At 57.5% G+C, this 204,542-nt stretch carries 165 protein-coding genes (1 of these 165 only partly in view); 47 read left to right on the top strand and 118 right to left on the bottom strand.

Annotation, left to right across the window (positions count from 1 at the left end; genetic code table 11):
- Positions 1–547: 547 nt before the first annotated feature.
- Both IE079_RS12910 and IE079_RS12905 read left to right on the top strand, forming a co-directional pair.
- The gene (locus IE079_RS12910) at positions 548–1,804 is read left to right on the top strand and encodes an ABC transporter substrate-binding protein (protein ID WP_227712490.1); all 1,257 of its coding nucleotides are present in this window, start codon (positions 548–550) and stop codon (positions 1,802–1,804) included.
- Positions 1,801–3,525: a GGDEF domain-containing protein gene (locus IE079_RS12905; protein ID WP_189577039.1), complete on the top strand. Its 1,725-nt coding sequence runs from the start codon at positions 1,801–1,803 to the stop codon at positions 3,523–3,525. Before IE079_RS12910 ends, IE079_RS12905 begins: the two co-directional genes overlap by 4 nt.
- 39 nt (positions 3,526–3,564) lie before the next feature.
- Here IE079_RS12905 and IE079_RS12900 read toward each other — a convergent pair whose 3' ends face one another.
- Entirely contained in the window at positions 3,565–5,316 is a 1,752-nt protein-coding gene (locus IE079_RS12900; protein WP_189577037.1) for a protein adenylyltransferase SelO, read from the bottom strand.
- Positions 5,317–5,451: 135 nt separating this feature from the next.
- On the opposite strand from IE079_RS12900, the gene IE079_RS12895 reads away from it, so the two are divergent.
- Positions 5,452–7,896: a DUF748 domain-containing protein gene (locus IE079_RS12895; protein WP_227712489.1), complete on the top strand. Its 2,445-nt coding sequence runs from the start codon at positions 5,452–5,454 to the stop codon at positions 7,894–7,896.
- A gap of 44 nt (positions 7,897–7,940) precedes the next feature.
- On the opposite strand, the gene IE079_RS12890 is transcribed toward IE079_RS12895, so the two are convergent.
- Positions 7,941–9,017: a substrate-binding domain-containing protein gene (locus tag IE079_RS12890; protein ID WP_189577034.1), complete on the bottom strand. Its 1,077-nt coding sequence runs from the start codon at positions 9,015–9,017 to the stop codon at positions 7,941–7,943.
- Positions 9,018–9,099: 82 nt separating this feature from the next.
- Here IE079_RS12890 and IE079_RS12885 point away from each other — a divergent pair, with 82 nt between their 5' ends.
- From IE079_RS12885 to IE079_RS12860, 6 genes are all read left to right on the top strand, one after another.
- Positions 9,100–9,636 carry a formate dehydrogenase subunit gamma gene (locus IE079_RS12885; RefSeq protein ID WP_227712488.1) on the top strand — a complete coding sequence of 179 codons (537 nt, stop codon included), beginning with the start codon at positions 9,100–9,102 and terminating at the stop codon, positions 9,634–9,636.
- 17 nt (positions 9,637–9,653) lie between these two features.
- A complete protein-coding gene (locus IE079_RS12880; protein ID WP_189577032.1) occupies positions 9,654–11,192 on the top strand; it encodes a formate dehydrogenase beta subunit in 1,539 nt (512 codons plus the stop codon).
- A gap of 23 nt (positions 11,193–11,215) precedes the next feature.
- Positions 11,216–14,116 carry a formate dehydrogenase subunit alpha gene (gene fdhF / locus IE079_RS12875; RefSeq protein WP_189577031.1) on the top strand — a complete coding sequence of 967 codons (2,901 nt, stop codon included), beginning with the start codon at positions 11,216–11,218 and terminating at the stop codon, positions 14,114–14,116.
- A 16-nt stretch (positions 14,117–14,132) separates the two neighbouring features.
- The gene (fdhD, locus tag IE079_RS12870) at positions 14,133–14,981 is read left to right on the top strand and encodes a formate dehydrogenase accessory sulfurtransferase FdhD (protein ID WP_189577030.1); all 849 of its coding nucleotides are present in this window, start codon (positions 14,133–14,135) and stop codon (positions 14,979–14,981) included.
- A complete protein-coding gene (locus tag IE079_RS12865) occupies positions 14,978–15,211 on the top strand; it encodes a formate dehydrogenase subunit delta (RefSeq protein WP_189577029.1) in 234 nt (77 codons plus the stop codon). The genes fdhD and IE079_RS12865 overlap by 4 nt, the downstream gene beginning before the upstream one ends.
- A gap of 157 nt (positions 15,212–15,368) precedes the next feature.
- Positions 15,369–17,939, top strand: a complete 2,571-nt coding sequence (locus tag IE079_RS12860) for a GcvT family protein (RefSeq protein ID WP_189577028.1) — start codon at positions 15,369–15,371, stop codon at positions 17,937–17,939.
- Between the two features lie 27 nt (positions 17,940–17,966).
- Here IE079_RS12860 and IE079_RS12855 read toward each other — a convergent pair whose 3' ends face one another.
- Positions 17,967–19,349: an L-serine ammonia-lyase gene (locus tag IE079_RS12855; RefSeq protein ID WP_189577027.1), complete on the bottom strand. Its 1,383-nt coding sequence runs from the start codon at positions 19,347–19,349 to the stop codon at positions 17,967–17,969.
- Between the two features lie 308 nt (positions 19,350–19,657).
- On the opposite strand from IE079_RS12855, the gene gbdR reads away from it, so the two are divergent.
- Positions 19,658–20,794, top strand: a complete 1,137-nt coding sequence (gene gbdR / locus IE079_RS12850) for a choline metabolism transcriptional regulator GbdR (protein ID WP_189577026.1) — start codon at positions 19,658–19,660, stop codon at positions 20,792–20,794.
- Here the strand turns inward: gbdR and IE079_RS12845 are convergent.
- From IE079_RS12845 to IE079_RS12835, 3 genes are all read right to left on the bottom strand, one after another.
- Positions 20,786–22,522: a formate--tetrahydrofolate ligase gene (locus IE079_RS12845; RefSeq protein WP_189577025.1), complete on the bottom strand. Its 1,737-nt coding sequence runs from the start codon at positions 22,520–22,522 to the stop codon at positions 20,786–20,788. The genes gbdR and IE079_RS12845 overlap by 9 nt on opposite strands.
- Positions 22,503–23,432 carry a methylenetetrahydrofolate reductase gene (locus tag IE079_RS12840; RefSeq protein ID WP_189577023.1) on the bottom strand — a complete coding sequence of 310 codons (930 nt, stop codon included), beginning with the start codon at positions 23,430–23,432 and terminating at the stop codon, positions 22,503–22,505. The genes IE079_RS12845 and IE079_RS12840 overlap by 20 nt, the downstream gene beginning before the upstream one ends.
- A gap of 73 nt (positions 23,433–23,505) precedes the next feature.
- Positions 23,506–24,867, bottom strand: a complete 1,362-nt coding sequence (locus tag IE079_RS12835; RefSeq protein WP_189577021.1) for a glycine cleavage T C-terminal barrel domain-containing protein — start codon at positions 24,865–24,867, stop codon at positions 23,506–23,508.
- 858 nt (positions 24,868–25,725) lie between these two features.
- Between IE079_RS12835 and glgX the strand changes: the two genes are divergently transcribed.
- Complete coding sequence (gene glgX / locus IE079_RS12830; RefSeq protein WP_189577019.1) at positions 25,726–27,867, top strand: glycogen debranching protein GlgX; 2,142 nt, start codon at positions 25,726–25,728, stop codon at positions 27,865–27,867.
- On the top strand, positions 27,864–32,585 hold the full coding sequence (gene treY / locus IE079_RS18855; protein ID WP_227712487.1) for a malto-oligosyltrehalose synthase: 4,722 nt from the start codon (positions 27,864–27,866) through the stop codon (positions 32,583–32,585). Before glgX ends, treY begins: the two co-directional genes overlap by 4 nt.
- Before the next feature lie 32 nt (positions 32,586–32,617).
- Here the strand turns inward: treY and glgC are convergent, their stop codons facing one another.
- The 4 genes from glgC to IE079_RS12800 form a co-directional block, all read right to left on the bottom strand.
- Entirely contained in the window at positions 32,618–33,868 is a 1,251-nt protein-coding gene (gene glgC, locus IE079_RS12815) for a glucose-1-phosphate adenylyltransferase (RefSeq protein WP_189577017.1), read from the bottom strand.
- A gap of 159 nt (positions 33,869–34,027) precedes the next feature.
- On the bottom strand, positions 34,028–35,761 hold the full coding sequence (locus tag IE079_RS12810; protein ID WP_189577015.1) for a putative bifunctional diguanylate cyclase/phosphodiesterase: 1,734 nt from the start codon (positions 35,759–35,761) through the stop codon (positions 34,028–34,030).
- Positions 35,762–35,857: 96 nt separating this feature from the next.
- Entirely contained in the window at positions 35,858–36,628 is a 771-nt protein-coding gene (locus IE079_RS12805; RefSeq protein ID WP_189577014.1) for an SDR family NAD(P)-dependent oxidoreductase, read from the bottom strand.
- On the bottom strand, positions 36,609–37,007 hold the full coding sequence (locus IE079_RS12800; RefSeq protein WP_189577012.1) for a PilZ domain-containing protein: 399 nt from the start codon (positions 37,005–37,007) through the stop codon (positions 36,609–36,611). The genes IE079_RS12805 and IE079_RS12800 overlap by 20 nt, the downstream gene beginning before the upstream one ends.
- A gap of 263 nt (positions 37,008–37,270) precedes the next feature.
- On the opposite strand from IE079_RS12800, the gene IE079_RS12795 reads away from it, so the two are divergent.
- The 3 genes from IE079_RS12795 (at position 37,271) to glgP (ending at position 42,000) form a co-directional block, all read left to right on the top strand.
- Positions 37,271–37,726, top strand: coding sequence for an Hsp20/alpha crystallin family protein (locus IE079_RS12795; protein ID WP_189577010.1), 456 nt, complete (start codon positions 37,271–37,273; stop codon positions 37,724–37,726).
- A 227-nt stretch (positions 37,727–37,953) separates the two neighbouring features.
- Complete coding sequence (gene glgA / locus IE079_RS12790; RefSeq protein ID WP_189577008.1) at positions 37,954–39,414, top strand: glycogen synthase GlgA; 1,461 nt, start codon at positions 37,954–37,956, stop codon at positions 39,412–39,414.
- 33 nt (positions 39,415–39,447) lie between these two features.
- Entirely contained in the window at positions 39,448–42,000 is a 2,553-nt protein-coding gene (gene glgP, locus IE079_RS12785; RefSeq protein ID WP_189577006.1) for an alpha-glucan family phosphorylase, read from the top strand.
- An 86-nt stretch (positions 42,001–42,086) separates the two neighbouring features.
- Here the strand turns inward: glgP and glgB are convergent, their stop codons facing one another.
- The 5 genes from glgB to malQ form a co-directional block, all read right to left on the bottom strand.
- The gene (glgB, locus tag IE079_RS12780; protein WP_189577004.1) at positions 42,087–44,303 is read right to left on the bottom strand and encodes a 1,4-alpha-glucan branching protein GlgB; all 2,217 of its coding nucleotides are present in this window, start codon (positions 44,301–44,303) and stop codon (positions 42,087–42,089) included.
- Positions 44,296–47,631, bottom strand: a complete 3,336-nt coding sequence (gene treS / locus IE079_RS12775; protein ID WP_189577002.1) for a maltose alpha-D-glucosyltransferase — start codon at positions 47,629–47,631, stop codon at positions 44,296–44,298. The genes glgB and treS overlap by 8 nt, the downstream gene beginning before the upstream one ends.
- 60 nt (positions 47,632–47,691) lie before the next feature.
- Entirely contained in the window at positions 47,692–49,677 is a 1,986-nt protein-coding gene (locus tag IE079_RS12770) for an alpha-1,4-glucan--maltose-1-phosphate maltosyltransferase (protein WP_189577087.1), read from the bottom strand.
- A gap of 158 nt (positions 49,678–49,835) precedes the next feature.
- A complete protein-coding gene (locus IE079_RS19105; protein WP_189577000.1) occupies positions 49,836–50,138 on the bottom strand; it encodes a DUF2934 domain-containing protein in 303 nt (100 codons plus the stop codon).
- A 158-nt stretch (positions 50,139–50,296) separates the two neighbouring features.
- On the bottom strand, positions 50,297–52,456 hold the full coding sequence (gene malQ / locus IE079_RS12760) for a 4-alpha-glucanotransferase (RefSeq protein ID WP_189576998.1): 2,160 nt from the start codon (positions 52,454–52,456) through the stop codon (positions 50,297–50,299).
- Between the two features lie 454 nt (positions 52,457–52,910).
- Here malQ and IE079_RS12755 point away from each other — a divergent pair, with 454 nt between their 5' ends.
- The 3 genes from IE079_RS12755 (at position 52,911) to IE079_RS12745 (ending at position 57,757) form a co-directional block, all read left to right on the top strand.
- Positions 52,911–53,927 carry a hypothetical protein gene (locus tag IE079_RS12755; protein WP_189576996.1) on the top strand — a complete coding sequence of 339 codons (1,017 nt, stop codon included), beginning with the start codon at positions 52,911–52,913 and terminating at the stop codon, positions 53,925–53,927.
- 65 nt (positions 53,928–53,992) lie between these two features.
- Entirely contained in the window at positions 53,993–54,937 is a 945-nt protein-coding gene (locus tag IE079_RS12750; RefSeq protein WP_189576994.1) for a 1-phosphofructokinase family hexose kinase, read from the top strand.
- Positions 54,938–55,063: 126 nt separating this feature from the next.
- A complete protein-coding gene (locus IE079_RS12745; RefSeq protein ID WP_227712486.1) occupies positions 55,064–57,757 on the top strand; it encodes a cation-translocating P-type ATPase in 2,694 nt (897 codons plus the stop codon).
- Positions 57,758–57,841: 84 nt separating this feature from the next.
- Here the strand turns inward: IE079_RS12745 and otsB are convergent, their stop codons facing one another.
- From otsB to IE079_RS12715, 6 genes are all read right to left on the bottom strand, one after another.
- Positions 57,842–59,338 carry a trehalose-phosphatase gene (otsB, locus tag IE079_RS12740; RefSeq protein WP_189576991.1) on the bottom strand — a complete coding sequence of 499 codons (1,497 nt, stop codon included), beginning with the start codon at positions 59,336–59,338 and terminating at the stop codon, positions 57,842–57,844.
- 27 nt (positions 59,339–59,365) lie between these two features.
- Positions 59,366–61,795 (bottom strand): glycoside hydrolase family 65 protein, encoded by a 2,430-nt coding sequence (locus IE079_RS12735; protein ID WP_189576990.1) that lies wholly within the window; start codon positions 61,793–61,795, stop codon positions 59,366–59,368.
- 90 nt (positions 61,796–61,885) lie between these two features.
- Positions 61,886–62,896 (bottom strand): hydroxyacid dehydrogenase, encoded by a 1,011-nt coding sequence (locus IE079_RS12730; RefSeq protein WP_189576989.1) that lies wholly within the window; start codon positions 62,894–62,896, stop codon positions 61,886–61,888.
- Positions 62,893–65,274, bottom strand: a complete 2,382-nt coding sequence (gene ppsA, locus IE079_RS12725) for a phosphoenolpyruvate synthase (RefSeq protein WP_189576988.1) — start codon at positions 65,272–65,274, stop codon at positions 62,893–62,895. Before ppsA ends, IE079_RS12730 begins: the two co-directional genes overlap by 4 nt.
- Before the next feature lie 2 nt (positions 65,275–65,276).
- A complete protein-coding gene (gene gap, locus IE079_RS12720; RefSeq protein ID WP_227712485.1) occupies positions 65,277–66,272 on the bottom strand; it encodes a type I glyceraldehyde-3-phosphate dehydrogenase in 996 nt (331 codons plus the stop codon).
- Positions 66,273–66,374: 102 nt separating this feature from the next.
- Positions 66,375–69,149: a cation-transporting P-type ATPase gene (locus IE079_RS12715; RefSeq protein ID WP_189576987.1), complete on the bottom strand. Its 2,775-nt coding sequence runs from the start codon at positions 69,147–69,149 to the stop codon at positions 66,375–66,377.
- A 335-nt stretch (positions 69,150–69,484) separates the two neighbouring features.
- Between IE079_RS12715 and IE079_RS12710 the strand changes: the two genes are divergently transcribed.
- Genes IE079_RS12710 through IE079_RS12700 form a run of 3 tightly spaced genes read left to right on the top strand, consistent with a single transcriptional unit; the run spans position 69,485 to position 71,784 of the window.
- Positions 69,485–70,132 carry a phosphoribosyltransferase gene (locus IE079_RS12710; RefSeq protein WP_189576986.1) on the top strand — a complete coding sequence of 216 codons (648 nt, stop codon included), beginning with the start codon at positions 69,485–69,487 and terminating at the stop codon, positions 70,130–70,132.
- 9 nt (positions 70,133–70,141) lie between these two features.
- A complete protein-coding gene (locus IE079_RS12705) occupies positions 70,142–70,804 on the top strand; it encodes a dienelactone hydrolase family protein (RefSeq protein ID WP_189576984.1) in 663 nt (220 codons plus the stop codon).
- The gene (locus IE079_RS12700; protein WP_189576982.1) at positions 70,801–71,784 is read left to right on the top strand and encodes a ribose-phosphate diphosphokinase; all 984 of its coding nucleotides are present in this window, start codon (positions 70,801–70,803) and stop codon (positions 71,782–71,784) included. The genes IE079_RS12705 and IE079_RS12700 overlap by 4 nt, the downstream gene beginning before the upstream one ends.
- A gap of 26 nt (positions 71,785–71,810) precedes the next feature.
- On the opposite strand, the gene IE079_RS12695 is transcribed toward IE079_RS12700, so the two are convergent.
- The 3 genes from IE079_RS12695 to IE079_RS12685 form a co-directional block, all read right to left on the bottom strand.
- Positions 71,811–72,830 carry a phosphotransferase gene (locus tag IE079_RS12695; protein ID WP_189576980.1) on the bottom strand — a complete coding sequence of 340 codons (1,020 nt, stop codon included), beginning with the start codon at positions 72,828–72,830 and terminating at the stop codon, positions 71,811–71,813.
- Between the two features lie 34 nt (positions 72,831–72,864).
- Positions 72,865–73,611: a DUF72 domain-containing protein gene (locus IE079_RS12690; protein ID WP_189576978.1), complete on the bottom strand. Its 747-nt coding sequence runs from the start codon at positions 73,609–73,611 to the stop codon at positions 72,865–72,867.
- A 172-nt stretch (positions 73,612–73,783) separates the two neighbouring features.
- The gene (locus IE079_RS12685) at positions 73,784–74,833 is read right to left on the bottom strand and encodes a class I fructose-bisphosphate aldolase (RefSeq protein ID WP_189576976.1); all 1,050 of its coding nucleotides are present in this window, start codon (positions 74,831–74,833) and stop codon (positions 73,784–73,786) included.
- Between the two features lie 302 nt (positions 74,834–75,135).
- Between IE079_RS12685 and IE079_RS12680 the strand changes: the two genes are divergently transcribed.
- Positions 75,136–76,332 (top strand): 2,3-bisphosphoglycerate-independent phosphoglycerate mutase, encoded by a 1,197-nt coding sequence (locus IE079_RS12680; protein ID WP_189576974.1) that lies wholly within the window; start codon positions 75,136–75,138, stop codon positions 76,330–76,332.
- A gap of 62 nt (positions 76,333–76,394) precedes the next feature.
- Positions 76,395–77,264, top strand: a complete 870-nt coding sequence (locus IE079_RS12675) for an ROK family protein (RefSeq protein WP_189576972.1) — start codon at positions 76,395–76,397, stop codon at positions 77,262–77,264.
- Here IE079_RS12675 and rnhB read toward each other — a convergent pair.
- From rnhB to rpsB, 15 genes are all read right to left on the bottom strand, one after another.
- Positions 77,236–77,919, bottom strand: a complete 684-nt coding sequence (rnhB, locus tag IE079_RS12670) for a ribonuclease HII (RefSeq protein ID WP_189576970.1) — start codon at positions 77,917–77,919, stop codon at positions 77,236–77,238. The two genes, IE079_RS12675 and rnhB, sit on opposite strands and share 29 nt — an antisense overlap.
- Positions 77,919–79,079, bottom strand: a complete 1,161-nt coding sequence (gene lpxB / locus IE079_RS12665) for a lipid-A-disaccharide synthase (protein ID WP_265013645.1) — start codon at positions 79,077–79,079, stop codon at positions 77,919–77,921. The genes rnhB and lpxB overlap by 1 nt, the downstream gene beginning before the upstream one ends.
- Positions 79,080–79,133: 54 nt before the next feature.
- On the bottom strand, positions 79,134–79,925 hold the full coding sequence (lpxA, locus tag IE079_RS12660) for an acyl-ACP--UDP-N-acetylglucosamine O-acyltransferase (RefSeq protein ID WP_189576968.1): 792 nt from the start codon (positions 79,923–79,925) through the stop codon (positions 79,134–79,136).
- Entirely contained in the window at positions 79,925–80,362 is a 438-nt protein-coding gene (gene fabZ / locus IE079_RS12655; RefSeq protein ID WP_189576966.1) for a 3-hydroxyacyl-ACP dehydratase FabZ, read from the bottom strand. The genes lpxA and fabZ overlap by 1 nt, the downstream gene beginning before the upstream one ends.
- 12 nt (positions 80,363–80,374) lie before the next feature.
- Positions 80,375–81,400 (bottom strand): UDP-3-O-(3-hydroxymyristoyl)glucosamine N-acyltransferase, encoded by a 1,026-nt coding sequence (gene lpxD / locus IE079_RS12650; RefSeq protein WP_189576964.1) that lies wholly within the window; start codon positions 81,398–81,400, stop codon positions 80,375–80,377.
- 1 nt (position 81,401) lies between these two features.
- A complete protein-coding gene (locus tag IE079_RS12645) occupies positions 81,402–81,890 on the bottom strand; it encodes an OmpH/Skp family outer membrane protein (RefSeq protein ID WP_189577081.1) in 489 nt (162 codons plus the stop codon).
- A gap of 147 nt (positions 81,891–82,037) precedes the next feature.
- A complete protein-coding gene (gene bamA, locus IE079_RS12640) occupies positions 82,038–84,359 on the bottom strand; it encodes an outer membrane protein assembly factor BamA (protein WP_189576962.1) in 2,322 nt (773 codons plus the stop codon).
- A 44-nt stretch (positions 84,360–84,403) separates the two neighbouring features.
- Positions 84,404–85,750, bottom strand: a complete 1,347-nt coding sequence (gene rseP, locus IE079_RS12635) for an RIP metalloprotease RseP (protein ID WP_189577079.1) — start codon at positions 85,748–85,750, stop codon at positions 84,404–84,406.
- Between the two features lie 102 nt (positions 85,751–85,852).
- The gene (ispC, locus tag IE079_RS12630) at positions 85,853–87,061 is read right to left on the bottom strand and encodes a 1-deoxy-D-xylulose-5-phosphate reductoisomerase (RefSeq protein ID WP_189576960.1); all 1,209 of its coding nucleotides are present in this window, start codon (positions 87,059–87,061) and stop codon (positions 85,853–85,855) included.
- Positions 87,061–87,903: a phosphatidate cytidylyltransferase gene (locus IE079_RS12625; protein ID WP_189576958.1), complete on the bottom strand. Its 843-nt coding sequence runs from the start codon at positions 87,901–87,903 to the stop codon at positions 87,061–87,063. The genes ispC and IE079_RS12625 overlap by 1 nt, the downstream gene beginning before the upstream one ends.
- A 55-nt stretch (positions 87,904–87,958) precedes the next feature.
- On the bottom strand, positions 87,959–88,732 hold the full coding sequence (gene uppS, locus IE079_RS12620; protein ID WP_189576956.1) for a polyprenyl diphosphate synthase: 774 nt from the start codon (positions 88,730–88,732) through the stop codon (positions 87,959–87,961).
- Positions 88,733–88,770: 38 nt separating this feature from the next.
- On the bottom strand, positions 88,771–89,328 hold the full coding sequence (gene frr, locus IE079_RS12615) for a ribosome recycling factor (protein WP_189577077.1): 558 nt from the start codon (positions 89,326–89,328) through the stop codon (positions 88,771–88,773).
- A 146-nt stretch (positions 89,329–89,474) separates the two neighbouring features.
- The gene (gene pyrH, locus IE079_RS12610) at positions 89,475–90,203 is read right to left on the bottom strand and encodes a UMP kinase (RefSeq protein WP_189576954.1); all 729 of its coding nucleotides are present in this window, start codon (positions 90,201–90,203) and stop codon (positions 89,475–89,477) included.
- Positions 90,204–90,562: 359 nt separating this feature from the next.
- On the bottom strand, positions 90,563–91,432 hold the full coding sequence (gene tsf / locus IE079_RS12605; RefSeq protein WP_189576952.1) for a translation elongation factor Ts: 870 nt from the start codon (positions 91,430–91,432) through the stop codon (positions 90,563–90,565).
- Between the two features lie 153 nt (positions 91,433–91,585).
- Entirely contained in the window at positions 91,586–92,335 is a 750-nt protein-coding gene (gene rpsB / locus IE079_RS12600; RefSeq protein ID WP_189576950.1) for a 30S ribosomal protein S2, read from the bottom strand.
- Positions 92,336–92,673: 338 nt separating this feature from the next.
- On the opposite strand from rpsB, the gene map reads away from it, so the two are divergent.
- The 6 genes from map (at position 92,674) to dapE (ending at position 100,482) form a co-directional block, all read left to right on the top strand.
- Complete coding sequence (map, locus tag IE079_RS12595; protein ID WP_189576948.1) at positions 92,674–93,444, top strand: type I methionyl aminopeptidase; 771 nt, start codon at positions 92,674–92,676, stop codon at positions 93,442–93,444.
- Entirely contained in the window at positions 93,445–96,093 is a 2,649-nt protein-coding gene (locus IE079_RS12590; protein ID WP_189576946.1) for a [protein-PII] uridylyltransferase, read from the top strand. It begins immediately after the preceding gene.
- Positions 96,090–97,283 (top strand): succinyldiaminopimelate transaminase, encoded by a 1,194-nt coding sequence (dapC, locus tag IE079_RS12585; RefSeq protein WP_189576944.1) that lies wholly within the window; start codon positions 96,090–96,092, stop codon positions 97,281–97,283. The genes IE079_RS12590 and dapC overlap by 4 nt, the downstream gene beginning before the upstream one ends.
- A 173-nt stretch (positions 97,284–97,456) precedes the next feature.
- Complete coding sequence (locus tag IE079_RS18975; protein WP_189576942.1) at positions 97,457–97,801, top strand: ArsC family reductase; 345 nt, start codon at positions 97,457–97,459, stop codon at positions 97,799–97,801.
- Positions 97,802–98,072: 271 nt separating this feature from the next.
- Positions 98,073–99,101: a 2,3,4,5-tetrahydropyridine-2,6-dicarboxylate N-succinyltransferase gene (gene dapD, locus IE079_RS12575; RefSeq protein WP_189576940.1), complete on the top strand. Its 1,029-nt coding sequence runs from the start codon at positions 98,073–98,075 to the stop codon at positions 99,099–99,101.
- 250 nt (positions 99,102–99,351) lie between these two features.
- On the top strand, positions 99,352–100,482 hold the full coding sequence (gene dapE / locus IE079_RS12570) for a succinyl-diaminopimelate desuccinylase (RefSeq protein WP_189576938.1): 1,131 nt from the start codon (positions 99,352–99,354) through the stop codon (positions 100,480–100,482).
- Between the two features lie 151 nt (positions 100,483–100,633).
- Here dapE and IE079_RS19025 read toward each other — a convergent pair whose 3' ends face one another.
- Complete coding sequence (locus tag IE079_RS19025) at positions 100,634–101,203, bottom strand: cold-shock protein (protein WP_189576936.1); 570 nt, start codon at positions 101,201–101,203, stop codon at positions 100,634–100,636.
- A 146-nt stretch (positions 101,204–101,349) separates the two neighbouring features.
- On the opposite strand from IE079_RS19025, the gene IE079_RS12560 reads away from it, so the two are divergent.
- Entirely contained in the window at positions 101,350–101,586 is a 237-nt protein-coding gene (locus IE079_RS12560; RefSeq protein WP_189576934.1) for a SlyX family protein, read from the top strand.
- Between the two features lie 19 nt (positions 101,587–101,605).
- On the opposite strand, the gene IE079_RS12555 is transcribed toward IE079_RS12560, so the two are convergent.
- The 34 genes from IE079_RS12555 to IE079_RS12390 form a co-directional block, all read right to left on the bottom strand.
- Positions 101,606–101,989, bottom strand: a complete 384-nt coding sequence (locus IE079_RS12555) for a hypothetical protein (protein WP_189576932.1) — start codon at positions 101,987–101,989, stop codon at positions 101,606–101,608.
- Complete coding sequence (locus IE079_RS12550; RefSeq protein WP_189576930.1) at positions 101,955–102,950, bottom strand: hypothetical protein; 996 nt, start codon at positions 102,948–102,950, stop codon at positions 101,955–101,957. Before IE079_RS12550 ends, IE079_RS12555 begins: the two co-directional genes overlap by 35 nt.
- A 272-nt stretch (positions 102,951–103,222) precedes the next feature.
- A complete protein-coding gene (locus tag IE079_RS12545) occupies positions 103,223–104,629 on the bottom strand; it encodes a mannose-1-phosphate guanylyltransferase/mannose-6-phosphate isomerase (protein WP_189576928.1) in 1,407 nt (468 codons plus the stop codon).
- Positions 104,630–104,834: 205 nt separating this feature from the next.
- Positions 104,835–105,197, bottom strand: coding sequence for a histone-like nucleoid-structuring protein, MvaT/MvaU family (locus IE079_RS12540; RefSeq protein ID WP_189576926.1), 363 nt, complete (start codon positions 105,195–105,197; stop codon positions 104,835–104,837).
- Between the two features lie 138 nt (positions 105,198–105,335).
- Positions 105,336–107,102, bottom strand: coding sequence for an SLC13 family permease (locus tag IE079_RS12535; protein ID WP_189576924.1), 1,767 nt, complete (start codon positions 107,100–107,102; stop codon positions 105,336–105,338).
- A gap of 186 nt (positions 107,103–107,288) precedes the next feature.
- On the bottom strand, positions 107,289–107,903 hold the full coding sequence (gene cysC, locus IE079_RS12530) for an adenylyl-sulfate kinase (protein ID WP_189576922.1): 615 nt from the start codon (positions 107,901–107,903) through the stop codon (positions 107,289–107,291).
- A gap of 275 nt (positions 107,904–108,178) precedes the next feature.
- On the bottom strand, positions 108,179–108,886 hold the full coding sequence (locus IE079_RS12525) for a phosphoadenylyl-sulfate reductase (protein ID WP_189576920.1): 708 nt from the start codon (positions 108,884–108,886) through the stop codon (positions 108,179–108,181).
- Positions 108,887–109,007: 121 nt separating this feature from the next.
- Complete coding sequence (locus IE079_RS12520; RefSeq protein WP_189576918.1) at positions 109,008–110,222, bottom strand: type II toxin-antitoxin system HipA family toxin; 1,215 nt, start codon at positions 110,220–110,222, stop codon at positions 109,008–109,010.
- A complete protein-coding gene (locus IE079_RS12515; RefSeq protein ID WP_227712479.1) occupies positions 110,219–110,476 on the bottom strand; it encodes a helix-turn-helix domain-containing protein in 258 nt (85 codons plus the stop codon). The genes IE079_RS12520 and IE079_RS12515 overlap by 4 nt, the downstream gene beginning before the upstream one ends.
- Before the next feature lie 84 nt (positions 110,477–110,560).
- Positions 110,561–110,755, bottom strand: coding sequence for a hypothetical protein (locus tag IE079_RS12510; protein WP_189576914.1), 195 nt, complete (start codon positions 110,753–110,755; stop codon positions 110,561–110,563).
- The gene (locus IE079_RS19100; protein ID WP_189576912.1) at positions 110,725–110,916 is read right to left on the bottom strand and encodes a DUF2283 domain-containing protein; all 192 of its coding nucleotides are present in this window, start codon (positions 110,914–110,916) and stop codon (positions 110,725–110,727) included. Before IE079_RS19100 ends, IE079_RS12510 begins: the two co-directional genes overlap by 31 nt.
- Positions 110,917–110,918: 2 nt before the next feature.
- Positions 110,919–111,359: a hypothetical protein gene (locus IE079_RS12500; RefSeq protein ID WP_189576910.1), complete on the bottom strand. Its 441-nt coding sequence runs from the start codon at positions 111,357–111,359 to the stop codon at positions 110,919–110,921.
- Positions 111,356–111,634, bottom strand: a complete 279-nt coding sequence (locus IE079_RS12495) for a hypothetical protein (RefSeq protein ID WP_189576908.1) — start codon at positions 111,632–111,634, stop codon at positions 111,356–111,358. The genes IE079_RS12500 and IE079_RS12495 overlap by 4 nt, the downstream gene beginning before the upstream one ends.
- Before the next feature lies 1 nt (position 111,635).
- Positions 111,636–112,298, bottom strand: a complete 663-nt coding sequence (locus IE079_RS12490; protein WP_189576906.1) for a hypothetical protein — start codon at positions 112,296–112,298, stop codon at positions 111,636–111,638.
- Positions 112,299–112,497: 199 nt separating this feature from the next.
- Positions 112,498–112,929, bottom strand: a complete 432-nt coding sequence (locus IE079_RS12485) for a putative toxin-antitoxin system toxin component, PIN family (RefSeq protein ID WP_189576904.1) — start codon at positions 112,927–112,929, stop codon at positions 112,498–112,500.
- Positions 112,930–112,946: 17 nt separating this feature from the next.
- Entirely contained in the window at positions 112,947–113,219 is a 273-nt protein-coding gene (locus IE079_RS12480; RefSeq protein ID WP_189576902.1) for a type II toxin-antitoxin system Phd/YefM family antitoxin, read from the bottom strand.
- A 221-nt stretch (positions 113,220–113,440) separates the two neighbouring features.
- Positions 113,441–115,372 (bottom strand): polysaccharide biosynthesis protein, encoded by a 1,932-nt coding sequence (locus IE079_RS12475; RefSeq protein WP_189576899.1) that lies wholly within the window; start codon positions 115,370–115,372, stop codon positions 113,441–113,443.
- A 163-nt stretch (positions 115,373–115,535) separates the two neighbouring features.
- Complete coding sequence (locus tag IE079_RS12470; RefSeq protein ID WP_189577075.1) at positions 115,536–116,093, bottom strand: sugar transferase; 558 nt, start codon at positions 116,091–116,093, stop codon at positions 115,536–115,538.
- Between the two features lie 85 nt (positions 116,094–116,178).
- Positions 116,179–117,126: a UDP-glucose 4-epimerase family protein gene (locus IE079_RS12465; protein ID WP_189576897.1), complete on the bottom strand. Its 948-nt coding sequence runs from the start codon at positions 117,124–117,126 to the stop codon at positions 116,179–116,181.
- Positions 117,123–118,304 carry a glycosyltransferase gene (locus IE079_RS12460; RefSeq protein WP_189576895.1) on the bottom strand — a complete coding sequence of 394 codons (1,182 nt, stop codon included), beginning with the start codon at positions 118,302–118,304 and terminating at the stop codon, positions 117,123–117,125. Before IE079_RS12460 ends, IE079_RS12465 begins: the two co-directional genes overlap by 4 nt.
- Before the next feature lie 10 nt (positions 118,305–118,314).
- Positions 118,315–119,445 carry a non-hydrolyzing UDP-N-acetylglucosamine 2-epimerase gene (gene wecB / locus IE079_RS12455; RefSeq protein ID WP_189576893.1) on the bottom strand — a complete coding sequence of 377 codons (1,131 nt, stop codon included), beginning with the start codon at positions 119,443–119,445 and terminating at the stop codon, positions 118,315–118,317.
- A 28-nt stretch (positions 119,446–119,473) separates the two neighbouring features.
- On the bottom strand, positions 119,474–120,601 hold the full coding sequence (gene wbjC, locus IE079_RS12450; RefSeq protein ID WP_189576891.1) for a UDP-2-acetamido-2,6-beta-L-arabino-hexul-4-ose reductase: 1,128 nt from the start codon (positions 120,599–120,601) through the stop codon (positions 119,474–119,476).
- Positions 120,602–120,605: 4 nt separating this feature from the next.
- On the bottom strand, positions 120,606–121,634 hold the full coding sequence (locus IE079_RS12445) for a polysaccharide biosynthesis protein (protein ID WP_189576889.1): 1,029 nt from the start codon (positions 121,632–121,634) through the stop codon (positions 120,606–120,608).
- Between the two features lie 12 nt (positions 121,635–121,646).
- Positions 121,647–122,798, bottom strand: coding sequence for a hypothetical protein (locus IE079_RS12440; protein ID WP_189576887.1), 1,152 nt, complete (start codon positions 122,796–122,798; stop codon positions 121,647–121,649).
- Positions 122,799–122,900: 102 nt separating this feature from the next.
- Positions 122,901–123,671: an oxidoreductase gene (locus IE079_RS12435; protein WP_227712477.1), complete on the bottom strand. Its 771-nt coding sequence runs from the start codon at positions 123,669–123,671 to the stop codon at positions 122,901–122,903.
- The gene (locus IE079_RS12430; protein WP_189576883.1) at positions 123,668–124,357 is read right to left on the bottom strand and encodes an acylneuraminate cytidylyltransferase family protein; all 690 of its coding nucleotides are present in this window, start codon (positions 124,355–124,357) and stop codon (positions 123,668–123,670) included. The genes IE079_RS12435 and IE079_RS12430 overlap by 4 nt, the downstream gene beginning before the upstream one ends.
- Positions 124,354–125,367, bottom strand: coding sequence for a Gfo/Idh/MocA family protein (locus IE079_RS12425; RefSeq protein ID WP_189576881.1), 1,014 nt, complete (start codon positions 125,365–125,367; stop codon positions 124,354–124,356). The genes IE079_RS12430 and IE079_RS12425 overlap by 4 nt, the downstream gene beginning before the upstream one ends.
- Positions 125,364–126,410 carry a nucleotidyltransferase family protein gene (locus tag IE079_RS12420; RefSeq protein ID WP_189576879.1) on the bottom strand — a complete coding sequence of 349 codons (1,047 nt, stop codon included), beginning with the start codon at positions 126,408–126,410 and terminating at the stop codon, positions 125,364–125,366. Before IE079_RS12420 ends, IE079_RS12425 begins: the two co-directional genes overlap by 4 nt.
- A gap of 43 nt (positions 126,411–126,453) precedes the next feature.
- The gene (locus tag IE079_RS12415) at positions 126,454–127,077 is read right to left on the bottom strand and encodes an acetyltransferase (protein WP_189576877.1); all 624 of its coding nucleotides are present in this window, start codon (positions 127,075–127,077) and stop codon (positions 126,454–126,456) included.
- Positions 127,074–128,138: an N-acetylneuraminate synthase gene (neuB, locus tag IE079_RS12410; RefSeq protein WP_189576875.1), complete on the bottom strand. Its 1,065-nt coding sequence runs from the start codon at positions 128,136–128,138 to the stop codon at positions 127,074–127,076. The genes IE079_RS12415 and neuB overlap by 4 nt, the downstream gene beginning before the upstream one ends.
- Complete coding sequence (gene neuC / locus IE079_RS12405) at positions 128,132–129,310, bottom strand: UDP-N-acetylglucosamine 2-epimerase (protein ID WP_189576873.1); 1,179 nt, start codon at positions 129,308–129,310, stop codon at positions 128,132–128,134. Before neuC ends, neuB begins: the two co-directional genes overlap by 7 nt.
- 2 nt (positions 129,311–129,312) lie before the next feature.
- Positions 129,313–130,467 (bottom strand): LegC family aminotransferase, encoded by a 1,155-nt coding sequence (locus IE079_RS12400; protein ID WP_189576871.1) that lies wholly within the window; start codon positions 130,465–130,467, stop codon positions 129,313–129,315.
- Positions 130,460–131,446 carry an NAD-dependent 4,6-dehydratase LegB gene (locus tag IE079_RS12395; RefSeq protein ID WP_189576869.1) on the bottom strand — a complete coding sequence of 329 codons (987 nt, stop codon included), beginning with the start codon at positions 131,444–131,446 and terminating at the stop codon, positions 130,460–130,462. Before IE079_RS12395 ends, IE079_RS12400 begins: the two co-directional genes overlap by 8 nt.
- A gap of 40 nt (positions 131,447–131,486) precedes the next feature.
- Complete coding sequence (locus tag IE079_RS12390; RefSeq protein WP_189576867.1) at positions 131,487–132,722, bottom strand: lipopolysaccharide biosynthesis protein; 1,236 nt, start codon at positions 132,720–132,722, stop codon at positions 131,487–131,489.
- Between the two features lie 120 nt (positions 132,723–132,842).
- Here IE079_RS12390 and IE079_RS12385 point away from each other — a divergent pair, with 120 nt between their 5' ends.
- Entirely contained in the window at positions 132,843–132,986 is a 144-nt protein-coding gene (locus tag IE079_RS12385; RefSeq protein WP_189576865.1) for a hypothetical protein, read from the top strand.
- A 144-nt stretch (positions 132,987–133,130) separates the two neighbouring features.
- Here the strand turns inward: IE079_RS12385 and IE079_RS12380 are convergent, their stop codons facing one another.
- The 16 genes from IE079_RS12380 to wecB (IE079_RS12305) form a co-directional block, all read right to left on the bottom strand.
- Positions 133,131–134,336: a glycosyltransferase family 4 protein gene (locus tag IE079_RS12380; protein ID WP_189576863.1), complete on the bottom strand. Its 1,206-nt coding sequence runs from the start codon at positions 134,334–134,336 to the stop codon at positions 133,131–133,133.
- Between the two features lie 50 nt (positions 134,337–134,386).
- Positions 134,387–135,604: a glycosyltransferase family 4 protein gene (locus IE079_RS12375; RefSeq protein WP_227712476.1), complete on the bottom strand. Its 1,218-nt coding sequence runs from the start codon at positions 135,602–135,604 to the stop codon at positions 134,387–134,389.
- A 3-nt stretch (positions 135,605–135,607) separates the two neighbouring features.
- Positions 135,608–137,344, bottom strand: a complete 1,737-nt coding sequence (locus tag IE079_RS12370; RefSeq protein ID WP_189576861.1) for a hypothetical protein — start codon at positions 137,342–137,344, stop codon at positions 135,608–135,610.
- 185 nt (positions 137,345–137,529) lie between these two features.
- Positions 137,530–138,933: a mannose-1-phosphate guanylyltransferase/mannose-6-phosphate isomerase gene (locus tag IE079_RS12365; RefSeq protein WP_189576859.1), complete on the bottom strand. Its 1,404-nt coding sequence runs from the start codon at positions 138,931–138,933 to the stop codon at positions 137,530–137,532.
- 15 nt (positions 138,934–138,948) lie between these two features.
- On the bottom strand, positions 138,949–139,398 hold the full coding sequence (locus IE079_RS12360) for a GDP-mannose mannosyl hydrolase (protein WP_189576857.1): 450 nt from the start codon (positions 139,396–139,398) through the stop codon (positions 138,949–138,951).
- A 32-nt stretch (positions 139,399–139,430) separates the two neighbouring features.
- Positions 139,431–140,615: a DegT/DnrJ/EryC1/StrS family aminotransferase gene (locus IE079_RS12355; RefSeq protein ID WP_189576855.1), complete on the bottom strand. Its 1,185-nt coding sequence runs from the start codon at positions 140,613–140,615 to the stop codon at positions 139,431–139,433.
- Positions 140,612–141,541, bottom strand: coding sequence for a GDP-L-fucose synthase family protein (locus IE079_RS12350; RefSeq protein ID WP_189576853.1), 930 nt, complete (start codon positions 141,539–141,541; stop codon positions 140,612–140,614). Before IE079_RS12350 ends, IE079_RS12355 begins: the two co-directional genes overlap by 4 nt.
- Positions 141,542–141,548: 7 nt before the next feature.
- Positions 141,549–142,664, bottom strand: coding sequence for a GDP-mannose 4,6-dehydratase (gmd, locus tag IE079_RS12345; protein WP_189576851.1), 1,116 nt, complete (start codon positions 142,662–142,664; stop codon positions 141,549–141,551).
- 60 nt (positions 142,665–142,724) lie between these two features.
- Positions 142,725–143,717 carry an O-fucosyltransferase family protein gene (locus tag IE079_RS12340; RefSeq protein WP_189576849.1) on the bottom strand — a complete coding sequence of 331 codons (993 nt, stop codon included), beginning with the start codon at positions 143,715–143,717 and terminating at the stop codon, positions 142,725–142,727.
- Positions 143,718–143,828: 111 nt separating this feature from the next.
- Positions 143,829–144,560: a sulfotransferase family 2 domain-containing protein gene (locus IE079_RS12335; protein ID WP_189576847.1), complete on the bottom strand. Its 732-nt coding sequence runs from the start codon at positions 144,558–144,560 to the stop codon at positions 143,829–143,831.
- Between the two features lie 543 nt (positions 144,561–145,103).
- Positions 145,104–146,558 carry a hypothetical protein gene (locus tag IE079_RS12330; protein ID WP_189576845.1) on the bottom strand — a complete coding sequence of 485 codons (1,455 nt, stop codon included), beginning with the start codon at positions 146,556–146,558 and terminating at the stop codon, positions 145,104–145,106.
- A 1-nt stretch (position 146,559) separates the two neighbouring features.
- The gene (locus IE079_RS12325; protein WP_189576843.1) at positions 146,560–149,043 is read right to left on the bottom strand and encodes a hypothetical protein; all 2,484 of its coding nucleotides are present in this window, start codon (positions 149,041–149,043) and stop codon (positions 146,560–146,562) included.
- A 2-nt stretch (positions 149,044–149,045) separates the two neighbouring features.
- Positions 149,046–150,002 carry a sulfotransferase family protein gene (locus tag IE079_RS12320; protein WP_189576842.1) on the bottom strand — a complete coding sequence of 319 codons (957 nt, stop codon included), beginning with the start codon at positions 150,000–150,002 and terminating at the stop codon, positions 149,046–149,048.
- Positions 149,992–153,546 carry a hypothetical protein gene (locus IE079_RS12315; RefSeq protein ID WP_189576841.1) on the bottom strand — a complete coding sequence of 1,185 codons (3,555 nt, stop codon included), beginning with the start codon at positions 153,544–153,546 and terminating at the stop codon, positions 149,992–149,994. The genes IE079_RS12320 and IE079_RS12315 overlap by 11 nt, the downstream gene beginning before the upstream one ends.
- Before the next feature lie 74 nt (positions 153,547–153,620).
- A complete protein-coding gene (gene wecC / locus IE079_RS12310; protein WP_189576840.1) occupies positions 153,621–154,895 on the bottom strand; it encodes a UDP-N-acetyl-D-mannosamine dehydrogenase in 1,275 nt (424 codons plus the stop codon).
- Positions 154,896–154,923: 28 nt separating this feature from the next.
- A complete protein-coding gene (gene wecB / locus IE079_RS12305; RefSeq protein WP_189576839.1) occupies positions 154,924–156,051 on the bottom strand; it encodes a non-hydrolyzing UDP-N-acetylglucosamine 2-epimerase in 1,128 nt (375 codons plus the stop codon).
- A 405-nt stretch (positions 156,052–156,456) separates the two neighbouring features.
- On the opposite strand from wecB (IE079_RS12305), the gene IE079_RS12300 reads away from it, so the two are divergent.
- Complete coding sequence (locus IE079_RS12300; protein WP_189576838.1) at positions 156,457–156,690, top strand: transcription termination/antitermination NusG family protein; 234 nt, start codon at positions 156,457–156,459, stop codon at positions 156,688–156,690.
- A 161-nt stretch (positions 156,691–156,851) separates the two neighbouring features.
- Here IE079_RS12300 and IE079_RS12295 read toward each other — a convergent pair whose 3' ends face one another.
- Entirely contained in the window at positions 156,852–157,034 is a 183-nt protein-coding gene (locus tag IE079_RS12295) for a hypothetical protein (protein ID WP_189576837.1), read from the bottom strand.
- Positions 157,035–157,489: 455 nt separating this feature from the next.
- Here IE079_RS12295 and rfaH point away from each other — a divergent pair, with 455 nt between their 5' ends.
- From rfaH to IE079_RS12280, 3 genes are all read left to right on the top strand, one after another.
- Positions 157,490–157,963, top strand: coding sequence for a transcription/translation regulatory transformer protein RfaH (rfaH, locus tag IE079_RS12290; RefSeq protein ID WP_189576836.1), 474 nt, complete (start codon positions 157,490–157,492; stop codon positions 157,961–157,963).
- Positions 157,964–158,045: 82 nt separating this feature from the next.
- Positions 158,046–158,591 (top strand): hypothetical protein, encoded by a 546-nt coding sequence (locus tag IE079_RS12285; protein ID WP_189576835.1) that lies wholly within the window; start codon positions 158,046–158,048, stop codon positions 158,589–158,591.
- Positions 158,578–158,910, top strand: a complete 333-nt coding sequence (locus tag IE079_RS12280) for a hypothetical protein (protein WP_189576832.1) — start codon at positions 158,578–158,580, stop codon at positions 158,908–158,910. Before IE079_RS12285 ends, IE079_RS12280 begins: the two co-directional genes overlap by 14 nt.
- Positions 158,911–158,933: 23 nt before the next feature.
- On the opposite strand, the gene IE079_RS12275 is transcribed toward IE079_RS12280, so the two are convergent.
- From IE079_RS12275 to cysQ, 5 genes are all read right to left on the bottom strand, one after another.
- Complete coding sequence (locus tag IE079_RS12275; RefSeq protein WP_189576830.1) at positions 158,934–159,215, bottom strand: type II toxin-antitoxin system ParD family antitoxin; 282 nt, start codon at positions 159,213–159,215, stop codon at positions 158,934–158,936.
- 153 nt (positions 159,216–159,368) lie between these two features.
- Positions 159,369–159,869 (bottom strand): hypothetical protein, encoded by a 501-nt coding sequence (locus IE079_RS12270; RefSeq protein WP_189576828.1) that lies wholly within the window; start codon positions 159,867–159,869, stop codon positions 159,369–159,371.
- Positions 159,866–160,210 (bottom strand): hypothetical protein, encoded by a 345-nt coding sequence (locus IE079_RS12265; protein WP_189576826.1) that lies wholly within the window; start codon positions 160,208–160,210, stop codon positions 159,866–159,868. The genes IE079_RS12270 and IE079_RS12265 overlap by 4 nt, the downstream gene beginning before the upstream one ends.
- Positions 160,211–160,395: 185 nt before the next feature.
- Entirely contained in the window at positions 160,396–161,799 is a 1,404-nt protein-coding gene (locus IE079_RS12260) for a fibronectin type III domain-containing protein (protein ID WP_189576824.1), read from the bottom strand.
- A 263-nt stretch (positions 161,800–162,062) separates the two neighbouring features.
- Positions 162,063–162,833, bottom strand: coding sequence for a 3'(2'),5'-bisphosphate nucleotidase CysQ (gene cysQ, locus IE079_RS12255; protein WP_189576821.1), 771 nt, complete (start codon positions 162,831–162,833; stop codon positions 162,063–162,065).
- A gap of 227 nt (positions 162,834–163,060) precedes the next feature.
- Here cysQ and IE079_RS12250 point away from each other — a divergent pair, with 227 nt between their 5' ends.
- Both IE079_RS12250 and IE079_RS12245 read left to right on the top strand, forming a co-directional pair.
- Positions 163,061–163,759 (top strand): transposase, encoded by a 699-nt coding sequence (locus IE079_RS12250; RefSeq protein ID WP_189576819.1) that lies wholly within the window; start codon positions 163,061–163,063, stop codon positions 163,757–163,759.
- 68 nt (positions 163,760–163,827) lie between these two features.
- Positions 163,828–167,091, top strand: coding sequence for a DEAD/DEAH box helicase (locus tag IE079_RS12245; protein WP_189576817.1), 3,264 nt, complete (start codon positions 163,828–163,830; stop codon positions 167,089–167,091).
- Here IE079_RS12245 and IE079_RS12240 read toward each other — a convergent pair whose 3' ends face one another.
- The 9 genes from IE079_RS12240 to IE079_RS12200 all read right to left on the bottom strand — a co-directional run bounded on the left by IE079_RS12240 (position 167,092) and on the right by IE079_RS12200 (position 175,283).
- Complete coding sequence (locus tag IE079_RS12240) at positions 167,092–167,817, bottom strand: Fic family protein (RefSeq protein WP_189576815.1); 726 nt, start codon at positions 167,815–167,817, stop codon at positions 167,092–167,094.
- A 239-nt stretch (positions 167,818–168,056) separates the two neighbouring features.
- On the bottom strand, positions 168,057–168,290 hold the full coding sequence (locus IE079_RS12235; RefSeq protein WP_189576813.1) for a type II toxin-antitoxin system Phd/YefM family antitoxin: 234 nt from the start codon (positions 168,288–168,290) through the stop codon (positions 168,057–168,059).
- Between the two features lie 200 nt (positions 168,291–168,490).
- The gene (locus IE079_RS12230; RefSeq protein WP_189576812.1) at positions 168,491–168,934 is read right to left on the bottom strand and encodes a pilin; all 444 of its coding nucleotides are present in this window, start codon (positions 168,932–168,934) and stop codon (positions 168,491–168,493) included.
- Positions 168,935–169,087: 153 nt separating this feature from the next.
- Positions 169,088–170,272, bottom strand: coding sequence for a serine hydrolase domain-containing protein (locus tag IE079_RS12225; protein WP_227712497.1), 1,185 nt, complete (start codon positions 170,270–170,272; stop codon positions 169,088–169,090).
- 237 nt (positions 170,273–170,509) lie between these two features.
- Positions 170,510–171,088, bottom strand: a complete 579-nt coding sequence (locus IE079_RS12220) for a hypothetical protein (protein WP_189576808.1) — start codon at positions 171,086–171,088, stop codon at positions 170,510–170,512.
- Complete coding sequence (locus IE079_RS12215; protein ID WP_189576806.1) at positions 171,085–171,564, bottom strand: hypothetical protein; 480 nt, start codon at positions 171,562–171,564, stop codon at positions 171,085–171,087. The genes IE079_RS12220 and IE079_RS12215 overlap by 4 nt, the downstream gene beginning before the upstream one ends.
- A gap of 445 nt (positions 171,565–172,009) precedes the next feature.
- On the bottom strand, positions 172,010–173,269 hold the full coding sequence (locus IE079_RS12210) for an O-antigen ligase family protein (protein WP_189576803.1): 1,260 nt from the start codon (positions 173,267–173,269) through the stop codon (positions 172,010–172,012).
- A 58-nt stretch (positions 173,270–173,327) separates the two neighbouring features.
- Positions 173,328–174,710, bottom strand: coding sequence for an alkaline phosphatase family protein (locus IE079_RS12205; protein WP_189576802.1), 1,383 nt, complete (start codon positions 174,708–174,710; stop codon positions 173,328–173,330).
- 111 nt (positions 174,711–174,821) lie between these two features.
- On the bottom strand, positions 174,822–175,283 hold the full coding sequence (locus tag IE079_RS12200) for a pilin (protein ID WP_227712496.1): 462 nt from the start codon (positions 175,281–175,283) through the stop codon (positions 174,822–174,824).
- 392 nt (positions 175,284–175,675) lie between these two features.
- Here IE079_RS12200 and pilB point away from each other — a divergent pair, with 392 nt between their 5' ends.
- From pilB to IE079_RS12185, 3 genes are read left to right on the top strand one after another with little or no spacing between them, the layout of a single operon-like run.
- Complete coding sequence (pilB, locus tag IE079_RS12195; protein ID WP_189576797.1) at positions 175,676–177,394, top strand: type IV-A pilus assembly ATPase PilB; 1,719 nt, start codon at positions 175,676–175,678, stop codon at positions 177,392–177,394.
- Between the two features lie 2 nt (positions 177,395–177,396).
- Positions 177,397–178,623: a type II secretion system F family protein gene (locus IE079_RS12190; protein ID WP_189576795.1), complete on the top strand. Its 1,227-nt coding sequence runs from the start codon at positions 177,397–177,399 to the stop codon at positions 178,621–178,623.
- Positions 178,623–179,501, top strand: a complete 879-nt coding sequence (locus IE079_RS12185) for a prepilin peptidase (RefSeq protein WP_189576793.1) — start codon at positions 178,623–178,625, stop codon at positions 179,499–179,501. Before IE079_RS12190 ends, IE079_RS12185 begins: the two co-directional genes overlap by 1 nt.
- A 154-nt stretch (positions 179,502–179,655) precedes the next feature.
- Here IE079_RS12185 and IE079_RS12180 read toward each other — a convergent pair whose 3' ends face one another.
- A complete protein-coding gene (locus IE079_RS12180) occupies positions 179,656–180,636 on the bottom strand; it encodes a D-2-hydroxyacid dehydrogenase (protein WP_189576791.1) in 981 nt (326 codons plus the stop codon).
- A gap of 260 nt (positions 180,637–180,896) precedes the next feature.
- On the opposite strand from IE079_RS12180, the gene IE079_RS12175 reads away from it, so the two are divergent.
- From IE079_RS12175 to IE079_RS12160, 4 genes are all read left to right on the top strand, one after another.
- Positions 180,897–182,120 (top strand): pyridoxal phosphate-dependent aminotransferase, encoded by a 1,224-nt coding sequence (locus IE079_RS12175; protein ID WP_189576789.1) that lies wholly within the window; start codon positions 180,897–180,899, stop codon positions 182,118–182,120.
- A 79-nt stretch (positions 182,121–182,199) separates the two neighbouring features.
- Positions 182,200–182,385, top strand: coding sequence for a CPXCG motif-containing cysteine-rich protein (locus IE079_RS12170; protein WP_189576787.1), 186 nt, complete (start codon positions 182,200–182,202; stop codon positions 182,383–182,385).
- Positions 182,386–182,474: 89 nt separating this feature from the next.
- Positions 182,475–183,032, top strand: coding sequence for a YceB family lipoprotein (locus IE079_RS12165; protein WP_189576785.1), 558 nt, complete (start codon positions 182,475–182,477; stop codon positions 183,030–183,032).
- A 74-nt stretch (positions 183,033–183,106) separates the two neighbouring features.
- Positions 183,107–183,526: an endonuclease domain-containing protein gene (locus IE079_RS12160; RefSeq protein ID WP_189576783.1), complete on the top strand. Its 420-nt coding sequence runs from the start codon at positions 183,107–183,109 to the stop codon at positions 183,524–183,526.
- On the opposite strand, the gene IE079_RS12155 is transcribed toward IE079_RS12160, so the two are convergent.
- From IE079_RS12155 to IE079_RS12140, 4 genes are all read right to left on the bottom strand, one after another.
- The gene (locus IE079_RS12155) at positions 183,523–184,188 is read right to left on the bottom strand and encodes a response regulator (RefSeq protein ID WP_189576781.1); all 666 of its coding nucleotides are present in this window, start codon (positions 184,186–184,188) and stop codon (positions 183,523–183,525) included. The two genes, IE079_RS12160 and IE079_RS12155, sit on opposite strands and share 4 nt — an antisense overlap.
- A 147-nt stretch (positions 184,189–184,335) precedes the next feature.
- Positions 184,336–186,282: an acetate--CoA ligase gene (gene acs / locus IE079_RS12150; RefSeq protein WP_189576779.1), complete on the bottom strand. Its 1,947-nt coding sequence runs from the start codon at positions 186,280–186,282 to the stop codon at positions 184,336–184,338.
- Between the two features lie 266 nt (positions 186,283–186,548).
- On the bottom strand, positions 186,549–188,093 hold the full coding sequence (locus IE079_RS12145; RefSeq protein ID WP_189576777.1) for a fatty acyl-CoA reductase: 1,545 nt from the start codon (positions 188,091–188,093) through the stop codon (positions 186,549–186,551).
- A gap of 298 nt (positions 188,094–188,391) precedes the next feature.
- Complete coding sequence (locus IE079_RS12140) at positions 188,392–189,648, bottom strand: MinD/ParA family ATP-binding protein (RefSeq protein WP_227712475.1); 1,257 nt, start codon at positions 189,646–189,648, stop codon at positions 188,392–188,394.
- Between the two features lie 224 nt (positions 189,649–189,872).
- On the opposite strand from IE079_RS12140, the gene IE079_RS12135 reads away from it, so the two are divergent.
- Entirely contained in the window at positions 189,873–191,417 is a 1,545-nt protein-coding gene (locus IE079_RS12135; RefSeq protein ID WP_189576773.1) for an HDOD domain-containing protein, read from the top strand.
- Positions 191,418–191,508: 91 nt separating this feature from the next.
- Positions 191,509–193,686 (top strand): EAL domain-containing response regulator, encoded by a 2,178-nt coding sequence (locus tag IE079_RS12130; protein ID WP_189576771.1) that lies wholly within the window; start codon positions 191,509–191,511, stop codon positions 193,684–193,686.
- Here the strand turns inward: IE079_RS12130 and murI are convergent.
- Entirely contained in the window at positions 193,677–194,528 is an 852-nt protein-coding gene (gene murI, locus IE079_RS12125; protein ID WP_227712474.1) for a glutamate racemase, read from the bottom strand. The genes IE079_RS12130 and murI overlap by 10 nt on opposite strands.
- A complete protein-coding gene (gene nudC / locus IE079_RS12120) occupies positions 194,525–195,331 on the bottom strand; it encodes an NAD(+) diphosphatase (RefSeq protein WP_189576769.1) in 807 nt (268 codons plus the stop codon). Before nudC ends, murI begins: the two co-directional genes overlap by 4 nt.
- 113 nt (positions 195,332–195,444) lie before the next feature.
- Between nudC and plsB the strand changes: the two genes are divergently transcribed.
- Positions 195,445–197,913 (top strand): glycerol-3-phosphate 1-O-acyltransferase PlsB, encoded by a 2,469-nt coding sequence (gene plsB, locus IE079_RS12115; RefSeq protein ID WP_189576766.1) that lies wholly within the window; start codon positions 195,445–195,447, stop codon positions 197,911–197,913.
- Between the two features lie 21 nt (positions 197,914–197,934).
- Here the strand turns inward: plsB and IE079_RS12110 are convergent, their stop codons facing one another.
- The 6 genes from IE079_RS12110 to ppc all read right to left on the bottom strand — a co-directional run.
- Positions 197,935–198,756 carry a class I SAM-dependent methyltransferase gene (locus IE079_RS12110; RefSeq protein WP_189576764.1) on the bottom strand — a complete coding sequence of 274 codons (822 nt, stop codon included), beginning with the start codon at positions 198,754–198,756 and terminating at the stop codon, positions 197,935–197,937.
- Positions 198,757–198,791: 35 nt separating this feature from the next.
- Entirely contained in the window at positions 198,792–199,163 is a 372-nt protein-coding gene (locus IE079_RS12105) for a UDP pyrophosphate phosphatase (protein WP_189576762.1), read from the bottom strand.
- 51 nt (positions 199,164–199,214) lie between these two features.
- Positions 199,215–199,910: a tRNA (adenosine(37)-N6)-threonylcarbamoyltransferase complex dimerization subunit type 1 TsaB gene (tsaB, locus tag IE079_RS12100; RefSeq protein WP_189576760.1), complete on the bottom strand. Its 696-nt coding sequence runs from the start codon at positions 199,908–199,910 to the stop codon at positions 199,215–199,217.
- A gap of 9 nt (positions 199,911–199,919) precedes the next feature.
- Positions 199,920–200,573, bottom strand: a complete 654-nt coding sequence (gene adk, locus IE079_RS12095) for an adenylate kinase (RefSeq protein ID WP_189576758.1) — start codon at positions 200,571–200,573, stop codon at positions 199,920–199,922.
- A gap of 231 nt (positions 200,574–200,804) precedes the next feature.
- The gene (locus IE079_RS12090) at positions 200,805–202,178 is read right to left on the bottom strand and encodes an HDOD domain-containing protein (RefSeq protein ID WP_189576756.1); all 1,374 of its coding nucleotides are present in this window, start codon (positions 202,176–202,178) and stop codon (positions 200,805–200,807) included.
- Between the two features lie 90 nt (positions 202,179–202,268).
- Positions 202,269–204,542, bottom strand: partial view of a phosphoenolpyruvate carboxylase gene (gene ppc, locus IE079_RS12085; protein ID WP_189576754.1) — the 3' portion only. It continues 399 nt past the right edge of the window; only the last 2,274 of its 2,673 coding nucleotides appear in the window; its start codon lies off the right edge, out of view; the stop codon is at positions 202,269–202,271.

Below are 204,542 nucleotides of genomic sequence, written 5' to 3'. Positions count from 1 at the left end.
GGTACCATTTTGGAAGCGGCTGTTGGTGCTTGGTGGATTGGTTAGGCTCTTGAAACCATAGCACTTTCAGCCGCTTTCTTTTATCCCCAGTGAGAAATCCGGGCTAGTGATTAGCCCGTTCAGTGGGACCTGACAAGCACCTATTTTGGGTAATCATTCATGTGAGCTCTGTCTTGACTGGCGTCAATATGGGGGGGGAAGGAATTGGAGTGGCTGGGCCGGCCACAAGTTCAATCCTATTGCCGGCGAGCGGAGCCGTTTTATCTGGTCTTCATGGCAAGATCCGGAGTCATTCAGACAATGGCTTGATGCAGGAGCTGACTGGATCCCCTCAGGAGGTATCTATGCCCGATTCATTACCTGAGCTAATCCCGGGGTAGAACCCGTTAGCCTCTACGTTTGCAATCCGACTGGTTGGGGAGACTTAGCCCCTTTGATGTGATGAAATATCGATGACCTTGAGATATCAGCAGTGATGCTCATCCCAAGGCTGATTCCTGCTATTTAAGGCAGGGTTCCGGAGTCCTGGCTACAGGAAATTGTCCCGGTGAAGCGTCGAGATGTACTGAAGGCTGGCGGTGCCGGTCTCCTGTTAAGTAAAGCTGGTTTCCCGGCCATCGTGCAGGCTGTAAACCGCAAGCCCACACTGCGTGTAGTCGGCACCCATGTCACCCTGCAGGAACCTATACGGCGACGTGCAGAGCAGGATTTAGGCATAAACATCGAATTCTATCCGGGTGGAAGTGCCGAAGTCCTGCTTAAAGCCGCCACAGACCCCGGTTCCTTCGACCTCTACGAGCAGTGGTCGAACAGTATTCGTGTTCTTTGGCAGGCCAATGCCATCCAACCCATCGAAACCCGACGACTGACGTACTGGGACGAAATTAACGATCTGCCCAAGTCGGGGCGAATATCCCCTGAAGCCCAGGTTGGTCATGGGGATGCGCCTCACCGGTTGCTTCATATTCAGCCTAATGGGACTCTGGGCCCCGAACCCTCTGGCATGATTAGCTTCCTGCCATACGCTCATAACGTCGATTCCTTCGGGTATCGCTCAGACGCCGTTAATGAAGGCATTCCCTACGACACGGAAAGCTGGGGATGGCTTTTAGATCCCAAACATCGTGGCCGGGTGGCGATTGTAAACGCACCAAGTATAGGCTTGTTCGATCTTGCTCTGGCCGCTCAGGCTCGGGGGCTCATCCGTTTTGACGATATCGGCCACATGAGCCGGCAGGAAGTCGATCAACTTTTCGAGATCCTCATCGACTACAAACGTCAGGGCCACTTTCGTGGCTTCTGGTCGTCCGTTCCTCATTCCGTGGACCTGATGGCAAGAGGCGATGTTGATATCGAAAGCATGTTTTCGCCTGCAGCTACCCGGTTGCGAGGCATGGGTATTCCCTGTGCCTATGCCGCCCCGAAGGAAGGCTATCGAGCCTGGTATGGGGTTATGTGCCTGTCGTCAGCGATTGACGAAGAACGAAAGGAGGCGGCTTACGCCTTCATGAACTGGTGGTTGTCGGGGTGGCCCGGGGCATTTATTGCGAGGCAGGGCTATTATATTTCCAATGCCCAGCGGTCCCGACAGTACATGAGCTCTGAAGAGTGGGACTTCTGGTACGAAGGCAAGCCTGCTGAAAGCCCCATGACCGGAACCGACGGCAATATTGTGGCGGTTCCCGGGGAAGTCCGTCGCGGAGGTAGTTACATCAAGAGATTCGAGAATGTTGCGGTCTGGAATACGGTCATGGATACCTATGAATACACGCTGACCAAATGGAAGGATCTATTGCTGGCATGATCGGATTCTCCCGGTGGCGCCTGAAGAAACGGATCTTTGCCGGTTTTCTGGTGATCGGTCTGATTGGGGCGGGCGTGGCTCTTGCCATGGGCCTGGCAATAAACAACATCTATTCAGACTTCCGCCGGTTCACTGTTTTCAGCGAGCGGGTAGAGTTAGGTCGGGATCTGTCCACCAGAATGGTTGATCTGCAACGACTGTCGGAGGAGTTTGTTCAGGAGGGCGAAAGCTTCTCATCGGATCAAGCCGATCTGGTGTTCAAGCAGGCGAGAGTTTTGCTGTCCAGACTTGAAGCCGATGCCAGCGAGTCGGTCATCGAGCGGGCCGGTATCATGACCACGCATCTGAACAGCTTTCAGCAGGCGTTCTCAGAGGTGAAGACTCAACGTAACCGACAGAGCCGGCTGATCAACGAGACGATCCGAACCCGGGCGGTAGAGCACGAAGCTCTGGTGGATGAGTTCGCGGCAAGAATTCCGGGATCGGATCCGGAATCGGTTGCTTTGGTGGAACGCCTTCGTAATTCTGTATTGCAAGTCCAACGACTTACTCATCAATATTTCGACTCCCTCGACAATTCGCTGATTCGGGCTATCAGGAGCAATATCCACCAATCTCGGGCGCTAATTCGGCAGCTGGCGGAGCTGCACCGGGATGAGGCCTTGCTGCCTTTGCTTCCTCGTATGGATGAATCGGTGCGCGCCTACCAGGAGGCAATACTGGAAGCCGTGCAGCGGACCCGTGGCTATCTCTTCTTGGTCAACGTGGTAATGGCAGCAGAAACCCATGAAATTCTGTATCAGTCTGATCGGCTTTCCGAGGAGCTCCGCCTCGAAATGGGTCTGATCGAGAGAGATGTAGCCGACACCATCTGGCAGGTGTTCGTATTAGCTCTAGCCAGCAGCGCCTTCATGTTGCTACTGATCATTGGCCTCTCTTATGCAATCGGTCGAAGCATCGCAACGCCTATCGAAAATCTGGCCGTCACTTTCCGCCGACTCGCGAGAGGCGAGACGATCTCTGTCATGTCGCCCCCGGAGCTTGGGCCCGAGCTCCAGGAACTATCTGGTGCGGCTGAGGTGTTCCGGGAGAAAAATGAGGAGACCGAGCGCCTTCTCGTCAGGTACCGGGAAATCAGTGAAGCACTGGAGGAGAGGGTAAAGGAGCGCACGCAGGAACTGGAAGGGGCTAACCGCAAGCTACAACAATTGTCCCGTACTGACGGCCTCACTGGCCTGGCCAACCGGCGTTACTTTGAGGAAATTCTCGATCGGGAATGGTCGACAGCGCTGCGCAATGGGTTAAGTCTGGCAGTCGTCATGCTGGATATCGATTATTTCAAGTCGTTCAATGATCGCTACGGGCACCAGGCAGGTGATCAGTGTTTGCGCGATGTAGCTCGCTCCTTGCAAAAGCACCTGCGTCGTGGAGATGATTTGGCGGCACGCTACGGTGGGGAGGAATTCATCGTCGTCCTCCAGGACACCTCTCATGACAAAGCCATGACTATTGCCGAAAGCTTATGTTTTGCAATATCGGACCTGGACATTCTGCACGAAGACTCCCCTTGGCACAGAGTTACTACCAGTGTCGGGGTAGCAGTGCGCGAACCGGGCAGCGAGATTGATAGTGGTTTCGAACTGGTAAAAAAAGCGGATAACGCACTCTATCGGGCCAAGTTGGCTGGCAAAAATCAGGTGATGATTTCCAGCCCCGGTTGATTCTGGACTGTAACTGGGAGGTTTTCCTCGTAATCAAGGTCAGGACGAGCAGCTGTAATAGGAAAACCCACCGAGATTGAACAACTCTGGCGGCTTCAGTCTGTAGTATTGCTCCTCGCTCTTTTCTGATTGTTCGGCGTATGGTTGCGTCAATACGCCCTGCAGTGCCCTGAGTGGCAGGTATTCACCCTCCGCGGCCTGCTGATAGGCAGGTACCACCAACCACTCCCGCATTGTGTATTTTGGATTGACGAGTTTCATTTTCCTGGAGAGCTTCGCGCGTTGGGGGGACCCGTTGCCATTCGCGCCATCCATGGCGAGCCCGGTACGTGATTTCCACTCAGTGAGCCATTGTGACCAGCGCTCGAACAGCGCGACTGAATCGACCGCCCCTCCTTCGCCCACTGGCCTGTAAAAGCTCTTCTTGAGTGGCTCAATGTCGTCAGGTATCGACGACAGCTCCCGGAAAAAGACCGTGTAATCCACAGGCGTTTGCGTCATCAACGCCATAAGCTCCCTGAAGAGCCCTGCGTCAAAGGCATCAAGCCCCAGCTTCGCTGCCCACATCTTTTCCAATTCCGCCTGCATCACCTCCGGAAAACCTCTTTCAACCTCCCGGAGTTGCGCCAGCTCCTTCTGATGGGCGCTCAGCTGAGGCTGCAGGGCCGAACAGAACATCCTGAAGTTCTGTTCGGCGGCCCCGGGCTGGTTCAGGAAGGAGAAGTGACGGCCTCCACCGGTCCATGGCTGGTAATGGGGATCAAACACTTCACAGAACCCGAAGGGACCATAATCCAGTGTGAAGCCGCCAGCGGCGCAGTTGTCACTGTTAAAATTGCCCTGGCAATAACCGACCCGGATCCAGTTCGCAACCAGGGAAGCAAGACGGCCACGAAACTCACGTGCCAGCATCACGACTTTCGTGGGCATATCGAGTGATTGATCAATGACATCAGCGTACTCCCGATCAATCAGATGGAGCACGAGCTGCTCAAGCTCCTCCATCGCTGCGGGATGTTCCTGCCTCCTGGCACGACGACTGAAGAGTTCGAGCTGGCCCACCCGGATGAATGACGGTGCAACCCGGGTGGAAATCGCGACTGGCTCTGCAATCATCTGGTCCGGTTCCCTCATGCGGGAACCCTCGGAATACCAGGGCCGCCAGACTTTTTCCGTTTTCGATACGTAAAGGCTCAGGGATCGGGAGGTGGGCACGCCCAGCGCGTGCATGTGTTCCTGTGCCAGAAACTCGCGAACGCTTGATCTGAGCACAGCCCGGCCGTCGGCGCCGCGGCAGTAGGGTGTCCGGCCGGCGCCCTTTAACTGCATCTCCCGGCGTCGACCGTTGAAAACACCTTCGAGTACCGAAATTGCACGCCCATCACCGTAGCCATTGCCGGTCTGAAACGGGCACTGCTGGGTGAATTCGGTCCCGTAGATGGACAGCGCATAGCCACACGCCCAACCAACCTTGCGCATCGGCTCTGGAACCTGTTCAAGGTCTCCGGAGAACATCCGGATAAAGTCAGTGGACTGAGCCAGGCTGTCAGCAAAGCCCAATTCGCTGAACAGACCTTCGCTGTGGGCGACGTATTCAGGGGCTTCGATTGGCGTTGGCCTGACTGGCACATAATGCCCGGTGAAGACCTGCCTCGGCATGTGGTCAACGCCGTCCGGATCTGAATCAGGATCACAGTTCAGATTATCCATCAGCGAGTAGTCTGCCATCGGCGCCAGCTCTTCCAGGCTGGTCACGTGGAAGCTCGTTGTTCGCGGTATGCGATTCTCCATCAGAGCTCTCCTGATCAAAAGGAACGCGAGGTTCATTGACTGTTTACAGTGTCGCCTCGAAATCCTTCCGTCAAGATCATGTCGTTACGCTGCTTTTCCGGTTAGCTCATTCGCTGACGGAACTGTAGTGGTCAAGTGTTTCAGGCCACCGGCTCAGTGACGTTGAGCAAAGGCGTGTCTACACTGTACATCATGGCTCATTCCAATGATCGCGGTGCTATACACAATGATTCACTCCGCCGGTTTGGCCGCTATCTGCGGACCCGGTGGGCTTCACCCCGTCGAATCCGGTTCTGGCTGCTGGTGTTGATCATCCTTTACACCTTGCTGGGCTTTTTTGGCTTGCCCTGGATGATCCGTTACTTTGCCGTGACCACCGCCGAGGAAGACTTCGGGCGAGAACTCCGCATAGAAGCAATACAAACGAACCCGTACACGCTGATACTTCAGATCGACGGGGTCGAACTTGACGATACCGACAACCGGAAGCTGCTCGGCTGGAACCGGTTGTTCATCGATTTTGCCTGGTCAAGCGTGGTCGACAGAGCCTGGACCTTTGAAACAATCCGGTTCGACAAACCTGTCGTTCAGGAAGAACGCTTCGCCTCGGGCGAAACCCGCTTCTCCCGATTGGTTCCCGAGCAGTCTGACAAGGCTCCCTCCGATGATGAACCCGCGGCACTGCCTGCGCTGCGCATCAACAATCTGCACGTCGAGGACGGTGTTCTGCGCTTCACTGATAACCTGCAGGAGGCCACAGCTGCTGCCACTAATGATTCGAATCGGGTGTCGCTGGCGTTGCAGGATGTCGGGCTCTCCGTAAAGGAGTTCACTCTACAGAAAGGTGAGCGCTTCCCGGTGCGCCTGGACGGGCAGCTCTCGGAAGGCGGCATGCTGGCGTTCGACGGTACCCTTCAACTTCTGCCCGGCCTCGTACTGGAAGGCAACGCCAGTATCGATGAACTGTCACTGGTGCAGGCGGCACCCTACCTGCGGCAGTTCGCGAAGGTGCGGCTCGATAGCGGCACACTGAATCTGAACGGCCAGATTCAGACAGATGCACAGCAGCCTTTTGCCTTTCAGGGCTCCGCCGGAATTGATGAGCTGAGCATCAGCGAGGGTTCCGATGAGGAACCACTCATCGGATGGCAAAGCCTCCAGACCGAACAGCTTGATCTGCGCCTTGAAGAGAGGCAGCTTGAGACCAACCCCATCGTGGTCGACGGCCTGTTCGGCCGGGTAGTCATCCACGAGGACCAGACCACCAACTTCGGACAGATCATGGCGCAGCCGTCCTCGGCCGAGGCCGGGAATAATGACGATGCCGCGCGCACAGACGAGGAGCCAGCGCCGTTCGGTATCATCATTGAGGCTATCGAACTGACCGACGGCACCCTCCAGTTTGCGGATTACTCTCTCCCACTGCCCTTTTCAACGAGCATCCATTCATTGAGCGGACAAATATCGACCCTGAGCTCCACCTCGGCCGAGCCGGCGCGGGTGAAGCTGGAGGGTCAGGTCGCAGAGTACGGCCTGGCGCGAGCCGATGGCGCCGTCGACGCCTGGCAACCTACGCGTGGAACCAATCTGCAGCTGAGCTTCCGCAACCTTCAGATTCCGGAATACTCCCCTTACACAGTGGACTTCGCTGGCCGCAAGATCGCCGGGGGTACCATGGATCTCGATCTCGATTATACGGTCGAGGAGCAGCAACTTGACGGACACAACAAACTGGTGCTTCGTGATCTGAAACTTGGTGAAAAGATGGCCTCCAGCGATGCCATGGATCTGCCGCTAGACCTTGCCATAGGCCTGCTACAGGACAGTGAGGGCGTCATTGATCTCGATCTCCCGGTGACGGGGAATGTCGGTGATCCGGAATTCGACTTCAACCAGGTCATCCGTCAGGCACTGGGAAGCGCGCTTACGTCGGTCATCAAGGCGCCGTTCGCGTTTCTGGCAAACCTCGTCGGCGCTGACTCGGAAGAACTTGGCCAGGTTGAATTTCTGGCAGGCCGCACCGACCTCCTCCCTCCCCAGCGCGAGCGCGTTGCCAAGCTCCGCGAAGCTCTCAAGCAGCGCCCGGCTTTAGTCCTTGAGCTTGCCGGCCCCGTCAGCCGAACTTTCGATGGCCCGGCTCTGCAACGCGAGAAAGCCATCGAAACCCTGCGGCAACGTTTGGCTGAAGCGGGGCGCGAAGCCGAGGATCCCAGCCTGACAGCCGAACCTAATCAGGGCATTGTCGAGAAGATGTTCACCACGCATTACCCGGAGACGGACCTGGAGTCGGTCCAGGCACGCTTCACGGAAAAACAGAGTGAGTCATCGGACGAAAAGGAACTGGACGCCCTGTCCTATCGCAACCACCTGGCCGAACAGATCATCGCCGCCCAATCCATTACAGAGGCCGAGCTCGAAGCCATCGCCAATGCTCGCGCATCAGCGGTAAAAGACACATTGGCCGACCCGGCCTCGGACACCCGTATCGCCGCTGACAGAGTGCGTCTTCTGGCTCCCGAAGCGATCGATTCAGTGGACGGCGAGCGCATTGCCATGGAAGTGGGTATCACCGCGAACTGAGACATGCGAGGGCGTGTCAAGTGGTCAGGCCCGGACATCCCGGTTCAGCCATTACCGGCGAGCAACTGCTCGAAGGTAGTGACGGTCCCGGGGTTGTCCGGCTCATAGCCCGGGAGGTGGTGGATGCGGTCGACGAAGGCTTGTGAACGTATCAGTTCGATCAGACTGGACAGATCGCCCTGCTCCAGACGCTCTTCATGGCAAAGCAGCAGGTAATGCTCGCAGGCCATCTCCACGAAATCGAGATTGAACTGGCTGGCGGCCGCTTCCACACCGAAGCCAACGTCGGCCATACCGGAGGCCACGAAGGCCGCGACGGCAGTATGAGTGAACTCTTGCTCGGGCGACCAGTTGATGCTGTCTTCCGTCAGGCCGGCATTGCGCATCAGGAGGTTAAACAGGATGCGGGTGCCGGAATGTCTGTCCCGGCCGATGAAGCGGAGTCCGGAGCTGGCCAGTTCGGCAAGGGACTGAACTTTCACCGTCGCATCTTTTCGCATCATCAGACCTTCCCGCCGGGTGACGAAGCGTATGAGGCAGTACCGGTTACCAGCCAGCTGATGGTGGTAATGGGCCATGATGTCCCGGGCGCGTTCCGGGCAGGTGGGAAAGTGAAAGCTGGCGATGTCGCATTCACCCCGGTTGAGCGCCGTTAGTGCTTCCTCAGAGTTGCGATACTGCAGGTTGATTTCAAGCTGATCGGAAAATTCGGGCAGCAGGGCTACCGCATAACCGTGGCTGGCGTGCAGACGCAGTACCGGGTGTTGGCCAGCCAGCAGTTGCTGCACCTGGTCATTAAGCTCTGAGGCCATGCTGTCGATCTGGGGGCCGAGCCGGGCTTTTACGCGATGATCGGTCCATAGCAGTTCTTCACCAAGGGCTGAGAGAGTCGTGCCCTGCCCTTTGTGCATGACAACCAGTGGCAACCCGAAGACATCACTACCACGTTTAAGCAGGTTCCAGGCGTGCCGGTAGGAAATGCCGGCCGCTTCCGCCGAGACAGTCAGTTTGCCGGTATCGCGGATGCTTTCGAGCAGACGGAAAAGAACCGGCTCGAACAGCTCGCCGTCGTCGGTCCGAAAGACCCAGGCGGGGGAAATGCTGAGCTTCTTCTTATGCATTGAAATTCATATTCCGTGGCCAGGGATCGGGTGCTAATGTAAGGCTAGCACTGTACCAAAACAAAAACAGACTGGAACAGTTATGCATAGGTCCCAGCAGACAAGCCAACAACCGCCTGGCGCCACGATGCCCAGCGCCGGCGACTGGACACCTGACATGATCCGGGGTGCAGTGGACTCCCTGAAACACAAGCCCGGTCCCCTGCTCCCCATCCTTCATGCCGTCCAGAACCGGGTTGGCTATATCCCCGAAGGCGCGGTGGCCATCATCGCCGAGGCGCTGCAGCAGACCCGGGCCGAAGTGCACGGGGTGATCAGCTTCTATCATCATTTCCGGACCCACCCGGTGGGCAGCAAGGTTATCCATGTTTGCCGGGCAGAAGCCTGCCAGGCAATGGGTGGCCGGGCCCTGGAAGACCACATCAAGGCCAGGCTGGGTGTGGATTATCATGGCACCACTGCCGATAACGAATTCACTCTGGAGCCGGTGTACTGCCTCGGCAATTGCGCCTGTGCACCGTCCATCCGCGTGAACGACGATATTCACGGTCGGATCACACCGCAGAAGTTTGACCGCCTGGCGGACAGGCTCACCACCTCCACCCTGGAAATCCGGTAATCACAGGAGCGTTGATCATGGCGACAAGAATCTACGTGCCCTGCGATACCACCGCCCTGTCCATGGGCGCCGACGAGGTGGCGAGGCTGATTGGGTACCACGCCGGTGCTCAGGGCGTGGATATGGAACTGGTGCGCAACGGCTCCCGAGGATTGTTCTGGCTTGAGCCACTGGTGGAAATCGAGACCGACGCGGGCAGGATCGGCTATGGCCCGGTTGAACCGGACGACGTTCAGGGTCTGGTGGACGCCGGCCTGTTCGATGGCAAATCCGAGCACCCGCTGTTTCTCGGCCCGGTGGTGGACATCCCTTATCTCAAGCATCAGCAGCGCCTGACCTTTTCACGGATTGGCATTACCGATCCATTGTCCATTGATGACTATCGATCCCATGGTGGATTTGAGGGGCTGGAAAAGGCCGTGGCCATGACACCCCAGGCGATTGTGGGTGAGGTCAAGACCTCCGGCCTGCGTGGCCGGGGTGGCGCGGCCTTCCCCACCGGCATCAAGTGGCAGACGGTTCATGACCAGCCCTGGCAACAACAGAAATACATCGTCTGCAACGCCGACGAGGGCGATTCCGGCACCTTTGCCGACCGGCTGGTCATGGAGTGCGACCCCTACATGCTGATCGAAGGCATGACGATTGCCGGGCTGGCCGTAGGTGCTACCCAGGGGTTCATTTATCTGCGCTCGGAATACCCGGTGGCGCACCGCATGCTGGACGAAGCCATCCGCTGTGCCGAGGCAGAAGGCTATCTTGGCGCGAATGTCCGGGGCAGTGGCCGTGATTTCCACCTGGAAGTGCGGCTGGCGGCGGGCGCCTATATTTGCGGTGAGGAAACCGCTTTGCTGGAAAGCCTTGAGGGCAAGCGGGGCCTGGTGCGGGCAAAACCGCCGCTACCCGCCATCAAGGGCCTGTTCGGTCAGCCCACAGTGGTGAACAACGTGCTGTCGTTCGCGGCTGTCCCGTTCATTCTAGACCAGGGCGGCCAGGCCTACGCCGATTACGGCATGGGTAAATCACGGGGCACACTGCCGATCCAGCTGGCGGGCAACATCCGCCGGGGCGGGCTCATCGAACTGGCCTTCGGCGTCAGCCTGAAGGAAATCCTCGAAGACTTTGGCGGTGGCTCCTTCACCGGCCGGCCCATGAAGGCCGTCCAGGTGGGTGGGCCGTTGATGGCCTATATGCCGCAAGACCAGTGGGACACACCAATGGATTATGAAGCCTTTGCCGAACTCGGCGCGGGCATCGGCCACGGTGGGGTGGTGGTATTTGACGACACCGTGGATATGGGGGCTCAGGCCCGCTTCGCCATGGAGTTCTGCACCGTGGAGTCCTGCGGCAAGTGCACACCCTGCCGGATCGGCTCGGTACGTGGTGTTGAAGTGATCGACCGTATTCGCGCCGGCGAGAACCGGGACGCCAACCTGACCCTGCTGGAAGATCTGTGCGAGACCATGGTGGATGGTTCCCTGTGTGCCATGGGTGGGATGACCCCGTTCCCGGTGCAGAGCGTGGTAAAACATTTCCCGGACGACCTGACGGCCTGACCCGAGCGAGTGGAGGCACGGACATGTTGCAATATTTCGAACCGAATCAGAGTAGTCTGAACCCGAATATCGACTACGGCACGCCGCCCGGCACCTCCGAAACCCTGGTCAGCCTGTCCATCGACGGCACCACCATCAGCGTCCCCGGAGGCACATCTGTGCTGCGGGCGGCTGCTCTGGCGGGCATTAACATTCCCAGATTGTGCGCATCGGACAATCTGGAAGCCTTCGGCTCCTGCCGCATGTGCGCGGTGGAAGTTGAAGGACGCCGGGGCTATCCGGCGTCCTGTACCACGCCTGTCACCGAAGGCATGGCGGTGACCACCCAGAACGGCAAACTGGCGAAGCTCCGGCGCAACATTATGGAGCTTTACATTTCCGACCATCCGCTGGACTGCCTCACCTGCCCGGCCAACGGCAACTGCGAGCTGCAGGATGTCGCCGGCGCCGTGGGCCTGCGGGAAGTGCGCTACGGCTTCGAGGGCAAGAATCATCTGGATGCGGAAGTGGACGATTCCAACCCGTATTTCAGCTTCGACCCCAGCAAGTGCATTGTCTGCTCCCGCTGCGTGCGTGCCTGTGAGGAAGTGCAGGGAACCTTCGCCCTGACCATCGACGGCCGCGGTTTTGACTCCAGCGTCTCCGCCGGCCAGAACGACCCGTTCATGGATTCCGAGTGTGTGTCTTGTGGAGCCTGCGTGCAGGCGTGCCCCACCTCCACATTGATGGAAAAGAGCGTGATTGACGCCGGCCAGCCCGAGCACAGCGTGGTGACCACCTGCGCCTATTGCGGTGTCGGCTGCTCATTCAAGGCAGAAATGAAAGGCGACCAGTTGGTGCGCATGGTTCCCTACAAGGGCGGCCAAGCCAACCACGGCCATTCCTGTGTCAAAGGCCGGTTTGCCTTTGGCTACGCCACTCATAAGGACCGCATCAGCGAACCGATGATCCGAGAGTCCATCAACGACCCCTGGCAAGTGGTGTCCTGGGACGAGGCCATCGCGTTCTCGGCGAAAAAGCTCAAGGACACCCAGTCCCGATATGGCCGGGAAAGCATTGGCGGGATTACCTCGTCCCGTTGTACCAACGAGGAAACCTACCTGGTACAGAAGCTGATACGAGCCGCATTCGGTAACAACAACACCGACACCTGTGCCCGGGTCTGCCATTCCCCCACCGGCTTTGGCCTGAAAACCACTCTGGGCGAATCCGCCGGTACCCAGACCTTCGATTCCGTCCTGAAAGCCGACACCATTGTGGTAATCGGTGCCAACCCCACCGATGCACACCCGGTATTCGCCTCCCAGATGCGCCGGCGCTTGCGCCAGGGCGCGAAACTGATCGTGATTGATCCGCGCCGAATCGACCTGTTGAAAACGCCCCACGGCACGGAGGGGATTCACCTGCCGCTGCGCCCGGGCACCAATGTGGCCATGGTCAATGCCATGGCCCACGTCATTGTCACCGAGGGCCTGCAAGACCAGGCCTTTATCGAAAGCCGCTGTGAGCCAAAGCCGTTCAATCAATGGCGAGAGTTCATTGCCGAAGAGCGCAATTCGCCGGAAGCCATGGAAGCGGTCACCGGCGTATCGGCCGAGCTGGTACGCCAGGCCGCCCGGGCCTATGGTGAGGCGGGTAATGGCGCCATCTATTACGGCCTGGGGGTCACCGAGCACAGTCAGGGCTCCACCATGGTAATGGGTATTGCCAACCTGGCCATGGCCACCGGCAACATTGGGCGTGAAGGTGTCGGCGTTAACCCTCTGCGGGGCCAGAACAACGTTCAGGGTTCCTGCGATATGGGCTCCTTTCCCCACGAACTTCCGGGTTACCAGCATGTGGGCGATCCGGCAGTGCGGGCCAGGTTCCAGGACGACTGGGGCGTGGCCATTGATGACGAACCGGGCCTGCGGATTCCCAACATGTTCGATGCCGCCATAGCCGGCAGCTTCAAGGCCATGTATGTGCAGGGCGAAGACATCGCCCAGTCCGATCCCAACACCCAGCATGTGGAAGCCGCACTCAGTGCCCTGGACTGCCTGATCGTGCAGGACATTTTCCTGAACGAAACCGCCAAGTACGCCCACGTGCTGTTGCCGGGCTCCACGTTCCTCGAGAAGAACGGCACCTTCACTAACGCCGAACGCCGCATCAACCGGGTACGCAAGGTGATGGCGCCAGTAGCGGGCCTGGAGGACTGGGAAGTGACCATGGCCCTGTCCAACGCCCTGGGTTACCCCATGAACTACAAGCATCCGTCCGAGATCATGGACGAGATTGCCCGGCTGACCCCGACATTTACCGGTGTCAGCTATGACAAACTCGAGAAACTGGGCAGCATTCAGTGGCCTTGCAACGAGAAGCATCCGGATGGCACTCCCACCATGCACGCCCTGGATTTCCCGATCGGTAAGGGCAGGTTCGCGGTCACCGAGTATGTCGCCAGCGAAGAGAAAACCAACCGCAGGTTCCCGTTGCTGCTGACCACCGGCCGGATTCTGAGCCAGTACAACGTGGGAGCCCAGACCCGCCGTACCGAAAACAGCCACTGGCACCATGAGGATGTGCTGGATATCCATCCCAGCGACGCCGAGCTGCGGGGTATCCGCGAAGGTGACTGGCTGGGCATTTCCAGCCGGGTGGGACAGACGGTTTTGCGGGCCCGGATCAGTGACCGGATGCTGCCCGGGGTGGTCTACACCACCTTCCACCATCCGGGTAGCGGTGCCAACGTGGTCACCACCGACAGCTCCGACTGGGCCACCAATTGCCCCGAGTACAAAGTAACGGCGGTACAGGTAGAGAAAGTCAGCCAGCCGTCGGCCTGGCAGCGCCACTTCCAACAGTTCGACCAGCGCCAGCATGGGTTGCTTGAGCCTGCAGCCAGCCAGACGGAGCCATCCGGTGTTTCGGCCCGCAAGTAAGCCGGCGTTTTCTGCCATGGCACCCACTGGCCCCGATTCTCCGAAGGATGTTTCGGAGGCCTGTGAGACCCCGGTGGAGGTACATGGCGGCATGGAGGGTGCGCGTGCCCGCGATATGGTTGCTGAAGAGCTGCCCGTGGCGATGGTGTACAACGGCATTTCTTACGCCGTGATGATGGCCTCACCCTGTGCCCTGGAGGACTTTGCTCTTGGCTTCAGCCTGTCTGAAGGCATTCTTGAGCGCCCGGAGCAACTCTTCGACCTGGATATAGCGGTCGGCGAACAGGGGATTTCACTGGAAATGCACGTTGCCGGCGACTGCTTCGCCCGGCTGCGTGAACAGCGCCGGAACATGGCAGGCAGAACCGGCTGCGGCCTGTGTGGCACCGAATCCCTGGCCCAGGCTATCCGGTCTATCCCCCGGGTACCCGCCAACCCGGTGCCGGCCGACGAAGCGGTGCAACGGGCCCTGCGCAATCTCCGGAATTACCAGCCCTTGCAGGAACAGACCGGAGCTACGCACGGGGCTGCCTGGTGTGATGACGAGGGCGAAATACAGCAGGCCCGGGAAGACGTCGGCCGCCATAATGCCCTGGACAAGCTGATTGGTGCCAGGGTCCGGAGTCATGGTGCCAGGGCCTTTGACCACGGTTTCATGCTGATCTCCAGCCGGGCCAGCTTCGAGATGGTGCAGAAAAGTGCGACTGTTGGTGTCAGCAGCCTGATTGCGGTTTCCGCTGCCACTGCTCTGGCCATCCGGGAGGCGCGCAAGGCCGGTATGACCCTGATCGGATTTGCCCGCCCCGGGCGACACGTTACCTATGCCCGTGGCGACGACCAACCTTTTGAGGAGACCCGAGGATGAGCGATCAACAGCTCCGGAACCTGATCAGGATGATCAACCAGATCAGTATCAACAACCTTCACCAGGGCGATGAAAATCAGGCCGCCGAGGTGGTTGCGACGCACGTAAAGAAGTTCTGGGCCCGAAGCATGAAGCAGCAGATTATCGACTACGCGGAATCTGACGGGACCGAACTGTCCACGGTTTCCAGGCTGGCGGTCAAACAACTGGCGGTGCCCCAGCAAGCCTGAATCCGGTCACTGACAGCCTGCCGGCCTCTCGCCTCTCGTTTGCCGTTTTTGGACGACTTGGTGTCGTATTGGATTTACCTCCCCCGGCCAATCAGGGCCACATTGAATCAAGGCCGCAGCCCGGCGCTGGCGTTCATTGTGGGTAAAGGGGAACAACATGGCACAACTACCAAAACGGGCAAAAGTCGTCATCATTGGCCAGGGCGGTATCGTCGGGGCCTCGGTAGCCCACCACCTGATCGAGCAAGGCTGGGATGACATCGTAGGGCTGGAAAAATCGGCCATTCCCTCAGACATCGGCTCCACCTCCCACGCCTCGGACTTCTGCTTTACCACCTCCCACGACAAGCTGAACATCTACACCACCAAGTACAGCCAGGCCTTTTATGAAAAGCGTGGCAATTATGTGAAGTGCGGCGGCATGGAGGTGGCTCGCATCGACGATGACGAGCGCATGGACGAACTCCGCCGCAAGGTAGGCTCCGGGAAAGCGTTTGGCACCAACGTCAGCATGATCTCGCCCAGGCAGGCGAAAGAGCTGTTCCCGCTGGTGGATGAGAGCCAGATCCAGGGCGCCATGTGGGACCCGGACGCAGGGTTGGTAGTGCCCCGTTCCCAGAAAGTCGCCGGCGACCTGGTGGAGGAAGCGGTCGCTACCGGTAAGCTGCAGGCCTTTGCCTACACCCCGGCCATCCGCATTGATGTCCAGGACGGCCAGGTACGCGGCGTTGAAACCCACAAGGGCTACATTGAAGCCGAGTACGTGGTGCTCTCAATGGGCATCTGGGGGCCACTCATGGCAAACACCGCCAATGCGCCCCTGCCGTTGATGCCTCTGGAACATCCCCTGCTCTTCTTCGGCCCCTGGGAGGAACTGGCCGGCACCGGCAAGCAGATTGTCTATCCGCTGTTCCGCGACCAGGGCAACTCCGCCTATGTGCGGGATACCGGCGACCCCACCACCACCGAAGGGGGCCGTATCGAATGGGGCTATTACGAGGCCGAGAATCCGCGGCTGGTCTATCCTGGCGCCATCGCCGAGCCCGGCGAAGCGCGAATGTCACCGTCCATGCGGGATCTATCCCTCGAGCAGGTCATGGGCGCCTATGAAAAAGCCATCGAAATGACCCCGATCCTGGGCGAGCTGGGCTGGGAGGAAAAGCACTCCTTCAATGGCCTGCTGTCGGTGACACCCGACGGTGGCTCATTGATGGGTGAATGTCCGGAAGTGCGCAACCTGTGGTTCTGCGAAGCGGTCTGGGTCAAGGATGGCCCTGGCGCGGGCAAGGTTCTGGCGGACTGGATGACCCATGGTTCGCCGGACATGGACCCCCACAGTATCGATATCGCCCGTCACTATCCGCTGCAAAAAACACCGGATTACGTCTACGATCGCTGCTACGAAACCGCCAAAAAGATCTACACCCCGGCGGTTCACCCCCGCGAGCCCTACATGACCGGCCGTGGCATGCGGACCAGCCCGTTCTACCTGCGGGAAGTTGAACTGGGCGCCTACTTCATGGAAGCCGCCGGCTGGGAACGGGCCCATGGCTACGCCGCCAATGAGTCTAACCTGCTGGCGAAATACCGCGACCGTATCCCGGTGCGGGAGCACGAGTGGGACGCGCGGCATTTCTGGGAAGTGTCCAACGCCGAACAGCTGGAGATGAGCGAATCCGTGGGCATGATCAACCTCTCCCACTTCGCCATCTTCGACATTTCCGGGAAAGACGCGGAAGCGTTGCTGGAATATTTGTCGGTCGCCAAGGTAGGTGGCACCACACCCCATGGCAAAGGCGTCTACACCCACTTCCTTGATGCCCGTGGTGGCGTCCGCTCCGACCTGACCATCATTCGCCGGGGCGACAACGACTACCGGGTGGTCTGCGGCGGCGATACCGGCCACCGGGACCACTGCTGGATCACCCGCATCGCCCGGGAAAGACACCTGGGCGACATCCATATTCAGGATCGCACCGACGAGCTGGCCACCCTGGGGCTCTGGGGCCCGAAGGCCCGCGAAACTCTGGCGCAATTCGTCACCGACCCGGACGAACTGTCGGCAGCGAACTTCCCTTTTGCCACTGCGCGGGAGCTGAACGTTCAGGGGGTTCCGGTATGGGCCTTCCGGATCTCGTATGTTGGCGAGCAGGGCTGGGAACTCTACTTCCCGTTCAGTTATGGCCTGCGGGTCTGGGACCTGCTCTACGACGCCGGCGTTACCCCGGTGGGCATCGAGACCTACGCCAACACCCGGCGCCTGGAGAAGAGCCTGCGCCTGCAGAATGTGGACCTGGAGACCGAATACAACCTTTACGAAGCCGGGTTACAGCGGCCCAAGGTGAAGGAGGCCGATTTCCACGGTAAGGCCGCTTACCTGGAACAACGGGAAAGGTCCCGCCAGGCGGCGTACCTGTGCACCATGACCATGACCGACCACCGGGACGCCAATGGCGTGCTGCGCTATCCGGTTGGCCAATGGCCCATCCTGGATCCGCAGACAGGCGAGGTGCTGGTGGACAGCCTTGGCAGGCGCTCCTATAACACCAGCGCGGCCTGGGGACCTTCGGTGGGCAAGATCATCCTGCTGGGTTACATCCCCGCTGAGTATGCCCGGGAAGGGCGGGAACTGACCCTGGAATACTTCCAGGAGCACTACCCTGTCCGTATCGAGGCAGTGGGATACCGGGCGCTGTTTGATCCGGACAACGAACGGGTCAAGTCCTGAGCGGTTGTCCGTTGCCGTGACTGGCGATCAACATTCGATGATGTTGACTGCCAGTCCGCCCCTCGCCGTTTCCTTGTATTTATCCAGCATATCGCGGCCGGTTTCCCTCATGGTATGGAGTACCTTGTCGAGGGACACGTAATGCTTGCCGTCCCCGCGCAGACCCATAATAGCGGCGTCGATGGCCTTCACCGAGGCCATGGCGTTGCGTTCAATGCAGGGTATCTGCACCAGTCCGCCGATGGGGTCACAGGTCATGCCCAGGTGATGTTCCATACCAATTTCGGCGGCATTCTCTACCTGCCCCGGTGACCCACCCGTGGTCGCCGCCAGGCCGGCCGCTGCCATGGCGCACGCCGAGCCAACCTCACCCTGGCAACCCACTTCGGCGCCGGAAATGGACGCATTTTCCTTGAACAGCACACCAATCGCCGCGGCGGTCAGCATGAAACAGACGATGCCGTCTTCATTCGCCTGTGGGCAGAACTCCCAGTAATAATGGAGCACCGCCGGAATAATGCCCGCTGCGCCGTTGGTGGGTGCCGTGACAATCCGCCCCCCGGCGGCATTTTCCTCGTTGACCGCCAGGGCATAGAGGTTGACCCAGTCCAGTGCACTCAAGGACGGTGAAATCAGATCCACTCGCTGCTTGTCCATCAGCGATCGATACAGTAACGCAGCCCGGCGCCGGACCTTGAGGCCGCCGGGTAACTCACCTTCGTGGCGAATACCATTCTGTACGCACGCGCGCATCACCTGCCATAACGCTAAGATACCGCTTCGAATCTCTGCCGGTGAACGCCAGGCCTGCTCATTGGCAAGCATGATATCGGCGATGGTCAGGTCATGTTCCCGACAAAGGGCCAACAGCGCCTTGCCGCTGCTAAAGGGGTACGGCTGCGAAGTGTCGTCCTCTCGAATTCTCAGGGTGTTGTCGACGGTTGCATCCACGACAAATCCACCCCCGACCGAGTAATAGGTTTTTTCGCACAGGCACCGCCCCTCTCGGTCAAACGCCTGACACATCATGCCGTTGGGATGCTCCGGCAATGATTTCCGGCGGTAGTACACGATGTCGCTGGATTCCCGGAAGCGAAGCTGGTGTTGCCCCGCCAGAGACAACCAGCCGGTGTTTCTGATTCGCTCCCGACGGGCCGGCATTTCCTCCGCGTTAACCTGGGCAGGCCGCTCTCCCTCCAACCCCATCATCACAGCCGGACCAGTACCGTGGCCTTTGCCAGTGGCACCGAGAGAGCCATACAGGGACACCTTGAGCCGGTGCACGGATGCCAGCAGCCGTTCCCGCTCCAGGGCCTCGGCAAACCGGCGTGCCGCTTCCATGGGCCCGACCGTATGGGAGCTTGACGGACCAATGCCTACCTTGAACAGTTCAAACAGACTGACAGACAATTCACTGACTCCTGCTGAGGGACCTGCCTCAACAGTAACGCCGTCAATCGCCTGCCGCATGCTCGCCGACGACGCTGAAAAGATGATTTGCGACAACCTGGAAGGTCGCGTAGGGAGAATCCTCAGGCATGGGATGTCGCATTTGGACCATTGTCAGCCTGACTACCGACTTAGAATGAACCCACAAGGGAACTGATCACTTGTTGCACTATCAAAGTGCAAGAACTAGTGTTCAGATAGTAGTGGTCGAAACGACATTCCGTGCATGGACTGCCGCAACAGGCCCAGGCGGGGCAAGGGGGTTAATCATGACCACTGATACAGGCGCGCACACAAACAGGCCCGCCCAGCAGCCCTACCGAGTGGGCTTCCTGCTGATCGAAAACTTCACCCTGATTGCACTTTCCACCGCTGTCGAGCCCCTGCGCATGGCCAACCAGCTCGCCGGCTCCGAACTCTACTCCTGGAAACTGCTCACGGACGGTGGTGGCTACGCCCGCGCCAGTGATGGCATCACCATGGTGCCAGACGGATCCATTCAGGAAGAACACCGCTTCGACCTGGTGATTGTGGTCGCCGGCATTGATGTCCCCCGCAGTTTTTCATGCAGGGAAGTCCGTTGGCTGAAACAGATGGACCGGCGGCATGTCCTGCTGGGGGCTGTCTGCACCGGACCCTATGTCCTGGCCAGTGCCGGCCTGCTGGATGGCCACTCCTGCAGTGCCCACTGGGAATGTCTGGAAGCCATGCAGGAGGGCTTCCCCCGGGTCCAGACCAACAATCGCCTGTTTACCGTCGGGCGGGAACGCATGACATGCACCGGTGGCACAGTGCCCATGCACATGATGCTCAGCTTCCTGGCACGGCGCCATGGCAAAGAGCTCAGCAATGCAATTTCCCACATGTTTGTCTGCGATCGGGTGCGGGAAGATAGCGAACAGCAGCCCATGCCTATGCATCCCCGACTGGCCTGCGCGCAGCCCAAGCTGGCAGAGGCCGCCCAACTGATGGAAGCCAACATCGAGGAACCCATCGAACTGCAGGAACTGGCAACACTGGCGGGCATATCGCGCCGGCAGCTTGAACGGCTGTTCCTCAAGCACATGGGCTGCACACCTTCACGCTATTACCTTCGGGTACGTCTGAATCGTGCACGCCGGCTGCTGAAGCAGACCTCCTGTTCGCTTGTTGCAATTGCCTCCATGTGCGGCTTCGTGTCCGCCACACACTTCAGCCGGTGCTATCGTAAAGTCATGGGGCGGGCTCCAAAATATGAGCGGATGGACGCCTATACCCCTGTAGCGACCGACACGTCCCTGACAGATACCCAGACCAGTCTGCCATCATCCTCCCTACAGGCGCTCAGGCGCGCTCGCACTGAGCCAACCTACGGTACCTTTCTTGGCCGAGGTCATGGCTCGGGCGAGGACACCGGCTCAGGTTAGCCCCACCACCAGACCATTGTCATCCAGTGCAATGTCCAGGGCCGCAGGGCGCCGCGGCAGGCCCGGCATGGTCATGATGTCGCCACAAACCGCCACCACAAAGCCCGCGCCGGCGGCCAGGCGCACTTCCCTTACCGGCAGCATGTGACCGGACGGCGCGCCCTTTATCGACGAATCCGCCGAGAAGCTGTACTGGGTCTTGGCGATACACACTGGCAGATGGCCGAACCCCAGGCTCTCGTATTCCTCCAGCTGCCGCTTGGCCACCGTTGTAAATTCCACGCTTCCGGCATGATAGATACGGGTGGCGATGGTGCGGATCTTGTCCGCCAGCGGCAGGCTGTCTTCATAGAGGAATTTCACATCCGGTGTACCTTCGTCCATCTGCTCGAGCACCGCCTGAGCCAGTTCCGTGGCGCCCTCGCCGCCGGTTGCCCAGTGGTCAGCGGGCACGGCTTTTACCCCCAGTTCTTCACTGATCGATTGAACCAGTGCCATCTCCTCCTCGGTGTCGTCCGGGAAACGGTTGATGCACACCACCGGAGTCAGTCCGAACTGCTGAAGGTTGCGGACGTGTCGCTCCAGATTGGCAGCGCCATCCCGTAGCGCAGCCAGGTCAGGAACAGCCAGTTTGCTGCGGGGAACACCGCCCTGCATCTTGAGTGCCCGAATGGTGCAGACCACCACCGCGGCATCAGGGCGTAAGCCGGTGTGTCGACACTTGATGTCAATAAACTTTTCCGCACCCAGGTCGGCACCAAAACCGGCCTCGGTCACTACCACGTCGTTCAGGGCCAGCGCCGCACGAGTCGCCGTCACGGAATTACAGCCGTGGGCGATATTGGCAAACGGCCCACCATGGATAAACACCGGGTTGTGCTCCAGGCTCTGTACCAGGTTTGGCTGCAGTGCCTCTTTCAGCAGCACGGTCAGCGAACCTTCCGCGCCCAGATCGCGAACGGTCACCGGAGCCATATCGGCACGCCGGCCAATGATGATATTCCCCAATCGCTGTTTCAGGTCCGCGCGCCCGTCGGCCAGGCACAGGATCGCCATAATCTCGGACGAGACGGTAATATCGAACCCGGTTTCACGGGGCACGCCATGCGGTGCGCCACCAAGGCCGCACACCATGTTGCGCAGGGAGCGATCGTTGATGTCCAGAACTCGTCGCCAGCTTACATGGCGCGGGTCCAGCCCGGCTTCATTACCCCAGTGGATGTGGTTGTCGATCAGCGACGCCAACAGGTTGTGAGCACAGGTAATGGCATGGAAGTCGCCATTGAAATGCAGGTTGATATCCTCCATCGGAATCACCTGGGCCCGGCCACCGCCAGCGGCCCCGCCCTTCATGCCAAAACAGGGGCCAAGAGACGGCTCCCGCAGGCACACGGAAGAGCGCACCCCCAAACGGTTGAAGCCATCGTTCAACCCGACGCTGGTGGTGGTCTTGCCCTCACCGGCCGGGGTCGGGGTAATGGCGGTCACGAGCACCAGCTTGCCCCGGGGGGCACTAGCGGAGGTATCCACATACGCCATATCCAGTTTGGCCTTGTAGTGACCAAAGGGCACCAGGCTCTCCCCTGGCAACCCGAAACGCTGCTGGGCCAGCAGAAGGATGGACAGGGGCTGGACCGAGCGGGCGATCTCGATGTCGGGAGTGCCCGGCGGCGGAAACTCCGCAGGCGCCGGTGTTACAGACGTCAGTTTACTGTGCTGAAGACTCATGGAACTGGCCTCTCTGGTCCTCAATGGACCCGCTATGCTCTTTAATCCATTGCGCCGACTGGCGCAAACCACCGAACGGGAAAAGATGGATGCCCCGTAGCAGGGTATCCGGGTTGTTCAGGCAATACTGGACCAGCGCACGCACCATGCCATCCGGTGTCCAGGCACGCAGCAATTTGGCGCTGCCCGGGCGCCGCAACATCAGGCGGGCGGATGCACCTACCCCACACTGTGCGGCGTAGGCGATGAGGGTTTTCACCCGCGTTGGCCCGGCCATGCCAATGTACACCGGCACCTCTTCCAGGATATTGCCCAGGCTTTGCAGCCAGTCGATCACCACATCAGCGTCGAACGTGAACTGGGTCACCACCCACAGCCGTGTCGAGGTAGTGCGGGCGTATTCGCGCTTGATGCTGAGGGCCTGGCTCAAGGTGGCCCGGTCTGCCATAGGGTGCCCATCCGGATGAGCGGCCACACCGATACCGTGAAAGTGGAACTGAGCCAACAGGCCTGATTCGAGAACGGCGAGCGTGTCCGGAAAGGGGCCGGCGACCGCATCACTGTCGCCGGCAATCAGCAACAGCCGGTCAATCCGGTTTTCATCCATTTGTGACAGCCAGTCCCTTAGCTGGCCACTGCTCTCTGCCATTCGAACTGGCACGTGAGGTATCGGCTGCATACCCAGTGCCAGGAGATACCGGCAGGCTTCCAGCGTGTCGCTGAACTGGCCCTTTGGCAGGAACGGCACGTAGACACATGTACCCGCAGGCAGAAGATCCGCCAGATGCTCCGTTGTCAGAATCTGTCGCGGTGTCGCCTCGATAGAGGCCGAGCGCACCAGAGCCTGAAACCGTGCTGCGGCCTCCTCATCACCGGGGTTAATCGTCTGTTCTTCTCTCACCAGCTTCATTAACCACGCCCCCTTGCTACCCGTGTGCACCAGAAGGGATCAGGCGGCAGCTGCCGCCTGCCTGCCAGTTCTGCTAGTCAGCGAAGTCGATACCCTTTGCCCGGGCCCGCTCGCGGGCGTTGGGGTTCACCGATGGCCGGAAGGGCACTTCCACCACCTCCGCCTCCACTTCGGTAGAGCCGTTGGCTGCGGCGTACTCCACCGGCAGGTGAACCGTCAGGCGTGTACCAGTGGCGCGCAGGTCAAACGGCACATAGGCCAGCGCGATGTTGGTTTCCAGTTCCGGCGAGTACCAGGGCGAAGTAACGTAGCCTTCCGGTGCGCCACCATCCGGCCCGCTGATCAACCAGAAATCATTGGCATAGTCTGTCACCTGGCCGCCGCCGAAGCGGATACCCACCATGATGTGGCTGAAGGGAGGGCTACCGGCATCAATCTGCTCGCGAACCTTCTCAAGCTTCTGCTTGCCGATGTAGTCCGCGTCCTTGTTGCGCGGCACCTGGTATGCCAGGGCGCACTGGAACGGCAGGGTTTCCTGGTCCACATCCTGGCCCCAGGAAAGAATGCCTGCGGCAATGCGACGGTGGTGCGCCGGGGCAATCACCCTCAGATTGTGTGGTTCACCGGTGGCAAGCACGGTATACCAGAGGTCCTCGGCGTATTTGGTGGCTTCCTTGAGGTAGATCTCGTAGCCCTTTTCGCCGGTGAAACCGGTCTGGGAAACGATCACGTCATGGCCGGCAACCTGGCCCTCCATCAGCCCGTAGTAGGGAATGTCCTTCACCCCCTCGCCGAACAGATCGGCCATAAGTGCCTCGGACTTCGGACCCTGGATCTGGACCGGAGCCACATCGATTTCCGCAATGCTGACATCGAAGCCCATACCGATGTTCACGCCCCGCAGCCACAATTCCAGGTCGCTGTCAGAGAGGGAGAACCAGAATTCATCGTCTGCCACCCTTAGCAGCACCGGGTCATTGAGAATGCCGCCGTCCTCGTTGCACAGGATGACGTACTTGCCGCGCATGGGTTTTATTTTGGTGGCGTCGCGGGTGATCACGTAGTTCACGAAGCGCTCCGCATCCGGGCCCTTGACCTGAATCTGGCGCTCAACCGCTACGTTCCACATGGTGACATCGTTTATCAGGGACTCGTATTCCACCATGGCGCCGCCGTCTTCCGGGCGGACATAGCCCCGGGGGTGGTACATGCGGTTGTATACGGAAGCCCGCCAGCAGCCAGCCTCACAGGACAGATGCCAGTACGGCGACTTGCGGACCCTTGTGGAGATCAGCATTTCCACCGGCGTGGGGCCGGACTGGCGCAGGTTGATGGGAACGCGGCGATCAGACTGGTCGACGCTGTCAGGCTGGCGCGCAGCACCAGCCCGTTGTTGTGGATAATCCTGAAGTGCGTGTTCGAATTTAACGGCCATTGCTATCTCCCCCTACCGGGTTGTTGATAGCTCTAATGTGGCCCTGTTTGGATATATCGGGTTGAACCAATACGACACTGGCACAACCAAAAACGGCAAAGGGGGAGCCTGTCCAGTCATCCCGTGAGGAAGAATGGGAACCGATACCAGACTTGGGGAAGCCGCAAAGTCAGCTGACAGCCATGCATGTGAAAACCGGATGATTTTAGGGTTGTCCGACACCGAAAGCTGGGCTAGTGTCATATCAAGCAGGTACTTTTGGCCTCGGACAAAGCCTTCCGATCCTGTCTGTAAGGCCGTTAAGGGACCAGGATGCGCAGTACAGGATGACAAAGATGGAACAAAGGCAGAGTCCGCGGCTATCGACAAATGCCAGGTTGCACCTTTACCGGGATGGAAGACCACTATGTATCGGGCGCGTCAAGGCAGTAAGCAGGAACGGCCTCTTCGTAGCAGCTACCGACATCACCGACGTCAGCCCCAATCAGGTCCTTGAATTCGAACTCCCCTCTGAAGACCAGCTCGCTGGTCGTTCACAGCGGGGAAAAGCGTTGGTTGTTCATAGTAGTGACCAGGGCCTGGGACTGATGCTCCAGGAAGGCGAACATCCGCCCGGGATGCGCGAGTTGTATTCCTGGCGGCTGCGCCGGCATCGCAATTCGCAGTCTCGCGCCGCGAAGCGGACTGCCAGGAGTCTGCACCAGGCATGAACCGACTTTCAGCTCAGTCTTGAGGCCGTGTTTGGAAAATTTGTGGTGGCAGAGTTTTGGCATGAACGTTGCTTCCGTCACCCATCATCAAGCATTTTCACGGATCAGCAGAACAATGTGTTATCTGCACAAAAGGTGGAACTGAGCAATGAGTGAAAAACAGCCGCGCGTCTGGCCGGGTGAACCACAACCACTTGGCGCGACCTGGGATGGAAGCGGAGTTAATTTCGCACTTTTTTCCGAGCATGCCGAACAGGTTGAGCTCTGCCTTTTCGATCCTTCCGGCAAGCAGGAAATTGAACGTATCCTCATGCCTGAGCGCACAGGTCTTGTGTGGCACGCTTACCTGCCCCACGTCGGGCCCGAGCTGCTTTACGGTTACCGGGTTCACGGGCCCTATGCTCCGGAAGAAGGGCACCGCTTTAATCCGAACAAGCTCCTGCTGGACCCATACACCAAATCCATTTTTGGAGAACTCCAGTGGAGTGATGCGATGTTCGGCTACGATCTCGGTGACGAAGAAGAAGACCTCTCCTTCGATGACCGCGACAGCGCTGAAGGCATGCTCCGCTCCCGGGTTATTGACGGGAGTTTTGACTGGGAAGGAGATACTCCGCCGGCGACACCCTGGCACGAAACCCTGATCTACGAGCTCCATGTCAAGGGCTTTACCAGGCTACACCCGGACGTGCCCCAGTACATCAGGGGAACCTATGCGGCGCTGGGAACAGAGCCGGCAATTGCCTACCTCAAGGACCTTGGCATTACGGCAGTCGAGCTGCTGCCCATTCACGCTCACATTAATGACCGTCGCCTCGAGGATCAGGGCCTCACCAACTACTGGGGTTACAACAGCATTGGCTTTTTTGCACCCTCGCCCGAGTATGCCAGCAGCGACGCCGTCACCGAGTTCAAGGCTGCAGTCAAAGCACTGCACGCCGCAGGCATCGAAGTCATCCTTGATGTTGTCTATAACCATACCGGCGAAGGCAACCACCTGGGGCCCACGCTCTGCTTCCGGGGTATAGACAACAGCTCCTATTACCGGCTGGTGCAAGACGACCCGCGCCACTATATGGATTATACGGGCACCGGAAACACCCTTGACATGGGGCATCCGCAGGTCCTGCAACTGATCATGGACAGCCTGCGCTACTGGGTTCAGGAAATGCATGTGGACGGCTTCCGGTTTGATCTGACCGCCACGCTGGGGCGGGAGGAGCATGATTTTGACCAGCATGGCGCCTTCTTTGACATCATCCAGCAGGATCCGGTGCTGTCCCGGGTAAAACTGATTGCCGAGCCCTGGGACCTGGGCGACGGTGGCTATCAGGTTGGCAATTTCCCGCCGGGCTGGGTCGAGTGGAACGACAAATTCCGGGACACGGTCCGTGATTACTGGCGGGGCAAAGGCGACGTCATTTCCGAGTTGGCCACGCGCCTGACCGGCTCGGCTGATCTGTTTTACTCAAACGGTCGCAGCCCCTGCTCGAGCATCAACTTCATTACCGCTCATGACGGCTTCACGCTTCATGACCTTGTCAGTTACAACGGTGAGTACAATTCGGCCAACCAGGAAGGCGATACCGACGGCGAACGAGACGATAAAAACCGGAGCTGGAACTGCGGGATGGAAGGACCTTGCGATGACCCGCAGATCCTGGCGCTGCGGGAGCGCCAGAAACGCAACTTTCTTGCCACGCTTTTTCTGTCGGCGGGTGTTCCGATGTTGCTGGCCGGTGACGAATTCGGCCGCAGCCAGCAGGGAAACAATAATCCCTACTGTCAGGATAACGAGATCAGCTGGCTGAACTGGGAGTTGGACGAAAAAGGCAGCGAACTCCTGGCCTTTACCCGTCACCTGATCCACATCCGCGAATCCCATCCGGCCTTCCGGCGCCGGCATTTTTTTCGCGGTCAGCCCGTCAACAGTGCCGATACCAAGGATATCTACTGGCTCAACCCCGACGGCGGTGAAATGACCCAGGAGGAATGGGACACAACCTTTGCCCGCGCTCTTGGCGTACTCATAACGGGCTCAGGGCTGCCGGATGTGGACCGGCAGGGAGAACCGGTGAAAGATGACGACTTTCTGCTGTTACTCAATGCCCATCATGACGATGTGCCCTTCACTATTCCGGATATTGCCGACATAGCCTCCTGGAAACTCCTGGTCAATACCTTCGTCCCCGACATTCCTGCGTCTTCCGAGAGCTGGGCCCCCGGCAACGAATGCGCAGTCGGAGGGTACTCTCTGATGCTGTTCCACCATCAGAGGGGCGACTCGTGAAGCGAACTCATGAGATGCCGTTTGGCGCCCGCATCCAGCCAGACGGCAAGGTGTGTTTCGGATTCTGGGCTCCCGCTCTCCCGGACGTCGAACTGTGTCTGCATGAAGGCAAGGACAGAACCTGTCTGCCTATGGAGCCCGCGGGAGACGGCTGGTTCTGTCTCGAAACTGACCGCGCCGGAGCCGGGTCGCTTTACAGCTACCGCATCCGGGGAGCCGAGTGCGTGCCAGACCCTGCCTCGCGCTTTCAGCCGGAGGATGTCCATGGCCCGAGTGAGGTAATTGACCCCTCAGCGTTTGCGTGGCGGGACCGGGAGTGGCGCGGCCGGCCATGGCACGAAGCCGTCATTTACGAGTTGCACACCGGGACTTTCAGCAAAGGCGGTGATTATCAGGGCATTGAAGAAAGACTGGATTACCTGGTAGAGCTCGGCATTACCGCCATTGAGCTTATGCCACTATCGGACTTTCCGGGGCGCCGAAACTGGGGCTATGACGGCGTTCTGCTCTTTGCTCCAGACCACACCTATGGCCGGCCCGAGCAGCTGAAAAACCTGGTACAGGCCGCGCACGAGCGCCAGATCATGGTCTTCCTGGATGTTGTCTACAACCACTTCGGACCTGACGGCAATTACCTCCACCTCTATGCGCCAGACTTTTTTACCGAACGCCATCAGACCCCCTGGGGCGCAGGCATCAATTTTGACGATGAAAACAGTCAGACCGTCCGCGACTTTTTCATCCATAACGCCCTTTTCTGGCTGGAGGAGTATCATCTGGATGGCCTGAGGCTGGATGCCGTTCACGCTATCAACGACGACTCCAGTCCGTCCTGCCTCGAGGAACTCGCCACTCGGGTCCATGAGGGGCCCGGCCGTAATCGCCAGATACACCTGATACTCGAGAATGACGACAACTCCGCCCGTTATCTGTCCCGCACGCCGGAGCTTTCACCTCGTTTTTTTACCGCCCAGTGGAATGATGATATTCACCACTGCCTGCACCTGATGCTCACCGGCGAGAGCGATGGTTACTATGCCGACTATACCCGGAAACCAAACTGGTTTCTGGGCCGGTGTCTTGCAGAGGGCTTTGCGTACCAGGGAGAACCTTCACCCTACCGGGGAAACGTCCACCGGGGTGAGCCGAGTACTGAGCTCCCCCCCGATGCCTTTGTCTCCTTTCTGCAAAATCACGATCAGACAGGCAACCGCGCCTTCGGAGAACGGATCGACGCCCTCGCCCCGCCAGCCGCCATTGCCGCTGCCGCTGCCGTGCGCCTGCTGGCCCCCCAGCCCCCGCTTCTGTTTATGGGTGAGGAATTCGGGGCGACAACACCCTTTCAGTTTTTCTGCGACTTTTCCGGAGAGCTCGCCGATGCAGTGACCGCCGGGCGCCGGGAAGAATTTTCCGGATTCGAGGATTTTTCCGAAGCCGGAACGTCGGATCGCATCCCCGACCCCAACGCGGACCAGACCTTCCTTCAGAGCAAACTGGAATGGGACTGCCTCAATTCGCCCCGTCATGCCGACCGCTACCGCCATTTTAGCGACCTGCTGGCTTTACGAAGCAGACTCTATAGCGAAAAAGGCCACCGCCCCCTGCCCGGCGCGGGAACTTTCCGCGAATCAGGTGACACGGCTCTCCAGGTAAGCTGGCAGTTAAGGGATGGCTCCACCCTCACCATGCTGATCAATCTCGGGCCCCATCCCTGCTCAATCCCCGGCGTCAGCCCAGACCCGGCAGACAGGGTTTATTGTTTCCCTGCCGGGTTGCCGGAGGCTCTGAACAATGCAAGGTTGCTGCCCTGGTCGGTTGCCGTTTTTCTCGCGTCGGCCCGTGATGCAAATGCCATCCCCACCGCCACCTATCGACTCCAGCTCAACAGGGATTTCAGCTTCCGCGATGCCGGAGAACTGATTCCCTATCTCGATGATCTGGGTATCAGCCACTGTTATTGCTCTCCCTACCTGAGGGCACGATCCGGCAGCAGCCACGGCTATGACATCGTTGACCATGGCGAACTCAATCCTGAAATCGGCAGCCAGGCGGATCTCGAGGACTTCGCCGCAAAACTCGAAGAGCGGGATATGGGGCATATCCTTGACATGGTACCCAATCACATGGGCATTATGGGGGACGACAATCTCTGGTGGCTGGATGTTCTGGAAAATGGCCCCGCGTCCCGGTTTGGCAACTTTTTCGACATCGACTGGACGCCCCTGCGTCGGGGCATGAATAACGAGGTACTGATTCCCGTCCTCGGTGACCATTACGGTGATGTGCTTGATCAGAAGCAGCTGGAACTCGCCTTTGACCCGCACGAAGGCACTTTTTCGGTGCATTATTATGAGCATCGTTTCCCGATTGACCCCCGCCAGTACCCCCTTATTCTCAATCGGCAGCCGGACCGGTTGAAGGACTGTTTCGGCAGCGAAGAGTGTGCCCTGATGGAGTTTCAGAGCCTTGTGACGGCCCTTGAGAACCTCCCCTCCCGAAGCAGCACTCTGGAAGAGGAGCTGACGGCGCGCAATCGTGACAAGGAACTCCTCAAACAGCGGCTCAAAGCGCTCCATGAGGTCAGCCCCGCCCTTCAGCAACACCTGAAGAGCGTCCTCCGGGAGATCAACCGCTCTGAAGCTCTGGGCACTGAGACCAGCAGCCCGATGCATGAGCTGCTTGAAGCCCAGGCCTACCGGCTCGCCTACTGGCGGGTTGCGGCTGATGAAATCAACTACCGACGGTTTTTCGATATCAATGATCTCGCCTGTCTGCGGCAGGAAGAACAGGCGGTGTTCGAAAAAACCCATAAACTGGCACTTGACCTCGTCAGTGACGGCAAGGTCCAGGGCCTGCGGATAGACCATCCCGACGGGCTGTACGATCCGGTGCAGTATTTCCATCGCCTGCAGGGCCCCAGGCCAGCCTATGTCATCGCCGAAAAAATTCTCAGCAAGGGAGAAAGTCTGCGGCGGAGCTGGCCTATTCACGGCACCACGGGTTATGACTTCGCTGCCGCTTGTACCGGCCTGTTTATTGAGCCGGAAACCGCAGATGAGATGCAGGAGATCTACGAATCCTTTGTCGGCCACAAAATCGAATTCAAGGACATCTGTTATCGCTCGAAAAAGCTGATTGTCCAGACGTCGCTTACCAGCGAGATGGCGGTGCTGGCCAGTCAGCTTGCACGTATAGCGGATGCCGATCCCCACAGCCGGGACTTCACCCTGAACGGTCTGAGGCAGGCTCTTACCGAGGTGGTGGCCTGTTTCCCCGTCTATCGCACCTACATCACTGAACGCGGAGTTACCGAGGAGGACCGGGACCAGATAGACCAGGCATTGCAGGATGCCATGAAGAGAAGCCAGGCTGCGGATATCACAGCATTCCGTTTTATCCGGGATGTTCTCCTGCTCGAGTTCGGCGAAAGCCAGCCGGAAGCCCTGCGCCGGACGCTGATCCGCTTCTCGATGAGCTTTCAGCAGTATACCTCCCCGGTCATGGCCAAGGGCCTTGAAGATACCGCACTTTACGTCTACCACCGGCTGGTCGCGCTTAATGAAGTGGGTGCCGAGCCGGGAGTCTTTGGCGTCAGCGCTGCGGCATTTCATCAGGCCAACCTTGAGCGCCAGGCCAGCTGGCCACATAGCATGATCGATACCTCCACCCACGATACCAAGCGGTCTGCCGATACCCGCGCCCGAATAGGGGTGCTTTCCGAAATTCCGGACCGGTGGCGGGAGAAGGTCAACTACTGGGCTGCCATCAATGCCCACTACAAGCACCAGGATAACGGCAGCGCCTGGCCCGATGAAAACACCGAATATCTGCTATATCAGACCCTGATCGGGACCTGGCCCCTGGAGCAACCGGCGTCTCTTGACATGGAAGCCTTCAGGACGCGAATCCAGGATTACATGCTCAAGGCAGTCAAGGAAGCCAAGCAGCACACCTCCTGGATCAACAGCAACCCGGGTTATGAAGAAGGCCTGTCCAGATTCATCGACGGTGTGCTGCAGCCCGACAATGCCAGATTTCTGGAAGACTTTACCGACTTTCAGGAATCGATCAGCAACCTGGGGATGTACGCCAGCCTGGGCCAGGTCCTGCTCAAACTGACAGCTCCCGGGGTACCAGATACCTATCAGGGAGACGAGCTCTGGAACTTCAGCCTGGTGGACCCGGACAATCGCCGGCCGGTGAACTACCACCAGCGCAGGCAAATACTTCAGGAACTGAAGGCGGAATTTGACAGGAACTCCGTAGATCGCACTGCGCTTTCCACGCTGACCGGCGACATGTCGGACGGCCGTATCAAATGCTATCTCACCTGGAAGTGTCTGTCCCTGCGACGTCAGCATCCGGACCTGTTCAGCCTCGGTACATACACTCCATTGCGAACCAGAGGCATTCATGCCGACAATCTGTTCGCGTTTGCCCGGGAACACGAGGGCGAAACGCTGATCGTGGTGGTGCCAAGGCTGCTTGGGCGCCTGGCAGCGACAAAGGCCGAGGGCTCCGGCAATCTTGTGGGTCGCCTGGACTGGGGGAATTCCGCTGTCGAGTTGCCTGAACAGCTGGCCACCAGTAGCTACCGGAACCACCTGACCGGGAAGCCTTTGGACGTAAGGGGCGTCGACGACAGTCCACTCCTGATGGCACAGCAGCTGTTCGCCGCGTTCCCGGTGGCGCTACTGGTTTCCCGGCCCCTGCGGTGAAAGAAATGCCCTTTCCGGAGGGCGCAGCCACCTCACAGGCCGTGAGGATAGTCCTGTTCCAGCATCTCCGGTGTTACCAGCACAATCCCTTTCGGGCTGACATGGAACCGCTCACTGTCCGCTTCCGGGTCAAAACCTATCCGGCTTCCCTCCGGAATCCGGCAGCCGCGGTCTATGACCGCCCTGCGGATCTCGCAATTGCGGCCAATATCAACATCCGGGAAGATCACGGAATCATTGACTTCACTGTAGGAATGCACACGCACCTGGGAAAACAGGAGGGAATTTCTCACAGTCGCCCCGGAGACAATGCATCCCCCTGCCACCATGGAGTCCACCGCCGTCCCCCGGCGCCCATCTTCATCAAATACGAATTTGGCCGGGGGAAGCTGCTCCTGATAGGTCCATATTGGCCACTCCGGATCGTAAAGGTCCAACTCGGGGCTGACCCCGATGAGCTCCAGATTTGCTTGCCACAGGGCATCGATAGTGCCCACGTCCCTCCAGTAGGCGCCGGTCTCCCGGATCGGGTCCCGGAAGGGGAAGGCAACAACTCTGCGCCTTGCGATCATGGAAGGAATGATATCCTTGCCAAAATCGTGGGATGAGGTAGTCAGTTCATGGTCGCGCTCCAGCTCCTCGAAAAGTATGCGGGTGCTGAATACGTAAATGCCCATGGAGGCCAGGGTCCGGCCTGGCTTGTCAGGCAAGTCCTTGGGATTTTCAGGTTTCTCCAGGAATTCCGTAACAAGGTAATCGCTGTTCACTGACATCACGCCAAAAGCCGAGGCCTCCTCCACCGGTACCTCCACGCAGCCCACGGTCACGTCTGCCTCTTGCTCTACATGGGCCGCAAGCATGGTGCCATAGTCCATCTTGTAGACATGATCGCCCGCCAGGATAAGTACATACTCCGGTCCGTGGGCCTTGATGATATCAAGGTTCTGCATGACGGCATCGGCTGTTCCCTCGTACCAGGAGGTTTCTATGCGCTGCTGGGCCGGAAGCAGTTCCACGAATTCATCCATCCCGGGGCGAAAAGTACCCCAGGCCCTCTGGACATGGCGGATCAGTGAATGGGCCTTGTACTGGGTTATGACGCCCACCCGGCCTATTCCTGAGTTAACGCAGTTTGAAAGCGGGAAATCGACTATCCGGAATTTTCCACCAAACGGCACGGCGGGTTTTGCACGCCAGTTGGTAAGGTCGTAGAGGCGGCTGCCGCGGCCTCCGGCAAGCACCAGGGCGAGTGTCTGACGGGTAAGGCGGCTTACGAAGCGCATGGAGCTCTCCTTTGCATGGGACTGGCGTGGATCACACCTGGTTACGTTACAACATCATGAAATAAATATAGCATCAATTATCTTGTGACCGACAAACCGGCCAGATGAATTGTTGCGCTGAAAAATGCGACCAGAAAACACATCGTGAGCCGAGCGCCGTCATGAAGCTCTTTTCTGTTGGTCCCGACTTAGTAATGCTTCGAAAGCATCCTGGTGAAGAGGGCCGGAGAACAGAAAGCCCTGGGCATAATCACAGCCGGCCCGGGACAGGAATTGCAATTGCTCGTCGGTCTCAACGCCCACTCCAACCACCTGGACGCCGATCGCGTGAGCCATGGCGATGACGCCCTCCAGTATGCGGTCGGCATCACCGCCCTGGCCCGCGTCCCTGATCAGCTCTCTGTGTATCTTGACACTGTCCGGCCTGAACTCCTGAAGAGCCAAAAGAGAGAACGGCTCGATACCAAAATCGTCGATGGCCAGGTGTAGCCGCAAACCTTCCAGGCTAAAGCTCTCGACGGGGTTGAACCCGGAGGCGCGAATGTTGTTAAGGGAGGCCGGAGTCAGTTCCAGGGTGATGTGGCTCTCATCAAAACCGACCTGTGCCAGCCTTGTTCGCCATTGCTCTACAAGGGTTCGGGTGAAAAAGGACGTCGGTGACTGGTTGATACTGACCGGAAAGGCCTGATCATTCGGGTCGCGCCAGCGGAGCGAGCAGGTCACTGCCTGCTCCAGTACGTAGGCGGCGATGCTTTCCGTCATGCCGTTTTGTTCCGTAACGCCGAGAAAGGCCTCTGGAGTCAACAGACCTTTGTCCGGATGATTCCAGCGGAGCAAGGCTTCTGCCCCGGAGATGGCGCCATGACGAATGTTGATGACAGGTTGATAATAAACTTCCATCTGACCGTCCCTGAGCGCGTCATGCAGTTCCCGGTTCAGCCGCATATGCTCGGATTCGTTCTGCGCCATCCATGACTCGTAGACCTGAACCTGTTGGCCTCCACGCTCCTTGGCAGCGTACATGGCCTGGTCGGCATTGTGCATCAGCTGGGCGCCATCCTTGCCGTCATCGGGGAAAACGGTCAGCCCGATGCTGCCGGACAGGTGTACCTGGTGAGAATCGACGTCAAAGGCCTGTTCGAGACTGCTCAGAAGTGTTTTGGCGACTTCCTGCGCACTATCCCTGCCGGTTTCCTTCAGAATCAGGGTGAATTCGTCTCCGCCAAGACGGGCCACGGTATCCATAGCCCGGACCTTGGAGCTTATCCGTTCGGCTACCAGCGCCAGAAGCCGGTCACCGGGCTCGTGGCCGATCTGGTCGTTGGCTTGCTTGAAGCGGTCCAGGTCAATGAACAGCAAGGCAAAGGCGCTTTCCTTTCGTTGCGCCTCCAGCAAGGTCTGCTCAAGACGGTCAAGGAACAGCCGCCGATTCGGGATACCGGTGAGCGAATCAAAATTGGCGCTTTGCCAGACCTGATACTCAGCCTGTTTGCGCTCGGTGATGTCCCGCGAGGTCTTGACCACAGCTTCAACTTCGTCCCGGTCGTTAAACACCGGGACAAACTGGCAGTCAAAATACGACACAGGGCCAGAGGGTAAGCAGTGATAAAACTCCCTGCGCTGAGTCTGACCGGTCGTAACGGTTGTGTTAATCGCGTCGTGCAGCTCTGCAGCCGAGCCCAGGCCCAGATCAAGTGGCGTTTTACCAACAATGTCCCGGTGCGTCGCATTCACGAGATCGGCCATCGCCTTATTGAGGAACAGATGCCTGCCATCGGGATCGAAAATGGCAACGGGATCAAGGGAGGCTTGCAAGGCGATTTCCAGCGCGGCTTCTCCCCAGTCTTCAAGCAGATGCTCCTTTTTCGCCTGGATAAATTGGGCCAGTTTCATAAACATGGGCCTTTTCTGACGATTTGCCGGTGGCTGGGTAATCGGTTCACAGGCTGCCAGGATCACAGATGAACTCCGACTATGGCTGTGAAGGCATTAATGAGCGGTGTAGCCACCATCAATGACCAGTTCACTCCCAGTGACGAATTTGGATTCGTCAGAGGCCAGATAGACCGCACCCCAGGCAATATCATCGGGCTCCCCCATGTGGCCCACCGGATGAAGGGCGGCCGTGGCTTTCCTTGCTTCCTCCGGATCCTGCCCGGTGGTCTTGAGATGGGCTTCGACCAGCGGTGTCCAGATAAATCCCGGATGGATGGAGTTGGCGCGAATGTTTTCGGTGGCATACAGCATGGCATCGGTTTTGGACATCAGCCGCACAGCACCCTTGGACGCATGGTAGGGCGGAATATCCGGAGCACTTACAATGCCATAGATGGATGACAGGTTGATGATGCTGCCAACGCCCGCTTTTTTCATATGGGGAATGGCATGCTTGGTGCAGAAAAACACGCCCTTGACGTTTACGTTCTGCACGTCATCCCACTCTTCCTCAGTGAGTTCGTGGGTGGGCTTGTTCGCCCCTGATATTCCGGCATTGTTAACCAGCACGGTCAGACTGCCAAAGGTATCAGCAACCTCGTCCAGCACCTGTTTGACCTCCTGCTCATTACTGACATCACAATGCCAGTAGCCGGCCTTGAAACCACGATCCTTTAACTGATTGGCGAGAAGCTCGCCCTTCTGATCCTGGCAGTCAAGAATAGCCACAGCTGCGCCTTCTTCTGCCATACGGGTTGCGGTGGCGGCTCCGATGCCCACAGCGCCGCCTGTTACGACGGAAACCTTACCGTTGAGTCGCTTCATAAAAATCCTCCTTGAGACTTTCGTAGGCATGCTGGCCAACGGGAAAACCGCTCATCGGCCTGCGGTGTTTGCCAAGCCACTGGACCAAAGCCGCGATAGTGAAATCGTCATTTTCAACCCCATCGAAATCGACCCCAAGACCATTGTCTGTCTTGCGGACAACCTGGGCTTTGAGCCGACGACACTGGTTTTGCTGTTTGTCAGGGAAGCGAAATTCGATCTCCAGGGTCTGGTTCAGCTGAATGTCGGTGTGGTCCGTGGCAATAAAGAGCCCCCGTTTTGATGCATCCCGGATCTGTCCGGTTGCCACGGGCATTCCGCGTTTATAAATCAGCAACCCAAGTTTGCCATCGGTGCGTTTGCTCAGTCTGTGTTCCATGCTTCCCTCCTCAGGATTCCGCAAGCGTGCCACCTCCTGGCACTGTCTGTACGGTATCCCACAAAGTGTAGTCATCTTTTGATGCTGATCAAAAAACATCCTGTCTTTGCTGGGGGCGTGTTTGAAAAATAACCAGTCGATCCTACAGTCAACAATAGCAACGTTCGCGGAGAAGCCTCCGGCTGGCGCCATCGGCATGGGGCGTATCTCGCGAGCGAAGCCGGTATCAACATTTATTTCAAATTCATGGAAGGAGTTTTCGAATGGCTAACATTACCCGCTGGAACCCGCTCAATGAGCTTGATGACCTGATGAGCCGCTACAACCGGCTATTTGGCCTGACACGCGGCAACGAGGAGTCGGGAGAAAATGATCTGTTCAGCAGCAGCGACTGGATCCCGGTCGTGGATATCAAGGAAACCCCGGAGGCCTTCACTATCGAGGCGGAACTGCCGGGTATGTCCAAGGAGGACGTGAAAGTCACTGTGCAGAACGGCGTTTTAAGCATTCAGGGTGAACGCAAGCACGAGGAAGACACCGACGACGAGAAGCAGCACCGCATTGAGCGCTTCTACGGCAGCTTCCTGCGTCGATTTACCCTGCCCGAAAACGTGGATGAAGACAGCATCAAGGCCAATTTCAAGGATGGTGTTTTGTCCCTCAAACTGGCCAAGGCCGAGCCCGCTGAGCCCAAGTCCATTGAAGTGGACGTTCAGTAAATCTGCAAGGCTGACAGTGGCAGAGCCGGCGATTCAGGCCTGCCACTATGTCAGTGTGCAGGGGGCTTTCTCATGGGTGTTAACCCCTTATGGGGAAGCAAGAGATTACTGTAGGATAAAATCCAATGGGATGGCAGAACGCTATGGAATGAACGCTTACTTTCCAGTCTATAATTATCAGCACCTGAGCTGGTGGAACCTCTCCTCCTGAATAGGCAGAAATCATAATGCGCGCGTTGTTCGTCACCAGCGAGGTCTATCCGATCATCAAGACCGGCGGACTTGCAGACGTCTCGGCAAGCCTGCCGGAGGCATTGTGCAACCTCGGTCTCGACGTACGGGTGCTGCTACCCGGCTACCCCGCTGCTCTGCAGGTCGCCAGGGAGAAAGGCTCGGGTATCATTGCTCAGCTTGACATCGGCGAATATGCGGTAACCCTTTACGAAACACTCATCCCTGGCACCACGGTCAACGTCTGGGTGGTGGACTGTCCGGCCCTGTTCGACCGACCGGGCAACCCCTACCAGAATGACCGCGGAGAAGACTGGGAAGACAACGCTCTGCGCTACTATCTGTTCGCCAGGGTTGCCGCACTTATTGCCCTGGGGGAGGCCGGGCTGCGGTGGATACCCGATGTGGTCCACTGCAATGACTGGCAGTCCGGCCTTGTACCTGCCCTTCTGCCCGACAGCCGCCCGTGCCCGGCCACGGTTTTCACGGTTCACAACCTGGCTTATCAGGGCGTCTTTCCGGCCGAAACCTTCCGGGAGCTTGAACTGCCCGACAGCCTCTGGCATTTCAGCGGCCTCGAATTCCATGGCCGCTTTTCCTTTATCAAGGGCGGCCTGGTCTTTAGCGACCGCCTGACAACAGTAAGCCCGGCCTACGCCCGGGAGATCCAGCAGCCGGAATTCGGCTATGGTCTTGATGGCCTGCTCCGGCACCGGGCGCCTGTCCTCTCCGGCGTTCTGAATGGCATAGATACCCGAGTCTGGAACCCCGAAAACGATCGCTTTCTGGATCATGCCTATGACGGCGACAGTATCCACAACAAGCGCTTGTGCCGGGCTGATCTGCAGCGGAATCTCGGCCTCGATGCCAGCCAGGAGAAACCCGTGCTGGGGTACATTGGCAGGCTGGTCGAACAGAAAGGCGTTGATCTGCTGCTACAGGTTGTTCCCGAGATGTTGCAACAGGGTTGCCAGGTGGTCATTCTGGGCTCAGGGATGCCCCATTTCGAGCAGGATCTGCGCGCCCTGGCCGATCTCTGGCCTGGCAGGCTCTCACTCACCATTGGCTACGATGAAGCCCTGGCCCATCGCATCACTGCCGGGGCTGATATTTTCATGATGCCCTCGAGGTTTGAACCCTGCGGTCTCAATCAGATGTACAGCCTGCAGTACGGAACCGTTCCGGTGGTGCATCGGGTTGGGGGACTGTCGGATACGGTGACCGACCCCCTGGACAGCTCCTGTTCGCTGGCAAATGGCTTCTGCTTCAGTGGTGGCGGAGCCGGCGCGTTTACAGAAGCACTGAACCGGGCCCTCAGGTGCTTTCAGGATCCGCTTGCCTGGCGGCGGTTGCAGATCAATGGAATGAATGGAGAGTACTCCTGGCAACGCCGGGCCGGAACCTATACCGAGATCTACAAAGAAGCCCTGGCAGAACGCCGGGCGATGTCAGAATGATCCAACGGAAATGCCCTTTCGGAGGCAGGCAGAATGGACAATGTCACGGAATTCAAACTGGAAGCCCAACCTCTCATCCCCGAGCCCCTGATCAGACTGCGGGAACTGGCAAATGATCTTTTTTACAGCTGGGATTACGGTCTTCGCAGCCTTTTTATCCGCATGGACGCGAACCTGTGGGAAAGGGTTGAGCATAACCCCAAGCTGTTCCTGCGCCGGGTAGCACAGAGCCGACTGGACCAGGCCGCAGAAGATCGTGCTTTTCTGGCGGAGTACCGCCGGGTTCTGAGCGACTACGACTTTTATCTGGAGTCAGAGCCCCGGGCGGAAGTAACCGAAAAGCTTGATCCGACCACGACCCTGGTCGCCTATTTTTGCGCTGAGTTCGGCTTTCACGAAAGCTTCCCCATCTATTCAGGCGGGCTCGGTATCCTTGCGGGTGATCACTGCAAGGCAGCCAGCGACCTGGGCTTGCCGTTTGTGGCAGTGGGGCTGTTGTATCAGCAGGGTTACTTTATCCAGAGCATTGATCCCCAGGGCCGGCAGATAGCCCTCTATCAGACCCATCCCAGCGACGAATTGCCCATCACTCTTGTGGAGCAGAACGGAACCCCTCTTCACGTTTCGGTTGCTTTTCCTGGCAGAGAGATTCAGGCCTGTGTCTGGGAAGCACGCATTGGCCATATCAGGCTGTATTTGCTGGATACGAACGTCAGCGAAAACAGCCCTGAAGACCGTGAACTGACCCTCCAGCTATACGGTGGTGACGAGACCACCCGTATAAGCCAGGAAATGCTGCTGGGCATCGGCGGCGCCCGGGCGCTGGAGGCGCTGGGTCTGAACCCTACGGTGTGGCATATCAATGAGGGCCACGCCGCATTCCAGATTCTGGAGCGTTGCCGCCGGGCCATGACTACGGGGCTGGACTTCGAAGCAGCTCTGGAGCTTGTGGCTGGCTGCACCCTGTTCACCACCCACACGCCGGTTGCAGCCGGCCATGACATTTTTTCCCGGGGGCTGACACACCATAATCTGGACAACTACCTGCAGGAATCCGGGCTGGATTTTGAGAAGGTCTTTGCCCTCGGCGCAAGTTCTGCAGGGGACGCCTTCAACATGACCAGCCTTGGCCTGCGCGGCTCCCGTTTCCATAATGGCGTCAGCCGGATTCATGGCGGGGTGGCGTCGCAGATGGAACAGCACCTGTGGCCCCAGGTGCCAGCAGAAGAAAACCCTATCGAATACATCACCAATGGGGTCCATGTTTCAACATTCCTCGCGCCCGAATGGACACGCCTTTTTGACATGGAGGCGCCTACCTGGCGGAGCAACCTCCGCGACCCGGACTTCTGGGAATTCGTGGACCGGATTCCTGATCATCAGTTCTGGACCGTTCATCAGAGTCTCAAGCAGCAGATGGCGGAATCCATTTCCCGGAGGGTGGCAAGACAGCACGCACGCAACGGAACCGGTCATACCGTGACTGACACAATGACCAGACAGCTTCTGTCGACGGACAGGGACACGCTGGTAATAGGTTTTGCCCGCCGCTTTGCCACCTATAAGCGGGCCACGCTGATCTTCTCCGACCTCGACCGCCTGCAGAGGCTGTTGACCAATCCAGACAGACCCGTCGTGCTGGTATTCGCCGGCAAGGCTCACCCCCGGGACAACCCCGGACAACAGCTGATCAAGGTGATCCATGACCTTTCCATGGAGCGCGAGTTCATGGGTCACATCCTGCTGCTGGAAAATTACGATCAGGCCATGGCCAGGCGTCTGCTGGCAGGGGTGGACGTATGGCTGAATACGCCCGAATACCCAAGGGAAGCCAGCGGCACTTCCGGAGAAAAAGCCGCGCTCAATGGTGCGCTCAACCTCAGCATTCTGGACGGCTGGTGGGGCGAAGGCTATGACGGCCATAACGGTTGGGCGATTACCCCGCGGGATATGGAACTGGATGCCGAATTCCGTAACGAGGAAGAGGCCCGTGATCTGCTGGACCTGCTTGAATTTGAAGTCACCCCGCTTTATTACGAACGGGCCCACCAGGGCTATTCACGAGGCTGGGTGGAGCGCTCAAAGGCATCCATGAAAACCGTCACCCCCCGCTTTAACAGCGAGCGGATGGTGATGGATTACACCACCAGATTCTACCAGGCTGCCACGGAACAGGGCGTGCAGCTCGCCGCGGATGAGGGGCGACTGGCGCGCGAACTGGCCCAGTGGAAGCAGAAAATCCGCGCAGCCTGGCCGGGGGTAAGCCTCACGATGCCAGAATGCCCGGAGGTAAAATGCCGCCACGGTGAAAAGATTCCGCTGATGGTCAGCGCCAATCTGAACGGCCTCGGGCCAGAGGACGTGCGGGTGGAATGCCTGCTGACACCGGACGGCACCGGCAACTCCGAGCCCGACGCGGCCACCCGATTCCGGCTGGATTTTGCAAAAGAGAACGACGGCATGATGGAGTTCTCCGCCAGCATCACGCCATCCTACGCCGGGCTTCAGACACTGCGCCTGCGTATGTATCCCGTCCACCAGGCACTCAGTCACCCGCTGGAGATGGGGTTCATGGTCTGGGTCTGACCCTGCTCCCGAAATGCCGGGAGCAGCCTGCACGGCAGCAATGATGCCAGCCGGGACAATCCGGAGGGCTGCCGCGCAGACGTCTTTTACGCCGGGCGGAGTACCACCACCGCCAGCGGCGGCAGCGTAAGGGAAAGGCTCGCTGACTGCCCATGACGCGGCGTATCTTCAGTCACCAGTTGGCTGTGGTTACCGACATTGGTGCCGCCGTAGACCGCAGCATCGCTGTTGAATACTTCTGTCCAGACTCCCGCCGGGGACACACCAATCTGATAGTCGCTGTGGGACAGGGGCGTCATGTTGGCAACAACCAGTACCGGGTTACCCGGCTGATCATGTCGCAGCCAGGCAAATACGCTGTTTTTCCGGTCGTCCCCGATCACCCACTGGAATCCCTCCGGCACCGCGTCAGCCTGATGCAGTTCCCGGGTTTCCCTGTAAAGATGATTGAGATCCCTCACCAGGTCCTGCACTCCCTTGTGCCTGGGGTCGCGCAGTAGTGTCCAGTCCAGCTCGCGGTCATGGTCCCACTCCCGCCACTGGCCGAACTCACAGCCCATAAACAGCAGTTTTTTGCCCGGATGGGTCCACATGAACGAAAGATAGGCCCTCAGGTTGGCGAACTGCTGCCACTCATCCCCTGGCATTTTCCCGATCAGGGAGCCTTTGCCGTGGACCACTTCATCGTGGGAAATAGGCAGGACGAATCTTTCCGAAAAGGCATACACCAGGCCGAAGGTCAGTTTGTCATGGCTCCAAAAGCGGTAAAGCGGATCCTCGGCTATATACTCCAGGGTGTCGTGCATCCAGCCCATGTTCCATTTATAGGCAAAACCGAGTCCACCAGCGGCGGTAGGCTCGGTGACGCCAGGCCAGGCCGTAGACTCCTCTGCGATAACCTGGGCGCCGGGCACATCCTCTTTCACCACATCGTTGAGATGGCGGAGAAAGTCGATAGCCTCCAGGTTTTCCCGCCCACCATATTCATTGGGAATCCATTCTCCTTCCTTGCGGGAATAATCCCGGTACAGCATGGAAGCAACCGCATCCACTCGCAGGGCATCCACATGGTAGTCCCGCAACCACTGCAACGCGGAGGACAGCATGAAGCCATGCACCTCACGCCTGCCCAGGTTGTAAATATAGGTATCCCAGTCCTGGTGAAAGCCCTCGAACGGGTGCTCGTATTCATACAGGGCGGTACCATCAAAGCGCCCCAGGCCATGGGTGTCCGTGGGAAAGTGCGCCGGTACCCAGTCGAGAATCACGCCCAGCCCGGCGCGATGGCAGGAATCGACAAAAGCAGCAAAGTCACGGGTATTGCCAAAACGTCCGCTCGGAGCAAACTGGCTGAGGAGCTGGTAGCCCCAGGAACCGCCAAAAGGGTGTTCCATGATCGGCATCAGTTCGATGTGAGTGAAGCCAAGGTCGACGGCATAGGGAATCAGGTGCTCGGCCAGCGATCCCCAATCGTATATCTCGCCATGGTCACCGCCGTGCTTGCGCCAGGAAGCGGCATGAACCTCGTACACCGAAATGGGGCTGGCGGGAGCCTGGGCGTCAGCCCGCCCGGCGATCCATTCCTCATCATGCCACTCGAACGGGGAGGTATCAGCGACCACTGAAGAGGTACTCGGCGGTGCCTGGGTGGCGAGTGCCACCGGGTCGGCCTTGAGCACTGGCTCACCATGGATAGTGACCACCTCGTACTGATAGGCCTCTCCCGGGCCCAGCCGTGGCAGGAACAGTTCCCAGATGCCGGTCGGCTCGCGCTTGCGCATGGGGTGACGGCGACCGTCCCAGCTATTGAAATCGCCCACCACGGATACCCGCCGCGCATTTGGAGCCCAGACTGCAAACCGTACCCCCTCTACGCCGTCGATCTCCGTGGGCTGGGCTCCGAGACAGTGCCCGATCTCACGATGCGTACCTTCGCCAATGAGATAAACATCCAGCTCACCGAGAAGAAGGCCAAATGAATACGGGTCCTCGGTCTCCTGTATCACACCGTCCGGCCAGCGAATTCGCAGCGTGTAGGGAGCGGCATGGGGTAACAGGCCGGCGAACAGACCCGGTATCTGGACCGACGTCAGGCTGCATCGCAATGCGCTGTCCTTGCTGTCAAGCACATCGACTCCCAGTGCACCGGGCACATAGACCCGCAGAGCCATACCCCCTGCGGTTTCATGAATGCCAAGTACGGAAAACGGATTGCCATGACGGGCATTCGCCAGGGCCTCTGCATCCGTGTGCGGAAGCCAGAGACTCTGGTCAACGGTGGATTTTCCGGCAGTTTCATGCATTCCCTTCTCCCTTGTTCATCTGATCAGCGATAGCAGCCAGTCCGCGCAACGGAACCTTGAGCCACCCGGGCCTGTTGGCAGCCTCGTAAGCAATTTCGTAAGCGGTTTTCTCCAGCAGGAACAGCTGCAGGGCGGCTTCCTCGCCGTCTGCATGCTGCCACCGGTGGGCAATGCCCGCGGCGCTCTGGCGATAGCTCTGCAGGAATACCTGGCTGCTGGTGCGCCGGTACTGGTCGGCTACTTCCCGGCTCTGCTGGCTCGCATTCGGGCTGGCCTCCGGTAAGGTTGCCCTGTCGCCTGCCACTGCACTCGCGTAGTCGAAAGATCGCAGCACGCCTGCCACATCCTTCCAGGGGCAGTCCTTCGCACGTCTCTCACTCAGGGGCCTGGCCGGCTCTCCCTCGAAATCAATGAGATAGGCGTCATCATGGGACACCAGTACCTGGCCGAGGTGCAGATCGCCATGGATTCTGGTCAGAAGGCTACCCTTGGCCCTGTGCGCCAGGTTTTCCGCAAGACTGATCAGGTTATCGCGCTGCTCAAGGACCTGGCTGGCCAGTCGCTGGTCCTCCTCTGAAACGTCCCGGGCATGTCTGTGTAAAAGATCAAGCGCCTCCCTGACTCTCAGCCCCACCCGCACGGCCCAGAGGCTGACCTGTTCCTCGCCCGCCATCTCGGGCTGGAATGCGGGATCTGCACCAGGCCTGGCCAGCACCTGGTGCAACTCTCCGAGACGTTGTCCCAGTGTCGCGGCGAAAGCTTCCAGCTCATCAAATGCACCGAAGCCCCTCTCCATTGTGCCGGAGTCTTCATCAAGGGCAGCCTCGTGAATGGCCCGTTCCAGGGTGTTGCCAGTCCATGACCAGGCGTCTCCCTGGTTCTCGATATAGCCCTGGGCCAGAATCAGCGTATGGGGATCCTCCCCTTCTTCGTGACGCACCACATCGCCGTAAAAGGGCGCCACATGAGTGAAGCCATTGTCGGTAAGGTAACGGGAAATCTCGGCCTCGGGATGAAGCCCCGCCTCAAGGCGTCGCAACACCTTGATGACGACCTGGCGACCAATGATGATGGAGCTGTTGGACTGCTCCACGCCCTGGGGCACAACCTCAACATCAGCGGGGAGCTCAAGAGCCTGCAACAGCGAGGTGGACGAGAACCGCAGTTCACCCCTGCCACAGGGAAGCCGATCGCCCCTGCGCAAATGCTCGAGCAGACACAGGCCAAAATCCTCCAGCACCACGGCATCGGTCAGCAGGCCAACCTCCCGGCCCCGGCGTATCCGGGCCATGGCCAACTGCTGGGCAAGTACCTGGTTTCTGCCACGCTCGCTGACGAAAGCAAGGGGCAACTGATAGCGATCCGATCCGTCGGTGTGGCGGACCTCAATCTCACTCATCAGAAACTCTTTCCCCGAATCACCGATGGGATCGGCATACAGTATGTTCACCGATTCAATACGGGCCTGCTTCGCTCCGAACCAGCGGCGCTTTGGCAGATACTTCAGCAGGACCTCCTTTTCCAGTTCGCCGCGGGGCCCGGGCTCAAGCACCTCCTGAAGGTGACGCCGTGTGATGAGAGTAACGAAATCAGGCATGGGTTCCGGAGGCGAAATATGCCAGGAAGGCATTTCCGACTCGCTGGCCATCAGAAACCAGAAAAATCCGTAGGGGGAGAGGGTCAGATTGTAGTGGGTTTTCTCCACGGGGGGGAAGGCGCTTCCCCCGGTCATTTCTACCGGTACCTTACCCTGGAATTCGGAGAGATCCAGTTCCACAGCCTGCGCCGTGCGAGCGACATTGGCAACGCAGAGCAGGGACTGTGTTTCGCCGTTTGCGTCGGTCAGCTCACGCATGTAGGCCAGAATATGGCGGTTGGCGGGGTACAGCATGCGCATCTCGCCGCGGCTGAAGGCCCGGTACTGCCCTCGCACGGTGAGCATCCGGCGCATGCTGTTTAACAGGGCATGGGGGTCACGCATCTGGGCTTCCACATTGATTGACTGGAAGCCGTACAGCGGATCCATGATGGGAGGCAGCACCAGCCTGGCAGGATCGGCACGGGAAAAGCCACCGTTCCGGTCCATGGACCACTGCATGGGTGTGCGCACACCGTCCCTGTCGCCCAGGTAGATGTTGTCGCCCATGCCGATTTCGTCACCATAATAGAGAATGGGTGTTCCCGGCATGGACAAAAGCAGGCTGTTGAGAAGCTCGACCCGCCGGCGATCCCTCTCCAGCAGGGGAGCCAGACGCCGGCGTATGCCCAGGTTGATTCTGGCACGGCGGTCCGCAGCGTAATGGTTCCAGAGATAGTCCCGTTCCTCGTCGGTCACCATCTCCAGGGTCAGCTCGTCATGATTGCGCAGAAAGATCGCCCACTGGCAGTTTTCCGGAATGTCCGGCGTCTGCCGAAGAATATCCGTGATCGGGAATCGGTCCTCCTGCGCCAGGGCCATGTACATTCGCGGCATGAGGGGGAAATGAAATGCCATGTGGCATTCATCTCCGTCACCAAAATAGGGGCGGGTGTCTTCGGGCCACTGATTGGCCTCGGCCAGCAGCATCCGGTCGGGGTAACGTTCATCAATCACCGCCCGTATGCGCTTCAGGACATCGTGGGTTTCAGGCAGATTTTCGTTGTTGGTGCCCTCTCGCTCCACCAGATAGGGAATAGCGTCCAGCCGAAGCCCGTCTACCCCCATATCCAGCCAGTATTCCATGACCTTGAGAAGTTCATCCAGGACCCGGGGATTGTCAAAATTGAGATCGGGCTGGTGGGAATAAAAGCGGTGCCAGAAATAGGCATTGGCAACCGAATCCCAGGCCCAGTTGGACGTTTCAGTGTCGGTGAAGATAATCCGGGTACCCGGGTATTTGTCGTCGGTGTCCGACCAGACATAAAACTCCCGCTCCGGTGATCCTGGCGGGGCCTTCCGCGCCCGCTGAAACCAGGGGTGCTGGTCGGACGTGTGATTGATCACCAGTTCGGTGATCACCCTCAGGCCGCGCCGGTGAGCTTCTGCAATAAACTCGCGGGCGTCTTCCAGTGTTCCGTAGTCCGGACTCACGTTGCAGTATTCTGCAATGTCATAGCCATCGTCACGGCGGGGGGACGGATAGAACGGCAACAGCCAGATAGCATTGACCCCCAGACTCACGATGTAGTCCAGCTTCTGGATCAGGCCCTGGAAATCACCGATGCCGTCGTCGTTGGCGTCAAAAAATGACTTCACGTGTAATTGATAGATTACAGCGTCCTTGTACCAGAGGGGATCGTTCAGAAACGCCTCTGTCACCGGATTCTCTTGCTCGGTTCTGGCACCCATCGTGGCATTTGCCTCCTCGTGTCACTCAGAACTTGGGCTCGTCGTACGGGCCGTTATCATTCAGGGCAGGTTTACCCTCCAGATGCCAAAGGGAAGCCCCGAGGGATCAAGCCGGGTCCACTGCCATTTCCCGTGCCAGGTCCAGCAATGGCCGTTCATCAGATCCTCCGCATCCAGGGCAGCGTCGTCCGGGAGCCCGAACTCCCAGAGCGGCAATTCGAAACTGCCCTCCTGGGCGTCAAACGGGTCGAGGCTGATCACCACAAAAATCACATTGCTGTTATCCGGCGTGCGTTTGCAGAAATACAGCAGGCGGTCGTTGTTGATGTGGTGAAAGCTGATGCCCAGATGGGTCTGAAATGCCGGGTTTTCCCTGCGGATTCGGTTGAGCTGGGCAATCTCGTAAATGATATTGCCCGGGGCGCTGTAGTTCCTAGGACGTATCTCGTATTTTTCCGAATCGAGATACTCCTCCTTGCCCGGCACCGGTTCGCTTTCGCATAGCTCATAGCCGGAATACATGCCCCAGGAACCCGCGCCCAGGGCAGCCAGGGCGGCCCGGATCAGGAATCCCGCACGGCTGGAGGATTGAAGGAAATATGGATTGATATCCGGGGTATTAATAAAGAAATTGGGGCGATATCCGTAGCACCAGGGCGGGCGGGACAGGGTTGTCAGGTATTCAGTCAGCTCCGCTTTCGTATTACGCCAGGTAAAGTAGGTATAACTCTGGGTAAACCCCAGCTTGCCCAGGTGCAGCATGACTGCTGGCCGGGTAAAGGCTTCAGACAGGAAGATGATCCCCGGGTCCCGGCTACGGATATCATCGATAAGCCATTCCCAGAAGGGGAAAGGCTTGGTGTGGGGGTTATCGACCCGGAAAATACGCACGCCCTGGTCGATCCAGCCCTGCACTACGTCCCGCAATGCCAGCCAGAGATCCGGAATGGCATCGTCGGCATAGAAATCCACGTTGACGATGTCCTGATACTTTTTGGGCGGATTTTCGGCATAGCGTATCGACCCGTCAGGACGCCACGAAAACCAGCCGGGGTGTTCCTTCAGCCAGGGGTGATCCGGGGAGCACTGGATGGCAAAGTCCAGGGCGATCTCCAGACCATGGGCGGCAGCCGCCCTTTCCAGCTCCTGAAAATCCTCAAAGGTGCCCAGTTCCGGATGAATGGCTTCATGGCCCCCTTCCTCGCTGCCAATGGCATAAGGGCTGCCGACATCGTCCGGGCCCGCTTCCAGCGTGTTGTTCTTGCCCTTGCGATGGGTCCGGCCGATGGGGTGGATCGGAGTGAAATAGAGCACATCGAACCCCATGTCCCGGATCATGGGCAGCCGTTTCTGGACATCGATGAAGGTACCATGACGGGTGGGGTCATCGGTTTCGGAACGGGGAAACAGCTCATACCAGCTCGCAAACCTCGCTTTGACCCGGTCAACGTAAAAAGGATATTTGACCGCGCTGCGGACCCGATGACGGTGAGGAGCCGCTTGTTCCATGAGCCAGTGGGTATCCGGGGCCAGCATGAGTGCGACCTTGTCGCTATCGGTACTGGTATTTTCAAACTGCGTGTGCAAGGCATTCAGGGCCTTGCGGGTTTGCCCCCGGGCGCGCTCGTGCGCTTCGGCAATCAGAAGACGACCTTCCTCGAGCTCCAGGCCAACCGGCACACCAGCATGATGCTTCTTGTACAGCTCATCGCAGTAAGTGCCGAATACATCCAGCCACGCTTCGATCATGAAGTGGTGCGCGCCCAGATCCTCCGGCCTTACTTCTGCCTCCCACAGGTCATTGCCAGGCGGCGTGACACGAGTCATTGGCTGAGTCTGCCAGTCGCCGCCTTCTTTGCGCCAGCGAACGGCAGCGGACAGCAGGTCGTGACCGTCGGCAAAAATGACGGCGGTTACGGAAAACGGGTCGCCGACGATGGCTTTCGTGGCGTACTTCCCCTGATCGAGGCTGGGCTCAACCGACTCAATGGCAATACGGGGAGCTTTGGCGGCACTTAGTGCCCCTTTCCGATCGTCATCTACTATCCCGGACTTCGACGTCTTGCGTTCATTTTGGCTCACAAGGCTGTCTCCTTTGCCTCTCTCCCGTCAAACCAGCACCACTTGCCTTTTTCTGGCAACCCTGCTTTCAGGCCCGGAAAGGCGCAAACATCTGGATGTTTATCACCGAATCACGACCAGACTTATTTCGTGCTTTTTTTCGCGCCGGCAGCAGTCGGCTTCCTGGTGCCCGGAGCTTTCACCTTAGGCCTGGAGGCCTGATCTGTTTTACTACGGGTTTTGCGCCTGGGCTTTTCTTCGGGTACTGAGCCTGATACGACCTGGGACGGCGGTTCGTCTGCTTGCGGGGTCTCGGCAGGCGACGGCTGTGCTCTGACCATTTGCCGAGCCAACTCCCAGTGACGTTTGTCTTGTTGGTCAGGTTGACCTTCTGCTTGCCAGAGGTAGTACGCTGCTTCCTGAATTCGAAGGTGTTCGTCTGTCATGGAGCCTCCGTTGGCTTGGACAGCCTCTCTCATTTCTCGGATGCCCTGGACCCGAGTCGGTTTCCTCTGCTTTTTTCGCCTTTAAAAGCATTCCCGATCAGGCTCAGACAACGGCGCTTATTTTCAGTATCCATTAGACCAACTTCCGAAGCAATGACTCATGACCCGCCGGTTCCAGAATCGCTTGAAGGAGGCGGACTCCGGGAGCCAATCCGGTTGCGATCGAGTTCTCCAAGGCGTTGGCTAACCTGTTCAACACTCAGCATTCCCTGTGAATCTGGTGACCATCGTCGGCGCCAGTTGGGATGCTCTGTAATAGTGCCGGGCAGATTCGCCTGCTCCTCAAGCCCCAGCAGGTCTTCTACAGGAAGAATAGCCAGCGGGGACGGTGTACGGCCAAGGTGTTGTGCGCAGCCGGCCAGAACGCGGCCGACAGGGAGACCCGATGCCTGAAGCTCTTCAGTATCGGGCTGCACCGGCAGGCCGAGCGCCCTGGCCAGTCTGGCGCGGTCTTTGGCCCGCGTTTTTTGTTCGCTTTCGGCTGTCTCGGTTTCGGGCAGCAGGTCAAACTTTTCCCGCCACTCGATATCCCGACCAGCCCACCAGCCGGCCACGGTAGGCAGATCATGGGTTGACGTCATGGCCATCGCCGCTGGCGACCACAGACCAGGCGGCCGGAAGCCCTGCACGTTATTGCGCTCGAACCAGAGAACATTCATGCCCAGTATGTTGCGATCCGAAAGCCTCTCGCGAAATCCGGGTGCCACCGTGCCCAGGTCCTCTCCTATGACGATAGCCTCATGCCTCACCGATTCCAGCGTTGTAAGCCGGAGCATGTCTTCCAGCGGAAAGCGCACATACCCGCCCTGGTCTGGCCGCTTCCCCGCCGGTACCAGCCACAGGCGCAGAAAACCCAGAATGTGATCGATACGAAGGCCTCCGGCCTGGGCAAAGTTTGCCCGCAGCATATCGATAAAACTCCGGAAACCTGAACGTATCAGGCCATGGGGGGAGAAGGAGCAGAGGCCCCAGTCCTGACCATGCACATTGAAGGAGTCGGGCGGCGCGCCAATGGAAACCCCGGTCAGCATTTCCGCCTGCCGGCTCCACGCCTGACTGCCGGAATCATTGGCACCCACGGCAAGGTCCGCGATCAGACCAATCGCCATACCGGCATCGCGGGCAGCGTCCTGCGCCCGCTGCAACCCATCCGCAACCAGCCACTGCAAAAACGCATGGAAGCCCACCTCACCGGCCTGTTCCCGAGCGAACCTGGCCACGGCAGTGCTCCCGGGGTCGCGGAATTTCGCTGGCCAGCTACGCCAGCTGCCAGGCCCCTGGCTTGCTGACAAGGCCTCGAATCTGCAGTGATCTTCCAGCGTCTCTCCGCCGTGCTCCCGAAATTCCATGAATTGCTGGTACAGGGCGCTATCGTTGCTGCATCCGCCCTCCGCAAAATCCTCATACAGGGCCCGGAGCCATGCCAGTTTCGCTCTGCCCACTGCAGGCCAGTCAATCAGCGCCAGCGATTCCAGATTTTCAAGACGTTGTTCCAGGCCGCAACGGGCAATGGCGGCCTGAACCCTCGATTCGCCAAAAATCGTTTCGGGAGCACAGTAAAGGGCATTGCGCAGAAGCCGACTGGAGGGAGAATAGGGGCCATAATGCCCGGGATCCGAACTGAACATGGCATGGGTCGGACTTACGGTCACCGCCGCAGCCCCCTCGCCCGCGGCGCTGCGGCAGAGATCCTCCAGCGCCCGGGTGTCCCCTGCCCCACCGTCGCCAGGCCGGCGTAATGAATAAAGCTGTGCAGCCAGACCCCACAGTCGCGCCGGCTGGTCACCTGAATGTGCGGCTGCATCCTTTACAGCGGTCTCTCCGACAGAAAAGCATCTCGCCGGAGCAACAGCCAGCGTCAGCCCGCTACCTGAGATGGTCAACTGATGATAGCCCGCCTCGGCAACGGCCGGAATCCGGCCTTTTTTATCGGCCCGACCTTCCTGGCGCTGGCCGCTTTCCAGCTCAATCACATAGTGCGTAGCAGGCGCCAGGGGACAGGGTAAGGTAATGGCACAGCCCTGGTCGGCCGTAATCAACGGAGGGAGCTGAGCCGGGCTTTCGGGATGCCGCAGCCGCTCCAGTTCCTTCAGACTGCTTCGGATTTCTTCCTCATTGCCGGCCGGAAACCCGAGGAGCGGCAGCAAAAGCCCCTGTATGTCAGGCCCCAGGTATTGCACGCAGCCCTCGCTGTCCGTCCATTCAAGGATCAGACCGGCGGCCTCGGCGAGTTTTCGTCTTAAAGCACTCTCATTCATGCGGCGCTCCTGACCCTGGTGGGACGTGGCGCCAACTCAGCACCATGCGTCCCGGTGTTGGGGTTTCGGAAAAATGCCGACTGGGCGGAACCGATGACAGGAACTCCGCCCTGCTCTGAGTCGGCCTCGGATTTGATTCGGGTAAACAAAACAGGCATCCGGTGTTGTGTTTCCATCCGGGCGCGTTTATCAGTCTAGGCTCGATTGATGACTATGACTAAATTCAGACACGTCCACTATGGGTTTTTCCCGGATCATCATCGTTTCCAGTCATCTACCGGCCTCCTTTTAATCCGGATCAATGACGGACGACAACGGCGTAATGCTGTTAAAGTATTGAGGCATAGCGGCCCGGCAGCGGAAATCGGGTATCACGTAAACGGCCAAACCCATACCCGGGTGTCAATCGGCAAGAACCCGGGACTCAATGAGCTTTTAAAGGAGGAAGTTATCTATGACGTCATCGGCAACCGTTCAGTTGCAGGTCGGCAATGCGATTCCGCCAGGTAACGAAAAGGAAACCCAGGAGATCATCGAGTTCTGGCACCGGGCCAATGCCTTCTTCGAGAACCTGTCTTTCAAGGCTCAGGGCAAACTTGGTGGCTCCGCAAACGCCTATCACATCAGCCTGGACGCCGGAGAGCTGGTTGCAGCAATGGAGAACGCCAGGGACCAGTCCGGCTCCTTTTCCGGGCATCAATTGGCCTATGTGGACGACCCTGCCCACACCATCACGGCCGGTCTATCCGTGACCGTCTCCACGGAAGATCACACCATTACGGAGGAAGAGAGTTACCAGGTGGCCACCGTTTTTATTCAACAGTTGGTGATAGCGGTCAATTTGGCCAGACCCGGCGCCATCCGGCTTCTGGATACCCGTTATGCGGGCGCAGGTGCCCACAAATACGAAGCACAGAGTTTCGATTCCAGAATTTATTACGGTGCCCTGAAAGCCTCGCAGGAAAACCAGTGGCCGCCACTGAAACAGCTCTCCCTGGAAACGGTATGGGCCTGGCTGGACGATACTCAAAGCAGCCAGAAGGACACCGCCATAAAAAGCATCAACGAGGTGCTGTTCACCATGCTGAAAGTGGCCGAAAATCGCCATGAATACAGCGCCAGAACAGCGCTGATGGTCATGTATCAGCTGGAGATAATACTTGACTGCCGACAGGTGAACTCCCTGGCTGACGTGTACCACCGGACCGGTCTGATCCTGGAGCATCGCCCCCAGTCTGACGAGTGGCTCTCGGAGTTACAGGGCGCCCGTAACAGTCTGTTCACGGCCAGTGTGCCGGTGCACCGCCCGCCCTTGATCTGCCACACTACAGAGCATGCCCTTCGGCAACAGTCCGGGCAGCATCATTCCGCTGTAGAGTCGGGCACGGCCCTTGTTCTGGCTCTTCTCCATGATCTTGTTGCCCACGGAGCACAGCGATACAGGTTCTCGGAAACCATGGTCCGGGACTGAATCAAACGGGAACAGTCACCGGAGCAGTGGAGCCTTCCTGTTTCCGGCAATCAGAGGGATGAGACATGGGTAACGTAGCGACCGTAACGATGAATCCATCCGTTGACCTCTTTGCAGAAACCGAGCAGCTGGTGGAAAACGGCAAGACCCGCTGCCATGATACCGCCCATGAACCCGGTGGAGGTGGCATCAATGTGGCCCGCAACCTGCACCGCTTCGGCATGGATGTGGTGGCGATTTTCACTGCGGGCGGCCCGCAGGGTGAGTTGCTGAAACGACGCCTGGCGCGCGAGACGTTTACCCTTCATTGCGTCGACATCCAAGACGATACCCGGCAAAGCCTTGCGGTCACAGAGAGGGCCAGCGGCAAGCTCTTTCATCTGGTTTTCTCCGGCCCCGAACTACAGGAATCCGAGTGGCAGCAATGCCTCGATACATTCGCAGCGCTGCAACCGACACCCGATTACCTGGTGCTCAGCGGCAGCCTTCCGGGGGGCGTGCCGGATGATTTTTACGGTAACCTGGCACGCTCGGCCGCCGACAGAGGCACCAGGGTGATACTGGATACCTCCGGCAAGGCCCTTTCCTCCTCCGGAGAAAAGGGCATCTATCTCACCAAACTCAACTACGGGGAATTCGTCGACCTGGGATATTCCGGCCCCAGGGACCACCCCAGCCTATTGGGGGCAATGAAGGAGATGGTGGACAAGGGCCTGACCGACAACCTGATTGTCACTCTGGATGCTGACGGAGCCCTGCTCGCCTCCAGCGCCGGCGAGAAGCTTCACGCCCGTCCTCCCGAGACCCGGGTGATCAGTCACGTTGGCGCCGGCGACAGCTTCGTGTCCGTTCTGGTCCACCAGATTGACAGCGGCAGAACGGTAGCCGAAGCCTTTCGCTATGGCGTGGCCGCCGCCGCCGTCAAGGTCAGCACGCCGGGTAATCAGCTCATGGATCTGGACAAGGTTGAATCCATCGCCGCAAAGGTGACGATTCGCGAGCATGAGTAGCGTATTTCATGCCAGCACTTGTCAACGTGCATGTCTGTAACGGTCAACTGATCCAGGACAATGTTTTAAGGTTTTCCTCAGCCACAATGGCAGAAATGCCACCGTTGAATGAGTGAGATCGAACCAATGGATTCGAAAAGCGAAAGGAACGGCCCCGAGGAACACAATTGGCATGCCGCCGACATCGGGGACACTCTGGCGGAATTCGACGTCCGCAAGGAAAGTGGATTAACGGACGACGAGGCGCAGGATCGGCTGAAGCGCTATGGACCGAACCAGCTACGGGTGGCCGAAAGCCGGCCGTGGTGGCGGATTCTTCTGGAGCAGTTTCACAGTATTGTCATCTACCTGCTGGGCGGTGCCGCTGTTCTGGCGTTTGCCACCGGCCGCCTGCCCGAGGGTTTTGCAGTGCTGGCTGTGCTGCTGGTCAATACCGCTATAGGCTTTGTCAGCGAATGGAAGGCAGTACGGTCCATGGCCGCCCTGCGCCGGTTGGGAGAGCACATGACCCGGGTCCGGCGGGAAGGCAGTGAGCGTGAGATTGCCGCATCGGACATCGTACCCGGCGATATCGTACTGCTGGAGGCCGGCGACCTCGTACCCGCTGATTTGCGCCTGATCGAGGCGGAACACCTGAGGGTCAACGAAGCTCCGCTTACCGGTGAGTCCGTTCCGGTGAGCAAATTAACCGATACCCTGGCCGCGGATACGGACCTCGCCGATCGCAATAACATGCTCTACAAGGGCACCAGTATCGCCGACGGTACGGCAGCGGGTGCGGCGGTGGCCACTGGCTCGGAGACAGAACTGGGGCGGGTGTCGGCGCTTGCGGAGTCGGCGGAAGGAACCGTCACACCGTTACAGCAGCGGCTGGACCAACTGGGGCGGCGCCTCGCCATATTGACCATTTTTATTGCCATCGTGGTCGCCGCGGTGGGTTTTCTGCTGCGCGAACAACAGGCCGCGCTGGTGATCGAGACGGCGCTTGCCCTGGGTGTGGCGGCCATTCCTGAAGGCCTCCCTATTGTCGCTACTATTGCCCTCGCCCGCGGCATGTACCTCATGGCCGCCCGCAACGCTCTGGTAAACCAGCTCACTGCGGTGGAAACTCTGGGGGCCACCCGGGTGATCTTTTCGGACAAGACGGGCACCCTGACGGAAAACCGGATGCGGCTGCAGAAAATCGTCACTCCCATCGACGAGCTCGTGCTTGAGGAACCCGGGGCTGGCGAGGCACTGGCGGACAAGGAAGGGGTTCGCCGCGTCCTGGAGGTGGGCGTGCTCTGTAATGGCGCCTCCCTCGAAGAGCAACAAGGAGAGGACAACCCCCGCGGCGACCCCACTGAAGTCGCGCTTCTGGCGGGAGGAAAAGACCTGGGACTGGAGCGGGAATCGCTACTGGAAGATCGGCCCGAGGCCCGGGTGGAACAATTCGAGCCCCGGCTCAAGAAAATGGCCACCTTTCACCAGGATGAGGGCCAGTATTATGTGGCGGTAAAAGGCGCACCCGATGCCGTGCTGGATGTCTGCAGCGAAATCCTGACAAATAAAGGCACGGAGCCTCTGGATGACGAGACACGCCAACAATGGGTCGAACGCGCCAGCCAGCTGGCTGGCGAGGGTTTGCGCCTTCTGGCAATGGCCGAGAAACGGGCGGATACCAAGGATGCTGATCCCTATGAAGATCTGTGCTTCCTCGGCCTTGCCGGCCTGCTCGATCCACCCCGCGAAAAAGTAAAGGAAGCGATCGACATCTGTCAGGCGGCGGGTATCCGGGTGGAGATGGTGACTGGCGATCAGGCGGAGACCGCCACGGCCATCGCCCGGGCCGTGGGGATCGTCGGGGGCAAGGATGACCCCGAGACAGTCAGCATGCTGGGGCGTGATATCGGTTCCCCCGACGATATCGATGAGGACCGGCAGGACAAGATCTACCGTGCCAACATCTTTGCCAGGGTGAGCCCCGAGCAGAAGCTCGATCTGGTGACCATCTATCAGAATCGGGGAGAGATCGTGGCCATGACCGGTGATGGCGTCAACGACGCACCCGCTCTGAAAAAGGCAGACATCGGCATTGCTATGGGCAAACGGGGCACGGAGGCGGCCAAACAGGTTGCCGACATGGTGCTGAAAGACGACGCCTTTGAAACGATCGTGGCCGCGGTCCGGCAGGGACGGGTCATTTTCGGCAACATTCGCAAGTCCGTCGTGTTCATGCTCACCACGAATGTGGCCGAGGTGCTGGCGGTGACAATAGCCATTGGCGCGGGATGGCCGCTGCCGCTGCTTCCTCTGCAGATTCTTTACCTCAATGTGCTTACCGATGTGTTTCCGGCTCTCGCTCTGGGGCTGGGCCCGGCCAGCGGAAACGAGATGGAAGATCCACCCCGCAGCCCCCGGGAATCCGTGCTGACCCGGGCCCACTGGACGGAGATCACGGGATTCGCTGCCCTGCTGGCAGTCTGTGTGTTAAGCGCTCTGCTGCTGGCAGATCACTGGCTGGGACTGACAGAGCGGGAAGCGGTAACGGTGTCTTTTCTCACTCTGGCTTTCGGCAAGCTCTGGTTTACATTCGCTCTACGGAATCCGAAGTCGTCTATTCTGCTTAACGAAATAACACGTAATCCCTGGGTGTGGGGAGCGCTGGCACTTTGCATCGTGTTGCTGGCGGCCGCCGTTTACCTGCCCGTGCTCTCTGGCCTGCTGCAAACCCGGCCCCTGGGATGGCAGCCCTGGCTGCTACTGCTGGCAATGAGCGTCATTCCTCTGCTGGCGGGGCAAATAGTGCGGGAGATACAGAGGCACCGGAGGCCTGAATAAAATCGACAAACACACATAGCTTTGCTGAAAGTAGCGGAGAATCGCGATGGCCTTATCGCCCCCGGCGCATAATGCTATCGCTTTTCAGAAACCATGGTCCGCATCGGCCAGCTCGCGCAGGAGACGAAGAACCTCGTCCGGGTTCCGGACGTGGTAATCGGCCAAAGAGGATGTCAAGCCATCGCCTACGTAAATGCCCGGGCCAGCTTCCCGGAGGGCGGAAAATGCATCTTCGTCAGTCACATCGTCCCCCATATAGACAATAAATGGCGGCTCTTCCTCCGACACTGGCAGAACGTCGATAAGCCATTGCAGCGCCCGACCCTTGTTCCAGTCAACGTCGGGTTCAAGTTCCAGCACTTTCTTCCCGTCACGTTTCCTCAGGCCCGTTTCCCGGCGCATATCCTCAACGGCTTCCCGCACCTTCTCCAACACGTCCCCGCTCTTCACTTTCCGGTAGTGAATAGCCAGGGAATAGCGTTTGCGTTCGATAATCACCCCGGGAAGGTCACCCACCTGCCCTCTCGCCATTCTTTCGGCATGGTCCACGCTTTTCACGGCATCATCCGCCTCCGGCAGAGTGTGTCGATGACCGTTCCCGGCAATATCGAAGCCGTGATTCCCGGCGTAATAGATCCCTTCCACACCGACCCGGGATTCCAGGTCTTCCCGGTCCCGCCCACTGACCACCGCCACCGGACAGGAGAACCGTTCCAGTGTCGAACGGGCTTCTGCGGAAAGCTGCGCCTGACCCGGCTCTTCGGTGATTTCAGCCAGGGTGCCGTCGAAATCGAGGAAAACCGCCAGGGGCCGAGTGCCCCGCCATACTGAAAGATCCTCCATACGATCGAGGGCATTGGGAATTTGGCGGAGAAAGCTCACCGCGTATACGTCGGCGGCGATATGATGGGCCCCGGCTTCGCGCAGCTCCTGTTCGTTGCCATTTCGCGACACGCCCACCACCAGCCCGAACTCGCCTTCGCGCCCGGCCCTGACGCCGGCGGTGGCGTCTTCCAGAATAACCACGTCCGCCGGTTGCACCTCAAGCCGGCGAGCGGCCTCCAGCATGATCTCCGGCTTCCCCGCCAGCTCCTGCTCCGCCGCCACTGTGCCGTCGATAACCACGTCGACAGCGTCCATGAGCCCGGCTTCCTCGAGAATTCGCTGGCCGTTGCGACTGGCGGTGATGATGGCCAGTGTCATGCCGCCACGCCGCCACCGCTTCAATGCGGCCACCGCATCCTCGAATACCGCCACTCCCTTCTTTTCCAGAAGCTCGAGGAACCGGGCGTTCTTGCGGTTGCCGAGACCACAGACGGTATCGCGATCGGCGGCATCCGAAGGCTGTCCGTAAGGCAGCATCAGCCGGCGGGAGTGCAGAAAATCCTCGACGCCCCGGTACCGGGGCTTGCCGTCCACGTGGGCGAGATAGTCGGCCCTGGAAAAGGGGTGCTGGTTACTCTCACTACTCAGGTAGTCGTCAAACACCTGTTTCCAGGCCTGCATGTGCAGGTCGGCGGTGCGGGTCAGCACACCGTCCATGTCAAAAATGGCGGCCTGAAATGGATGCGTCCGCGTCACGTCAAAAATCCTCCTGCAAGTAAGATCTCACGAGGTCTCCCCCTCACTGAGGCTGAAACGTTTCTGCTCGCCCGAACACATTTCGTATACCTCACCGTCGAAGCCAATCCGGGCAGCGCAGGACCGGCCGTTCTCAAAACTGACAGTCATTATCTCGTGGTCTAACTGGATGTGCAGCCAAAGGCCCCGGTAGTGGACACAGAATTTCAGCCCTTCGAGTTCCTTCGGCAGACAGGGATCAAGCCAGAGCACTCCGTCGTACATTTCGATACCGGTATAGCACCGCTGCACCATATCCACCGTGCCGGCCATCGCGCCCAGGTGAATACCCTCAGAGGTGGTTCCTCCCTGGATGTCGTCGAGATCGCTGACAAGGGCTTCCTGAAACAGATCCCAGGAATGGTCCCGGTCTGTTCTCGCCAGAACCCAGGCGTGGACAACCCGGCTGAGGCTGGAACCATGGGACGTTCGGTCAAGGTAATAACGGACATTTTCAGGAATACGGGCGGCATCAAAGTCGTAGCCGAGACCGGAAATTATGTCGCTGAGCTCCCTGGGGGAAAAGAGATAAAACAGCATCAATACATCAGCCTGCTTGGTGGCCTTGTAACGATTCAAATCCCGTCCTTCCGCTTCCAGAATACGATCCAGACGCTGGATGTCGCCGTGTTCCTCACGCAGTCTGTCCCAGTCCAGTTCCTCCAGATTATCCCAGCCCTCGAACTGGCTGATGAGTCCCGACGGCTGGAAGGGGATGAACATACGTTTGCTGACATCCTGCCAACGGAGCAGATCTTCGGAGGAAACATCCAGAAGCTGCAGGAGTTCTGCCTTCCGGTCTTCCCCCAGTAACTTCAGAACGACGTCCGTTGTTTTCAGGACCCATGCAGCCATCACGTTGGTGTAGGCGTTGTTGTCCAGACCCAGCTCTTCCCGGTCAGGGTATTGGGTGTGAAACTCGTCCGGGCCCATTACCCCCCGTATTTCATAGCGCTCGCGGTCAGCATTGTAGGTAGCAATACTGGCCAGGAACTGAGCGATCCCGACCAGCATCTCGGCACCATGCGAACAGAGGAATTCCATATCGCCGGTAGCCTGAAAATACTGCCACACGTTGTAGGCAATGGCGGCATTCACGTGCCGCTGAGTGTGGGAGTTGTCAGGAATCCAGCGTCCCGATTCCGGGTTCAGGTGCAGCACCTGGCTCTCTTCCCGGCCATCACTGCCGCTTTGCCATGGAAACATGGCTCCCCTGTAGCCGGCCTCCCTCGCCGCGCGGCGTGCCCAGTGCAGCCGTTGATAACGATAAAGCAACAACGCCTTGGTGAGTTCGGGAAATCGTAAATTGAAATAGGGGAAGGTGAACAGCTCGTCCCAGAAGATGTGTCCGCGATAGCCCTCGCCGTGCAATCCCCGGGCGGGAACACTTACGTCCTGCCTCGTCGAATGCACGGAGGCGGTCTGTAACAAGTGGAAAAGGTGCAGGCGAAGGACCGGCTGAGCATAGGTACTCTTTTCGCCTGCCAGCTCCAGGTCAGCCCGCTGCCACAGTCTTCGCCACGCCTGTTGGTGCTGCTCGAGCAGAACATCGAAATCCGCAGCATGAAGGATATCCTCACAGGCTTCGAAAGCGGGTTCGCTGATGGCAAGGTCCCGGGACGTGTACAAAGACAGCACCTTTTCCACCCTGATCGGCTTGTTTTGCTCCGCCATAAGCGACAGAGACTGACCGATCCAGTTCCGCTCCGACTGCGTACGCCGCTCAACCGCGGCGGGCTCATCACCTTCCCAGACTCGGGTACGAACCGCCTGGGCCATTCGGATTCGGGATTGCAGGGTTCTGGCGGTGAGAAAAATCGCCTGCTCTCCTACCTGTCCGGTCTCCTCCACCTCCAGGTGTCTGCCATTGAGATCCCGGTAGCGGGCCACTCCGCTGTTGGTCACATCGCCGTCGATGGCCGACCTGATCTCCACCGGTCCCGACCAGTTCAGGGGCGTAAGCACCCAGCTGATGGCGGCACTATGGGGATCATCCATGTGCACGATGCGCCGGGTTTCCAGTTGGAATTCACGGTCCGACCGATCCCTGAACTGAAGTCGGCGATGCAGGACTCCCCGGTAAAGGTCCAGCCAGAGTACATAGTCAAGAAGCTCCACATGGGCCAGATCAAACCACTCCCCATCCTCACAGCGGAAGGAAAGAGGCAGCCAGTTCGGCCAGTTAACCATGTCCTCGTTTTCGATAATCTTTCCGCCGATTTCACTTTTCGCGCGGTTGAACCCCCCCGCCAGATAGGTGCCCGGGTAGTGAGGGCCTCCGGCCGGAGATTCCTCCACTGCCCCCCGCGTGGCGAAATAGCCATTGCCCAGGGTTAACAGGGCTTCCCTGGTGGGCTGCTTTTCCGGGCTCCACTCATGGTAGACCAGCTCCCAATCGTTGAGCGACCTCTGTTTCATCGGTTTTTTTCTCCTGCTGAAAATTCAGTGCTCATCCCGGAACAGGGATTGAGTGGGTCCGCAAAATCCCGAAGCGGCTTTACAACGCTTCTACTGTGTATCCGTGACTACATTGACCGGATTGCCCTCCACGAACCGGCGAATGTTCTCCACCGTGCCATCGAGAATACGCTGTACGGCTTCCCTTGTGTTGAACGCACTGTGGGGTGTGACCACGACGTTTTTCATCCGCACCAGCACTTCGTTCGCAAGTAATGAGGAAAGATCCTCGGTCTCTTCGTAGACGGAGCGGAGCAGCTCCGCCTCTTCCCGCACCACCGGTTCATAAGGCAGGACATCCAGACCGGCGGCCGCGACTTTCTGCTCCGCCAGAGCCCTGGCCAGGGCCCGTATGTCCACCACGTCGCCCCGTGCCGTATTGATGAGAACCACCCCGTCCTTCATCTTTGCAAATGCATCCGCGTCAATAAGATGGTGGGTCTGGGGGTTGGCGGGCACGTGCAGGGTTATGACATCAGCATCCTGTAGCAGCTGGTCCATATCCACGTATTCAAATTCCAGGTCCTGGGCCGCTGTCTCGTCCGGTTTGATATCAAACGCCAGCACGTCCATGCCAAACCCCCGGGCAATACGGATGGTTGCCAGACCAATGTCGCCGGTACCCACAACACCAAGGGTTTTTCCACGCAGATCGAAACCCTGCAGGCCCCGCGGTGAGAAGCCGCCCTTGCGGGTTCGCTCCACCGCTTCCTCCAGCCGGTGGCTGATCATCAGCAGAAGACCAAACACATGCTCGGCTACCGTATGCTCGCCGTAGTCGGGGCAGTTACACACGGTGATCCCCCGCCGTTCGCATTCCCCGATATCAATGTGGTCGAAGCCGGTGGACCTTGAGGTGATCAGTTTGAGGTCTGGCATGGCATCCAGCGCCTGCCGGTCGACTTTCGAATAAATGAAGACGGAAATGGCTTCCGCTGCGGCATACTCCCCGGCGTTGCCCGCTTTGAGGGGCTCTTCAGCGCAGCTCACGGTGTGCTTTTCCCGCAAGGCTTCGAAGGAATCCCGTTCCCACTTTTCCACGTCAAAAAACACAATGTTCACCGGGTCTTGTCCTCTCGCCAGATTTCCAGGATGTCCAGCACACTGTCGGGGTTGAGCGAAATGGAATCGATACCGCTATCCACCAGGAACTGGGCGAAATCCGGGTAGTCGCTGGGCGCCTGGCCGCAGATGCCCACTTTGCACCCGCTCCGGTGAGCCTTTTCGATCACTTGCACGATTGCCGTCTTCACCGCCTCATCCCGTTCATCGAACAGTTCGCTGAGCTCTTCGGAATCCCGGTCGACGCCCAGCACCAGCTGGGTCAGGTCATTGCTGCCGATGGAGAAACCATCAAATCGTTCGGCAAACTGCTCTGCAAGAAACACATTGGAGGGGATCTCACACATCATATACAGCTGCAGGCCGTTTTCGCCGCGCCGGAGCCCGTGTTCGGCCATCACTTCAATGACACGGTCCGCCTCCCGGAGGCTGCGAACGAAGGGAATCATCACCACGATATTGTCCAGGCCGATTTCCTCCCGGGCCTTCTTTACCGCCTGACATTCCAGAGCAAAGCCGTCCCTGTAACGATCGCTGTAATACCTGGAGGCTCCCCGGAATCCCAGCATCGGGTTCTCCTCCCGGGGCTCGAACTGATCGCCGCCGATAAGACTGGCATACTCGTTGGTCTTGAAGTCGCTCATGCGAACAATCACCGGATCCGGATACTGGGACGCGGCAATCATGGCGATACCCCGGCTGAGGTGCTCGACAAAATACCCGGTTTTATCCTCGTAACCGGCGGTCAGCTCCTCAATACGCTTTCGCACCTTCCTGTCTTTCACCCCATCGAACCGGGCCAGGGCCAGGGGGTGAATCTTGATCACGTTATTGATGATGAACTCCATGCGGGCCAGACCGACTCCGTGAACCGGCAATCGCCACCAGCGGAAAGCGGCATCCGGCGCCGCCAGGTTGATCATCAGCTCTACGGGCGCCTCGGGCAGATCCCCGGTCTCGATATCCTTTTCCTCGTACTCGAGAATGCCCTCGTAAATCCGGCCTTCGCTTCCTTCCGCGCACGATACCGTGACTTCCTGGCCGTCTTTCAGGTCTTTGGTCCCGGAGCCTGTACCCACGATGGCAGGAACGCCCAGCTCACGACTGACGATGGCTGCGTGACTGGTGCGGCCTCCATGATCGGTGATGATCGCTGTCGCCCGCTTCATGACAGGCCCCCAGTCCGGATCCGTGCGTTCAGTGACCAGCACGTCACCATCCTCGAAGCGGTCGATCTCTTTGGGGCTGTCGAGAACCCTCACCCGGCCGGCCGCTATAGATTCACCAATGGCCACGCCCCGGCTCAGCACCTCGCCCGTTCCCTCCAGCCGATAGCTTTTGAACGCACCGGACTGTTTCTGGGAGTGTACGGTTTCAGGACGGGCCTGGACACAATAGAGCTTGCCGGATTCACTGTCCTTCGCCCACTCCATATCCATGGGTGTGTGGTAATGCTTTTCGATGGACACAGCCCAGCGGGCAAGGGTGAGAATGTCATCGTCGCCGAGCACCAGGGTTTCCCTCTCAGCCTTTTTGGTGTTCACCGTTCTGGTGGGGGCTGATCCCCGGGACGCGTAGATCATTTTTTCCTTCTTGCTGCCGCATTTTTTCGACAGGATCGGCACCCGCTCCTTGTTCTCGAGTCCCGGTTTGAAGACCCGGTACTCATCCGGATCTACCGTACCCTGCACCACAGTTTCGCCGAGCCCCCAGGTGGCGTTAATGACCACCACATCGGGGAAGCCGGTGTCGGTGTCGAGGGAGAACATCACGCCGGCGCAGGCCTTGTCCGACCCCACCATTTTCTGTACGCCCACGGAAAGTGCGAGCTTGAGGTGATCGAAACCGCGATGCTCCCGATAGTTGAGGGCGCGGTCGGTGAATAATGAGGCATAGCACTTGCGGCAGGCATCGATAAGGTCGTCACCACCGCGGATATTCAGAAAGGTTTCCTGCTGCCCGGCGAAGCTGGCCTCGGGCAGATCCTCCGCCGTGGCGCTGCTGCGCACGGCCACGGGCAGGTTTTTCTTCTCATTGCGGGTGGCCAGCTCCTCATAGGCATCCCGGATGGCCTCTTCAATGTCATCCGGAAACTCGCCTTGCAGGAATGCCTCGCGGATAGCCTTGCCCACCTGTTTGAGGGATTTTTCCTCGCGGGCCAGCGCTTCGGTCAGCTCCCGGATGGTGTCTTCCAGCTCATTGTGGGCAACAAAGGCGCGGTAGGCATCCGCCGTGGTGGCGAACCCTCCCGGCACCCGCACACCCTGCTCCCGAAGATTGCCGATCATCTCACCGAGGGAGGCGTTTTTTCCTCCCACGCTGGACACATCGTCGTTGTCCAGGTCTTCCAGCCAGCGAACGTATACGGGTTCCGTCATGGTCAGGCCATCCTTTGAATCATGTCCACGCAGCGCCGGGAAAACGCCCATTCGTTGTCATACCACGCCAGCAGCTTGACAAAGCGGTCGCCGATCAAGTGGGTATCCTGGCTGGTTACAATGGCGCTCTCTTCCCTGCCGATGATGTCGCTGGATACAAGGGGGGAATCATCAACGGCGAGAATCCCCTTCATGGAACCATTCGCCCGTTCGCGAAATGCCTCGTTAATCCGCTCGTCACTGGCATCCGCTGTCAATATACAGGTCAGATCCAGTAGCGAGCCGGTTTTGACGGGTGCCCGTACCGCGATGCCATCGAGCCTTCCGTCCAGATCCGGAATGATCTGACCGATCATCGCCGCCGCGCCAGTGGAAGTCGGTACCAGATTTTCCGCCGCAGCCCGACCCCGCCGGGGCTTCTTGTGCGGCCCGTCCAACAGGTTCTGGTCCGCGGTATAGGCATGCACCGTATTGATGAATCCTTTCTCGATTCCGAACTCGTCATGCAGCACCTTTACCACCGGCGCAAGACAATTGGTGGTGCAGCTTCCGATGGAGATAATATGGTGCCGGTCGCGATCGAACTGGTCTCCATTGACCCCAAGGATGAAGTCACCATCGAGCTCGCTTTTGCCAGGCGCCGAAATGAGTACCTTGCGGGCGCCCGCTTCGACGTGTTTCCGGGCCTCTTCCTTTTTGCGGAAAACGCCGGTGGCCTCGAGAACCACCTCCGCGCCCCGCTCGCCCCAGGGCAGTTGAGCCGGGTCCTTCTGCGCGCTTACCGTAACGGTGGTATCATCATCAATAACCAGCGCACCCCCCTCGACCCTTACCTTGTGAGGCCAGCGGCCATAGGTGGTGTCGGACTGCAGGAGGTAGGCCAGGGTTTCGGGGTCCGAAACATCATTGATATGGACCACTTCCAGGCCGTCTTGCTCATAAGCGATGCGAAATACTTGCCGGCCTATACGGCCAAATCCGTTGATGCCAATTTTCATGGGAATAGAGCCTCCGTTGCTGTCGAGGTAACATTTTCTGGCTTTCCTGAAAGCCTAGTTCAAGAATGACCGGTTTACTGTCCACGCGTCATTTTCCACGCGTCACTTGCCAGAGCCGGTTGACGGGTGATTCTGTTGCTCCTGCCTCCCCGCCGATGCTTCGCCGTGCTCCCACCTTTTGCGGCGGACGAACTTTTCAATTTCCACCAGTATGAAGATACCCAGGCCAACCGCCACGCAGCGCAACCATGCCTCCGGCGTCAGGGGCCGGCTTTCCAGCAGCTGGTTCATGAAGGGTGCATAGGTGAAGATCAGTTGCAGGCCGACGCAACCAGCAATGGCAAACAGCACCATTTTGTTGCCGGTGAGGCCCTCCCAGGAAATAGCGGAGCGGCGGAAGAAGCGGCTGTTCAGAAGGTAGAAAATCTGGCCCAGTACCAGCGCGTTGACAGCCATGGTGCGGGCATATTCCACAGAGGTCTCGCCACGGCCCTGCTCCTGAGCGAACAGAAAGCCCACGCCCAGCAGCAGGGCGATACCCACATAGGCAATGCGCCAAAGATCAAAGCGACCGAGCAGCCCTTCCTCGGTGGAATGGGGCCCCCGCTGCATCAGACCGACCTCGGCTTTTTCCCAGGCCAGGGAGACCCCCAGGGTGACGGCGGTGATCATGTTGACCCAGAGGATCTGCACCGGTGTCACCGGCAGCATCATGCCGGACATAACGGCCGCCAGCAGTACCAGTGACTCCGCCGCGTTGGTGGGAAGTACGAACAGAATAGTCTTGCGCAGGTTGTCGTAGACCTTCCTTCCCTCCTCCACGGCGCGCTCGATGGAAGCGAAGTTGTCGTCTGCCAGCACCATCTCGGAGGCCTCTCGGGCCGCTTCCGTGCCCTTCTGACCCATGGCGATACCCAGATTGGCACGCTTGAGGGCGGGGGCGTCATTGACGCCATCGCCAGTCATGGCGATGATCTCCGATTGCGCCTGCAAGGCCTTGACCAGACGCAGCTTGTGCTCGGGGCTGGTACGCGCAAACACGCTGGTTTCCATGACCCTGGTGCCGAGTTCATTTTCATCGAGTTTCTCGATGTCCCGCCCGCGCAACGCCTGGCCGGCATTGTTGAGCCCCAGCTTGGCGGCGACTGCCATAGCGGTGGCGGCGTGATCCCCGGTGATCATCTTTACCCCGATGCCGGCGTCGCGGCAGATGGCCACGGAGTCGATGGCCTCCTCCCGCGGAGGATCGATCATGCCGAACAGGCCCAGCAGCACCAGATCCCCTTCAACATCCTCTTCATTGAGTTCCGTCTGTTCCGATACTTCTTTACGGGCAATGGCCAGCAGGCGCTGGCCGCGGCCGGCTATTTCCTCGATCCACTGCTCCCAGAATCCGCTGTCCAGGGGCTGTTCCTTGCCGTCGCGCAGTTCGCTGCCGCAGATTTCCAGCAGCTTTTCCGGGGCGCCCTTGACGTAAATGACATGGTTGCCCTGGTGATCATGATTCAGGGTCGCCATGTAACGATTTTCGGACGCAAAGGGAATGGCATCCACCCGTCGCCAGTCGCGATTTTCCTGTTCGGGCTCAAGGCCGGCCTTGCAGGCGGCGACGATCAGCGCCACTTCGGTGGGATCACCTGCTCCCTGCCACTCTTCCCCTTTGTGTTCGAGCTCGGAATCGTTGCACAACAGGCCGGCGCGCAGCATTTCCCGCACTGTTTCGTTGGCCTCGATATCAATGGGCTCTTCATCACGCAGAAACCCGCCTTTGGGCTCATAGCCCACACCTTCCACACCGATATCCTCGTCGGCGGTACGCAAGGTCTTGACGGTCATTTCATTGCGGGTCAGTGTGCCGGTCTTGTCAGCGCAGATGGTGGTCACCGAACCGAGGGTCTCCACCGCAGGCAGGCGCCGGATGATGGCATTGCGACTGGCCATTCGCTCCACGCCGATGGCGAGGATCACCGTCATCACCGCCGGCAGCCCCTGGGGAATGGCGGCAACGGCCAGCGAGACCGCCACCAGGAACATGCTGTGCCAGTCCTGGCTCCACACCAGGATACCCACCGCGAAAGTGAGCAACGCCAGCCCCAGGATCACCACGCTCAGAACCCGGGTAAAGGCGTCAAAGCGCTGCATCAGCGGGGTCTTTATGGTTTCCACCTCTGCCAGCATGCCGCTGATCCGGCCGATCTCGCTATCTTCGCCGATGGCCACTACCACGCCGGCTCCCTGTCCGGCGGTAGCAAGGGTACCGGAAAAGGCCATGCTGGTGCGGTCACCAAGTTCCGCATCCTCCTCCACGGCATCCAGCTGTTTGGCCACCGCATTGGATTCCCCCGTGAGGGCCGCCTCCTGGACTTCAAGATTTTTCACCCGCAGCAGGCGCAGGTCGGCGGGAATGCGCTCGCCGGCGTTGATCTGGACTATGTCACCGGGCACGAGCTCCTGCGCCGACACTTGCTGGCGGCGCCCATCCCGCCATACCGTGGCTTCCCGGGAAAGCATCCCCTGCACGCTCTCAAGGGCGCGCTCTGCCCGCCCCTCCTGGATAAAACCGATGGCGCCATTGATCAGCACCACGGCAAAGATTACCGCGCTGTCCACCCACTCCCCCAGCAGGGCGGTGACCGCAAACGCAATCAGCAGAAGATAGATGAAAAGATTGTTGAAGTGACTGAGCAGGCGCTGGAGGGCACTGCGTTGCTGGCGCACCTTGAGTTCGTTGCTGCCAAATTCACTGCGACGGGGTTCCACCTGGTCCCCGCCAAGCCCCCTGTCCCTGTCGCTGTCAAGCACCTCGAGCGCCTTGTCGGCAGACTCCGCGTGCCAGCGGTAATTGTTGACGTCCTGCCTGGTGGGCGCGCTACTCATGGAGATCACCCGTTCCTCAGTGAGTATGAAGCTCCGTCATCCGCATATCCGGGACATTGCATCCCTTCAGGTGAAAAGCTCTGCCAGGAAGGCGGTGCACCAAAGGTCGACGGATGATAAGCAAGTCCGTTACTTCATAATCGTGGCAAAGCTCTTGCACTGTCAATGGAGGGCACATGCGTCAGCAACACAAAACGCTCTGCATCTTGATCCTGATCAGAAACTACTTAATCGTGTGGACGTCAGACCGGTGTTATCGATTTCCCTTTACCCGTGTCTTGACTAGACTTTAATAAACCGCTTTTGAATACAGTCCCGGCAATGGAGATGCATTGATGAAACTCCCCATACAGGACCGCAAAACTGCCGGCCACGAACTGGCCCTTGCGCTTGAAGATTATCGTAACCGTGAGCACCTTGTCGTGCTGGCACTACCCCGGGGCGGCGTTCCCGTAGCTGCTGAAATCGCCCAGCACCTGGGTGCAGAGCTGGACCTGATGATTGTCAGGAAACTGGGGACGCCCGGCCAGGAAGAACTCGCCATGGGCGCCATCGCCAGTGGCGGCGCCCGCGTTCTCAACCGCCGGATACTCGACTACGGTGGTGTCAGTGATGAGGCCATCGAGAAAGTGGCCGAGCGCGAACGCCAGGAGCTGAAGAGACGAGAGCAGGCCTATCGGGGCGATCGCCCGTGGCCGGATATGAGCGACGCTACCATCATTCTTGTGGACGACGGCCTCGCCACGGGGGCCACCATGGGCGCAGCTCTGCAAGCACTCAAAGTCCACCGTCCCCGTGAGGTTGTCGTGGCCGTTCCCGTGGCTCCGGCCGACACCATCAGAAACCTCCGCAGCAGCGCCGATGACATCGTTTGCCTGGAAACCCCGGACCCTTTCAGCTCCATCGGACAGTGGTACCGCGATTTCCACCAGGTGTCGGATGACGAGGTGCGGCAGCTGCTTGGCCATTTCTGGAAAGAGTGAGGCAAGACTATGGCTTCCAACTCCCGTTCGGTTGTCCTGGAACTTTCGGATGCATCCCTGAAAGGGATCCTCAACATTCCCGAGGGCGCCTCCGGAATCGTTGCCTTCGCTCATGGCAGCGGCAGCAGTCGCCTCAGCCCCCGCAACCAGGCAGTGGCGGAATTCCTCAACCGCGCCGGCCTGGGCACTTTGCTGTTCGATCTGCTCACCGCCGATGAAGACGAAGTGGATGCGCGAACCCGGGAGTACCGCTTTGACATCTCACTGATCAGCCGGCGTATGAGTGAAGCCGTGGGCTGGCTCACGGAGCAGTCAGTGACAGCCGCTCTGCCATTGGGCCTGTTCGGTGCCAGCACCGGTGCGGCCGCAGCGCTGGTCGCAGCCGCGGAAAACCCGGATCATGTCAGGGCGGTTGTGTCCCGGGGCGGGCGCCCCGACCTCGCCGGCAACGCCCTGCCCCGGGTTCAGGCAGCAACCCTTCTGATCGTCGGCGGCCTGGACACCACCGTCATTGAGCTCAACCGGGAGGCGGCTGCGAAGCTGGACTGTCCTCACGAAGTAAAAATTGTGCCCGGAGCAAGCCATCTGTTTGAGGAGCCCGGCAAGCTCGAGCTCGTCCAGCAAGCCGCCGCGGACTGGTTTACAGATCATCTGGCTGGAGCCCATCCATGAACCATGACGACGGAATAGCGCTTTTTTGTCTGGACAGCGGCAGCGATTTCGCTTCGCAAGTAGCAGCCCATCTGGGGGTGCCCCTGGGGGAGCATGAAGAGCGGGATTTCGAGGACGGGGAGCACAAGATCCGCCCGTTGGAGACGGTTCGTAATCGCGATGTGTTCGTGGTTCAGTCGCTTTACGGCAGCGACGGCCTGAGCATCAACGACAAGCTGGCGCGTCTGCTGTTTTTGCTTGCCAGCCTCCGGGACAATGGCGCAGCCCGGGTCACTGCGGTGGTGCCCTACCTGTGTTACTCCCGCAAGGACCGCAGGACCAAGTCCCGTGATCCTGTCACCACCCGCTATATCGCCCAGCTCTTCGAGGCTATGGCGATCGATACAATGGTGACCGTGGACGTTCACAACCGCGCCGCCTTCGAGAATGCCTTTCGCTGCCCGACAGTGCACTTGAGTGCCAGGGAAGCGTTCATCGACTTCCTGCTGCCCCAGCTCCGGGCCAGGGAAATCACGGTAGCGTCCCCGGATGTGGGTGGTGTCAAACGCGCGGAACTGTTCCGCGAGTCACTGGAAGGGCAGCTTGGGCGCGCCGTTGGCAGCGCGTTCATGGAGAAACACCGCAGTAGCGGCGAAGTCAGCGGTTCTGCTGTGGTTGGCAATGTCCGCAACCGTACCGTGCTGATCCTGGATGACCTGATTGCAGGGGGAGGCACAATGCAACGGGCGGCGGAGGCGTTCAGAAAGCAAGGCGCAGAGGAAGTGATTGCCATGGCCACTCACGGGGTTTTCTCTCACGACACGGGAGACAAACTGGCCTCGCCAGCACTGTCCCGGGTGATTCTTGGCAATACGGTTGTTCCGGCACTGCCGTCGACATTACTGGAGACCAAAGTCGATCTGGTCGACATCACTGCTGGTATCGCCGATACAATCACTGCTTTGCACGAGGGAAGAGACGTGACAGATCTGGAATCCTGAACCCGGGTTTCATCGAAGGGAACGGTTCAGCTACCAAAACCCTCCCCATAGTCAGAGGCTATGGCCAGGTAATCCAGTGCTTTTTGCCGCCACGGACCGCGCTTTTCCTGGTAGTCGTCGTCCAGATGCCAGATGGCGAGCTTGGCCCGCTCCAGGGCTCGGTAGGCCTTGTAGAACGCGACCAGTGATGCTCCCGGTTCATCTCTGGTGACTCGTTCATAGACCTCGAACAGGATCTTGCCTACGCTTTCCTCGCCAAGTCTTTCGCACTCCATCGCCAGAAAGGACAATTCATCCGCCGGATCCCGGATTCGCAGGTCGCGGCTGAACTCAAGACAGTCGATCACCACGGGCGGGTCCGTCAGACAGACATGCTCCGGCCGCAGGTCACCATGGGCCTCTACGAGTCTGCCTGCGGCCGCGCGATCAGCAAAAAGCGTCGGGTTTGTTTCGAGCAAGGCTATTTGCTGATCACAGACTGCTTTGACCCGGCCCGCGGGAAGGGAATAGTCGATCAACTGGTGGTAGTTATCATTGATGTCGTACCGCAGGCGCTCCAGGTACTGCTGCCCCGAGAGCTGTATGCTTGCAGCACCGACATAAAAACGGGCAAGCAAGCCGGCAGCAGCCGTAACGCGCTGGTATTCCACAGCGGCGGATTTGATCTGCGCTTCCAGCATCGCCTCTGCAGGCAGGCGACGCATGACCACCAGCCAGTCGACGGGAACCCCCTCGCTGTCCAACGCCAGCTCACCGCCTGCCACCACGCTCAGCTGCCCCACGCCGATATAAGTATCGCCCCCCAACCGGCTGTTGAGACGAACCTCCTCGACACAGTTTCGATAACGCCCATCAACGGTGGTGAAATCGAACAGCTTTTGAGCCACCGGCTTTTTGAGCTTGTAAACCCGTGGGCCGACGAGAAAGACCCAGGACATGTGGGTTTCGAGTACCTCTACCCTGTCAGCCTCGACCGGATAGGAGGCAGCGTCGGACAGAAAGGCTACCTTTTCCTCGATTCCGGGTAACCGTGAAGTCTCATTCATTATTTTTCCATGGTCGGCACCGTTACCGGTGCAGTCAGCGTTTCTGACGGTGAATGGCGCCCAGCAGCCGACGGGCATCCCGCGGCGCGCACGCCTTGTCGTCATTGTCAAAATAGCAGAACACGTCTCGCCCCTCCTGCGCCCAGTTGACAAGGCGCCGCGCCAACCCTGCCAGGGTTCGCCCGTCATAGGAACCGGTGTAGGCGGTCTCTCCCGGACCGTGAAGGCGGATGTAGACAAAATCGGCCGTTGCCACGGGTGGTGATCGATAACCCTTGTAGTGGTAGTAGCAAAGGGCGGCATTATGGGATGTTAGAACCTCATAGACCTCGTCACACAACCAACTGGTATCGCGAAACTCGAACGCATACCGGTAACCAGGGGGCAACTGCTCCAGAAACGCCGTCAGTCTGCCAACATTCACCCGCCATCGGGGTGGGAGCTGAAAAATCACTGGTCCGAGTTTCGAGCCGAAAGGCTCCACCGCCGCCAGAAACCGGTCCAGCCCTTCCCCGGCATCCTTGAGCTTCTTCATGTGGGTCAGGTAGCGGCTAGCCTTGACACTGAACAGAAACTCCCTGGGCGACGCCTTCAGCCACTCTTTGACTGACGTTTCCGCGGGTAACTGATAAAAGCTGTTGTTGAGTTCGACGGTATCGAAGCTGTGCGCATATTCGCCCAGCAATGCGTCTTCGCCGAGGCCCTCAGGGTAAAAGCTTCCCCGCCAACTGTCGAAATTCCACCCCGATGTTCCGATACGAATCCTCGCACTTTTGTTCATGGCGCCTCCCGCACGATGTTTTTTGCCTCGACGGACTCGACCACGCCCGGCACCGTTATTCCCCCGTTGAGCTGGAACCCGGCCGGCATCGGCAGGGCAGCCTCTTCGCTTCTATTGCAGATAGTGCAACACAATGGAACAGAGAGGTTTCCCACGACTGAACGGAGTCCGGTCAGGCCACCGTCACATTCTCGGACAGATAGACGTCCTGAATCGCGTGGAGTAGCTGCACACCCGCGGCCATGGGTTTCTGGAAGGCCTTGCGTCCCGAAATCAGCCCCATGCCGCCGGCGCGCTTGTTGATCACGGCCGTGCGCACGGCCTGATGTAGATCATCACTTCCGGATGCGCCGCCAGAGTTGATGAGCCCGATGCGGCCCATGTAGCAGTTTGCTACCTGATAGCGGGCAAGCTCAATCGGATGATCGGTGGCCAGCTCCGAGTACACGCGATCGTGGGTCTTGCCAAAATCGAGCGCTTTAAAGCCTCCATTCACCGTCGCCTGCTTTTGCTTGACGATATCGGCGCCGATGGTCACCGCCAGATGGTTGGCCTGTCCGGTCAGATCGGCTGCCGTGTGGTAATCCACATCGTCTTGCTTGAATTCAGGATTACGAAGATAGGCCCAGAGCACGGTAACCATGCCCAGCTGGTGGGCACGCTCAAACGCCTGTGACACCTCTTCGATCTGCCGGCGAGACTCGGGCGAGCCGAAGTAGATGGTTGCGCCAACGGCAATAGCGCCAAGCTCGAACGCCTGCTCAACGCCAGTGAACATCGTCTGGTCATGTTGATTCGGATAGCTCAGGAGTTCGTTGTGATTGAGCTTAACCAGAAATGGAATCCTGTGGGCATAGCGGCGACTGACCGACGCCAGCACACCGTAGGTTGAAGCAATGGCGTTACAGCCACCTTCAATCGCCAATTCCACGAGATTGGCAGGATCAAAGTACAGCGGGTTTGGTGCAAACGATGCGCCGGCAGAATGTTCCACGCCCTGATCGACCGGAAGAATCGACACATAGCCCGTATTGCCCAGCCGGCCATGACCCAGAATCGTCTGCAGATTGCGCAGCACGGCATTGGAACGGTCACTGTCGGCCAGCACCCGGTACACGTAATCGCCCCCCGGCAAATGCAGATGATTACGACTGATACCGCGGCACTCATAACCGAGCAGTGATTCGGCTTCGTCGCCGAGAATTTTTTCAATGTCATTCATTCAGGTCACCTCAATCAAGCTTCGTGTACGCCGCTTTCGGAACGCACCGTAAATCTGGCAATAATAGACCCTGATAGTGGCCCCTTCCAGCAGAGGTCCTTTGAGTACTTTCTTTCAGGCCCTGCCCACACGGGTCTTCATCCTTACCGTAAGCACGGTTGCGCCCGGCTGATGATTGACTAGTTTTAAATAAGCATGGTCAAGCGCCATGAAGTCACACCGTATCAACTTTAAGGATCTCTGTTGTGAGGGAAATCAATGCCAGAGCCGAGTTTCTGTTCGTTCTGAAGGAGGATTAACCAATGGATCTCAACCCCCTCCTCGTCGAGAGTGAGGCAAAGATTCTGTTTGTCATTGCCGACGGGCTCGGTGGCATTGATAGTGGAGGCCGGGGCACAGAGCTGGAAGCCGCCCGGACCCCCAATCTGGATCAGCTGGCAAGACAGGGCGTCACAGGGTTGGCCTACCCTGTGGCGCCTGGCATCACACCGGGCAGCGGCCCCGGGCATCTGGCCCTTTTCGGCTACGATCCGGTGGAGCACAACATTGGACGGGGTGTGCTTACCGCGCTGGGCATCGACGTCGACCTGGAACCCGGCGATGTTGCAGCCCGCGGTAATTTCTGCACCCTGGACAGCCACGGCCAAGTCGTCGACCGTCGGGCCGGCCGCATTGATACCGGGGAATGTACCCGGCTGGTGGAGATGCTCAGGGAGATTCGCCTCGACGACGTGGAGGTTTACCTGGAACCGGTCAGGGAACACCGTTTTCTGCTGGTTTTGCGAAGCAAAAAGGAGGCATTGGGTGCCCAGTTAGACAACACAGATCCCCAGCGAACCGGTGCACCACCCCGAGAACCCCATGCCAGGGACGAAAGTTCACAGGCAACCGCCTCGATGGTAAGCGAGTTCCTGGCGCAGGCCCGGGAAATTCTTGCCGGGGAAGATCCCGCCAACATGGTGCTGTTACGGGGTTTCGGGCAGTTGCCGCGGTTAGCCTCGTTGCAGGAAAGCTATGGGCTGTCCGGTTGCGCCCTGGCGGGGTATCCCATGTACCGGGGCATCTCCCGGTTGCTGGGCATGAAGGTCATGGACTGCGGTCCCGATCTGGACAGCGAAATCGAAGCGCTGCAGGCCGCCTGGTCGCACCACGACTTTCTGTTTCTGCATTTCAAGGATACAGACAGCCGTGGCGAGGATGGCGACTTCGAGGGCAAGGTGGCCGCCATCGAAGAACTGGACCATGCAATCCCCCGAATGATCGAACTACAACCGGATGTCATTGTGGTAACGGGAGATCACAGCACCCCCAGCGCCATGGCCAGCCACAGCTGGCATCCGGTACCGGTTCTGATCAGCGCGAACACCTGCCGGGCAGACGGGGTCGAGGTCTTCGGAGAAACCGCCTGCGCCGGGGGCGGGCTCGGCCACCTGCCGGCAAAGCATCTTATGACCCTGGCACTGGCCCACGCGGGCCGTCTGCGGAAATTCGGGGCCTGAGGGGAATAATCCCGCTCTGGACATTACAGCAAGCGTTGAGTGAGCGGTTTCGGGAAAGCGTCATGTATATTCTTTTTGATATTGGTGGAAGCAAAACGCGGGTCGCGGCAAGCACCGACTGCCATGAAATACAGGGTGACCCCATCGTGTTTGATAGCACCGGTAACATGGAAGCGGATACCAAACGCATTGCCGAAGCGGCCAATACGCTTGTCGGGGACCACAGTATCACTGCCGCTGCCGGTGGCATTGCCGGTGTGCTCGACAGCAAGCACCGGACGCTCCTGCGGTCGCCCAACAAGACCGAATGGATTGGCAAGCCACTGGCGGAGCACCTCGAGAAAGGGCTGGGCGTTCCCGTTCTCCTGGAAAACGATAGCGATATGGCCGGCCTGGGCGAGGCGCACAAGGGAGCCGGCCAGGGCTATGAAATTGTTGTTTATGTGACGGTTTCTACCGGTATTGGTGGCGGGCGGATTGTCGGCGGCATGATTGATGCGGCACGGTTCGGCTTTGAGCCCGGCCATCAGGTCATCAATCCCCATTGCCGCGTGTGTCCCGACTGTCCGGTACACAACACCGAAAGTGGCAACTGTCCTGACCTGGAAGGCCTTGCATCAGGCACAGCCGTTGAGAGGCGGACGGGCAGGAAACCCTATGAAGTGACAGACCAGGACGAGTGGCACCGGATTGCCTGCTGGCTTGCGCTGGGACTGAATAATACCATTGTCCATTGGTCGCCTGATGTCGTGGTGCTGGGCGGCTCAATGGTATGCGGTACCAGGGGGTCTGTTGTCAGTCTTGATGAAATAAACCGGCATCTGCACGAATTACTCGGGATTTTCCCCACCCTCCCCGACATGCGCCGGGCACAGCTTGGAGATTTCGGCGGCCTGTATGGCGCTATGGCTCGTCTGCGGCAGGGACAATGAATGGGCCAGAACCCCGGTCGCTGGCGGGGCGTTGCCATTCGCCGGCAAGGGCCAGGGCTTCCTGCACCGGGCGGAAGGAACGGCGATGGATCGGGGTGACCCCCTGCTGGTTCAGGGCCTCAACGTGGACCGGGGTCGGATAGCCTTTGTGCCCGGCCAGGCCATAGCCGGGATAGGTCTCCTCCAGGGCGACCATTTCCCGGTCACGGGTGACCTTGGCCAGAACTGAAGCGGCACTGATGGCGGCTACCCGTCCGTCTCCCTTGATGACCGGCTCTGATGGCCAGTGCCAGTCCGGGCAGCGGTTGCCGTCCACCAGCACGTATTCCGGCGCAATTCCCAGCCCCGCAACGGCCCGTTTCATGGCCAGCAATGTGGCCTGATAGATATTGAGACGATCGATTTCCTCCGCCTCGCAGCGGCCGAGGCTCCAGGCGACGGCCTTGTCGATGATTTCGTCATGGAGCCGCTCGCGGCTTTTTTCGGTCAGGCGTTTGGAATCCGCCAGACCTGCAATGGGGCGCTCCGGGTCCAGAATCACGGCGGCGGTCACCACCGCCCCGGCCAGGGGCCCGCGGCCGACTTCGTCCACACCCGCCAGCTTCCAGCCCTGATAGCCGCACTCGAACGGTGGTAGCATCACCTTGCCAGCCATCAGCCATTGCCCCCGTGAATCAGCCCGCTGATTGCTTCTGCGGCACGTTCATCGGCATTGCGGCGCAACTGTTGGTGCAATTCAGTGAACGCCTGGTTGAGGTGGTCACGCTGGGCCAGGTTATCCAGCTGTTTCAGCACGGCTTCAGCCAGCCGCTGTGGCGTCGCATCATCCTGCAGCAGCTCCGGGACCAGCTCCCGACCGGCAAGCAGGTTGGGCAGGGAGGCCCAGGATACTTTCACCAGGCGCGATACCAGCTTGTAGGTCAGGTTATTCAGGCGATACCCCACCACCATGGGTTTCTTCAGCAGCATGGCTTCCAGGGTGGCGGTGCCCGAGGCCAGCAGGACCACGTCCGATGCCGCCATCACTTCCCGCGAGCGGCCGCGCACAACGGTCAGCGGTAGCGTTACGTCCAGGGCCTCGGCCAGCGCCCGGACCTGGACTTCCCGCTCGCGATTGACACAGGGCACCACCAGCTGAAGGTCGGGATGGACCGCCTGCAGCAGGCGGGCTGTCTCCAGAAACAGGCCGCCAAGGCGGTCTACCTCTCCTCCCCGGCTTCCCGGCAATATGGCCAGTACGGGGCGGTCCTGCACCAGCCCCAGCTTGTCGCGGGCACCGGCGGTGTCGGTCACCATGGGCACCCGGTCAGCCAGGGGGTGCCCCACGAACGTCACCGGCACGCCATGGTCCTCATAGAATTGCGCCTCGAAAGGCAGCAGCGTCATCATCAGGTCTACCGAACGGGCAATCCGGACAATACGCTTCTGGCGCCAGGCCCAGACCGACGGACTGACATAGTGAACCGTGGGGATACCGGCCTTGCGGCACCGCTCCTCGATACCCAGGGTAAAGTCCGGGGAATCGATACCGATCACCACGGCTGGTGGCGTGGTCAGCAGATAGTCCATCAGGCGGGCACGAATGGCGAACAGTTCCCGCAGCCGGCCCAGCACTTCCACCAGCCCCATGATCGACAGGCGCTCCATGGGGATCAGGGAATGAAAGCCTGCGGCCATCATTTCCTCACCGCCGATACCGACAAAACGGGCGTTGGGATAGCGTTTGCGGAGCGAACGAATCAGTCCGGAACCAAGAATGTCGCCGGAGACCTCCCCGGCCACCATGGCGAAGGTTATCGGCTCGCGGCTGACAATAGCGGCAGGCGCCGGCTGTGCGCCATCAGAGGTACAAGGGGAATCAGCACTCACTTACCGCACAATGCCTCGTTCGGCGATCCGGAGGGAGTCAATCAGCGGCTGCATTTCCGGCAGGTCGGGCCAGGTTTTTTCCAGCTCTGCCAGTGCCTGGCTGGTGGTCAGCCCCTGGCGGTAGATCAGCTTGTAGGCCCGGCGCAGCTCGATAAGGACCTCCTTGCTGAAGCCACGGCGGCGCAGGCCTTCCATATTGATGCCATGCGGCCCCGCTGACTGGCCACTGGCCATGACATAGGCGGGAATATCCTTCAGCACGATACTGCCGCCCCCGCTCATGCTGTGAGGACCGATATTGCAGAACTGGTGCACCATGGTGCCACCACCGAGTATGGCGAAATCACCGATACGTACATGCCCCGCCAGGGTCGCACAGTTGGCAAGGATGGTGTTGTCGCCGATCACACAGTCGTGGGCCACATGCACGTAGGCCATCAGCAGATTGTCACTGCCAATGCGGGTTTCACCCCGGTCCTGGACCGTGCCACGGTGGACCGTACAGTTCTCGCGGATAACGTTGTTGTCACCAATAACCAGGGTGGTCGGTTCACCGGCGTATTTCTTGTCCTGGCAGTCTTCGCCGACGCTGGCGAACTGGAAGATCCGGTTATTGCGACCAATAACCGTGGGGCCCTTGACCACCACATGGGACAGTACCTCGGTACCCTCACCGATCTCGACCTCCGGTCCGATGTAGCTCCATGGCCCTACGGTGACGCCTTCCGCCAGTTTTGCGGATGGGTCAACGATTGCCTGGGGATGGACACCGGTCCAGTTCTTGTCTGTCATCAGGGTTTTCTCTCGGCAGACATGATTTCAGCCACACAGACCACCTCGCCGTCCACCAGCCCACGGCAGTCAAACTTCCAGATACCATGTTTGTTGGAAAGCAGCCGGGATTCAAGCCGAAGTTGGTCTCCGGGCCGAACCGGCCGCTTGAAACGCACCTTGTTGGAACCGGCCAACAGGTGGATGGAACCGTCGGCAGCAGAACGACCCGCGGTCACGTACCCCAGAATGCCAGACACCTGGGCCATGGCTTCGATAATCAATACCCCGGGCATGATCGGCTTGCCGGGAAAGTGCCCGTTAAAGTAGGGCTCATTGATCGTCACGTTCTTGTAACCGGCAATCGATACCCCCTTTTCAACTTCAACAATCCGATCCAACAGCAGGAAAGGGTATTGGTGTGGCAGGAAGCTCTTTATTTCATCAATATCCATCATCGGGTTCTGGCCTCAGCCCTCAGTTTTCTTTTCCAGTTCTTTCAACCGGCGCGCCATGGCATCCAGCTGTCTGAAGCGAGCGGCGTTCTTGCGCCATTCGCGGTTCGTCATATGCCCGGTGCCAGACGAGTACACGCCCGGCTCCCGGATATCACCGGTGACCATGGTCATCCCCGTCACCTGAACGCCATCGGTAATGGTCAGATGACCACTGATGACCGAAGCGCCACCGAACATACAGTGGCGACCAATGCGGGTACTACCGGCGACGCCCACCTTGCCGGCCATGGCGGTGTGGTCACCAATCTGTACGTTGTGCGCTACCTGCACCAGGTTGTCGATCTTGACGCCATTGCCCAGCCGGGTATCGTCCAGTGCTCCCCGGTCAATGGCGGTATTAGCGCCGACCTCGACATCGTCACCCAGAATCACATTGCCGATCTGGGCAATACGGTTCCACTCCCCCTCGTGCACCGCGAAACCGAAACCGTCGGAACCGATCACCGCACCGCTGAGGATATGACACCGCCTGCCCATGGACACACCGTGGGCAAGGGTCACTCGCGGGCGCAGCAGACAGTCGTCGCCGAGTACGCAGTTGGCACCGATAAAACCATGGGCGCCGACAACAACCCGTTCGCCCAGGCTGACCCCGGCTTCAATCACCACATGGGGCCCGATACTGGCGCTGTCCGGCACCCTGACACCAGGGTCGATTACGGCCGTGTCGTGCACGCCGGGCCTGGGGGCCGGGGCGGTCTCGAACCGATGGCTGATGCGAGCATACCCGAGGTAGGGGTCGTCCAGTAACAGGACATTGGTCTGCACCTGGTCTGCCAGGGCCGGGGATGCCAGCACCGCACCGGCCCGGGTGGTTGCCAGGAAACGGCTATAGGCGGCATTGGCAATGAAACTGAGCTGATCGGGGCCTGCAGCTTCCAGGGTAGCCAGCCCGGTGATTTCCAGGTCGGGGTCGCCTTTCAGCTCTGCACCCAGCGCTGCGGCAATCTCGGCAAGTGTCATTCGGTTCGTGGCCATATTACTGGTTCAGCTTTTCAAGCAGTGCGTCGGTCAGATTCAGCTCCGGCTTGACGTAGACCACGGTTTCCGAGGGCAGGATAATATCCAGGTCGTGTTCTTCCATCAGCTCTTTGACCGCAGCATCCACCTCCGGGCGCGCATCCTCCAGAAAGGCCTGCTTGCGGCTGTTGAGGGTCTGGTCCAGTTGCTGCTTCTTGCGGGAGAACTCCTGTGCCTTCTCCTGGAACTCCGCCTTCAGCTGCTCGCGCTCGCTCTCGTTCATCATCGCGCCGTCCTGCTGCAGCCGTTCCTGCAGAGTGCGCGCTTCCTGCTGGGCCTTGCGGACTTCCTCTTCGGTGCCGGCAAAGTCCTGCTCCAGCTGGTCGCTGAACGCCCTGGCATCGTCAGACGAAAACAGGGCCTGGCGCAGGTCGACAACGCCAATGCGGGTTTCAGCCATTGCCGGTACCGCGAACAGCAACACGGAAAACACGGCCAACGCGCGCATGCCGGACAGGCTCTTTACGGTTTCCTTCAAACCCACCATTGTATGGTCTCCTCGTAGACTCGGAGCAGAGGGCCTGTTTTCCCGGGACACCTCTACCCTGGCTGGGATGGCCTCTGCCACCCGGTTGCTGTTTTTTTTGCGACTACGTCAGAAGCTCTGCCCCAGGGAGAACTGGAAGACCTGGGTCTCGTCGTCGCTCTGATCGGTCAACGGCTGGGCCAGGCTGAACGCCAGCGGCCCGACCACCGTAATCCACTGGAAGCCGATGCCCACAGAGGCCCGGATCTCGCCGACCTCCGGATCAAAGTCCCGTGTTGTGTCGAAGACCTGGCCCGCGTCCAGGAATACCGACGTCCGCATGCTGCGGGTATCACCGGCGAACGGCGTGGGCACGATCAGTTCCACACTGCCCTCTGTCAGCACGTTACCGCCGAACGGATCGTCGTCATCGCCATCGTACGGATTGTTGCTCTTCTCCCGGTTGCCCAGGGAGTTTGCCCGGTAACCCCTGACAGAGCCATAGCCGCCGGCGTAAAAATGCTCGTAGAAGGGCATCTGGGAGCGATCACCATAGCCGTCGCCATAGCCCAGCTCCCCCCTGGTGCGAAGTATCCAGGTTTCGTTGTCATTCAGCGGCCAGAAGCTGTCGCCCTGGTAGCGCAACTTATAGAAGGTCAGATCACTGCCCGGCACAGCCACATCCGCCGACAGACGGTTGCTGTAACCATCGGTGGGGAGGACACCCCGGTTCAGTGTACTGCGACGCCAGGAGCCTGTCAGGAAGTAGTTACCAAACTGGTCACCCTCTTCGTCGATAAAGTCCTTCACCTCATTGGCGGTGTAGGAGCCCGCCTTGATCTTGGAGAGGGTGTAACCGACGCCGAAGTTGAGCCGGGTATAGCGGTCGATGGGATAACCGAAGCTCACACGACCGCCGTATTCGTCCAGCAGGTAGGAGGAAATATCCTGCTCTTCGAAGTCGGTTTCCCGGGCGAACAGGCTGAAGCCCCGGCTGACCCCGTCGACGGTGTAATACGGATCTTCGTAGGAGAAATTGGCACTCTTGATGGACTCACTGAAGTTGGCGCCGATGGAAACGCGCTTACCCGTGCCAAAGAAGTTGTTCTCGGAAATATTGGCACCGAGGATCACCCCGGAGACCTGGGAAAACCCGACGGATGCCGACAGACTGCCCGTGGGCTGCTCTTCGACCGTATAGGTGACGTCCACCAGGTCGTCGGACCCGGGCACCGGGGTGGTGTCCACCGACACCCCGCGGAAGAACCCCAGGCGCTCCAGCTGGCTCTTGGAAAACTCGATCCGGTCGGTTGAAGCCACGCCGCCTTCCATCTGGGTCATTTCCTGACGCAGCACCTCGTCCTTGGTGGTGACGTTGCCCTCGAAGTTGATACGGCGAACGTAGGTCCGGTTCCCCGGCTCCACATAGAAAGTCACCGCAGCGGTATCTTCGGAGGTGGATTCGGGAACGGCGTTGACGTTGGCGAAGGTATACCCCTCGCGCCCCAGCCGGCTGGACAGCCGCTCGGAGGTGGCGGTCAGGGCCGACTGGGACAGGGTGTCGCCGGCCTCGATTTCGATCAGCTCCTGCAGCTCCTCTTCCGGAACGATCAGGTCACCCCGCAGGCTGATGTCGGAGATGGTGTACCTGTTACCCTCGCTGACGGAAACCGCCACGAACACGTCGCGCTTGTCCGGAGAAATGGACACCTGGCTGGATTCGATATTGAAGTCCAGGTAACCCTCGTCCAGGTAATGGGAGCGCAGGGTTTCCAGGTCACCGCTGAGCCGCTCACGGGCGTACTTGTCCTTGCTGGTCAGGGAGTTCCACCAGCTGCTGGTGCGCAGTTCGAACATGTCCAGCAGTTCTTCGTCGGAGAAGGCGTCGTTGCCGACGATATTGATATGCCGGATAGCCGCCACATCGCCTTCATTGATGTCCAGGCGCACGGCCACCCGGTTACGGGGCAGCTCCTCGGCGGTCGCCTCGACGCGGGCGTTATAGCGACCCTGGCCCACGTAGGAACGGAGGATTTCCAGTTCCAGGCGTTCCAGCGTGGCCCGGCGGAATACCTGGCCTTCCTGCATGCCGGCGGATGACAGGGCATCCATCAGCGCGTCGGTTTCGATATTCTTGTTGCCTTCGATCTCAATGGACGCAATGGCCGGGCGCTCACGAACCGCCAGAATCAGGGTGCCCTGGTCCCGGTAGGCTTCGATATCGGTAAACAGGCCGGTCTTGAACAGGTTGCGAATGGCCTCGGCCAGTTCCCGCTCGTCCAGCGATTCGCCAATGCTCACCGGAAACGCAGAGAACACATTGCCGGCGGATACCCGTTGCAGGCCCTCGACCTCGATATCCGACACCGTAAACTCTTCTGCCGCGGCCGGTTGGCTGGCAATACCTGCCAGCACGAGGCCAATAGCTGCACCCAGTAAAGAACGTCTCATTGAGTTAAATCGCCTGTTTAATGCGCGTAAGGAGCTCGCAATTCTCACAACCGCATCAGGTCGTTGTAAAGAGCAAACACCATTAATGTCAGAATCATGGCCATACCGATACGTAATCCGAATGCCTGAACCTGTTCAGACAACGGGCGCCGGCGGACGGCCTCGATGGTGTAATAAAGGATATGCCCGCCGTCCAGAACGGGAATGGGCAACAGGTTCAGGATGCCCAGGCTTACACTCAGGTAGGCCAGAAAACGGACAAAATCCTCGAACCCGGAGCTGACGCTGGCCTCTGCCACGCGGGCAATGGTGATCGGCCCGCTGAGGTTGGTCGGCGACAACAGCCCGGTAATCATCTTTTGAATGGCGACCAGGGTCAACCGTGTATCCGACCAGGTTTCCGACAAGGCGTTGGGAATGGCCGCCACAGGGCCGTACCGTACGTCCCGCAACATCTCGTCAGGCCAGTCGACCTGAGCCACACCGGCGCCGACGTGGCCCTGCTCGGTACCGTCAACCGTGCGGCTGGCGGGAGTCACTTCCAGTACCTGCTCGCTACCGGAGCGCTCTACCCGCCACTGCTGGCTCTGTTCCGGTGACTGCTGGATGCGCTCGACCAGCTCGAACCAGTCCGCCACCGGCTCGCCATCCACCGCGAGCACCCGGTCGCCGGCCTGCAGACCACCGGCTTGCGCCCGCCCGCCGGGAACCACCTCGCCAATTACCGCCGGCACATCCGGGCGCAGCGGTGTCAGCCCGAACTGGCTGAGCGGGTTCGGGTTGTCATCCGGCAACTGCCAGCCATCGAGCCCGGCACGCAGGGTGCGCTCGCCCTGGCCATCACTCACCGTCAGCGAAATGCTGCTGTCCTCACCGGCGCGCTCCAGCAGGCGCATGTTGATATCCCGCCAGGAGGTCACCTTGCGACCATCCACCTGGTGAATCTCCATGCCGGAACGAAGCCCCATGGCATCGGCAATGGAGCCCTCGGTGATATCACCGGCAATCGGCGCAACCGTGGTAAAGCCGACCACACTCAGCAGCCAGTAGGCGGCAATGGCAAAGATGAAATTGGCAGCGGGGCCGGCGGCGGCAATGGCAATGCGCTTGCCCGGTGGCTTGGAGGTAAAGGCTTCGTGGCGCTGCTCTTCCGGCACCGGGCCCTCACGCTCGTCCAGCATCTTGACGTAGCCGCCCAGAGGGATGGCGGCTACCGCGAACTCGGTGCCATGGCGGTCATAACGGGAGAAGATCGGATTGCCGAAACCCACCGAAAAGCGCAATACCCGGACACCACAGCGGCGGGCCACCCAGAAGTGTCCAAACTCGTGGATGGTCACCAGAATGCCCAGGGTGACAATCAGGGCCAGTATTGTCTGCAGAATATCCAGCATGCGTTCAGTGTCTCATCCGGCCTTGGGTTGATCAGGTCTTGATCAGGTCTTGATCAGGTCTTGATCAGAGTGTACTCAGAATGCGCAATCAGCGTTTCATCAGGTTGCCAGCGAACGCCCGGTCAGGCGATCAATTTCGGCGCGGGCAGTGCCCCGGGCCACAGCATCGGCCGCCATGATACCGTCGAAACTGTCTGCTGGCTGCACCGCCACCGCTGCCAGTGTCTGCTCTATGATAACCGGGATATCGGCAAAACAAAGCTCCCCGGCAAGAAACGCCGCCACTGCCTGTTCGTTCGCCGCGTTCAGTATCGCCGGTGCCGTGCCCCCTGCCCGGAATGCCTCGGCGGCGAGCCGCAGGCAAGGAAACCGTTCGGTATCTGGCCGCTCGAAATGGAAGCGCCCGAGGGCAAACAGGTCCAGCGGTTCAGCCCCCGACTCCAGCCGTTCCGGCCACGCCATACCGTTGGCAATGGGGGTACGCATGTCGGGGCTGCCCAGCTGCGCCAGCACCGAGCCGTCAACATACTCCACCATGGAGTGGATAATACTCTCCGGGTGAACGTGAACCTCGATCTGGTCGGGGCTGGTATTGAACAGCCAGCAGGCCTCGATGAGCTCCAGCCCCTTGTTCATCAGGGTGGCGGAGTCTACCGAAATCTTCTGCCCCATGGACCAGTTGGGATGCTTGCAGGCCTGGGCCGGGGTCACGCCCCGCAGCATGTCCGGTGTATGGGTGCGGAAAGGGCCACCAGAGGCGGTCAGCAGGATACGGCGCACACCCGCTCCCGGCAGGTCGCGGATCCGGTCCGCCGGCAGGCACTGGAAAATGGCGTTGTGTTCCGAGTCGATGGGCAGCAGTTCCGCCCCGGACCGGACCACGGCATCCATGAACAGCTTGCCGGACATGACCAGCGCTTCCTTGTTGGCCAGCAGCACCCGTTTGCCGGCCTCCACCGCCGCCAGGGTAGGCGCCAGACCGGCGGCGCCGACAATGGCAGCCATAACGGTATCCACCGCCTCGGCGGACGCCACCTGCACCAGGCCCTGCTCGCCGGAGCGAACCTTCACTTCGGGCAGATCCCGGAGGGCATCGGCCAACCGAGCGGCAGCATCGGCATCGGCCATTACCGCTACCGACGGCCGGAACTCACGGCACAGCTGTTCCATTTCAGCCACTCTGGTGGCGGCCGTGAGCGCGTAGACCCTGAAGCGGTCCGGGTGGCGGCGTACCACATCAAGGGTATTCAGACCAATCGAGCCGGTGGCGCCAAGGATGGCAAGGGTACGAACGTTCAACCCGGGCATCACGACACCGCTCCCACCGACAGCCAGCCAAGCAGAGTAATCGCCAGTGCGAACACCGGAATGGCCGCCGTCAGGCTGTCGATACGATCCATGATGCCGCCATGGCCCGGCAGCAGCTGACTGCTGTCCTTGATGCCACGAAAGCGTTTGAGCATGCTTTCCACAAGGTCACCAACCACAGAGATGCCGGCTACCACCATGCTGGCCAACAGCAGCAGAACCGTGTCAGCCAGTGCCGCTGCGGCCAGCACACCGGCCGCGACCGACAGCAGTGCGACAGCGGCCAGGCCACCCCAGACCCCGGCCCAGGACTTTCCGGGACTGACCCGGGGCGCCAGCTTGGCGCGGCCAAAGGCACGGCCGGCGAAATAGGCGCCAATATCCGCCACCCAGACCACCAGGAACACATAGAGGATAGCCACCAGGCTATTGTCCACATCGCCAAACAGGAGGGTGCCGTTACGCAGGTGATTGAGGCCAACCCAGGCCGGTACCAGGACCAGCAGGCCCATCACCGCCCGCACCGGGGAACGGCCCCAGACCGGGCTTCCGGCGGGGTAGGCGCGTACCATCAGCAGCGCCAGAACCCACCACAGCACTCCCAGCCAGAGCAGGCCGAGGGTGGGAAGCTGGTAGACCGCCACCAGGATAACAGCCATCAGTGCCGCGTAACCGGCGCGTGCCGGATCCGAGGTGTAGCCGGCCATGTTCGCCCACTCCCAGGCGCCCAGGCTTATGGCCACCCCGGTAAAGATGGCAAAGCCCAGCGGCGGCAGGAAGAAGATGCCGATAATGGCAATGGGCGCCAGGATCAGCGCCGTGAGAATTCGGGTTTTGAGCACGTCGCTATTCGCTCTTTTTTTAAGCTCGAGTTGTTCTTGTTCTGATGCCGAGCTGTTAATGCTGAGCCGCCAGCCGCTGATCCACCTGATCGTCTGTCTGGCCAAACCGGCGCTTTCGTTGCGAATAGGCCGCCAGGGCCTTACGCATTTCGTCTGCCCGGAAGTCCGGCCAGTACACCTCGGAAAAGTAGAACTCGGTATAGGCCAGGTGCCACAGCAAGAAGTTGCTGATGCGCTGCTCCCCTGCTGTCCGGATCATCAGGTCCGGCATGGGCAGGTCACCGATACTCAGGTGCTGCTGAATCAGATCTTCGGTAATGTCCGACGCGGTCAGCTCCCCGGCGGCAACCCGTGCGGCCACCTGCCGTGTGGCCTGGGTGATGTCCCAGTGGCCACCATAGTTGGCGGCAATCACCAGGGTCATGAGGGTGTTGTCCCGGGTCATTTCCTCCGCCTGGGCCATGTGCTCCTGCAGCAGTGGACTGAAAGCGCTGCGGTCACCAATAATGCGCAGGCGGATATTGTTCTTGTGGAGCTTCTTCACTTCACGCTCCAGGGCGAACAGGAATAGCCGCATCAGGGCCGATACCTCGTCCTCGGGTCGTCGCCAGTTCTCGCTGGAAAAGGCGAACAGGGTAAGCACCTCGACCCCTTCCCTGGCGCAGGTCTCCACCACTGACCTCACCGAGTTAACACCCGCCTTGTGGCCGGCAACGCCATTCATTCGCCGGGCCTTGGCCCAGCGGTTGTTGCCGTCCATGATGATGGCGACATGACGCGGAATCTTGCCGGCATCCACCGGAATATCCGCCGTTACTTTATCCGTCATGCAATCCCCTGATACCCGTAGGGTGTACCGTCCGGCGATCAGATCGCCATCAGGTCATCTTCCTTGCCTTTCAGCGTCTTGTCGATCTCGGCAATATAGCGGTCGGTGAGCTTCTGGACCTCTTCCTCACCCTGACGCTGGTCATCCGCTGTGATCTCTTTCTCTTTCTCGAGTTCCTTCAGATCGCTGTTGGCGTCGCGGCGGGCGTTACGGATGGATACGCGGGCATGCTCAGCATCGGCTTTCGCCTGCTTGACCATCTCGCGACGGGTCTCTTCCGTCAGCATAGGCATGGGCACACGGATAAGGTCACCGCTGGTCACCGGGTTCAGCCCCAGGTCAGACGACATGATGGCTTTCTCGATGGTGGGAATCAGGCTCTTCTCCCACGGTGACACGCTCAGGGTCCGGTTATCCTCGACATTGACGCTGGCCACCTGCTTGAGGGGCGTATCCTGGCCGTAATAGTTCACATGTACGCTGTCCAGGATGGCCGGATGCGCACGGCCTGTGCGGATTTTGTTGAACGAAGCCGCGAGGGCTTCCAGGCTCTTCTTCATCCGCTTTTCAGCATCGGCTTTGATGTCGTCAATCACTTCAGCATCCTCGCTTGTCTGCATGTCTCTGCCCCCGCCAGAATCGGCGAGGGCGTGAATTCGTTGTCCGCCGGTGTTATTCGACCGGTCTTATCCGACCGGAACCTTTCAACCGGTACGACTCAACCGGTATTACTCAACCGGTATTACTCAACCAGAGTGCCTGCCGGCTCGCCGGTGACGATGCGGGTCAGTACACCGGGCTCGTTCATGTTGAAGACCCGCAGCGGCATGCCGTGGTCCCGCGCCAGGCAGATGGCGGTCAGGTCCATGACACCCAGCTTCTTGTCCAGTACTTCATCATAGGTCAACCGGTCGTATTTCACCGCCGACGAATCCGTCATCGGATCGGCGGAGTAAACCCCGTCCACCTTGGTCGCCTTGAGCACGGCGTCTGCCTCGATTTCGATCCCGCGCAGGCAGGCGGCGGAGTCGGTGGTAAAGAAGGGGTTACCGGTACCGGCGCAGAAGATCACCACATCGCCGTCCTTGAGGTCGCGCACGGCCCGACGACGGTCGTAGTGCTCCACGATACCACTCATGGGGATGGCGGACATAACACGGGTACGGATATTGGAACGCTCCAGGGCATCCCTCATGGCCAGGCCGTTCATCACCGTGGCCAGCATGCCCATGTGATCGCCGGTGACCCGGTCCATACCGGCCTCGTTCAAGGCCGCGCCCCGGAACAGGTTGCCGCCACCAACCACCAGCCCTACCTGAACCCCGATACCGATCAGGGCGCCGATTTCCAGCGCCATGCGGTCAAGTACCTTGGGATCAATGCCGAACTCGTGCTCGCCCATCAGGGCCTCGCCGCTGAGTTTGAGCAGTACGCGCTTGTATCTGGGCTGGGTCTTGGAAGATGTCGGCATGCTATTCCCCTCGTCTGTGGAGGGCCACGCAAAAGCGTTTATGCTCGGCCATGACGCTTTCGCGACGCCCTCCTGTGAACCTGAAGCACGGCGTTTGCCGCCGGCTCCTTTGCAGAAAACCCGCCCCGCCCTGACGCCTTGCCAGGCTGTCAGTGAGTGCCGGATTCCCCTCGGACCTGTATTTGACATGCTCCTCCGGTAAAAAGGGGCATCTCAGATACAAGCCCGCCACGGCAGCCCGGGCGAACCCGCACTGGCGTGGCAGACTAAGGGAACTGTCCGCAGGCTCAGCGAATAAACGCCCACCCTTACGGAAAGCCCCACCGGGGCAATATGGCCACCCCGGGGGATCAGCAGACTCAGGCCTTGCCGGTACCGGCGGCGGCAGCCACCTCGGCAGCGAAATCCACTTCTTCCTTTTCGATGCCTTCGCCGACTTCCAGACGCACGAAACCAACCAGCTCGGCACCGTTTTCTTTCAGCAGCTCGGCCACGGTCTGGTCCGGGTTCTTAACGAAAGGCTGTTCAACAAGGCTGTTCTCCTTGAGGAACTTCTTGATCCGGCCGCCCATCATCTTTTCAACGATTTCGGCAGGCTTGCCTTCCATGTCCGGCTGAGCCTTGATGATGTCCTTTTCTTTCTCGACTTCCTCGGCGGGCATGTCTTCCGGCTTGCCTACGCGGGGGTTCTGGGCAGCGGCGTGCATGGCCACATCGCGGGCCACTTCCGCATCACCGGCGGTGATGGCGGCGACGGAGGCGATCTTGTTGTTGCTGTGGACATAACCACCCACAACCGGGCCTTCCACGCGAACAATGCGACGCACGGTGATGTTCTCGCCAATCTTCTGAACCAGCGCCTCACGCCGGGCTTCCAGATCGCCTTCCATCAGCTTGGCGATATCGGTCTCGCCCTTTTCGAAGGCCACGTCGAGCACCTCGTTGGCAAAACCAAGGAAGTTGTCGTCACGAGCCACGAAGTCGGTCTCGGAGTTCACTTCCAGAATATAGGCAACGGTGTTGTCGTCGGAGATGCGAATCAGCGCAGCGCCTTCGGCAGCGGTACGGCCGGCCTTTTTGGCGGCCTTCAGGCCGGACGACTTGCGCAGCTCTTCGATTGCGGCATCAACACTGCCATCAGCTTCCACTAGTGCCTTCTTGCATTCCATCATGCCAAGGCCGGTGCGCTCACGGAGCTCCTTGACCATTGCAGCGGTAATTGCAGCCATGTTCAATCCTCTTAACAGTTAAAACCGGCCGGGCCTACATACAGGGCCCGGCGGTTGAATTCAGTGACCCACGGTTGAATCCCGTAAAAAGGAGGCGGGGTTACCCTCGCCCCTCTTCAAACGGGTCAACGTGATGGTCGTAGACCGGCAGCGTTACTCGGCTGCAGGTGCCTCGCCGGCCGCTTCTTCACTGACTTCCACGAACTCGTCAGCAGCGCCACCGGACTGGGAAGCCTCGATGCAGGTGTCGGCAACAGCCTTCACGTAGATCTGGATGGCGCGGATGGCGTCATCGTTACCCGGAATCACGTAGTCAACGCCGTCCGGATCACTGTTGGTATCGACCACACCAATAACGGGAATGCCCAGCTTGTTGGCTTCCTTGATGGCGATACGCTCGTGGTCCACATCGATCACGAACATGGCGTCCGGCAGGCCGCCCATATCCTTGATACCACCGATAGAGCGCTCCAGGCGATCCATCTCGCGGGTGCGATCCAGGGCTTCTTTCTTGGTCAGCTTGTCGAAGGTACCGTCCTGGCTCTGGGCGTCCAGATCACGGTAGCGACGGATAGACTGACGAATGGTCTTGTAGTTGGTCAGCATGCCGCCCAACCAACGATGGTTGACGTACGGCTGACCGGCACGGTCGGCTTCTTCCTTGATGATCTTGGCCGCGGCACGCTTGGTACCCACGAACAGGATCTTGTTCTTGTTCTCCGCCAGCTGCTCAATGAACTGCAGCGCGTCGTTCATGGCGGGAACAGTCTGTTCCAGGTTGATGATGTGAATCTTGTTGCGGGCGCCGAAGATGAACTTCGACATTTTCGGGTTCCAGTAACGGGTCTGGTGACCGAAGTGAGCACCTGCCTTGAGCAGGTCACGCATATTTACCTGAGCCATGATAATTACCTTGTAGCTTCGGGTTAGTCCTCCACACGTCCGATTGATCCAACCTGAGCGGCCTTGTGGCCATAAACAGGCACCCTGGAACAACGTGCTGACGCGTGTGTGAATTTGCCGGCGGCCATATCCAGATGGACGGTTCGCTTTTCGGCGGCGCGTTTATACCATAAAAACGGCCCGCGGCGCCAGCTTTTCGCGCTTCCTTGTACCTGTACAGCCAGCCCCTTAAAATGGGTGTTTGCGCCCGGCTGTCGACCCAGTGCCTGATCGGCACCACTTTATCCAGTACGACGGTATACGCCCTGGGCGACGCCATTCATTTACCAGGAATTCCAATGACTGTAACCATCAAGACCCCGGAAGAAATCGAGAAGATGCGCGTGGCTGGTCGTCTGGCGGCCAACGTGCTGGAGATGATTGACGCCCACATCAGGCCCGGCGTCACCACCGAGGAACTCGACCAGATCTGCCACGACTATATTGTCAACGAGCAGCAGGCCATTCCGGCGCCCCTGAACTACAAGGGATTCCCTAAGTCCATCTGCACCTCCATCAACCACGTGGTGTGCCATGGCATTCCTTCCGACAAGAAGGTGCTCAAGGACGGCGACATCATGAACATCGACGTTACCGTGATCAAGGACGGCTACCACGGCGATACCAGCAAGATGTGGATTGTCGGCAAGCCCAAACCGGGCGCCGAACGCCTGATCCGCATTACCCAGGAATGCATGTACAAGGGCATCGAGGTGGTCAAACCCGGCGCCCACCTCGGGGATATCGGCCAGGTCATCCAGGAACACGCCGAGAAGCATCGCTATTCCGTGGTTCGCGACTTCTGCGGCCATGGTATCGGCAAGGTATTTCATGAAGAGCCCCAGGTGATGCACTACGGCAAGGCCGGCACCGGCATGGAGCTTAAGGAAGGCATGATTTTCACCATCGAACCAATGATCAACCAGGGCAAGTACCAGACCAAGGTTCTGGGCGATGGCTGGACCGCGGTCACCAAGGACCACAAGCTGTCCGCCCAGTGGGAACACACCATTCTGGTCACCGCCGACGGCCATGAGGTGCTGACCAGACGCCAGGAAGAGTCGATCTGAGTGGAAACCACCGCCCTCGCCGACCAGATTGCCACTGCTCCGTCGCCGGTGAAAGCGGCAAGGGAGCTCCTCAAACAGGCCTACGAGTTCGACGCCGAGGCTTTCCGCAATGGCGTGGATGTACGCGAACTGGTCAAGTCCCGGGCGGATACGGTTGACCTGGTACTGCGCCAGATCTGGAACCGCTACCCGTTCGCTCAGTCTGGTGACATTGCCCTGCTGGCCGTTGGCGGCTATGGCCGTGGGGAGCTTCACCCGCACTCGGATATTGACCTTCTGATCCTCACCCGCAACGGCATCGAGGACGACTGGCATGAAGACCTGGGTGCCTTTGTCACCCTGCTATGGGACCTGAAGCTCGATATCGGCCACAGCGTGCGCAGCCTTGAGGAGTCCAAACAGGCCGCGCGGGACGACGTCACCATCCTCACCAACCTGCTGGAAACCCGCACCATTGCCGGCCCCGAAGAGCTGCGCACGGACCTGAGCCGGGCGGTGTATTCCGACGAGGTGAGCAGCGACCGCGACTACTTCATCGCCAAGCGCGAGGAACAGCTCAAACGCCACCAGAAATACGGCGACACCGAATACAACCTGGAGCCCAACATCAAGGGCGCCCCGGGCGGCCTGCGGGACATCCAGAACATTGGCTGGATCACCAAACGACACTTCGGGCTGGACAGCTTTGCCGACCTGACCCGCTTCAGCATCCTCACCGAGGAAGAGCACGACATCCTGCTGCAGGGCGAGAACTTCCTGTGGCGGCTTCGCTATGGCCTGCAGCTGATCGCCGACCGCAACGAAAACCGCCTGCTGTTCGACCACCAGCGCGCCCTGGCGGACATGCTCGGTTACCGGGACGAGGGCCGCCACCTGGGCGTCGAGAAGATGATGCAGGCCTACTACCGCACGGTACTGGCCCTGGCCGAGCTCACCGACGTGATCCTGCAGTACTACGACGAGGCCATCCTGCAACGGGACCAGGAGGCAAGAATCCAGCCCCTGAACCGCCGCTTCCAGATCCGCGACCAGTACATCGAGGCCATCAACACCCAGGTGTTCGCCTACGCCCCCTATGCCATCATGGAAATCTTCCTGCTGATGGCCCAGCACCCGGCCATCAAGGGCATCCGGGCGTCCACCATCCGCGCCCTGCGGGCCCACCGGCACCTGATTGATGACCAGTTCCGCAATGACCTGGCGGTCACCTCCCTGTTCATGGAGCTGGTGAAAACGCCGCATCCGCTGGACGAAACCCTCTCCCACATGAAGAAATACAACGTGCTGGGGCGTTACCTGCCGGAATTCGGCCAGATCATCGGCCAGATGCAGTACGACCTGTTCCACATTTTCACCGTGGACACTCACACCCTGCGGGTGATCCGCAACATGGTACGACTGAACAACCCGGAGAGCCGCACGGAATACCCCCTGGCCTCGCGCCTGGTGCACCAGCTGCCCAAGCCGGAAGTGCTCTACGTGGCCGGCCTGTACCACGATGTGGCCAAGGGCCGCGGCGGCGACCACTCCGAACTGGGCGCGGACGACGCCGAAGCCTTCTGCAAGCGCCATCACCTGAGCGAACGGGATACCCAGCTGATTGCCTGGCTGGTGGAAAACCACCTGCTGATGTCCATGACCGCCCAGCGCAAGGACATCTCCGACCCGGACATCATCAACGAGTTCGCCCGCGCCGTGCCCAGCCAGGTGCACCTGGACTACCTGTACGTGCTGACCGCCTGCGATATCAGCGCCACCAATCCCAAGCTGTGGAATACCTGGCGGGCCTCGCTGTTGCGCCAGCTGTATGTGGAAACCAAAAGAGCCCTGCGCCGGGGCACCGAGACGCCCTTCAACCGCGCGGACTGGGTCAAGGCCACCCAGGCGGAAGCCCGGGGCATCCTCAGGGCCCAGGGCATGGCCGATGAGCAGATCGACGCCATCTGGGACACCCTGGACGAGGAATACTTCCTCCAGGACTCCACCGTCGACATCGCCTGGCAGACCGCCGCCATCATTCGCCATGGCAAGCATCCGGAGCCCCTGGTACTGATCCGCGATACTCGGGGCGGGCCCACCGATGGCTACTCCCATATCGTGATCTATGTGAAGGACCGGGTCGCCCTGTTCGCCGCCACCACTGCGGTGCTCGAGCAGCTGAACCTCAACATCGTCGACGCCCGTATCAGTGTCGCCAGCAAGGGCCCCTGGTCCATCAGCTCTTATGTGGTACTGGACGAACAGGGCCAGCCCCTGGGCAAGGACCCGGCCCGCAAGGAACGGGTACGCGAACGCCTGGTAGAGGAACTGGACGACCCGGACGACTACCCGAAGATCATCCAGCGGCGCACGCCCCGCCAGTTGAAGCACTTCTCGTTCCCCACGGAAGTGACCCTGTCCAACGACACCTTCAATCAGCGTACGGTGATTGAAGTGATCACCCCCGACCGGCCGGGGCTGCTGGCGCGGGTTGGCCGGGTGCTGCTGGAACACCGGGTGCGCCTGACCAACGCCAAGATCGCCACCCTCGGCGAACGGGTGGAAGACGCCTTTTTTGTCACCGACGAGCACGGCTGGCCGATCCGCGACCCGGACGTCTGCCAGGCCCTGCAGGAAGACCTGCGCACCATGCTGGATAACACCCAATGAATCCCAACCTGTCGCGACTGCATCCCTATCCGTTTGAAAAACTGGCCAAACTGAAGGCCGATGTGGTGCCGCCGGAACACCTGGCCGCCATTTCCCTTGGCATTGGAGAACCCAAGCATCCGTCACCGGAATTCGTCAAACAGGTCATCGCCGACAACCTCGACAAGCTGGCCAACTACCCGACCACCGGCGGCCTGCCGGAACTGCGTCAGGCCATTGCGGACTGGGCCACACGGCGCTTCCGGCTGAAGCCCGGTACCCTGAAGGCCGATGGCAACGTGGTACCGGTCAACGGCACCCGGGAAGGGATCTTCTCGTTTGTTCAGGCCGCCGTGGATAACAGCCGCCCGGCGACCGTGGTCAGCCCCAACCCGTTCTACCAGATCTACGAGGGCGCCGCTTTTCTGGCGGGAGCCACGCCCCACTACCTGCCCTGCGACGCCGGCAACGGCTTCATCCCGGACTTTGAGGCCGTGCCGGAACAGGTCTGGAAAGACTGCCAGATCCTGTTCCTGTGCTCACCGGGCAACCCCAGCGGCGCAATCATCCCCCGGGACACCCTCAAGCGGGTGATCGAGTTGGCGGACAAACACGACTTCATCATCGCCTCCGATGAGTGCTACTCCGAACTCTACCCGGACGAAGCCAATCCGCCGGAAGGCCTGCTGCAGACCTGCGCTGCCCTCGGCCGTGACGACTACGCCCGTTGCGTGGTCTTCCACAGCCTGTCGAAACGCAGCAACCTGCCGGGCCTGCGCTCCGGCTTCGTGGCCGGCGACGCCCGCATTCTCAGGGAGTACCTGCGCTACCGCACCTACCACGGCTGCGCCATGCCCATCCACAACCAGCTGGCCAGCATCGCTGCCTGGCAGGACGAAGACCACGTCAAGGAAAACCGCGCCGCCTACCGGGCCAAGTTCGAGGCGGTAGTGCCCATCCTGCAGCAGGTCATGGCGGTGGACTTCCCGGGCGCCGGCTTCTACCTCTGGCCGGAAACCCCCATGAGTGACGAAACCTTCGCCCGCGACCTGTCCGCCCAACAGAACGTACACGTACTACCAGGCCGCTACCTGTCCCGCACCAACGACGGCTACAACCCCGGCGAAAACCGCGTACGCATGGCCCTGGTGGCGCCGCTGGAGGAATGCGTAGAAGCGGCGGAGCGGATTGTGCGCTTTCTTCAGCAATAAACCTTCAAGTTCGCGGGCCTATAGCAATATTCCCGGCGAACGTCCCCTCTCCCTTGAGGGGAGAGGGACAGGGTGAGGGTGAAAGGCAGGCAAACTCCAAAGCGGCCCTCTCCACCCTCACCCCAACCCCTCTCCCCTCAAGGGAGAGGGGCTCAAAAGAACAGGATCAAACCATGAAACTCTACGGCATCAAAAACTGCGACACCGTCAAAAAGGCCCGCAAATGGCTGGACGAGAACGGCATCGCCTACGACTTCCACGATTTCAAGAAGGACGGCCTGGACGAAGCCCTGCTGTCCCGCTGGGTACAGACCATCGGCTGGGAAGCGTTGATCAACAAGCGCGGCACCACCTGGCGCAAGCTGCCGGAAGAGCTTCGTGATACCATTGGCGCCCAGACAGCCCACGAGATCATGCTGGACAACCCATCCATCATCAAAAGGCCGGTGGTGGAGAGTGGCGACAGCGTGAGTGTCGGCTTTAACGCGGACGAGTGGGCCGAAAGATACAGGGCCTGAGCGATACCAGAGGCCAGCACCCGATTTAGCGGCAAACATTCCCTCTCCCCAACGAGGGAGAGGGCCAGGGTGAGGGGGAGCGCCGGAAGGCGCCAGTGGCCGGACTCCCAGTAATAGTCCCCACCCTCACCCCAACCCTCTCCCCTCAAGGGAGAGGGAGCTAAAACCGGAGTTCGCGGCGAACATCCCCTCTCCCTTAAAGGGAGAGAGGGCTGAAAGAAATCGAGTTGCCCGCAACCGCTTTGAATCATTGAACCAGGAGGAGCACCAGATGAGTTTTGCATTCGGAATTGGCATCGGCAGCCAGAACCAGAAAAGTGAATGGCTGGAGGTTTTCTACCAGCAGCCGGTCCTGATGCCGGATGATGAACTAATCGAGATCGCCCGCAACACCCTGGGTTATCACGGCGGCAACCAGGCCATCGAAGCCTCGGCGGACCAGCTCAAGGCCTTTGCTGAAGCCCTCGGTTCCACATCACTCACTGGTCAGGCCGCTCTCGCCCGCAAGTCGGCGGAAAGCCGGAACCCGGTCACCGTGACCATTCTGGAAACCGACGACTCCGCCACCAGCACCCCTGAGGTCTACCTCAAGCTGCACCTGCTGTCCCATCGCCTGGTCAAACCCCATGGCGTCAAGCTGGATGGCATCTTCGGACTGCTGCCGAACCTGGCCTGGACCAACGAGGGCGCCATCGACCTGAACGAATTACCGGACCGTCAGCTGCAGGCCCGCCTGGAAGGCCGCATCCTGGAAGTGAAGTCCGTGGACAAGTTCCCGCAGATGACCGACTACGTGGTGCCCCGTGGCGTACGTATCGCCGACACCGCCCGCGTCCGCCTGGGCGCCTATGTGGGCGAAGGCACCACCGTCATGCACGAGGGCTTTATCAACTTCAACGCCGGTACCGAAGGCACCAGCATGATCGAAGGCCGGGTGTCCGCCGGCGTCATGATCGGCAAGGGCTCCGACCTGGGCGGCAGCTGCTCCACCATGGGCACCCTGTCCGGCGGTGGCAACATCATCATTTCAGTAGGCGAAAACTGCCTGCTGGGCGCCAACGCCGGCGTCGGCATTCCCCTGGGCGATCGCTGCACCGTGGAAGCCGGCCTGTACATCACCTCCGGCACCAAGGTTGCCCTGCTGGACGACCAGAACAACCTGGTGGAAGTGGTCAAGGCCCGGGACCTGGCCAGCAAGACTGACCTGCTGTTCCGCCGCAACAGCCAGACTGGTGCCGTGGAGTGCAAGACCAACAAGACAGCCATTGAGCTGAACGAGCAGCTGCACGCCAATAACTGAACCATCCGCCGAACACTGTTTAGCCCCCTCTCCCTTGAGGGGGTGGAGGCGCAAAAAACGAAGCCCCGCTTCGTTCGCCGGAACGCCCTTTGCCTCAGGCAAAGGGCCGGGGCGCGGAGCGGGGTTGGGGGTGAGGGTGGAGCAGGCAACTCCGCAGCCCGACCTCTTTCACCCTCACCCTGGCCCTCTCCCCTCAAGGGAGAGGGAATGTTCGCCGAGAATTTTGGGAACGCCCCGCGAGAACTGTCATATGACCTTATCCCCCACACTCGAACTGGCGATGGACCTGATCCGCCGTAAATCCGTCACACCTGACGACGCCGGTTGCCAGGAGCTGATGATGTCCCGCCTGGCCCCGCTGGGCTTTGCCGGCGAGAACCTGCGCTTCGGCGAGACCGACAACCTCTGGGCCCGCAAGGGCTCGGACGGTCCGCTGCTGGCCTTTGCCGGACATACCGATGTGGTACCCACCGGCCCGGAAAAGAACTGGGCCTACGCCCCCTTCGACCCGGTGATCAAGGACGGCTACCTGTACGGTCGGGGCGCCGCCGATATGAAAGGCAGCCTGGCGGCGTTCATCACCGCCTGCGAGCGTTTTGTTGGGAAGTACCCGCAGCACCGGGGCTCCATCGCCCTGCTGATCACCAGCGACGAGGAAGGCCCTGCCCGGGATGGCACCGTGAAGGTGGTGGACACCCTGGAGAAGCGCAACGAGAAGATCGACTGGTGCCTGATCGGTGAACCCTCCAGCACAAACCAGGTGGGGGATATCATCAAGAATGGTCGCCGGGGCTCCCTGCACGGCTACCTGACGGTCCACGGCGTACAGGGCCACGTGGCCTACCCCCACATGGCGGAGAACCCGGTACATCTCGCCGCACCGGCGCTGGACGCCCTGGCGAACGAGTTCTGGGACAGCGGCAATGACTTCTTCCCGCCCACCACCTTCCAGATCACGAAAATCGAAGCGGGCACCGGCAGCAACGTCATTCCCGGCGAACTGCTGGTGCACTTCAACTTCCGCTACTGCACGGAAAACACGGCGGAAAGCCTGGAAGAACGGGTGGTCGCCATCCTCGACCGCCACAAACTCAACTACGACCTGCAGTGGCACCTCAGTGGCCGCCCCTTCCTGACCGACCGGGGTGCCCTGGTCACCGCCGCCCAAAGCGCCATCCGCCAGGTTACCGGCCGTGAGACGGAACTATCCACCTCCGGCGGCACCTCCGACGGACGCTTTATTGCCCCGACGGGCGCACAAGTGGTGGAACTGGGTCCGCTGAACGCGACCATTCACAAGGCGGATGAGTGTGTGAAAGCAGAGGATCTCGATACGCTGTCCGAGATTTATGAGCAGGTGCTGGTGGAGTTGCTGGGGTAAAGGCGGGAACTACAAGAGGTTTCGGTATACGTCCCCTCTCCCTTGAGGGGAGAGGGACAGGGTGAGGGTGAAAGAGGCCGAGCTCAGTAGTTGCCTGCTCCACCCTCACCCCAACCCCTCTCCCCTCAAGGGAGAGGGGCTACATAGCCACTCAATCGAGCGTGGAAACGTTATCCGCCTGAAGCCCTTTGGCGGCCTCAACCACATCAAAGCGCACGGCCTGGCCCTGGCGAAGTACCCGGCGGCCGCGACCACGAATGGCGCGGAAATGCACGAATACCTCATCGCCGCTGTCACGGACAATAAAGCCGAACCCTTTCTTCACGTTGAACCACTTCACGGTGCCTTCCTCGGCACCTTCGGGGCCATAATCCTCATCGTCATCGCCGTTGTCGTCGTTGCTCTGAGGACGGCTGTTGCCCTGTGAACGAGGGGCCTGGTTGTTGCTGCGCTTTTGCGGCGCTGCCCCTGGCTTGCGCTCACTGATCATGATGGTCAGTACGCCAACAATGGCAAACAGCACAAAGGTGATCACGTAGGCGGCAATACCCTGGGCGCTGCCCAGAACAAACTGAGGGCTGCCCGCCAGATCGCTGCTGCCGTATTGTGAGAGGATGAAAAAGACTTCCGGGGTGGTGTTAACAAGGATAAAGCCCAGAACCAGCGGCGCGAGAATCGCAACCAATACCGCGGAAAGCACTGCTCTTGCTGGATTACGCATGGATAATACAGACTCCGTAAAAATTGTTGATAACAGTTGTTTGGATAACCTTTATTCGGCGGACACGTGCCAATACCCGACACCCCGGCGAATAAAGCCGGCATAATAGCAGATTCTTCACAAACCTGACCAAAGCGTTACACACAATGGCAAATACAGACACAAACACGACAGAAAAATTGCTCACCAGAATGGACGAACTGGAAACCCGCCTGGCCTTCCAGGATGAGCTGATCAATACCCTGTCGGACCAGGTGGCGCAGCAGGAGCTGGATATCCGCAAGTTATGGGACGCCAAGCAGCATCTGAAAAAGCAGCTGTCGGAAATCGCGCCCTCAAACCTCAAGCTTGAGGATGAAGAGGCGCCCCCGCCCCATTACTGAGCCGGAGCCGGAAGACCCATCAGTTCCACACCGCCAGTTGCTCGCCACGGTCGTCCAGCCGCCACCACTTTTCATCCTGCACCGGGTCACCCTCCTGCCATTCGCCCTGGCTGCAGCGTATTTCCGTTTGCAGCGTCTGCCAGGCACTGCGGGCGCATTCCAGGTCGGTGTTCCAGGGCAGGCTGTCGCCTTCGATGACCACGGAGCTGAAGTGTTTGCCGAAGGCATCGGCATAAACGCTGATGCGGACCAGGTTATCGGCGTAGCGGCCCTCACCCTTGTACAGGCCGGGCTTGTTGCCAAAAGGGGTCAGGGGTACCAGCAGCTGGTCGAAATTGGCTTCCAGCCACATGGCCAGACGGGCGGGGTCAAGGTCGCGAACGTAGATTTCCAGATCCTGCACTGCGGGCGCCTCCGGGGACGTTGGTTGGAACATGCAAGTCAGGATGATCGCTGGTGCCGGTCAGGGATTCAAGTTCTGCCCGCACATCGTCTGGAAAGACCTGCCGAAGGGTGCCCCGGGCCTGCCGCTCCAGCCAGTCCACTTCCGCCGCCGTCAGCTCAAGGGCCAGCTCGGATTGCTCATGCTCCAGTGCCTCAACAGGCTCGCCGGTGTCGCGGTTCGCTTCGATACGGCGGGCCAGGGTATCCAGTTCGGCGCGCAGCCGCCGGCACTCCGCAGGCCCCTCGTCGGCGACCACGGACACCCTCGCGGCGGCACGCTCCAGCCATTCCACCACCTGGCCCGGAGTCGCGCGGTAATGCAGGCCCGACGAGGCCAGCCCCATGGCGGCATCGGTTACACGCACATTCCAGCGCGCTTCAATCACCGGCCGGTGGGCCACCAGGATGGCGTGGTTCTGGGCGCGACTGCTCAGCGGCAGGTCGTGGCGCATCAGTGAGCGCCCCATGAGCCGCTCAAGCCTGCGGCCCGCCACCGGATCATCGGAATGCTCCGGGCTCAGCAGCAACAGGGGGCCATTATAGTTGGGCATCAGGTCACGGGCCGGGTGGTCCGGCTCGGCCAGCAGGGCCATCAGGTCCGCCGGTGAGAGGTTGTCCAGAATCAGGGTGGGCAGGGTACCCTGCAGATAATTGGTGTAATCCTGCAGCTGCTCGAGGATTTCCCCGGTTTCCTGCGGATTGCGCAGATCCGCCAGGTAGAAGTCCGTTTGCATGGCCGGCATCAGGGCCTGGAGCCAGGCGGTCTTGCCGGTACCCCTGTCGGCGGTAACCCACATCAGGCCACGGGGCGACGAGGCCAGAGCGACGGCAATGTCGTCCGCCAGCCGGTACCAGGCGGAATCGGTAATCACTACCGGATTGGCTGCACGCCCGGTTGCAGGCACCTGCCCCAGTCGCATATGTCGTACCCTCTTTCGAAGACCCGGAGCAGAGGCCAGATGGCTGATCTCGTCAGCCTGACCGGCAAGGAGTGCCAGTCAGCCTACGGCTCCCGTAAAGAGCCAGAAGGTACCTGTACCGAGTCGGATGATCGCTCGCCGCCGTCACATTTTCGACAAATAACAGCGATTTACTGACACTCAGGTATCAAAAACAGGAACCCCGTCGCACTTTACGGCTGGTAAAGCGCGACGGGGTTTTGAGACCAATTCGAAAAAAGACTCAGTGCAGTCTAGACGCGATTGTAGGTATCTTCAAAGCGGACAATGTCATCTTCGCCCAGATAGCTGCCGGTCTGTACCTCGATCAGCTCCAGGGGAATGACACCGGGGTTGGTCAGCCGGTGGGTAACGCCAAGGGGAATGTAGGTGGACTCGTCTTCGGTGAGCAGCAGCTCCTCATCACCGCGGTTGACACGGGCGGTGCCGGTCACCACAACCCAGTGCTCGGAGCGATGATGGTGCTTCTGAAGGGATAGGGAGGCCCCCGGGTTCACAGTGATGCGCTTGACCTGGAAACGATCGCCCTGGGCCACACCCTCATACGTGCCCCAGGGCCGGTGTACTTTCTTGTGCAGCTTGTACTCCGGGCGCCCCTGCTCCTTGAGGCGGTTAACCAGCTTCTTGACGTCCTGCACCCGGTTGCGGTCGGCCACCAGCACCACGTCGTCGGTTTCCACAATGACATGATCGCTGACGCCCAGGGCTGCAATCAGCCTGCCTTCCGAGTGGACGTAGGAGCCGGAGACGTCTTCCAGAATCACATCACCATGGCAGGCGTTGCCGTTCTCGTCCTGGGGCTGGATTTCCCACAGGGACGACCAGGAGCCGACATCACTCCAGCCCGCATCCAGAGGCACAACAACGGCGTCTTTGGTATGTTCCATAACGGCGTAGTCGATGGAATCATCAGGACAGGCGGCAAAGGCCTCCTTGTCCACACGGGTAAAGTCCATATCACCCTTGCGGGCGCTGTAGGCGGCCCGGCAGGCCTCCAGAATCCGGGGCTGGAAACGCTCCAGCTCCTCAAGATAACGGCTGGCGGAGAACAGGAACATGCCGCTGTTCCAGTAGTAACCGCCCTCATCCAGGTAGCGCTGGGCGGTATCGGCGTCCGGCTTCTCGACAAAGGCATCCACATTGGACCAGACACCCTTGCTGCCCCCGGCGCGGATATAGCCGTAACCGGTATGCGGGGACGACGGCACGATACCGAAGGTCACCAGCTTGCCCTCGCGGGCGGCATCCGCACCCACGGCCACAGCGCGGGCGAATGCCTGTTCATCCTGCAGCACCTGATCCGACGGCATCACCAGCATCAGCTCATCGGGATTTTCTTCCGCTGCCGCCAGTGCGGCCAGGGCAATGGCCGGGGCCGTATTGCGCCCGACCGGCTCAAGGATAATGCCAGTGGTGCGGTCGGCGGCCAGTTGTTGCAGGCTTGCCGCCACCACAAAACGGTGCTCTTCGTTGGTAATCGCCATAACGCGCACATCGGCGCCCAGCTTCAGCCCTCTGGCGATGGTCTCTGACAACAAGGACTGGTCGGATACAACGGGAATGAACTGCTTGGGGTAGGCCTCGCGGGAAAGCGGCCACAGGCGGGTTCCGGAACCACCAGAGAGTATGATCGCAAGCATGTCAGGTCCTTCTCAGATCGAATGGAATCTCCCGGATTGTCCCTTAATTCCACCTTTATCTCAAAGCCCACGGGCAACGAATCCAATAAATACCGTGACCAAAAGGAAATCCGGCAAACTAAAACAGCGGAGCATATTCATAGAAGAGAGAAGGAAAAGAGGAAGGGGTAACCCGGGCAGTGATCCACCCGGGTTTACGGCTTACTTAGTTCTCTTGCCAGCCCTGAACGGCTTCCTTGCCATACTTCTGACGCCACTCGTTCAGCGTCTTGTGGTTGCCGCCGCGGGTCTTGACTACTTCACCGGTGTGCGGGTTCTTGTAGGTCTTCAGGGGGCGCTTGGCGCGTGTACCGGCTTCCGCCTTGCCGCCAGCAACGGAAGGATCGATTGCGCTCAGAATCTGCAGCACGTCCTTCGGGGACTTCTTGTACTCGTCCATCAGCCCCTTGACCTTGTCTTCAAATTCCAGATCACCTTTAAGTGTCTGGTCCTGTTCCATCTTGTTCAATTCGTCAGAAAGCTTTTCGAGAAGCTGTTTTTTCTGATAGTAATCGTTGATGTTCGCCATGAAAAATTAACCCTTTTGAACTGAAGATATTTTTGCAGTTTTTACATTTCAATCCCTGAATCCGTCGTAATCATAGAATAATACCGGAAAGGATTAAAGACTTTCACTCATTCATCACAATGAAGAAAAAATAATGCCTCAGAATGACCAGACCAGGGGAATCAACAAAACGGCCGTCGTGCCCACCACCAGACTCAGGGGAATACCAATGCGCATGTAATCCGTGAACTGATATCGGCCGGGACCATAAACCATCAGATTGGTCTGATACCCCAAGGGCGTAATGAAACTGGCGGACGCCGCAAACATGACAGCAACAGCAAAGGGAATAAAATTGACACCAAGCTGTTCCGACACTGCCAGGGCAATGGGAAACATAAGAACCGCAGCGGCGTTATTGGTTATTACCTCGGTAAACGCAGCAGTCAGCAGGTAAACAAGCGCCAGCGCCAGCCAGGGTGTCAGCACCCCGAAATTCAGCAGGCCGCCTGCCACCCACTGGGCAGCACCGGTTTCCGACATGGCCGCGCCCAGGGCGAAGGATGAGGCAATCACCACCAGTACCGGAAGGTCCACACTCCGCCGCGCCCGGCTGGCGGTAATGCAGCCCGAGCCAATCATGGCGCCGGCGGCCAGGAAGGCAGCCTCCAGAATAGTGAGCAGGCCGGAAGCGCTCACCGCGACCATGGCCAGCAGAATGCCCAGCGCCAGGGGCGCCTTGCTGAAGTCCGGCGGTGTGGAGTCGTTCAGGGCACTGACCAGCAGGAAATCCCGGCGAAAACGGTACTGGTCGGCAAACTGCTGACTCGCCTCCAGCAACAGGGTATCACCCATTTTGAAGCGTATATCGCCCAGCTTGCCGGGCACCCGCTTGCCTTCCCGGGACAGCGAAAGAATGGCAGCATTGAAACGGGTACGGAACCGGCTATCGCGGACGGTTTGCCCCAGGGCGGCGAATTCCGGGCCCAGCACCACTTCCACCAGGCAGCGTTGATGGTTGGCCAGGTCCAGCTTGTGGACACTGCCATTCGCGGGTTTCAGGCCCTGGATACGACGCAGTTCACTGGCGCACTCCGGCGCGCCCACAAAATACAGCTTGTCACCGGGCTGCAGCATCCGGTCCGGCTCCACCGCCGTAATCAGGCGCCCCTGGCGGTCGATTTCAGTCAGGTAGCCATAGTTCAGGGAGCGCAGGCCGGCCTGTGCCACCGTGCGCCCGACCAGCGGGCCAGGGCTTTCCACCTCCACCTCTACGCCATACTCCCGGACCAGTTCCAGCTCCTCGTTCAGGCCACCGCGATCCGGCAGCAGACGGTTGGCGAACAGCACCAGGAAGGTGCCGCCAATCAGCAGCAGCGGCACCCCGACCCAGGCCAGCTCGAAAAGACCCAGATGGATGTCGAGCCGGCTTTGCAACAGGCCATCCACCACCAGGTTGGTACTGGTGCCGATGAGGGTGCAGGTACCGCCAAGAATGGCGGCGTAACTGAGGGGCAGAAGCAGCTTGGACGCCGAGATATTCAGGCGCTGGGCCCAGTCCTGAACGGCGGGAATGAACATGGCCACCACGGCGGTATTGTTCATCAGCGCGCTGAGCACCCCGGTGGGCACGATCAGACGGGCCTGAGCCCCCGAGGGCGTACGGGGATGCCCCAGCATGCGGCGGGCAATCCACTGAACCGCACCGGTTTCCTTGAGGCCGGCAGCTACCACATAGAGCGTCGCAATGGTGATAACACCGGGGTTGGCAAACCCGACCAGTGCCGAGGCTGGAGTCAGAACCCCGGTAATCACCAGCACAATCAGAGCCCCCATCAGGATCAGATCCGCCGCCACCCGGGTAACAACCAACGCCCCCAGAACAGCAACCAGCAGAAACAGGGTAAAAACGGCTTCCCACGCCATGTACAGAAGGCTCCCAGATGGTGACTATGCTCGCAGCCTGTCAAAGTTAAGGCTGATCTACTGCGCCGATGGACGTCAGTGTTTCAAAAAAGGAATAGTGCCCGGCTTTCTAATAACCAGAGATCGCACAGTAGACCGTTTATGGGCAAGAATGCCAAATACGGAATACGAATAAGGTAATGAAGGTCAGGCGGAACTGTCGTTCCGGAGGATCAGCCCTCTCTCAAGAAGGTAGCCAATCAACCGATCAATACAGTCGTCGACAGACATTGCAGAGGTATCCAGACGGACTTCGGCCCGTTCCGGTGCTTCATAGGGGGAGTCGATACCGGTGAAATCCCGGATCTGCCCTGCCCTGGCCTTTTTATAAAGCCCCTTGGGATCACGATCCTCGCAAGTGGAAAGCGGGGTATCCATAAAGACTTCAATAAACTCACCGGCGGGAAACAGATTGCGCACCATTCGACGGTCACTGGTAAACGGGGAAATAAAGGCACTCAGCACAATCAGACCGGAATCCGTAAACAGCTTACTGACCTCGCCAATCCGCCGGATATTCTCAACCCGGTCCTCATCGGAAAACCCCAGGTCCTTGTTGAGACCATGGCGGACATTATCGCCGTCCAATAAAAACGTGTGATAACCACGTTGATACAACGCCACATCCAGGGCATTGGCAATTGTGGACTTGCCCGAACCACTCAGACCGGTAAACCATAACAGGCAGGGTTTCTGATGCTTGATCGTCGCCCGCTCCGCGCGGGTTACCTTATGGTCGTGCCAGAGAATATTGGAAGACAAAAGAGGCTCCTGGTCCATGGAATTGGATACGGCATAAGATTATAGGTTTTGGAGATATGTACCGCAAACACAAAAAAACAGGGACAAGCCTGTTTTATAGCCCCTCTCCCTTGAGGGGAGAGGGGTTGGGGTGAAGGTGGAGCAGGCAACTCCTCAGTACGCTCTCAAGCGCCCTACTGGCGCTCCCCCTCACCCTGGCCCTCTCCCTCCAGTGGAGAGGGAATGTACGGCGTAGGCTTCATGTAGCCCTTCTTCCCTCAGGGGCAAGGGGCCAATCAAACGTGCAGGCCGCACTCCCGCTTCAGTCCGAAGAACCGGGTTTCCTCTTCGGTCATGCCCGGCGTCAACGGGCGGGAAGTATGCCAGTCGCCCACGGACACATAGCCTTCTTCCCACAGCGGATGATAAGGCAGGTCGTGCTTGACGAGATACCGGTGAATATCCCGGTTATGCCAGTCAATCAGCGGGTAAACCTTGTGGCGCCCGTCCGGCCGCTGCTCGACCACGGGGCGGTCCTCACGGGAGCCGGACTGTTGCCGGCGCAGGCCCGCAAACCAGGTGCCCACGTCCAGCTCATCCAACGCCCGCTCCATGGGATCCACCTTCATCAACTGGTTGTAGCGCTCAATGCCATCAACGCCCTGTTCCCACAGGCGACCGTGCACCGCTTCCAGCCGCGCGGGTGTCCAGTGCGAGGACACCACCTTCAGGTTCAGGTCCAGCCGGTCACGCAGGGTCTCCACAAACTGATAGGTTTCGGAAAACAGATAGCCGGTATCCACCAGCAATACGGGCAAATCCGGGCGAATCCGCGTCGCCAGGTGCAGCAGTACCGCCGAATGAATACCGAAACTGGAGCTGAGCACAAACCGGCCCGGCAGGTTGTCCAGCGCCCACTCGACCCGCTCTTGCGCGGTGGCGGATTCGAGAGCGCTGTCAGCGTGGCTGCCACGGGATTTGGGTACGAGGGTGGAAACGGTCATTGCGGCTCCTGCAACGGGAAGTATTCGACCGTCACAGGATAAAGCCTCGGGGATAGAACGCAAAGGAACAAAAATTTATGTTCTTATTTCAAAAAGGCTGCCAGGGATGGCACTGCCTCTACTACTGCCCGGCAAACTCCGCAAGCTGTGACGCACTGTGCGTGAATACCCGGACCATCCGCCGCCCTACCTCATCAAACTCCGGGTGGAGGTCACAGTAGTTATCGATCAGGTCGGCTGTCGACAGCAGTTCTTGCTCGATAGTGCCCAGGAACGCCATAACTTCCCTCCGGGCCAGGCCACAGGACCGGCGACCAAAATCAACCAGGTAGTCGACCGGCCACCACACCTTGCGCCCGCCCAGTGCCAGGGCGGGTACATCCTGCTGAAGATAGGGCGTGGTGGACACAATATCGTAGGCGGGCGCCATCCGGCGACTTGCGAACGGCTGATCATACAAAATACCAAAATTCTTCAGGTGAGCGTCGCCATTGCGAACGGCCCAGGATATCGCCACGGAAAGAAACAACCATCGCAACCCCTGATGGCGCTGCTCAGGCGACAGATACGTCGCAAAGGTTTTCGCCAACTTCTCATAGCTGCCGGAATACTTGTCATCCGGTAACAGCCCCTGCAACACGCAGGCATCTTCGAAGCCCAGCCACCGACCGTCTTCACGCCGGTCAAAGCGTTCCATCACGAACAACCGACCGTTATCCGAAAGGTGGAACTGCGGCACCGGCAACCCGCATTTCCGGGCCAGCGTCATACAAAAATATTCATTAGCCGCCAGTTGCGGAAAATCCTCACCCCAGGTTTTCACGATAAAGCCATCAGTGCGCACCGCAGACTTGTCCGAGAGATGGGCCGGAATCAACACCTTGGGCTGCACCCCGGAAATTCCCGAACGAAGGGCATACTTCTCAACCAGTTCCTCGAACAGAGAGGCATCATCCGCCTTTAACAGTCGGGACAGTGACTCGCCACCATCTTCAACGCCCGCAGCCCCCGTTTCGACGTCAGACACCACCACCCGGCCAACCTGATGACGTCCCAGAGCCGTGAGCACTGCCAGGTCTCCGGTGCCATACAACTTGGCCACATGCTTGCGGATAAGCTCGCCCAGATACCCCTCCGGCAGGTTCTGGGCGAACACGGGATGCAATCCATGGTACGTATAGGCCTGGTCAGCGACCGGCATGGTGACGGAAACCGCATCCTCCTTCTGCAAACCAGGGCGATAAACAAATACGGAAGGCTCCGGACGCCCGGGGGCAATCAGATCGCCAACGACCCGGGCCCGTACCTGAACCACCGCCCGCTGAAACCTGCTCATACATCACTCTTCGCCTGCTCACGCTGCAGGTCATTCAGAGTCGGCAAACCACCCACGGGCCGGACCGCGAACTCCAGTCCCAACACCGCCAGCACCCGTTGCAACTTGGCGAAGCCCATCTCCGGCAGGCGTTGATTCTCTAGCCGTGAAAGCATGGTGCGATCCACCCCGGCCATTTCGGAGAGCTCCTGCATCGTCAAACCCGCCCGTTTTCGCTCTTCCCGAATGCGACTACCCAGCTCGGCCAGCATCATGTGCGTATACTCTACATAGCCTATAATTGACTCCTGAATGTAGCACATACTCACATTCAGGGTAAGGCTTTATTGCCTGTGTGCTTAACCGATGGCTGCCACGTGGATAAAGGTCGGCCATGCGGGCGCAGTGGAAAAGTTCTGGTTGGCCAGGGAGAGTTTCTTCAGGAGGGATTGCACATCACCCCAGGGCATGGACGCTTCCCGGACCATCATGATGCGGGGTGGCTGGTTTTCAGCCCATAAATTCAGGCTGCGTGGGTGGTCACCAACGGCCACGCGCCACTCTTCTTTGCTTCCAGAATCACGATCTCTACGATAGACCCATCTTCAGCGTAGCTGACATGCGTATTCCAATCCTGAGAGACCTCTTTAACTATGGGCTTGTCACTGAGATGCATTGTCAGTATGTCGTCATCTGAATCATAAACAGTTTGCATGCTCAGCCCTCATCCGGTCTTGGTAGAGCGCCACCAAGCAATATCCGGGCATGGTCCAGAGCACGAGCACATAGAGGACCTGACTGATGGCGACGTTTAAAATCATCCCGGGTTTCGCTCGACTTCACCGCCAGCTCACGCCTTTCTTCCTGAGCGGTTGCCAGCGCGCCGGGGAAATCACCTCGTTCCCACCCCGCTTCCGCTATCGCATCTGCCACTCGCCAGGCTTGATTGCTGTACCGCTCTGCCAGCGAGTCGCTCTGATCGAACTCAAGTGAATAACTGGCGCACAATTGAAGTGTCAAGAATGTTCGAGAAGCAGGAAGCAACTGGTGCTCTGCAGATTTGGCTGCAGCTACTGAAGAAGCAATAAATATCACGACAAGCGGTGCAGCAAAAACCGTTTTCGTTTTACCAAGACACCTGATCACGAAAATACTCATTCAGTATCCTTCTCGTCGGCATCTGCAAGCCGGTAACCAGGATCGAGCGCGAGAATAAAGAGGGGCCAAAGCGCCATGGTTACCCAGATGGTTGTTTCCGGGAAGAAGTAGCGGACAACGACAGAAGCAGCCCCCGCCAACAACAACGCTGGCGCCAAAACGCATCTGGTCCAAAAAATGGGCGATCTCTGCACCTTACCCAAAACCAGCCCACGGAGCATGGCGTAGTATAGAAACCACCCGCTCACCCCGCTGAACAACATCAGAACCAGCATCCTAGAGGTCTTCGTAAACCAGCAGGCCACGGGCGGCCAATTCCCGGCGAGACTTATCTGACTCGTGCTTTGCCATGATATTCAGACCGGAAAGAACGATCAGCGTGGGCACGGCGGCAATGCCTGCAGAACGAGCAAGCGTTGGAGCCCACCCGAACTTGCGCGCCACTTCTTCAACAAGTTCGGTTTTTCCCAGGGAGGCGAGTGCCTCTGACGCTAAAGCCCTTGGGCCGCCCCTGGACGAAACGTACACCCAGCTCGCAACAGACGTAACAGTGACCTCAGGAAAGGAAAGTGGGTTGACCTGGCCAGTAATATCTAGCTTTCTGGAACTGAACTCGAAGAATTCTCGCAGCTCGGCATCCGACAGCGACCACATGTACCAATAGCGCTGAACGCTGAGATCACTAATCAGGTCCATCAGACGGGTGGTCAGACTGTTACGAGGGATATCGTAGATAATCTTCGCGTTGATTGCGGAGCGTTCTTGCGAGGGCAGGTGCCGATATACCGCAATTCCATTCAGTATAGGCGCATACAGTTCAGGAGCTTTGGTGAGCTGGACCTGATAGTTGCTTAGTCCCATCAAATCAGCCAGGGCCATAAAGGGGGATTGACGAAAATCCGCAGTAACATATCGACCGGAAACAGCCGGGGCAGCCATATACTCTCCTTGTAAAATATCGTCCAGTTCCTGAAGCTGGCTAATAATTTGACGGTGGGAGACGATAGTGTCAAGTATCCGCAACCGCGACACGATTAAGTGTTTCAGAGCTGCCTTTCAGTATATCCGACTTTGGATGAGGCGAGGTGATCAAACCCGGTTTCAACGGGCACTTAAAAAACGTTCCATGAGTCATACCTCATAAACCACCATGCCTGGCCCAGAAATCTGATGGCGTTATGATTGGATAGCGCTCTGCCAACACAAGCAAATCTTGGTCGCCAGTAATCAGATAATCGACTTCGTGGGAATGTAAACTGGCTATCAATGTACCAAGTACCGGTGTATCCCGGACGTCTCTCACTGCATTATCGGGCAGTGTCACGGGGTCGACGATTTCCGCCAGGAAGCCGAGAATATCGACCAGATCATCGATCTCCGCGTCCGACATACCGTGCCGGTTTCTCAGCTGGGGCAAGACTCTGCGGACTTCATCAAGAATATAATCCGACAGCACAACCTCAATTGCACCGCTGCGCCACGCCTGAATAATTTTCCCCGGTATGCTGGCCGGAAAAGCCATACCGGAAATGACCACATTGGTGTCGAGCACTACCTGCATGGATGCCATCCCTGGTCACGCTCCCGTTATTGTTCAGAGCGTTCGTCTGCCACTGCCTGTTCAATCTCCCGGATGCCCTCTTCCTGAGGCACACCTGAAAATCCCTGCTCCAGCCTGCTGCTCAAGGCGTCGAAGCGAGCCTCCATCCTCCGAATCCGATTGAACAGACGCGCGTCTACCAAGGCAGCTACCGGTTTACCATCTTTCTTGATTAACACACTGTCGTGCCGGTACTGAACCTGATTAATCATCTCACCCAGGTTTTGCCGGAATTTCACCGCACTGGTTTCTGTGATCATGCTCGCCTCCAGCCATATTGATCACCATGATCATAACAATGGAGCGGATAAAAAGGAAACGCTCACGTGCTCAGGCATCCCTTCTGATAATGACCTTTTCTGCCACGGAATCCACGGAAGGACACGGAAGGAAAGACAAAAAGACCTAAATAACCTGGTAACTTTTTCTTTCTTTTTTCCGTGTTCTTCCGTGGATTCCGTGGCCAATCAAGTCCTTAAACTCAAGCCCCCAACCGTCGAACACTATTATCAGAATTTTCTTCAGGGGGAGCAGAATGACACCACACCAAATCCGCCACATCCCCATTGGGTGCGTAGCCGGTAGGTGCCTCGCGGATAAGCTCGGCAATGCGGGCGCAGTCGAAGTTCTGACTGGCGAGGGAGAGTTTCTTGAGGAGGGACTCCACATCATCCCAGGGCATGGACGCTTCCCGGGCCATCATGATGCGGGGGTGGCTGGTGCCCTGGGGGTTGTCGCCAATGAGCAGTTCCTCAAACAGCTTTTCCCCCGGGCGCAGGCCGGTGAAGCGGACTTCAATATCGCCATCCGGGTTGTCTTCGGTTTTTTCCGACAGGCCCATCAGATGCACCATCTTGCGGGCCAGGTCGACAATTTTCACCGGTTCACCCATATCCAGCACGAACACCTCACCGCCCTGCCCCATGCTGCCAGCCTGCAGCACCAGCTGGCTGGCCTCCGGGATGGTCATGAAGTAACGGATGATGTCCGGATGGGTGACGGTGACAGGCCCGCCGTCGCGGATCTGGTCGCGGAACAGGGGCACCACCGAGCCGGATGACCCCAGCACATTGCCAAAACGCACCATGGTAAACCGGGTGCCTTCCTGCCGCTCCGCCAAGCCCTGCAGCACCAGTTCCGCCAGGCGCTTGCTGGCGCCCATAATGTTGGTGGGCCGCACGGCTTTATCCGTGGAGATCAGCACAAAGCGCTCCACACCGGTCTCGATAGCAGCCTCCGCCAAATGCCAGGTGCCGAAAGTGTTATTCTGCAATCCCTCGATCACATTGTGCTCTACAAGGGGCACGTGCTTGTAGGCGGCGGCGTGGTAGACCGTGTGGATACCGAAGGCCCTCATCACCGCCTTGCATCGGCGCCGCTGCATCACACTGCCAAGTATGGCGCTCAGCTTAACGCCCAAACCTTCGATATTATTGATGGACTGCAGCTCCCGCTCGATGGCATACAAGGAGAATTCTGACTGATCGAACAACACCATCTTTGCCGGGCGCTGGCGCAGGATCTGTCGGCACAGCTCAGAGCCGATGGACCCCCCGGCACCGGTCACCAACACGCACTTCTCAAACAAGCTGGAGGCCACCAGTGCGCTTTCCGGCATCACCGGCTCCCGTCCCAGCAGGTCTTCAATCTCCAGGTCGCGGATGTCATTGATACGGGCCCGGCCAGACACCAGCTCCGCCATGCTGGGCACGGTCTGCACGGGGACTTCCAGCTGCTCCAGCTCACGCAGCAACTGCTTGCGATTCAGGTGCGTATCCGGGTCCAGGGCGAGCAAAAGGCGTTTGACGCCATGCTTGCGAATAGCTTTTTCAATGTGATCTATGTCGTACACCGGAATACCCTGAATCAGGGTACGATGATTCGCCCGGCGATATGTCACAAACATTGCAGGCTGATACTGCATGTCCTGAAGCAGAGCATCCGCCAAGTGGATGCCGGTCTCGCCGGTGCCGATGATCGCCACCGGCTCTTTGTTACGATGCCTGGGGCGACCAACCAGCATACGCACCCCCATACGGGAGCCACTGACAAAAAGGAATGCCAGTACCGCGTATATGATGGGCACTGAACGGGGAACAAAAGCCTGCAGCAGATAGGCCAGAGCGATAATGGTAAGCGCGGAGGATCCAACGCCTATGCTGATAGTCAGAAAAGCCTTGTCGCTCAGGTACCGGATAATTGCCCGATAAAGCCCCAATCTCGCGAAGATAACAATGGACACACCAACAGTGAGAAGGCCCACCAGAAGCTGGTCCGGGGCTGGCGTCCAGGACTTGTCTTCGAGGCGAAGCGCAAAAGCTGCCCAGAAAGAAAATGACAAAAAGACCGCATCCGAAACAACGGAGATCAGTCGCTTCTGCAAACGGGAAAGATTCAAAAAGACCTTTAACATGAGCGTCCTTTTAGCACACGACTAATGGCAGTTTAGGACAGGATTCGGGACCAGACCGTTGAGTTTCTGTAACGATTCCAGACGAAAACCAGCCATGGGAAGGGGTCTCTTTTTGGCGATGGCGCGGGCTGAGGTTTTACCCGCCTTGCTGTCAAGAGCCAAATCAGTCCCGTCCCGGCACCCGATCACCAGACCCTTTGCCCACGACGGTCATCAAGATATAGCGAAAATAAGCCCCCAAGGTCAGGTTCTGCAACATCTTCTCATCGGTTTCCGCCAGCAACAATGGCGTCGACATATCGATATCGTTGACCTGGGCCAGCCCGGTAATGCCAGGGCGCGCCGCCAGGACGCCCCGCTGCTCCCGTTCAGTAATCAATTCACTCTGGCTGAACAAGCAGGGCCTCGGCCCGACAAGGCTCATCTCTCCCTTCAGCACATTCCACAGTTGGGGCAACTCATCCAGCTTGGTGCGGCGCAGAAACCGACCAAGCGGCGTGATGGCGTCAGAGCTGGCGAGATGACTCGCGACCGAGGCAGTATCCGGCTTCATGGTGCGGAACTTCACCAGCGTAAATGGCTTTTTATTGCGCCCAACCCGTTTCTGACAAAATATCGGCGCGCCTGTATCAAACAAGCCGATCACCGTAATCAGGATAAGCACCGGGAACCCCAAAAGGAGGCCCAAAACCGAAAAAAGAACATCAAACAAACGAATCAGAACCACCATGTACGACAATCCAGAAAATACCGAAACCAGGGCTAGTGTGCCGTGCGGTTAATTCGCTGACCTACTGCGCGGCACACTAGCTATCATGCTCGGCTTGCACCGTATTCGCCAGCCCTTCCTCAACACTGAAAGGTGGCGACCAACTCAACAATTGACGGGCTTTTGAGATATCCAGCTGTAAGGAACCGCATAAACGCTGAACCAGTGGCTTCTTCCCCAGGAGCGCACCCGCCCACCAGAAGCAGACCACCGGCACCGGCAGCAACATGGCGGCACTACCGGTCGACCGCCGCAGAACACGAAGCAGTTGGGTGGTGGACATATCCTTACCATCGCTGACCAAAAACGTTTCATTGGCCGCCTGGGGATGCTGCGCCACGCAAACGATAAAATCCACCAGGTTTTCCAGGTACACCAGGCTACGCCGGTTCTCGATCACCCCGAACGGCAAAGGTATTGGTAGCCGCGCCAATTTCAGCAAGCTACGGAAGTTGCCTTTCACCCCGGGGCCATAGACCAGCGGTGGGCGAACAATGACCACCTCCATACCGGTTTCCCGGGCCAACGCCCTTAACCCGTCCTCTGCCTCCCTTTTTGAAATACCGTACGGATCTTCAGGGCCGGGCGGTTCATCCGCCTCAAACGGAGGGCGATAGTCGGTATGCTCACCGTTTACCTTGACCGAGCTGATGAACACGAAACGGCGCACACCTACCTCAGCAGCCCGCCTCGCCAGATCAAGAGAGCCATCAACGTTCACGCGACGGAATTCGGTCAAAGGGTCAGCCGCCGAATCCGCCATCACATGTACCCTGGCGGCACAGTGCACGACAACATCGGCAGACGCCAGTTCTTCCTGCAATGGCTGCAAATCCGAAAAAGAGTCGATTCGTACTGTTTGAACAGGCAACCTCAACTCGCTTCGGCTGACGGCAACAACCTGTGCACCCTCTTCATGCAAGCGCTTAACAAGGGATGCGCCTACGAAACCGCTTGCACCGGTAACCACAAACCGACCAGTCACGAGCCTGCCTGCAAGGGAACAATATCTTTCAGCCGCTGAACGAAGCGCTCAAACCTGAGTTCGTCCATCAGAGTACTTCGGTCCTCCGTGTACGACGACGCAGGCGCGTCCTCTTTCTCGATTTGCCAGAACGCTTCCGCCAATGCATCGACCTGCGGCTTCACAACCTTACCCAGGCCATACTTCTCAACCCATTGAGCCACGCTGGTCTGTTCCCCACAAACCGCAAGCACCGCAGCCCCCGAAAAAACATAAGATGATGACTTACTGGGAAAGGCGAAGCGGGTAACCTCATCAACAATGGGCAGCAATGCCCATTCGTAATCACAATTCAGCTGCGCCGCCTCCTTGGCAGACACCACACCCAAGTAGGTTACCTGTTCATACTGATTCGCCAGGTCGCTGAGCCGCGGACTAAAATACCCACCGCCAGCAAACGCAAACTGCATGGCACCGCCCGCATCCAGGTACTTGCGAATGGCATCAAGCAACAAAGGAATACGCTGCAGCCGCCCTGCGTTACCACAAAACGAAAAGCCCCGGATTTTTTCCTCAACCGGAACAACGCCATCGAAAGAAACGGCCGGATTACAGAGAATATGGATGGGCGCCCGCGTGCCAGAGCGATGGCGGATCTCCTCAGCCATCTCATCCGTGATCGTGATCAACACACTGGCCCGCCGCATGGTGATCCGGTCCATCCAGAACAGCAAACGATAAATCTGTGGATGCACACGCACCGCAATGTTCGCGGCTTCCGGGTGAATATCCTGCAAATGGTATACATACCGGGCTCGGAAGATCCTTGCATAGATCATAACCACGAAGGGCACCAGCACCGGGGGATCGGTGGAAACATAAACAGTCTTCGGTCGGGCACGAAGCAGACAGAACACCACCCAACACATAAAAAATACTGCATCCAGAGCACGGATATAAACCCGGCTGGAGGAATCCGACCAGCCTTTGCCGGGAAAGAACTCGACCCCCTTCCCCCGGTGTTTCTCTGCCAGCTGCCGCCGGATATCATCCCGGTCCTGCAGAATGACAGAAACACGACAGGTGTCGGCAAGCCCCTCGGCAAGCCGCAGCAAGGCTTCGCCAATGACCGGATAAGAAGGCCAAAAACTACGGTTGATAATCACCAGATCCCGTCGCCCAGAGTGCGATACGGTCATAAGCAAACTCTCAATACTGCTTCCACACCGTTTGCATCACGTAATCCCGATAACTATGCAGTATCCGGACAACCTTGTCTGAGACGTTCGGCATACTATAGTCAGCCACCAATCTCAGCGTACGCTCCGTGCCGCGCCCCTGCGAATCCAGAATCGACAACGCCTGCAACACCCGTTCCTTATCCAGGCCCGCCATCATGGCGGACGTCTCTTCCATGCCTTCCGGCCGCTCGTGGGCTTCGCGGATATTCAAGGCCGGAAAATTGAGTATCGACGCCTCCTCGTTGATCGTCCCACTGTCAGACAACACGGCCCTGGCCGTCAGTTGCAGCTTGTTGTAGTCCTTGAAGCCCAGCGGCTTCAGCAAACGAATATTGGGATGAAAGACAATGCCGGCCTCATCCACCCGGTTACGGGTCCTCGGATGGGTGGACACAATCACCGGCTCATCGAACTGCTCCGCCACCGCGTTCAGCGTCGCCACGAGATTTTTGAAGTTCCGCTGCGAATCGACATTCTCTTCCCGGTGAGCACTCACCACGAAGAACCGACCTTCCTCCAGCCCGAGACGCTGCAACACATCCGAGGCCTCGATATCACCCCGGAAATGATTCAACACCTCAAACATCGGGCTGCCGGTCTTGATAATCCGGTCCGGCGGTAAACCTTCGCGAAGAAGGTAGTCTCGGGCGATGGTACTGTAGGTCAGATTGATATCCGCCGTGTGATCCACAATGCGCCGGTTGATCTCCTCCGGTACCCGCATATCAAAACAGCGGTTGCCCGCTTCCATGTGAAAGGTCGGAATCCTGCGACGTTTCGCGGGTATAACGGCCATACAGCTATTGGTGTCACCCAGAACCAGCAAGGCCTCTGGCTGCACCTCCGCCAGCACCCGGTCCATGGCAATAATCACATTGCCAATGGTTTCCGCTCCGGTAGCGCCAGCCGCATTCAGAAAGTGGTCAGGTTTGCGTATACCCAGATCCTGAAAAAAAATCTCGTTGAGCTCAAAGTCATAGTTCTGGCCCGTATGCACCAGAACATGCTCGCAGTGCTCGTCAAGTCTGGCCATCACCCGGGACAAACGAATGATTTCCGGGCGTGTACCAACCACGGTCATAACCTTGAGTTTCTTCATAAAAACCTTCTGACAGGAAAGAGGCCGTTCAAAGCGGGCAAGCGTAAGTGTCTGGATCATCCCGGTCAAAGATTTCGTTGGCCCACAGCATACAGACCAGCTCGCCATCACCGATGTTGGTAATATCGTGGGTCCATCCGGGCACCGTCTCCACAATTTCGGCCTGCTCACCCCGCGTAATCTTCTCGTACTCCTCACCGGTCTGCATATGACGAAAACAGAACCGCGCGAGCCCCTTCACCACCAGAAACTTTTCCGTCTTCGAATGATGATAATGACCACCGCGGGTAATGCCGGGATGCGCGGTGAAAAACGAGAACTGGCCGCAGTCGGGGGTTTTCAGCATTTCCACAAACATGCCCCGTTCATCGCCGTGCTGAGGTACCTGATAGGAAAACTGCTCCGGTCGCAGGAAGGACAGATAAGTGGAATGTAGCGCCCGGGTCAGGCCCCTGCCCACCCGCTCGGTCACCAGGGTCTCCCTGCTGTCGCGAAAAGCGCGGATGGTTTCAGCCAACTCACCTACCGTCGTGGCATATTGCGGCTGAACCTGCTCAAAGCCGCTTGCGTCAGGGTTCGACTCCGCCCCGTCCAGCAGCTGAATAAAACGCCGCACCAGATCATCCACATAGACCAGCGTCAGTCCGGCTGAAGGGTCGTTAACCCGAATCGGCAGGTCCTGGGCTATGTTGTGGCAAAAGGTCGCTACCACCGAGTTATAGTCAGGCTGGGACCATTTGCCAAACACATTGGGCAGCCGGAAAACGTGGACCGGCGCAGCAGCCTCCTGGCCATAAGCAAACACGGCGTTTTCGGCCCGCCGCTTGCTCACACCATAGGGGTTATCCAGCACCGCCTGAACGGATGAAGCAAGCACCAGCGGCACCTTCACTCCATCGGCACGGCAACGCTGGGCAAGCAGGCTGCAAAGCCGCTCCGTCAGCTCCGAATTGCCTTTCTCGAACTCGCCGGGGTCATCCGGGCGGTTGACGCCCGCAAGATGGAACACAAAATCTGCCTCAGACACAGAATCCGCCAATTCCTGATCCGTTGATTCCCGGCCAATCAGGCTCATCACAACATCTTGCCTTTCGGCCAGGTGTTGTCGGATATTCCTTCCGATAAAGCCATTCGCTCCGGTGATCAATACGCGCATACGATCAGTCCTGTGGTTCGACATATTCACCGCGAATCTGTCCCCTGATGAAGTCCAGCTTCATCAACAGCGCTTCCATGCCAGCCTGGTCCAGACGCGTGGTGTTGTGAGAATTGTACTCTACCGCACCAGAGATCTTGCGCTCACCTTCCTCAACGAACTTTCCGTAGTTGAGATCCCGCAGGTCGGGCGGTATACGGAAGTATTCACCAAAGTCCTCGGCCGCAGCCATCTCCTCCCGGCTCAGAAGCACCTCAAACAGCTTCTCACCGTGACGCGTGCCGATCTCCCGAACTTCATGTTCCGGAACCTTGAGCAAGTTCGTCAGGGCGTGGGCGAGGGTCTTGATGGTTGCCGCAGGAGCTTTCTGGACAAAAATATCGCCCGGGTTCGCGTGTTCGAAGGCGTACAATACGAGGTCGACCGCATCATCCAGAGTCATCATAAAGCGGGTCATATTCGGGTCCGTCACCGTAATCGGCTGACCCGCGCGAATCTGCTCCACAAACAGCGGAATCACCGAACCCCGGGAAGCCATTACATTGCCATAGCGGGTGACACAGATAACCGTCCCATTGGCACTACGGGACTTTGCCACCGCCACCTTTTCCATCATGGCCTTGGAGGTGCCCATGGCATTGATCGGGTAGACCGCCTTGTCCGTCGACAAACAAATCACACGCTCCACACCGGTATTGATCGCCGCCTCCAGTACATTCTCCGTACCTAAAACATTGGTCTTTACCGCTTCCATGGGATGAAACTCACAGGAAGGCACCTGCTTCAGAGCGGCAGCATGAAAGATAAAATCCGCACCACGAACCGCGTTCAAGACAGATTGGTAATCCCGCACATCGCCAATGTAGAACTTGAGTTTCGGGTCGTTATACAACTTGCGCATGTCGTCCTGTTTTTTTTCGTCGCGGCTAAAGATACGGATCTCGCCAACGTCGGATTTCAGGAAACGCCGGAGTACTGCGTTACCAAAGGAACCAGTACCTCCACTTATTAATAGAGTTTTACCGGAAAACATGTCGTCTCCAACCTAGTTAGCGTTTAACATTGCGCGTAATTGACTCGAAATATCCATTGGCTTCCTATCACCCCACCAAACCACAGGAATTCCACATTGCTCATATTCCGTACCGAGGGTAGATTCGTAGCACACCGCGACATCAACCTCGGGAAAAAAGTCTTTCTCTACAAGCGTAACCAGCGAAAAAATTTCTTTATAAGATGAATCCCCATACAAAGGATGAGGCTTCAGGAATATATTCAGCCCTGGAAAATCAATCGTTAATAGCTTTACTAACTGAATCTCAAGAACAGAACTCTGCGGCTGACCTATCACCAGAACACTAGACCCGTCAGCTTCGACAGGAGAAAGATCAATAGGTTCCACATTGACATGAACATCCAAGTTATCTGGACATTGCAGAAATTGATCCAAATTCTCAAAGCTATCCCTGTCCAATAAAACAACCCTTTTCACATTTCTCAGCTTATGCGGCAAGCTAAATCTATTCGAGAACTTCCCATGCTGGATAAGGGTAAGGTATCTATCACCAAAAACTTCATCGAACATGACTGCCCAACGATCGTAATGATTGGCAAAATAGACTTTTTCAGGACGCATCTCATGATTGATTCTAACCAACATTCGGTAATACAAAAACCATTCATACGCGACATAAAGCTGAGGAAAATCAAAATACGGGCGGCGATAAATTGGCCACATCACAGAAGCCAACAACGAATCGCAAGCCGCACCCAACACATCGGAAACCTTTGCGTAATGCGCAATGTCGAGCCGTGATCCGCTCAAAGAAGATCGCCCCCTCTCAAAATCAAATGAAACGTAATCTGAACTCTTATAGAACCGGCAAAACAACGAGGCAGCCTTTCGATTCGCATTAAGCAGTAAAACCTGCCCCTCCACATTCTTAACAGAAGCCGAACAGCGTGCCATCTGGACCAGAGCCAAACACAACACATAAAAAGGATATAACAATATAAAAAAAAGAACCAATAAAGCATAAAAGTATTTATTGGACGTCCCGTAATGAAATAGCCTATAGGTTTTGAATGGCCTTAAAGGAGCAAATTCAGCGCGCTCGCCAACCATCCTTTCAACAACATCCGTGTCAATCGCAACCTCATTATCAATAGCGCGAAAGAAAACACGAAAATCAGTCAAATTTGCGCACCCATAATGACCGTATAATAAAATAAACACAACACAGCGATGAATCGGTATTCCTCAATATAACTTGACTGACGCAAGTATCGCCATGCTCCATTAAACAGAGAAAGCATCATCGACGATCAGATTTTGACCGGAGACGTATTTAGACTTATCAGAAAGAAGGAAGTTGACAGAACCAACAACATCGTCCACATCCAGCATACCCTTAGAGCTGCAATGTGATTTGTATTTTTCCAGAAAGGACTCAGGCTGCCCTGCCAGGATGCCACCCGGGCTTACTGAGTTAACTCTGAAACCTGTCCCTTTCATTTCTGCGGTCAAATATCGATTTAAGTGCAAGAGGCCGGATTTTATTGCAGCGTATTCAACGGGCATCGTCATCTCGGTATCCTCATAAACACTGAATTTGGGAGCGATAACCCCGTATATTGATGACAGGTTCACCAGGGAAAAAGGAATTCCTTGCGTCATCGCTTCCTTAGCACACTGCTGCATAAACAGGAAGTAGCCCCCCAAATGCAACGATACATTTTCACAAAAATCAGCATAGGCTACGTCAAAAAATTTCTTCCCGTAATTTTTGTTTCTGGGATAGGAAGTATTAACAGCAGCATTAACTTGGCCCCATTTTTCTCTACCAAGGTCAAAGGCAGCATTTATGGAATCGGCCTCTGTAATATCCAGGGTTGAACCTATTACCTGGTCACCCGTAAACCCTGCTTCCTTAATCCATGATGATAAAGTTTCTTCGTCAATATCAGCAGCAATGACTTTACCACCCTCTTCGCAAACGGATTTAACAATGGCTCTTCCTAAAAGCCCGCCTGCTCCGGCGACCAGAACTACCTTTCCTTCGAGTGTCACTGTCGGGTCCTCTTGTACAGGGCCTCTGCAAATACAAAGTCCCATTCGTCGTCAATATCAATTGATCTCTCTTTGGGAATGAGAACTGATCGCACACGCCCACCAAATAGTCTGTCTGAGCTCAAAATGAATTGCTTTCTAACGGCGTAGGCCACCGTTGTCATATCAAAGGCCTCTGGGGCATCCTGTCGCCTGCTGTACCCGTTCGATGGCGACAGAATCCGGCATGAGCCATCCTCTTCCCTGGCAACCATATTAAAAAACGGGCTCCTTGATGCCGGCGTTACCGTGATCACTGCGTCCGTGTTGCCATCAAGTGCGTTAATGGCCGCGTCAACATCCATGGGGGCTCGCAGTGGGCTCGTCGCCGGAAGACTAAGAAAGATATCAAATTCTTCCCCTGCCTCCTCCAGATAACGAATAGCATGCCGCCATGCGTCCCATTCCGGCGACTTGTCGCCGGCCAACTCTGCTGGCCGGTCGATAACTTCGGCACCATACTGTTCGGCAACCTTTTTGATCTCGGCATCGTCTGTTGAGACGAACACTTTTTCCACTTGAGGCAAGGCCTTCGCGATGTTGATGGAGTGGCCAATCAGTGGAATACCCCCAAGCGGCAACAGGTTTTTTCCGGGCAGCCCCTTGGATCCCCCTCTGGCGAATACAAATGCGAAGATCCTGTTCACGATACTTTCTCCACATCGGCCCAGGCAGATTGTTCGCTGGAGGCTCTGATCGCTTCAACCAGCGTCATTACGTTTAATCCTGAAGCCAACGACGATTCAAACGGTTCCCCGTCTGCATCAAGAGAGTCTATAAATGCCTGCATCTGGTCTATATACATTCGGTTCCGGTCATAGGCGGGGTCTGCATATACCGTTTCAGTAGAGCCGCCGGGGCGAAACAGTGTCACTTCATTGGCTATAAGGTCCCATTCAATCGTACCCAGCTCGCCAACAGCCTTGAAACGCCGGCTCGCCTGACGTTGGATGAAGTCCAGATGTACGTGAACCAAGCCTCCTCCAGGCCGTTCAAGCAAGGCGTCGACGTTGTCTTCTACATCAATGTCCAGACAACCCGTGCTCCGGATAACACCCAGTACCCGTGAGAATGGCCCGAAGAACCAGCTCAGGTAGTCAAGCTCGTGGCTCAGCTCAAGCAGGGCGCCGCCGCCGAGTTCCTTTCTTGCGGAAACGCCTGCCCGGTAATCACTATCGGGGCGCCAGTCAGGCAGGTATTGGCCAACTTCGGCAAAGGCGGTGCTTACAGCACCTATTGCGCCCTCGTCCAGCAGCGTTTTCACGAGTTTTGCGGCGGGCATAAACCGTAAGTTGTAGGCTACGCCGAAACCTGCTGAGTGCCTCGCCAGGTCGGTGTTTTTCAGTTCCGCAACCGAGGCACATAAAGGCTTTTCCACTAGCACAGGTACGTTGGCAGCCAACAACTCGTCCGAATTCCGAAGATGGTAGGGAGTGGGTGAAGCCACAATCGCAAAATCCGGATTGCCGCTTATTGCGGTGGCCAGATCCGGGAAAACATCCAATACGCCGACTTCGGCTGGCTCCAAGGCCCTACCGGAGGCGCTGACACAAGTCACTTTCGCATCCGGAAATTGCTCACGCAGGTTCCTGATATGCCTTTTTGCGATGCTCCCACTTCCCACCACCAGGGCGTGCTTTATCGGAACCGTATTCATAGACTATCGACTTCGATCTGCGCTTTCTCGAAGTCGTCCATTTTTCCGATGTCCAACCAGTATTCGTGCACCGGGAACATGGCGACTTTCCGGTTCAGGTCGATTTGCTTTTCCAGCAAACTCGGCATGTCAATTCTTTCGCCGGCGCTTACAGCGCTGAGCAACTCTGGCGAGACCACGTAGATGCCAGCATTGATAAAACATTTCTGCACCGGCTTCTCTTCCATGCTCTGGATATACGTGCCGTCTGTTTGCACGACGCCATAGGGAATCCTGTGCTCGTACTCACGCACGCACATGGTTGCGACGCTGTTATGCTCCAGGTGAAAGTCGAGTAGCCCGCGGTAGTTGACGGTGGTCAGCAGGTCGCCATTCATCATGATCAATGGGCAATCAATCCGGTCTGTTGGCAACAACCCCAGTGCCCCACCGGTACCCAGAGGCTCTTCTTCGTGAATATACTCTATATCAACTCCCCACTGAGAGCCGTCTCCGAAGTGCTCGCGTATCATCTCCGGTAAATAGTGGGTGGAGATGAAAAAGCGATAGAATCCCGCCTTTGCGAGGCTCTCCAGTATCAGCTCGAGAATGGGTTTGTCCCCTACTTTCAGCAGGGGCTTCGGGCATTCGTTGGTTAACGGTCTCAGCCTCGTTCCAAACCCACCAGCCATAAGGAAGACCGGGTTTTCTATGGTTCGACGTTCCATCAAACCATGCAGCGTTTCCAGGCCTACAACCTGGCCGTCTGCATCCAGCAACGGAATCTGCAGTAACTCAAGGTCCTCCATGACCGACAGGATCTTTTCCCGGGACCAACCGACTTCCGCAACGTGAGGGGTGGCACACATCACATCCTTTACCGGGGCATCCAACCGAACGTGCTTCAACAACGCACGGCGGATGTCACCATCGGTCAGCGTTCCCGCCAGTTTCCGGTTATCCGTAACGATCAAAGCTATCCGTAGTCCGCCCTTATCGAGCACGGAAATGGCTTCTTCCAGCGGTAGATCCGGCTGAACGAGAATGTCTTGCCACTTTTTCATGTACGCATATTCCGTTTTCAGGTGCTATTTGCCAGCCGGGATCTCAGAGAACGCCACTGGTTGTTAAAGATCCGGCTTTGATAAACGTTTCCGGCGCCACAGTGACTACCTGAGTGATCGTGGCGCCGGCACCAATAAAGCTGCCCTCACCAATCCGCACATTACCACACAGGGTCGCGCCCGGCGCCAGATGGCAATGATCGCCCACCCGGGAATCATGGTCGACGGAACTGCGCGTATTCACGATGGTATTAATGCCAATACTTGCGCCTGCTTGAACCACGGCACCCGCCATGACCTGCGCACCATCCCCGATGGAAGCGTGGTGGGAAAGCCAGGCAAACGGGTGTACAAGCGCCGGAAAACAAAAACCCATGCCTGTAAGCCGCTGGAATACGACTTTTCGAACGCGGTCACCGGGTAGCATTCCGATTCCGTTGAGCAACAAAACCTCTTCCGGGTTTACCCCAGACAGGTATTCGTCATCTCCCAGAACCTTCAGGCCATGCCAAAGTTGACCGCTTTTACCCTGAAACTTTGGGTCGCAGACACCAAGTATCGTGGCGCCGCAGAGCTCTGCGAGATCCTGAACAACCCTCGCATGCCCGCCAGCTCCGATCAGAATGCAGTCTTTTGCCCGAAGGTCGGTTACCGCCCTGGTGGTCACTCCGGCACATCTCCTTTTTCATAGGGTTCAGCTGCCACCTTCCCCGCCATATCCCAGAGCCCCATTGGCGAAACACCTCGCCCACAGCGTGCGGTCGATAGCGATTGCCTCTCAATCCGCTCGCCCTGTCCAACAGGCTCGCAAAAAATGACCTGCTGCCGCGCTGCCTCACGGGTATCCCACTCGCTGAGCTGGGGCTTCTTGATGCCATCCCCCAATGCCTGCTCAACGCTGCGAATAGTGCTGACCAATTCAGTGAGCTCATCCGGCTCCAGTGATGCCTTATGGTCGGGGCCGGGCAGAGAGCGGTCCAATGTAAAGTGCTTTTCGATGATGGTGGCCCCCAGGGCCACCGCAGCCGTGGGTATAACCAGGCCTTGCGTATGGTCCGAGTAGCCAACCGGTAGACCGAAAGCGTTCGCAAGGGTCCCCATCGCCTTCAGGTTCACTTCTTCCATGGGCGTCGGGTATTGGGACGTACAATGGAGCAGCGATACCCTGCCGTCCAGGGACGCCTGTACACCCGGGGTACTCCAGAAACGCCACACCTGCTCCAGGTTTGCAGGTTCCCCTTCATGGGCATAACCATAGGCAACAACGGCCAGTGCCTGTTCGATTTCGCTCAGTGTCGCCATACCGGTGGAGATAATCAGATCCTTGCCGGTTTGCGCAAATGCCAGCAACAAGGGGCCGTTGGTAATTTCCCCGGATGGAATTTTGTAATAGGGCAAATCCAGCGTTTGCAGGAACGCCAGGCTCTGGACATCAAACGCTGTGGATATGAACGTAATGCCCAGGTCATTTGCATAACGCTGGAGGTCAATGTGCCATTCAGCGGGCAACTCGAGCTTCTTCAGCATGGCGAACTGGCTTTCCTGCGCATCCGTGGTGGCTTGCTGGTACTTTGCCTTTGGTGCCGTGAGTGCAGCCAGCCGTTGTGCGTTGAAGGTCTGGAACTTGACGGCGTCGGCACCGGAATTCGCGGCCACCTTGACCAACTGAAAGGCCATGTCACGATCACCGTTATGGTTCACGCCGGCTTCTGCGATGACTCTTACCATTCGCCTTGATCCTTATCGGGCCGGGGAATGTCGTGGAACTGCTTGGCCCCGGGGGGCTGCTGATTCCGCAAAATCTCAACAATCCTTGCTGACGTCTCACCGCTGCCGTAGGGGTTGTCACAGGTTTCCGCCATGTATTTCGCCGCCGGTGACAATGCCTGCTCGATGGCCCCCCTGATGTTCGCGCGGCTCATGCCGGAATGGATCACCGATTCCGCCGCCAGGCGCCCTCTCTGACGAACGCCGATGTTGACCGCCGGTGTCTTGATGGAAGGGACTTCAATGACGCCACTGGAGGAATTACCAATCACAGCATCACAAAGCTCCACCGCACTCAGATAACACTGCATACCCAGAGATGGAACAGCAAACACTCGACCAGGGCGCTCGTCAGCGTACTGTTCAAGCATCCGGATCAGCCGATGCCCCCCATTGTCCGAGTTGGGATAGGTGAGCAAAACCTGATGCTCCGGAAAGTCATCAAGCGCCGCCAGCAGGTTACCGAACGTTTCCCCGCTATCTTCATCTCCGGCAGTAACCGGATGGTAGGTCACCAGGAAAAACGGCTGCTTCAGATCGAGGTCAAACTTCTGGTTAATGGTGGAAAGGGGAACCCGTGGCACAGTGCCGATATTTTCAATACCGAGGGCGCCCACATTCCACACGCACGCTGGAGGTTCGCCCAGCTGGATAACCCGCTGGCGATACGCTTCCGCCGCCACAAAGTGATAGTGCGACAGCTTGGTAATGGCGTGCCGGATCGGGTCGTCATAGGCGCCTTCGGTGATCTCACCACCGTGAAGGTGTGCAATGGGAATACGCATTACCGCCGCCACCTGGGCGATCGCCAGGGCTTCATAACGGTCACCGAGGATAACCAGGCCGTCAGGGTGCAGACGCTCAAGGGCATCCGCAAAACCGATCACCCCTACCCCCATGGACTTGGCAACACCACTGCTGGTATCCGATGCCAGGAGCATTTCCACCTTGGCATCGATGGTAAACCCATCAGCTTCAATGGTGCGCCAGGTCTCTCCAAATTGGGGCGAGAGATGCATGCCACTGACAATAAGCTGCAGATCCATCTCTGAGTGATGTGCCAGCTTCGTAAGCAATGGGTGCAGCAAGCCATAATCGGCTCGCGTTCCGGTGAATACAGCGACGGTCTTCATAACTAAGCTGGCTTTACGCTACTGGGAAGATTCACGAGACGCTGGGCTATGCTCCGTGAGGTATTGAGCTCACCCCGTGTGCAATGCTGGTACATTGGCAGGTCACACATCAATTGCCAGACCGGGCGAGTCATCACATTGTTGGCGTTAGTCATCTCAAGCAAGTGATTCCTCGACGCCTCATCCGGGCACAAAACAGCATTCAGCCAGAAGTTGCTGCGACAACCGTCGGGCTCATCCACGAACTGAAACTCCGTGCCCCTGAAAAGCTGCCTGTAGTCATCCGCTAACGCCCGCTTCTCGGCAAGGAAATCCGGTAACTGTTCGAGCTGAGCAACACCCAGGGCTGCGTTGATGTTGGGTAACCGATAGTTGTACCCGACCTCATCGTGCACGTACTCGTAGGGATGGGGCTTTTTGGCGGTTGTCGTCAGGTGTTTTGCGCGCCTGGCGGTTTCGGCACCGCTCAGGATCATCCCTCCGCCGCCGGTGGTAATGATTTTGTTGCCGTTAAAACTTAACGCTGCGACTGTTCCGAACGTCCCGGTGTGCCGGCCCTGGTAAAAGCTGCCGAGTGATTCGGCGGCGTCTTCTACAAGCGGTATGCTCCACCTTTCACAAACTTCCACCAGACCTGCCAGGTCCGCCGGGTGCCCAAAGGTGTGCATCGGCATGCAGGCAGCAATCTTGCGCCCGGTTTCACGCTCAATACACGCACCGGAGCCATCGAGACTGGCGTGTTCCTGCAGCCAGCTTTCCATGGCGCCGGGGCTCAGCCCAAGAGTGAACTCATCAACGTCGATGAATACCGGTTCCGCTCCACAGTAGTGGATGGCATTGCAGGTTGCGACGAAGGTCAGGGCCTGGGTAATCACAAGGTCTCCTTGCGAAACCCCCGCCAACCGTAGGCCGACGTGGAGGGCCGCTGTGCCATTCACCGTGGCCACCGCTGCCTCGGCCCCGGTGTATGTGGCCATGTCCTGCTCAAAGCGGTTGACGTACTCGCCGACGCTGGACACAAACGTGGAGGCAATGGTGTTGGCCACGTATGTCTGTTCGCTGCCCCTGAATACGGGCGCGTGTAGCGGTATGAACTCGTTGGTCCCATAATGCGCTTTTACGAACTCGACCAGCCGATTTACCGACACTTCAGACATTATAGATTCCAGCTTTGTAATGCTTCAGGTTCTGGGGGTCGGTAAACCACGCCACCGTTTTCCGCAGTCCGTCTTCGATGGAATGCTCGGGGGAGAATCCGGTCAGTTCACGGATCTTTGCGTTCTCCCCCCAAAGCCTGAACACCTCCGATTTACCGGGGCGAATCCGCTGCTCATCGGTTATGAATTCCACGTCGCTTTGCATGATGTCCCGAATGAGATTCAGCGTATCGCCCACGGAGATTTCGAAATTGGAGGCAATATTCACCGTCTCACCCACCGTCTTGTCGGAATTGGCAAGCGCCAGGAAGCCCCGGCAGGTATCTTCAACGTAGTTGAAATCCCGAGTGGGCGATACGTCCCCCAGTTTGATGGACTTCTGGCCTGCGGCGATCTGGGTGATGATGGTAGGAATCACCGCCCGGGCGGACTGGCGGGGCCCGTAGGTGTTGAACGGACGTGCGACGGTCAGGGGCAGATCAAACGCGTTGTAAAAACTCATCGCCATGGCATCAGCGGCAATTTTGGAGGCACTGTAGGGCGACTGCGGCTGCACCGGGTGCTTTTCATCAATCGGCACGTACTGGGCAGTGCCATACACCTCACTGGTGGAGGTGTGAATCACCCGCTTTACGCCGTTGTCCATGGCGGCCTGGCAGATGTTCAGCGTACCTTTGACGTTGGTATCCAGGTAGCTGTCTGGCGCCACGTAGGAGTACGGAATCGCAATCAGCGCTGCCAGGTGATAAACAACGTCCACCCCCCTGGTTATGTGTTTGCAGTAGTGGGGGTCCCGCACGTCGCCACTGAGAACCTCCACCTGATCCAGGCAGTCGATGTTTTCCAGCCAGCCCCAGTAGTTGAAAGAGTTATACTGGGACAGCGCCTTCACATTGTAGCCTTCCCGCACGAGAAGCTCGGTAAGATGGGAGCCGATGAAGCCGTCAGCGCCTGTCACTAAAACCGTTTCTTTGGTCATATTCAGTATCCAATTCGGAGATTCCAGGAGCTACCCTGCCTTACGGCAGCAGAAGCTCCTTCCGCGTCATAATCCATTTCCGGTACTTGATAAGGGTCGCAACGCCACTCCCGATCAGCATGGACATCGTGACGGCCCAGTAGCTTGTGTATGAGGCCAGTATAAATAATGCCAGCGCTGCGATCACCAACCCCGCAACATTCGCAACGATGATGCTCCTGTCCCTTGTCGTCGTATACAGGCCGTACTGGAAAACGTAACCGCCGATGAAGATAGCCACGGCCACAATCACCGCACCGAAAAGGAGGAGGTTCTCCGCATACACCGGCTCTTCAAGCAATGGAAATATCACCGCGCCGGCCACAGCAGCACCGGACATCAACACCGCCAGCCAGAGGATGGACTGCCGCGCCAACTGTTTGTAGGCCCGCTCAAACGCTGCCATGTCATCTTCCTTGTAGGCCTTCATCATTCTTGGGTAATAGAAGACAAAAACCCCCGACTCCATAAACGAAAGCATGGCGGAAGCAACACCCATATAGACACTGTAGGCACCCAACAGCTCCAACCCGTTGAGCGCCTCAAAGGCGTAGCGATCAAATGTGAACAAAGACCGGACAGCAACAGACGAGACGAGTAGCGGAATAGCGACAACCACGCCTGACTTGATCCATCGCCAGTCAATTTTTGAAAAAGCCCCCTTCCAGTCGAGCATCCAAAGCGGCCCCACGCCCACCAGGATGCTCACAAAGGTGCCTGCCATCCAGAACAGCAACAGATCAGAGATGGTTCTGAATTCCGGGTTGAGCCACATGGCGACGGTAAAGCAGATGGCCCATAGAGCCTGTTTGATAAAGATGATCAGGGTTGCCAGCAGCGGCTTCTCAATGGCCACCAGGAGCCGCATCAGCTCCGTCGAAAGGTGCTCCAGCACGACCAGCACGACAAAGGCACTCATCACACTCCAGGGAAGCATTTCCAGCCAGAACAGAACGCTGGTGGCGGGTAACACAACCACATACATCAGGCCGAAGAAGACCAGTTGGCTGGACAGCAATCGCGACCATTCCGACGGCGGCCGGGCAACAAGGTCACGGGTGCTGAACGTATAGAACTCGAAACCGACGAAATAGATGGAATAAAAGACGGTAACGGTGATCAGCCCATACAGCCCTACCTGCTCAGGCGGTAGAAATACCGCCAAAGACAGAATGAACGCAAATTTCACCGCCAACGTCAGTGCCCGCAGGCTCAGGTTGAGCAAACGGGTTTTCATGTTCGTTGATGGGCGATGTCAGGGGAATGAGGCTCTACGTATTCAGTCATTTTGGTTTTGCTTCGAGGTCGTTGCACGTGGTGATGAGCGTGGCCCGTATGACACATGATGGTGGTTCGGATGGCGTACAAAGAGCCGATCGTGCCCGTCAGCAATATCCTGCTGGTGATGGCTAACCCACTTTTTGTGCATGAGCATTTTTCCAGGCAAAGCACTAAAGCAACGTATTATCATGCCTCAAAACATGTTGTACCTGGTGAATGACAAGCCCTTGAGCAGCACATACGCCTCGCTGACCTCCAGTCCGATCAAGGATCTGGATCTGGATCTGGATCTTCAAAAACCGTCTGCCTAGCGTGGCTGCGCGGATCGAGACATTCAGCAGTTTTATATAGAAGCCGGCGTCAGTCATCTACCTTCAGGACTCAGCTTTGACAAACGATCAGTCGAACACCGACCAAGGTCCAAAACATCAAGTGCCATATCATCCATGATCTTCTTACGGGCATACTTCTCACGAAACGCCGTCCTGGGGTGATATTCCAGCTCAAGGCCACCGAACGCATTAACCGCCCCCTCAACATCGCAAGGATGGAACATTCCTACACCCTCTACCTGTTCGGCCAGAAAATCCCTGCAATAGCCATCAACGCCCGCCAATACAGGCTTGCCCGTTGCGGCATACTCAAACAGCTTCGATGGCAGAACCTTCAGGAAGGCAGGAAGGTTGTTCAGGTGAAGGAACAGAATGTCTGCCTGGTCATAGTATTCCAGCAACTGCTGCCTGGGAACGGGGTCGACGAAAGTGACCCGGGCACCAATCTGGCGACACCGCTGTTCCAATAACGTACGGGTAGCCCCATCACCAATAACCGTGAACGACGCCCGATCTGCAAGCCGCACGGCCAGTTCAGGCAGGATACGCTCCAACCCCTGCCCATGCCCGATATTGCCGGCATAAACAACCTGAACTCTGGGCCCCGATACCGGCTTCCCGGACCATTGCCGTTGCGCGAAGTCGTCATCAATGCCGTTGGTGAAAAGGCGACAAGACTTCCTGTTGGTTATCGCCTCGAAGTAAGGCAGAAAGCCCGGAGAAACCAGGTTGACCCGGTCGGCCCGCTTCACCGCATAACGCTCAATGCGGGACAACAGCCGCTCCAGCGGTACGGTCAGAGCGGGATGGAATACATGCTTGATGGTATCCGTGAAAATATCACGAATATCCAGATAGAAAGCGGCGCCCTTCTTCCTGGCCACCCGGGCACCAAGAGCTGCCGTCATCAGACGCGACGAGGTTGCCACGACCACATCATACTCGGCCTCCGGCGCCTGGCGGCAGGCAGAGTACGCGTAAGCGGCAAATGAACGTACCTGCCCGATCAACCCCCAGCGATTGCTGGGCAAGGCAACCCGAAAAACACGGTAGTCAGCACTCGTCGCTTCCAGGGCATCCGGCTGATGGGTGCGGTATCGATTAGGCTCGGTTGTCACCACATCCAGCTGCACATGGCCATCACCCTGCCGGATCAACGCGTCCGCCAGAGCCTTGGCCCGGAACGCGCCGGCGCAAAGGTCCGGTGGGAAGTAATAGCTGACTAAAAGAATCTTCAAAGGTATCACGGAAAATAGTGAATAAATGGAGCCGGCAGACGGCCAGTTTTTCAGGCAGGCGGCAGGATACGCTTGTATAGATCGACAAGGGCACTCTCCTGTGCCTCCCAGTTGAGTGTAGCAGCCGCCAGCCTGGCGTTCGCCGAATACCGGGCCCGCAGTCCCGGGTCGTCAACCAGACGTTGCAGCGCCTCGGCTAAAGCCTCCACATCGCCGGGGGGCGTCAGGATGCCCAGGTCATGGTCTTTCACCACCCTGGCGATTTCCGGTAACGCCGAGGCCACTACCGGCAGCCCCACGGCCACATACTCGAACAGCTTGTTGGAGTCTGTGGTGAAGTGATTCAGGCAGGTGTTCTCGATGGGCTGGACACCAATGTCGGCAGAGGCAGTATAGTGAGGAAGCTCATCGAGCGACACCGTGGGAATGAAAAACACCTGTTGCTCCAGGCTGTATTCCCGGACCCTGTCCCTGAGCTGGCCCTCGATATTGCCGCCACCAACAAAGACAACATAGGCATCCTGCAAACGGGCAGCCGCCTCCACCAGTCGGTCAAGCCCCCGCCCCCTTTGTAATCCACCCTGATACACCACCACTGGCCAGGCCTCCTTCAACTGGAGGTGCTCACGTAACCGGTTACTTTCCAACAACGGCACCCGGCGCGGCCGATTCTGCAGTACCAGAGGACGGGGAACATGATAAGCCCGGGCAAAGAACTTTGCCCGCAGATCCGTTGTAGTAATCGAGGCGGCAACCTTGGGCATAATCGTTTTCTCGATCCAGCCCACCCACTTGCGAAACACCTTGTACCCTTCCCGATCGGTACTGATCTCATGGGCATCGTAGACCAGGGGCACACCGAGACACTTCGATGCCAGCCAGGCTGTCGGCAAAGTATTCACATCATGGGCATGAATGACGTCCGCGCGGGAACGGACCAGACGCCACCATAATCTCAGATGGGTAATGGAACGGGTCGACAGGCGAAATAATTGGCGGCCAGTACCCGGGGGCGAAGCTACCGGCCGCACAGGTGCCCCGGAGGCGCCAGACTGCCCACCGCCCTTGCGGAAGCTCCAAAAGGGACTGCGCACCACCCTTTCAACCCGGATACCAGGTTCCAGTTCTTCAGACGCCAGGGTTTTGCCAGGAGTGTGCAAGGCATGGACAACCACCTCGTGGCCCGCTGCTGCCAGGGTCTGTGCCTCTTTCAGGACCCGCGCGTCGTTCACAAACTCATTCCATACCAGCATGGCTATACGGGCCAAGAGTCACTCCTCGGTGGCGTTGTTCTGCAAAGTGTTCATCGTGTCCAGAATTTCCGGCACCACATTCAGCGCGTCATTCAACAACTGCCGGTTATTGAAGTCTTCCAGGCCATAAGCCAATGCAGACAACCTTACCTTGCAGGAGTCTACGTTGTTGAGTCGACGATCTGGCTCTCCCATCAGGTGCTCGACCAGCCGGGCAAAGGGCTTTCCGGAAAAGGGCCAGCCTGCGCCCAAGGGGTCCAGCGACCATCTATCCCAGTTCAGTGCTAACAGGGTCTGATCCGCGTCGGCTTGCCAGACGGATCTTCTCATATTAGGGTTCACCAGAACCAATGGCAGAACCTTCAGGTGCGACTGGAGTTCGGCCAACCGATCTATCAGTTCCGCCACATGCAAAGTGTCCTGCCTGCTGTAGCAGGCGATATACAGACGCTCCAGCACGTCAGCAGAAAGGCGGTCCACCAGTAACGGGCGGGATCGTAGGTACCGATTAACCAACTGCGGTGACAGGTGAATCGCTACAAATCGTTTATCCAGAGCCGGGAGCTTGCGCTTAGCCTGCTGCACCTTAAGTACTTGCCCCGGTGGCAGCCGATAAACGTGGCAGGCAAACCGATCAACTTCCGTGCCTAGGATCAGTAAGGGTATGGGCACGCCCTCCAGCCCCTCCGTCGCCAACGTGGCCTCGTGCTGAGCCAGTGATTTACGATTGACGTCAAATACTTTTACCAGCAACGGTCGATCAGGCTCTTCAGCACTAGACACCAATAGATGGGGCATGTTTGGTTTGCTGCTGTCCAGCCATTGCACCTTTAGCTGATCAGTACTGGCCATCGGCATACCGGCTTCTTCCAGCACCTGTATCAGCCATCCCGCGCGGGTTTCCGGTTGCAGCAGTGACCACAGGTTTTTCTTTCCCGGATTCGGCTGCTGGTGCTGGCTCACCAGCACCTTGCCGTGGAAAAACAAGGCATCCAATCTTAGCCGTTGCTGGGCAAGCCCATGCAGCCCTGAAACCAGGGCCGTTGCGCGGCCGAATATCTGGCGGCTTGCCAGTATGGAAATGATGGCGATGATAAAACCCGGTGGTGAAAAGAAAATAAACTCGGCCACCAAGTAGGCAAACACCACAAAGAAGCCCAAGGTGCCGGCTAACCCAAGGGCAGAAGCCAGCTTCTGATCCAGATACTCCCTAAACTTCTCGCTGAATCGATGCGCGGTCACAAAAACCATAGAAACGAAAAGCGAGTAGCCCGCAATCAAACCCGCCATGGACGGGTAAAACCAGCCTAATGTCGTCAATGCCAGAGGGATGAAAACACCGGCTGCCAGGGCACTGGAATAACGCTGATAGGCCCTGGCCGCTACATCTTCCTGGTTTTCAAACAGTACCATCTTCTGGCTTTTGCCCAGCAACTTGCCCGCGGCCACATCTGTAGCCCTGGCAATGAGCTTTTCCGCCAGAAGGCTTAGCAGGAAGAAACCTATGGTAGCGGCACTCAGCCAGGCAATCAGCACGTCACGGTCCAGCTGAGCGAAAGCCGCCGGGAAATACCGGGGCATTCCCTCTGAGCCAAGCAGAATAATGATCTTCAGTGGCAAAAAGAAAGACAGTAGCGACGCAATCTGCGAGACCAGAGTCAGAACCACGATGGCCAGTGTCAGAAAAGGCACTACTCGGTAGAACTTCGCACTAAGCGACAGAGTCCAACGTAAAACATTAGAAATTTCATTCATTAAGAAAGAATCTACTCAGAGAGTACGAAGAGAATATTGTAGTTCAGCTCTACGGCGAGCCAAGGCAAGCTGCAATCGCAGTATATTTCAAGCACTCGGGCCGCCATTTCAGGCAATGGCAAAAGCCCTCATAACCTGCATAGCCTACGTCGAAGCGCAGCGGTTGATCTTTGTTAACGAGGAAGTCAGGCGCGACCGTAACGGTCTTCATAGCGGACAATATCGTCTTCACCTAGGTAAGTGCCGCTCTGCACTTCGATCAACTCCAGAGGAATCCTGCCAGGGTTTTCAAGGGCATGAACACTACCGACGGGTATGTAAATGGACTGGTTTTCAGTGAGAAGCTGGGTGTTACTATCTATCGTCACACTGGCGGTGCCGGATACTACAATCCAGTGTTCTGCGCGGTGGTGGTGCATCTGTACCGAGAGTTTTTCACCAGGTTTCACAGTAATGCGTTTAACCTGGTACCGGTGCCCATTGTCCACTGAATCGTATTTGCCCCAAGGGCGATAAACCTCGCGGTGCAGCTTGTGCTCGGCGCGTCCGCTCGCCTTCAGTTGATCCACCAACTTTTTAACATCCTGTACCTGATGTTTATCTGCTACCAACACAGCGTCTTTCGTTTGCACAATAACCAGGTCTTTTACCCCAACAGTACCGACCAAAGCGTTCTCGGCGAGCACATAACTTCCTTCGCTGTTGTGGCTGATAACATCGCCCTCGGTGACATTGCCCTGGGTATCTTTCTGCCCTAACTCCCAAATCGCGGACCAGGAACCCACATCGCTCCAACCTGCATCCAGTGGCACCACCATCGCACGTAAGGTCCTTTCCATCACAGCATAATCAACCGACTCCGATGGGCATTGTAAAAAAGGCTGCTCGTTCACGCGAATAAAATCGAGGTCTCGCTTTGTTCCATCCATAGCAGCGAGACACGCCTCATAGGTGTCCGGGCGGTGGGCCTGAAGTTCTTCCAGATAGCGATCTGCCCGAAACAGAAACATACCGCTGTTCCAGTAGTAATCACCACTTGTCACATAAGCCTGAGCTGTGTCCGCATCGGGCTTTTCGACAAATTGCTCGACCCGAAAGCCCGGGCCTTTAATCTCTCCACGGAGGATATAACCATAACCCGTTTCGGCATGAGTAGGCACAATCCCAAAAGTCACCAACTCCCCGGCCTCGGCCAAAGGCTTGGCGCTGGCTACCGCCTCACGAAACGACGCGTCGTTGGCAATCGCATGATCCGCAGCCAAGATCAGCAGCATCGCATCCTTATTGGAGGCCAAGGCCGCTTGGGCGGCCAGAGCAATAGCCGGTGCCGTATTGCGGCCGGCAGGCTCCAAGATGATGTTGTGATCGAGCAGATCTATCTGGCGCAGTTGCTCTGCCGCCAGAAAGCGATGAGCTTCATTACAGATAAGCACGGGAGCGGCCACTTCCAAGCCCCGCAACCGAAGCAAGGTTTCCTGAACAAGCGTCTGCTCGCCAACCAGATCAAGAAACTGTTTCGGGTATAGCTCGCGGGACATTGGCCATAAGCGGGTTCCGTTTCCGCCCGCCATCACAACAGGATAAATCATTAATCAATCATCACTTTAAATAGTACGAAGGTAGTCTTTTGTATATTCGTGAACTTCTGGAGCGGCCAGAGCCTCTGCGATAGACCAAAACTCAAACGCCCCATGTTGATCTCCAGGCAAGTGAGCAAGATTGGCATCAAATCCTAACAACATCCCCAGCGCGATATAGTGCGTTGAAGGCGACTCCCCGAAGACGCTGTCCTGATAAAAATGCTCAAATACCCCAATAGGCTGCGCAGCCGAGTATTCTATAGGCATGCCCAGCTCAGCATTAGTCAAGCGTAGAAATGCTTCCTGCATAGATTCATTTTTCCGAACCCGACCGCCAGGAACAAACCAATAGTCCTGAGCTGGCCTATTTAAGCGCTTGCCTAACAACACCTTACCGAAGTTAACGACAATCAGATCAATTGAGAACAAAGGGGTAAAATCAACTACGTGCTGAAAGTCTTTCTCTGGCAGCATCGACGAACCTCGAGTTTCCGGACGCAATATCATCAAACGGAATCACACAGCTTATCGATTACCTCTTTCAGATGGTGCAGTTCTTTCTTCAGTGGAATATGGTGATTGCCAACAAACAGTCCGTTCTGATCAATGTACTCAGCCGCATCAGTACCGCCACTCACCTCGTAATCAAAGAACTTTAAAACATCAACATTTTTCAGGAAATTACCGGTAACAATTGGTCTGCATTCAATATCTCCACCTCTCAGGGCCGTAACGAACTTTTTTCGGGTGAACGGCGCATCCTCTTTGACAACTAGAGAAAAACCGAACCAACTGCTATCACCCACTTCTTTTTGAATACGCACGTGAGGGTGATTACTAAACAACTGCTGAAAAAGACGAGCGTTCTCGCGTCTAACCTCGACAAACGCCGGTAACTTTTTCAGTTGCTCAATACCAATCGCACCACTCATCTCGAGCGGTCGAACGTTGTAGCCAGGCAACACAAACTTGAATGCTTCCTCAAACGGATCATCACTCTTGATACCGGAGACTTTATTATCGTTCGGAAGATTACGTGTCCAACCGTGGGCGCGAATACAAAGGAGAACGTGATAAAGCTCCTCATCATCGGTAATTACACAACCGCCTTCCATCGTAGCGATGTGATGCGAGAAAAAGGAACTAAAGGTCCCCATCAGACCAAACGACCCTGTTTTTTTGGAGCCAAATTCGGCTCCCATCGATTCACAGTTGTCCTCAAGCAACAGGATTTTTTTGCCCGCAACAATCTTCTGAATAGTATCAAAGTCATTAGGATTGCCGAGCAGATTCACCGTGAGAATCGCTTTGGTATCTTCGGTAATCGCTGCCTCAAGCTTTTTCAGGTCAATATTGAGAGTGTCCGGATCAATATCGACAAACTTGAGCTTCAGGCCATACTGCTGAAGCGGGAAATAGGTGGTCGACCAAGAGACGGCAGGCACAATCACTTCATCCCCGCGCTGCAAATACGGCAACCTGGTAAAGAACAGTGCGGCCACCATCAATAGGTTGGCTGTAGAGCCTGAGCTGGCCATGACGGCATACCTGGAGCCAAAAAACTCTGCAAACTGCCGCTCATACTCCGCAACATGCTGCCCCATGGTGTACATATCGGAGTCGATCACATTCTGAATGGCATCAAGCTCCTCTTGGCCCCAGGTACTGGAGGCCAATGAATACTTAGTCATTTTGCTTCCTCTAAAAAAAACTGGTAGGTCTTGGCAATGCCATCATCGAGCGGTGTTTTGGCATGCCAGCCCAAGGCGTTTACCCGGCTGCTGTCAATCAGCTTCTGGCGCATACCCACCGGCTTTGACAGGTCGTGTTCAAAGCGTCCCATATACCCGACCACACCGGCAATCGCCTGGTAATATTCATTGATGGAGTAATCGGTACCCAACCCCACATTCATCAGGTCCGGCACAGGCTCGCCTGCTTTTACCTGAGCAATCACCTCAAACACACAGTCTGCCAGGTCTTCGGCGTACATGAACTCCCGACGGGCCTCGCCATCGCCCCAGATCTCCACCGTTTCGGCGCCCTGCTCGCGCGCCTCATGAATCTTGCGGATCACAGCCGGAATCATGTGGGAATGAGCCGGGTCGAAGCTGTCATGGTGACCATAGAGATTGCAGGGGATCAATGTCAGATACTGAACCTCGTCGTGCATACGGTTGATGTACTGGCACAATCGGGTTGCAGTGATTTTGGCTAACGCATAACCTTCATTAGTGGGCTCTAGTTCCCCGGTTAGAATTTGTTCTTCTTTAAGCGGGTTCGGCGCACTCCGAGGGTACATGCAAGAGCTAGCAAGATTCACACAGTGTCTGACGCCGGCCTGGCAGGCCGAATTGATAACATGCAGCCCCATCAGCGAATTGTTGACCAAAAACCCCACCGGATCAGCCATATTGGCCTGAATACCACCAACCTGGCCCGCGGCGTGTATTACTACATCCGGCCGGTTATCCTGGATATAGGCCAAAACGGCTTGCTGGTCGGTGAGATCAAGTTCCCGGCTGCTCGGGGCCAGCACTTCGCACTCACGCGCATACGAGTGCGCTTGCAGATTTTGGCCCACCATGCCCGAACCACCGGTCAAAAAAATACGCATACCAGCCTCACTCCGTCGATACCGAAACGTGGTGCCCATGGGCTTTCAGCAGGGCGTGACGTTTAGCCTGATCAAGATCGTGAGCTACCATCTCGGCGCACATTTCCTGTACGGTAATCTCCGGCTCCCAGCCGAGCTCGTTGTTGGCCTTAGAAGGATCACCCAGCAAGGTCTCCACTTCTGCGGGGCGAAAGTAACGTGAGTCAACTCGTATAACCACATCTCCCACGCTGACCGCGGGGGCTTTATCACCTTCCACTGTATTTACAATCGCTACTTCCTCGACCCCTTGTCCTTCAAACTTCAATGTAATACCCAATTCGTGGGCTGACCATTCAATGAATTGACGCACCGAATATTGCTGGCCCGTCGCGATAACATAATCTTCCGGAGTATCTTGTTGAAGCATCATCCACTGCATACGGACATAATCCTTAGCGTGTCCCCAGTCTCTGAGAGCGTTCAGATTACCTATGTAAAGACAGCATTCCAAACCCTGTGCAATGTTGGCGAGACCTCTAGTTATTTTTCTTGTCACAAAGGTCTCGCCTCGACGAGGTGATTCATGATTAAAAAGAATTCCGTTACAGGCAAACATACCATATGACTCTCGATAGTTGACGGTAATCCAATACGCATACAACTTAGCAACAGCATAAGGCGACCGCGGGTAAAAAGGCGTTTTCTCATCCTGTGGAATCGCCTGAACTAGGCCGTATAACTCAGAACTCGACGCCTGATAAAATCGCGTTTTCCTCTCTAATCCAGCAATCCGAATTGCCTCCAACAAGCGTAACGCGCCAACGGCGTCGACATCGGCTGTATATTCGGGTGATTCGAAAGAAACTGCAACATGGGACTGGGCGGCAAGATTATAAACCTCATCCGGCTGCACTTCCTGAATAATACGAATCAAATTGGTGGCGTCAGAGAGATCACCATAATGAAGCACAAAACGTTGGTCATCAACATGCGGATCCTCGTAAATATGATCGATTCGTTGGGTGTTAAAGAGGGAGCCCCGACGCTTAATGCCATGTACTTCATAGCCTTTCTCGAGGAGAAACTCGGCCAAGTAGGATCCGTCCTGCCCAGTAACTCCGGTAATAAGTGCCTTCCTCACAGATCGCCCCTCCTCAATATCCAACAAGATATACTATTGAAAACCAACACATTGGTAGCCTCACCCACGGTCGCTCCTACTACCGACAATCCTACGCGCCTCTTTGATTATCTTGTGAGAGGCCAACCTTGAGGCTTTTCTTCTTTTGGTCGGATAGTGATGCTCGGAGAATACTTCAACTTGACTAGCAAGAGCACATGAATAGTTGGAAAATGAACTCCGAGAATCACGATAAATTGACTTAGCGTTGGCAATAACTAGCATATCGGTGATCGTTGACAAGAAAACATCAAACATATTACCACCTGACTCACCATTGACTAATGAAGAGTAGTGAATAGCGCCGGAATTTGGAGGAGCAAGCTTTTCCGAGAAATATAATCTAGCGGAGCTACCAAAAACCTCTTTGAAGATCAAATCAGCCTCTAAGGAATCAGTCGATATATAAATAGGAAGATGCAAATCCTCAATGTTTGCTTGATAAATTTTAAGCAAACTCTCTATTTCGGAAAAATGATCACTGTATGACTTAAAATCTGAAAATTCACCGTTACCGTGCCTATAATGAATAGCAATGAATTTCTCACCAATGAGGTCAAGCACCCTATTGGCTTCCGAGTACATATCAGATGAAAAGTAAACGTCGCGCAATAATTTATAAAGCTCTTCTTTATGAAGACATGGTATCGGCTGAGTTATCAACAGGCACTCACCCTCTATGCCCAGGTCGTTCACCGTCGAATCGCCTTCTAGAACATCACGCACTTGGACCTTATTCAGATTTGAACAGTAATCAAACGACTTAATCCTATCTACAGTTTCGCCTGAAAACTCCGAAAACAGCACCTCCACCGGTTTAACACTGGGGTCTCGATAATATACATACTTTCCAAAAAAGTTCTCATGAGGAGAGTTCTTGTCAGAATACAAAATATTCCGCCAATCAACATAGAGAGGCAAGCCAGTAGTTTTGGAAAGCGCTATCGCATGACACAACTGGGACAACATATCTCCAAAACCGCTTACTCGGCGACATACTATAAATTTTTTCAAATTCTACCCCTAATCACCTGCAGGCTAATTGCGCACATACCAACAGAGCTTCAATCAGTCAAAAGTGTAAAATCAAAAAGCGATTCTCAACCTCGAACGTAGCACTCAAACCTAAATATCATAACTGTAGTTAAAATATTCAAAGTCATTCATATACGCTTCTGCCACCGCAATTTGCAATTCCTCCGTATAATATATCCTAAGCTTTTCTTTTGCCCCAGTACGCATCGGAGATGCATTCTCATTATTTAACTCCGGCTGCACACCATAAATAAGTGCAATCATACTCGAAATATCGCTCATTAAGGTTTCCTGTTTTCCTATAAAATCAAACGATACGAGCTTTGCTAATGTTTCATCATACTGGACACGCCAATGAGAATCCATATCTTTGGGTGACTGTGAACAAACGAATCTAACAAAATCACTGAAACCAATTTCCTTTGTGGTTTTAATATTCATAGCATTTTTTAATAGCTTGGCACTATTCGAATTCTCATCACCCTTAATCCTGTGAAGATAGCAAGATAACAAGCGAGAATATGGATTTCTAACAAAAGTTACACGCTTAAAGTTGTCACCAAAGAACACCTCAGACAACTGGTCTTCGGGAACTTGAAATGGAGAGAGGTGCGGAGAACACAGCTTACTGTTGACGATGGGCTCTCTCCGGCGCCAAGGAGTTGTCGACAATTCGTACTTCTGCAAGTAGTACTTTGCTGTGCTGCTAGCAGCTTTACTGACCTGAAAGAAAGCATATCTATTCTTTAATGATATATGAGTGTTTCGCTCAACCTCACCCCATCGCTTGACAACGGCTACCTTTTTTTTAAATTTCTGCATCTAAACCTCGTTAACAAACAACGCCATCTAATTTTAATATATTACCACTATGCCCACTCTCGAAACATCCCCTTCATTAAAATCTCATCTGTTTAATTTAGGCTAACTATGAGCCAAAAACAATTTAAAACAGGACAGCCGTTGGAGACGGCACCCCCATTTATTATGGGGGGTTCAAAACCAAGCCTCAGGGCGCGGTGATCCAACTCTGCCGAGGGACGATCCAACTAAGTACCATATTGGTCCGTTCGTTATTGTAGTGTAAGAGCCGACAGTTGGCATAATCCCAAGCCGTATCGTGCTTTTGAAGAGGTATTGAGGCATCTAGTCATAGCGAATGGTACGGTTGTAGCGAAAAATGTAGGCTTTCTTCTGGCAAGAATCCAAATCAAATGACCAGATAACACAAACAAAAATCTGCTACGCTTACCTAGCCGCCGCTAAAAGACGATACTTCTAAGTGGATAAGAATCACGCCAAGCACCAAAATCGTGCGGAGCTAATCAATATCTTATCTATACCTATACCTTTTATCATTACCGTTCAATTCCCAATCCTTCTGAATCTCGCGGTTACGCAGCCGTCATAAATGGAATTATGACCCATAAAGTAGATTAACTGTTGGTCATCCTGACATCTTGGATCCACTCTACAGTACATACGATCCTTGCCTCTTAGCCCAGGCGTGGGGGGGAACAGGGCGATTTCCTTGACGCCTGGATTTGTACTATCCAATTTATCGAAACAAAATATACGAGCGTTCCAATCACGATGCGGTTTCTCTCCGGTATCGGGTACTTGGCTTTCCGGGCCCGCACTCATGATAAGTTGCTCTTTGCCCTTCCAGTCCTTTACTTTAATTCCATACCATTGAGCACCAAACGGAAGCCGCGCAACGACATCAACATCAGACAATTCCAATTTACGCGGGATATCAGACCTAAATAACTGCTCAACATTCTCTTTGCTTACACGGAATACACACTGATCCTGTAGATGAGTATCCATATTCCAATAGATGTACCTATCAGTGCAAACTAACATCAACGTACGATATTTTTGATCACCACTAAATAATGTCTGAAAAGATTGGCCAAGGTCTCTAGATATGTATATTGCCGATTCATGATCCGCATCCCCGGTGGAAACCAAGAGATGACCGCTATGATGGTCAACTGCCACGACATGAACGTGCCGGGCCGCAGCTATGTTTTGGCCAGGTTGAGGCGCCTCTTCGCTTGATCGAAACTCATAAATACATTCCCAACCCAAACTTTCTTCGCCTCGATATGCGCCACGGTAAACCCCATGACGCCTGCCCGACTCGGTTGTATATTCTCCGGTAAAAACGTAAGTGATATTTGTTTTTACATCATGCCAGAAATCGAGATGTTGAAACATTCCTCTCGCACCTAAATCTAAAGCCACCTCCCATTTTTTTAGATCTAGAGACCATACGACACCGCCATCAGTCCGGAGAAACCAACCGGAGGGTGTGTTTAGTAACAGGCTACGGTCAGAACGATATTTCTGCTTCCATGGGAGGTTACAAAGCTTTGTCCACTTACCCTGAAAACGACTTTCTGAAATAAAAAGACTTTGTTCATTTGTAAACAATACGTTCGATCCCAAAGACCCAAGCACAGTATAATGGTTTGCAGACTTCTTAAATTTAGCGGCACGGTGATCTACCTCCCAAGGCACCACGGTGTATTCAAAGTCTTTGCTATAAAAAAACCAAGAAAAACAGAGTGTCCCCCTTGACTTAATACCGACAGAATCCTCAGAGACGTACAAGTAAGCGCCATGAATTTCGGCATGGTATCCAAACACCTTCCACCTAGCCCAAGGGAAATTTGAATAAGGAAGGTGTAGCCTATGCTTAACTGTGACCGAAAGAACACCAAATGGGGAAAAGCGCCTCCAAACTATGCGGTAAGCGAAAGCGCCTACGAACTTTTTAATTAAAAGGAATGCTGATTTAACGCGATTCTTCATTTCAGAATGATTCCGTTACCATTATACCGCCCGTATCCGGAATTAGGATCTTGGCGTTCCGCCCATTTCCTTCGACATAGATCGTGTTAACATCAATGCCTTTCATGTAGTGGCAATGGAAACCTGAAAAGCTATCGAGCTTCACAACACTCAAAATTCTTTCTTGGCCTTCCCAGTCTTCCACAACCCTTTCGGCTTGGCAGTGATCTGTCTTCGCTACCTTTTTAAATGCTGTGGGTGCAACAAGCGATTCAATTTCCCCTTCTCCACTTGCTAGCTGTCCATTGCAACCTTCTAATCCTACGTCGACGCCCCAAGGGCAAACGAACGCCAAATAACATTTCGCACTGGGGACATGTGCACGGGTTACAACTAAAAGAAGAGGGTTATGTTCACCGATAACAATCCAGTCGCGCCTGAAAGACTTCAACTGGGCGACTCCATCCTCAAATAACAGTCCATCAGGAGACAAAGCAGTAATGATTTTTACGAAGGGACTAACCTCCTTAACGTCCAAAGATCCTTTATAGTGACGATCGACTAGATCTCCATTAGAGATTGCGCCATAGCATGAGTATTCATCCCTCCGGCTAAGTAACATCCGGCCCTTTATTCCAGGTACGCTATGGCATAAAGCCCCTCTTCCAGCGCTCTCACCTACCAGCAATCTGCCGGCTGCAGCCCATACAAAATTACCTGTGTCGTGGTCTTTGTTATGAGTCAAATGGACCGGTGTCGCGGTAGCATATAGCTGCCAACCATAAGCAGTTCCTTTATAGTCCTCCTGTTCAATTTTTGCAATCGAGTTGCCAAAACTATAGACGGAACTGGAACTCATATCTCGATTTTTCGCCGAGCAGGCGACAATCATTTGCGTAGGTAACGTTAGTGGTTCGGTTTTTAATATCTCATCAGCTATGTTCGGGAAAAGTGTGCATTTTGGATAATCGCTAAAAACCCTTTTCCTGATACTTGGACCTGTATTATTTAAGCCATCAACGAAATTGAGCACAGATCGCTTCCAAGGGAGAACCGGGCAGTCGCCCCAGCTAACCAATGGGACCTCAGAACCAGGGTATGTCGCTGACATAAGAAAGTCCGCAGCTCTGAAAAGCTCACTACACCTTTCCTTGATGTAGTCATGAAAGGTCTCCGTAGTGCAGTTGTAATCATAGAGGATGTAAGCTACCGCCTCTTGTAACGAGAACTGCGCGTAGCGAACACCCTCCAGGTAAAGACCACCTTTAAACGATTCATTGATTAGCAACCAGAACTCGTCATCCAGCTTCTGGATATGCCCTTCCAAACTCGGTGATGGGAAAACGGAGTTAACCTCTTTAAGGCCGACCAACGCAGATGCAAGAATAACAATGCCATGGTTTGTGCTCCTTTTTGCCCAATGGGCCACTGGAGGAAAATCACAGGTAGCTAAGGGTACCGCCCTTTCGGTCGCCAACCATTTGCTTCCCTTATTCAAAGCTGAACCAAGAACGGCTGTTCGATCTAAATGAGTTTGTCGGGCCTCTTTTAATAGCCTCACCGCTATGCCATACGCTCCGCACAAAAAGCCACTTGCCCAATTCCCACGCTCCCAGTTCATTGGGCGAGGATGCTCGGATTCTGCCGGCCGCCAGAAAGGGAACGATCCTGTAGCCAAAAATATCAGGACAACCATGGAATACATATTCTTAGAGAGCAGCACAGATCCGGCGCCACCCTTTCGCTGATTAATATCAGCACACGTTCGAATCGCTATTGATAGATGCCATAGTTTTCGAGCGCGCTCTTCCCACTGTCTTACCCAAAACGGAGAGCTCTTCACCAAAAGGCTTTCAGAAGGTTCCTCAAACACGTCCCCAAACCTAAATATGCTGCCATTCTCAGACCAACACTGAAATCCCACAAAGCCCAGAACGCCAGCTTTTCTGCACAGGAAAAAATCCCCTACTCTTTGATCAGTATTGGGCTTCAAGCTAAGGGCCAAGCTTTTTCTACCAGTTACCCAGATTAATACATTCGAGCTGTTTTTTAGTACAGAAAAAGAGAAGTGGCCATTTTTAGTTAGGATCTCCTGTACGAGAGATTGACCGGCACACTCAATCCGCACCTTTCCATTCGCCGCCGCTACCTTCAGTTCCAAACCAGCTATTTCTATGATTCCTAAAAATTCGGTCGGCTCAGACAAAAATAGGTCCAATCTTAAGGCAACAACGTCTCCATCTAGAGACCCATTAGGAAAAAGCAAATCTTCCTTGTGAAGAAGTACCGGCACTTCCGGGAACCCAGGTGCCGGCATGAAAAGAGCGTCTAGCCAAGCAAGCTGCGCTCCCGAAAGAATTTTTTCTACCTTGTTTTCGTAAACGCGAGAATACTCATCTATTTCTCTATCTAGGGCGGGTTTTGTTTCCACTGAATTCGTAATAAAAACACCGGTGCGGTCCGGTGTACGCTCTTTGCGAAGTTTTTCAATTAAACGTGAGAACACTATCATCCCTTAACCAGAAAATCCCTGAGTTTTTGCCAGACGCCTTCAGACAACATTGGTTGGTAATCGAGAATTTTGATAAGTTTTCGATAGCGTGGGAGCGATTCAATCCACCTAACATTCCTCTCGGACAGAAGCTCTTTATATTTATTATCTACAACTATTGATGAATCGTTTTTCATGTAAAAATCTTTTCTGAAATTTTTGCCATCAGTGGCCACTTTCTTCCCTTCTCCCTTGACCTTCCATATAGGAGCCATATTTCCAGTGATTGGGTGGTGGTTAAATTTACGATAGTCTAAGAATGAATCATCATAATCCAAACCAAACGGCTCCATTACCGAAGGAATAACCTGATCCGGAACTTCAATATAATCCTCGTACTTCACATCGATAATCTTTAAAATATTACTTTTAGTTGAAATATCATCTAAAAGATTACGTCTGTCCTCCACATCTTGCAATATTGCATCTATTCTTTTCTCAATAAAACCACGAACCTCTTGCTCATTTTCGTTAATATATAGTTTGATATCGCTTAAATTCTTGATTTTTAATTGCCGATCGAACAATCGATTGAAGAGATCTGATGAAATCGCTCTCATGGGGTGCTTACTCAGGGCTATAACCACCATTGGTTTATTGGTTTTAGGCAGCACTTGCTGAAAGAACGAAAGCTGCTTACTTGCGTCAAATATATATGGCCGCTCGACAGCGTTAGAAATAGAATCGTACCATTCGTCGCAGTCATGATAGCAAGAGTATATATCCTCAAGTGCTTCTTGAGTTAATACATCACAAGACTCTTTATGTAAAGAGCACATGCCTCTCTTCCTTGGATTCAGATAATGCAGGTCCGCGCCGTTATAAACTTTTGGGTTCGAGCCAACAATAAAGCTCAACAGGGTCGACCCGCTATATGGCATCCCTACTACTGCAAATACGCCTTTATTCTTCATAATTCTTTCTCTCCTCGATTTTCATAAGCCCATCCAAAGTAGAGAATATCTTATCCTGAAAATACCTTTCATGCATAAGTTGCTTTGCTTGGACCAAAAAGCGATTGACGACTTCCTCGTCTTCCTGCAAGAATCTCTCAACATAGCTAGTTGCTTCATCAATGTCCTTTACTAACCACGATGTACAATAGGTCTGTTCTGCTCCTACCCAAGGCCAAACAACGGGAATTGCCCCTGCCATCACACCATCGGCCAAGGCGTAATGAAACGATTCGTTATCACTCGGAGAAAGAATAAAATGAATCTTTCGATACCATTGCTCAACATCATTCCCCCAACCGTCAAAAAAAACGTTACCATTCAGTAAAGGATCCCGTTCGATCCGCCTATATAGCTCGTTATAATACTCTAGTTCATCTTTTCGACCGGGAGCTTTCATGAAAGTTAGATCTTCAGGGCGGGCTCCCTTAATGTACAACTTCGCGTTCAATCCTCGTTGGTTCAAGGCAGAAAGCAAGTCCAAGGCACGATCGAGACGTTTGCTTGTCGGAACAATACCAACCATACCTAGAATCGGCTCAACTGGAGACCTGGGCTTATAAAACCGGTTACTCTTGACGGAATTGGGTATAACAACACTCTTAGATTCAGGCCAACCAAATAGATCTATAGCCTGTTCGCTAATAAAGCTAGAAACAAAAATGAACTTATCGACATTTGAGGATGTAATTTGGTGACCAAATTTTTCAGCTTTTTTGCGGACTTCTTGAGCATGGACTCTTACAAAGAGTTTTTTTCCGTCTTTTTTATGCTCGCTGTGCCAAACCGCATTGGCGAGCCCCCACTCGCAGAAAATGTAGTCTGCCCAAGAAGCGTAATATTGGCTAACACTCGGACTCATGGTCGATCCCCACTCCCATGGATCTATTCCAACATCAGCTCCCTGCCGCCTAAGGTGTGTGATGTAGGGATAGATGAACTTGAGGTCATGGCCGCAAATAACAATTTTCTTTCCAAAAAACACTTCGCCGTTATCCTCGTCGAGCTTTTCGACGACAGTACTCCTTAACCCCGAGAAAGAGTAATTCTCTATCACGTAGTTTGACAAAACCTCCAACTCTTTCTTAACCGCTTTTTTTAGTTGGCGAAAGCTGGCAATAATGCCAGAGACTTCGCCCAAACTTTCAATTAAGAACGGGTAATCCGATCCTAAAAAACCCTTGTTGATTTTTGATGCATAAGCTACACATGGTTTGCCAAGTGCTGCAGTTTCCACCAACTTGGTAGACAGCTCAAGAGTGGAGTCTTCCAAATTCGGATCTCTATAACACCAAACCAAATCCATCTTGGACACGAGAGCTAGAGCCTCATTCCTAGGAAGATCCTCATACAGCCGGACAAACTCTTGGCCCAAGAGTTCTTTTACTCTTTCAATAAACCCAGAGCTCCCGTTCTTGCTTTCGTGGATTTTGCCAGTTGCTATATGCAGCTTGATCTCATAGCCTTGTAAAACAAGCTTGCGGACTTCCTCTATGAGCTCTTCAACACCCCAGTTTGGCTGAATTTTTCCGGCATACCCGATATGAATCGTATTATCATCCGTACTTGTCAAGGAATACTGTCCAATGTCATCTGGTATCGTAGGCGGCAATTTACATCCGTCAACTTTATATCCTACTGTTTCTTCGATTTTTCTGTGAATTTCGTCAGTTTGAAATAAAATGGCCTTTGCGTTTAAGGCAACTTCCTTTAACTTTCTTACTTTCGAATCCACCAACGACAAACCATCTTCAGTTACCTCATAAAAATCAGTTAGGTAAGGATAGAGGACTCCTGAAAATTCTTTCCGCTTTTGGACCTCATACCCAATATCGACCCCCCTGGTAATTACTGCTGTAATTCGAGGGCAGTGTGAATACATAACTGACAAGGCCTGTGCTGCTTGCTCTGGCGTAAGCGGTGCGTCAAAACCTATTTCCTTCGGCTCAACAACAATCAAATTATCACTTTTAACCAAGTTCAATACGACTTTCTGATTAGCTATATTGTCTTTAAGAAGCAGTATCGTCGGGCGGTCAGAGGACACAATGTTGGCAATAGATGTGAGCCAGATTGATGAACCGTCCAGCACGTTAGGACTCACGTCACCGTAAATGATTGCCCGTGCTTTCAGGGTCTGATTCGCTGTTCGTTTCGCCATAAATTGGAAAAATTGGTCATGAAGATTAGACTCCTGACTCGCTCTAGCCGGCAGATGAGGCTTAGCTGTCTTTGTATCTGCTTTTACCTCAGTTAATTTTTTTCTTTTCTCTATTACCCTACGTTTGACGATCCGTAACAAGGCAATAGGAAGCGCAAATGCACCACGCCAGGACTTTCCCGCCCTAGCAAAATGATAGCCAATTTGGTAACGAATAGAGTGTCGCAGCCGAGTTAATTCCGTTTCTACTGTCCGTACATCAGATTTAAGGTTCGATATTTTTATTTCATACTTAAGAGTGAGAGCCTCAATTTCAGATTCCTGCCTTCTGACAAGGTTTTTTGTTTCACTGATATGGCTCCGAACAAGACCCTCGATTTCTGAGGATTTTCCCTGAATCTCCTGATTTAATAGGTGTTTATTTTCAAGCTCTCGTCGCAGTTGGCCTTCTAAAGTAATAAAATCTTTCAGCAAACATTCATATCGTTCGAAGCACTGGTCAATCTGCTTCCTTTCAATTTCATCAAGTCTTTCAATTATTTGGCTTGCGTTGTTTCTAGAAACTCCACGGTTTTCTTTGCAAATATCCAAGATTAATTGGCTTTGCTCATCTGAAACGCTAGCCTTATTTAGCAGCTTCCTAACCGTGAGGTATAGCTCATCTCTTTTTTCCCAGCTGGCTTTTTTACCTTCGCTCAACTTTAAAGCGTAGACATAAAAATCGGCAATCGACGTTTCATCAGGAAGTGACGGATTATATGGATAAAAATTCGGTTCCACTTCAATCAATTTCCAGTCAGGAAAAAGTCGCTCAACATCGTCATTAAAGTCTCTAAAACGGATATATTGAGCTCCTTCATTCACTCCACTGCGATACAAGGACTGAGAATTACTGTAAATAACAACAAAACGGCTAGCAGATTGAAAAAGATGGTTTAGGTAAGCGAAATATATTTCGTCATTGGACAAATGGTAAATCACGTCTAACGAAATTGCTAACTCACGCCTAAAATACTCAACATCGTAACTTTCAGGATCGTATAAAAAAAATTCTTTAGACTTGTCTTCTTCGAATTTTTCATTACATGAATCTACGATAGTTTTACTAATATCCAGACCGACATAGCTCGGATAGTCTATTATTGATAGCTGGTTACCGTCACCACAACCCAGCTCTACTACATTTTTTATTGAGAACCTATCGATTAGGCCATTAATGTAGTCGGCTTTGAATTTCGCTAAACGGCCATAGGAGCCCGACCCACTATTGCGGCCAGATTTATATCGCTGTTCCCAGTAGCCAGCAACATCAAAGTCTGACTTATCTTCATCAAAGACACCCATAGCAAAGCTTATTCCTTGCAGTTTAACGAGTTGATATATTTAGAATAGAATTTTTGTGGCTGAAATTTAGCGAATCACCAAATACCCCGCGTATCGACGATTAATCTAGGGCCTGTATCTCTAATAGAGAGTTTCTTAAATTCTCTGTGGTCCACTAACAACAATAGTATATCTGCTTGAGCAATGGCTGTTGATGCAGATCGAAGTTCTGCATTTGACCTTAATTTTTCCGGCAAAACTTCAATGTTTGGCTCGACAATTGCCAAATTGCCCGGATGAATCGATGCTAGTCGCTCAACGATCTTCAGCGCCGGGCTTTCCCGCAAATCATCAATATCCGGCTTGAATGCCAGGCCGAAGCAGGCAATGGTGACGTCTCTGGCGGTTTTGTCCGGGTGTGCCGTCAGGAACTTGCCGACTTCTTGCTGAACCTTCTCCAGCACCCACTCCGGCTTGCCGTCATTCACTTCCCGCGCGGTGCGGATCAGCCTTGCCTCCTCCGGTGTTTCGCTGACGATAAACCAGGGGTCCACGGCAATACAGTGTCCGCCGACGCCGGGCCCCGGCTGCAGGATGTTTACTCGAGGGTGGCGGTTGGCCAGCCGGATCAGCTCCCACACGCTGATATCAATCTTATCGCAGATAATGGACAGCTCGTTGGCAAAGGCAATGTTCACATCGCGGAAGCTGTTTTCTGTCAACTTGGCCATTTCGGCGGTACGGGCGGTGGTGGTGATGCACTCCCCATCCACAAAAAAGCGATAAAGCGATGCGGCCACCTCTGAACACCGGGGTGTCATACCACCGATTACGCGGTCGTTCTCCACCAGTTCCCGCACCACGTGGCCGGGCAGGACCCGCTCCGGGCAGTGGGCGATGCGGATGTCGGATTCTTCGCCTTGGGTCTGGGGGAAGGTCAGGTCCGGCCGGGCTTCGGCCAACCATTTTGCCATCTGTTCGGTAGCGCCGACCGGTGAGGTGGACTCGAGGATCACCAGGTTGCCCTTTTCCAGCACCGGGGCGATGGCCTTGCTGGCTGATTCTATGTAGGTCAGATCCGGTACGTGGTCATTGCCATTCTCGGCCTTGAAAGGCGTCGGTACCGCAATCAGGAAGGCATCGGCCGGTTCCGGAGTCGTGGTTGCCCGCAGGTAGCCTTCCTTGACTGCGGAGTGAACGATGATATCCAGCTCCGGCTCAACAATGTGGATATCACCCCGGTTAATGGTGTCCACGGCGTGTTGGTTGATATCCACGCCGATGACGTTCTTGCGGCGGGAGGCAATAACGGCGGCGGTCGGCAGGCCAATGTAACCCAGGCCGATCATAGAAATGGTGTTGAATTCCATAAGGGCTTTCAGTCCAGCGGTTTATTGTTCAGTTAGCGTTATAGGTTTCGAGGGCATCGAGAATGCGGCTGCAGGCCTTGCCATCCCCATAAGGGTTGTGGGCAAAGCTCATGGCCTTGTAGGCGGCATCGTTATTCAGCAGCAGGGACAATTCATTAACAATAGTGTCTACCCGGGTACCCACCAGTTTTACAGTGCCGGCTTCAACGGCTTCCGGGCGCTCGGTGGTCTCACGCATCACCAGTACCGGCTTACCCAGGGAAGGGGCCTCTTCCTGGATGCCACCGGAGTCCGTCAGGATAACCGAAGCCCGGTTCATCAGGTAGACAAACGGCAGGTAGTCGGTGGGCTCGACCAGGTGCACGTTATCCAGGGAGTCGAGCAGGCGGTGCACCGGCTCTCTCACGTTGGGGTTCAGGTGTACCGGGTAGAGCAGGTCCACGCCCGGGTTGTCCGCAGCGACTCTGGCGATGGCTTCGCAGATGCGCTCAAACCCGCCGCCGAAGCTTTCCCGACGGTGGCCGGTAATGAGGACCATTTTGGCATCTTCACGCAGAAACGGAAAACGGGACGTCAGGGACTGCTGCAGTTCCTGGTCGCGGTCCAGCTTTTGCACCACGTCCAACAGGGCATCAATAACGGTATTGCCCGTCACCACAATGCCCGCATCCGCAATGCTCTCTTTGACCAGGTTGGCTTTGGAGGTCTCTGTCGGCGCAAAGTGCAAAGCGGCCAGGCTGCCGGTGAGCTTGCGGTTGGCTTCTTCCGGCCAGGGGGAATACAGGTTGCCCGTGCGCAGGCCTGCTTCTACGTGCCCTACCGGGATCTGCTGGTAATAGGCTGCCAGGGAGGTTGCCAGGGTGGTTGCTGTATCGCCATGGACCAGAACAATGTCGGGCTTTTCTTGTGCCAGCACCTCTCTCAGGCCCTGCAGGATGGCGCAGGTTACATCGGTGAGATCCTGGCCGGGCTTCATGATGTTCAGGTCATGGTCGGGAATTATCTGGAAAAGGTCCAGTACCTGGTCCAGCATCTCACGGTGCTGGCCCGTGACGCATACGCGTGATTCGAAGCGCTGGTCCTCGCCCAGCGCCTTGACCAGGGGCGCCATTTTGATGGCCTCTGGCCGGGTACCAAAAACACATAGCGTTTTCATTAACCGTTCCTGCAACCTGAATGTATGTCGAATTCTGCACAGACAAACACGCTACCGCCCCACCGACCCGTCAACAGTGCTTTCTGGCAATAGTCCGTGCTGTCAAACCGGGACGCGGCGCGCAGATATTCGTGTCAAACTGGCGGGGTTGAAAACGAAGATCGGCCCGACGGACTGGGCCCGGAAAATGTGATGCAATTCTACGTCATCAAATGTTCACGGCAAGGGCCCTTAGGTCCAAAGACGGACTTTCTGTGTGTCTTTTGGTTAAGTGTTGCCAATGGTTCGGAATTGCATTTGTTTTTTATGTATTGGAATGTACCCTTTGCGCCCTTTCGTGGCCCTGCGATTCACTGACGGGCCCCTTCTGGTTATGCTGACGTTAAACGCACAAGGAAGGTTCCCATGCCCTGGTACGCCATCCAACACAAACCCGCCCAAGGGGACCGGGCACTGGCCAACCTGCAGAACCAGGACGCCCGCTGCTTTTACCCCAAGGTGACGGTGGAGCACATCCGCGCCGGCAAGCGCACCAGGCGCCTCGAGCCGCTGTTTCCCGGTTATCTGTTTATCAATATAGAAGAATCTGACCCGCTGTGGGGCAAGCTGCGGTCTACCCGTGGGGTGTTGGGTGGGTGATCTTCAGGAGCAAGTCGTTACCGGATATAGCAATCGCCGAGCAAGCGTTGCGGGCCAGGTAGTGGAACACTTTCACGTGTTCGTGTTGGCTGGCCTTCCACGGTGAGCAGGATGCGAAGCCCAAGGGTCTGTAACCCTGCTATTTGCGGTGCAACTAGTGCTCAGGCGATGCGCTGCTTGATACGCTCCTCAACAACCTTTTGATAAGAGGCGGAGATGCGTTTCTTTTTCTGCCTTAGCAAGTCGATTTCTGATCTCGTCAGCTGTTCGGAAGCCAACAAGGTAGCCTGCTTCATTTGCGGTGAGAGCGGTTGTGTGGATTCCGAAGATTTGTCTGATTTCATCGCTAAAACGCTCCTCCAGTAGCCGAACATGGCGCTTCATAGGTTGAAACGCTTTCGATCGCCCGGCGTTAACCAATAAGATTGTGTGTAGTGGTCAAGTGTTTTAGGCCACTACACCAGAAGATCGATATCCCCGCCTCGCGCCCTGTCATCGACACGCGAACCGAACAGCGAAACCTCCGCGTCCTCTCCAAAGACAGATTGAACTGCTGCTTTAATAGCAATGATCTCTCTGGTGGTTAATCGCATGCTTCGGTCACCTGTACACAATCACATTTGACCTTGGCGATGATAACCTTAGCCCAGGATTTTCGCCAGTTCGGTGAGCAGTTGGCCAGAAAGCCGTGACCGGCCTTGCATTGGTTTTACTGGTGACGCACCCTCTGGCAAAAAATTGGGGTCTGACCCCAATTTCTGCCTATTGCTCTATACAAACGATCGCAAGGACCATCCCAATGCCCTGGTACGCCATCCAACACAAACCCGCCCAGGGGGACCGGGCACAGGCCAACCTGCAGAACCAGGACGCCCGCTGCTTTTATCCCAAGGTGACGGTGGAGCACATCCGCGCCGGCAAGCGCACCATGCGCCTGGAGCCGCTGTTTCCCGGTTATCTGTTTATCAATATAGAAGAGTCTGACCCGCTCTGGGGCAAGCTGCGCTCGACCCGTGGGGTGTTGCGGGTGGTGGCTTTTGGCGGCAAACCCGCGGCCATTCCCGATGAGGTGATCGAGTACATCTACGATGGCCTGACGGCGGTTGAGGAACAGGGCGGCCTGCGCAAGGGCGAGGCGGTGCAGATTCAGGACGGGCCCTTCCGGGGCATTGAGGGGATATTCCAGGCCTATGACGGGGATGAGCGGGCCATTGTGCTGATTTCGTTTATGCAGAAGCAGCAGGCGGTCAAGGTTCGGCTTGGGGATTTGTGAACTGCATATATTCTTTCCAGTGGCCGATGCGGTAATTTGACGGTCCCAAGGGAATAAGACAACTGAAAAGGAGTTCTCAGTGGTGAAACTTGGCATTCCAGTCCGCATAGTGTTTCTTGCTGCCACGGTATTTCTCATTCAGGGGTGCGCCAGCAGCGATCACCTGAAGCTCTCTTATAGCAGTGAGTTCTCACTGGCTGTACCGCTGTCAGCCCTGTCTGACGCCACGATCTTTTCGACTGAAGAGCTGTCGCTGAAAACCGGCGATGGTTACCTCGTGTCCGGACGGGTTATCTCGAATGCCTCGGAGGGCCTTTCTGATAATGTTTCCATGACAGATTATCCGGCATTCCTTTTTGGCCTTAGGCCACTGGAATCACTGGAGCCAGAGGACGCCAGGCTTTTCGAAAATTCAGCCAGCGAGATTCGCCACACCTACGGGGATCGCAAGCCGAATCAGGAGACGACTGGGGAGTTCACGGCCTATACCATTTGCGGTAATGGCGCGTGTCTCGGGTATGTCGTCAAAACAGATTTTGATGACCACATTCTGATGGTGCATGCCCTTGGGGCTACCAGGGAAGAGTTCACGTCACTGATCAATGGAGGATTAAATGCTGAGCGCTAATGAAAAGGACTATCTGCTTGAGATGATTTTCGCCGTTATTGGTGAAGACCAGGCCGTTCGAAACTACAAGAGCGGATTCAACGAGGAAACGGTTGCCGTCGTTGAACAGATGATCGAGGCAAACGCCTCATGTAACGAGAACATGCGGAAACTGGCCAAGGACCTGCTTGGAGGAAGCGGCACGCTGGCCAAGGGTTGGCTTAAAAAAGTGCTCAAGTCGACAAAAAAGAAGGTTTCTGCCAGTGAGCTCCGTGGTTACGGATGTCTTGTCTCAACAAAATCCAGGTGGAAAACCCGGATAATCAGCACCGCTATCTGATTTAACGAATAACGACATTGGGGTCAGACCCCAATTTTTCGTGCAGAAGCAGCAGGTGGTGAAGAGTCGGCCTGAGGATTTGTGAGGGCATCTTCACGCAGTTGGTCCATCGTTCGAGCCCCCTCGCCACTGTCGAGCCCCTCGCTGACCAGTTGTTGCATATGTGCGATTTTTTCAGCACGGTCCTGGTCTTTTCTGATCAGATCTCTCACATAATCGCTGGTGTTGGCATACCGGCCTGTTCTGGTCTGGGACTCAACCCAGTCCTTCATTGGTTCCGGCAGCGATACATTCATTGTGGCCATGGGCACCTCACTTTGCGTTACCTGCATGCCAATTATTGCCAATTTTTGTCAATATTGAAAGCCTGCCGCTGCGCGATCCAGAGAACAAGCAGAGGACGAGAAAATCGGGGTCAAAGAACTTGCGGTTCGCTCAATTCTACCTGGGTTATCGGCCTAGTCAGCCGCCTCCGCCGCTTCAAGCACCTCGAAGGCACTGAAGGGGGTATGGAACCAGCTTTCAGCTTCCAGCTTTTCCCTGAAACCCGAGGGCAGGTCGCGATATCGCATCTCCATTTCCAGGCGCTCACCGCTGAACATGTTTTCACTCAAAGCCTCTACGGCTTGTCGCGTTTCGGGCGGGACATCGTCAACTTTGGGGAGGGCTCCAAGTGCGTATAGCATGGCGGCTGTTTCCTCAGCAGTACATTCATCCTGGCGGGCAAACTCATGATATATGAGGAACACTCGCAAATGATGACTGTCTTTCCCTTTGATTTCTTCCACGAGCTCCTGAGGGGGTGCACCTGCGTCATCACGCAGGGCCTGACAGCGTTCTACCGATTCACCATAGGCGGCAAACGTGTCCATGAAGTAGGCATGGTAGGCGTCGTCGGAAAACGCGGTACCAGTGAAGGCCATAAGGGCCAACGACAGAATGGTTTTGGTCCCTCTCACAAGGCTTCCTCCACGTCACACCCATAGTAAACAGCCCTCCAGAACTGTTTTTGCTGATAGGTGATGCTCTCTTCCATCGCCCTGAGGCCCGCTGCCCTTTGTATAAACCCGCGTTTCACAGATGGGATATTAGCCATTGCGTTGGCGAAGCCCTGCCACTCAAAAGTTGAGATATTGTAGGCTGCACCGACCGTGTTGTTCTTCATAAAGATATTCATCATGGCCCCGGCAGGCAGGATCATCGAAATCATGTCCATGTTGCGAATTTTCTTGCGAATCTGTTCCAGCGTTTCGACGTCGCGTTTGCCAAGCGTTAGGTTGGTAATCGAGGGGCATTCCATGAGCGTGGCTCCTTGCCAGTGAAATATCAGTCCGGACGGCCATTGTCCGCTTTTGTTGGGGCATTGCCGTGATGGATTTCATAGAACAGCCCGCGTGGTCCCTGGTTACCCTTATAGCCACCCAACGCATTCGATCCATCGAGCGGTGGCTTATAAAAATCGGGGTCAGACCCCAATTTCCGGGTTTACCGGGTAATCGACTTACTGGCGATTTCCGACCAGTTGCTTTGCAGGCCGTTCTGGTCGACGGTGCGCATGGCGAAGTACCAGGTGCCCTCACCCAGGTCTGTGATTTCATGCTCCATGGTCTGCCCGTCTTCGACGACCACTTCGTTGGTCATATCCGCAATCTCGGGCTGGGTGCCGTAGCGGACAATGTACTGGTCGATTTCGCCCATGGACATGCCTGTGCCATCCTCGCGGGTTCCCGGTGCCTGCCAGGTGAGTGTGGCGGTGCTGGTTGTTGGCTCAGTTTCCGGCGCTGGCTGGGGAGCCGGCTCGGGATCGGTCTGCAGGTCTGATTCGGGTTCCGGAGCTGGCTCGGGGGCCGGTTCGGGATCGGTTTGCAAATCTGATTCGGGTTCCGGCGCTGGTGCTGTTTGGTCGCTGTCGGCGGTGGGTGTTTCTTCCGGCTCTGTTGCGGGCTGCTGGGTATCATCCGGCATTTCATACAGGCGATCTGCCGCGGATAACAGGGTGTCGGCCATGGCCTGGTCCTGGCTGTCTGCGAGCGTGTAGGCGTGGATGGCCGCGTATTCCCGAATGCTGTCGCTGCCTGGCTGGCCACCGACTTCTTCGCTGGCAATCTCACCAGTGGTCAACAACTGGTCCCGGTAGCTGTCGATTGCCCCCTGAACGCCTTCCATCGGGAATTGCGCCGCCAGCCCCATGAAGGCGGAATTGACCAGTGCGGACTCCAGTTCCGCGTCGGTCAGGCCGCTTGGCAGTTCTCGGGTGATGTCCACGGGGGTCACTGCCACGGCCCCTGGCTGCAGGCCAAACCTGGCCTCTACTTCCTGCTGCGCCTGCTGGAACCCGTCCCAGCCAGTTGTGGTGCCCATGACTTCAAACAGGGTGGTGCTCAGGCTGGTGAGCGGTGTCAGGTGCCCCTGGGGCTGCTCCACCTTGTCGTTGATGGCGACGATGGTTTCCAGCTGCAGGTTGGGCCCGGGCCAGAAGTCTTCGCCGAAGGCAGCGGTATCAGAGCCTGAATAGTCCCGGCAGCCATCGACGGCGTCACAGCGCATACGGGTGTTGCCGTCGCTGGTCAGCTCCAGCTTGATGAGGTCGCTGTCGGTCGAGAAACTCAGGTCATAGAAGCCGGTTTCGCTGGTGCGCGCAGGCTCGCCCAGCTGGACGAGGGAGCCATCGGGCTCGACGCCCCAGGCGGTGATAATGCCCTGAGAGACCACACCCTTGATTGCGTAACCGGAAATCTGTATGGACTCTTCGGTATCGCTGGTATCGTTAGAACTGCTCGAACCAGACTGGGAGCTGCCACTATCACTGCCTCCGCCACCACCGCAGGCACTCAACAGTGCTGAAAGAAGGGCGATGAGGAAAAGCGTGGGGAGTTTGGCGACAACCATGGGAGCACCTCGGTACGAATTTGCGAGGTTCTATCCTAGGGCCCATGGCTGTTTAAAACTGTTATGGAACTCGTGTTTACGATCGCCAATCTGCCATTTTTTTGGCGATTTAATTTCATGTAATTAAACGAAAAATAGGGTTACAGGGTTTTACAGACCGTAGGCCTGGCCAAGCTCTCCCGCCCCTTGCCTCGAAATTGGGGTCTGACCCCAATTTCGGGCTTCACTGCCCCGATTGCGCGGCTGGGGGGCTCGGTTCTACATCAGCCGTTGTACCAGGCGCCGGACGCGACAAAATTCGGGTTCAGCACGTCTTCCTTGCCGTAGGCCAGCGGCGTGCCATCCAGCTGGGTGACCTTGCCCCCGGCTGCAACCAGAACCGCGTGGGCGGCACCTGTATCCCATTCGCAGGTGGGGCCCAGACGTGGGTAGATGTCGGCTTCACCTTCGGCAATGCGGCAGAACTTGAGGCTGCTGCCGGCCTGCACCAGTTCATGGTTGCCCAGCTGATTGATAAAGTTACTGGTTTCCTGGTTCAGGTGGCTCTTGCTGGCCACCGCGCGTATGGCCTCAGGCGGATTGACCACCTGGAGCTTGCGGGTGCTGCCGTCGGCCTCCCGCTTCCAGGCGCCCTGCCCCTTAATGCCCCAGTAGGCTTCATTCAGCGCCGGGGCTGTCACCACACCCATCACCGGTTCGCCGTTTTCAATAAGCGCGATGTTGACGGTGAACTCACCGGTGCGGTTGGTGAACTCCTTGGTGCCATCGATGGGATCCACCAGCCAGAAGCGGTCCCAGCTTTTACGCTCTTCCCAGGGGGCGTTGGCGGATTCCTCGGAGAGGATCGGAATGTCGGGCGTCAACGCCTTGAGGCCATCCACGATGGCGTGATGACTGGCGATATCAGCCTCGGTGATGGGGCTGTTGTCTTCCTTGGTCTCCACCTGGAAATCGGTCTGGTAGATTGCCATGACTTTTTCGCTGGCGCTGTCGGCGATTTCGAGGAGTTTGTCCAGTAACGATTCGTAGTTCATTGCGCTTCCTGATTAACTGAAATTGGGGTCAGACCCCGTTTTTGACGGGGTTCCCACTGCCACACCGACAACGATACCACTTCGTGCCCCGAATTTGTCCCGGTCCCTGAATTGGGGTCAGACCCCAATTTCAAGCCTTGACGGTACTTACCGTTTTGGCTAGGTTCGGGACTTCATGGAGAACAGGAAATTGGGGTCTGACCCCATTTTCAGGGAAGGAGACCAACATGCCCCGAGCGCCGCGCTTTTGTCCCGCCGGTGTACCCCAGCATGTGATTCAGCGTGGGGTGAACCGTCAGTTCTGCTTTTTTGATGAGCTGGACAAGGGCTTTTACTCTCGTCTGCTGGCTGAATACGCCGAAGAGCACCAGGTGCTTGTTCACGCCTGGGTGCTGATGACGAATCACATCCACCTTCTTTGCACCCCACTTGCGGAGCCGGCCCTGTCACGCATGATGCAGTCTGTTGGCCGTCGCTATGTTCGGTATTTCAACCACCGCCACGAACGTACCGGCGGGCTTTGGGAGGGGCGATTTAAATCCTTCATGGTGGAATCGGAACGTTACCTGCTGTCCTGCCAGCGATATATTGAACTCAACCCGGTGCGGGCGGGGATGGTCCGCTTGCCGGAGCAGTATGTGTGGTCCAGTTTCCAGTGCCATGGTCGCGGTCGGGACTCGGCGCTGCACACACCCCACGAGGAGTATCTGCGGCTGGGCCCTACCCCTGCCGAACGCATCAGGGCCTATCACCAGTTGTTTGAACAGACACCCGCAGAGGGGGAACTCCAGGAAGTACGCCAGTGCATGAAAACCGGCTACGCTCTGGGTTCCGAGGCCTTCCGCAAACGCCTCGAGCAGCAGTACGGCCTTCCCCAGCGACCCCGCCGCCGTGGCCGGCCACCGAAGGACAAAAATGGGGTCTGACCCCAATTTCCGGGTGGGGACGTCATCTGGTAAAGTCGCGGCTTTCCAGAGAGTGGGAGACCTCTGAGATGTATCTTCAGCCCGGTGTTCTTGAGGACGTTTTTGGGTCCGCAACCTATCAGCGTGGGCATCGGTACTATCTGCAGGGCCGGGTGTCGGAGCTGTCGGATACCCGGTCGGGAACAAGTCTTCATCATATTCACGCCGCCGTGTCCGGGAGTGGTCGGCAGTCATATCGCACGGTTGTCACGGTGGATACCATGACGCCCTGGGCCCTGAACGCGGTCTGCAGCTGCCCGGTGGGCGTGTTCTGCAAGCATGCGGTGGCAGTTCTGCTGACAGCCAACGAAAGGGCTGACCCGCGGGTCAAACCAACGCTATCCCGGGACGAGCAGCTTGGCATCCACTTCCAGCAATGGCTTCGGGAATTCCGGGAACTGAAGGAAGCTGCGTCACGTGACATCGGGCTGGTATTTGTGCTGAATGCGGATAGCGTATCCGGCAATGTTTATGTTTCCTGCCGCCGGATACGGGTTCTCAAGAGCGGCAGGCTGGGGAAGAGCCAGGAAGTTAGCCCCTGGCAACGCCATGACCTGGAACAGCAGCCGCCCAAGTACATTCAGAAGCCGGACATCGAACCGCTGCTCTGGATTCAGCGGCTGCCGGGCTCTCACCGTTCCTCGCCCGTTGTCTCCGGCATGGCCGGCGCGCGCTTTCTGGCGTCGGCACTGGAGACCGGGCGGCTGGTCTGGGAAAAGCCCGACAGCTGTCCGTTTTCCCGTGGCGAACCGCTAAGTGTGGAGCTCCAGTGGCAGCAGGACGAGGCGGGCAACTTCATGCTGACACCCTCTTCCATGGGCGATCTGATGATACTGCCCACCGATCCGCCCTGGTACCTCGACGCCGAAAACCACAAAGCCGGCCCACTCAATCTGCCGGTGGATACGGATACCTGGTTACTGCTATTAGACGCGCCGCCGATCCCCCCGGCCTTGCTGGAGGAACACTCCACGGAGCTGCGCCCCTTAATGGAGGCGTCCGGCACATCGCTACCGGAAAGTATACGGGTTCCCGAAGAAGTGCACGACACGCCGGTTCCTGTGCTGCAGCTGTTTCAGATCCCGGGACCACAATCGTCCCCGCTGAAAGTTGCAAGACTGCGCTTTGATTACCGGGGAGTTCTGCTGGAGGAGTACGAGTCCTCCGGGGACAATCCGGTGCAGCGCATTGATGATGACCAGTCCCTGCTGATCTTCCGCGACATTCCGTTAGAGCGTCAATGCTCGGGAGAACTGGTTGACTTCCTTTTCCTTTTCGAACTGGATGAAACCTGGGCTAGATCGCTCCCCGGGGGAATGGATCATGACCAGACCCTGCCCACACCCTCCCTGTGGCTGGATTTCCTGGCCTGGGAACTACCCCGACTGGCGGGAGCGGGCTGGCGCATCGAGATGGATGATTCCATGGACGTGCCCGTGGTGGAGGCCTCCGACTGGTACGGGCGCACGGACACATCGGAAGAGCCCGGCTGGTTCGATGTGGAGCTGGGCATCGAGCAAGATGGCGAGCGCATTGATCTGATCCCCCTGTTGGAGAAAGGCCTGCAGCATCTGGATATCGGGCTTTCCCTGGACGAAGACGGGCACCTGGAACTGCCGGAGAGCCTGTGGCTCCACGATGGTGAGTCGCTTATCCGGGTGCCTTCAGACCGGGTTCGCCCCATGCTGGAAACCCTGGTTCACCTGTTCCACCGGGGCTTCAGTGCCACCATGGATGACGGCCCGTTGAGCCTGCCCAGGCTGGATGCGGCAATGCTGGCCGGCACGTCGGCGGCACAATGGGAAAGCGGCGACCAGCTGCGGAAGCTCGGCCAGCAGCTGGCGGATTTCACTGGCCTGGAGACCGTCGCCCCACCGGAAGGGCTGAATGCAACACTGAGACACTATCAGCAGGATGGCCTCAACTGGCTGCATTTTCTGCGGCAGTCGGAACTTGGCGGCGTGCTTGCGGATGACATGGGGCTGGGCAAGACCCTGCAGACCCTGGCCTGTATTCTGGTGGAAAAGCAGGCGGGACGGCTTCAGCAGCCCGCTCTGGTGGTCTGCCCCACCAGCGTCATTCCCAACTGGAAAGCAGAAGCCGCGCGCTTCACGCCGGACCTTCGGCTTTTGGTCATCCATGGCCCGAAGCGCCGGCAGCTTTTTGATAACAGGGGCGAGGCGGACCTGGTCATCACCTCCTACCCCTTGCTCCACCGGGACGCCAGCCACCATGAAGCACTGGCCTACAGCATGGTCTTCTTTGACGAGGCCCAGAACCTGAAGAACCCCAAGGCGGCCGTGTCGAAAGCGGCCCGTCGGCTAACGACCACCAACCGGATCGCCCTCACCGGCACCCCCATGGAAAACCACCTGGGGGAACTCTGGTCGCTGTTTGATCTGGTGCTGCCGGGTTACCTGGGTACCGGGGCGGAGTTCCGGGAGTTCTACCGCAACCCCATCGAGCGTAACGGCGACCAGGATCAGCACTACCACCTGGGCCGACGCATCCGTCCGTTCCTGCTGAGACGCACCAAGGATCAGGTGACGCCGGAACTGCCGGAGAAAACCGAGATGGTCAAGCTGGTGGAACTCAACAGCGTACAGAAAGACCTGTACGAGACCGTCCGTGCCAGCATGAACGCCAAAATCCGCCAGCTGATGAACGAGAAAGGCGTGGCCCGCAGCCAGATCGAGATTCTGGAAGCCCTGCTCAAACTGCGGCAGATTTGTTGTCATCCCGACTTGCTGAAAAGCAGCGATCAGCCTCTGGCGTCCGCCAAGCTGAATTACCTGCTGGGGATGATCACGGAGCTGCTGGAGGAAGGCCGGCGGATTATTATTTTCTCGCAGTTCACCAGCATGCTGGCGATTCTGGAAAAAGCCCTCGCATCGATGAGGCTGGACTACGTCAAGCTCACCGGCAAGACCCGGAACCGGGAGAAGCCGGTGAAGGATTTCCAGGCAGGCAAGGTGCCGCTGTTCCTGATCAGCCTGAAAGCCGGGGGCGCCGGGCTGAACCTCACCGCCGCCGACTGCGTGATTCATTACGACCCCTGGTGGAACCCCGCCGTGGAGCAGCAGGCTACCGACCGGGCCTGGCGCATCGGCCAGGATAAGCCGGTGTTCGTCTACCGGCTTATCTGTGAAGGCACGGTGGAAGAACGCATCCAGGCCCTGCAACAACGCAAGGCCCAACTGGCCGACGGTCTCTACGGCAAAGCCGAGAACTTCTCAGCCGCGCTTACCGCAGAGGACGTGCAGGTGTTGTTTCAGCCTTTGGGGCGAGGCTAATCATAAATTGGGGTCTGACCCCATTTTTGACTCTTTCATAATTTTGACAGCTCGAGGATCGAGGCAACTTCGCATGAAGTCGTTCATCTCCTGCTGAACACCGCTTTCATAGAACCGGAGCATTTTCTCGTTGAATTCTAGCTGACGTGAGGCTGGGACGTTTATCGCGGGATAACCGTGTTTCAGGAGATGGCCGTTCATCATGAAGCGCCCCATGCGCTTGTTGACGTCATAGAAGAACTGGCACCGAGCCATGGTCAGAAAGACGTGGATGGCCTGGTCGTAGATATCGTCCAGCGAGGCCATTCGCTCGACCATTTCATTGAACCTGGTTACCAATGTGCCTGCATCGGGTGGCTCGTAATCCGTTCCAGCAATCAATACCCCACCTGTCCGGAACGCGCCCCACTCCAGCGCTTCCTCCCTGGCCGCAATGGCATGAAGCTGACACGCGCAGTCTTGCGAGACCTCAAACTCTCCCTCGCGGATCATCCTGAACAAACCCTTCCAGGCATCACCCTGATTGAGAGCGATTTGCTGGTCACTCAGCTTGTGGCCCCCTACCGTCACCCCCTGCAGCAATGTCTGGATCTCAGGCAGGGTAAAATTCAGGCCCTCAAGACGTACCGCATCATAGACAAATACCGAGACTTCTCGCTGGGCGAGCATCAGGGCCTTGGATTGATTTGGGGGCATATCCCAGTGCTTGTCTGGAGGCTGGTGCATGATGAGTTCTGATAACCAATTGACAGGATCTATAATCTTAACACAGCGATGAAGCATGTCCGGAAGCCGGCGGTCAGCTATATCCCGATTAACCCAGCCTCTCGATACTCCTGCAATGCCTTATCCAATCAGGCTTGTCGCCCATTGCCGGTAGCACGGAACTTTGCAACGACTTCGGGCGATAGACGCTTTTTCGTCGCCACGAAATGCCCAGATCAATACATCCGTGCCGATTAGCATTAATCACACCTTCTTCCCTGCCTGAGATTCCGTACCTTCGTATCAACATCAGTTTCCTGGGAATCGGCCCACATGCCGAAGCCAGGATTTCTCCCCTTCGAACGCTCTCCTTCAATCGGCACCAGGCGCGCAGTAGGTTTACCCCGGTAGGTAATGATTACATCCTCCCCGCGACGGGTGGCGGACAGCATTTCTTTGGTGTGCAAGCGCAGATCTCTGGTCGTGGCTTCCATCAGCTCTCCGTGTTTCATTTCTTTGTGTAACAACTCTATAGCAGATGCTGGTTGTGATGCACGGCGCACTTTTTGCGCCGGTTACGCGCCCGTACCGAAAGGTTGACACCATCTCTTTTCGCTCGAATGCCTGCGATGGCCTCATGAATTATTTGGGTCTGCGCCCGGAACAGAGACGAACCAGGCACACCACTAGCATCTTACAACCTGCACCCGGAAGGAAGATACATATCACTCCAGCCAGCGGGATTGGCGGAATTATCGATCACGCACTGCCAGCGCCCCTGGTCAGAGCGCTCAAACGTGATCAGTACACCTGTCACATTTGGATGGGCATTGCCGCCAAGCGTCACCTGCAGTTGCCCAGAACCGTCAGGGTTAACGGTGGCGATGTCAGTGGCCAGGTCGCCAGTGGTTATGTTTGAGAGGATATAACCAATGGCTTCATTGGTGACCGGTTTGTTGGAGCCGACGGCGCCCTCAATGCTTGTGCGGTACTGGCCCAGTTCGCCTACTGCCCGGCTCACTTGGCTTTTGGCGACGTAACCCTGATAAAGGGGAATCGCCATGGCAGCCAGAATGCCAAGAATCGCAACCACGATCATCACTTCGATCAGGGTGAAACCATTACTGCTCCGAGTCATTTGCTACTTCCTTCTCAACCGCTAACAGAGTGGACTGTTTGCAGAGCAGCAAATCCGGGGCCATACCTTTGGTGACGGCCCGAAAATCGGAACAAGGTCGCAATTAAAGATGGAGGTTCGCCTGCAAGATCTGCCAATGGCTCAATAGCAGGGTCAGTAATAGTCGGCAAGCGTCACACGAAGGTAGTCATAAAACTCCTGGGTGGCGCTGCTTCCAGGCCTGGGGCCGCCAGCACCCAGCCACACCAGAACACCCCCTTTCGGGTCTATGACAATGGCTGACGGGTTGCCCGGCAGCTTTCCACCATGGATGTACAAAGGCATTGCCTCTTCGTCAGGCTGGTAACGATAGACCCCGTAACCGTAACAGGCCTGGGTCTCGGCGGCGTTGCAGTCATTGTTCATGTCGCCATCCAGAATGGTGAGTGGCTCCATGTTCAGTGCCTGGCTGACCAGTCCGGCGAGATCGCTGGCGCTGCCGGACAGGCCCGCTGAGGACGCCAATGCCGCAAAGTCGAAGGTCTGATAGTAGTTCTCGGTGTAAAAATTCTCGAAACGGAAGTCGTACCGGACCTCATCTGACCGATATGGGCCCTCAATGAAGGCCAGGGTGCTGCTCCGGAAGTCAAAACGGTCGGCCACGTAATTGCGGTAGGACTGGCCGGATACCTTTTCAATTGCCAGGCCCAGCAGGCAATAGCCCAGATTGGAGTAGAGCTCGGTTTCACCAGGGTCATACATCAGCCCGGAATCCAGGAGTTCTTCCGGGTTGTTTGGACACCAGGGCCTGTGATTCCTCATGAACATTACATCCTGAGCGCGTTCCCGGTCCCAGCCACCACGATGCGACAGCAGGTGCCCTACCGTTATGTCCGCTACTCTCGGGTCCTTCAACTCGCCTTCGAGCGCCAGCAGCCGGACAATGGACTGGTCCAGCGACAACTCGCCCTCATTGACCAGGTCGAGGATGGCCGCTGCCGTGACCGTTTTGGTGGTGCTGGCAAACCGGAAACGGGTATCCGGCTGCAAGGGCTGGTCTCCCAGAATCCCGTCTTTCCAGCCGGTCTCGCAATGATGCAACCGGCCATCCGGCGAAACATAGGCCAACTGACTGGCGGGCGCCGCCATGTTGCGGGTGGCGTAGCGCTGGGCCCTCGCCATCCAGTCCGGTGCCTCGGGACTGCAACGGGTGTTCCACTGAACCACCTGGGCTTGTGCGTAATACAGCAGCCTGGAGGGACCAAGCGGGTTGGTGATAGCGAAGTGCGAGATTCCGGCCACCAGGGTGACCAGAACGATCACCACGAGCAGATCCTTGAGACGGGATGCCTTCAGCATTAACACTGCAACTGCTTTCCTTGTTCCGATATGGCCGGCTTTTCACAAGCTCATTATTCTATAGGGATACCGTTCAAAGGGGCCACAACGTCTGCGCCAACCAGCGTCAGTTCTGACGAGCAGGTCACAATGGACGCGAGGTAGAGAAACCATTACGCACCATTCATTCGCCAGCCCGGAAAGGAGCGGCTTGATTACGCGACTGACTCGAAGTTATTGAACAGAGGCCTCCCTCACTCAATAGCTCGAATAAAATAGGTCGCTGATAATCTGATCACGGTCACTTTGTCGCAGCAGGGGCTCGAAGAGGTCTCGGGAAGCCTCCGCAGTCAAACTGTCGAGAAATTGCTCCGCCGCACTTTCGAATTGGTCGGAATCCGCCAGTTTCAGAGCCAGCACATAGTTTATGTCCGTCTCTGGCTCGTCAAAAGAGGATTCATAGCGTCGGCTGACCTCGATGTAGCACTCCTGGCGTTCTTTGTATTCGGGTTCGCTGGCTTCCCGGGCCATGCACTGGAAGAAATAGTCCTGAGGACTGCCAGATAATTCAGCAACCGCTTTCGCCTCCTCTGCGGCTGCATCCAGCGCTCCCAGCCGCACAAGAACACGAATCTTTTGTTTCCGGGCCGGTAAATACTCGTCTTCCAGCTCAATCGCCTCGTCCAGGAGGCCAAGCGAGTGACGGAGTTCAGCATCGTCAGACGAAGGAGCAGTTAATGTCACCGCCTCTTCGGTCAAACGCTCGGATGACTCATCGGAGGATGCGGAACAGCCTGTCAGCAGCAAAACAACTATTAAGGCGAGCACCGGCTTCATTGCTTCACTCCGATAATCCGGATGGTTTCCCGGGCGATCGAAGATGAGTTATAACCCACACCGCTCCCGAATGAATAGAACCCCTCAATAATCAGGGTATATGCGTCAGGAGCATCTGTCGGTGGCAACGAAATACTTGCAGAACCAATTGCAACATATTCATCATCTGGCCATGCCTCGTTTGTACCAATAGCCAATCGTTTATGGACCAAATGCTCACCCGCATGAAGCAACCTGACAGATCCCGAAAATTCGATGGAATCCTTGTATTCTGGCAAAGTCATGGCTGCAGTATGACCCATGGCACTTAAGAACAACTGGTTACCATAAATGACGACGGCACCTCGCAGGTACAAGCTGCCAAGAGCGCCGACACTTTCCCTGCTGAAGGTAGGAAAAGCCGGCGCCTGAAACGACTCGGACTTAATGCGGCTGAATGGCTCGCCGAAACCACCGAGTTTGAAGACCGGTATCACGACAACCGCAGAGCCCATCTCGACCGACGACGATCGGCGGCCTGAAGCGGATCCCTCCTACCCTCCAAACATTCTACTGGCCGCTGCCAGGCACCAGACTCGGTTCCAATCTGGCCGGATTGCCCATTTTTTCACCGAAACCGGGAATTCCAGCAGATTTCGCCCCTTCGGACCTGGTGCTCGTCCGCTCCGAAGTGAAAGGGAATACGGTTAAGCTATTTTCTCTTGGCTGTGCATGTCCGTGTTCAGGCCAGCCTCGATAGGCCGAGGGGGTTGGTAATGAGAAAGTGAGAAATGCCGGCAATCAGCGAAATTAAGACAATTACCAGAAACAGGTCCAACAAAAGAGACTTTCTGAGCATAAAGGTCTTACCTGCCTCAGTTTTTCGGCGCAGTGAGTGACTCCAGGATCGAATCAATCCACTGCATCTAAATGCCTATTTAGCTAACTTGATTTTCCAGGATCCCTAACTGGCCTACAGGCACTTAGCTCTTCATCAAATAATTGTTTATTCAACTCGGAAAAGCATAGCGCACCAAGAATGATCATATAAGAAAGCGGTATCGCGTGATAAAATATTCCAGTAAGCAAGCCGTAGGCATACATTGACAGCAAAAAAGACACCAGACACTTCAAAAACCTGACACCAGAACTTAAGAATATCACCCTAAGACATATAAGCGATGTCCAGATAAAGAAGCAAACGGACAATACCAGCCCCAAAAAACCATACTCGAAGAAAAACTGAAGAATAGAGTTATGAGGTTGAACAATACTATTGGACACGATGTCAAAACTCCTGAACGAGTCCGCACCATGACCAAGCCATCCCGCTTCAAGCCCCACACTCCATGTCTGATACCATAATGTTAATCTGCCTGAGGACATTTGATCAATGGCGGCGGAGTCAAACGTTCGGTCTAATTGCCCGAGCAAGATCATGGTTTCGCCAGACAGAAAAACCAAAACAAAAGCCAAGGCTAGCATCAGCATTCCAACAGCCGCTTCCCGATAACACTTTGAAAATACAAGCAGAACCATTAAAATTAACAGTGATAGCAATTGTGCCCTACCCCCAGTCCATACTGAAAAGGTCGCAAAAATCAGGAAAAATATGCTAAAAATATAGAAGCCAACATTCTTGGAAACAACGAGAAGATAGAGAGCCCCAAAAGCCATCATCAATTCGTAATTGAAATGCCTGATATTCCCATATACTGGTGGATCAGAAATCACAAACGAGTAGAAATCTTCACGATACCAAAAAAGTCCTATAAAAAACGTCATAGAAACCAAGAGCACCGAAACGATCTTAAGCCAAGCGATCACCAGATACAGCTCGTTGAAGTTTCGGAAAAAGTAAACGAGAGAAAAGAAGAAGAGGAAGCCACTTATATAATAGATCGCCCTATCATAACCACCAACCTTAAAGAGCGAAAACACAATAATTAAAATAGCCAGACCCAAAAAACAAGACAGAATAATATGGCGACTATTTAAAACAACCTTCCCAATCGTCCTTAGGGTCTCACGAATCAAAAACAAAAAAAATAAAACTTGAGCGAGCGCCACATAATTGTTGGCTTGCACGGAATTATGACGGATGGTCAGTAGAGGAACAAAAGCAACAATAAAGACAAGAACCAGTAGCGCAGCGCTATGACGAAACTGAATCCATCGACCATTGGTCACTGTTATCGGCATAATAGATGCTCCCCAATGGGAGATGAAAAGGACGTTTTCATATTAGCCAAGGCTTCTATCACCTAATCTTAAAGCTCACCCAAGGCACCCTTCCTTTTTCAAAATACTCATCCATCTGGGCCTGATTGGATATTCTCGGCTCATGGTCGGAAACGACTACAACCCGGACCCCACTCATGTGCGGCAAGGTGACAATCTCGGACAGCTTTATAAAGAACTGATGTTGCAGCTTCAGGTTTCTACAGGTTTCTGTACCTGCTCGGACATCAATACTCTCGCATTGAAGCACTTCAAGTGACAAGTCCCTCAAGTCATATAAGTGATGCGTATTCAAGGTTAACCAATAGCCAAACACTTTTCCCTCGGCAGAATAAGAGTCTGCAACATGGTCGGCCATCTCCACATCGCAAGCACCAGGGAAGGAGTAACATCTACTGGGCCATGAATAACTCTCAAAAAAGGTCTGCTTTTCAAAGCCAATTTGCGGGTACCATCTCGCCCTGTCATACATAAGGCCTGCCGCCCCGTGAAAAGCAAGAGTCTTATAGCCTCTTTTTCTTAATTGATTGGGGATACAGCCGGCAAGCTCTTCCTCATGACCCTCAAAGTTAAAGTGCAGCAAATCAGATCGACAGAGTTCCCTAATTTCCGCCTCAATGGTTATGCCGTTGAAACTCAACGATCCTTGCTGCCAGTCAGAAAGCACGGTAGTAGCGTCTAGCAGCGGGGACATCACGGCAGACTGAATAGTCTGGTTCGAAACCCCCCAGGATTCATTGACGATAAGCAATATCTTCTCATCAGTATCTGAATCATCTCCAAACCAGGCACCAGTCGCTCCATTAAGGGCGACGTCTCCAAACAGGTTACCGTCCACCGACAACGACTCAACAAACCCCGTTCGTCTACTGTCGATGCCGAATATCACCTGACTAGAGATAAGTGATCGCTTCTCATTGCTCCAAACCTTGTATTCTTCCTCATTCAGGAAAATTGCGCTAAAACCATAGATAATCACAACCAAATTTATACAACATAGAAACTCAAGCTTGCCCTTTTGTTGGTTTTTGTACAGGAATGCAAAGATCAGTAAAAAAACAACCAAGCATAGAACAACAGCGGAAACCTTGTACCCAACAGGCGCCACGCCGAAAAAGCTGGACATGTAAACAATGTCGGAAATCCTGAGAACCGGAAATATCTGACCAATAAGAGCAAGGACATCAAAGAAGATGGCCACCAACAAGGCTGCGACACCGAAAACCCTCTGGTTTGCAATGAACAACAGCGTCACAACGGCATAGTCAGCATTTATATAAGGTCGCTCAAGACCGTATATAAATGAAAACAGCGTCATGACAGCATTTGGAAGTATAAGGACAATTGAAATAGCCCAAAGAAACTGAAGCCAACTCCACGAATTATCAGTTTTTGTAAGCATTGAGCCTATCACCTACGCTAAAAGCGACTCTATTCACTGAGGTGCTGCAACCGATGATCATAAAAAAGCCCCTAAAAAGGGGCTTTTTTATTCAATCGTTCAAGCTAATGATTAAGACCCTGAACCTGAACAACCAGCAGGCTGGTACTTGGCCGCAACCGAGGTAGTACAGCTCCAGACACCTTCGTTGCTACGACTCCAGGACAGGGTATCCCCACTAATAGCTGAAGATGCATTGCCTCCAAATGTTGCATCCAAAGATGCCGTGTTGTTGGTGAGGTCGATAGTGGCCGCCAGACCAGCACCGCCGTCACCAGTCTGGAGATCAGTTTCACCCAGCAGGTTGCTGTCGGTCCAGCCAAAATTGCAGTTCGCTTCGGCAATACCGTTCATCATGCAGTTTTCCACAGCGGTACGGATTGAGCCGGTTTCGCTCATTACACGACTAACCTGAGAACGAGCGATGTAATCCTGATACTGCGGAATTGCGATCGCGGCCAGAATACCGATGATCGCTACAACGATCATAAGTTCGATCAGGGTAAAGCCCTTTTGAGCATGGTTGATCTTCATGTTTTTCATACTAACTGCCTCTGTGTTTTGCGTTTTTTCTCTTTAGCCCCGGGGCCGGCGGAGTCTTGCCCCGGAACCGGTGTGAGCCTGAGTCACAAAATGCAGGCGTCGTGCCAACTTGCGAAAACATCTCTTCTTCCCCTTATAACAATAACTTAAGCCTCCACCCTCAAGCCCAGGCACGCCGCCAGAGAGACAATTCACCCTGCCCATCCACGTCCCGTAGTGACGCCCAGTGTCACACTGCGATGTTCTTCACATGCTTGAGTGACACAAATGGTCAACCACCGGCCTTTCCAATCATACTTGCGCCATCTAAACTCTCTGTCACCTGATCATCACTGGGTGTTGGCCTGCCCGCGAGCACCTTACCGACAAAAGTTCAAGAACCTATGGCAAGCGACAAGAGCAATGTGACACTCACCGGCTTGGCCCGCCGTTTTGTTGAAGACGGACTGCTGGAAGAGGATGTAGCGAAAGATGCCTACCTTCAGGCAGCGAACAACCGCATTCCCTTAATCACCTATCTTGTACAGAATCAATTGGCCGACAGCCGCAAACTGGCGTTTGCTGCCGCCATGGAGTTTGGGGTCAGCGTTCTGGACCTGAACAGCTTCCTGCCCGAGATGCTGCCGGAAAAGTTGGTAGACGAGAAGCTGGTCCGCAAGCATAGCGCCCTGCCGCTTTATAAACGAGGCAACCGCCTCTTTATTGCGGTTTCGGACCCCACCAATATACAGGCCCTGGATGAGATCAAGTTCAACACTGGTCTGAGCACCGATGCCATTCTGGTCGATGACGCAGCTCTGCGGGTGGCGATCGACAAGTACCTGGAGTCTCAGGACGACTCCATGGGCAACCTTGACGATGCAGACCTTGAGGGCGTCGAGACAGAGGGTGGCGACCAGGATGAAGACGACGGAGCAGTCTCCGCCACAGATGTGGATGATGCCCCCATCGTCAAATACGTCAATAAAGTGCTGCTTGATGCCATTCGCGGTGGTGCATCGGACGTCCACTTCGAACCCTACGAAAAAACCTACCGGGTGCGCTATCGTACCGATGGCATACTCAAGGAGGTATCGAAGCCCTCCATCAAGCTCGCGCCAAAGCTTTCCGCCCGTATAAAGATCATGGCCCAGATGGACATCTCCGAGCGCCGCGTCCCCCAGGACGGCCGCATCAAGATGAAGCTGTCCAAGACCAAGGCGATCGATTTCCGGGTCAATACCCTGCCTACGCTGTGGGGTGAGAAAATCGTACTGCGGATTCTCGACCCCAGCCAGGCCCAGATGGGCATCGACGTGTTGGGCTATGAGGAGGACCAGAAAGATCTGTACATGGAGGCCCTACAACAGCCCCAGGGCATGATCCTGGTCACCGGCCCAACAGGCTCGGGCAAGACCGTATCCCTTTACACCGGACTCAACATCCTGAATACGGCGGAAATCAACATCTCCACAGCGGAAGACCCGGCGGAAATCAACCTGGAAGGCATCAACCAGGTGAACGTCAATAACCGGGTCGGGCTGGGCTTTGCTGAGGCCCTGCGCGCCTTCCTGCGACAGGACCCGGACGTAATCATGGTGGGTGAGATCCGCGATCTGGAAACGGCCAACATCGCCATCAAGGCCGCCCAGACCGGTCACCTGGTTCTCTCTACCCTGCACACCAACAGCGCGGCGGAAACCCTGACCCGGATGATGAATATGGGGGTGCCCTCCTTCAACATCGCAACTTCGGTCAGCCTGATCATTGCCCAGCGTCTGGGCCGTCGCCTGTGCAGCAGCTGCAAGCAGCCCCTGGAAGTGCCAAAAGAAACGCTTTTGAAGGAAGGGTTCACAGAAGAACAAATCGACACAGGCTTTACGTTGTTCACACCCAAGGGCTGTGATAAATGCAATGGAGGATATAAAGGTCGAGTGGGTATTTATGAAGTGGTCAAGGTGACCGAGTCGCTGGCGAACATGATCATGGAAGAGGCCAGCTCACTGGCAATTGCCCGCGAGGCTCAGAAAGAAGGTTTCCGCAATCTGCGTCAGTCCGCCCTTCGCAAGGTGATTGAAGGGGTGACCAGTCTTGAGGAAGCCAACCGCGTAACGAAGGATTAAGCATGGCACAGGCACAGAACGCAGATAAACTTCAGGCATACGTCTGGGAAGGCAAGGACCGCAAGGGCAACAAGACCAAGGGCGAGGTCTCGGGCACCAACCTGGCATTGGTGAAGGCACAGTTGCGCAAGCAGGGCATCATTCCCAGCAAGGTGAAGCGCAAGCCCAAGCCCCTGTTCGGCGGCAGCAAGAAGGTGACGCCGTTCGACATCGCCATGTTCACCCGACAGCTGGCCACCATGATGAAAGCCGGGGTGCCACTGGTGCAAAGCTTTGACATTGTTGCGGATGGCCTGGACAACAAGGGTCTGCAGGAACTGGTGGTAGCCATCCGCAATGATGTTGCCTCCGGCACCAGCTTCGCGGGCGCCCTGAGACGCCACCCCAAGCATTTCAACGACCTTTACTGCAACCTGGTGGATTCAGGGGAAAAGGCCGGTGCCCTGGAGCAGATGCTTGAACGGATTGCCACCTACCTTGAGAAGACGGAACTGCTCAAGAAAAAGGTCAAGAAGGCCATGACTTACCCCATTGCCGTTGTAGTGGTGGCGATCATTGTGACGGCCATACTACTAGTCAAAGTCGTTCCCCAGTTCGAGAGCTTGTTCCAAGGGTTCGGGGCCGATCTTCCGGTGTTCACCCAGATGGTCATTCAACTGTCTGAATGGATGCAGAAGTGGTGGTTTATAATCCTGCTGGGCATCGTGGCCTTCATTTTCTCTTTCGGTCAGGCCAAGCGACGGTCACAGAAGTTTTCGGACATGGTCGATAAGTACATCCTCAAAATTCCCATTATGGGCGAGATCATTGACAAGTCCGCCGTTGCCAAGTTTGGCCGGGTATTGTCCACCACGTTCGCCGCCGGCGTGCCGCTGGTCGAGGCTCTGGATTCTGTTGCAGGAGCCACCGGTAATGCCGTTTACCGCGATGCGGTCATGAAAATCAAGGATGAGGTGTCGTCTGGTGTGCAGTTGCAGGCCGCCATGAAACAGACTGACGTTTTCCCGGTGATGGCCGTGCAGTTGACGGCCATCGGTGAGGAGTCCGGTAACCTTGATGAGATGCTGGCCAAGGTGGCGGAACACTATGAGGCCGTGGTTGACGACATGGTGGACAACCTGACCTCGCTGATGGAGCCGATGATCATGTCTGTGCTGGGTGTGCTTGTTGGTGGCCTGATTGTGGCTATGTACCTGCCGATCTTCCAGATGGGGCAGGTTGTTGGTTGATGCCCTCCCTTGATGTATTCCTGTCCACGCCCTGGCTGCTGTATCTGACCGTGCTCTTTGTGTCTCTTTGCATCGGCAGCTTCCTGAACGTTGTCATCCTGCGCCTGCCGAAAATGATGCACCAGGAATGGCGTTGTCAGTGCCAGGAATTCCTGGAGGTTCCGGAGGGTGAACGCAAATCCGAGGAGACGGTCACCCTCTCCCGCCCTGCGTCCACTTGCCCGTCCTGTGGTCATCGGATCCGGCCCTGGGAGAATATTCCGGTGGTCAGCTATCTGTTCCTCAGGGGTAAATGCAGCAACTGCAAGACCCGCATTTCGCCACGCTATCCGCTGATTGAAGCGATCACTGCTGTGTTTTCCCTGATCACGGTCTGGTTGCTGGGGCCTTCTGCCGGAACCCTTTGGGCGCTGGCTCTGGTCTGGGCCTTGATTGCCCTGACCATGATCGATTTCGACACCCAGCTTTTGCCAGACAACATCACCCTGCCCCTGATGTGGCTGGGCCTGGTGTTGAACTACTTCGGGTACCTGACGGACTTTACCAGTGCCTTCTGGGGCGCCGTTGCGGGTTACCTTTCCCTTTGGTCCGTCTACTGGCTGTTCAAGCTGGTGACCGGCAAGGAAGGCATGGGGCATGGGGATTTCAAGTTGCTGGCAGCTATTGGCGCGTGGCTGGGTTGGCAGTTGTTGCCCGCGGTGGTGCTGCTGTCGTCGCTGGTGGGTGCCATCGTGGGTATCAGCCTGATGGTGTTCCGCAAGCATGGCCGGGAAGTGCCTATTCCGTTTGGGCCTTATCTGGCGGCGGCCGGGTTGCTGTCGCTTTGGTTCGGGGATGAGATTCTGTTTGGGTGGTATGCGTGGCTGGGGGTTGGTTGACTGCTTTTAGCCCCTCGCCCCTGGAGGGAGAGGGGTTGGGGTGAGGGGGAGAGTTCAACTCCATTGCCTGACTTCCAGCGCCCTTTGGGCGCTCCCCCTCACCCTGGCCCTCTCCCTCCAGGGGAGAGGGAATGTTCGGCGAGAACTTGGAGAGTCAGCTTCCCGCGTAGCCCAGTTTTTTATCCACGTTATTGAACAACTCATCGCCGTGATGCCAGCGATCAAAGTTCTCCAGGAACTGATCCGTCAGGGCCCGGCGCCAGCCGATGAAGTCGCCGGACATGTGGGGGGTGAGGATAACGTTGCCCATCTCCCATAACGGGTGATCCTCCGGCAGGGGTTCCTCTTCGAACACATCCAGGCCCGCACCGGCGATTTCCCCTTTATTGAGCGCGTCGACCAGGTCTTTGGTGTTGACGATAGGGCCGCGGCCGATGTTGATCAGGCGGGCGCTGTCTTTCATGGCGGCGAAGGCCTTCTGGTCGAACAGGCCTTCCGTCTGCGGCGTCAGGGGTGCGGCGATCACCACGAAGTCCGCTACGGCCAGTTGGTCGAACAGCTGCTCGTTGGCATGAACGGCGATAAAGTCTTCATCCTCATCCCGGGCCCGGCGGGCGATGCCATGGGGATTCATGCCAACAGCGCGGGCCAGCCGCGCGATCTGCCGGCCGATGGAACCGGCACCCACGACCAGCACTTCCCGCCCCTCGGCACGCTCGGTATCCCGGTGCTTCCACTTGTGGCCCGCCTGCAGCCGCATGGACCGGGGAAAGTCCTTTGCAAACATCAGCATGGTGCATAGCACGTATTCGGCGATACTGCGGTCGAAGATGCCCCGGGCATTGGTGACGGTGACATTGCTGTCAATCAGCGCCGGGAACATCAGCGCATCCACACCCGCGCTGGTGGCGTGAATCCACTCCAGTTTGTCCGCCACGGGCCAGGCAGCCTCCAGGGCCTCGGTGCGGAAATCCGTCACCATCATCACCTGACTGCCGGGCAGGGCTTCGCGCAGCGTGTCCTCGTCCCAGGCAAACCGTACCTCGCCACGGGCCTTGACCGCCTCGATACCCGGCGGCGCATCTTCATCCGGCGCGGTGAGTACGGTGATAATCGGCTTCTGGTGTTGGCTCATGGGCGTGAAATCCTCCTGTCAGCGGGACGTTACCTGCCATGAGTTTGGCCGCTGCGGCATGCGGGGTCAAACCTGCCCGGAAAAACATCTGACCGGGTTTTCAGCCGTCGTTCAGAGGCTCCTGAAATAAAGCTCTCAAAGGTCTTGTACCGGTATTGCGTCGTAGACTACTCTGCCAGAACAAAGGCGTTACAGAGCCGCTGACAGGCCCCGCGGGGAGCGGCCTGCCGGAAATCAATTCATGGCAGTGAGAGGTGTTTATGGCAGAAGCTGCAAAAGATACCGGGCAAACCCAGCCGCGCAAGGTGAAGTACCGCAAGGCGAAGGCGTCCTGGAACCCCGCCATGCAGGCGATTCCGGTGCCTGGTATCCGACGGATGGTCAACATGGCGGCGGACATGAACGACGTCATCCACCTGTCGATTGGCCAGCCGGATCTGCCAACGCCAAAACATGTTATCGACGCCTACATTGATGCTCTCAACGCAGGCCAGACCGGCTACACCATGGACGCCGGCCTGCCGGAACTGCTGGTCGCTCTGCGGGATTACTACAGCAAGCGATACAACCGTAAGCTGACCCGGGACAATATCCTGATCACCAGCGGGGCCACCGAGGCCATGTACCTGACGATCACCTCCACCGCGCAGCCGGGGCGGCAGTTCATTATCACCGACCCCACGTTCCTGCTGTATGCCCCACTGATACGTATGAACGGCGGTGAGGTGAAGTATATTCCCACCCGGGCCGAAAACGATCATCAACTGGACCCGGACGAGGTTATCCGCGCCATGGGGTCGCGTACCTACGCGATCATCCTCAATTCGCCCAACAATCCCACCGGGGCGGTGTACCCACGGTCGACCATCGAGACCATCGTGGAAGAGTGCGCCTACCGGGGCATACACATCTACTCCGATGAGGTCTATGATCACCTGATCTTTGACGACGAGGACTACGCCAGTGTTCTTAACTGCTCCGTGGACCTGGACAACATCATGTGCATCAGCAGCTTCTCCAAGACCTACAGCATGGCGGGCCTGCGGATCGGCTGGGTGATCTCCAGTCAGGCCACCATCAAGAGCCTGCGCCGGTATCACATGTTCACCACCTCGGTGGCCAATACGCCCGCCCAGTTTGCCGGGGTGGCGGCCCTGACCGGTGACCAGCAATGCATCCGGGATATGGTGGGCATTTACCGGGAACGGCGGGACAAGATCGTTGAACTGATCGACCAGACGCCCCACCTCACCGGCTACAAGCCCGGGGGCGCCTTTTTTGCCTTCCCCAACCTGCCACCCCATGTGGACGGGTCGGACCTGGCCCTGCGCATGCTGAAGGAAACCGGTGTCTGTACTGTGCCGGGCGATGCCTTCGGCGAGAACACGCAGAATGCCCTGCGGCTGAGTTTCTCCACCACCTGCGAGAAACTGGAAGAAGCCTTCGACCGCATCATCCCGTGGATGGCGAAACAGCAGTTCTGACGTCCTGACACTATTGTTTTGGGCGCCGGTGCACAACGCGCCGGCGCCCTGAAGCAACCTCCCGAACCGGCCGACAACCATGCTGGAACCCGCCGTCATCCAATGCCCCTACTGCTGGGAACAGCTGGAGGTCTTTGTCGACCCCAGCGTCAGGGACCAGGAATACGTGGAGGACTGCCAGGTCTGCTGTCAGCCCATCCTGATCCATGCCTGGTTCGACGCTGACGACGAGTTACAGCTGACAGCAGCGCCGGAGAATGACTAAGGTGTAACGTCCCTGCCCCATACGGCACTTGCCTGCAACAGTGCACTCGGCCAACCTATACTCATTACCCTAGACCTACAGGAAAGACCATGAAGTTTCGCGTCGTAATCACATTGGCACTGGCCGCACTCCTGATGTCCGGTTGTGCGGGCTTCTCACCCCTCACCATCAGTGAATCCACCCTGGAGCGACACCTGCAGGACGCCGTGTCCAACTATGACCGCGAGCAGTTGCAGGCAGGATCGCCCCTGAGCCTGTCCCTCTCCAACGCGGATATCACCCTGGGCCCGGATGGCCGCGACGTGGCAGTGATTGACCTGTCAGGCCAGGTGGCGCTGAATGCCCTGATGGCGAAGATACCGGCGAATATCAACCTGAAAGTGGAGGGGTCGCCGGTGTACGACAGCCAGGAACGGGCCATCTATATCCGCCGCCTGAAGCTTCTGGAAAGCAGCGTCGACACGCCCTATTTCGGCAGTAAGGAACTGGCGCCGGTGACTGACAATGTCATGCGCGTGGTCGCCCAGATGCTGGAGAACGTGCCAGTGTACCGCCTGGATGACACCAGCCTGGGCGCCAGGATCATGGGCATGACGGATATGGACCTGCGGGTGGCGCCGGGGCGTCTGGAGTTTGTGAAACGCTAAAAGCCCGTCTCCCTCGAGGGGAGAGGGGTTGGGGTGAGGGTGGAGCCATCAACTCCAATCAAGGAAGACCACGTATGGAACAAAGGAAGTTCGCAAAAAACCTGCGTAAAAATATGACTGACGCGGAGCGTCTGCTTTGGCGTCATCTGCGAGATAAAAGGATCCAGGGAGCCAAGTTTCGCAGACAGCATCCACTCGGGCCTTATGTTGTGGACTTCGTTGAACTGAACCACAGGCTCATCGTGGAGGCAGATGGTGGTCACCACAACGAATCCAGCAGGGACTCTGTGCGAGATGCCTGGCTTATTCAGCAAGGGTTTCAAGTTTTGAGGTTCTGGAACCACGATATCCAGGGGCAAACTGAAGTGGTGTTGGAGGAGATATATCGGGCGCTTCGCGCCTCCCCCTCACCCCGACCCTCTCCCTCCGGGGGAGAGGGAGACCAAAGCGCAGTCAATGGAGATGACCGGACAGCTATTAATCCTTCTACCTAGCTCCCCGACAACGACGAGTCGGACGGATCCAGCTCCATCTGCTGGATGGCTATCACTGCCTGGGTCCGGTTGCGGACGCCCAGTTTGCGGAAGACGGCGGTGATGTGAGCCTTGATGGTGGCTTCGGAGACGTCCAGGTCGTAGGCGATCTGCTTGTTCAGCAGGCCTTCCGCCAGCATGCCCAGCACCCGGAACTGTTGGGGTGTCAGGGAGGCCAGGCGTTCCGAGAAGTCGGTGTTTTCCACCTGCATCTGCTCCAGCTTTTCCGCAACGCCTTCCGGCAGCCACATGTCCCCTTCCAGCACCGCCTGTATGGCATCGGTGATTTCCGGCAGCGGTGCCGACTTGGGGATAAAGCCGGAGGCGCCATAGTCGATGGACCGGCGCATCACCTGCAGGTCCTCGGAGCCCGACACCACCACCACCGGCAGGCCGGGATACTGGCCACGCATGAATACCAGGCCGGAGAAGCCGTGGGCTCCCGGCATATTCAGGTCCAGCAGCACCAGGTCCGCATCCGGCTTCTGCTCCACGGCGGCCTGCAGGGCCTTGATGCTCTCCACCTCGGCCACGTCCGCATCGGGCACCGCCTGGCTGACGGCCTGGCGCAGCGCGGCGCGGAACAGGGGGTGATCATCGGCGATGATAATGTGTTGAGTCATCCACAGGCATCCTTCTCGTTATGGCGGCGTTCAGGGCGGTCATGTGCCGTTCGGTTCATTCGCTGACCTGATTGTACCCTGAACACGACGATGCCCGCAGGGAGATTATCCCCGCGGGCATCGTTGGCTGTCGTTATGGGCGAGAGTCTATTTGAAAGCGCGCTCGCTGATAAGATCGTCCACCACGCCCGGATCCGCCAGGGTGGAGGTATCCCCCAGCTGATCGTGCTCATTGGCGGCGATCTTGCGCAGGATGCGGCGCATAATCTTGCCGGAGCGGGTCTTCGGCAGCCCCGATGCCCATTGGATGACATCCGGGGAGGCGATGGGGCCAATTTCCTTGCGCACCCACTGGATCAGCTCCTTGCGCAGCTCCTCGGTGGGCTCCACGCCCTGGACCACGGTCACGTAGACGTAGATGCCCTGCCCCTTGATGTCGTGGGGATAACCCACCACAGCGGCTTCCGCCACCTTGTCGTGGGCTACCAGGGCGCTTTCCACTTCGGCGGTACCCAGGCGATGCCCGGACACGTTCAGTACGTCGTCGACACGGCCGGTGATCCAGTAGTAGCCATCCTCGTCACGACGGGCGCCGTCACCGGTGAAGTAGCGGCCCGGGTAGGTGCTGAAGTAGGTCTGTTTGAAGCGTTCGTGGTCGCCAAAGATGGTGCGCATCTGGCCAGGCCAGCTGTCGAGGATCACCAGGTTACCCTCGCTCTTGCCTTCCAGGATGTTGCCATCATTGTCCACCAGCGCCGGCTGCACCCCGAAGAAGGGGACGGTGGCGGAACCCGGCTTCAGGTCCACGGCACCGGGCAGTGGCGAAATCAGGATGCCGCCGGTCTCGGTCTGCCACCAGGTGTCCACGATCGGGCACTGGCTGTTGCCGATGACCCGATGGTACCACTCCCAGGCTTCCGGGTTGATGGGCTCGCCCACGGAACCCAGCAGGTGCAGGCTCTCGCGATTGGTGCCTTCCATGCACGATTCGCCCTCGGCCATCAGCGCGCGGATGGCGGTGGGGGCGGTGTAGAGTACGTTGACCTTATGCTTGTCCACCACCTGCCCCATGCGGGAGGTGTCCGGGTAGTTGGGCACGCCCTCGAACAACACCGTGATGGCACCATTCGCCAGCGGGCCATACAGGATATAGCTGTGGCCGGTCACCCAGCCAAAGTCGGCGGTACACCAGTAGACGTCGCCGTCCTGGTAATCGAACACATACTCGTGGGTCATGGACACGAAAGTCAGGTAGCCGCCGGTGGTATGCAGCACGCCCTTGGGCGCACCGGTGGAGCCGGAGGTATACAGCATGAACAGCGGGTCTTCCGCGCCCATGGGCTCCGGCGGGCACTCCGCCGAGGCGTCCTTCATAAGGTCTTCATAATGCACGTCGCGGCTGGCGTCCCACGGCACATCAGCGCCGGTGCGGCTTACCACCACAACCTTCTCCACATCGGTCTTGCTGTCACCCTTGAGGGCCGCGTCCACATTCTTTTTCAGGGGAATCTTGCGGCCACCGCGCACACCTTCGTCAGCCGTCACCACGAAACGTGACTTGCCGTTCTCGATACGGGCACCCAGGGCTTCCGGCGAGAAACCACCAAACACCACGGAATGGATGGCACCGATGCGGGCGCAGGCCAGCATGGCCACGGCGGTTTCCACAATCATGGGCATATAGATGGTGACCACGTCGCCTTTCTTGATGCCCAGGGTCTTGAGTACGTTGGCGAACTTGGCGGTTTCCGCATGCAGTTCGCGGTAGGTGACGTGGCGGGAATCAGCCGGGTCGTCGCCTTCGAAGATGATCGCGGTCTGGTCGCCGCGCTTCTCCAGGTGCCGGTCAAGGCAGTTAGTGGAGGCGTTGAGCACACCATCCTCGAACCACTTGATGGACAGGTTGTCGTAGTCGAAGGTGGTGTTCTTCACCTTGCTGTAAGGCTTGATCCAGTCCAGACGCTTGCCGTGCTCACCCCAGAAGGTGTCCGGGTCCTCGATGGACTGCTTGTACATCTGTTCGTACTGTTCGCGACTGATGAGGGCGCGTTTGGCAAAATTGTCGGGTACCGGGTATAGCTTCTTGTCGGTCATTATCTCCCCCTTTTTTCAGAGCCTGTTACTGAGTTGTCGGAATTGTTGGAACAGAACTTGTCGTCCGCTGCCGGGCAAACCGATGAGCATGCGGCAGGCAGGAATCGTCAGCCATCAATGGTTGGCTCAGCCGATTCCTGATAAGTGGATTGCCCTATCTGACCATGTCAGGGCTGACCATTGAATTAGACCAACGTATACCGAAAGAATAGACCCGCCGGGCCCCACTGCAAAGGAAGCCGGGCGGGTCAGCGTGCAGAGGGGCGTCAGGCAGCGGCTTTGGCGCGGCGCTGGCGGCGGGTGCGCAGGCTGTACACCCGTCGTTCAGCCATGGCGTAGCGGTTGAGCCCACCCAGGTGCGTCTTGCGGAGGTAGGTTTCCCAGCCGATGCGGCGGGGATCCACCGAGAACATCTCCCGGTCGCTGTCGCCCATGCGTTCGGCCAGTGCCATCAGTTTTTCATTGTGGAACACGTAGTCCGGCGCGGTGTAGAAGCCGAAAATGGTCGCCAGGGCCCGGGTGGTGTCCAGGTTACGCAGCAGCTTCAGTTCACGGCTCTGCCCGGCCATCTTCATGACCTTGCTGGCCAGTGACAGGGGCATCCGGATACCGGTTACCGTCGCGTCAAACAGGGTGCGATTGACGGCAATGAAGGGCTTGGTGGGCTGCCGGCAGAACAGCTTGTCGTAGGCGGCATGGTTCTCCCTCGCTTCGTCCATCAGATGGTCAATGAACTCACCCAGGGAAACCGGGTTCATGGACCCGCTGCAGCACTGGTAGATACGGCGCGCCGGCTCCGCGGTTACCGCCTCGGCGCCGGCCAGCAGGATGCTGTTGGCCACCAGGTCCACGGGAATCACGTCGATAATGCTCTCGCGGTTACCGGGGAACAGGGTGACCTTCTCACGGGCGTAGGCCAGGATGATGGCATCCGCTACCTTGACGCCCTCGATCCAGCCCGGCATGGGTTCCTTCAGGGCACTTTCGATGATCGAGGGGCGCACGATGGTCAGGCTCTGGTCCGCCAGCGATTCCATCAGCCGCTGCTCGCCCAGCCACTTGGTGAAGGTGTAGGTATCGCTCCAGCCATAATGATTGGCTTCGCGAATACCCAGCTCCACCAGCTTCTTCTCCAGCAACTTGCCGGAATAGCGGGACCGCACATCGGTGATCTTGTCATGGAGCAGCCGCACCAGGGCTTCGGTCTGGTAATGACCGTCGTCACTGCGTGGAATGGCGGCACCGGCGGGCTTGATGACTTCCTCACCAATCTCGCCGCTGTTCATGCCGTTCACATAGCAGGTGGACACCTGAACCACCGGGATACCACCGCCGTGACGGGCAAACTGGGCCACGTTGTCCAGGCACAGGGTGTTGATGGTCAGGGCCTTGTCCAATTCCTCGCGGAAGTTGACGCTGGCCGCGGAGTTGATCACCAGATCAATGCGGGATGTCAGGCGCTCGAACTCGGTCTCCGGCAGCCCGAACCGGGGACGGGTAAGCTCACCCTTTATACAGTGGACTTTCTGCTCGAGGAACGCCTCGAACCTTTCCTGATCCTCATTGCGCAGCAGCTCGAACACACTGGCACTGGCGATTTCACTGTAGAAGCGCTCGCGGGCATCGGGGTGGCGGGCATTGCCGCGCACCAGCAGATATATGCCGCCGATCTCGGGCACGGCCCGGATCAGCTTCTCCAGGACCGCCTTGCCGAGAAAGCCGGTGGTACCGGTAATCAGGACATGTTTGCCCTCCAGGGCGCGGCGAACAGAGGAATCTGTGTCGTCGAAATCCGGAAACAGATGACTCATTTCGGTTGAACTCCTTCTCGTTGGTCTCGCGGGTCCGGAACGAGGGTTGGATTCCGGGCCTCAGGGGCATCCATGGTAGTCAGACCCGGCTCTCCCTGAGCCATGGGCTCGCCGGGCATTATCGCCCTCACCGCAACCGTGTTGCCGATGCTCAAATTGACGACGACGATCTGTCCGGGATTTGCACAATACGGGCCAAACTTGTGCGGGGCACCGTAACACACTGGCCGTGAGGTCGTGAGTTTGTCATGGTGACCATGACAATATAGAGACAAAAACCAATAAATGAACTGTCGATTTACTGATCATAATTGTCTGACAGCGCCGCCAGAAAGCCCTCCACACGAACGGAATCCGGCTGCGACTTCAGGGTTGCCAGCAAGGCATCCTGTGAGCCGAAATCGGTGCTGCTGTAACCGATTGACCGCGGTAGCAGGGATGTTTCCGGTTCCGATGCCATGCCCGATAACAGTGCAGAGGCTCCGCGCAATGCTTCCTGCCTGAGCAGGGCATCCTGTGGGCGCTCCGCCAGCAGCCGCTGCAAATCGGCAAAAAGGGCCCGGCACTGTTCCCGGGGCGAGTCGGGGGGTGTCGACTGATGATGCATCCCGGTGGGTGCATTACCTTGTTGCTCGGTATCGGCGGTGGCGGGCGACGGCGACGCAGTTTCCGGGGCGGACACCTCCTGTTGTCGGTGACTGCGATGGTACCAGTAGGCGGCAAGGCCACTCTTGCGTGCCGGTAGCTGCGACAGGTGCCTGATCAGCTGATCCGCGAGGGAAATGAACTGCCGGCTGGAGGGGTCCGACTCCGACAACAGGGCGACCGGTCGCTGCAACTCCACGGACTGCTGAATCGACTCGTCACGCCAGATAGCGCCAATGTATTCGGTATCCATCCCCAGATGGCGGTGTGTGGCGCCCGAGAAGCGACGGAAAACCTCCCTCGCCTGGGATGCTCCGGCCGCCATGTTGACCACCACACCCGGGGTACGGCGGTAGCCCCGGCGCTGCAGTACCCGCAGCAGCGAGAAAGCATCGGTCAGTGAGGCCGGATCGGGCGTGATGACCACGCAGGCCAGGGCGGCAGCAGCTATCATGTGCAGAGCGGCCGGGCGCAACCCCGAGGCGGTATCGATGAGAATGGTGTCGTAGGCCTGTTCCATTCCGGCCAGGTCACGCAGCACCGACCCGGCATCGCCAAGGTCCATATCCATGCAACGCTGAACACCGGAAGCACCGGCAATGATGTGCAGGCCATGGGGGCCTTCCTGGATAACGTCAGCCAGCCGGCACTCGCCGGCCATGGCATGCTCCAGGGTGCGGGTGGGATAGAGGCCAAGCAGGATACTGACGTTGGCGAGATCGGTGTCTGCATCCAGCAAAAGCACCCGCCGGCCGCCACGAGCCATCGTGAGTGCCAGGTTAACCGCCACGGAAGTCTTGCCAACGCCGCCTTTGCCCCCGGTCAGGGCAATAATATCGGGGCGACTGGAACGACCCGGCACGCCTGTGCCCTCGCGGACCGGTGAACCGTTACTGCTGGAATCGCTCACGTCCATACCTGGTCAACAATCCTGTACCACTGGTCCCTGTCCGTTTCATGGCCATGCCACCCGGCGACCATGACGAGATATCCATGATACTCTGATTAATGGAACACGTGAATGGTAGGCGCCGTTGTTCAATTTACCGGCAAAAACTCTTGATATGTAACCTAAATAGACTATTCTGGGTCACTAATTGTTAACATTACTTAACGGATAGTTACAGAGGGTCGATGTCACCACCTCTTGCCACTGACGAAGCACTCCCCTCGCTTCCGGAGCCCCATCTGAGGGCCCTGGAGGCCTGCCGCCGTCAGCAGAGCTACCGGCAGATTACCGACATTATTCAGCTCGACACCGCCCTTTCCGCGCGCATTCTTACCCTGGCCAACGCCACCGGCAGCCATCACCCACAGCCAATAGACAGCCTGGAGCAGGCCCTGCTGCGCCTCGGCACCGATCAGCTGGAGCAGCTGGTACTGACCGCTGCGCTGCAACAGATCATGTTTGACCTGGCTGAAGGCCACTGGCAGAAGCTTCACGGTTTCTGGCACGACGCCCTGGCCGTCGCCCTGCTGTGCAGGGCCCTGGCCCGTCTTACCCGTTACCCGGCCACTGACGCCGCCTTTCTGACCGGCATGCTGCACAACGCCGGCAAACTGTTGCTGTTGCGTCAGGAACTCAGTGTGCCCAACAGGCCATCCGAGACGGGATATGTGGAGATGAGCGTGGCCCTGGCCAGGCACTGGCAACTGGACTCCGACATCCTCGAGGCCCTGGCCCACCAGCAGGCAGACACGACAACCCTGGGCCCGACCCGGCACCTGGCGCGCCTGGTTGCCGTTGCCGTCCAGCTGGTCACCCGGGAAGGCCACGGCCTGACCATGGCAAAAACCATGTTTGGCCTGGAGGACGAGCTGACGGCGGAAATACTGCGCCGCATCTGGCTGGAGACAGAAGATCTGGCCCGGGAGATGGGAGTGGCCACGCTCGCCCACTACGACGGCAACCGTTCGACGCGGCGCCTGACCATCGAGACCGTGCGGGAACTGTTGACCAGCGACCTGCTGTCGCAGTCGCCACCGTCGATGTCGGAAGACCGGATACGCCGGCAGGTCCATGAAATCAATAATCCGTTGACGGTGGTCCGGCAATACCTCTACCAGCTGCGCAAACGACTGTCGGAGACTGGAGACGACCGGGATATCGATATCATCGAGGAAGAGCTTGGCCGGGCCAGCGAGTTACTCGGGGAACTGGTCGCCGGCAGCGCCGGTGCCACTCCCGCAGACAATAGCGGGCATCAGGCCGTCCTCAACCACGAAGTGCAGGCGTTGCGGGACCTGCTATCCGACGGCCTTTTCCGGGAGCAACAGGTCACCTGTTCACTGGCGCTCAGCGGCGAAAGCACAGCCATTTCAGCCCCCGGGGCACAGGTCCGCCAGGTGATACTGAACCTGCTACGCAATGCCGCGGAGAGCAGGCCGGGAAGCCCGGTGCAGATCACGCTGCAGTCCACCGCACCGGTCTGGCAACAGAACCGGCAATGGGTGGAGCTGACCATAGCGGACGACGGTCCCGGCCTGCCGGCCACTATCAGACAGAACCTTTTCGAACCGGTTGCAACCGGTAAGGGCGAGGCCCATAGTGGCCTGGGCCTGAGCATCGTGAAACAGTTAATGGATGACATGGACGCCATCATCAGTTGCCAGAGCGGCCCCTCGGGGACCCTGTTCCGGCTGCTTTTCCCCGCGGGGGCCGAAACCGAAGACCGGTAACAGCATCACCAGCGGCCCGGGCACTTGTCCGCAGGCTGGTTGACGGAAAGGAACCTGCTGACAACCGGCACAGGTCGACGAGTAGCGTGCAATGATCCATAAAGCCGATTCAGAGCCAGTGCCATTCCGGGAACGCCAGCGGATACTGGTGGCCGACGACAATCTTCGCCTGCTGAAGAGCCTGACCGACCTTCTCGGTGAACAGGGCTACCATGCGGTCGCCGCCACCGACGGCAATGAGGCCTGCCGCCTGCTACGGCAACACCAGTTCGCCCTGGCCTTCCTGGACCTTAACATGCCGGGTCGCGATGGCTTCCAGGTCATGGAGGAGGCCTGTCGACTGCAGCCCGAGTGTGCTCTGGTGGTGGTCAGTGGCGAGACCTCTTTCCTGTCGGTCAGCCGGGCCCTGCGGCGCGGGGCCAGCGATTATATCCGCAAACCCTTCGACCCCGAGGAAGTGCTGGCAACCCTGGAAAGCGTGCTCGGCAGGCAATCGCTGTTGCGGGCCCATGAAGACGTCCAGCAACGGCTGGAAAAATCCGAGACCCTGCATCGCTATATCGTCAACAACTCGCCCGATATCGTGTTCATGCTTGATGAGCAGGGGCGTTTCTGCTTCCTCAACCGCAAGATTTCCAATCTGCTTGGCTACCGGCCCGCTGATCTGATCGGCCAGCATTTCCGGCTGTTGCTGGACAAGGGGGAATCATTCGGCAGCAACCTCTCGCTGGATGATCCGGGCATCAGCACGGACCGGCCGGCAACCTTCGAGGTGCGTCTTCGCGCCAACGGCAGCATGAAGACCACCCGGCATTTCGAAATCACCGCCTTCCCGATCGACCCGGGTAGCTGGAACAGCGCAGGCGACCCGGAGGAACGCCATCTCAGCGAGCGGGCCCGCTATTATGGGCTGGCCCGGGACATCACCGAGCGCAAGGAAGCCGAGGCGTTCATCAGCTTCCAGGCCTATCATGACCTGCTGACGCGCCTGCCCAACCGGGCCCTGTTCAGGGACAGGCTGAACATGGCCCTCAACCAGGCCAACCGCTACCAGCACCCCCTGGCGGTGATGTTCCTGGACCTGGACCGCTTCAAGATTATCAATGACACCCTGGGCCACAGCGTGGGCGACCGCCTGTTGCAGGCAGTGACGCAACGCCTTGAGAAATGTCTGCGCAAGGGTGACACCCTGTCACGATTCGGCGGTGACGAGTTCACCCTGCTGCTGCCCATGGTGCCGGACCGTGACCATGCCGCCATCATCGCGCGCAAGCTCATCGACGCACTGAAGGACCCCTTCAGGCTCGATAACCAGGACATCTTCGTGGGCGTCAGCATTGGTATCGCCATGTATCCGGAGGACGGGCAGCATATCGAACAACTGATACGCAATGCGGACCTGGCCATGTACCAGGTCAAGTCCCGGGGCAAGGACAACTACTGCTTTTTCGACAGCAGCATGAACGTGGACACCAGCCAGCGGCTGACCCTGGAGCGGGACCTGCGCAGGGCCATCAGCCATGGCGAACTGGAGGTCCACTACCAGCCCCAGGTCTGCCTGCGGACAGGTGAAGTGGGGGGGCTGGAAGCCCTGGTGCGATGGCGCCACCCCCAGCGGGGCCTGCTGCAACCCGCCGAGTTCCTGCCCCTGGCCTCGGAAACCAATCTGATTGCCGAACTCAGCCACCAGGTGCTGACCAGTGCCTGCGAGGAGGTTGGCCAGTGGATTGCCGCCGGCTACTCCGACCTGCGGCTTGCGGTCAACCTGTCGCCGGTTCAGGTGGAACATCCGATGTTTGCCAGGCGCCTTATGGCTCAGTTGCGCCAGGCAGGGTTCCCGCCCGGCAACCTGGAAATCGAGATTACCGAGAATGTGATCATGAATGACCTGGAGAAGGTGAGCCAGACGCTTCGGGAGCTGGCGCAACAGGGCATCCGCATTGCCGTGGATGATTTCGGAACGGGCTACTCCTCGCTCAATTACCTGCACCAACTCCCCATCCATATCCTGAAAGTGGACCGCAGCTTCATCCAGAGTATCCGGGCGGGTAATGAAGGTGCCTGCATCGTGGACGCCGTTATCGCCATGGCCAAGGGACTGAAACTGGAAATTGTCGCCGAGGGTGTGGAAAACCAGGACCAGCTGGACTACCTCAGGGCCAGACACTGTGACCATGTGCAGGGCTTTCTGTTCGGCCGCGCCCAGCCCGGCCCGGTGGTGCAAAAGCTGCTGGATGGCCAGTTGCTTCCGGCAGCCGTTCAGGCCTGACGGAAACCCAGCCGGGCCAGGAAGGGATCGATATCCGCCATGACCGGGCCGGAGAACAGGCAGCGATGGCCCGAGGACTTGTGCCGCACCAGATCCCCGGGCTGAAAACCCGATGCCTCCAGCAGGGCTCCGGTTCGGCGGGCGATGGCATCCCCCGAGTCCACCCAGTGGGCGACCTCTGGCAGCAGGCGCTGCAACGCCTCCCGCACCAGCGGGTAATGGGTGCAGCCCAGCACCAGGGTATCCACGCCGGCATCGCGGAACGGTTGTAAGGCCACCGACAGCGCCGGTTCCGGCAGCGGGCGCCCCCGGGCCCAGTCTTCAATCCAGCTGACCAGTTGCGGGTGCCCTACCCGTTCGATGGCACAGTCCGCTGCGAAGTCACGAATCAGCTGTTCCAGGTAGGGGCGCTTGACCGTGGCCGGCGTTGCCAGCAGGCCGATACGGCGGCTGTCCGACAGCGCGGCGGCAGGCTTGATGGCCGGCACCACCCCGACCACCGGCACGTCCACGGCAGCCCTGAGCGCCGGCAGTGCCACGGTGCTGGCCGTATTGCAGGCGACCACGACCACATCGAATGCACGCCGGGCCAGCTGTTCCAGCACCAGGCTGACGGTGCGGTCCACCACCGTGGCTTCCGGCTGGTTGCCATAGGGAAAGCCGGCGTTGTCCGCCACATGGGTCAGGCGCGCCGCCGGTATCTGCCGGTGGATACTGGCGGCAATGCTCAGTCCGCCCAGGCCGGAATCGAACACCAGGATTTCCGGCACTCTTTGTGGTGGCAGAGGCCGTGGCGGCGAAGGTTGTGGCCGCAGAGGTTGCGGGGAACGCGCCGTACTCAAGCGCCCATCTCCTCCTTCAACTGGCGAATCAGACGTCCGGCAATGGTAGTGTCCGGCGGAATCGGGGGGTGATCATCGGGGGTGAACCAGTCCGCCTCGGCCAGCTCATCTTCCTGCAACACCAGGTCACCGGATTCATAGTCGGCAAAGAAACCCAGCATCAGCTGGTGGGGGAATGGCCATGGCTGGGAGGTCCAGTAGCGCACGTTGGTAACGGTCAGGCCGGTTTCTTCCATGGTTTCCCGGGCAACCGCTTCCTCGGCACTTTCCCCCGGCTCCACAAAACCCGCGATCAGACTGAAGAAGTAGCTGCGCGCACGCGAGGAACGGGCCAGCAGGAAGCGGTCACCCCGGCGGATCACCACAATCACGCAGGGCGCCAGGCGGGGATAGAAAGGAATGGCGCAGTGGTCGCACCAGCGCGCCCGCTCACGGGGGTGGAAGCCGGTGGCATTGCCGCAGCGGCCACAGAAACGGTGATCCATAAACCATTGCTGCACCTGGGAGGCTGTGCCCAGCACCGAGGCCGGGGCGTCCGGCAGTGTCAGCAGGGCTTCACGAAGATGAACCGGACGGGTGGCATACAACAGCATGCCGGGGTCGACGCTGGCCACGTACACCGCACGGCCGTCCAGCTCGCCCACGTACACAGGCTCGACGCCGTGGTCCAGGGCGCCCTCGACACTGCCCCAGCGGTGATACCAGTCATCATCGGGGCACCAGATCTCCGGACCATTCATGGCCAGCACCAGGTCTTCCGGATCCGGTGCCTTGTGAGACCAGCCTGCGCTCCAGTTTTCCATCAAACACTCCACTCACATCAAAGGCTGCAATGTATCATATCTGTTAAAGTCATCAGCACGCATCACTTTGTCCACCACCACCGACACTAGGTCCCCTTTCGGAGTCTGACTGAATGCAAATACTGCCTGCCATTTCCGGCGCCCTGACTACCCTCCTGCGCAAAATCCTGTTTCTGTGGGTGCGTACGGATGTCCTTGGTGCCAGCAGGCAGGACCTGGACCTGGACCCGGATCGCCCGGTCTGCTACGTCATGCAGTACAGCTCGCTGTCGGCCCGGCTGGTGCTTGAGCAGGAGGTGGAACGCGCCAATCTGCCGCCAGCCCGTGCCCCGATGAACATCCATGGCGGGCCGCGTCACTCCTTCTGCTTCCTCTACCGTCGCGCCCGCAGCAGCTTCAGCCCCCGTGCCACACCGGTCATGACCCGTCGCATGGAGCGGCTGATAGCCATGTCGGTGGAAGACCCGACTCTGGATATCCAGCTGGTGCCGGTGTCCCTGTTCTGGGGGCGGTCACCGGACAAGGAAAAGTCATTTCTCAAACTGCTGCTGTCAGACACCTGGTCCGTCGCCGGGCGCTTCCAGAAGCTGCTGATCATCCTGCTCCATGGCCGCAATACCCTGGTGCGCTTCGGCGAACCGCTGTCGCTGGCGAACACGGTCCGTGAACACCACCGCAGCAAGGCCAGGGCCACCCGTAAGACCGCCCGCCTGCTGAGAACCCATTTCCGCCGGGTACGCCAGGCGGTACTGGGCCCCGACCTGTCCCACCGCCGCACCCTGGTGGGCGACCTGATCCGCACCCCGGCCGTGCGGGATGCTATCCGCGAGACCGCCCGCCACGAGGAGATCCATCCGGACAAGGTGCGTGCGCGGGCATGGGGGTATGCCAATGAGATCGCCTCAAGCATGTCCATCGCCACCATACGTATCCTGGAGATCCTGCTCAGCTGGCTATGGAACCGCATCTACAATGGTATCCGCATCAACAACATCCATGAGGTGCAGGAGCTGGCCGAGAAGAACGCCGTGGTTTATGTGCCCTGCCATCGCTCCCACATTGATTACATGCTGCTGTCCTACGTGCTGTACCGCAATGGCCTGATGCCGCCCCATGTCGCCGCCGGCATCAACCTGAACATGCCGCTGGTGGGCCCCATACTGCGTCGCGGTGGTGCCTTTTTCATGCGCCGCAGTTTTCGCGACAACCCCCTCTACGCCACTGTGTTCAACGAGTACATGCACGTCATGTTTACCCGCGGATACTCGGTGGAATACTTCGTGGAAGGCGGTCGCAGCCGCACCGGTCGCACCCTGCAGCCACGGCCCGGCATGCTGTCCATGACGGTACGAAGCTTCCTGCGGGACCACCAGAAACCCATCGTGCTGGTGCCCGTGTACTTCGGCTACGAGAAAGTGATGGAAGGCCGCTCCTACCTGGGCGAGCTGCAGGGCAAGAAAAAGAAACAGGAGAGCGTGGTAGGCCTGGCCAAGACAGCACGCAAGTTACGCAACTCTTTCGGCAAGGTGTCGGTCAACTTCGGCAGGGGTATCGACCTGGACACCGCCCTGGAACAGGCCCGCCCGGGCTGGAAAAACGAGGCCGTGGGGCGCGAGGCCCGGCCGCACTGGCTGAATGCAGCGGTGAACCATCTGGCAAACGAGGTCGTCACCGGCATCAATGCCGCCGTGGCCGTCAATCCGGTTACCATGGTCGCCACGGTGCTGCTGGCCACCGAGCGCTTGGCCATGGACGAGCGCCAGCTGGCGCGGCTGATGGACCGCTACCTGGCCCTGCTGAAGGCACAACCCTACGCCGACACGGTTACCTTTCCCGAGGGCGATGGCCGGGAATGGATACGCTACTGCGAATCGATGGGGCTGGTGGGGCGACACCCCCAGAAGCTGGGCGATATCGTCGGCCTGGATGGCGTCAACGCCACCCTGATGACCTACTACCGCAACAACATACAGCACCTGTTCGCGGTGCCGGCACTGATCGCCTGCCTGTTCGAGAACTGCACCTCGCTCTCCCGGGACCGGGTGACCTTTCTGGCCAGCGCCATCTACCCCTACCTGCAGTCGGAACTGTTCCTGCGCCATGATGCCGACAACGTGGGCGCGGAAGTGGACCGCTGGATCGACACCCTGGTGGAACACGGCTTCCTGCGTACCGATGGCGATCGCGTGATGGGCCCGGACGAGGGCACCGACCAGCGGCTGCAGCTTCACACCCTGTCCCGTTTCATCATCCAGACCCTGGAGCGCTATTACATAGTCATCGCCACCCTGCGCAAGCATGGTCCGGGTGTACTGACGGCAAAAGAACTGGAAGAGGAAAGCACGCTGATGGCCGAGCGCATGTCGATCCTGTTCGGCCTCAATGCGCCCGAGTTCTTCGATAAGGCCCTGTTCCGCAACTTTATCGAGAACCTGCGCAGGAATGACGTGATCACCGCCGGCGACGACGAACGGCTGGATTATACCCGTGAGCTGGAAGAGGTCGCCGAAGATGCCCGGCTGGTGCTGAGTGTGGAAAAACGCCAGGCCATTGCCCAGGTCACCCAGCTGGGCGCCGCCTGACCACAGCCACCCGGGCACGGCTCAGGACGATGGCAGGGCTTTAAGGGGATAGACATCGTACCGGCTGCTTTTGCCTTCCAGCTTCAGCGCCGGCGCGTCACCCTCGATAGCGGGTGCCCGGCGTGACCGCTTGACCACCACCCGGTAACGGGCGCACGCCAGAGCGGCCTGCAGCAGGTCGGCGGCGTCGGGGTCATCCCCCACCACCGGGCGGAACAGCTGCATCTCCTTCTTGACCTGGGCCGACTTGTCCCGGTGCGGGAACATGGGGTCCAGGTAGACCACATCCGCCACCGGCTGCCCCGCCCGCGCCTGCAGCCAGCGGATGCTGTCGGCATGGATCAGGGTCATGCGGGAGGCGACCGCCGCCGTGGACGCATCAGCCGCTGCCCGGGCAAGCCCGTCCTCAAGCAGGGCGTGAATGACCGGCGAGCGCTCCAGCAAGGTCACCCGATGGCCGAGCCCGGCCAGCACGAAGGCATCCTGGCCCAGGCCAGCGGTGGCATCGAGAATATGCAACGTCTGATTGGTGCGTTTCAGGCCGATGGCCTTGGCTATAAGCTGACCGGTGCCACCGCCATGGGCCAGGCGGTAACCGGCCTTGCCGGACACAAACTCCGACCTGACCGGGCCCGGCGCCTTGCGGCCGGTGGCCTGTAGCGACAAGCCGTTCTCGTCCAGGAACAGCACCAGCGCCGCGCTGTCGATCTGCCTGGCAGGCACGCCCCCCAGAAACGTCGCACCCAACCGTGTTGCCAGGGCCTCCGCTTCAGGCCACTGAAGGTCAGAGCCACAGGCAACGGGCGGAACGGGATCCGGGTGAGACAAAGGCGATTGTTGCATAGGGAGAGTGCGCGTCAGAGGGAGGGAGGAGAGCGTCAGACGCGGATATCAATACCGACCAGTTCAGCGTCGACCCCATCGAAACCTTCCCGCTGGTTGGCTACCGAGGCAAAGGCCTCCAGTGCGCGGGCATTGGCGATGGGAATGTCCTCTGCCCGGAAGGGTTCGAGGCGGGTGTCTTCCGCAGCGGAGCGGGCCTGCACACGGCGCAGGTAGCCCTGGGTATCCTCGGACGTGGTGGTTCCCGAACCCGGCGCATCGCCGCCCGCCGGCGACGGGCGGGCATCACGGCGCTGATCGTCGAGCACCTCGGGCCGCGCTGCTGGCGCACGGGCCCCATCGGCACGTTCACGGGGGACGCCGGCGTTGCCGATATAGGAATTACTGGAGTTGATACCATTGATCATGGCTACAGTTCCGCAGGTAATGTATCAGTGGCCCGAGACAATTCTGACAGCCTACCGCCCCGGAAGTTTCTTCCAGGTCACTTCGTCCCGCAGGTAGACCGGCTGAGCCTGCGCTGCCGGTACACTGCCGCCCTTCTGCCAGGCCTGTGCCGCCAGGCGGGCAACAAAACGGGCATCCGGGGCACAGTCTGTATCCGGCGCGTTCACGGCATCGGATACGGATGGCGGCATGCGTTCAGCATAGCGCCAACCACTGCCCCCTGCCAACCAGCGCTCGGGCCCCTGCGGCAGGCTGACCTGCTCCGGCGGGCAGACCCGCTCCGGCACCAGGGGCTCGGGCAGGCCATCCACCAGACGAAAACAGCCCCAGTAGACCTCGTCCATGCGGGCGTCAAACGCCACGGCAATGCCCTCGCCCTCTTCCGCGCCCCGGGCTTCGGCCAACTCCAGCGCCACCGCCGCCAGTGACGACACCGGCACCACCGGCAGATTCAGCCCCCAGGCCAGCCCCTGAATCACGCCGGTGGCTATGCGCAGGCCGGTAAACGAGCCGGGGCCAGCGGCAAAAGCCAGGGCATCCAGGTCCGCCATGGCCAGCCCACGCTCTTCCAGTACCTGCCGCACCATGGGCATGATCAGCCGGGTATGGCCGCGGGGCTCAACGCGACAATGCCCGCTCAGCTCCCCGCTACAAAGCAGGGCCACGGAGCAGGCATCGGTCGAGGTATCAATGGCAAGTAGATTCAAGGTGTCGGATCAGCCAAGCTTCGCGAGGATCTGCTCGCGGATATCGTCCATGGAACCCACACCGTCCACGCGTACGTATTCGGGCGCCTGGTCCGGTTCTTTCTTCGCCCACTCCTGATAATAGCCCACCAGGGGCTCGGTCTGCTCATGGTAGACCCTGAGGCGGCGACGAACGGTATCTTCCTCGTCGTCTTCACGCTGCACCAGCGGCTCGCCGGTTTCGTCATCCTTGCCGGGCTCCCGGGGCGGATCATATTTCTGGTGGTAGATGCGGCCACTGGCCGGATGCACGCGGCGGCCCGCCAGGCGCTCGACAATTTCCTCGTCATCAACGGCAATCTCGACCACGTAGTCGATATGAATACCCTGGTCCTTCAGCGCTTCCGCCTGGGGGATGGTGCGGGGGAAGCCATCCAGCAGGTAACCGTTACGGCAGTCATCCTGCTGAACCCGTTCCTCGATCAGGGCGATAATGATGTCATCGGAAACCAGAGCACCGGAGTCCATAACCGCCTGCACCTTCTTGCCCAGCTCGGAACCGGACTTGACGGCGGCACGAAGCATGTCACCTGTGGAGATCTGGGGGATGTCGAACCGTTCGGTGATGAACTGCGCCTGGGTCCCCTTGCCGGCTCCCGGCGCCCCCAACATGATAATACGCATACGCTGTGCTCCCATTTCCTGGCTAATTGTTTAAGTTTAAAGCAGTCAATACCTGAAAAGCGGTTGCCAAACCCAGATTCACCTCACGCTCCCAAGGCTTGGCAACAACCTCTCACCACAGGCGCACTACACTCGAAAAGCCGGCATTATACGAAGTCGGGACCCCGAGAGAAAGTCGACGTCAGTCGCAGTCCTCCGCTCGCCCCGGGAAGCGATCGGAAAAACCGCCGATCAGGATGACAGAGAGTGAGCCAGACTGTCCAGATCGTCGGAAACCTCGTCCACCTCCTCGCGAAGATGGTCCAGATTGCCGGCATCAAGACCCAGCTGTGCCGCCAACTGCCCGATATCATCGGGGTTGAACTCGTCGCCCACGCCTTTCTCCTTGAGCAAGGCATTGGCCAGCTGAACCATGACCACATAGGTCTTGTGCTCACCCTCGTAACCGGGTTGCTGATGAACCCCGGCGGCCTTGATCACCGGATCCGGCAGTTGCCAGAGCTTGTGCAGGATACCGCCGATCACACCGTGGCCAACGGTCAGCATCTGCTGATCATCGTCGGTACCGAACACCTGTTGCTCCAGCGTCCGCAGGCTGACCTCCGGATTCGCGGCGCGCAGGCGGTTGAGTTCCTCGAATTCCGCGGGAAACAGGTGCCCCACCAGCAACAGGCCAAAGTTGTGGAGCAACCCGCACAGATAGGCCAGTGAGCGGTCGGCGCCGCACTGGGGTGCCAGCCGCTGGCAGACAAACGCACAGTACAGGGAGTGGCGCCAGAACTGATCCATGCCCAGGGGCCCCTGGCGGGGAATATCAAAGGCCCGGACAGAGGCGATACCCAGGGCGATGTGGGCGACCCGTTCGAACCCCAGCACCCGGGTCACCGCCTCCTGTACCGAGTCGATCTGGCCGGGATAATGGAACAGTGCCGAACGGGCGTAACGGATGATCTGGGCGGTGACACTGGGGTCGTATTCGATCAGCTCCGCCAGCTCCCGGGCGGAGGCTTCCGGGTTACTGGTGAGAGTGAGTATCTTCAGTGCCAGTGCCGGCATGGGCGGCAGGCGGTAGAGCTTCTGCAGTGCTTCGGCCACCTCGTCGAGAGTGATGGCGTTGGCCGCCTGCCCGCTGTGGCGGATAGTGACATGCCCCTTGTCGGCCCCCGCCATGGCCAGGCGGAAGTCCCGGCCGGTCATGGCCAGCAGCCGCGAGGAAGAGCCGCAGGCCACGACCAGCCGCCCGGCCTGGTACAGCGATTCCTCGATCAGCACCGGGATGCCGTAGGCAGCTCCGAACGGTGGCACGAAGCCCGGCGCGCAGTCACTGAACAGACGCCCTGCCTGGGCGACCGTCAGCGGCTGCAGCCGGCGCCCGGTGCGGGCCTCGATGGCGTCCAGATCCGGAGAGCTGTCCAGGGGGTGCACCACCAGCAACACGCCCTTGACGTCGATCAGCGCGGTACTGCGAATCACCTGCCGACGGTCAACCCCCTCGCCACGCACCGCCCCGTCAAGCCCGCCTCCGGGATCTTCCGAAACCGGCACCAGCTCAAAGGAAAGGCCTTTGCGATTGAGGAACTGCTCGACTCTGGCGGCCGCTGCCACAGGTGTCTCCTTCATCTGTTAATCACACCGATAAACAGCGACAGAGGTTACCACATCCCTTTTGCTCATACCTGCTGTCAGCGCACGGCGTCAGCCGGTATTGCGCATGCCGGCGGCTATGCCCGCCATGGTGACCTTCAGCGCCTGCTCCACCAGTTCCGGCATCGGTACGACCTCCGCGTCAGCACCCTCGGCGGCCACGTTCTGCTCGGCTTCACGGTTGCGCTTGAGCAGCTCCGCCTGCAGATAGTGGAGCGGATCCGTGTAGGGGCTGCGCACTTTCATCGAATGAGCAAACACGGGTTCTTCCTCCAGCAGCACCTGCTGGTTCTTCAGTGTCTTGACCTGCTCGATGCATCCGGCCAGACGCTCACGCAGTTCCTCGCCCAGGGGGCGCAGCGCCGGATCCACCAGAGTGTCATCGTAGTAGCTGGCGATACGCAGATCCGACTTGGCCAGCACCATTTCGAGCATGTCCACATAGGTGCGGAAGAACGGCCAGTCCCGGCGCATGGCCTGCAGCAGAGGCATCTTGTCGGCCTTCTCGGCCTCCGCCAGAGCCACATCACTACCCAGCCAGCTGGGCAGCATCAGCCGCATCTGGGTCCAGGCAAAAATCCATGGGATGGCCCGCAGGCTCTCCACCCCACCGCTGGGTTTACGCTTGGCGGGCCGGCTGCCCAGGGCCAGTTTGCCCAGGGCCTGCTCCGGCGTTGCCTGGCGAAAATAGGGCACGAAATCCGGGTCGTCCCGGACCACGGCCCGGTAGGACTTCAGGGACCGCTCCGTCAGCCAGTCCATGGCATCCCGCCACTCCGGTTCCGGGGCCCTGGGCGGCGCCAGGGTAGCCTCCACCACCGCCGTGGTGTAAAGGGTGAGGCTCTGCTCCGCCAGCCGCGGCAGACCGAACTTGAAGCGAATCATCTCACCCTGCTCGGTAATCCGGAAGCTGCCGTTCACCGAACCCGGAGGCTGGGACAGGATCGCCCGGTTGGCCGGGCCACCACCCCGGCCGACGGTGCCGCCGCGGCCATGGAACAGGGTCAGGTGCATGTCAAAGCGGCTGGCCACCTCGGTCAGCTGCTCCTGGGCCTGATACTGGGCCCAGGCCGCCATCATCTGGCCGGCGTCCTTGGACGAGTCGGAATAGCCGATCATCACTTCCTGGGCGCCATTGCAGTAGTCCCGGTACCAGTCCACACAGTAGAGCGCCTCCATGGCGGCCGGTGCACCGCGCAGGTCATCCAGGGTCTCGAACAGGGGCACAATGCGCATGGGGAACTTCATGCCCGCCTCCCGCAGTAGCAGGATCACGCTGAGTACATCGGAGGGCTTGCTGGCCATGGAGATCACATAGGAGCCCAGGGCTTCCGGTGTCTGGGCCGCGACTACCTCGCAGGTGGCGAGCACTTCCCGTACCGGTTCCGACGGCTCCCAGTTACGGGGCACCAGCGGGCGCCGACCCTGCAGTTCCTTCACCAGGAACGCCTGACGCTCCTCTTCGCTCCACTCCAGATAGTTGCCCAGCCCCAGGTAGTCGACCATTTCCGCCACGGCTTCGGCATGGCGGGTCGCTTCCTGGCGGATATCCAGACGGATCAGCGGCAGGCCGAAGGTGTGGGCCCGGCGCAGGGTATCCAGCAAGGGGCCGTTGGCAATGGTTTCCAGGCCACACGCCATCAGGGAGCGGTAGCAGAGTTCCAGGGGGCCGGTGAGGTCCTCGTTCTCGAACAGGATGCCGGACTCGTCCGCCGGTTCGCCGTTGACCCGCGCCTCGGCCCAGTCCCGGGTCCGGATCAGGCGCTCCCGCAGGCGGCCCAGTATCTCCCGGTAGGGCTCACGGCAGTCCCCCGCCTGCTCCCGCAGCTCGTCACTGGCCTGCCACATGGACAATTCGGCACGCAGGGACTGTATATCCCGCAGGTACAGGTCGGCGGCCATCCAGCGCCCCAGCAGGAACACCGTGCGGGTCACCTCATGGGTGACATTGGGGTTACCATCCCGGTCGCCCCCCATCCACGACGCGATGCGGATCGGGGTGGCGTCCAGGGGCAACCCCTTGTCCGTGGAGTCCACCAGTGCCTGGTCCAGGCTGCGCAGGAACTTGGGCAGCGCTTCCCACAGGCTGTTCTCGATGACCGCGAAGCCCCACTTGGCCTCATCCACCGCCGTGGGTCGCTCATGGCGGATCTCGTCGGTGTGCCAGGCTTCCGCCACCAGCAGACGCAAACGCTCCAGTATCTGGTCACGCTCGGTAGCCAGCAGATCATCGTGGTCAAGTGCGGCCAGACAGGCGGATATTTCGTCATATTTCATGATCAGGGTGCGCCGGGCCACTTCCGTGGGGTGGGCGGTGAGCACGAA

This window comes from Marinobacter zhanjiangensis (genome assembly GCF_014651935.1).
GTDB lineage: Bacteria > Pseudomonadota > Gammaproteobacteria > Pseudomonadales > Oleiphilaceae > Marinobacter > Marinobacter zhanjiangensis.
This window is presented reverse-complemented; position numbering and strand designations above follow the sequence as displayed.

What these genes read in the sequence shown, in the direction of transcription:
- IE079_RS12880 (WP_189577032.1), top strand. Translation starts at nt 9,654, where the DNA reads ATGGCGACAAGAATCTACGTGCCCTGCGATACCACCGCCCTGTCCATG.
- IE079_RS12390 (WP_189576867.1), bottom strand. Translation starts at nt 132,722, where the DNA reads ATGAAAACCCGTTTGCTCAACCTGAGCCTGCGGGCACTGACGTTGGCG.
- IE079_RS12645 (WP_189577081.1), bottom strand. Translation starts at nt 81,890, where the DNA reads ATGCGCGCGTTGGCCGTGTTTTCCGTGTTGCTGTTCGCGGTACCGGCA.
- fdhD (WP_189577030.1), top strand. Translation starts at nt 14,133, where the DNA reads ATGGCACCCACTGGCCCCGATTCTCCGAAGGATGTTTCGGAGGCCTGT.
- IE079_RS12840 (WP_189577023.1), bottom strand. Translation starts at nt 23,432, where the DNA reads ATGAAGCTGGTGAGAGAAGAACAGACGATTAACCCCGGTGATGAGGAG.
- malQ (WP_189576998.1), bottom strand. Translation starts at nt 52,456, where the DNA reads ATGAATGAGAGTGCTTTAAGACGAAAACTCGCCGAGGCCGCCGGTCTG.
- wecB (WP_189576893.1), bottom strand. Translation starts at nt 119,445, where the DNA reads ATGAAGAAACTCAAGGTTATGACCGTGGTTGGTACACGCCCGGAAATC.
- IE079_RS12460 (WP_189576895.1), bottom strand. Translation starts at nt 118,304, where the DNA reads ATGACCGTATCGCACTCTGGGCGACGGGATCTGGTGATTATCAACCGT.
- lpxD (WP_189576964.1), bottom strand. Translation starts at nt 81,400, where the DNA reads ATGGCCACGAACCGAATGACACTTGCCGAGATTGCCGCAGCGCTGGGT.
- IE079_RS12500 (WP_189576910.1), bottom strand. Translation starts at nt 111,359, where the DNA reads ATGAGTATTTTCGTGATCAGGTGTCTTGGTAAAACGAAAACGGTTTTT.
- IE079_RS12350 (WP_189576853.1), bottom strand. Translation starts at nt 141,541, where the DNA reads ATGCGTATTTTTTTGACCGGTGGTTCGGGCATGGTGGGCCAAAATCTG.
- fdhF (WP_189577031.1), top strand. Translation starts at nt 11,216, where the DNA reads ATGTTGCAATATTTCGAACCGAATCAGAGTAGTCTGAACCCGAATATC.
- nudC (WP_189576769.1), bottom strand. Translation starts at nt 195,331, where the DNA reads ATGGAAAACTGGAGCGCAGGCTGGTCTCACAAGGCACCGGATCCGGAA.
- IE079_RS12695 (WP_189576980.1), bottom strand. Translation starts at nt 72,830, where the DNA reads ATGAATGAGACTTCACGGTTACCCGGAATCGAGGAAAAGGTAGCCTTT.
- IE079_RS12675 (WP_189576972.1), top strand. Translation starts at nt 76,395, where the DNA reads ATGTATATTCTTTTTGATATTGGTGGAAGCAAAACGCGGGTCGCGGCA.
- IE079_RS12265 (WP_189576826.1), bottom strand. Translation starts at nt 160,210, where the DNA reads ATGGAATGCCCCTCGATTACCAACCTAACGCTTGGCAAACGCGACGTC.
- IE079_RS12365 (WP_189576859.1), bottom strand. Translation starts at nt 138,933, where the DNA reads ATGATTTATCCTGTTGTGATGGCGGGCGGAAACGGAACCCGCTTATGG.
- dapE (WP_189576938.1), top strand. Translation starts at nt 99,352, where the DNA reads ATGACCTTATCCCCCACACTCGAACTGGCGATGGACCTGATCCGCCGT.
- cysQ (WP_189576821.1), bottom strand. Translation starts at nt 162,833, where the DNA reads ATGAACTACGAATCGTTACTGGACAAACTCCTCGAAATCGCCGACAGC.
- acs (WP_189576779.1), bottom strand. Translation starts at nt 186,282, where the DNA reads ATGACCGACAAGAAGCTATACCCGGTACCCGACAATTTTGCCAAACGC.
- wecC (WP_189576840.1), bottom strand. Translation starts at nt 154,895, where the DNA reads ATGGAATTCAACACCATTTCTATGATCGGCCTGGGTTACATTGGCCTG.
- IE079_RS12210 (WP_189576803.1), bottom strand. Translation starts at nt 173,269, where the DNA reads ATGCCGATAACAGTGACCAATGGTCGATGGATTCAGTTTCGTCATAGC.
- IE079_RS19025 (WP_189576936.1), bottom strand. Translation starts at nt 101,203, where the DNA reads ATGCGTAATCCAGCAAGAGCAGTGCTTTCCGCGGTATTGGTTGCGATT.
- IE079_RS12170 (WP_189576787.1), top strand. Translation starts at nt 182,200, where the DNA reads ATGCTGGAACCCGCCGTCATCCAATGCCCCTACTGCTGGGAACAGCTG.
- rnhB (WP_189576970.1), bottom strand. Translation starts at nt 77,919, where the DNA reads ATGGCTGGCAAGGTGATGCTACCACCGTTCGAGTGCGGCTATCAGGGC.
- IE079_RS12160 (WP_189576783.1), top strand. Translation starts at nt 183,107, where the DNA reads ATGGAACAAAGGAAGTTCGCAAAAAACCTGCGTAAAAATATGACTGAC.
- glgX (WP_189577019.1), top strand. Translation starts at nt 25,726, where the DNA reads ATGAGTGAAAAACAGCCGCGCGTCTGGCCGGGTGAACCACAACCACTT.
- IE079_RS12335 (WP_189576847.1), bottom strand. Translation starts at nt 144,560, where the DNA reads ATGCAGAAATTTAAAAAAAAGGTAGCCGTTGTCAAGCGATGGGGTGAG.
- IE079_RS12495 (WP_189576908.1), bottom strand. Translation starts at nt 111,634, where the DNA reads ATGCTGGTTCTGATGTTGTTCAGCGGGGTGAGCGGGTGGTTTCTATAC.
- uppS (WP_189576956.1), bottom strand. Translation starts at nt 88,732, where the DNA reads ATGACGGATAAAGTAACGGCGGATATTCCGGTGGATGCCGGCAAGATT.
- tsf (WP_189576952.1), bottom strand. Translation starts at nt 91,432, where the DNA reads ATGGCTGCAATTACCGCTGCAATGGTCAAGGAGCTCCGTGAGCGCACC.
- IE079_RS12755 (WP_189576996.1), top strand. Translation starts at nt 52,911, where the DNA reads ATGACGTCATCGGCAACCGTTCAGTTGCAGGTCGGCAATGCGATTCCG.
- IE079_RS12330 (WP_189576845.1), bottom strand. Translation starts at nt 146,558, where the DNA reads ATGAAGAATCGCGTTAAATCAGCATTCCTTTTAATTAAAAAGTTCGTA.
- IE079_RS12835 (WP_189577021.1), bottom strand. Translation starts at nt 24,867, where the DNA reads ATGGCCGTTAAATTCGAACACGCACTTCAGGATTATCCACAACAACGG.
- IE079_RS12280 (WP_189576832.1), top strand. Translation starts at nt 158,578, where the DNA reads ATGCTGAGCGCTAATGAAAAGGACTATCTGCTTGAGATGATTTTCGCC.
- IE079_RS12525 (WP_189576920.1), bottom strand. Translation starts at nt 108,886, where the DNA reads ATGACCGTTTCCACCCTCGTACCCAAATCCCGTGGCAGCCACGCTGAC.
- IE079_RS12110 (WP_189576764.1), bottom strand. Translation starts at nt 198,756, where the DNA reads ATGCAACAATCGCCTTTGTCTCACCCGGATCCCGTTCCGCCCGTTGCC.
- IE079_RS12795 (WP_189577010.1), top strand. Translation starts at nt 37,271, where the DNA reads ATGGCTAACATTACCCGCTGGAACCCGCTCAATGAGCTTGATGACCTG.
- IE079_RS12400 (WP_189576871.1), bottom strand. Translation starts at nt 130,467, where the DNA reads ATGTCTGAAGTGTCGGTAAATCGGCTGGTCGAGTTCGTAAAAGCGCAT.
- IE079_RS12180 (WP_189576791.1), bottom strand. Translation starts at nt 180,636, where the DNA reads ATGAGCCAACACCAGAAGCCGATTATCACCGTACTCACCGCGCCGGAT.
- IE079_RS12225 (WP_227712497.1), bottom strand. Translation starts at nt 170,272, where the DNA reads ATGCTGAAGGCATCCCGTCTCAAGGATCTGCTCGTGGTGATCGTTCTG.
- IE079_RS12425 (WP_189576881.1), bottom strand. Translation starts at nt 125,367, where the DNA reads ATGAATACGGTTCCGATAAAGCACGCCCTGGTGGTGGGAAGTGGGAGC.
- IE079_RS19105 (WP_189577000.1), bottom strand. Translation starts at nt 50,138, where the DNA reads ATGACAGACGAACACCTTCGAATTCAGGAAGCAGCGTACTACCTCTGG.
- IE079_RS12885 (WP_227712488.1), top strand. Translation starts at nt 9,100, where the DNA reads ATGCATAGGTCCCAGCAGACAAGCCAACAACCGCCTGGCGCCACGATG.
- IE079_RS12905 (WP_189577039.1), top strand. Translation starts at nt 1,801, where the DNA reads ATGATCGGATTCTCCCGGTGGCGCCTGAAGAAACGGATCTTTGCCGGT.
- IE079_RS12165 (WP_189576785.1), top strand. Translation starts at nt 182,475, where the DNA reads ATGAAGTTTCGCGTCGTAATCACATTGGCACTGGCCGCACTCCTGATG.
- IE079_RS12480 (WP_189576902.1), bottom strand. Translation starts at nt 113,219, where the DNA reads ATGATCACAGAAACCAGTGCGGTGAAATTCCGGCAAAACCTGGGTGAG.
- glgA (WP_189577008.1), top strand. Translation starts at nt 37,954, where the DNA reads ATGCGCGCGTTGTTCGTCACCAGCGAGGTCTATCCGATCATCAAGACC.
- IE079_RS12860 (WP_189577028.1), top strand. Translation starts at nt 15,369, where the DNA reads ATGGCACAACTACCAAAACGGGCAAAAGTCGTCATCATTGGCCAGGGC.
- dapD (WP_189576940.1), top strand. Translation starts at nt 98,073, where the DNA reads ATGAGTTTTGCATTCGGAATTGGCATCGGCAGCCAGAACCAGAAAAGT.
- IE079_RS12890 (WP_189577034.1), bottom strand. Translation starts at nt 9,017, where the DNA reads ATGCATAAGAAGAAGCTCAGCATTTCCCCCGCCTGGGTCTTTCGGACC.
- IE079_RS12475 (WP_189576899.1), bottom strand. Translation starts at nt 115,372, where the DNA reads ATGTTAAAGGTCTTTTTGAATCTTTCCCGTTTGCAGAAGCGACTGATC.
- IE079_RS12355 (WP_189576855.1), bottom strand. Translation starts at nt 140,615, where the DNA reads ATGACTAAGTATTCATTGGCCTCCAGTACCTGGGGCCAAGAGGAGCTT.
- fabZ (WP_189576966.1), bottom strand. Translation starts at nt 80,362, where the DNA reads ATGATGGATATTGATGAAATAAAGAGCTTCCTGCCACACCAATACCCT.
- IE079_RS12420 (WP_189576879.1), bottom strand. Translation starts at nt 126,410, where the DNA reads ATGAAAAAGTGGCAAGACATTCTCGTTCAGCCGGATCTACCGCTGGAA.
- glgC (WP_189577017.1), bottom strand. Translation starts at nt 33,868, where the DNA reads ATGCGCTTCGTAAGCCGCCTTACCCGTCAGACACTCGCCCTGGTGCTT.
- dapC (WP_189576944.1), top strand. Translation starts at nt 96,090, where the DNA reads ATGAATCCCAACCTGTCGCGACTGCATCCCTATCCGTTTGAAAAACTG.
- IE079_RS12175 (WP_189576789.1), top strand. Translation starts at nt 180,897, where the DNA reads ATGGCAGAAGCTGCAAAAGATACCGGGCAAACCCAGCCGCGCAAGGTG.
- IE079_RS12220 (WP_189576808.1), bottom strand. Translation starts at nt 171,088, where the DNA reads ATGAAGCCGGTGCTCGCCTTAATAGTTGTTTTGCTGCTGACAGGCTGT.
- IE079_RS12360 (WP_189576857.1), bottom strand. Translation starts at nt 139,398, where the DNA reads ATGCTGCCAGAGAAAGACTTTCAGCACGTAGTTGATTTTACCCCTTTG.
- IE079_RS12690 (WP_189576978.1), bottom strand. Translation starts at nt 73,611, where the DNA reads ATGAACAAAAGTGCGAGGATTCGTATCGGAACATCGGGGTGGAATTTC.
- IE079_RS12680 (WP_189576974.1), top strand. Translation starts at nt 75,136, where the DNA reads ATGGATCTCAACCCCCTCCTCGTCGAGAGTGAGGCAAAGATTCTGTTT.
- IE079_RS12865 (WP_189577029.1), top strand. Translation starts at nt 14,978, where the DNA reads ATGAGCGATCAACAGCTCCGGAACCTGATCAGGATGATCAACCAGATC.
- IE079_RS12540 (WP_189576926.1), bottom strand. Translation starts at nt 105,197, where the DNA reads ATGGCGAACATCAACGATTACTATCAGAAAAAACAGCTTCTCGAAAAG.
- IE079_RS12900 (WP_189577037.1), bottom strand. Translation starts at nt 5,316, where the DNA reads ATGGAGAATCGCATACCGCGAACAACGAGCTTCCACGTGACCAGCCTG.
- glgB (WP_189577004.1), bottom strand. Translation starts at nt 44,303, where the DNA reads ATGCATGAAACTGCCGGAAAATCCACCGTTGACCAGAGTCTCTGGCTT.
- glgP (WP_189577006.1), top strand. Translation starts at nt 39,448, where the DNA reads ATGGACAATGTCACGGAATTCAAACTGGAAGCCCAACCTCTCATCCCC.
- IE079_RS12240 (WP_189576815.1), bottom strand. Translation starts at nt 167,817, where the DNA reads ATGCACCAGCCTCCAGACAAGCACTGGGATATGCCCCCAAATCAATCC.
- gbdR (WP_189577026.1), top strand. Translation starts at nt 19,658, where the DNA reads ATGACCACTGATACAGGCGCGCACACAAACAGGCCCGCCCAGCAGCCC.
- IE079_RS12205 (WP_189576802.1), bottom strand. Translation starts at nt 174,710, where the DNA reads ATGCTTACAAAAACTGATAATTCGTGGAGTTGGCTTCAGTTTCTTTGG.
- IE079_RS12560 (WP_189576934.1), top strand. Translation starts at nt 101,350, where the DNA reads ATGGCAAATACAGACACAAACACGACAGAAAAATTGCTCACCAGAATG.
- IE079_RS12320 (WP_189576842.1), bottom strand. Translation starts at nt 150,002, where the DNA reads ATGAAGAATAAAGGCGTATTTGCAGTAGTAGGGATGCCATATAGCGGG.
- IE079_RS12750 (WP_189576994.1), top strand. Translation starts at nt 53,993, where the DNA reads ATGGGTAACGTAGCGACCGTAACGATGAATCCATCCGTTGACCTCTTT.
- IE079_RS12230 (WP_189576812.1), bottom strand. Translation starts at nt 168,934, where the DNA reads ATGACTCGGAGCAGTAATGGTTTCACCCTGATCGAAGTGATGATCGTG.
- IE079_RS12385 (WP_189576865.1), top strand. Translation starts at nt 132,843, where the DNA reads ATGGCGTACAAAGAGCCGATCGTGCCCGTCAGCAATATCCTGCTGGTG.
- IE079_RS12250 (WP_189576819.1), top strand. Translation starts at nt 163,061, where the DNA reads ATGCCCCGAGCGCCGCGCTTTTGTCCCGCCGGTGTACCCCAGCATGTG.
- IE079_RS12810 (WP_189577015.1), bottom strand. Translation starts at nt 35,761, where the DNA reads ATGAAACTGGCCCAATTTATCCAGGCGAAAAAGGAGCATCTGCTTGAA.
- IE079_RS12710 (WP_189576986.1), top strand. Translation starts at nt 69,485, where the DNA reads ATGAAACTCCCCATACAGGACCGCAAAACTGCCGGCCACGAACTGGCC.
- pyrH (WP_189576954.1), bottom strand. Translation starts at nt 90,203, where the DNA reads ATGCCGACATCTTCCAAGACCCAGCCCAGATACAAGCGCGTACTGCTC.
- treS (WP_189577002.1), bottom strand. Translation starts at nt 47,631, where the DNA reads ATGGGTGCCAGAACCGAGCAAGAGAATCCGGTGACAGAGGCGTTTCTG.
- ispC (WP_189576960.1), bottom strand. Translation starts at nt 87,061, where the DNA reads ATGCCCGGGTTGAACGTTCGTACCCTTGCCATCCTTGGCGCCACCGGC.
- rfaH (WP_189576836.1), top strand. Translation starts at nt 157,490, where the DNA reads ATGCCCTGGTACGCCATCCAACACAAACCCGCCCAGGGGGACCGGGCA.
- ppsA (WP_189576988.1), bottom strand. Translation starts at nt 65,274, where the DNA reads ATGACGGAACCCGTATACGTTCGCTGGCTGGAAGACCTGGACAACGAC.
- IE079_RS12260 (WP_189576824.1), bottom strand. Translation starts at nt 161,799, where the DNA reads ATGGTTGTCGCCAAACTCCCCACGCTTTTCCTCATCGCCCTTCTTTCA.
- IE079_RS12535 (WP_189576924.1), bottom strand. Translation starts at nt 107,102, where the DNA reads ATGGCGTGGGAAGCCGTTTTTACCCTGTTTCTGCTGGTTGCTGTTCTG.
- IE079_RS12300 (WP_189576838.1), top strand. Translation starts at nt 156,457, where the DNA reads ATGCCCTGGTACGCCATCCAACACAAACCCGCCCAAGGGGACCGGGCA.
- plsB (WP_189576766.1), top strand. Translation starts at nt 195,445, where the DNA reads ATGCAAATACTGCCTGCCATTTCCGGCGCCCTGACTACCCTCCTGCGC.
- IE079_RS12395 (WP_189576869.1), bottom strand. Translation starts at nt 131,446, where the DNA reads ATGACCAAAGAAACGGTTTTAGTGACAGGCGCTGACGGCTTCATCGGC.
- wbjC (WP_189576891.1), bottom strand. Translation starts at nt 120,601, where the DNA reads ATGCGCGTATTGATCACCGGAGCGAATGGCTTTATCGGAAGGAATATC.
- gap (WP_227712485.1), bottom strand. Translation starts at nt 66,272, where the DNA reads ATGAAAATTGGCATCAACGGATTTGGCCGTATAGGCCGGCAAGTATTT.
- IE079_RS12275 (WP_189576830.1), bottom strand. Translation starts at nt 159,215, where the DNA reads ATGGCCACAATGAATGTATCGCTGCCGGAACCAATGAAGGACTGGGTT.
- IE079_RS12445 (WP_189576889.1), bottom strand. Translation starts at nt 121,634, where the DNA reads ATGTTTTCCGGTAAAACTCTATTAATAAGTGGAGGTACTGGTTCCTTT.
- IE079_RS12805 (WP_189577014.1), bottom strand. Translation starts at nt 36,628, where the DNA reads ATGAAGCGACTCAACGGTAAGGTTTCCGTCGTAACAGGCGGCGCTGTG.
- neuB (WP_189576875.1), bottom strand. Translation starts at nt 128,138, where the DNA reads ATGGTAAGAGTCATCGCAGAAGCCGGCGTGAACCATAACGGTGATCGT.
- IE079_RS12145 (WP_189576777.1), bottom strand. Translation starts at nt 188,093, where the DNA reads ATGAGTCATCTGTTTCCGGATTTCGACGACACAGATTCCTCTGTTCGC.
- IE079_RS12155 (WP_189576781.1), bottom strand. Translation starts at nt 184,188, where the DNA reads ATGACTCAACACATTATCATCGCCGATGATCACCCCCTGTTCCGCGCC.
- IE079_RS12515 (WP_227712479.1), bottom strand. Translation starts at nt 110,476, where the DNA reads ATGATGCTGGCCGAGCTGGGTAGTCGCATTCGGGAAGAGCGAAAACGG.
- IE079_RS12105 (WP_189576762.1), bottom strand. Translation starts at nt 199,163, where the DNA reads ATGATCAATGGTATCAACTCCAGTAATTCCTATATCGGCAACGCCGGC.
- IE079_RS12520 (WP_189576918.1), bottom strand. Translation starts at nt 110,222, where the DNA reads ATGAGCAGGTTTCAGCGGGCGGTGGTTCAGGTACGGGCCCGGGTCGTT.
- IE079_RS12490 (WP_189576906.1), bottom strand. Translation starts at nt 112,298, where the DNA reads ATGGCTGCCCCGGCTGTTTCCGGTCGATATGTTACTGCGGATTTTCGT.
- map (WP_189576948.1), top strand. Translation starts at nt 92,674, where the DNA reads ATGACTGTAACCATCAAGACCCCGGAAGAAATCGAGAAGATGCGCGTG.
- IE079_RS12370 (WP_189576861.1), bottom strand. Translation starts at nt 137,344, where the DNA reads ATGAATGAAATTTCTAATGTTTTACGTTGGACTCTGTCGCTTAGTGCG.
- lpxA (WP_189576968.1), bottom strand. Translation starts at nt 79,925, where the DNA reads ATGACAGACAAGAACTGGACCGGTGTCCATCCCCAGGCAATCGTTGAC.
- adk (WP_189576758.1), bottom strand. Translation starts at nt 200,573, where the DNA reads ATGCGTATTATCATGTTGGGGGCGCCGGGAGCCGGCAAGGGGACCCAG.
- IE079_RS18975 (WP_189576942.1), top strand. Translation starts at nt 97,457, where the DNA reads ATGAAACTCTACGGCATCAAAAACTGCGACACCGTCAAAAAGGCCCGC.
- IE079_RS12295 (WP_189576837.1), bottom strand. Translation starts at nt 157,034, where the DNA reads ATGAAATCAGACAAATCTTCGGAATCCACACAACCGCTCTCACCGCAA.
- IE079_RS12685 (WP_189576976.1), bottom strand. Translation starts at nt 74,833, where the DNA reads ATGAATGACATTGAAAAAATTCTCGGCGACGAAGCCGAATCACTGCTC.
- IE079_RS12735 (WP_189576990.1), bottom strand. Translation starts at nt 61,795, where the DNA reads ATGAAACAGAGGTCGCTCAACGATTGGGAGCTGGTCTACCATGAGTGG.
- IE079_RS12700 (WP_189576982.1), top strand. Translation starts at nt 70,801, where the DNA reads ATGAACCATGACGACGGAATAGCGCTTTTTTGTCTGGACAGCGGCAGC.
- IE079_RS12185 (WP_189576793.1), top strand. Translation starts at nt 178,623, where the DNA reads ATGCCCTCCCTTGATGTATTCCTGTCCACGCCCTGGCTGCTGTATCTG.
- IE079_RS12845 (WP_189577025.1), bottom strand. Translation starts at nt 22,522, where the DNA reads ATGAGTCTTCAGCACAGTAAACTGACGTCTGTAACACCGGCGCCTGCG.
- IE079_RS12245 (WP_189576817.1), top strand. Translation starts at nt 163,828, where the DNA reads ATGTATCTTCAGCCCGGTGTTCTTGAGGACGTTTTTGGGTCCGCAACC.
- wecB (WP_189576839.1), bottom strand. Translation starts at nt 156,051, where the DNA reads ATGAAAACGCTATGTGTTTTTGGTACCCGGCCAGAGGCCATCAAAATG.
- IE079_RS12705 (WP_189576984.1), top strand. Translation starts at nt 70,142, where the DNA reads ATGGCTTCCAACTCCCGTTCGGTTGTCCTGGAACTTTCGGATGCATCC.
- IE079_RS12800 (WP_189577012.1), bottom strand. Translation starts at nt 37,007, where the DNA reads ATGGAACACAGACTGAGCAAACGCACCGATGGCAAACTTGGGTTGCTG.
- IE079_RS12485 (WP_189576904.1), bottom strand. Translation starts at nt 112,929, where the DNA reads ATGGCATCCATGCAGGTAGTGCTCGACACCAATGTGGTCATTTCCGGT.
- IE079_RS12715 (WP_189576987.1), bottom strand. Translation starts at nt 69,149, where the DNA reads ATGAGTAGCGCGCCCACCAGGCAGGACGTCAACAATTACCGCTGGCAC.
- IE079_RS12130 (WP_189576771.1), top strand. Translation starts at nt 191,509, where the DNA reads ATGATCCATAAAGCCGATTCAGAGCCAGTGCCATTCCGGGAACGCCAG.
- IE079_RS19100 (WP_189576912.1), bottom strand. Translation starts at nt 110,916, where the DNA reads ATGCAAACTGTTTATGATTCAGATGACGACATACTGACAATGCATCTC.
- IE079_RS12745 (WP_227712486.1), top strand. Translation starts at nt 55,064, where the DNA reads ATGGATTCGAAAAGCGAAAGGAACGGCCCCGAGGAACACAATTGGCAT.
- IE079_RS12315 (WP_189576841.1), bottom strand. Translation starts at nt 153,546, where the DNA reads ATGGGTGTCTTTGATGAAGATAAGTCAGACTTTGATGTTGCTGGCTAC.
- bamA (WP_189576962.1), bottom strand. Translation starts at nt 84,359, where the DNA reads ATGAGACGTTCTTTACTGGGTGCAGCTATTGGCCTCGTGCTGGCAGGT.
- IE079_RS12190 (WP_189576795.1), top strand. Translation starts at nt 177,397, where the DNA reads ATGGCACAGGCACAGAACGCAGATAAACTTCAGGCATACGTCTGGGAA.
- IE079_RS12550 (WP_189576930.1), bottom strand. Translation starts at nt 102,950, where the DNA reads ATGCGACTGGGGCAGGTGCCTGCAACCGGGCGTGCAGCCAATCCGGTA.
- rpsB (WP_189576950.1), bottom strand. Translation starts at nt 92,335, where the DNA reads ATGGCTCAGGTAAATATGCGTGACCTGCTCAAGGCAGGTGCTCACTTC.
- IE079_RS12545 (WP_189576928.1), bottom strand. Translation starts at nt 104,629, where the DNA reads ATGCTTGCGATCATACTCTCTGGTGGTTCCGGAACCCGCCTGTGGCCG.
- IE079_RS12235 (WP_189576813.1), bottom strand. Translation starts at nt 168,290, where the DNA reads ATGGAAGCCACGACCAGAGATCTGCGCTTGCACACCAAAGAAATGCTG.
- pilB (WP_189576797.1), top strand. Translation starts at nt 175,676, where the DNA reads ATGGCAAGCGACAAGAGCAATGTGACACTCACCGGCTTGGCCCGCCGT.
- IE079_RS12200 (WP_227712496.1), bottom strand. Translation starts at nt 175,283, where the DNA reads ATGAAGATCAACCATGCTCAAAAGGGCTTTACCCTGATCGAACTTATG.
- IE079_RS12135 (WP_189576773.1), top strand. Translation starts at nt 189,873, where the DNA reads ATGTCACCACCTCTTGCCACTGACGAAGCACTCCCCTCGCTTCCGGAG.
- neuC (WP_189576873.1), bottom strand. Translation starts at nt 129,310, where the DNA reads ATGAAGACCGTCGCTGTATTCACCGGAACGCGAGCCGATTATGGCTTG.